The organism is Rhodococcus sp. Chr-9 (assembly GCF_000801125.1).
GTDB lineage: Bacteria > Actinomycetota > Actinomycetes > Mycobacteriales > Mycobacteriaceae > Rhodococcus > Rhodococcus pyridinivorans.
In genome coordinates, this window is record NZ_JTIZ01000089.1 from 1 (window position 1) to 227267 (window position 227267).

The window sequence follows — 227267 nt, forward strand, 5'->3', positions numbered from 1 at the left end:
AAACCGCAGGTCAGCTGGTCTTACTTACGACTTTGCCGAGGCCCTGCGGGCTTCCTGCTCCGCACGAAAGACAGGAGTCTCTTCGATGGCGAGGCGCATGTAGAGGCCGATGCCGACGAGAACGATGCTGAGCAGGAACGGGATCCGCCAGCCGTAGTTCAGGAAGGCGTCGTTGGTGTCGCCGAGGGCGAGACCGGTGAACAGGAAGGTTCCGCTCGACAGGGCGAATGCGATGGCGGGACCGAGCTGCGGGAACATCGCGTACAGACCGCGTTGGCCTGGTGGCGCGTATTCGGCGGTGAGCAGGGTCGCACCGGCCCACTCACCGCCCACTGCGAAGCCCTGGGCGAATCGCAGCAGCACGAGGATGATCGGGGCGGCGACACCGATGGTCTCGGCGCCGGGCAGAAGGCCGATGAGCAGGGTGGAGATACCCATCAGCAGCAGCGTGGAGATCAGCGTCTTCTTGCGTCCGATGCGATCGCCGAAGTGCCCGAACAGCATTGCGCCCACGGGGCGGGCGATGAAGGCGACGGCGAAGGTCGCGAAGGAGGCGACGGTACCTGCGGTCGATCCGAGCGCGGGGAAGAAGACCGTCGGGAAGACGAGCGCTGCGGCGGTGCCGTAGATGAAGAAGTCGTAGAACTCGATCGTCGTGCCCATGCAGCTGGCGACGGCGACGCGCCGGATACCGGGCCCTTCCTTCGAGGGGCCCGCGTGGCGGGGTGTGGATGGATCGGGACGCGAACGTCCCACCGGTCCGGCGACGGGGGGTTCGGCAGCCCCCGGGGTCGACACACTGGTCACGTGAGTCCTCCGTTGTCCGTTCGAACCGCGGGCGTGATCGCCTCGGCGGATGAACGAAACGTAGTGATGCCGGTCACCCCCGCACCACCCCCGAAAGGGGGGTAGAGGTGACCGGAATCACATAGTGCGCCGAACGAACGAAATTGTCAGCGGCCGGCGGCGCCCGCGATCTCCTGGCGCATCTCGCCCCACACGGAGGCGTAGGAGTCGATGTTGGCGGCCGTGGCCCACGCCAGCGAGCCGCCCTTGATCTTCTCCAGGGCCTCGGCGAACAGGTCCTGGTAGCGCGACAGGCGCGGCACGAACGCCGACACGTCGTCGAACAGACTCTGCGCCCGGCGGTCGAGGTCGATGAGGCCGTCGACGAATCCGTCGGCGTCCGCGTTCTCGAGGAGCGTGTTCAGCTCCTCGTCGAGCGGGAGGAACTGGTCGTAGAGCTCCGAGATCGAATCCTCGTCGATGGAGACCCGTTCGGCATCGAGCTGATCGTTCAGCTCGGAGGTGCCCTTGTCGGTGAGGCTGATGCCGCCGCCGTTCTCCGACGCCTTGCCCTGTTCGAGGAGCGCGGCCACCGCAGCCTGGCCGGCCGCCACCGACACACCGAGGTGCGCGGCGATCACCTCGGCAGTGACCTGCTTCTTCAGGCGCACCGTCTGCAGCAGTGCCAGTTCGTCCACGTTGCCTGCGAAGGCCATGCCCACTCCTCGTCGCACCCGCCGGGCGCCCACGTCGTCGTCCGGAATCCGGACGGATTCCGTCCCGATTCTGACGCACACCGGCAACCGGCAGGCGAGTCACCCTCCTCCCGATGGGATCACGCAGATGGGATCACGGGGACAGGCCGGGTACCGGGCACGCGTCGGCGGCCTCGGCGACCACGGTGGGCACATCGGACACGGCGGGCTCCACGCCGGCCTCCCGGTCCCGCCCGGTGAGTGGCCGGTGGGCTTCCAGGAGAGCCATTTCGTCGGAAGTGAACGCGCGCCCCCTACTGAGGAACCGCACCCCCTCCGGACTCTCGAGGCTGAACCCGGAGCCGCGCCCGGGCACCACGTCGAGGACGAGACAGGTGTGCTTCCACGCCTCGAACTGCGAACCGGAGATCCACACCGGCACGGCGTCCGCGCCGACCGGCGGATCGGAGCGGGTCTCCCCTGCCCCGAGGCGCAGGTCGAGGACTCCGAGGAGCACGTCGCAGTCGCCGACGACGAAATCGCCGTCGGGATAACACATCGGCGCGGAGCCGTCGCAGCATCCGCCGGACTGATGCATCATGAGCGGTCCGTTGCGCTGCGCGAGGCGGCGCAGCAGGGCGACGGCATCGACGGTCGCCACGATTCGCGGGACGGTCACAGGCCTGCCTTTCCGTTGGGGTGCACGGTGTTCCGAGCGTATGGCAACGGCGCCTGCCACGCCGTGCGGACGTGACAGGCGCCGAAGTTCGGATCAGAAGAAGCCCTGTGCCTTGGGGGCGTAGGACACCAGGAGGTTCTTCGTCTGCTGGTAGTGGTCGAGCATCATGTGGTGGTTCTCGCGGCCGATGCCGGACTGCTTGTAACCACCGAAGGCCGCGTGCGCGGGGTACTGGTGGTAGGTGTTCGTCCACACCCGGCCGGCCTGGATGGCGCGACCGGCACGGTAGGCGACGCCACCGTCGCGGGACCACACACCGGCACCGAGACCGTAGAGGGTGTCGTTGGCGATCGAGATCGCATCGTCGAAATCGCTGAAGGACGTCACGGACACGACCGGGCCGAAGATCTCCTCCTGGAAGATACGCATCTTGTTGTTGCCCTGGAAGATCGTCGGCTGCACGTAGTAGCCGCCCGAGAGGTCGCCGCCGAGATCGGCGCGCTCACCACCGGTGATGACCTTGGCACCCTCGCTCTTGCCGATCTCGATGTACGACAGGATCTTCTCGAGCTGGTCGTTCGAGGCCTGAGCGCCGATCATCGTGTCGGTGTCGAGCGGATCACCCTGGCGGACGGCCTTGGTGCGGACCGCGGCGAGCGAGAGGAAGTCGTCGAAGATGTCCTGCTGGATCAGCGCACGCGACGGGCACGTGCACACCTCACCCTGGTTGAGGGCGAACATCGTGAAGCCTTCGAGCGCCTTGTCCTGGTAGTCGTCGTTCGCCGACAGCACGTCGGAGAAGAAGATGTTCGGGCTCTTGCCACCGAGTTCGAGGGTGACCGGGATCAGGTTCTGCGAGGCGTACTGCATGATCAGCCGGCCGGTGGTGGTCTCACCGGTGAACGCGATCTTGCGGATGCGCGGGCTCGACGCGAGCGGCTTGCCCGCCTCCACACCGAAACCGTTGACGATGTTGACCACGCCGGGCGGCAGCAGGTCGCCGATGATCGAGATCAGGTGCAGGATCGACGCCGGTGTCTGCTCGGCGGGCTTGAGGACCACCGCGTTGCCGGCGGCCAGGGCCGGCGCGAGCTTCCACACGGCCATGAGGATCGGGAAGTTCCACGGGATGATCTGGCCGACGACGCCGAGCGGCTCGTGGAAGTGGTAGGCGACCGTCTCGGAGTTGATCTCGGAGATCGAACCCTCCTGCGCGCGGATGGCTCCCGCGAAGTAGCGGAAGTGGTCGATCGCGAGCGGGATGTCGGCGTTGAGGGTCTCGCGGATGGGCTTGCCGTTGTCCCACGACTCGGCGAGGGCGATCGACTCGAGGTTCTCCTCGATGCGGTCGGCGATCTTGTTGAGGATCACAGCGCGTTCGGCGGGCGAGGTCTTCCCCCAGGCCGGCGCGGCGGCGTGGGCTGCGTCGAGCGCGAGTTCGATGTCTTCCTCGGTGCCGCGAGCGACCTCGGTGAACACCTGGCCGGTGACGGGGGTGACGTTCTCGAAGTACTCCCCCTTCACCGGGGGCACCCACTGGCCACCGATCCAGTTGTCGTACCGGGACTGGAAGGACATGTGGGCGTCGGGCGAACCGGGGCGGGCGTACACGGTCATGTGCATCTCCTGCAGCGTCGAGCGGTCGGTATGTGATCCGAAACACTACGAACGCGAGGGTTGCAACTACGTTGCGAGCTGCCTGTCCAATCGGGTCAATGTGGCGTCGACCTGCGCGAAGCGGGGTGACCGGGGATCGATCGATGCCCGGTAGGCCGCCCAGGCGGTGATGTCCTCGCGGCCGTGGACGGACGCGGTCCATTGCGCGAGCAGATGCTCCTCGCCGCAGCGCAACAGCGCCGCCCGCACGCCCGAGCAGAGTTCGTCGCGGATCTCCTCGATGCCCGGCGCCATCGATCCGGGCAGGATCTCCCCGGTACAGAGGCGGACCGCCGAGGCCACGTCGCCGCGGTCGAGTGCGCGGCGCACGTCCGCGACATCGGTGTCGAGCGTGGTGAGCAGCCGATAGGGCCGCGATCCGAGGTGTTCGGCCCCGAGCACCTTGCGCAGGCGCGACATCTCGGCGCGGATGGTCACCGAGTCGAGTTCGTTCTCGTCGAGCAGCATCGCGAGCCTGTCGGAGCTCAGGCCTTCGGGGTGATCGGCGAGGATCAGCAGGATCTCGGCGTGCCGGCGGGACAGGCCGACGCGTTCGCCTCCGCGGTGCAGGGCGGGCCGCCCGGCGCCGATCGTCTCGATGCGCGGCGTCGCCGACGGGAACAACGGGCGGCCGCTCAGGGCATGCAACCGCAGTTCGGCCTCCGCCGCCGCGACCGTCGCGCGGACGAGTTGCAGGACCTCGGGCGCGGCGACGCGGTGCCCACCGGTGATGTCGATGGCACCGAGGACCCGGCCGCTGGTGGGGTCGTGCACGGGAGCGGCCGAACAACTCCATTCGTGCACCGTGCGGTTGAAATGCTCGGCGCCGAAGATCTGCACCGAATGATCCACGGCGAGAGCCGTTCCCGGAGCGTTCGTGCCGACGCGGTCCTCACTCCAGTCGGCCCCTTCGACGAAGCTCATCGACAGGGCGCGGTCGCGCGCGGCGTGATCGCCCTCGACCCACAGCAGCCGTCCCTGTCCGTCGGTGATGGCGACGAGCAGTCCACTGTTGTCGGCGTCCTCGACGAGGAGCTTGCGCACCACGGGGCGGATCAGCGACATGGGGTGGCCGGCGCGGTACTCCTCGAGGTCGTGCCCGGAGAGCAGTGCGGGTTGTTCGACGACGTCGGGATCGATGCCGCGCTGCAGGCTCCGGCTCCACGAGTCGCGGACCACCGAGCGCACCCCGTCGAGCCGATCCTTGCCGCGGGCGGAGACGAACGTGCCGTGCGCGCGCAGTACCGCACGTGCGTGCGCGGCCACGTCCGCTCCCGGGTCGAGTGCCACCCAGGGGTTGGTCGTCGCGATTCCACGATCCGTCATGTACCGGCGCCTCCTCCCCCGACACTGTAGTCGGGATCACACCGTGTGGGGCAGGGCATCCCTCGCGGTCGCGGCGATGCGGTGGGCGAGCATCACCGCGGTGGCGTGCGGCCCACGGCTGGGGACCTGCGGAAACACCGAGGTGTCGACGACGCTCAACCCCTCGATCCCGCGCACGCGGCACCACTCGTCGACCACGGCGTGCTCGTCGTCGCCCATCCGGCACGTGCCGGACAGGTGCAGGGACGTTCCGAGCCTGCCGCCGCGCGCGTCCACGCTGCCGGCCTCGACGACGCCGGTGGTCGCGGCGAGGAGGTCGGCGGCGAGCCGGACACCCTCCTCCAGAGCTTGCCGGTCGGCCGGGTCGGTCAGGTATCGATAGTCGAGCAGAGGTGGACGTCGCGGGTCACGTTCGTCGAGCACGATGCGTCCGCGACTGCGTGGGCGCGTCAGGACGACGCCGAGCACCGGATCGGCGACACCGCTGCCGGGGATCGCCGCACCGAATGCCGCGGTGTACGGGCGCAGTTCGAGGTTCTCGGTGTGCAGGACCGTCTCGAGCAGCAGCGTGTGCGACGGGAGGCCCGGGCGGAATCGGTACGGGACGGCGAACTCCGGATGGTCGGAGAAATCGCGGCCCACCCCGGGAAGGTCGTGCAGCGGATCGACGCCGAGCCGGCGCAGTTCGTCGGCCGGTCCGATCCCGGAGAGCATCAGCAACTGCGGGGACCTCACTGCGCCTGCGGCGACGATCACGTGTCCGGCCGAGATAGTTCGTGGTCCGTCGGGTCCGGCGATCTCGACACCCACCGCGCGACCGCCCGTCATCACGACTCGAGTCGCGCTCACCCCGCCGGCGACCGTCAGATTCGGCCGGTCCAGGACGGGTGCCAGGTACGCGAGGAACGGACCCACTCTCGTGCCGTCGCGCATGTTCGACGGAACCGCACCCACCCCGTCGGGTCCGGGAGCGTTGAGGTCGGCGACCGGTGCGAATCCCGCACTTTCGGAGGCGTCGACGAAGGCACGCGAGAGCGGATGCATCCGTTCGCGCGGCACCCTGGCGACCGGTATCGGGCCGGAACTTCCGTGCAGGTCGCCGGGGACATCCGTGTCGGTCTCGACGGCCCGGAAGGACGGCAGCACCTCCTCGTACGACCACGAGGCGGGCCACGACGCGAAGTCGTCCGGCCGCGCACGCACGAAGTACGCGCCGTTGACCGCGCCGGAGCCCCCGAGCACCCGGCCCCGCGTCACGGTCGCCTGGACGTCCGAGGTCAACCGTCCGGGAAAGTCCGCCGTCCACGGGCTCTCCGGACCAACCGGAAGGACGGCAGCGTCACGGATCTCGCGCGGAACAGCGGACGCCGACCCGAACGCCGTGCCCTCCTCGAGCAGCAGCACGGTGCGGTCCGGATCGTCGCTGAGCCCGGCGGCGAGAACGCAGCCACAACTTCCCCCGCCGACGATCACCACATCGGCGTGCGCCGGGATCATGTCACTTCCGGATGTCGGGTACGAGCGCGGCCGCCGTGCGGGCGTCGAGCGCACCCTTCCACAGCCCCGCGCCGTAGGCGAGGTCGTCGAGGCGCTTGTAGAGCAGGTACCGGACGGGATCGAGGCCGCCGCTCTCGCGGTGCGTCTTCCAGTCCCAGATGCCTTCGGCCACAGCGCAAGCCAGAACCGCCCGCCGAACCTTGCGGGAGAACACCGCTGCGACGACCGTGACCGGCCAGTAGTGCCGGCACACCGCCGACGCCACCTGCCACAGACCACCGGCGAATCCCTGGGCGGTGAGCAGCGCGGCGATGCGGTCGGGCCGGTCGAGTCCGGAGAACATCCGCCGCAACCGCACGAAGGTGACCACCTGGGTCAGCACCGCTGCGATCACCCCGACGCGGGTGAAGGTCGCGATCGCGACGCACGCGAGGAGCGTCCAGATCGACATCACCATCGGTGGGACGGAACCCGGATGCCGCTCAGCGAGCGGAGCCGCACCGGTTCCGTAGAATGCCTTGCGCGTCAACCACGTCCGGAAGCGGGTGCGATGGTCGTGCGCGACCCGCGAGATGGGCTCGTACCGCAACCGCCACCCCGAGGTCTGCAGTCGCCGGCACAGATCGACGTCCTCGGCCACGTGCATCGTCTCGTCGAAACCACCGCAGGCGACGAGCGCGTCGCGACGGACGAGCAGCGCCGCGCTCGGCACGTACGAGACGGGACCACCCGCGACCACAGCGGATTCCCGGCTGCCGAGGTCGAGCGACGAGCGTGCGTGCTCGTACTTCGCGAGCGCGCTGCTGTCGGGTTCGAGGGCCACGACGCGCGGCGCGACGAGTGCGACCGCAGGATCGGTGAAGTGCCCCAGTGATCGTTCGAGCCAGCCCAGCTGCGGCACCACATCGGAATCGAGGAAGGCGACGAATTCCGTTGCCACCTGCTGCAATCCGGTGTTGCGGGCCGCCGCCGGCCCGCGTGCGGTCTCGTGCCGGATCACCCGGACGCGACCACGTTCCGGCGCCTCGACCGGTTTCTCGGAACCGTCGTCGACGACCACGACCTCGTGCCCTTCGACAGCGGCGAGCAGACGGGCGAGGCCGGACGGATTGTCCTTGACCGGGACGACGACGGTGACGGCGGAACTCGGCGGCAGCTTCGTCGGCCGGGGGTTTCCGATGCCCGAGTCGAGCAGGCGTCGCGCGACCGCGGCGCTCTGCGCGTCCACCACCTCGACGAAGTCCTCGTCGATCATCGCTACGGCGGCGGGGGCAAGTGTGAGCATGCGCGTGGGCGATCCTCCGACGAGGACGCGTCCTCCGGCGAAGCTGCGCACCCGCGCGTCGATGCGCACACCGAAACCGTCGGGGAGCCGGGTCGCTGAGGGCTGCGCCGCCTCCGGGGACGTCGCCTGTGGAGTGATCGCCCGACTCACCGAAGCCTTCCTTCCGTTCCCGGCTGCCACCGGGCGACCTGTGCACTCGCCCGCTCGACCAGACTCGCGAACAGGCGCGCGCCGAGTTCTGCGGTGGCCTCGGTGGGGTCTCCCAGCACTCCGTTCGCGGACACCGAGACGATACCGGCTTCGCGCAGTCGTGGCATCAGTGCTCCGATCGGTTCCGTTGCGCCGACCGCGGCCCGCGTCATGTCGACCGCCCCGGGCGCCAGGTGCAGCAGCAGACTCGTCTCGGTGACACCGGCGTGGGCATCGGATCCGGGCACCGCGCACGGAAGCCAGGCAGCGTCGCGGCCTTCGTATCGCAGGAGGCTCACCGCCTCGATCAGCGGATAGGCGTTGCCGCCGTGCCCGTTGACGAAGACGACCCGCTTCGCCCATCGGCACACCGACCTGCCGTATTCGACGATCAGCGCCTTCGTCACCTCGGCTCCGATCGAGACGGTGCCGGCGAAACCTTCGTGTTCCCCGCTGGCTCCGTAGGGCAGGGGTGGCGCGAGGACCACCTCGGGCAGCTCGGCGGCGACAGCAGTCGCGATCCGGGTGTCGGTGTCGAGGGGAAGGTGTGGGCCGTGTTGTTCGAACGCACCGATCGGGACGGCCACCGTCACCCGGTCGGGTTCGATGTCCGTCCAACAGGCGTCGGCGAGCTCCCGCATCACCGCTCCGATGCTAAGGGTTTCGCGGGCGTGCACGAAACCCGGAGGTCTCGGTGGGTCCGCCCGGACGCCGAGATCCGGTCGGTACGCTTTCCCGGTGCTGATCGAACCTCGTCCGCTGGACGATCCGGACGTGCAGGACCTCATCGGCGAGGTCCAACTCGAATACGTGCGGAGGTACGGCGGACCCGACGACACCGAACTGGCGCCGCACGAATTCGAACCGCCACGCGGGGTGTTCCTCCTGGCGGTGGCCGACGGGGTTCCGGCCGGGATCGGCGGCTGGCGTGCACCGGAGCATTCGCATCGAGGGGTACGCGACGATGATGCCGAGATCAAGCGGATGTACGTGCGGGCGAGCATGCGGCGACGTGGTGTGGCAGCACGGGTGCTGGGTGCGCTGGAGCGCACGGCGACCGATGCCGGTCGCCGTCGCATGATCCTCGAGACGGGCAGCGAGCAACCCGAGGCGATCGCGCTGTACGCGAAGGCCGGGTACGTGCCGATGACCGAGCGCTTCGGGCTCTACGCAGAATCACCGACGGCGATGTACTACTGCAAGGAACTGCCCCCGATCCGTCCGGCGACCGACGACGACCTGCCGGTGCTGCAGGAGATCGAACGCGCGGCGGGCAAGCCCTTCGCCGAGATCGGGATGGCGTTCGTCGCCGACGACGATCCTCCGTCCGTCGAGGAGTTGCGCGCTCACCGGGACGCGGGCCGCTGCTGGGCGTGGTTCGACGAGCAGGGACGAGCGGTCGCGTATCTCGTGGCCGACCTCGTCGACAACGGTGTCCACATCGAGCAGGTGTCGGTGCATCCCGATCACGCGCGTCGCGGGATCGGCCGCAAGCTGATCGACCATGTCGCGGGGTGGGCTCGGGACGCCGGGTTCGGATCGCTGACGCTGACCACCTACCGCGACGTGCCGTGGAACGGCCCGTACTACGCCCGTCTCGGCTTTCACACGGTCGCGGACGATGCCCACTCCCCCGTTCTCACCCGGATCCGCGCGGAGGAACGGAAGCACGGCCTCGACCGTTGGCCGCGCATCGTCATGCGCCGCGGGCTGGAGGCGTAGGAGCCAGGTCCCTGGCGGCCCGCTCCCCCTCGACGATCGCGGCGTGCAGGCGGCGTGGCGTCACCGCGTCGCCCACACGGATCACTCTCGTGCCGGATGCCGAAAGCTCCTGCCACAGCTCGTCGACGGGATCCTGATGGGTGGCGACGACGACCGCGTCCACCGCGAGCGTCGCCGGTTCGCCGGTCGCGTGGTGGACCAGGGCAACCTCGGCGCCGTCCGGCAGGTCCACGACACCGCCGACGGCGACGCCGGTGAGTCGCTCGATCCGCTTGTCGTGGGCGCGGCGCAACCAGCCGTCGAGCTCGAGCGTCAGGCCGAGGTCCTGGCCCACGAGCATTCCCGGCGTGCACACCGTCACTGCACATCCCCGGTCGGCCAGTAGTTCGGCGACCGAGGTCGCCTGGTGGAAACCGAGATCGTCGACGACGAGGACGCGGCCGGAGGGTGCGGTGCGACCGGTGAGCACATCGCGCACGTCGCTCACCCGCGCCGACGAACCCGCCCAGGCGGGCCGGTGTGGGCGCGCACCCGTCGCGACGACCACGACGTCGGGCGCGAGCGCGTGCAGCGTCGCGGCATCGGCGGTCACACCGGTACGCACCTCCACTCCCCTGCGGCGGCACTCGGCGTCGAGGTGGGTCACCGCACCGAGCAGTTCGGCACGGTGCGGGGCTGCAGCCGCCTCACGGATCTGACCGCCGGTGCACCGGTTCCGTTCGAGCAAGGTGACCGAATGTCCTTCTCCGGCAGCCGTTACCGCCGCCTGCAGGCCCGCGGGTCCGCCGCCGACGATGACGACCCGGTGCGGTACGGCGGGCGCGGCAGGAGCGTCGGATTCGTACCCGGCCTGGGGATTGACCGCGCACGCGATGGGACGGTTGAGCCCGACCCGTCCGATGCATTCCTGATTGCAGCCGATGCACGGCCGTATCTCGTCGTCGCGGCCGGAGAGAGTCTTGTTCGTGAAGTCCGGGTCGGCGATCTGAGCACGCACGGCACCGACCAGATCGCACACTCCGTCGGCGAGCGCGGCACCGACCTGTTCGGGTCGGGTGAAGCGCCCGACCCCGACGACCGGCAGCGACACCGCTGCCCGGATCGCGTCGGGGACGAACAGGGAATAACCGTGCGGGGTGGACATCGGCGCTTCGACCAGATGCAGCGTCTCGGTCGCGACGCCCACGGACGTGTTGAGGTAGTCGACGTCGCCGCTCGCCTCGAGCATCCGCGCGACCTGCACGGCGTCGTCGATACCGACACCGCCGTCGGTGCCGTCGTGACCCGTCAGTCGCACGCCCACGACACGGTCGCGCCCGACGGCCGCCCGTACCGCGGACACGACCTCGAGCAGCAGACGGGCCCGCCCGGCGAGATCCCCGCCGTAGCGGTCCGTGCGACGGTTCGTCGCGGATGCGAGAAAAGCGCGCAGGACGGATGCCTGGGAGCACTGGATCTCGACACCGTCGAAGCCGCCCTCGGCACAGCGGCGGGCGACGTCGGCGTAGCCCGCGACGAGTTCGGCGATGTCGGATTCCGTCATCACGCGTGGGACCTCGCGGAAGAGCGGGTCGGGTTCGGGGCTCGGCGCCCACAGCGGTTGCCCCGTGTACATCGAGGTGCCCTGCGCGCCGTTGTGGTTGAGCTGCGCGAGGATCCGCGTGCCGTGTCGGTGGACGGCGTCGGTGAGGCGGCGGTAACCGGTGACGATGTCCGGGTCCCAGCCCCGGATCAGTTTCTCGTAGGGCCGGTCCGAGGGGTGCACGGTGTGCTCCTCGGTGACGATCATGGACGCGCCGCCTCGTGCTCTGGCTTCGTAGTACGCGATGTGGCGGTCGGTGACGGTGCCGTCGACCGAGAAGTTGGTCAGGTGCGCCGGGAAGACGATGCGGTTGCGCAGGCTGACCGGACCGATCCGCAACGACGCGTGCGGAACGGTGCCGGTCGCCGTGCGCGTCACCGTCAGACCTTCGAGTTGCCCTGGTCGATGGCCATCTGGCTGCCGGTGATCGTGGAGGCCCGATCGCTCGCGAGGAACAACACGGTCTCCGAGATGTCGTCGGGGTCGGCCGCAGGCTTCTCGGTGAGGATGGGGACGAAGTTCGGTCCCCACGACGGGTTCTTCTCGAACAGCTTCAGGACGCTGACGTCGGTGCCCATCGGGGTGTTCACGCCGTAGGGGTGGATGGAGTTGACCCGGATACGGTACGGGCCGAGTTCCTTCGCCGCTGCCTGCGTGATACCGACGAGGCCGAATTTCGCTGCCGCGTAGTTGATCTGGCCTGGCATCGCCTTGAGGCCCGCCACCGAGCTGACGACGATGATCGATCCGCCGTTCCCGGCCTCGATCATCGCGGGGGCAGCGGCCTTGAGGGTCTTGAAGACACCGGTGAGGTTGATGTCGATCAGCTCTTCGAACTGGTCGTCGGGCATTTCCCAGAAGCGGTTCCAGCTGCAGATGCCGGCATTGGCGACCACCACGTCGAGTCGCCCGAACTGGGCGACGCCCTCGTCGACGACGGCCTTCAGTGCGGCGCTGTCGCGCACGTCCGCGACACGGGCGAGGATCTTCCCGCCGGCCTGCTCCACGAGGCGGACCGTCTCGTGGAAGTCGTCCTCGGTGGCCTGCTCGTAGGTCACGTACTCCGATACCGGGGCCGCGATGTCGACGCCGATGACGGACGCGCCCTCACGCGCGAACCGGATGGCGTGGTTGCGGCCCTGCCCGCGCGCGATCCCGGTGATGAAGACGACCTTGCCGTCGAAATCTCCCATGTCGGCCCTTCCGTAGACCCAAATTAGAACGCGTTTCAGTGTGCCCCACGTTACAGCGCCGTGGCCACCCGGTATCCCTCTCGGACGGCCTCGCGCACGGTCCTCGGGGCCACCTGGTCGCCGATCGACCGCGATCCCGGCCACTCGGACACTTCTGCCGGTAACGGGGGTGCGCAGTCGACCAGGACAGCGTCCGCCACCGGCGTGGATTCCCCGGACACCCGGTCGACGAGCACGACGCCGTCGGCATCGACCGAACCGACCCGGCACCCGAGATGTCTCGCCACGCCCGCCCGCTGCATGCGGACGTCGAAGGCGACGAAGTCCCCCGTCGGCGCAAGTCGTGATCCGGCGACCGGGTCACCCGTCGCATAGTGGACCTCCGCGCCGCGCTCCACGAAACGGTCGACGACGGCACTCGCCACCGGACCACCCGTCGGATCCCACACGACCATCCGGGACGCAGGCGGCCGAATCCCCGACAGCACCTCCGCGGCGGTCGCGTACCGCTCGGGCTCGGTCACCGGAAAGGAGGGTGGACGTGGAAACCCGCCGGTGGCCTGCACGACCTCCGTACCCGCAGCGAGCGCACTCTCGATCTCGGCAGCGCTCACTTCCGTGCCGGTACGGATGTCGACGCCGGACTCCAGGCACTGCTGTTCGAGCCAGTCGACGAGCGCAGCGAAGTCGGGCCGGCCACCGCGCGAGACGGCGGCGATCGTCCCACCGACCCGTTCGTCCGCCTCGACCAGGACGACACGGTGACCGCGCGTCGCTGCCACGCGCGCTGCTTCCAGACCGGCGGGTCCAGCACCCACCACGAGTACGTCGCGTGCGGAGTCCACCGGTCCGGGAGAGCTCCGTGTCTCGTCGCCGGCCTCCGGGTTCGCGATGCACCCCACGATCGGGTTGTGGAAGTCGTCGACGAGGCACGCCTGGTTGCAGCGCACGCAGGGACGCGGCCGACGACCGCGACGGACGGCGACGACGAGGTCGGGGTCGGCGATCTGCGCGCGGGTCATCTCGACCAGGTCACACGCACCGTCGGAGAGGGCCCGCTGCGCGTGGCCGGCGTCGACGATGCTGCCCTGCAGAGCGATCGGGACCGATCCGGAGATCTCGTCCCGGATGCGGCGGCACAGGTCGTCGTTGAATCCGGCGGGGACATGTGCGTCGGGCCGATACGACTCGGGTGAGAACAATCCACCGCGCACCACGGTGAGCAGGTCGACCGATGATGCGATCGCGCGGACGTATCCGGCGGCGACGTCGGGTGTGATGCCCGCCCACGGCGCGTTCTCGTCGCACGAGAGTCTCAGTGCAACAATGTGATCCGAGCCGATTTGCGCGCGAACGGCGGCGATCGCCTCACGCAGCAGCCGCAGGCGTTCGGTGCCGTATGCGTCGTCGCGACGGTTGGTCAGCCCGGAGAGGAACTGCCGCAGCAGCGAGGTCGGTCCGGCGTCGAGTTCCACTCCGTCGAGACCCGCTTCCGCGGCGACGACGGCAGCACGGGCGAAGGACTCGACGAGCTCGGCGATTTCACGCTCGGTCGCCTCGGCAGGCAGTTCGCGTGTCACCGGATCCGGCACGCGCGAGGGTGCCCACAGCGGTGCCCGGGTCCACGCGCTCGAACCCTGCAGGCCGCGATGACCGAGGCCGGCGAGCACGAGTGTGCCATGCGGACGGCAGGCCTCGACGATCCGCCGGTAGCCGTCCCCGCAGCACTCGGCCAGCGGTGCGCGTTCGTAAGGGTGGTCGGACGGGTGCACCGACGCCGTCTCCGTGACGACGATCCCGCACCCACCCTGCGCACGTCGCGCGTAGTACGCGACGTGACGGTCCGAGAACGACCGGCCGTCACCGAGATTGGTGACGTGCGGACCGAAGATCACCCTCGACGGAGCGGTGCGTCCGGCGAGGGTGATCGGTTCGGTGAGCGCGGGGCTCATATCGTCGGTTCGGTCAGATGCCGAGATCGCGGCGGAAGCCGTCCGGCACGAAGACGTCGTCGGGGGTGAGCTCGTGGATCGAGTTCTTGCCCAGACCCATGAGGGCGGAACCGATTCCGCCGGAAAGGATGTCGAGGACGTTCTCCACGCCTGCCTGACCGTTCGCGGCCAGACCCCACAGGTACGCGCGGCCGATGAGCACGGCCCTGGCGCCGAGCGCGATCGCCTTGACGACGTCGCTGCCGCGGCGGATACCGCCGTCGAGCAGCACCTCGACGTCCTTGCCCACCGCTTCGGCGATCGCCGGCAGGGCCCGGATCGGCGCCGGGGTGCCGTCGAGGTTGTTGCCACCGTGGTTGGACACCGAGATGGCGGTGACCCCGGCATCGACGGCGCGCTTGGCGTCGTCGACGCGCATGACGCCCTTGAGCATGAACGGTGCATCGCCCCACTGCTCACGCAGCCACGCGACGTCCTCCCAGGTGGGCAGGGGCGTGGTCATCCACTCGCCGTAGGCGCCGAAGAAGGTCGGGGCCTGGCCGTCCGGCGGTGTGAGGTTGGGGGTGGTCAGATCCGGCACGGCACCGGTCTTCGCCCATTCGAGGAGCCACTTGGGCCGGGTGATGCCCTCGGGGGCGAACTTGACCATCGCCTCGAGGTTCATCCGCTCCGGGATGGCGGGGCTGCCCCAGTCTCGACCGTTGGAGAACGACCAGTCCAGGGTCATGATCAGACCCTTCGCGCCCGCAGCGCGGGCACGTTCCATGCGTTGGATCAGCGTGTCGCGGCTGCCGACCCAGTACATCTGGAAGAAGGTCTTGTCGTTGACCGCCGCGACTTCCTCGATGGACTTGCTCGCGAACGACGACAGACCCATCGCGGTGCCGCGGGCGGCGGCCGCGCGGGCCACGGCGACCTCACCGTCCGGGTGCACGGCCTGCACACCGGTCGGCGAGATCATCACGGGCAGGGACACATCCTGTCCCATGATGGTCGTAGACATCTCCCGCTTGTCCGACAGTCCCGCGACGTGCGGGGCGAACCCGAGTTCGCGGAAGGCGGTGGTGTTGTCGTCGGCCGTGATGCCGGCCTCGGATCCGGCGACGAGTGCGCCGTAGACGGACTTGGGCAGGCGTTTACGGGCGCGCTGCTGTGCGATTGCGACGGTCTCGAACCATGGGTCCTGGGCCCACGGATTCTTCAACCAGGAAGGCTTGGCCATCGTCGGTCGTCTCCTCGGAAGGTCTAGAGCCCTGCGAGCGGATTCTCGTCGCAGAACTTGGCGGGGGGCTTGGTGAGCAGGGTCAGCGGTACCGGTGCGGCCGGGGTGCGCCGTTCGGCGCGCTTGCCGGTGCGCGAGTGGTCGACGCTCGACTGCGGCACGGTGCGCTCGGCTTCGAGCGCGGACTGCCCGTAGCCCTGCACGCACTCGGGATCGGGTCCGTCCATCGGCAGGCCGGTGAAGAACTTCGCGGCCATACAGCCGCCGCGGCACGCGTCGAAGAAGTTGCACGAGCCGCACGCACCGGCGGACTGCGGTTCGCGCAGTTCGCGGAACAGCTCGGAGTTCTTCCACACCGACGCGAAACCACCGTCGGTGAGGATGTTTCCGGCGTGGAAGTTCTCGTGGATCGCGAACGGGCACGCGTAGACGTCGCCGACCGGGTCGATCAGGCACACCACGCGTCCCGCACCGCACAGGTTCAGTCCGGGCAGCGAGCCGCCGCCCTCGCCGCCGAAGGCGGACAGGTGGAAGAACGAGTCGCCGGTGAGCACGCCCTCGCCGTGGGCGACGAGCCAGTCGTAGAGCTGCCGCTGCTGCTCATGGGTGGGATGCAGGTCGTCCCACACGTCCACGGCGCGGCCGGACGGGCGCAGTCGCGTGATGCGCAGGGTCGCGCCGTAACGGTCGGCGAGAGCCTTGAATTCGTCGAGCTGGTCGACATTCTGGCGGGTGACGACGACGGAGATCTTCGCGTCGCGGAAGCCCGCCTCGGACAGGTTCTCCAGGGCACGCACGGCCATCGCGAACGAACCCGGCCCGCGCACGGCGTCGTTGACCTCGGCGGTGGCGCCGTCGAGGGAGATCTGCACGTCGACATAGTCGGAGGCGGCCAGCCGGGCGGCGACCTTCTTGTCGATGCGCACACCGTTGGTCGAGAACTTCACGCCCACCTGGTGTTCGGTGGCGTAGTCGACGAGTTCCCAGAAATCGGATCGCACGGTGGGTTCGCCGCCGCCGATGTTGACGTAGAAGACCTGCATGCGCTGCAGCTCGTCGATGATCGCCTTGCACTGTTCGGTCGACAGTTCACGCGGGTCGCGCTTGCCCGACGAGGACAGGCAGTGCACACATGAAAGGTTGCAGGCGTAGGTGAGCTCCCAGGTCAGGCAGATCGGGGCGTCGAGGCCCTTCTCGAACTGGTCGACGAGGCGACCGACCTTCGGTGGGGCGGAGGTTGTGGGCGGTTCGAGCAGCGAGGTCATGGGCTGGTCCTTACAGACGTCAGACAGGAACGATCATGTGCGAATCGGCCAGGGTGCCCAGGGCACGCACGTAGGGCCGCTCGGCGTTCTCGTCGATCCCGTGCGCTCGCAACGCGTCTCGCACCGACCCGTGGTCGCCGAGGGATCGGACGACGTCGACGATGACGGTGTTCTTCAGGAACGACAACTTGCGGGTGCCGAAGTGGTAGAGCAACGCCCCGAACGGCTCGGGGCGAAGCGCTACCTGCGGGTGGAGCCGCCAGCCGGCACCCGGATCGAACATCTCGGTGTCCGTTGCTGTCTCGGTGTCCATTGCCAGGGGGGACACGTCGGTGGCTCCGGGCGCGGTCATGTCAGTACACGCCGCACATGCCGTCGATGGAGACCTCTTCGACGAGGGACTCCTCGATCAGATCGGATTCGATCACGGCGTTGTCACGATCGGACATGTTTCCTCCTCGGTTTCTTCTCCTGGATCGGAGCCGGTCGTCACAGTGGGACTTGCGCTGTGAGACAGTTCACCACTGTAATGGCATCGAGTGCAGAATGTCACGCCTTCGGGAGGAAGAATGACGCGTAGTCGCGGGAAACCGTCCGCTCGGATAGGTCGCCGCCCGTCCACCACGAAGGAGGAACTCGCCGCAATCGGCATCGAGCTGTTCATGGAGGCGGGCTTCGACGAGACGAGCATCGACGACATCGCCGAGGCGGCCGACATCGCGCGACGCACCTTCTTCCGCTACTTCCCGTCGAAGAACGAGGTGGCCTGGGGAAACTTCGACGAACACCTCGCCGGCATGCGCGCGAGCCTCGAAACGATCCCCGAGGACGTTCCGCTCTCGGAAGCGCTGACCACCGCCCTGCACGACTTCAACACCTTCCCCGACAGTGAGGCCGAACGACACCGCGCGCGGATGGGTCTCATCCTGCACACGCCCGCGCTGCAGGGCTATTCGTCGGTGATGTACCAGGGCTGGAGACGTGTCGTCGCCGAGTTCGTCGCCCGTCGCATCGGGGCCGATCCCGACGACCACATCCCCCGCACCGTCGGCTATCTGCTGCTCGGTGTCGCGATCTCCGCCTACGAGGCGTGGCTCGACGAACCCGGATCGGATCTGCACGACTTACTGGCCACCGGGATGGGGACACTGACGGCCGGTCTCGACTACAGTGACCCGCACTCCCCTTCCACACCGCCCCCTTCCACACCTCCGAAAAAGGTTGCGAAACAATGACCCTGCTCGATTCGCTCGCTCCCTGCAGCCCGGGCCGGTGGACACACGATCACGTGACGGTCGAACGCGTACCCGCCGGGCCGCTGAACGTCCGGCGCGAGGACGACCGACTCCACGTCACGCATTCCCTCACGGCCGAGCAGATCAGCGAGCGACTCGTCGCCGAGGTCACCGCCTCGATCCAGGACATCGAGTTCGGTCAGGACGAGTTCGAGCTGACGATGGTGGGACTCGTCCGCTCCACGGTGCCCGGCGCCCTCGACTCGTGGGTCACCTACTACCGCAACTCGCTCGGCGAACTGCTCGACGGTACAGCCGATTTCGCGCCCATCCATAATCGGGCCGCCGAACTCGTGCGTGGGAGCGTGCTCGACCTGGGGTCGTGTTTCGGCTTCCTGCCGCTGCGGCTCGCCGCCGCCGGCACCACCGTCACCGCCACCGACATCCTGCCCGGCACGATGCGCCTGCTCGATGCGGTCGCACCGCGGCTCGGGCTGCACGTCGACACGCTCGTGTGCGACGCGGCGAACGTCCCGGTGCCCGACGGCAGCGCCGACACAGTCACCGCGATCCACCTGCTCGAGCACGTCGACGACGCCCTCGGTGCCACGATCCTCGCCGAGGCGCTGCGGATCGCCCGGCAGCGGGTGGTGGTCGCGGTGCCGTTCGAGGACGAGGCGACGGCCTGCCACGGACACGTGCGCACCTTCGACCTGCCCGCACTCGAGGAACTGGGCCGCAGTACGGGGCGTCCCTTCGAGGTGTTCGAACACCACGGTGGGTGGCTCGTCATCGGGTGATCCACCCGGGCCATCCGCCTGCCCGCCCATCCGTTTCCCGTCCGGCGACGAATACCCGGTGTGGACGGAAGGAGGTGGCGTGATGGACCACATCGTCGAGAGCCACTTCGGCTGGACGACTCGTCGCGTCGTCCTTCCCCGCCCCGGCGCATCGCGGGACATGTCGTGCGGAGTGGTGACGGACTGTCGGCCGCTCCCCGAGCGACCGGACGTGCGGCTGCTCGTCTTCCACGACGATGCGGACGACTCCGACTACGACGCCGTGGCGATCGGAAAGACCGAGGGCGCGAACGACATTCCGGTACTGACCACCGTCGAGGAGTGTCTGCTCGTCACCGCGACCCGGCCCGGTTCCGGTCCCGCGATCGTGCTCGCCGCGCCGCCGGGTGAGGACGAGGGCCGACGGGTCCGGGAGATCACCCGGCAGCTTCTCCGAGGCGGACCGCTACTGCGCCTGATCCTGTATACCGGCGCACTGTCGGTACTCGTGCCATTGCACTCGCCTGCTCCGACCGGACGCTGACGCGGTGTGGACGTCGGGTCCGTACCCGCCAGTCCCCCGTCGCCGTATCTGCGGACGCGGCCACGCTCGTCGCGGACACCGAACGCGAAACCGTTGGCCGTCGCCGCGTGGCTCGACGACTGGGGTGCGGCCTACAGCAGCAAGCTCACCGCGCAGAGCTGAGCGTCGAAGGGGCCGGCGGTCAGATCAGCCCCTGCTTGCTGGCGGCGTAGACCGCCTCGGCCCGGCGGCTCACCCCTAGCTTGCGCATGATGTTGCTGACGTGGAACTTCACGGTGGTGGCCGAGATGAAAAGCTGCTCACCGATCTTCACGTTCGACATGCCGGCGGCGAGAAGCTTCAGCACCTCGAGTTCGCGGCCGGTCAACTGTTCGGCGGATGCGCCCTGCCCGTTGAGCGAACGCACGACCGCCGCCGCACTGCGCGAGTCGAAGGCGCTCTCACCGCGAGAGACCGCCCGGATGGCGCGCACCAGTTCGGTGGTGTCGACGTCCTTGACGACGTAACCACGCGCGCCCGCGTGCACCGCCCGCACGACGAGTTGTTCGTCGAGGAAGGTGGTGAGCACGAGCAGACCGATGCCCGGGTGCGCCGAGGACAGCCGCCCGCACAATCCCAGTCCCTCGAAGTCCGACCCGGCCGAGAGCTTGAGATCGAGCAGCACGATGTCGGGGCGCATGCGGTCGACGAGCGCGAGCGCCTCCACGTCCGTCGAGGCCTCCCCCACCACTTCGAGATCCGGTTCGCGATCGAGGATCGAGCGGAGTCCCTGGCGGAGGATCGCGTGGTCGTCGACGAGTGCGATGCGCACCGTGCCGGGCCGCGCCCGCGGGGTCATCCGAGGCGGCGTGACGGTCATGACGGTTCTCCCACCTGTTGAGCTACAGCATTGTCCTGCAACGGGATACGGGCCGCGATTCGCACTCCACCGAACCGGGAACGACGCACCTCGAGGGTGCCACCGAGTTCGCGGGCGCGGGCCTGCATGTTCGCGAGACCGCGATGGCTCCCGTCGAGGTCGTTGGCGGCGAGTCGCAGCATCACCCGCAGACGTGCCGGGTCGCCGTCGCCGTCGTCAGCGACCGACAGCAGGACCGCATCGCGTCCATAACTGAGCCGCAGCACCACGCGACTCGCGTTGGCGTGCACCGCCGCGTTGAACAACGCTTCGCCGGCGATCCGGAGCAGGGCGTGCTCGGCCTCGCCGCTCAACTCGACCGGTGTGCCACCCATTCTCGTCTTGACCTCGAGTTCGCCCGGCATGTGGGCCACGCTGAGCTGTTCGAGCATCTCCGGCAACGACATCCGTTCGGAATCGGACGGTCGGTTCAGCGCGTAGATCGCGGATCGCAACTGCTCGACGGCACCGCGGGTGAGTTCCTTGGCGAGGTCGAGTCGTTCGCTGCGTTCGGCGTCGGGAATGTCGCTGCGGCACACCTCGATCTGCATGCCCGCCGAGAGCACGGCCTGCGTGACGCTGTCGTGGAGCTCGCGCGCGATGCGGTGGCGTTCCTCGTCGAGCGCCTGGTTCCGGTGGGCGACGCCCAGCTGCCGCTGCGTGAGAGCGAGTTTCTTCAGGGTCGCTTCGAGTTCCTCGTTGCGTGCCTGCAGATCGGCGGCGGAGCGGTTCGCTTCGCGGTAGGCCTGCTCGGCGCGTTCGAGCAGGAGTTGTCCGCGTTGGTAGAGCGCGGAGTTCTGCAGCGCGACCGCGGTCTGGCTGGCGAGGATCGACAGAACGGCGCGGTCGGTGGTGTCGAGGACGCGGCGGTCCGGCGTCCATGCGGCGATGGCACCGGCGACTCCCCCGTCCAGGACGATGGGCACGAACGCGTGGTGGTTCTCGACCAGCTCGCGACGTTCGACGGCACCGGTACGCACGGCGTCGAGCAGGGCCACGACCTCGTCGGGCAGGGGCGGTCCCTCGACGTTGTCGACGAGGAAGGGAGTGGCGTCGGGGCCGAGCACGAGCCTGCGCGGCCCGGCATCGGGAAGGACACCGTCGGCGAGGGCGAAGGCAACCCACGTCGCGCTCAGGTGCGCGCGAGCGGCTTCGGCGACGGCGCAGATAAGCGTCTCGGGCCCCTCGACCGTGCGCACCAATGCCCGGGAGATCAGTTCGAGTGCGTGGACGACGCGTTCGAGCCGTTCGGCGGCGCCGCGGTACTGCGGATAGAAGGTCGACTTCCCGGAGCGGAGTCCGGTCAGTGCCGACAGGTCGGGAGCACTCACAGCGCCGTCCGGAACAACTCGATCATCTGGTCGCGGGTCGCGGTGCGCGGATTCGTCGACATGCACGCGTCGCGCAGTGCTCCCTCGGCGAGTCGCGGCAGGTCTTCCTCCCGCACGCCGAGTTGGCGCAGTCCGCGCGGCACACCCACCTGACGGGCGAGGGCGTCGATGCGCGACGCGACGGCATCGACGGCCTCGGGCGCGGCACCGCGCGCCTCCTCCAGACCGAGGGTCGCGGCGACCTGGACGAACGGCTCGGGATCGTCGGCACCGTTGAACCGGATGACGTGCGGCAGCAGCACGCCGTTGATGACCCCGTGCGGCAGGTCGAGCAGACCGCCGACCTGATGGCTCATCGCGTGGGCTGCACCGAGGATCGCGTTGGTGAACGCGAGTCCGGCCTCGAGACTGGCCTGGGCCATGGTGGCGCGAGCGGGCATGTAGGTCGGGTCGTCGATCGTGCGCACGAGCGTGCCGGTGACCATGCCGACCGCCCGCAGTGCGTGATGGTCGGTGAGGGGGTTGTGGGCGCGGGAGACGAACGCCTCGATGCCGTGGGTGAGGGCGTCGAGTCCGGTGGCGGCGTTGAGGTCGTCGGGCATGGTGGTGAGCAGTCGCGGATCGATCACCGTGAGGTCGGGGACGAGCGACCGGCCGATGATGGTGATCTTGCTGCCGCGCGCGGTGTCGGTGACCACGCAGAACTGGGAGACGTCGGCTCCCGTCCCGGACGTCGACGGCACCATGACCATCGGCGGGATGGGCAACCGCGCTCGGTCGACGCCCTCGTAGTCGAGGATGTTGCCGCCGTTGGCGGCGAGGATCGCGACGCCCTTCGCGGCGTCGATCACCGAGCCACCGCCCAGCGCGACGAGGACGTCGCAGCCCCGCGACCGGTACACCTCGTGGCCGGTCGCGACCTCGTGGTCCTTCGGATTGGGGGTGAGACCGGCCCACACGGTGGCGTCGACCCCCTGATCACGCAGGTGCTGCAGGAGTTCGTCGACCCAGCCGGCTTCGATCAGTCCCGGGTCGGTGATGAGCATGGGGCGGACACCGCCGAGCCGGACGGCGGCGTGGGCCGCTTCGACGAGCGAGCCCTCCCCGAAGACGATCTCGGGGGCGTGGAACTTGACCAGGGCCGGCCCCGAAGCGGGGTGGCCGTCCCGAGGGGGCGCGGAAGCACGGGGATGGGTCGTGTTCTGGTGTCCCGGCATGACGACGGCCACTGTTCACTCCTGACGATCCGCACGATCCGCGCACCTGTGTGATCCAGCTTACGGTGCGCGGGTTGTCGGGCGCAGCGGGCACGGGACGCACCGGACCGATGGTGAGGTCGGCACCTATTCGACAGGGTAGGTCACGGGCGTCGATCCGCGCTCGACGGATATAGGGCGCCGATCGTCACTGCCCGCCGGTATCACCCATCACGGCGCCCTCGCGTCGGGGGTCGGCGCCACCGATCCATCCCTCCCCCTGACGCAGCAGCGCGCTCAGTCCACTGGACTGCGGGGCGACGGACACCTCGTGGCCCCTGTCGCGGAGCTGCTGCACGAGTGGATCGGTCGCTCCGTCGTCGGCACCGTCGATCGCCGGATGCTCGCCGCCGACCCCTGTGACGGGGGTGTTCGCAGCGCCGAACGACACGGCCGAGACGGCCTGCTGCGGGTCGAGTCCCCAGTCGAGAGTGTTCACGAGTGTCTTGACGACGAACTGGATGATCACCGAGCCGCCCGGCGACCCGACCACCATCCGGATGTCGCCGCGACCGCCGTCGGAGGTGCGATCGAAGACGAGCGTCGGGGCCATCGAGCTGCGCGGCCGCTTGCCGGGTTCGACGCGGTTGGCGACGGGCAGCCCCTCCTCGTCGACCGGTTCGGCCGAGAAGTCCGTGAGCTGATTGTTGAGGAGGACGCCGTCGGTCATGTGGAACGAGCCGAAGGCCGACTCGATGGTGGTCGTCATGGATGCGACGTTGCCGTAGCTGTCCGCGACCGAGATGTGGCTGGTGCCGTGTTCGGGGCTCTGCGGCGGCATGCCGAGCGGGACCGGACCGAAGTCGCCGGGCTGCGCCTCGCCCATGCTCTTGCCGGGGTCGATCAGCCCTGCGCGTTCGGACAGGTAGTCCGGGTTCACCAGGGTCTCGAGCGAGCCACCCGGCAGGGGCACGAAATCGGCGTCGGCGACGTACTTGTCGCGATCGGCGTAGGCGAGTCGTTCGGCTTCGGAGATCAGGTGCACCGCATCCGCGTCGGGGACGCCACCGTCGGCATCGACATCACCCGGCGGCAGCGACGCGAGGTCGAAGTTCTCGAGGATGCCGAGCGTCGCCGCGACCGCCATGCCACCCGAGGACGGGTTGGGCATCCCGCAGATCTCGTACTCGCGGTAGGGGGTGCACAGCGGTTGCCGTTCCTTCGCCTCGTAGACGGCGAGATCGTCGAGGGTCATCGTTCCGGGTGTACGCCCGCCCGAATCGGTGCCGGTGGACTCGACGATGCCGGCCGCGATGTCACCGGTGTAGAAGGCGTCGGCGCCGTCGGTGGCGATCGCCGAGAGCGTCTTGGACATCGCCGGATTCGTGAGGATCTCACCTTCGGGCTTGGGCGAGCCGTCGGCCTGCAGGAAGTAGGCGCGGGCCTCGTCGTCGACGGCGAGCTGTTCGGCGGAATCGGCGATCGACTGCGCCAGACGGTCGCTGATCACGATGCCCTGATCGGCGAGATCGATCGCGGGGCGGAACAATTCGCCCCAGGCGGCACTCCCGTGCTTCGCGTGGACGGTTTCGAGCATCCGCACGACGCCGGGCACGCCGATCGAGCGGCCGCTCGCACGCGCGTCGGGGCGGGGTTCGGTGCGATCGGTGTCGCTGATCCAGCGCAGATAGTTCTCGGTCGCGGACATCGGTGCCGTCTCGCGGCCGTCGTATGCCTCCACCTCACCGGACTCGGCGTCGTAGTACACCAGGAACGCTCCGCCGCCGATACCCGACGACTGGGGTTCGACCAGACCGAGGACCATCTGGGCGGCGACGAGTGCGTCGGCCGCGGTCCCGCCGTCGCGCAGGACCTCGCATGCCGCTTCGGTGGATGCGGGATTGGCCGTCGACACGGCGAAGGAGGAGGTGGTCACCGCGGTCATGCCGGCGCGGTAACCGGTCGCGATCTCGGGGTTCGTGGAGATGTCGCGATCCCCGGTCTCCGTCGCCGGCTGCGTCTCGGCGATCGGGGTGCCGTTGGGTTCGGCGGTGCAGGTCGCGGCTGCCGCGGTCTCCTGCACGTCAGCCGTTCCGCCCGACTCCATATCGTCCGACGCGGACGTACACGCGCCGAGGAGGGTGATCGAGACGGCCGCGGCGAAGGCCGCGCGGACACCGGACCGGGCTCTCGAGGGCAGGACCATTCACTGACCGTAGCCGGGCGCGTGAGTGCCCGTAGGGAATTCGACCGCGATCCGTTTGCGCACGCGCGACGCCCCGCGCCGGCCCGTCCACCTGAAGCCCGCACGGCTGGAGATGCTGACCTCCTGGATCGACCGCTACCGGTTGGTGAAGGAACAGCAGTTCCGCGGTCTCGACGCCGTCGCGCAGTGGCTCGGCCCGCGCGGCCTGGAGATGAAGATCGAGGAGTACGACCTCCGCACCGGCGGTTCGTACCGCTACGAACACTCCGACGACAGCGGCAGCTACCGCTTCGCGGGTGTCTTCCACACCGTCCGCGAGAACGAGTTCATCGTCCAGACCTTCGAATATCTCGGGTTCCCTGATGTGGTGAGCCTCGAGACGCTCACCTTCGTCGACCTCGGGAACGTCCCTGCAAGCTGGTCGGCCATTCCGTGTACCCGAGACAGGAGGCCCGCGACGGCATGGCGGAAGCGGGTATGGAGACCGGTCTGACCGAGGGCTTCGAACGACTCGAGGAACTGCTTGCCGGGTCCGCGACGCGGTGAGCGCCGTTCACCGCAGGGCGTGGCCGAGTTCGGCGGCGCGCGCGAGCAGTTGCGCGCCGTCGCGGGCGACGACCACCTCGTCGCACAGTTCGGCGTAGCCGGGCATCGCGCAGGTCGCCTGCGTCCAGTACCGCTCGGGTTCGGGCGTGATCCACGCGAGGCGGTGCACGCGGCGACGGAGTTCCTCGAGCCGATCGGTGCGCGGGGGCAGGCCGTTGCAGCGCCCGTCCCCCACGACCAGCACCGACGTCCGGCCGTCGATCGATCCGGAGTGCTCGGTGAGCAGTTCGTCGAACATCCTTCCGTAGTCGCTGCTCGCCTCGAGATCGACGGCAGGATGGGCGAGTACGGCGGCCAGGGCACCGTCACCGCTGGCGGCGAGCAACTGTGTCGTCACGTCCACCGGACGATCGACGAAGGCGACCACCCGGCACCGGTGCGCCCGCCCGTGCATCGCCTGGGCGAGCCGGAGCGTGAACGATGTGATCGGGCGGACCGACAGCGAGACGTCGGCGAGGACGAGCAGCCGCACCCGGTCGGGGCGAGGTGCGCGGACGACGAGCCGGAACGGCACACCGTCGGTCCGCATCCCCGCCCGGGCGGTCCTGCGCATGTCGAGCCGTCCGCGGGTCCGCTCACGCGGATGGGGCCGGACCGGTCCGCGCATGCGGCGCAGCACCTCGTGGCACGCGAGCTCGATCTCGGCGCGATCGATGCCGGCGGCGTCGTGCGATTCGGGCGCCTCGACACCCTCGGCGCCCGGCACCGCGGCGGCGAGTGAGGCGACGAACGCCTCGACCGCGTCCACGAGTCGCGCGAGTTGCGATGCGGAGAGGGGTTCGTCGAGGACCTCTCCCCCGTAGGTGCGGTGCGGGTCGTAGGCGTCGAGCCACGCGAGGATCGACGCCGGGTCGTCCCACGACAGCGATCCGACGACCGCGGCACCCGGTTCACCGGACAGATCACCCACCGTCGTGGTCGCCGCATTCTCGACGTCGACGGTGTAGGTGACGCCGCGACGGCCCGAGTCCGCACCCGTGTCCACCGACAGATCGGCATCGGACGACGTCATCGACACATCGTCGTCGTCCTTGTGCGGGTTGAACCCCTTGCGGGCCTCCGGGGTGTCGAAGTGGTCGCCGACCTCGGCTGCGCGGTCGTTGTACTCGGCGTAGCGCGCGATGCTCGGGTCGTCGCCGATCTCGAGCGCCGCCGGCAGGGATTCGGCGAACTGCGCCCGGGCGGGACCGCCGCCGCTCGCGGCGACGGCGGCGTCGACCGCACCGAACAACTCGTCGAAAGCGCGCTCGAAACCGGCCCGCTCGTGCGGGTACTTGGCGCACACCGCCCGCAGGCACGAGCGCAGTGAATCCCGCTCGCGGACGGAGACCAGGTCGAGCACCCGGCGCACCTCGATGCTCTCGGCCGGTGACGCCGCGACACCGTGGCGTCGCAGGAGCAGGCCGAACACCGCCGCTACCACGTCGAGCACGTAGCGGGGGCGACGCTCGTCGAGCGCGGTCACCTGTGTGACCCGGGATGCGTGCATTGCGGGGTCACCCCCGCAGTCCGCTGCCCGCGGCGTCGCGACCGCCACCACCGCGTCCCCGGAAGACGGCCGTCGTGGTGTTCGCCGGTCGCGATGCGACCGTCACGCGTTCACGCGACGGAACAGATTCGGTCACAACAGCTTCGGGCGCACTCGCTTCGGGTTCGATCGGTTCGGACACCGCGGCTGCCGGTGCCGCACCGCCGAGCCGGGTCTTCGCGAGGTCGACGTCGCCGGTGTACTTGAGCAGCGTCGCCAGCAGCACGTCGCGCATGCCGCCCAGCGAATCCGGGTCGTCGGCGTCGTGTCCCATCACCGTCGCCGCACGTGTGGCGTCGATGACCTCCGAGATCGAGGGACTCTTGCGCAGCGGCAGATCGCGCAGGGTCCGGGACAGGTCGACGATCTGGTGAGCCGTTCCCGGGCGCACGTCCGGCACTCGCGCGGTGACGATCTCGCGTTCACGCTCGGGTGTCGGGTATCCGACGTGGTAGTGCAAGCAGCGACGCTTGAGCGCGGGTGACAACTCGCGAGTGTCGTTGGAGGTCAGGATCACCCACGGTGTGGACCGGGCCGTGAACGTGCCGACCTCGGGGATCGTCACCTGCCGTTCGGCGAGCACCTCGAGCAACAGTGCCTCCATGGATTCCTCGGTGCGGTCCACCTCGTCGACGAGCAGGACCACCGGCTCCTCCGAGAGCACGGCCTCGAGCAGCGGACGGACCGACAGGAAGGTCTCCGAGTACAGTCCGAAGTCCTGCTGCGCGAGGAACTTCGACGCGTCCGCGAGGTCGGCGCGACCGGCGAGCAGTTCGCCGATGCGGTCGCGCAGCATCTGCACGTGCAGCAGCTGTTTGGCGTAGTCCCACTCGTAGAGGGCGCGGCTGTCGTCGAGCCCTTCGTAGCACTGCAGTCGAACCAGTTTCCGGCCGCCGACCGCGGCGAGCGCCTTGGCCAGTTCGGTCTTGCCGACCCCGGCGGGGCCTTCGAGCAGTAGGGGCCGCTCGAGTGCGGTGGCGAGGTGCACGACGGTCGCGAACTCGTCGTCGGCGATGTAGTCGTGCCGGCGCAGCGCATCCTTCAACTCGGCGCCCGAGGCGAACGGGGTCATCCGGGGTCTCCTTCTGTGGCGTGGTCGCAGCGGAGCAGGGCGCTCCCGGGGCGCAGGGGACGCCCCGGGAGCGCGGGTTCTCAGTAGGACCGGTTGATGCAGTGGTCGACGACCGGGATCATCGAGTCGACGGTGACCTCGCGGGGGTTGCCCGGGGTGCACCAGTCGTCCTGGATGTGCTCGGAGATCGCCCGGACGGTCTTCTCGTCGCCGCGGATCGCGTCTCCGCGACCCGCATACTTCTTGGTGTTCATCTGGTTCTTCTCGTACGAGTCGGTGCGCACCTGCCCGAAGTTGTCGGGGATGCCGACGTCCTTCGCGAGACGGATCGCCGCTTCGACGGCCGCGTCGGCGGCCTGGACGGTGGTCATGTTGCGGGTGTCCACGCCCATCGCGGTGGCGATGCGGGCGTAATGCTCGTAGCGGGAGGGCAGGTTGTACTCCCACACGCGCGGCAGGGCGATCGCGTTGTTGAGGCCGTGGTGGCTGTCGAAGAAGGCCGAGACGGCGTGCGAGATGGAGTGCACGATGCCGAGGCCGCCGGAGTTGAAGGCCTGCGCGGCGATGTACTGGGCGTTCATCATGCCTTCGCGGGCCTTGAGGTTGCGCGGCTCGAAGACCGCTTCACGCAGGTGCTTCGCGACGAGCTCGATCGAGTACAGGGCGTTGCCGAGCGACGGGGCGAAGTCCAGCCGGGAGACGTACGGCTCGGAGCCGTGGGCGAGGACGTCGAAACCGCAGTAGGCGGTGAAGTGCTGGGGGCAGCTGTAGTAGAGCAGCGGGTCGTCGATCGCGAGGGTGACGATCGTGGCCTCGTCGAAGCCGACCCACTTGTGTGGGTGGTCCATGTCGGAGGTGTCGGTGATGACGTAGGCCCAGGACGTCTCGGAGCCGGTGCCGGCGGTCGTGGAGACGGCGATGTGCGGCGGGTTCTCCTTGTTGGTGGACTTCGCGAAGCCCTCGAACTCGTTGATGTTGCGGCCGTCGTGGGCGATCACGACGCGGGCGCCCTTCGCGGCGTCGTGGCTCGATCCGCCCCCGACGGAGATGATCGAGTCGCACTTCTCCTTCTGGTAGAGCGCCGCGGCCTCCATGACGTTGTAGTCCTTGGGGTTGGACTCGACCTTGTCGTAGAGGACGACCTCGACGCCCTGGTACTCGATCTTGCCGATGAGCTCCTCGATGATCCCCGATCCGCGCAGGCCGGTGGTCATCAGCAGGGCGCGCTTGAAGCCGAGGTTCTTCGCCTCGACGCCGAGGATGTCGTGGGCGCCGACACCCATCAGCGCGCGGGGGAAGGGGTGGAATTCCTTGATCGGGAAGTCCCAGATCTGATTGAGCTCGATTGCCATGGTGTATCTCCTCGCAGAGGGGGTGTACCGGATCGGGAGTGTGATGTGGACCTCATCCGCGATTCACCATCGACCAGAGCTGCGAGGCGTGAAAGACGCAGCGGCCGAAACCGTCCGGTCGCCGCGGGGGCACCACCCGTTCGGGTAGGGCACCTCCCGCTGACCGGGTGGGCGCCGCACTCGCCCGAGCAGTGCCGGTACCGTTTTCCTCATCCCATGTGCGCTGGTAACCTGAATTAGAACACGTTCTAGATTCGGTCGTGCGCGGCCATCTTTGCAGGAGAGGACGAGACCCACCCATGACGACTGTCGAGGTGCCCCACGGCTCACGCTCGGTGATCCTCACCGTGTCCGCCGTCGTCGAGGAGACCGCCGACACGCGGTCGATCGTGTTCGCCGTCCCGGACGAGCTGCGCGACAAATTCGCCTACCGGCCCGGCCAGTTCCTCACCCTGCGCATCCCGAGCGACCGGACGGGCTCGGTGGCCCGCTGCTACTCGCTCGCGAGCTCGCCGTTCACCGACGACGCCCCCAAGGTCACCGTCAAGCGCACCTCCGACGGCTACGGATCCAACTGGCTGTGCGACAACATCGCGGCCGGACAGACCCTCGAGGTGCTCCCTCCCGCGGGCGTCTTCACCCCGAAGTCGCTCGACCACGACTTCCTGCTGTTCGGCGCCGGCAGCGGCATCACCCCGGTGATCTCGATCCTCAAGTCCGCGCTCACCCAGGGCGGCGGCACGGTGGTGCTGGTCTACGCCAACCGCGACGAGAAGTCCGTCATCTTCGCCGAGGAGCTGCGGGCTCTCGCGGAGAAGTACCCGACGCGCCTGACCGTCGTGCACTGGCTCGAGTCCGTCCAGGGTCTGCCCACCGCCGACCAGCTCGCGGCGATCGCAACGCCCTACGAGTCGTACGAGGCGTTCATGTGCGGCCCCGGACCGTTCATGGACACGGTCCACCAGGCACTGAACACCGTGGGCATGCCCCGCGCCCGCGTGCACGCCGAGGTCTTCAACTCGCTGTCGGGCGACCCGTTCGCCGACCAGGCGCCGGTCGAGGTCAGCGACGAGGACGCCGCCGACGCCGCGACCGTCGAGGTCGAACTCGACGGCGAGGTCCACAAGCTCTCGTGGCCGCGTACGCAGACCCTCGTCGACATCATGCTCGCGAAGGGCATCGACGTGCCGTATTCGTGTCAGGAGGGCGAATGCGGGTCGTGCGCGTGCACCGTGCTCGAGGGCAAGGTCGAGATGGAGAACTGCGACGTGCTCGACCCCGAGGACATCGAGGCGGGCTACATCCTCGGTTGCCAGGCCCGGCCGGTGACCGACCACCTCAAGATCGAGTTCTGAGCCGGCGGGTTCACGCCCCGCTGATCCCGTTCTCTGCGGAAGTGCCCGGCCCCTACGAACGGGCGGGGACGGGCACTTCCCGCATCCCGGCGGAGTCGGGCTTCGGCTTTCGCACGAGCACGCCGACCCCGGCCACGAGCGCCAGCACGGCGACGACCACGCCGTAGCCGACGGCGGTGGACATCAGGCCGAACGATCCGGCCGCCGCCCCGGCGGCCATCGCGGGCACCGAGAACGCGAAGTAGCAGACGACGAAGGTCGTTGCGAATATCCGGCCGCGCTCGTGGGGTCGGCCGAGCGAGCCGACCACGCCCATGGCCGCGACGAAGGTCGAACCCCAGCCGAAGCCGGCGACCGCGGTACCCGCGTAGTACGCCGCGACCCATCCCGTGAGGAGCGCGGTGATCACCGCGGCCAGTCCCGTCGCGAGCAACACGGCCCCGAGGATCACGATGCGATGGGGGTCGCGGCGGGCCGTGGTGGTCGCCGCGACCGTGCCCGCCGTGAACAGCGTGCCGATCGCCAGACCCGCGGCGAGGCGGTTGTCGATACCGAATACCGAGTCGACGATCGAGGGCCCCAGCGACATGTACAGCCCGCCGAGTGCCCACGCCGACATCAGACTGGGCAGGATGAGCAGATAGCGACCCCGGACCTCACGGGGCACCGACGCGCTCGGCACCAGGCTCCGCAGGGCGTCGCGTCGCGACGGGAAACCCACCGACGGCGAGGTCTCCGGCACGAAGATCAGCGCGATCGCCAGCACGACGGCGAGAACGCCGACGACCGCATAGCTCAGGACCGTGGGGAGTGGCGCGAACTGTACGAGGACGCCGGCTCCCGCCGCGCCGAGCGCGAGGCCGAGCGACGGCGCCGCGGTGTTGATCAGCGGACCGATGTGCCTGTTCGGCTGCATCTCGATCACGGCCGCCGCCAGCGCGCTCGTCGCTGCGCCCACCGCGAGACCCTGCAGGATCCGCGCGACGATCAGCCACCCCACCCCCGGGGAGGCGATGAAGACCACCATGCTCGCCGCGAGCAACAGCAGGGCCGTCACGATCACGGGTCTGCGCCCGACGTGGTCGGACAGCGACCCCACCGTCACGAGCGCCGCGAGCAGTGCGAGCACGTAGACCGCGAACACCACCGTGAGCATCGCCGCGGAGAACCCCCACATCTGCTGGTAGACGGGATACAGCGGTGACGGTGCCGACGACGACGCGGTGAGGGTGAACGCTCCCAGGCCGACCACGGCGAAACCGAACGAGCGGATACGGCCGCGGGGCTGGACGGGAGCAGTCATCGAACCTCCAGAAGGTGATCGGCGCGTTCCACGCGAGAGACGAACGGCGTGTCCCACGCGGAAACGAACGAGCGCCTCCGCGCGAATTGGTGAACACCCCTTCACCAACATACTTCGCTCGACGAAGTATTCCTCCGGCCATCCACCCGACGGCTCGGACACTCAGAGGGAGGTGGCGTCCTCGACGTCCTCGTCCCGCATGTCGCCGGGCGCCGCGAGCAGGGCGCGACCGGCAGCGAAGACCGTCGCTGCCAGCGGCAACTCTCCGGGCACACCGCTGCGGAAGACTTCGACACGGCCCGAACCCGAGGCGGGTCGCCCGAGCGCATCGATCCGGCGCAGCGTCTGCCGTGCGACGGCCTCGGCGCTGTCGAACAGGCGCACTCCGGCCGGCAGGTGTTCGATGATGGTGTCGGCGACAAGCGGATAGTGGGTGCAACCGAGAACCACACCCTGGACATCCCGAGGGGTGCGCTCGGCCGCGGAGGCGACCGCTGCGGCGACGGCCACCCGATCACCCGCATCGATGGCGTCGGCAAGTCCGTGACACGCCACGCCGACGACCTCGGACCCGTTCGCGAACTGGTCGATCAGATTCGCCTGGTACCTGCTCGCGGTGGTCGCCGCGGTGGCCCAGATCGCCACCGAATCGCACGCCGCGGCCGCGGGCTTGACCGCGGGGACCGTGCCCACCACGGGCACCGCCGGACCGAGATCGGCCCGGACGTGTTCGAGGGCGGTCACCGATGCGGTGTTGCATGGGAGCACGACCACCTCGGCGCCCCGGGCGACGGCGCGACGGGCGGTGGTGACGACCCGGTCGATCACCCAGTCCGGAGACTTCGGGCCCCACGGGGCGCCGTCGGGATCCGTCGACAACATGAGGTCGAGATCGGGACGCAACCGTCGCAGCCACGCGGACGTCGGCAACAGCCCGAGACCCGAGTCGATGAGCGCAACGATCACCCTACGAATCTAGCGGGTCGCGCACGGCCGGCCCGACGGCGGTCGTTCCGGCGCGCAGCTCACTCCCCTAGACCGCCGCCGTGAGCAGTTCGTCGATCGGGGCGCCCGCAGCGATCTTCGCGCGCGACTTCATGACCAGCGCGGGCAGGCCGCCGCCCACAGCGCCGACGAACCTGCCGTCGCGCTCGTAGTACGCGAGGAACTTGCGGCCGTCGTCGCGCACGACGTGCACCGTGTCGTCGGCGGTGACCGCACCGAGGCCCTGGATCTTGATGTCGTACTGGTCGCTCCAGAAGTAGGGCACCTGTGCGGCGGCCCCGGCCTCGACGCCCATGATGGTCTTCGCCAGGACGGATGCCTGCTCGCCGGCGTTCGTCCAGTGCTCGATGCGCCTGCGCCCACCGGCCGGTACCTGCCAGGACGCGACATCGCCGACGGCCCACACGTGCGGGGTGGAAGTGCGGCCCGTGCCGTCGCACACGACACCGTTCTCGACTTCGACACCCGATCCCTCGAGCCACTCGGTGGCCGGGATCGAACCGATGCCCAGCACGACGAGGTCGACGTCGATCTCGCTGCCGTCGCCGAGGACGGCGGAGGTGACACGGCCGTCGCCGAGGACGGCGGAGGTGACACGGCCGTCGCCGCGGATCTCCGACAATCCGACGCCGGCACGCACGTCGACGCCCTCGGCGGTGTGCAGGCGGGTGACCAGAGCACCGACCTCGGCACCGAGCACCGATGCGAGCGGGGTGGGCTGCGGTTCGACCAGCACGACCTCCACCTCGCGCGCCCGCAGGCTCGCCGCGACCTCGCACCCGATGAACCCGGCACCGACGACGAGCGCGCGGGCACCCGGAACGATCGCCTCGCGCAGGGCGCGGCTGTCCTCGAGCGACCGCAGGACGTGGACCCCCGCCAGATCCGGCAGACCGGGGATGCGGCGGGGCCGCAGACCCGTGGCGACGACGAGTTCGTCGTAGCCGAGTTCGGTGCCGTCGCTGAGCGTGAGGATGCGCGACGCGGTGTCGACCGAGCGAGCCGCGGCACCGAGCATCAACTCGATGCGGTTGTCGCCGAAGAACTCGCTCGGCCGAAGAGTCGTGTCGTCGCGGTCGCCGCGCAGGACCTCCTTCGACAGGGGCGGGCGGTCGTAGGGCAGGTGCGTCTCGTCGCCGACGAGCACGAGTTCGCCCTCGTATCCGGCCCGGCGCAGCTCTTCGGCGGTACGCACCGCCGCCAGGCCGGCGCCCACGACCACGACGCGCTCCGGCGTACTCTCGGTCTCCCGCTCGTTCGACACCCTCGGCCCATCCTTCGCTTCGTCTGTTGTGACACGCATGCGCGTTCCGCGCGGTAGTGATGCATCCCACTCCGCGTCCCACGTTCTTACCAAACAGCGACGACGGGTGACAGACCTACGTCGGCCGTTAGAGTTCGAGGCACCGTGAGGACAATGGGATCCAGCACAGGATCGAGCACGGAACACGACCGGTACACCTACCTGGGAGCCCCTCATGACCAGCGACAGCGGCGCAGGTATCAGCCGCATACAGTTCGGCGCCGGAACCTCCTCCGGATCCGCCGACCCGCAGGGCCGCACGATCATCGCGGACGCGGTGGTGGCCAAGATCGCGGGGCTCGCGACCCGCGAGATCAGCGGCGTCATCGAGGTGGGCGCCGGCACCGCCCGCGTCGTGGGCGCACTGCGCGACCGCATCCCCGGTGCGCGCATCAACCACGGACAGGGTGTCGCCGTCGAGGTCGGTGAACGTCAGGCCGCGATCGACATCGGCATCGTCGCCGAATACGGCGTCGCGCTGCACGAACTCGCCGTCGCCATCCGGCACAACGTCATCGCTGCGGTCGAACGCATGACGGGACTCGAGGTCACCGAGGTCAACATCACGGTCTTCGACGTGATGCTCCACGAAGAGGCCGCGGCCCTCACCGACGACGCCAAACCCCGCGTGCAGTGAACCCCGGATCAGCAGCGCAGGCGAATGCGGCCGACCTGGTGGCGAACGCCGCGCTGTCCGTTCCCGGCGTCGTGGGTCTGCACCGCGGCGCATTCGGGGAGATCGCCACCTATCTGCCCGGCCGACGGGTCGAAGGTGTGCGGCTGACCGATCAGCTGTGCGCGGTGCACATCGTCGTGCGGATCCCCGCCGATCTCCCGGCCGTCGCCGACGCCGTCCGCGTCCGGGTGTCCCCGCTGGTGGACGTCCCCGTCCAAGTGACCATCGAAGATGTCCACGCCGGTGAACGAGAAGGAGCCCCATCGTGAACCACACACCCGTCAGCAACACCGTCGTCGGACTCCTCGCGGGGCTGCTCCTGGCCCTCGCCGGCATCATCGGCGGGTTCAGCGGTCTGCTGTTCGCCGTGCTGCTCGGCGCGCTCGGTGCCGCGATCGGCGCCCATCGCGACGGCCACCTCGACCTCGGCGCCCTGTTGAGGAGTCGGGGCCGTGGCTGATCCCACCGCGTCCGACGTCGGGACATCCGACGACACCGGGACCGGGGTCGTTCCCCCGGGCGAACGCGGCAGCCTTGTCGTCAAGGACCGTGCGATCGAACGCATCGCCGCGGCTGCCGCGCTCGGCGTTCCCGGTGTGGTGCGGCACAGCGGAGGTGGGATCCTGCGTCTCACCGGCCGCGACCTGCCCCGGGCCGACGTCACCACCGGCGCGAAGGCCGTCGCGGTGAATCTCTACATCGCCGCCGAATGGCCGTACGACGCGGCGATGCTCACCCGCCGGGTCCACGACGCGGTCGAACGCCAGCTGAACGACCTGACGGGCATGCGGATCAGCGAACTCAACGTGCTCATCGTCGCGACCGCGCTCGTCGAGGACGGCGAGACCGACGAGGCGCAGCCACCCGTCGAGTACCTGGAATCCGACATCGTCGCGGCGCGGACCACTCCGCATCCCGACATCCCCACCGTCGCTCCCCTGCCACCGCTGGCGCCGCCCGCGGCCGCACCCGCCGCCGCGATCGTGGCGATCGCGGCGCTCGCCCTGTCGTTCGTCGCCGCCCGGGAACTGCTCATCGTCAACGGGACGTACGGCGGTGCCCCGTGGCTGCGCAACTCCTTCGAGTGGTTCGGCCGTCTGCACTGGCACACCTGGCTCGCACCCGTCGCGGGCGTCTGCCTCGTCCTCGGGATCGTCCTGATCGTCGTCGCCCTCAAACCCCGCCGCCGGACGCATGTGCCGCTGCAGGTCGCGGGGCCGGTGCCCACGGTGTGGATGCGGCGCACGGACGTCGCACGCATGTGCAGCGCCCACGCGTCCGCGCTCACCGGCGTGCGCACGGCCCGCACGGTCGTCGACCGTCGCCGTGCCGTGGTGCGCATCTCGATCGAGGACGAGACACCGGTCGACGAGATCACCGCGTCCGTGCGCGGCGCGGTCGCCCCGAACCTCGCGGCGCTCGCCGACCCCGTCGAACTCGTGGTGGAGGTGGCGCGGTGAAACTCCGTACCGTGCTGGCGAATCGGCTCGTCACCTTCCTGGCGGGCCTCGCCCTCGCCGGTGCCGGCGCATTCGCCCTGGCGTGGGTGTGGCAGGTTCCCCTAGCTCGAGAGCAACTCTCGCGTCTCGACCGTCCCCGCGTGACCGACGTCCCGGACCAGTCGTGGTGGACACCGGCCCTGTGGTCGGTCTTCGCGGGCGGACTCGTGCTCGGCATCGCGTTGCTCGCTGTCAACCTGTCGCGCCGGCGCACGTCGACCGTGCAGCTCTACGACCAGGTCACCGACGCCACCCTCGGTGTCGAACTCGGTCCCGTCGTCGACGGTGTGGCAGCCGAACTCGCCGCCCTGCCGGGCGTGCGGGCCGTGCGCGGACGCGCGGTCGTCGAACGCCACCTGCCGACGCTCTCGGTGGTGGTGCACGCCGACCCGACCATCGATGTCACCGAGCTGACGGAAGCCGCGGAGGATGCCGCCCAGCGGGTCGCGCGCGCTCTCGGCGGGGCGCACGTGGCGACGCAGGTCCTGGTACATCTCGACCCGGCTGTGGATGTCCACTGAGCCCATCCACCGCGGGCCGGAACCCATCCGGCCCGGGGTGGCTCAGCTTCGGGCCGCGTCCACGAGGTCGTGCTCGACGCTGTAGTCCACGCGCATCCGGTCCATCGCCACGTCGCGCACCTTGTACGCCCGCTGCGTGGTGCGTTCGAGGTCCGGATAGCGGAATTCCTGGACGCGGTCGACGAGCGCGAGCAGCGGCCCGACGCGTCCGAGGACGTGCTTGAGCGGGCTGTCGGGGATGTGCAGGGCGTCGGCGTCGGCGTCGCCGATGAACACCCGCTGCAGCGAGTGCATCACCGTGCGGGCGACCGTCGTCCGGATCGGTGCGGTGCCCGGCAGCAGGTTGGCCAGCTCCGGGACGAGATACTGCTCGGTCAGCGCGGTGACGAAATCCCGGTCCTCGTCGCTGGGGCCGGGCGAGGTGAGCCGGTACAGGTCCTCGACCGCGATGTGATCGCGTTCGGTGCGCAGGCCCAGTTCCTCGCCCATCCCGATCACGTGCCCGACGTAGCGCCACAGGTGGTAGATGTCGTCGAGTTCGCGATCGGTGAAGCGCACCCCGAGGATCTGCATCGCCTCGACCGCGATGTGCCCGAACTCGGCCATCGTGAGCGCCATGTACGACTGCGGGATCGGCACTCCCCAGGCGTCCTCGTCCCACACCCCGCTCGCGAGAATGCCCTTGCGCACGTGGGCGTGGATCAGGCGCACCCGCACCGTGAACGCGAATCCGCCTCCGTCGCGGCGCATTCCGCCGCGAGTGAGGACGTGCCGTAACCACTCCCCGACCTCGACCGACCGCACGGCCGGCTGACTCACATAGCGGCCCGTCAGTGCGAGAGGCTTTCCGGCGATGAAGTTTCCGGCACCGCGCAGCAGCGAGGCAGCACCGAGCACCATGCCGAGGATCGGCGTGTGCCGAACGAGCGCGTCGGCGGCGTTGTCGATGCGGTCGTGGTCTACCCAGGCGGGTTCGTCGTCGAGGAAGGCGAACAGCTCTCGCAGGGATTCGGGTGCGTCGGGGACCGCCTCGACACCGTGGGTGAGTGCGACGCGCACGGCAGCCGTCGCGGAGTTCGGACCGAAGTCGTCGTTCACCACGGCGTCGGCCGGCGGGTCGGCCTGCCACATGCCGTCGAGCCAGCGCTCGCCGAGATCTGCGTATCGGCGCACCGCAAGGTCGGCGTTGACGAGATCACGTGGGATGTGTCGCTCCATGCATCCATGGAAACACGAGGAATCCTCACTTACTATTCACTTTTCATGAGCTCCCCGCGCGGCAACAGAACCGCAGGCAGAATCCCTCGGAAGCGTCCTGTGCAGCAGCGAAGTCACGACACCCGCAAGTTGCTCCTCATCTCTGCGTACGAGTTGCTCGAGCGCAGCCCCACCGCGCGGATCAGCACCACGGCACTCGCCGAGCACGCCCACGTGAGCATCGGGACGGTCTACCGATACTTCCCCGACGTCGACGCCGTGCTCGACGAACTCCGCATGACCGCCGTCCACGCGATCACCACCTCGCTGTCCACCGCCATCGGGCGGGCGATGGACCAGCAGCCGGAGGACGCCATGGCGACGGTCGTGGAAAGCCTCACCGCCGCGTTCGAGAAACACGCCGCGGTGCTCCGGGTGTCGTACACCTCCGAGGAGATCGAGTTCGGACTCGCGTGGGCCGAGGTCGAAGGTCCGCTGCGGCCGCTCGGACGCATCATCCCGGCGCGGCTGCGACCCGATCTCGACGACGCAGCACTCGACGATCTCGTGTTCATCGTGATGGGAGCGACGGCGAGCCTGTGTTCACGGATCGCCCTCTTGCGGCCCCGGAGATCCGATCGGACCCGGATGATCGCGGTGACGGCGCGGATGCTCCTCGCCGCGATCGAGAGCGCCTGACGCACGGCGCATCGTGTACGGCGCGCTCATCTCCGGGTTCGAAAACAGACCCGACGTCCTGCCGAACGGCACATACTGATCACTGTCGTTCTCACACCGTCGTCTCGACCGAGGAGAGTGCTGTGCGTCGACTACCGATCGTGTTGTCCGCCGTGATCCTCACCGTCGCGGCCGCCTGCGGCAACGACACCTCGAGCGAATCACCGCTCGCCGCAACGTCCGAAGCGACCGCGACCGATGCGACCGCTACCGGCGCGGCGCCCGCCGACGAATTCCAGGACGTGCTCGACCGCGTCCGCGAGGAAGTCGGCTTTCCGGGAGTCGTTGCGCGCGTGGTCACCCCGGAATACGAGTGGACCGGTTCGTCCGGCACGATCGGTGCGGATCGATCGGAGGAACCCGGCCCGGACGACCACACCCGCATCGGCAGCATCACGAAGACGATGACGATCACCGCTCTACTGCAACTGGCGGAGGACGACCGCCTGTCGCTGGAGGATCCGATCGGCCGCTATGTGCCGGGCCTGCCGAACGGCGACGTCGCCACCCTGGGTCAGCTGGCCTCGATGGTGAGCGGCATCCCCAGCTACACCTTCGACGAGGAATTCCAGCAGCAACTCTTCGACGATACGGAGGCACCGTGGACCCCGGACGAACTCCTCGACTACGTACGCGGTGACGCACCGAACTTCGCTCCCGGGGAGCGGTTCGAGTACTCCAACACCAACACGATCGCGCTCGGGCTGGTCGTCGAGCAGGTTTCCGGGCAGAGCCTGCACGAGTACTTCCGGGCGAACATCTTCGAGCCCCTGGGCATGGCCGACACCGTCATGCCCACCGACGCGGCCATCGCGTCACCGCACCTGTACGGGATCACCGAACAGGGACAGCCGGACGGGCAGACGGCCGATGCGACCGGTTGGAACCCGTCGTGGGGATGGTCGGCCGGCGCGGTGATCTCCACCGTCGACGACCTCGAACTGTGGGGCACGGCCCTCGGGACGGGCGAGGGCATCCTCTCCCCCGAGATGCAGCAGCTCCGTCTCGACTCGTTCCTGTTCGACGTCCCCGGTGCGACCGACACGCGCGCCTACGGCCTCGGGCTCGGTATCGAGAACGGCTGGCTCGGCCACACGGGCGAACTCCCCGGTTTCAACACCTACGTGGGATATCTGCCCGAGCGCCGGGCCGTGGTCGTCGCCGCCGTGAACAGCGACATCCCGACGGCCGACGGGGAGGAACCGGTGACCCCCGTGGCAAACCAGCTGAAGGAGATCGTCGGCTGATCGCTTGTGATCCAGAAACGTCGAACGGCGCCCACCCGGAGGGTGGACGCCGTTCGAGCGTCAGTGAGGACTAGCTCACTTGATGATCCCGTAGGCGGTGCCTACTTGATGATCTTCGTGACGCGACCGGCGCCGACGGTGCGGCCACCCTCGCGGATCGCGAAGCGGAGGCCCTCGTCCATGGCGACCGGCTGGATCAGCTTGACGGACATCTCGGTGTTGTCACCGGGCATGACCATCTCGGTGCCCTCGGGGAGGGTCACAACGCCCGTCACGTCCGTGGTACGGAAGTAGAACTGCGGGCGGTAGTTGTTGAAGAACGGCGTGTGGCGGCCGCCCTCCTCCTTGTTGAGGATGTAGGCCTGGCCCTCGAACTCCGTGTGGGGAGTCGTGGTGCCCGGCTTGACGACGACCTGGCCACGCTCGACGTCCTCGCGCTTGATGCCGCGGACGAGGAGACCGACGTTGTCGCCGGCCTGGCCCTGGTCGAGCAGCTTGCGGAACATCTCGATGCCGGTGACCGTGGTCTTGGTCGAATCGGGGCGGATGCCGACGATCTCGACCTCTTCGTTGACGTTGATCACGCCACGCTCGATACGGCCGGTGACGACGGTGCCACGACCCGTGATGGTGAAGACGTCCTCGACGGGCATGAGGAACGGCTTGTCGGTCTCACGGACCGGGTCCGGGATGGAGTCGTCGACGGCCTGCATGAGGTCCTCGACCGACTTGACCCACTTCGGGTCGCCCTCGAGAGCCTTGAGAGCGGAGATCGGGACGACCGGAGCGTTCTCGTCGAACTCCTGCGAAGCGAGGAGCTCGCGCACCTCCATCTCGACGAGCTCGAGGATTTCCTCGTCGTCGACCATGTCGGCCTTGTTCAGGGCGACGAGGATGTAGGGAACGCCGACCTGGCGAGCGAGCAGCACGTGCTCACGCGTCTGGGGCATCGGGCCGTCGGTGGCCGCCACGACCAGGATCGCGCCGTCCATCTGGGCGGCACCGGTGATCATGTTCTTGATGTAGTCCGCGTGACCCGGGGCGTCGACGTGCGCGTAGTGGCGCTTGTCGGTCTGGTACTCGACGTGGGAGATGTTGATCGTGATACCACGAGCCTTCTCCTCAGGTGCCTTGTCGATCTGATCGAAAGCGAAGCTCTCGTTCAGGTCGGGGAACTTGTCGGCAAGCACCTTGGTGATCGCAGCCGTGGTGGTGGTCTTGCCGTGGTCGACGTGACCGATGGTGCCGATGTTCACGTGCGGCTTGGTCCGCTCGAACTTCGCCTTCGCCACTGGATGTCCTCCTGGACTGTTGTTGCTTGCTGTATGCAGCAGTGCGGTTTGTATTACTTGGTCGTGCAGGTGACCGAGGGATAACCCGGAGGCTACTCGCCGGTCGCCTTGGCGATGATTTCCTTCGCGACGTTCGAGGGAACCTCTGCGTAGGAATCGAACACCATGGAGAAGTTCGCACGACCCTGGGTCTTCGACCGCAGATCGCCGATGTAACCGAACATCTCCGAGAGCGGAACCAGCGCCTTCACGACACGGGCACCACTGCGTTCCTCCATGGCCTGGATCTGGCCACGGCGGGAGTTCAGGTCGCCGATCACTTCACCCATGTAGTCCTCGGGCGTGGTGACCTCGACCGCCATGAGGGGCTCGAGGATCACCGGGGCGGCCTTGCGGGCCGCTTCCTTCAGCGCCTGCGAACCGGCGATCTTGAACGCCATTTCGGACGAGTCGACGTCGTGGTACGCACCGTCGATGAGGGTGACCTTCAGGTTCACCAGCGGGTAGCCGGCGAGCACGCCGTACTGCATGGCGTCCTGGGCACCCGCGTCGACCGACGGGATGTACTCGCGCGGGATGCGACCGCCGGTGACCTTGTTCTCGAACTCGTAGGTCGCGCCGTCCTCGCCGACGAACGGCGAGAGGCCGATGATGACCTTTGCGAACTGGCCCGAGCCACCGGTCTGCTTCTTGTGCGTGAACTCGAGCTTCTCGACCGGCTTGGTGATCGTCTCGCGGTACGCGACCTGCGGCTTGCCGACGTTGGCCTCGACCTTGAACTCGCGACGCATGCGGTCGACGAGGATGTCGAGGTGGAGCTCGCCCATGCCGCCGATGACGGTCTGGCCGGTCTCGTCGTCGAGTTCGACGGAGAAGGTCGGGTCCTCTTCGGCGAGCTTCTGGATGGCCGTCGACAGCTTCTCCTGGTCGGCCTTCGACTTCGGCTCGATGGAGACCTGGATGACCGGGTCCGGGAAGGTCATGGACTCGAGCACGATCGGGGCGTCCTGCGCGCACAGGGTGTCGCCGGTCGTGGTGTCCTTCAGGCCGATCATCGCGTAGATGTGGCCGGCCACGGCCTCGTCGACCGGGTTCTCCTTGTTGGCGTGCATCTGGAACAGCTTGCCGATGCGCTCCTTCTTGCCCTTGGTCGAGTTGAGCACCTGGGTGCCCGAGTCGATCCGGCCGGAGTACACGCGGACGAAGGTCAGCTTGCCGAAGAAGGGGTGCGCGGCGATCTTGAAAGCGAGCGCGGAGAACGGCTCGTCCTTCGAGGGCTTACGACGCATCTCCTCTTCTTCGTTACCGACCTGGTGGCCGATGACGTCGCCGATGTCGAGCGGGTTCGGGAGGTAGTCGATGACCGCGTCGAGCATGGGCTGGATGCCCTTGTTCTTGAAGGCAGAGCCGCACAGCACCGGGTACAGCTCGGAGGCGACCGTCATCTTGCGGATGGCAGCCTTGATCTCGGCGACGGTGAGCTCCTCGCCGCCGAAGTACTTCTCCATGAGCTCTTCGTCGGACTCGGCGACCGTCTCGAGCAGCTTCTCGCGGTACTCGGCAGCCTTGTCGGCGAGATCGGCCGGGATCTCCTCGATGGTCGGCTCGGCACCGATCTCGGTGACGCCGCGCCAGGTGATGGCCTTCATCTCGACGAGGTCGACGACGCCGTCGAAGGCATCCTCGGCACCGATCGGGAGCTGGAGGACGAGCGGCTTCGCGCCCAGACGATCGATGATCGTCTGCACGGTGAAGTAGAAGTCCGCGCCCATCTTGTCCATCTTGTTGACGAAGCAGATGCGCGGAACGTCGTACTTGGCAGCCTGGCGCCAGACCTGCTCGGACTGGGGCTCGACGCCCTCCTTGCCGTCGAACACGGCGACTGCGCCGTCGAGGACGCGCAGCGACCGCTCGACCTCGACCGTGAAGTCGACGTGGCCGGGGGTGTCGATGATGTTGATCTGGTTCTTGTTCCAGAAGCAGGTCACAGCAGCGGAGGTGATGGTGATACCACGCTCCTTCTCCTGCTCCATCCAGTCGGTGGTCGAGGCACCGTCGTGCGTCTCACCGATCTTGTAGTTGACACCGGTGTAGAAGAGGATGCGCTCGGTGGTGGTGGTCTTGCCGGCATCGATGTGCGCCATGATGCCGATGTTGCGGACCTTGTTCAGGTCGGTCAGCACTTCCTGTGCCACAGGTAACCCCGCTCGTAGCTCGTGTCGGTCCTTGGGTGCGGACCACATGTTCTTGTGTTGTCAGCCGGCCTTTACGGGACCGACACAGTTGTGCGAGCAGCCGACCGGGAGGTCCGTGATGACGGCATCTCCCGGTCGGCGACGACTCACCAGCGGTAGTGCGCGAACGCCTTGTTGGCTTCAGCCATCTTGTGCGTGTCCTCGCGGCGCTTCACGGAGGCGCCGAGGCCGTTGCTCGCGTCGAGGAGCTCGTTGGCGAGCCGCTCGACCATGGTCTTCTCGCGACGCTGACGCGAGAACGTCACCAGCCAGCGCAGCGCGAGCGTGGTGGAACGACCGGGGCGAACCTCGACCGGCACCTGGTAGGTGGCACCACCGACGCGACGGCTGCGGACCTCGAGGGCGGGCTTGACGTTGTCGAGCGCGCGCTTGAGGGTGACGACCGGATCGGTACCGGTCTTCTCGCGAGCCTGCTCGAGCGCCTGGTAGACGATGCGCTCGGCGGTGGACTTCTTGCCGTCCAGCAGGATCTTGTTGACCAGCTGGGTGACCAGCGGCGAACCGTAGACCGGATCGGCGATCAGCGGGCGCTTGGGAGCGGGACCCTTACGTGGCATCAGCCCTTCTCCTTCTTCGCTCCGTAGCGGCTGCGGGCCTGCTTGCGGTTCTTGACACCCTGGGTGTCGAGCGAGCCGCGGATGATCTTGTAGCGCACACCCGGGAGGTCCTTCACACGACCGCCACGCACGAGCACCATCGAGTGCTCCTGGAGGTTGTGGCCCTCACCGGGGATGTAGGCGGTGACCTCGACCTGGGAGGTCAGGCGCACACGGGCGACCTTACGGAGAGCCGAGTTCGGCTTCTTCGGGGTGGTGGTGTACACGCGAGTGCACACACCGCGACGCTGGGGGCTGCCCTTGAGCGCCGCGCTCTTGACCTTGGCGGCCTTGTCGCGGCGGCCCTTGCGGACCAGCTGATTGATGGTTGGCATTAACCGGCTTTCTTCGTTGTCTGAAGCTGCTCACTTCGAGCAACCTCGGCTGTTCTGAAATTAGGGATCCATCGGTTGGGGCAAGAAAGCTGCTGCCCCGCACTCGCCCCTCGCGTGCACACGAGGTCGGGTGTGTCGCGTACCCCCACACAGGCAGCCGGGGGCTCGTTCCTGCAGATATCTACAGACCACGCGCACGGCACTACCTCGCATAGGCACACAGACCGGCCCGGGCATGCCGGACACGACCCACAACGATACCCGGCGTGCGCGCATGAGGTCAAAGTGAGGAGCGCGCACCCTCCCGAGGATCCGCACACACCGTCAACTGCTGAGGTTCAGTGTGAGCCGGGCCAACGTAGCAGCAGCTTCACACGGGTCCGCTCCCCCGGAGGTGTACTGCACCCACCAGCCGAAGATGCCGGTCGTCGACGCCCCGGAACTGACCCCGCACGACAGCGGATCGCCGGGTCGGCGCATCTGCAGTGCCCGCCGGCCCTCGATGGTCGTGTTCTCGATCTCGTAGCCGAGCCCCTCGGCGGCGGCGCGTTCGTGGTCGAGGGAACCGGTCTCGAACCAGTTGAAGGTGACCTTCACTACTCCAGTGGGCCCCTCGCCGTCCCAGCGGCAGATCGCACCGAAGAACCCGCGATAGACGTAGTCCGCGCCCACGGCCTCGGCGATCTTCTCGTCGGCGACCGCATCGCACTCGGTGAGCAGCCGGGTGAACTCGGCGCCCGTGCCGCCGCCGATCCCCTCCGGGACGGCCCGCCCCTCGATGGTGCGGGTACATCCGGTGAGCAGAGCACCCGTCGTGAGGACGGTCGCGAGTGCGGCACCCCAGCGGCGGGCGTTCACTTCTGCACCCTTTCCACACTCGTGGTGGCCAGTCCGCGAGCGACGACGCAGGCGTCGGCCACGGGCGTGAGGTTCGAGTACGAGACCGACCAGTGGACGAAGTCGCCGCCGAACTCCACGCCGATCTCGCACAGCGTCGTCTGCCCCAGCTCGTTCTGATAGGACCCCATGAAACCCGACCGTCCCCCGATCTCGACGTCGGCGGCGGGCCGGCCGATGAGATCGGAGCCGGCGCGTTCGCGGCCGATGGGACTTCCCCGGTACCACGAGAAGCTCACGCTGGGGCCGCCGACGTAGATCTCCCACTCGCAGCCCACCGAGTTGCGCGTCACCGTCGTGAAACTGCCGAGACCGAAAGCCGCCGCCACCTCGTCGTCGGACATCGCGCCGCACTCGTCGAACAGCGGGCCGGGGTCGGTGACAGACGCGGTCGGCGAGGTCTCGACCTGTCCGGCGTCGTCGGAGTTCCCGCACGCCGCCGCACCGAGACCCATGAGACCGACCGTCGCCACGGCAGCCGCCGTCCTTCCGATGCGCGGGAGAGGCATGGCGGGAAGACTACCGAGCCGGGCCCACCTGTGTGCGACGACTCGAGGACTCCCGGAGCACCTCGTCGAGCTGCGCGGCCCAGTGACGGACGATCTCCCGCCGGCGGGCCGAGTCGTCCGTCAGCACGTCGGCCAGGCCGAGGCCGCGCGCGAGATCCAGGGTCGCCTGCACCGTCCGGTGCACGACCGGGTCGGTGTCGTCGGCACCGAGCTGCTCGACGGCCACCGCGTGCGAGACACGGCCGAACTTCTCCTCGAGCGGCAGGAGCATCTCGCGCAGAGCCGGATCGGCCGCCGCGGCCGTCCACACCTGCAGGGCGGCCTTGAACATGTTGCCGGTGCATTGGTCGACGATGCGCTCGACCACCGCCTCCGTGCGGCCGACGCCCTCGGGCACGTCGAACGGTTCGGTGCGGACCCGCTCGATGCGACTGTCGAACATGAACTCGAGCGATGCGGTGATGAGATCCTCCCGGGTCGGGAAGTGATGCTGGGCGGCCCCGCGCGACACTCCTGCCCGCTCGGCGACCACACTCACCGTGGTTGCGGCCCAACCGGATTCGACGAGGCAGTCGATCGTCGCCTCGAGCAGTCGCCGCCGCGTGGCGCGGCTGCGGTCCTGCTTCGGTTCTCGCGCCATCGGGACTCCTGTTCCTGCCTGTCCTGTCACGACCCCGTGGTCACGACCGTTCCGTCACGACTGATCTTCCGCCGAACGGGTATTCGTGCGACCCCGAGACCGTACGCAAAGGTCATCATCCGTACACTCGTATAACAGGTCGGGGGGAAAGGGGAGCACCACGTGGCGACCACCGTCAGGCGCGAGGACTACTTCGACGCCGCGCTGGCCATCCTGGCCACCAACGACCATGCCGGACTCAAGCAGGCACGGTTGTGCAGTCACCTCGAGGTGACGACCGGCTCGTTCTACAACTATTTCGAGAGCTGGGCGCAGTTCAAGACCGAATTCCTCCAGCACTGGCTCGAGAGCCAGACGCTCCAGCTCGCCGCCGCGGCGCGCCTCGAGGGTTCGATGACCCGGCGGCTCCGGTTGCTCGTCGAATTCGCGTGCAGCCTCCCCCACTCCGCCGAGTCCGCCATCCGCGGTTGGTCGCACAGCGACTCCGGCGTCCACGAGGTGCAGAGCGAGGTCGACGACCTGCGGTACGCGGTGGTGGCCGAAGCGGTGGCCCAGTACCTCGGTTCGAGGGACCAGGCCGAGCGGTTCGCGCGGCTGGCCCTGTACACGCTCGTGGGCTACCAGCAGACCGTGCCGCTGCAGGACGTGAGCTCGTTGCGGTGGTCCCTCGCCTATCTGCTGGGGACGCTGCTCCCAGCGGAGGAGGCGACCGGTCTCTTCCCGCCGGATTCCTTCCCGCCGAACATCGGAACCTCCGGGTTCGCGGTGTCGAACCCCGAAACCTCGAACCCGGAAGCATCCGACTCGGAAGCGTCGGCCTAGTACGACTTCGGCAGGCCCAGCGAGTGCTGGGCCACGAAGTTGAGGATCATCTCCCGGCTGACCGGCGCCACGCGTGCGATGCGCGCGGCGCCGAGCATCGCCGCGAGGCCGTACTCCCGAGTGAGGCCGGCACCGCCGTGGGTCTGGATCGCCTGGTCCAGCGAGGCGATCGCAGCCTCACCCGCGGCGTACTTGGCCATGTTCGCGGCCTCGGCGGCCCCGAAGTCGTCGCCGCTGTCGTAGAGGACGGCGGCCTTCTGCATCATGAGCTTGGCGAGTTCGAGCTCGATCCGGCGCTGCGCCAGCGGGTGCGCGATGCCCTGGTGCGCACCGATGGGCTGCTTCCAGACGGTCCGCTCGTTGGCGTAGCGCACCGCGGCGTCGAGGGCGTACCGGCCCATACCCACTGCCATCGCCGCGCCCATGATCCGTTCGGGGTTCAGTCCGGCGAACAGCTGCATGAGCGCGGCCTCCGGCTCACCGACGAGTGCGTCGGCGGGAAGTCGGACGTCGTCGAAGAACAGGGAGAACTGGTAGTCCGGCTCGAGGATGTCCATCTCCATGGGCGTCTTCGTGAAGCCCGGGGCATCGGTCGGCACGATGAACAGGGCCGGACGGAGCTTGCCGGTCTTCGCGTCCTCGGTGCGGGAGACGACGAGCACGGCGTCGGCCTGGTCGACACCGGAGATGTAGACCTTGCTGCCGGAGAGGATCCAGTCGTCACCGTCGCGGCGCGCGATCGTGGTGATGTTGTGCGAGTTGGATCCGGCGTCGGCCTCGGTGATGCCGAAGGCCATGATGCAAGAGCCGTCGGCGAGGCCGGGCAGCCATTCCTGCTTCTGAGCGTCGGTGCCGTACTTGGAGATGATGGTGCCGCAGATCGCCGGTGAAACCACGACGAGCAGCAGCCCGGCGCCCTTCGCGGAGAGCTCCTCCTGCACCAGCGCGAGTTCGTAGATGCCGGCGCCGCCGCCTCCGTACTGCTCCGGAAGGTTCACGCCGAGGAAGCCGAGCTTGGCCGCCTCCGCCCACAATTCGGTGAGCGGCTCGTGCGCGCGCGACTTGGGAAGTACGTAGTCGACGTAGTTGTAGCGCTCGGCCAGAGCCGCCACCGCAGCGCGTAGTTCCTTCTGTTCTTCGGTCTCGATGATGCTCACGGGGATGCCTTCCGGGTCGGGTGAGAGGACGCGCGGCCGTGGACGGTCGCATGAGGGAACAGGTGGGTCAGGCGCCGTAACCCAGCCGCTTGGCGGCGAGTTCGGTGAGGATCTCTGTGGTGCCACCACCGATGCCGAGGATGCGCATGTCGCGGTACTGCCGTTCGACCTCCGATTCGGCCATGTACCCGAGGCCGCCGAACAACTGAACCGCCTGGTCGGCGACCCATTCGCCGGCCTCGACCGCGGTGTTCTTCGCGAAACACACCTCGGCGATCAGGTCGGTCTCTCCCGCCACGGCGCGCTCGGTGACGTGCCGCGTGTAGACGCGCGCGACGTCGACGCGACGCGCCATCTCGGACAGGGTGCGCTGCACGGCCTGGCGGGTGATCAGCGGCCGGCCGAAGGTCTCGCGGTCGCGGCACCACGCGACGGTCAGGTCCAGGCACCGCTGCGCACCCGAATAGGCCTGGGCGGCGAGGGCGATCCGCTCGGAGACGAAACCCTGTGCGATCTGCCAGAATCCGGTGTTCTCCGCGCCGACGAGGTTGGTGACCGGTACGCGGACGTCGGCGAAGGACAACTCGGCGGTGTCCGACGCGCGCCATCCCATCTTGTCGAGCTTGCGGGAGACGGTGAAACCCGTTGTGCCCTTCTCGATCACGAGCAACGAGACTCCCCCGGCGCCGGGACCTCCGGTGCGGACGGCGGTGACCACGAAGTCGGCGCGGCATCCCGAGGTGATGTAGGTCTTCGCGCCGTTGACGACGTAGTGGTCGCCGTCGCGCACCGCGGTGGTGGTCAGATGACCGACGTCCGATCCGCCGCCCGGTTCGGTGATCGCGAGGGACCCGACGAGTTCGCCTGCGAGAGTGGGCCGTACCCACTTGTCGATCTGATCGGGATCGCCGGCCGCGATGAGGTGCGGCAGGGCGATGCCGCACGTGAACAGTGATGCGAACGCGCCGCCCGAGGCCCCCGCCTCGTGGAACGCCTCGCACACGGTGAGCGTGTCGGCGCCGTCGCCACCGGAACCGCCGACCTCCTCGGGGAATCCGGCGCCGAGCAGGCCGATCTTCGCGGCCTCGACGTGCAGTTCGCGGGGCAGTTCGCCGGCGCGCTCCCAGTCGTCGAGGTGGGGCAGGATCTCACGCTTCACGAAACCGGTGACGGTCTCGCGGAGGGCGAGACGCTCGGGGGTGGTCCACATGCTCACGGTGTCTCCGATGGTGTTTTCGGTCGAGGATGGTGTTTCGGTCGAAGATGTTTCGGCCGGAGGTGTCTCGACTGTGGGGCGGGCGGTCTCAGGTGGCGGACGAGCCGGGCTCGCGCCCGGCGCCGGGGGCACCGGCGAAGGCCTGCGCGAGGCCGAGCCATTCCTCCGCGTCCGGGCCGTCGGCGACGAGGGCGGTGTCGTCGCGGTGGATGCGCTGGGTGACGAGCAGGCAGAAGTCCAGGGCCGGGCCGGTGACCGACTGCGCGGCGTCCTCCGGACCCCATTCCCAGCTGTCCCCGTCGGGGGCGGTAAGCACGACGCGGAACGGCTCGGCCGGGGGCTTCCGGTCGCGGATGACGTACGCGAAGTCGCGCGTCCGCACCCCCAGGTGCGCGACGTTCTTCAGGCGCGCGGTGGGCGTGCGGGTGACACCGAGGGCGTCGGCGACGTCACCCCCGTGCGCCCAGGTCTCCATGAGCCGCGCGGTCGCCATCGACGCCGGCGACATCGGCGGTCCGAACCACAGGATCTTCGTACCCCGCGGGAGTTCGGCGAGCGCGTCGGCGAGTTCGCGGCGGGTGTCGCGCCAGTCGGCGAGCAACTCCGCGGGCGGCCGCCCCGCCTGTTCCTCGGCACCGATGTCGACGAATCCCAGCGGGTCGCCGAATGCCGCTTCGACCATCTTCACGAAGGCGTCCGGGTCGCGCACGGCGGTGAGCGCCGCCCGGTCGGTCCACAACAGGTGACCGATCTGGTGAGCGATGGTCCAGCCCTCCGCCGGGGTGGGCAGTGCCCAACTCTCGTCGGGCAGGGTCGCGACGAGAGCGTCGAGATCGTCGCCCTCCGCGCGGAGATCGTCGAGCACGATGTACAGATCGGACATGCGGCAAGCGTCACACGCCACAGCCCCAAAATCAAGCACGTGTGATTGTTTTTTGCGGCAGGCGTCGTTCGTGCTCGTCGGACAGACTGACGAGATGGTCGACGATTCCCGCACGCACACCGTCGGCCCTGTCGTCGCGGTCCTCACCGCGGTGCTGTCGATGCAGTTCGGGGCGGCCTTCGCCGCGACCCTGTTCGACCGGGCTGGTGCTCTCGGCACGGTGACCCTGCGCCTGCTGTTCGCCGCCGTGATCCTCTGCGCGTTCACCCGGCCCCGGCCGTGGACGTGGACACCGGAACAGTGGCGGGCGGTGGTGACACTGGGCGCGAGTCTCGCGCTGATGAACACGGCGTTCTACGGAGCGTTGACGCGACTGCCGCTCGCCGCGACCGTCACCATCGAGTTCCTCGGCCCTCTCGGGCTGGCCGCGATCCTGTCCCGACGTATGCGCGACGCCCTGTGGGTGGTGCTCGCGCTGGGCGGGGTGGTCCTGCTCGGCGTCGGCGACGGTGCCGGGCTGTCCACCGGTCCCGATCCGCTCGGAGTCGCCTTCGCGCTGGTCGCCGCATCGGGGTGGGCCTGGTACATCGTGGCGGGCTCACGTGTGGCGACGACCCTGCCCGGATCGGCGGGGCTGGCCGGGGCGACGACGATCGCGGCCGTCGTCGTCCTGCCGTTCGGCGCGGCGACGGCCGGCACCGAGCTCCTCCGGCCCGGCCTCGTGCTCGCAGGACTCGCCGTGGCGCTGCTGTCGTCGGCGATCCCGTACACCCTCGAGATCCGTGCCCTGCGCGACCTGCCGAAGAAGGTGTTCGCGATCCTCATCGCGCTCGAACCCGCCGCCGCAGCGCTCGCCGGCGCTCTGGTGCTGGGGCAGGTCGTCGAACCTCTCGCCCTCGCGGGTATCGCACTCGTGGTGGTCGCGGGGGCTGGTGCGTTGCAGCACTCGCGCGCGTGATCCGGCGCCGGATGTAAGCCAGGTCAGCGGGTACGGGTGATCAGTCGGACCAACTCCCCCGCCGGACCGGACAACACCCGCGGCGGCCTCCAGACCGCGCGGAGCACACGCTGCAGGTCGAGTCCGTCCACCGCGACCGCGACGAGCCGGCCGGAGTCCAGATACTCCTCCACCGCCAGGGTGCTCAGCACCGCCGGGCCCGTGCCCCCGAGCACACTCGTGCGGACCGCGGCTCCGCTCCCGAGTTCGAGCAGCGGTGCGGCCCGGTCGTACTCCTGCAACGCGAGGTCGAGGGTGCGGCGGGTACCGGACCCCTCCTCGCGGACGACCAGTGGTGTCGCCGCGAATTCGGCCACGGTGAGCGGGCGCCGCCGCCGTGCCCACGGATGCTGCGGCGGGACGACCACGACCAGGCGGTCGCGTGCCACCGCGACACTGTGCAGTCCCTCCGGAACCGTCGGCCCCTCGACGAACCCGACGTCGCATCCGCCCTCGGCGACGACGTCACACACCCGCATCGAGTTGTGGACCTGCAACTGGATCTGGACGTCGTCGCGGAGCGTGCGGAAGGCGCCGAGCCACCGCGGGATGAGGTGTTCGGCGACCGTCATCGACGCCGCGACCACCAGTTCGGGTTGCTGTTCGACGCGCAGTGCTGCAGCGGCGTCGAGGAGGCGTTCCGCGTCGGCCAGGACCTCCCGCGCCCAGTGCGCGACCACCGTGCCCTCCGGGGTGAGCACCGAACCCGTGCGGCCCCGCCGCACGAGGACCGCGCCGAGTTGCCGTTCGAGTCGGCGCAGCATGCGGGTCGCGTTGGGTTGGGCGAGACCGGCCGCGCGGGCCGCGGCGCCGAGCCCGCCCCGGTCGTCGACCCCGACGAGCAGTTCCAGAGCGACGAGATCCGGCCAGCTGGTCATGCACGAACGATATGCCGCACTCGCCACTCATATCCATTCGATATGAGCTCATGTCCGATCGACGGCTGGTGCGGACACCGCTGCGGCGGAAGAGTCGAGGCATGCTCACCGTCCACGCGCCCGTGTCCCGGCCCACCGTCGTCCCGGGTCTCCTCGTGGCCGCGGCGGGCGCGGTCGTCGCACTGGGAGCGGCGCACCTGATCCCCGGGACGAGCCCGTTGCTCGTCGCGATCGTCCTGGGTGTGGTCGTGGCGAATATCGGGCTGCCCGCACCGGTGGTCGGCCTTCTGGAGCCGGGCCTGGGTACGGCGTCGAAGCGTCTCCTCCGAGTGGGCGTCGCTCTTCTCGGCGTGCAGCTCGCGGTCTCCGATCTCGTCGACCTCGGGTGGGGCACAGCGGTCGTCGCGGCGACCGTCGTCGTCGCGGGTATCGGCGGGTCGCTCGCCTTCGGCCGGTGGCTCGGGGTGGGCTGGACCCAGCGCCTGCTCATCGCGTGCGGTTTCTCGATCTGCGGAGCCGCGGCCGCGGCGGCGGTCGACGGTGTGATCGATTCGCGCAAACGCGAACTCGTCACCACCGTCGCATTGGTGGTCGTCTTCGGCACCGCGATGATCCCGCTCGTTCCGCTCGCCGCCGGGATGCTCGGGCTGACTCCCGGGACCGCCGGTCTGTGGGCGGGTGCGGCGATCCACGAGGTCGCCCAGGTGGTCGCGACCGGCACCGCCCTCGAGGCCACCGCCGGTGGGGTGCTCGCCGCGGCGGTGACGGTCAAGCTCGCACGGGTGGCACTGCTGGCCCCGGTCGTGGCGGTCGTCGGGGTCGTCGCTCGGCGGCGCGGTGAGGACCGCCGCGACGAGCGCACTCCCCCGATCGTGCCGGTCTTCCTGCTGGGTTTCCTCGCGTGCGTCGCACTGCGCTCGACCGGACTGCTCGATCCGATCGTGGTGGAGGCTGCGGGGACGGTGCAGCGCACGCTGCTGACCGTCGCGATGTTCGCCCTGGGCGCGGGGGTGCGCCGGGAAGTGCTCCGCGGCGTCGGATGGCGTCCGATCGCGCTCGCGGCAGCGGCGACCGTCTGGGTCGCGGCGATAGCCCTGATCGGCGTGTTGTCACTCAGCGGGCGGTGACGATCAGGACGGCCGACGAGATCGCGAGCACCACGACCGTGGCGGAGACCGCGACGTTGCGCCACCAGAAATAGGGCGCGCGACCCGCGACCAGACCGCGCACTCGCGCGCGGTGACCGATCCGGGAGGCGAGCAGCACCGCCAGCACGGGCACGAGGCAGATCAGGCCGATCGACGCGACCACGGCACCCGGGCCCGGCACGAACCGCATGAATCCGAGCACCACCGCACCGAGCACCGAGGCGGTGCGCAGCCACGCCAGACTCGTCCGTTCGGGCTGCAGACCGACGTCGCCGTGCCGCAGATCGTCCCGGCTCACGGTGCGGCTCGTCTCACCGGGCGATCGCGACGGCGAGCACGACCCCCGAGACCCCGAGGGCCACGGCGAGCAGATAGGCCACCCACGGCACCGGGAGTGCCCGTCCGGTGCGCATCGCGTGCTCGACGCGGTGCCAGCGGATCAGCGCGAACACCGTGAGCACGGCGGCGAATCCGAGCAACGCGCACGCCAGCACCGTGCGGAGCCCCTCCGACACGATGCCGCCCGCGAAGGTCTCCAGCGCGACCGCCGCGGCGATGACGCCGAGCGCGGTCCGCACCCACGCGAGGAAGGTGCGCTCGTTGGCCAGCGTGAAACGAGGGTCCGGGTCCGTACCGTCACGCAGCGCCTTCGGGCGCCAACCGTGCAGCGCCTTCGGGCGCCGGCCTCCGCTGGTCTCCACGGAGCGGACTCTATCCCCGGACCGATCAGCCCACGACGAGATCGGACCCGCGGGCCGCCACGGGACGGGTCTTCAGCGGCCGCTTCGCCGGTCCTTCGACCGGCGCGCCGTCGAGGTCGTACCGGCTGCCGTGGCACGGGCAGATGATGCGATCGTCCTCGACACCGCTGAGATTGCAGCCCTGATGGGTGCAGATCGCGATGAACGCGCGGAAGTCGCCCTCTGCGGGCTGGGTGACGACGAGCCTCTTCGATTCGAGCATGACGCCCCCGCCGACCGGCACGTCCGCGACGGCGGCGACGACCTCCGCATCGGGTCCGGGAGGCGCCGTCGTGGTCGGTGCGGGCACCGCCGATCGCGCCTCGCCGGTGTCGCCGGACGATCCGCAGGCTGTAAGGGCCGCGCCGGCCGCCACCACACCGGCGCCGCCGATGAGGGTGCGGCGCGTGAGCGCCGTGCGGTCGAGGTTGTCGCTGCTCATGCACATGTCCGTTCGGGTCGGGATTCGGTTCTCCCGAGCCTATCGACGAACGTCCGGGCGGGCCGCGACCTGCGTCACCCGCGGCTGTGTCAACGACGCAACGAGGCGAGCAGCGGAAGACGGCGTCGGCGACGACCGAGTTCGACGAGGCTCTCGCGGTCGGTGATCTTGACGCGCGGCCGACCCTGGGCTCGTCCGGTCTGCCGCTCGGCGGCGTCGATGGTCTTCCAGCCGTCCAGGTCCACCCGATCGGGCCTGCGCTGTGCGAGCAACCGGTTCAGCGCACGACGGTCGCCGCGGGGAGCGGCGAGTGCACCGGAGTCGAAGTCGGCCAGCAGCGCGGCGACGGTCTCCTTCGCGCATCCCTTGTTGGTGCCGATGACGCCGCTCGGGCCGCGCTTGGCCCACCCGGTGACGTAGACGCCGGCGTCCACACGACCGCCGGTGTTGGGAACGACCCCGCGGACGTCGTCGAAGGGCACACCCGGCAGGGGAACGCCGCGATAGCCGATCGACCGGAGTACGAGCGTGGCGGGCAGGTCCTCGAAACGGCCGGTGGGTCGGGCGGAGAGACGACCACTGTCGTCGACGAGTTCGGTGCGTTCGATCCGCACGCCGGTCACGTGGTCGTCGCCGAGCAGTTCGCTCGGCGCGGCGAGGTACCGGAAGACGATGCGGCGGTGCCCGGGACGGACGGGCCGGCCGGCGTACTCGCTGGCGAGACGGACGCGCAGCGCGGTCGCCGCGTCCTCCTCCACGGCCCGGGCGCTCACCGGATCGAGTTCGAGGTCGGCGTCGTCGACGACGACGTCGACTCCGGTGAGGTCGCCGAGGGCGAGGAACTCCGGATTGCTGTACGCGGCCTGGGCCGGGCCGCGCCGGCCGAGCAGGACGACCTCGCGGATGTTGCTCTTCCGCAACGCCGTCAGGGCGTGGTCGGCGATGTCGGTGCGCGCGAGTTCGTCGACGTCCATGGTGAGTATCCGCGCGACGTCGAGGGCGACGTTGCCGTTGCCGACGATGACGGCGCGTTCCCCGGACAGATCGAAAGTGCGGTCGGCGTAGTCGGGGTGGCCGTTGTACCAGGCGACGAACTCGGTGGCGGCGTGGCTGCCGGGCAGGTCCTCACCGGCGACCCCGAGGCGGCGGTCGGACGACGCACCGGTCGCGTAGATCACGGCGTGGTGGTGCTCGAGCAGTTCGGCGTGGGTGATGTCGCGACCGACCTCGGTGGCAAGGTGCAGGGCGAACTCCTCGCGCCGGAACGACCATTCGAACGATTCCGTGACCGCCTTGGTCCCCGGATGATCGGGGGCGACACCGGCGCGCACGAGGCCGAAGGGAGTCGGGAGCCGGTCGAACATCTCGACCTCGACTTCGGAACGTTCGAGCAGTTCCTGGGCGGCGTAGCAGGCCGCGGGGCCGGCGCCGACGATCGCGACCCGCAGCGTTCCACGATCGCGCGGAGGCGCCGGGGTGGGCACGAGGGGCTTCCACCCCTCCGGCGCCGGGTGGTCCTCGTACCAGGCCGCGTTGATCTCGGCGAACCGCATCTGGGAGGGATCGAGCTTGTCGTCGGGCAGGATCGCCTCGACCGGGCACGCGTCGGCGCAGGCGCCGCAGTCGATGCAGGTCTTCGGATCGATGTGCAGCATCTCGGCGGTGGCGAACTCGGGCTCGTCCGGCGAGGGGTGGATGCAGTTCACGGGGCAGACTGCGACGCAGCTCGCGTCGTTGCAGCAGGTCTGGGTGATCACATAGGCCATGGGAAGGGTCCTCGGCAGCCGGGCGGAGCGTCCGCGAATTTCATGTAACGATCCGTAACAGTTAATTCGACTGTAGCGGCTGTCGCCGTGGGTTCGCAAGAGAACCTGCGACCGCCCACCGAAACTGCGAGAATCGCACGATCGGACATCCGACCCGGGGGGACACATGGCCACGTCGACGCCGAGCACCGATCTGCCTCGGACGCGACCGCTCACGGAACTGCCCGAGCAGGCGAACCCCTTCTCCACCGAGCGCACCGTCCGCACCGGCGACGTCGACACCGGTAAGCGACTGCGGCTCGACGGCATCGCCCGCTATCTCCAGGACATCGGCACCGACAACCTCGCCGCCGTCGGCGCGTCCGAGACCGACCCGCTCTGGATCGTCCGGCGCACGATCGTCGACGTGCACCGCCCCGCCGAGTACGGCCGCACGCTCCGGCTGCGACGTTGGTGCGACGCCCTGTCGACGCGGTGGGCGAACGTGCGGGTCCGCTTCGACGACCCCGGCGACGCCCCGGACGGCCCGCTGATCGAGACCGCGGCGTTCTGGATCGACATCGGTCCCACCACCGGCGCCCCCACCCGGATCAGCGACGGCCTGTTCGAGCACATGGCCCGCTACGCGCACGACACACGCCTGAAGTGGACGGCGTGGCTGCCCGCTCGCGCACCCGACGAGGTCGACGACGAACGCGTCTTCCCCCTACGCGCCACCGACCTCGACCCGTTCGGGCACGTCAACAACGCCGTCTACTGGCACGGCCTCGAGGAGCTCCTGCCCCTCCGGCCGGACATCCCGGACGCGCCGTACCGGGCGGTGATCGAACACCTGCGCCCCGTCGCCGCCGGCGAGACCCTCACACTGCGGACGACCCTGCGGGAGGACGGACTGACGGTCTGGTTCACGGTCGAGGATCACACTCGCGCGGTCGCGTGGATCGGCCGGAAACCGGACGCTCTACGGTGGACCCCATGACCCGTACCCTGATCTTGCTGCGCCACGGCAAGTCCGCGTACCCGGACGACGTGGACGATCACGAGCGTCCCCTCTCCCCCCGCGGACGCCGCGAGGCCGGACTCGCCGGTCGCTGGATCCGGGCGAACCTGCCCGAAGTGGACGCCGTTCTGTGCTCCACCGCGACCCGGACGCGCAAGACACTCGCCGAAGCAGCCGTGGAGGCTCCCGTCGAGTACCGCGACAGCCTGTACCACGCCGATCCGGAATCCCTGGTCGCCGAGATCCGGAGAACGGCCGACGACGTGCACACCCTGCTCGTCATCGGGCACGAGCCGACCCTCTCCGCGACCGTCCTCGGGCTCATCACGGATCACAGCACCGACGCTGCCCATCAGGTGGCCGAGAAGTTCCCCACCTCCGCGATCGCGGTCCTCACGGTGAGCGGATCCTGGTCCGAACTGTCGCGAGGCACCGCCGAACTCGTGGACTTCCACATCCCGCGCTGACCCGCGTCCCGAGCGACCCACCCCGAGCGGAACTGCCACGGGACGCTCGCACGCACGCCGTGACGGCATCACCGTCGAGAACAAATGACGAAGGTCCCGCCCCCGAAGAGAAGAGGGCGGGACCTTCGTCGTCTACTACGGCAGCGAACTACCGGTAGTCGTTGGAGTAACCGTAGTCATCCAGCGGCACTGCAGCGCCGGTGTTCTGGCCGAAGCCGTCCGGCGAGTAGTACTGGTCGTCGTACGCCGGGATGGCGTACGCGGCCGCACGGGCCTCCTCGGTCGGCTGGACCTCGATGTTCCGGTACTTGTTGATACCGGTACCGGCGGGGATCAGCTTACCGATGATCACGTTCTCCTTGAGACCGATCAGCTTGTCCGAGCGGCAGTTGATCGCCGCGTCGGTGAGCACGCGAGTGGTCTCCTGGAAGGACGCCGCCGACAGCCACGAGTCGGTGGCCAGCGACGCCTTCGTGATACCCATGAGGACCGGACGGCCGGCAGCCGGCTCGCCACCCTCCTGAACCACACGACGGTTCGCAGCCTCGAACTCGCTGCGCTCGACGAGCGAACCGGGCAGGAACTCCGTCGAGCCCGAGTCGATGATCGTCACGCGACGCAGCATCTGACGCACGATGACCTCGATGTGCTTGTCGTGGATCGACACGCCCTGGCTCCGGTAGACCTCCTGGACCTCGTGGACCAGGTGGACCTGAACCTGACGCGGGCCCATCACGCGCAGCACCTCGTGCGGATCGGCAGAGCCCTCGAGGAGCTGCTGACCGACCTCCACGTGATCGCCGTCCGCGAGCACGCCCTCGGTGCCGTCGGCCTTGCGGATGACGTGCAGACGCTGACGCTTGGACAGCTTGTCGTACACGACCTCCTCGCCACCGTCGTCGGGGATGATCGTGATCTTGTAGAAACGATCGTCGTCCTCGAGACGGATGCGACCGGAGACGTCGGCGATCGGGGCCTTGCCCTTGGGGACGCGAGCCTCGAACAGCTCCTGGACGCGGGGCAGACCACCGGTGATGTCCTCACCGACGCCACCCTGGTGGAAGGTACGCATCGTCAGCTGCGTACCGGGCTCACCGATCGACTGGGCGGCGACGATACCGACGGCCTCGCCGATGTCGACGAGCTTGCCCGTCGCCATCGAACGGCCGTAGCAGGTCGCGCACACGCCGGTGCCGGTGTCGCAGGTCAGGACCGAGCGGACCTTGACCTTCTGGATACCGGCCTCGAGCAGCGCCTCGATCGCCGGGTCGCCGAGGTCGGAACCACGCTCGACGACGACGTTGCCGTTCGCGTCGACCGCGTCCGTCGCCAGCGTGCGAGCGTAGGTGCTGGTCTCGATGTGAGCGTCGCGCACGAGCTCACCGGTCGGCTGACCGGTCGCGTCGCGTGCGAGCTCGGCGATGGTCATCTCGATGCCGCGCGGCGTGCCGCAGTCGACCTCGCGGACGATGACGTCCTGCGAGACGTCGACCAGACGACGGGTCAGGTAGCCCGAGTCGGCGGTACGGAGAGCGGTGTCGGCCAGACCCTTACGCGCGCCGTGCGTGTTGATGAAGTACTCGGCGACGGTCAGGCCCTCACGGAAGGAGGACTTGATCGGGCGCGGGATGAACTCGCCCTTCGGGTTCGTCACCAGACCCTTCATGCCCGCCAGCGAACGGATCTGGGTCATGTTGCCCGCAGCACCGGACTTGACGATCGTGGGGATCGGGTTGTCGTCCGGGTAGTGCGCCTCCATGACCTGACCGACCTCTTCGGTCGCTTCCTGCCACAGCTTGACGAGCGAGTCGCGACGCTCGTCCTCCGAGAGCTTGCCTCGGTCGTACTGCCGCTGGATGGCGTCGGCCTGGGTCTCGTACCGCTCGAGGATGTCCTTCTTCTCCGGCGGAACGAGCACGTCCGCCATCGAGATGGTGACACCCGAACGCGTGGCCCAGTAGAAGCCGGCGTCCTTGAGCTTGTCGACGGTCTGCGCGACAACGATCATCGGGTACCGCTCGGCCAGGTCGTTGATGATCGCGGCCTGGCGCTTCTTCGGCATGATGTCGTTGACGAACGCGTAGTTCGTCGGCAGCAGCTCGTTGAACAGCACGCGACCGAGGGTGGTCTGCGTGGTCCACGGCTCACCGAACTTCCAACCCTCCGGGAACAGCTTGTTCTCGACGTCGCGCGGCGGACGCAGCTGGGTCAGGCGCACCTTGATCGGAGCCTGGACCGACAGCACGCCACGGTCGACGGCCATCTGGGCCTCGGCCGGCGACGAGTAGACGCCCTGCTCGGGCTCGTCGGCGGTCGCGGCCGTGTAGGCGCCGGGGGCGTCCTCGACCAGACGGGTCAGGTGGAACAGACCCGTCACCATGTCCAGACGCGGCATGGCGAGCGGGCGGCCCGATGCCGGCGACAGGATGTTGTTCGACGACAGCATCAGGATGCGGGCCTCGGCCTGCGCCTCCGCGGACAGCGGGAGGTGCACGGCCATCTGGTCGCCGTCGAAGTCGGCGTTGAAGGCCTCACACACGAGGGGGTGCAGCTGAATGGCCTTGCCCTCGACGAGCTGCGGCTCGAACGCCTGGATACCGAGGCGGTGCAGCGTGGGAGCACGGTTCAGCAGAACCGGGTGCTCGTTGATGACCTCTTCGAGGACGTCCCACACCTGCGGGCGCTGACGCTCGACCATGCGCTTGGCGGACTTGATGTTCTGCGCGTGGTTGAGGTCGACGAGACGCTTCATCACGAACGGCTTGAACAGCTCGAGCGCCATCAGCTTCGGCAGACCGCACTGGTGCAGCTTGAGCTGCGGACCGACGACGATGACCGAACGGCCCGAGTAGTCGACGCGCTTACCGAGCAGGTTCTGACGGAAGCGGCCCTGCTTGCCCTTGAGCAGATCGGACAGCGACTTGAGCGGCCGGTTACCGGGACCGGTGACCGGCCGGCCACGACGGCCGTTGTCGAACAGGGCGTCGACCGACTCCTGCAGCATCCGCTTCTCGTTGTTGACGATGATCTCGGGGGCACCGAGGTCGATCAGTCGCTTGAGGCGGTTGTTGCGGTTGATGACGCGGCGGTACAGGTCGTTGAGGTCGGAGGTCGCGAAGCGGCCACCGTCGAGCTGCACCATCGGACGCAGTTCCGGCGGGATCACCGGCACGGCGTCGAGAACCATGCCCATGGGCGAGTTGCCGGACTGCTGGAACGCCGCCACGACCTTCAGGCGCTTGAGAGCACGGAGCTTCTTCTGGCCCTTGCCGCTGCGGATGGTCTCGCGCAGCGACTCGGCCTCGGCATCGATGTCGAAGTTCTCGATGAGCTTCTGGATCGCCTCGGCACCCATGGCACCGGTGAAGTACTCGCCGTAGCGGTCCTGGAGCTCGCGGTAGATCATCTCGTCGACGATCAGGTCCTTCGGCTTCAGCTTCGTGAAGGTCGTCCAGATCTCGTCGAGGCGGTCGAGCTCGCGCTGCGCACGGTCGCGGAGCTGACGCATCTCGCGCTCGCCGCCGTCCTTGACCTTGCGGCGGACGTCGGACTTGGCGCCCTCGGCCTCGAGTTCGGCGAGGTCGGCTTCGAGCTTCTGTGCACGGGCCTCGAGGTCGGCGTCGCGCTGGTCGGCGACCGACTTCTTCTCGACCTCCATCTCGGCTTCGAGAGTGGAGAGCTCGTTGTGGCGCAGCTCGTCGTCGACCGACGTGATGACGTACGCGGCGAAGTAGATGATCTTCTCGAGATCCTTCGGCGCGAGGTCGAGCAGGTAGCCGAGGCGGCTCGGCACACCCTTGAAGTACCAGATGTGCGTCACCGGAGCGGCGAGCTCGATGTGGCCCATACGCTCACGGCGGACCTTGGCGCGGGTCACCTCGACGCCGCAGCGCTCGCAGATGATGCCCTTGAAGCGGACACGCTTGTACTTGCCGCAGTAGCACTCCCAGTCCCGGGTGGGACCGAAGATCTTCTCGCAGAACAAGCCGTCCTTCTCGGGCTTGAGCGTGCGGTAGTTGATGGTCTCGGGCTTCTTGACCTCGCCGTACGACCAGTTACGGATGTCCTCGGCGGTGGCCAGGCCGATCCGGAGTTCATCGAAGAAGTTGACGTCGAGCACGTAACTTCCTTTCCCCTGTGCGGGTTGTATTGCTGCTAGTTGTCGCTATCGCTGCCGGGGCCCGACGCGGTACGCGCCCAGTGGTGTCGGGGTGCGTACCGCGTCGGCTCGGCTCCTAGTTCGCGAGGTCGTCGACCGTGGCCGACTCGTTGCGGGAAAGGTTGATGCCCAGGTTGGCGGCCGCCCGCTCGAGGTCCTCGTCGTCGCCGTCGGCCATCGCGATGGCCGCGCCGTCGCTGGAGAGGACCTCCACGTTCAGGCACAGCGACTGGAGTTCCTTGAGGAGCACCTTGAACGACTCGGGGATACCCGGCTCGGGGATGTTCTCGCCCTTGACGATCGCCTCGTAGACCTTGACGCGACCGACCACGTCGTCGGACTTGATCGTGAGCAGCTCCTGGAGGGTGTAGGCGGCGCCGTAGGCCTGCATGGCCCAGCACTCCATCTCACCGAAGCGCTGACCACCGAACTGTGCCTTACCACCGAGCGGCTGCTGCGTGATCATCGAGTACGGACCGGTCGAACGCGCGTGAATCTTGTCGTCGACCAGGTGGTGCAGCTTGATGATGTACATGTAGCCGACCGACACCGGGTACGGGAACGGCTCGCCGGAGCGACCGTCGAACAGCGTCGCCTTGCCGTCGGGGCCGACCATGACCTCGCCGTCGCGGTTCGGCAGCGTCGAGGACAGCAGACCCGTCAGCTCCTCCTCGCGGGCACCGTCGAACACCGGCGTGGCGATGTTGGTGTCGGGCTCGGCGGCGAGCATCTCATCGGAGAGGTTCTGCGCCCACTCGGGACGGCTGCCGTCGTCGGCCACCTGGATCTGCCAGCCGGCCTTGCCGATCCAGCCCAGGTGCGTCTCGAGGACCTGGCCGATGTTCATACGACGCGGAACACCGTGGGTGTTCAGGATGATGTCGACCGGGGTGCCGTCGGGCAGGAACGGCATGTCCTCCTGCGGGAGGATCTTGCCGATGACGCCCTTGTTGCCGTGGCGGCCGGCGAGCTTGTCGCCGTCCTGGATCTTGCGCTTCTGCGCCACATACACGCGGACGAGCTCGTTGACACCCGGAGGCAGATCGTCGTCGTCCTCGCGCGAGAACACGCGAACACCGATGACCTTGCCGTTCTCGCCGTGGGGCACCTTCAGCGAGGTGTCGCGGACCTCGCGCGCCTTCTCACCGAAGATCGCGCGGAGCAGGCGCTCCTCGGGGGTCAGCTCGGTCTCGCCCTTCGGCGTGACCTTGCCGACGAGGATGTCGCCGTCGCGGACCTCGGCGCCGATGCGGACGATGCCACGCTCGTCGAGGTCGGCGAGGACCTCGTCGGAGACGTTCGGGATGTCGCGGGTGATCTCCTCGGCACCGAGCTTGGTGTCGCGAGCGTCGATCTCGTGCTCCTCGATGTGGATCGAGGTGAGCACGTCCTCCTCCACGAGGCGCTGCGACAGGATGATCGCGTCCTCGTAGTTGTGGCCTTCCCACGGCATGATCGCCACGAGCAGGTTCTTGCCGAGCGCCATCTCACCGTTCTCGGTGCAGGGGCCGTCGGCGAGGACCTGGCCGGACTCGACGCGCTGTCCTTCGTCCACGATCGGACGCTGGTTCGAGCAGGTGCCCTGGTTCGAACGGTCGAACTTGCGCAGACGGTAGGTCTTGCGGGTTCCATCGTCGGCCATGACGGTGATGAAGTCGGCGGAGACCTCTTCGATCACGCCGCTCTTCTCGGTGACGATGACGTCGCCGGCGTCGACGGCGGCACGCAGCTCCATGCCGGTACCGACGATCGGCGACTCGCTGCGCACCAGCGGCACGGCCTGACGCTGCATGTTCGCGCCCATGAGGGCACGGTTGGCGTCGTCGTGCTCGAGGAACGGGATCATGGCGGTCGCGACCGACACCATCTGGCGCGGCGAGACGTCCATGTACTCGACCTGGTCGGCGGAGACGTACTCGATCTCCGCGCCCTTCTTACGGACGAGCACACGCTCGTCCGAGAAGCGGTTGTCGGAACCGATCGGCGAGTTGGCCTGCGCGATGAGGTAGCGGTCCTCCTCGTCGGCGGTGAGGTACTCGACCTCATCGGTGACGACACCGTCGACGACCTTGCGGTAGGGCGTCTCGATGAAGCCGAACGGGTTGACCCGCGCGTACACCGACAGCGAGCCGATCAGGCCGATGTTCGGACCTTCCGGGGTCTCGATCGGGCACATGCGGCCGTAGTGGGACGGGTGGACATCGCGGACCTCGAGGCCGGCGCGCTCACGCGACAGACCGCCGGGGCCCAGCGCCGACAGGCGACGCTTGTGGGTCAGGCCCGAGAGCGGGTTGTTCTGGTCCATGAACTGCGACAGCTGGGAGGTTCCGAAGAACTCCTTGATCGCGGCCACGACCGGACGGATATTGATCAGGGTCTGCGGCGTGATCGCCTCGACGTCCTGGGTGGTCATGCGCTCACGGACCACGCGCTCCATGCGGGACAGGCCCACGCGGATCTGGTTCTGGATGAGCTCGCCGACCGTGCGCAGACGACGGTTGCCGAAGTGGTCGATGTCGTCGACCTCGACGGGAACCTCGACGCCGCCGGGGACGGTCATCTTGTTCTCGCCCGCGTGCAGGCGCACGAGGTACTCGATCGTGGCGACGATGTCTTCCTCGGTGAGGGTGGACGCCTCGATCGGCTGGCCCGTGTTCAGGCCGAGCTTCTTGTTGATCTTGTAACGGCCCACGCGCGCCAGGTCGTAGCGCTTGTCCTTGAAGAAGAGGTTCTCCAGCAGGGTCTGCGCGCTCTCCTTGGTCGGCGGCTCGCCCGGACGGAGCTTGCGGTAGATGTCGAGGAGCGCCTCGTCGGTGCCCGCCGTGTTGTCCTTCTCGAGCGTCGACATCATGATCTCGGAGAACCCGAAACGCTCGACGATCTGCTCGGTGGACCAGCCCAGCGCCTTGAGCAGCACGGTGACCGGCTGACGACGCTTGCGGTCGATACGCACGCCGACGGTGTCGCGCTTGTCGACGTCGAACTCGAGCCAGGCACCGCGGCCCGGGATGACCTTGACGCTGTGCAGGTCCTTCTCGGTGCTCTTGTCGACGTTCTTGTCGAAGTACACACCGGGCGAACGCACGAGCTGCGACACCACGACACGCTCGGTGCCGTTGATGACGAAGGTGCCCTTGTCGGTCATCATCGGGAAATCACCCATGAAGACCGTCTGGCTCTTGATCTCACCGGTGTTGTTGTTGATGAACTCGGCGGTGACGAACAGCGGAGCCGCGTACGTCATGTCCTTGTCCTTGCACTCCTCGACGGAGGCCTTGACCTCGTCGAAGCGCGGATCGGAGAAGGACAGGGACATCGAACCCGAGAAGTCCTCGATGGGCGAGAGCTCGTCGAGGATTTCTTCCAGGCCACCGACGACGTGACCGTCGCCGCGCTCGGCAGCCTTCGCGCGCCAGCGCTCCGAGCCGATCAACCATTCGAACGAATCGGTCTGTAGATCGAGGAGCCCGGGAACTTCGAGGGGTTCGCGAATCTTCGCGAACGACACCCTCGTCGGGGCTCCGGGGATTCCGGCTACTGCCTTGGTCTGGCTAGAGACTGCCAAGATGCGTCCTTCCAGCACCTCACGCGGGCCGCTCCAACCGGTGCGACCGCCGCTGTACCTGCTTCTTCATGTGGGGCGTTTTCGCTGGTCGCAACCCGAACGAGAACCCCACCGACGCACCGAAACGGTCTCGCTCGAAAGAGCGAATTCCGACTCGACGATCAGAAGGTGAACAGGAGGCAGCCAGCGCAAAGAACTAACCTACACCTGAGTAGGCGAAATGTCCACAGGGGTGCCTCAAAGAAACCTGGCAAACGACCTCGAGCGGCTCACGAGGAAGCCTTCAGTCGAACAGGCGTACCGATAGAGTGACCGCTCGCGTCGCCTGCGTCAAGACTGCGCGTCCGGAACGATCCGCGCGTCGCGGCCGCGGACGCCCCCGGTGAGGGGGCGATCCGCAGCCGTCGTCACCGGTCGCGGATCTCCGAGACCAGCCATCGTCCGTCCGACTTCTCCATCCTCACCAGCAGCGGTGCGGCCGCACTTCCCTGGGCGATCCCGTCGCCGGTGGCGCTGACGTTGATGTAGGCGGCGACCTCGGCGCGGGTGTCGTCGATCATCGTCACGCCGATGTGCTCGACCATCACCTCGGTGACCGTGCGGGTGTCGATCGCGGCCTTCTTGGTGACGTCCGCGGTCGAGTCGAACTCCTCGAGCCGCTCCGGGGTCAGCAACTCCCGGATCCGGCCGAAGTCCTCGTCGATGGTGCGGTAGTCGTAGCCGTGCATGGTCTCGATCGCGACCTTCGCGGCCTCGGTGACCTCGCGTGTCTCCGCGGTGTCGACCCACGCGACGTTCGAGATCTCGGCGCCGGGGCGGAAGGCTGCGACCGCGGCGATCACCGCGAGCACCACCGCCACCGCACCGACGACGATCACCGGACGCCACCCACCGGAGGCACGCGACCTGCCGGCGTCAGCGGCGGGNGCTCGGCCGGAGACTCCGTCGGGTGCTCTGCGGGAGTTCCGTCGCCGGCCGCCGGGGCCGGCTTCTCCTGCTTCTCGTCCTGCTTGTCGAGCGTCACCTCGGAGGGTCGTGACTGCTCGGCAGAAGTTTCCTCGGCAGAGTTTTGCTCTGCCCGGGTCGGGCGTTCGTCCTCTGCCCGGGTCGGGCGTTCGTCCTCTGCCCGGGTCGGGCGTTCGTCCCCTGCCCGGGTCGGGCGTTCGTCCCCTGCCCGGGTCGGGCGTTCGTCCTCTGCAGGGGTCGCCCGAGGCGGTCGGGACGTGCCGGCGACCTTCGGCCGACGGCGCGGGGGCCCACTGGGGCCGGTCTTCCGTCGCTGCGGGGGCACTACACGTTCTCCTTCGTCGACTTGCCGAACATCACGGGCCCGCCTCGCCCTCGGGCGCGGGCGCCCCGGAGCCCTCGGGCGCGGGCGCCCCGGAACCCTCGGGCGCGGGCGCCCCGNCCGGTGCGGGCTGCGCGCCGGGATCGGGAGCCGGAGCACCGGGGACCGGTCCCGACTCCATCTCGACGGAGGCGAGCGGTTCGATGGTCTCGGCCTTCCACACGTCACCGTCCTTGCGCAGCGACACGAGCACCGGGACCTTGTTGGTCACGAAGTACTCGGGAGTCTGGGTGCGCACGGCCAGGACGACGAGCGCCTTGCCCAGGTCGTCGTCGGTGTTGAGTTCGGTGAGCGTTCCGAACAGCACCTCGGCCGACATGCTGGTGCCGGTCTCCGCGACCCGGGTCCGGATGTCCTCTTCGGTCGCCGCGAGATCGTTGCGCAGGGCGTCGCCGGTGATCGACGACCGCATGTTCTCGATCGACAGGTCGACGTCGTTCGCGTCGACGCTGTTCAGGTTGACGGCCGCCTGCATGGCTCCCGAGAGCGCGGCGTCGCGCGCCTCGGCAGCCGAACGGTCCACCAGGAGCGCGCGCCCCCAGCCGTAGCCGAACCACACCGCCGCCGCGAGGGCGACGACGGCGAGCACCGAGACGACGGCGAGGGCCGCCCTGCGTGCCCCGCCCGGCCCCCGCCCGTCCGCGGACGAGTTGCCGTCGGCGGAGGGGGGCGGGGTGGGCGGAGCGTCGGAGGAAATTGGTGCACTCACTCCACAAACCTACTAACTGCTCACTTCGGGGTGACTCCGAGCAACGGCGCGAGCTGCGTCGCGATCGGATTCAGGTTGAGCTTGTCGGGGTCCTTCTTCGGCTTGGAATCCCAGGGCTGGATCGTGTTCGGATCGGCGAAGACGATGCGGTTCGCGCTGCGCACGCCGGTGACACTGCCCTGCGGCACCTCGCACGAGGCGTTCGTGTTGAACGGGAAGTCCTGCTGGGTCTCGTCGAAGTTCGGATCCTGCGCGCGCATCTGCGCGAGGATCTCCTGCGTCCCCTCGTACCCGATGGTGCACGAAGGCGGATTGTTGGTCTCGAGCACGATGCCCTGACGCACCGCGCCGTCGCCCGGAGCGACCGTACTCGCACTGCCCGCGACGGCGGGAAGGAAGGCCAGCAGCGGCTGCAGAGCGATCGACTGCGGGGCTGCCGCTTCCGCCACCGCCGCGAGGTTGGCGAGGTCGGTGGTCAGGCCCGGGCCGGAGCTCTCGATCAGCTGGGAGAGCTGGTCGCTCGCGTCGGTGCCGGTGTCGATCAGGCGCCGCAGGTCGGGGTCGCTGTCGCGGAGCTGCGCGGTCACCAGATCCAGATCCGAGCTGAACTGCTGGATCGCCGACGACTGGGCGGACTGCGTGTCGAGCACCGTGAGGCTGTCGCGGATGAGCGTAACGGTCTGCGGCAGGTATTCGGTGCCCTTCTCGCTGAGACCGGCGAGCGCGTCGACGAGCACCTGCAGGTCGTCGCCGCGGCCGTCGAAGGCCGCGCCGAGCTCGGTGACGACGGTGCGCAGCGGCTCGAGCGGAACCGAGTACACGAGGTCGTTCGTGCTCAACAGCAGGTCTTCGACCGGCGTGGGCAGATCGTCCTCGGTGCCCTCGATGACGGAGCCCTGTTCGAGATAGGGGCCCTCGTCGTTCGGCGGCTGCAGATCGACGTACTGCTCACCGATCGCCGACCGGTTCGCCACGACGGGACGCGCCGACGCCGGGATCTGCGGTCCGCCGTTGTCGAGGCGCAGTTCGACGTTGATTCCGTCGTCCGTGAGGCTGAGCGCCCCGACTCGACCGACGGGCACCCCACGGTAGGTGACCTCGGCGTTCGGGAAGATGCCACCGCCGGTGGGGAACCGCGCGTCGACGGTGTACTGGCCGAAGCCCATGAGGTTGTCGAGCCGCACGTACCGGGCACCGACGAACACGATGCCGAGCAGGGCGATGACCACGAACAGCGCGAGCTGCACTTTCACCAGGCGCGATCTCACTGCCCACCCCCGAGTCCGAGCTGATTCAGCAAACCTTCCAGCGGCCCCGGCGGCGGGGCCTCGTCACCGTCGGTGCCGGTGCCGGTGCCGGTATCGGTATCGGTGTCCGTACCGGCCTCGGTGACCCCCGGGATCTCGATGCCGTCGGGCAGCGACACCCCTTCGGGCAGGGTCACACCGGGCAGACGCGGAGTAGGAAGCACCGGCAGCAACGACACGGTGGGCCAGCCCGGGGCAGGTCCGTTCCCGTCGTAGTACGGGTTGGACGGGTCGACGAGCGGCTTCGGATTGCCGAACTTCGGCTGGCGGTAGACCGGGTCGCCCTGGCCCACACCGAGCGCGGCCAGCGCATCGCCGATCTGCAGGTCGACGAGGAGGAAGAGGTTCACCGAGTTGCCCAGCGCGACCTTCTCGACACCGTCCGGGAACGGCACCGTGGGCACGAAGGAGAGCGCCTCGACGAGATCGTCGCCCGACGCCGCGAGTGCCTGGAGGGTCGGGCGCAGCGCCAGGAGATCGGCGATCAGATCCTCCTTGGACTGATCGAGGACGTCGACACCTGCGGTGCCGAGCCGGTCGAGCTGGCCGAGCAGCTGGGTCAGCTGCGGCCGCTGTTGCTCGAGCACCTCGGTCGCGACCGGCAGTTCGTCGAGCACGGCGGCGATCTTGTCGTTCTGCTCCGCGACCCGCACCGTGAGCTCGTCGAGTCCGTCGAGCGCCCGGGTGATGTCGTCGCGTTGCTGTTCGAGACCGGTGATCAGGGTCTCGGCCTGCTCGATGAGGCTGCGCGTGGTTCCCTCGCGGCCGTCGAAGGCCGTCGACAATTCGTTGACGATCGGCGCGAGCTGGCCGACACCGCCACCGTTGAGCAGCAGCGACAGCGCGCCGAGCACCGGTTCGAGTTCGGTGGCGTGCCGGGTGCGGTCGAGCGGGATCACGTCGCCGTCGGCGAGCCGGCCCGTCGGGGGCTCGTCCTCCGGAGGCGTGAGCTGCACGAACTTCTCACCGAGCAGACTCGACTGTTCGACGCTCGCGAGCGCGTTCGCCGGCAGGTCGACGCTCGAGTCGAGCACGATGCCGACGTCGGCGGTCCACCCGAAATCGGATGCGACCGAGATCGATTCGACGCGCCCGACCGGCACACCGTCGACCTTCACGCTCGACTGCGGAACCAGGTCGAGCACGTCGTCGAACTGGATGGACAGACGGATCGGATCGCTACCCACGTCGGCGCCGCCGGGCAACGGGACGTCGGACAGACCTCCGCACCCCGTGACCGTCACCGCGACCACGCACGCGGCCGCTCCGAAGACACCTGTGCGGCCCATCCTCTTCGCGCCGCTCACCGATCTCCTCCCCGGAGGTCGAGCCGAGGCGAGACCACGCCGGGCACCGTGCCCGGGGTGACCTGCCGCTGGATGTTCTCACCGCTCAGGACACCGAACGGCAGGATCAGATCCGGGGACCGCTGGTCCTCGGTGATCTGCGTGGCGACGTCGCGGCACCGGTCGATCAGCGGCTGCATCTGCCGGCCGAGCTGCTCGAAACGCGCGTCGCCGGGCACGAGATTGCCGAGATCGATGAGCTTGCACACCGCTCCCGCAGGGTCCTGCAGGTCGGGCAGCACGAGCCGCGATGCGAGCACACCTGCTTCGGCGTCGTACGAGTTGACGAGGTTGCTCACCGCGAGCGGGAGCAGCGTCAGCGAATTCACGAGTTCCTGCCGGCGGTTAGCCAGGGTCTCCGTGATCGGCACGAGTGCGTCGACGTTGTCCTTCACGGCCGCCTGGTTGTCGCGCACGAACGTCGCGACGTCGCCGAGCGTGACCGACAGCGTGTTCAGCGCCTCACCGAGGTTCTGCCGCTCCCCCGCCAGGAATCCCGACAGGTCCGAGAGCTGCGCATTGAACTGGCGCACCTGCTCGTCGTTGGCCGCGAGAGCACTGACGAACACCTGCAGGTTCTCGATCGTGCCGTAGAGGTCGTCGCGCGACTGGTCGAGCGTGCGCGCGGCGGCCGACAGGTTCTCGATGCTCTGCCCGAGGGCCTCACCGTTGCCGGCGAGGTTCTCCGCACCGACTTCGACGAAGTCGGTCAGCGCGCCCTCGCGGTTCGCGCCGTCGGGACCGAGCGCGCGGGAGAGCTCGTCGATGCTCGCGTAGAGCTCGTCGACCTCCACAGGGGTGGCGGTGCGCTCGCGGTCGATCACCGCACCGCTGCTCATCGTGTCGCCACCGGTGTAGGCAGGGGTGAGCTGTACGTAACGGTCGGCGACGACCGACGGGGTGATCTGCACGGCGCGGGCGTCGGCCGGGATGTCGACGCCGCGGTTCACCCGCAGACCGACCTTCACGAGGTCGCCCTGCGGTTCGACGGAGGTCACCTTCCCCACCTCGACGCCGAGCACCCGCACGTCGGAGCCCTCGTAGATGCCGACGGCATTGTCGAAGTAAGCGGTGATCTCGGTGGTGCCCAGTCGGGCGAACAGCCACCAGCCCGCTCCGGCCAGGGCCACTGCGACCGCCACGACGGCCGCGATCAGCGCGATGCGCCCGCGATTGCTGCGGGACTCGCCGTTCTCGGCGTGTGCCATCAGTTGCCCCCTTCCAGGCGGCGACCGGGCTCGCGGTAACCGGGGATCTCCGGCAGGCCCGGCGGGGTCAGGTTCACGACGACCTGGTCGAACCACCGGCCGTTGCCGACGACGTTGGTGTAGACACGCACGAACGGCTCGTACAGCTCCATGGCCCGATCGAGGTTGTCGTTGTTTTCCTGGAGGACGTCGACGACGCCGCGCAACTGCTGCAGGGCGGGACCGATGGTCTCGCGGTTCTCCTCGACGAGCCCGGAGAGCTCGGCCGACAACCGCTTGGTGCCATCGAGCAACTGGGAGATCGCCTCCTGCCGATTGTTCAGTTCCGCGACGAGCAGCGCACCGTCGGAGAGCAACCGGTTGAACTCGGCGTTGCGGTCGGCGAGCACCTTCGAGACATTGCCGGTCGCGTCGAGGAGCTTCTTCAGCTCCTGGTCACGACTCGCGACGGTCTCGGACAGGCGGCTGATGCCGTCGAGCGAGGCCCGGATGTCGTCGGGTGTCTCCGAGAACGCCTCCGACAGGGTCTGGAAGCCGGTCGCGAGCTGCTCGGAATCGATCTCGCCGAGGGTCGTGGCCGCCGACGAGAACGCTTCGATCACGTCGTACGGCGCGACCGTCCGGTCGAGCGGGATCCGGTCGTCCGGGTCGAGCACCTCCGTACCCCGCGGCTCGAGTGCCAGATACTTCTGTCCGAGGATCGTCTTGATCTGGATGGAGGCCGCCGTGTCGTTCCCGACCCATGCGTCCTGGACCTTGAACGAGACGATCACGCGGTCGCCCTCGAGGTCGACTCCGGTGACCTTGCCGACCTTCACGCCGGCGATACGCACCTCGTTGGTGGGTTTGAGACCCGCGGCCTCGCTGAACTCGGCCTCGTAGGTCGCGCCCGCCCCGATAATGGGCAGTTCGTCGAGGAAAAAGGCGGACAGTGTCCCCAGCAGCACCACGACGATGCCCAGGGCACCGGCGGCGGCCGGACTGCGACGTTTGCTCATCGTCCCTGCAACTCCTGCATCCCCTCTTGCGAGCAACGCTTCGCCGCATTCGTGTAGATGGGTTGGTTCACGGTGGGCAGCCCCGTCGGCAGATTCAGATACGGGACCGAACCGGGACCTGCGATGATGTCGATTCCGCACAGGTAGAACTGGAACCACGAACCGGAGCTGGCCACGCGCCCGAGCTTGTCGAGCTTGACCGGCAACGTCTCGAGGACGCGGTCGACCTCGTCGCGGTTCGCGTTGAGATTCGAAGTGACCTGTTCGAGCGCCGTGATCGACTGTGCGATCGACGGGCGGGTGGGCTCGAGGACGTCGGAGACCGCGTCGGTCAGCCCCGCCATCGACGCCACGGCCGAACCGACGGTCGCCCGGTCGGCCGACAACCCGCTGACGAGTGCCTGCGTGTTGACCAGCAGCGAATCGAGCTGCTCGTCGCGCTGGTCGATCGTGGCCAGGACGGTGTTGAGGTTGTCGATCACCGCACCGATCACGCGGTCCTTGTCGGCGATGGTGTTGGTCAGCGACGCGGTGCTGCGCACCAGATCGTCGATCGTTCCGGCCTCACCCTGGAAGACCTGGATGATCTGGAACGAGAGCTTGTTGACGTCGTCGGCGCTCAGCGTCTGGAACAACGGCCGGAAGCCGTCGAAGAGCGTCGTGAGGTTCACCGCCGGCTTCGTACGCTCGATCGGGATCGTATCGCCGCCCGTGATCTTCTCGCCCTGCGCGCCCTCACCCTGACCGAGCGCGATGTAACGCTGGCCGACGAGATTGCGGAACCGGATGGTCGCGGTGGCACCGGCCGGGAGCCAGTCGCGCTCCTCGAGCGAGAAGGTGACCCGCGCCTGCCGTTCGTCGAAGACCGAGATCTCCTCGACCTGCCCCACGCGGACACCCGCGATGCGGATGTCGTCGCCCTTGTTGAGTGAGGTGACGTCGGAAAAGATCGCGTGGAACTTCGTTCCTCCCCCACCGCCGACATTGGCGATGGTCGCGGCGAGGACACCGGTCGCGAGGACGGTGACCACGGCGAACACGATGAGTTTGATCAGGGGTGCTGCGAGACCTCTCACTGGAAGCTCACCTCCGTACCGCGGATCGCCGGAGCGCCGAGCCGGGTGGTCCAGGACGGGACCTCCTCGGGGTCGACACCGGTGGCCTGTCCGTAGATGACGTCGAGCGTGTCCTGTTCCAGACGCGAGCCGGCGTACGAGACGGGAGTCGCGCCGCCGTCCGAGGTGCCGATGATCTCACCGACGTCGTCGGGGACGCCGGATCGTGCCGGGGCAGGGAAGAAATCGATGGTCTCGGGGCCGGGATTACGCGACGGCACCTGGTACGAACCGTCGTTGATCGAACCGCCCGGATACTGCGGGAAGTTGCGGCCGGGCGCGGTCACGTCGTCGTAGCAGGCCGGTCCGCGATCGTCGAGCAGACGCGGTTCGTCCTGGTTCGGCAGGTAGCGGCCCTTCGGGTTCGTGAACTGGATGTTCGCGCGCACACCCGGGAACGGATCGTCGGCCGCGAGCAGATCGACGGCGGCCGGCTTCGCGTCGGCGAATCCCTCGAAGGTGCACGGGAAGGACGGCGAGTAACGGGCGAGCAGCTGCAGCGCCTCCTTCGAATCGGCGGACAGCGTGATGATCGAGTTCGAGTTCTGCTCGATGAAATCGGCCGTCTGCGACGACGCTCCCGTCGCGCTCGCAAGCAGCGTGCGGATCTGGTTCTGCTGTTCGACGACCGTGCCACCCGTCGTGCGCAGGTTGTTCAGCGCCTCGACGAGATCCGGTGCGGCCTCGGAGTAGGTCTGCGAGAAATCGGCGAGTCCGCGCAGATCCTCCTGCAGTGTGGGCAGTTCGCCGTTCACCTCGCGGAAGATCTGTTCGAGGTCGTCGACCGTCTGTCCCAGCTTCTCGCCGCGTCCGCTCAGTCCCTGGGCCAGGGCGCCGAGCGTGTTGGCGAGGTCCTGCGGCGGGACGGCCTCGAGGAGCGGGAGCAGCCCGTCGAGCACGTCGCCGAGTTCGACGGTGCGCTCGCTCGTGTCCTGCACCAGCACATCGCCGTTCGTGACGGGACGCCCCGGATCGTCGGGGATGATCAGCGAGACGTAGCGCTCACCGAAGAGGGTCTTCGGCAGCAGCTGTGCGGTGGCGTTGACCGGGATCAGTTCGGCCTTGTCGGGGTCGAGCGCAAGATGCGCGGTGACGTCGCCGCCTTCCGCGCTCGTTCCGCGGACCTCGCCGACGAGCACACCGCGTGCCTTGACGTCGGCGTTGAGCGGCAGGGCGTTGCCGATGCTGTCGGTGCGGAGGTCGACCTTCACGACCTTCGTGAACGTCTTGTTGTACATCGCGATCGTGACGTACAGGAACAGCGCCAGCACCACGAAGAAGATCAATCCCAGGGTGCGGCGACGCAAGGGCGAAGTGGTCGTGTCGCTCATCCGGCCACCCTCACCGTGGTCGTCGTGCCCCAGATCGCGAGGCTGAGGAAGAAGTCGAGGATCGCGATCGTCACGATCGCGGTACGTACCGCGCGGCCCACGGCCACCCCGACGCCGGCGGGACCGCCGCTGGCGTGGAAACCGTAGTAGCAGTGGATGAGGATGACCACGAACGCGAAGACCAGCACTTTCGCGAACGAATACAACACATCCTCCGGTGGGAGGAACAGATAGAAGTAGTGGTCGTACGATCCGCTCGACTGGCCGTTGAACAGCGTGCTGATCGTGCGGGTCGCGAGATAGGCCGCGAGGAGACCGATGATGTACAGCGGGATCACGGCGACGAAGCCGGCGATCATCCGGGAGGTCACCAGGAACGGCAGCGACGGCACGGCCATCACCTCGAGGGCGTCGATCTCCTCGCTGATCCTCATGGCACCGAGCTGTGCCGTGAAGCCGCAGCCCACGGTCGCCGACAACGCGAGCGCCGCGACGATCGGGGCCAGTTCACGGGTGTTGACGTAGGCCGAGAGGAAGCCGGTGAGCACCGACGAGCCGAGCTGCTCGAGCGCGGCGTAACCCTGCAGACCCACGACGACGCCGGTGAAGCCGGACATCATCGCGATGACGCCGATGGTGCCACCGATCACGGCGAGTGCACCGCTGCCGAAGGTGACCTCGGCGAGCAACCGCAGGACTTCCTTGCGGTAGTGGGTGAGGGTTCGCGGGGTCCACGCGACGGCGCGCGCGTAGAAGGACATCTGGTCCCCCGCGCGGTCGAGCACGTTCAGCGGTGCGCGCACCGCTCGGCGACCCCGGAGAAGAACGAGATCTCCGCGGCCTCTGGAGACTGTCATCTGGTCAGGATCCCTTCGCAGGAACGATCTGCAGGTACACCATCGTCAGGATCAGGTTCGCGAAGAAGAGCAGCAGGAACGTGATGACGACAGTCTGGTTCACGGCCTCCCCCACGCCCTTCGGGCCTGCACCGGGGTGCAGCCCCTTGTAGGACGCAACGACGCCGGCGATCAACCCGAAGATCGCAGCCTTGAGTTCGGCGACGTAGAGGTCGGGTAGCTGCGCCAGGGCGGAGAAGGAGGCGAGGTAGGCGCCGGGGGTACCGCCCTGCAGCACCACGTTGAAGAAGTAGCCGCCGGCGATGCCGATCACGGAGACGAGACCGTTGAGCAGGAGCGCGACGAGCACCATCGCCAGTACTCGCGGGACGACGAGGCGCTGGATGGGATTGATGCCCAGCACCTCCATCGCGTCGATCTCCTCGCGGATCGTCCGCGATCCGAGGTCGGCGGTGACCGCGGAGCCGGCGGCACCGGCGATCAGCAGAGCCGTCACGATCGGACTGCCCTGCTGGATGACCGCCAGGACGCTCGCGGCACCGGTGAACGATTCGGCGCCGAGCTGCTTGATCAGCGAGCCGGTCTGCAGCGACACGACGGCGCCGAACGGGATCGCGACGAGCGCCGTCGGAAGAATCGTGACACTGGCGATGAACCACGCCTGTTCGATGAACTCCCGGAACTGGAACGGTCGGCGGAAGGTGTTCCGCACGACGTCGACGAACAGTTCGACGATGTTGCCGGCCTGGGTGAGTGCGCCGTGAACCGGCCGCACGAGCGAGCTGCCCGCCCCCATCTACTCTCCTACTTCTCCAACCTGCGGCTGTACCACTGCTGACGCTGTACCACTGCTGCGGCTGGTGCTACTGCTGGGCCTGCTGCTCGTATCTCTCTCCGGCATAGGCGGGAATGATCTGGGTGTCGTCGTCGGCATAGCCCCGGGCTGTGTGGGGCGCGCCGTTGTGATCGAGCGACTCGAGGATGGCGCTCTGGGCGGCCGGGGGCAGGTTGTGCAGGATCGACCGCACCCGCTCCTGCCGACGCGCCACCGCCTGCCGCTCCGGCATCCCCGGAGTCGCCTGCATCTGCGGCACGATCCCCTCGACGTCGTCCACACCACCGGCATGATGACCCGCCTCGACGAGCGCCTGCTCGTGCGCCATCGTCGCCTCGTCCTTCTCCTCCGACATCCCGATCGGACCGATCATCGTGCCGTTGAGGAACTGCTTGACCACCGGCTCATCCGAAGTCAGCAACACCTCACGCGGACCGAACATCACCAACTGCCGACGGAACAACATCCCGATGTTGTCCGGCACCGTGCGCGCCAGATTGATGTTGTGCGACACGATCAGGATCGTCGCATCGATCTCCGCATTGATATCGATCAACGTCTGCGAAATATAGGTCGTGCGCACCGGATCGAGACCCGAATCCGGCTCGTCCACCAGAATGATCTCCGGATCCAACACCAACGCCCGCGCCAGACCGGCGCGCTTCCGCATCCCCCCGGAGATCTCCCCGGGCAACTTGTCCTCGGCGCCGAGCAGACCGACGAGCTCGAGCTTGCTCATCACGATCTGCCGGATCTCCGACTCGGACTTGCGGGTGTGCTCACGCAACGGGAAGGCGACATTGTCGTAGAGGTTCATCGACCCGAACAACGCACCGTCCTGGAACAGCACCCCGAACAACTTGCGGATCTCGTAGAGCTCCTTCGAGGAGCACTGCAGGATGTCGGTGCCGTCGATGACGATCGAGCCCTCCTCCGGGCGCAGCAGACCGATCAACGACTTGAGGAACACCGACTTACCGGTACCCGACGGCCCGAGCAACGCGGACACCTCACCGGCCGGCAACGTCAACGTCACGTCCTGCCAGATACGTTGCGAGCCGAAGGACTTGGTCAGTCCCTCGACGGAAACCTCGACTCCCACGATCACCTCCACTGTCCGATACCGTCGCCCCCGTGTGGGTTGGGCCACTCTATCGCATGGATAGTGGTACCTGTGACACGCGATCCTACTCATGAGTAAGGACGTTGGACAAGGGGGTACGCGTATCTCGACTTACGCCGTGACCTGCATGAACACGGCGTAGATGTCGATTTCTGCCGATAACGGACATATCACTCGGCATTCATGCCCGAAATGCAGAAGGGCCGTTTCCGCGAAATGAATTCGCGGAAACGGCCCTGTGCGGAACCGTTCCGGAGAGCGTCGGAACGCTCGACGGAAAGTTCGGAAACCGTCTTACTTGACGGTGACCTTGGCGCCGGCCTCTTCGAGCTTGGCCTTGGCAGCGTCGGCAGCATCCTTGGCGACCTTCTCGAGGATCGGCTTCGGAGCACCCTCGACGAGGTCCTTGGCTTCCTTCAGGCCCAGGCCGGAGACGATCTCGCGAACGACCTTGATGACCTGGATCTTCTTGTCGCCAGCACCCTCGAGGATGACGTCGAACTCGTCCTGCTCGGACTCGGCCTCGGCAGCAGCGGCCGGAGCACCGGCGGCAGCGACGGCAACCGGAGCAGCAGCGGTGACCTCGAAGGTCTCCTCGAATGCCTTGACGAACTCCGAGAGCTCGAGCAGGGTCAGTTCCTTGAACGCGTCGAGCAGCTCTTCGGTGGTGAGCTTCGCCATGGTGGCGGTCCTTCCTGATAAGTCCCATGTCGCTGATCCGCGACCGGATGGGATGGTGCGTGCCGGAGCACGCGTGGATGTATCTTTCGCGGTGATGCAGATTCGCAGTGATGCGGATCAGCGTCAGGCGGCTTCTTCGCCCGCCTTCTTCTCCTGCAGAGCGGCCGCGAGGCGGGCCACCTGCGAAGCGGGGGCGTTGAACAGGCCTGCGGCCTTTGCCAAGTTGCCCTTCATCGCGCCGGCGAGCTTGGCCAACAGCACCTCGCGGGACTCGAGGTCCGCGATCTGGTTGACCTGCTCCACGGACAGCGCAGCGCCGTCCATGTAGCCGCCCTTGATGACGAGAGCCTTGTTGTCCTTCGCGAAGTTCTTCAGAGCCTTCGCAGCATCCACCGCTTCGCCCTTGACGAACGCGATGGCGGTCGGACCGACGAACAGATCGTCGAGACCCTCGACGCCCGCCTCAGCGGCGGCACGCTTGACCAGGGTGTTCTTGGCGACGGAGTAGGTGGCACCCTCTCCGAGAGCGCGACGCAGCTCGGTCAGACTTCCCACCGACAGACCACGATATTCCGTGATCACGGCAGCGGTGGAGGTCTTGAACTGCTCGGTGATCTCCGCAACTGCGGAAACCTTCTCGGGCTTTGCCATACTTCGCCTCCTCTCAGTAACAGTCGTTTTCCCGGTGTCCCGAGTGGGACGCCCCACCGGACGACCGCCGGGACCGGAAAACGACGAACGCCCCGGCGCAGGGCACACGGGGCATACAAGGAGGAGGAACTCGAATGCACCCGGAAGGCACATCGCGGTTCGTATCTCCCCTAACCTCGTCCTCCTGCGTGGGCCGCCGGACAACTCCGGACCTTCAACCGATCCGCACGCGGATTCGGTGACCAACGGTCTTGGGTAGAACATGATCGGGGTGAAGATCGGCACACACCGAACTACCCCACCACTGTAGCGGACGATGTGCACGAGATGCAAAACGGCCGGCACAGCGATGCTGTACCGGCCGCTTCAGGACGCACATCCACTGCGTGCAGTGCGAATTACTCCGCGGTCTCGAGGAGGTTGCGGGTGCGCTGCGGATCCACCGGGATGCCCGGGCCGGTGGTCGTAGCGATCGTGACCTTCTTGATGTAGCGGCCCTTCGCGCTGGACGGCTTGGCGCGGAGCACCTCGTCCAGAGCAGCAGCGTAGTTCTCGACCAGCTTGGTCTCGTCGAACGAGGCCTTGCCGATCACGAAGTGCAGGTTGGCGTTCTTGTCGACGCGGAAGCTGATCTTGCCACCCTTGATGTCGGTGACGGCCTTCGCGACGTCCGGGGTGACCGTGCCCGTCTTCGGGTTCGGCATCAGACCACGGGGACCGAGGACGCGGGCGATACGACCGACCTTCGCCATCTGGTCGGGGGTCGCGATCGCGGCGTCGAAGTCCAGCCAGCCGCCCTGGATGCGCTCGATCAGATCCTCGGCGCCCACGACGTCGGCACCTGCGGCCTCGGCCTCGGCAGCCTTCTCGCCCACCGCGAAGACGATGACGCGAGCGGTCTTACCCGTGCCGTGCGGCAGGTTGACCGTGCCGCGCACCATCTGGTCCGCCTTGCGGGGATCCACACCGAGTCGCATGGCGACCTCGACGGTGGCGTCGAAGTTCTTCGAGCTGGTCTCCTTCGCGAGCTTCGCAGCTGCGAGGGGGCTGTACAGGTTGTCCGAGTCGATCTTCTCGGCCGCGGCGAGGTATGCCTTGCTGCGCTTTGCCATGTTCTTTCCTAACTTCTCACCGGCAGGTGAATGGTTCGGGCGTGGTAGCGGGCCTGGCCGGCCCTCCCACGAGTGCTATGCAAGCCCGGGGACGGAGCCCCGGAACAGCGAGGGGCTCAGCCCTCGACCGTGATGCCCATCGACCGAGCGGTGCCGGCGATGATCCTCGCGGCAGCCTCGATGTCGTTGGCGTTCAGGTCTTCCTGCTTGGTCTTGGCGATCTCGCGCACCTGATCCATGGTCACCTTGGCGACCTTGGTCTTGTGCGGCTCGCCGGAGCCCTTCTGCACGCCTGCGGCCTTGAGCAGGAGCTTCGCGGCCGGCGGAGTCTTCAGCTTGAAGTCGAACGAACGGTCCTCGTAGACCGTGATCTCGACCGGCACGACGTTGCCACGCTGCGACTCGGTCGCCGCGTTGTACGCCTTGCAGAACTCCATGATGTTGACGCCGTGCTGACCCAGCGCGGGGCCGACCGGCGGAGCCGGGTTGGCCTGGCCGGCCTGGATCTGGAGCTTGATGAGCCCGGCGATCTTCTTCTTCTTGGGGGGCATCTCTATTCCTAGTTTCGTGCTCGGTGTGGTTCTTGCGTACTGCTACTGCAAGCTTGTGCGCGCCGGATGCCGGCGCCGTCGGATCCTGGGGATCGTCAGATCTTCGACACCTGGTTGAACGACAACTCCACGGGAGTCTCACGGCCGAAGATCGACACCAGGACCTTGAGCTTCTGCTGCTCGGCGTTGACCTCACTGATGGAGGCGGGCAGCGTCGCGAACGGGCCGTCCATCACGGTGACCGACTCGCCGACCTCGAAGTCCACCTCGATGGCGGGCTTCGCAGCGGCGGCGGGAGCCTGCTCGCCTGCGGTCGAAGCACCGGCCGCCGGCTTCTTCTTCGCCTGCTGCGGGAGGAGGAACTTCACGACCTCCTTGATCGTCAGCGGCGACGGACGCGACGTGGCTCCGACGAAGCCGGTCACGCCGGGGGTGTTCCGGACGGCGCCCCACGACTCGTCGTTGAGTTCCATCCGGACGAGGATGTAGCCGGGCAGGACCTTGCGGTTGACCTGCTTGCGCTGACCGTTCTTGATCTCGGTGACCTCTTCGGTCGGCACCTCGACCTGGAAGATGTACTCGGTGAGGTCGAGGTTCTGGACGCGGGTCTCGAGGTTGGTCTTGACCTTGTTCTCGTAGCCGGCGTAGGAGTGCACGACGTACCAGTCGCCGGGCTCGCGCCGCAGTTGCTTCTCGAGGGCCTCGGCCGGGTCGACCTCGTCCTCTTCGGCGGCGGCGTCGTCGGTGCCCTCCGCTGCGTCGGAGACCTCGACATCGGTCTCGGCATCGGTGCCGGACTCGACAGCAGCGTCGGACTCGGAGACCTCGGTGTCCGCATCCGCCGACTCGGCCGTCACGTCGTCAACCAAGGCCTCGTCCGAAACGTGCTCCTCGGCCGAAGCCTCGTACGAGTCGTTCTCGGGGGTGCTCACCGGGCACTTTCCTCTCGTCGATCACATTTTTCGTCTCGCGCGGACAGGCGCTAACCGAACAACCAGCTGACGCCCTGTACGAACGCCAGATCCAATCCGAAGATGAACGCCGTCATGACGGTCACGAACGCAAGGACCACGAGCGTGTAGGTGGTCAACTGCTTGCGGTTGGGCCAGATCACCTTGCGGAGCTCGGCGATGACCTCACGGAAGAAGCGCACGAGTCGCTTGAAGATGTTCTCGGACTTCGCGGCGGGACGATCGCTCACGGCCGTGGCCGAACGCGACGTCTTCTTCATGGACACCGCACTCGTCGTGGATGCCGAGGGATCGGCTGCACCACGACGGGTGGCCCGCTTGCCGGTCGGCCGAGCAGCCGCGGAAGAACCGTCGGGGGTCGCGCCGGTAGCCGTTCCAGCGTCGCCGGGAATGTTCCCTGCGGTGCCGCTGTGGCGCTGACCGCGCTCCTCGCTCACATCGTTCCTCTCGGTCGCTGGCAGTCCGGGGGCAGGGGCGACAGGACTTGAACCTGCAACCTGCGGTTTTGGAGACCGCTGCTCTGCCAATTGAGCTACGCCCCTCTGGTCGGACATCCACACTCGTACGAAGCGAGTGTCCGGAACCGACCCATCTGCGACCACATGACACGCGCGCTACCCCGTCGGGCCGTTACGGCCTTCGTAGAGCAGCGCGCTGCTATGCGATCCCAGAAGCCTAAGTGTACTGCATTGCCCCGGGACAAACCCAATCCGCTCGGCCGTCAGGCCAAACGGACCGTTGCCGTGGCGCGACCGAAGATCTTACGACCGTCGGACTTCGCCACGATAGCGACCACTGCTGTCTTGCTCTCCGCGTCCACCGACTTGATCTTGCCGGTGAACTCGATCTCGGCGGCCTTGACGGCCTCCACATATACCGGACTGGTGAACCGAATATTGTATTCGGTCACCGCGCCGGGGTCTCCCAGCCACTCCGTGACGAAGCCGGCCGCGATGCCCATCGAGAGCATGCCGTGCCCGACGACGTCGCGCAAGCCGGCCAGTTCGGCCACCTTGTCGCTCCAGTGGATCGGGTTGGGATCACCCGACACACCTGCATAGTTGACCAGATTTCCGCGCGTGAGCGTGACGACCTTCGATGGAAGCTCGTCCCCTACCGCGACATCCGCGAAGCTACGGAGTGTCACTGTGCATCACCACATCCTTGACCGCGTGCGCGATGTTGTCGTCGACCTCGCCACCGGAACGGGCGACGAGCGTCGTCCAGGAGGTGAGCACGAGATTGTCGTACTGATCCGTGATCACGTTCTTGGTGGTGATGATGTCGCTGCCGGCAGCTTGCCGGAAATCGTCGAGGTAGACGTCGCAGAACAGCCTGTCGCCGGCCTGGATCGGGCGGTGGTAGACCATCCGCTGGTCGGTCTGCATGATCTGGCTCAGGTCGTAGCCGGTGACGACCTCTTCGAACAGCTTGCGCTGCGCGATCATGCCGACGATCGAGACGAAGGTCAGCGGCGCGATCACTCCGTCATATCCCAGCCCCCGGGCTGCGTCGTCGTCGTGATGGGCCGGATGCGAATCGCGCACGGCACGGGCGTACTCGCGGATCTTCTCGCGACCGACCTCGTAGTAGTCGCCCACCCGGTAGTGGTGACCGACCATGGACTTGGCGTGCGCGGCGGCATCGAACGGGATCCCGGCCTGTTCGGTCGCGTCCACCGATTCCTGGTTCTCGAGTATGTTCGTCATACGCAAAACCTCCGCAATTCCGACGACGCCAACTGGCACGGTCGGTATTGCGGAGACCTTATGCGTCGACGTCGTTGCGACCGGCTACTTGGACTCGCGGTGCGACTGGTGCGTACCGCAGTTCGGGCAGAACTTCTTCAGCTCGAGCCGGTCGGGGTCGTTGCGACGGTTCTTCTTCGTGATGTAGTTGCGGTGCTTGCACACCTCGCAGGCCAAGGTGATCTTCGGCCGAACGTCAGTAGAGGAGGCCACGGGATGCCTTCTTTCGCGTCAATCCGATCAGTATCGATCAGGGTGGATCAATGAACTTTTGGTAGCGGTGACCGGACTTGAACCGGCGACGCAACGATTATGAGTCGTTTGCTCTACCAACTGAGCTACACCGCCTCGGTGCCGAGTGTCGCTACGAAGGCGGCACCTCAATCCAGCGAGCCCCCTGACGGAATCGAACCGTCGACCTTTTCCTTACCATGGAAACGCTCTGCCGACTGAGCTAAGGGGGCGTGGCCTCCGGAGCATCTCTGCTCGCTGCGGCCTCCAAAAGATTACACACACTCGGTCCTGGTGCAAAATCCGCTGGTAGAGGCGCATAAACGCCGCTCCTCTCCGAGCTCTGCCCACCCGCACCCACCCGTGCCCACACATACGCGCGCGGCGGGCCGGCGGGAGGCATCGGGCGCGAGGCGGAACGGCACCGCGTGCCGAGCCGCCCGGAACCTCGGGGAGAGCAGGACCCACACCCCGGAGCCCGCACCGAAGGGCCCCGGAATGCAGAACAGCCCCGGTTCCGAAGAACCGGGGCCGTTCCGGTGGCAGGTGTAGGATTCGAACCTACGTAGGCGTAAGCCGACGGATTTACAGTCCGCTCCCATTGGCCGCTCGGGCAACCTGCCGGGGTGCGATCGGGACCGCGTCCTCGATGCGTTTGGAAGAATACAACGCATACCCCCCCGAAACGCAAACCGAGTGGTCACAGCTCCGCGCGACCCGATAGCGTCGGGTGGACAGAACCCTTACAGACCGACCCCGAAGTGGAGTGAGACGTGGCTGATTCGTCGTTCGATGTGGTGAGCAAGGTCGACCGCCAGGAAGTGGACAACGCGCTGAACCAGGCGGCGAAGGAGATCGCCAACCGCTTCGATTTCCGGAACACCGGGGCGCACATCGAGTGGTCGGGCGACGAGGCCATCACGATCTCGGCCGAGACCGAGGACCGCGCGCTCGCCGCGCTCGAGGTCTTCAAGGAGAAGCTGATCCGCCGCGACCTGTCCCTCAAGTCCTTCGACGCCGGCGAGCCGACGCAGTCCGGCAAGGTCTACAAGATCACCGGCACGCTGGTGCAGGGCATCAGCCAGGAGAATGCCAAGAAGATCTCCAAGCTCATCCGTGACGAGGGCCCGAAGGGCGTCAAGGCGCAGATCCAGGGCGAGGAGCTGCGCGTGAGCAGCAAGAAGCGCGACGACCTGCAGGCCGTCATCTCGCTGCTCAAGAACGCCGACCTCGACATCGCCCTGCAGTTCGTCAACTACCGCTAGTACGTCGACCACTGCCGACGACGCCCTCTCCTACGACTCCGCCCGCGACCGTCGTCGCGGGCGGAGTCGTCTGGGATGTCGTCTGTGGGGTGCCGTCCGGTCAGCGGATCCCGGCCATGCGCTCGAGCCGTTCGATGCGGTCGGCCATCGGCGGGTGCGTCGAGAACAGCCGGCTCATCTTGTCGCCCGCCCGGAACGGGTTGGCGATCATCAGGTGCGACTGGGCCGCGAGTTTCGGTTCGGGTGGCAGCGGCGCGGCCTGCGTGCCGAGAGCGAGCTTGCGCAGCGCCGACGCGAGGGCCAGCGGGTCGCCGGTGAGCTCGGCACCGGACTGGTCGGCCTGGTACTCGCGCGACCTCGACACAGCGAGTTTGACGACCGACGCCGCGATGGGGCCGAGCAGGGAAACCAGCAGCAGCGCCAGTGGGTTCGCGCCACCCTCCCGGTTGCCGAAGGCCGAGGCGAAGAACGCGAAGTTCGCCAGGCCCGAGATGACGGCAGCCATCGCGCCGGCGACCGACGAGATGAGGATGTCGCGGTTGTAGACGTGGGCGAGTTCGTGGCCGAGCACCGCGCGCAGTTCCCGTTCGTTCAGGATCTCCAGGATGCCCGTCGTGCAGCACACGGCGGCGTTTCGCGGGTTACGACCCGTGGCGAACGCGTTGGGGGCGTTGGTGGGGCTGATGTAGAGCCTCGGCATGGGCTGGTGCGCCGCGGTCGCGAGTTCACGCACGATCCGGTACATCGCCGGTGCCTGCACCTCGGTGACCGGCTGGGCGTGCATCGCCCGCAGGGCGAGCTTGTCGCTGTTGAAGTACGCGTAGCCGTTCATGCCGACGGCGAGCACGATCGATATCAGCAGGATCGTCGAATTGCCGAACAACGCTCCGACGAACACGATCAGCGCGGACATTCCGATCAACAGACCGGCCGTCTTGAGACGGTTCGAGTATCCGTGCACGTCGCACCCCTTCCGCACCACGATTTCCCACTCATTCGTCCAACGAACGAGCGAACGGCGCGGTTCCCGCCCCGACCGGGGCGGGACGACACGACGGTCCGTCAGCCGACGCGGGCGACGGTGAAGTCCACGAGGCGACGCAGCGCCTCGTTCGCCGACCCCTGCGGCAGGGCATCGAGTTCGGCGTGAGCGCGGGCGGCGTAGGTCGCGAGAGTCGCCTTCGCCGCATCCATCCCCGGCGAGCGGACGAGCAGTTCGAGCGCCTCCGCGACGTGCGCTTCGTCCTCGATGGGACCGACGAGCAGTTCACGCAGACGATCCGCCTCCGGTCCGGTCTCCCGCAGCGCGTAGAGCACCGGCAGGGTGTACACACCCTCGCGGAGATCGGTTCCGGGGGTCTTGCCCGACTCCGTGGTGTCGGACGCGATGTCGATGATGTCGTCGACGATCTGGAAAGCGGTGCCGACGGCGTCGCCGAGCCGTTCGAGACGCTCTACATGTTCCGGATCAGCGCCCGAGAACGTACCGCCGAAGCGACCGCTGGCGGCGATCAGCGAACCGGTCTTCTCCCAGATCACCCGCAGGTAGTGCTCGACCGGGTCGTCGTTGGTACGCACACCGATGGTTTCGCGCATCTGACCGGTGACCAGCTCGGCGAACGTCTCCGCGATGATCTGCACGGCCGACGGACCCAGCGTCGACACCAACCGCGAGGCGTGCGCGAACAGATAGTCGCCGGCGAGGATCGCGACGCTGTTGCCCCAGCGCACGTTGGCGCTCGGGGCGCCGCGACGCATCGTCGCCTCGTCCATCACGTCGTCGTGATAGAGCGTCGCGAGGTGCACGAGCTCGACGACGGTCGCCGCCGTCACCACGGCGGGATCGGTGGGCTTCGGCCCGAGCTGCGCGGTGAGGATAGTGAACAGCGGCCGGAACCGCTTGCCACCCGCCTTAGCAAGGTGCAGTGCGGCCTCCGTCAGGAAGTCCTCACCGTCGGACAGTTCCTCGACCAGGAGTTTCTCGACGCTTACGAGGCCGTCCCCGACTGTCGCGGCGAGGACCGGATCGCCGAGTTCCACACCGGCCACGACGGTGCTCGGCGCCGCATCGGCCGAACCGGCGGTCCGAGCCGCCCCCTCAGTGCTCACGATGACGTACCCATCCTGTTCTGTCGCCTCGACTTCACCGTAGTGAACCTAGCCGTTCGTTCCCCGATCCACCTCGTCGAGGCGGCCGATCGCGGCCTGAGAAGATGGAGCGGTGGTGGCCGAACACTCCGCGCGAGATCCGCGGCAATCCCAGTCCTGCGTTCCCGACAGTACCGATGTTCTCGTCGTCGGTGCCGGTCCAGCCGGTTCCGCCGCCGCCGCGTGGGCTGCCCGCGCCGGTCGCGAGGTGTTGCTCGTCGATGCCGCGACCTTCCCTCGCGACAAGACCTGCGGTGACGGACTGACCCCGCGTGCCGTCGCCGAACTCGACGAACTCGGCCTCGGCGACTGGCTGCGCACCCGCACCGTCAACCGCGGTCTGCGTCTCGAGGGCTTCGGTGGCCGCTTCGAACTCCCCTGGCCCGACTCGTCGTTCCCGGTCGTGGGCAGCGCCGTGCCGCGCACCGAACTCGACGCCCGGATCCGGCAGGCCGCGCTCGACTCGGGTGCCCGCGCCGTGGACGGAACGAAGGCCGTTGACGTCGAACGCGACGGCGACCGGGTCTCGGCCGTGATCTTCCGCACCGCCGACGGACCGCGGACCGTCCGCTGCCGCACGGTGATCGTCGCCGACGGGGTGCGTTCTCCCCTCGGCAAGGTGCTCGGTCGTCGCTGGCACCGCGACACCACCTACGGCGTGGCCGCGCGGGCCTACGCCACCTCCCCGCGCAGCGACGATCCGTGGATCACCTCGCACCTCGAACTGCGCGACGACGCGGGGGCCGTCCAGCCGGGCTACGGCTGGGTGTTCCCGCTCGGCACCGGCGAGGTGAACCTGGGAGTGGGGACCCTCGCGACCGCCTCGCGACCGGCGAGTGGATCGCTGCGGCATCTCATCGACCTCTACGCGCGGCAGCGCCGCACGGAATGGGAACTCGGCGAGGTGACGCGTGTGGCGTCGGCGCTGCTGCCCATGGGCGGAGCCGTGTCGGGGGTCGCGGGCAGGAACTGGGCGCTGATCGGCGACGCCGCGGCGTGCGTCAATCCGCTCAACGGCGAGGGCATCGACTACGGACTCGAAGGCGGTCGGTTGCTCGCCGGGCTGCTCGACTCCGACGACCTCACCGACCTGTGGCCGGCGACGCTGCGCTCCCACTACGGCCGGGCGTTCTCCACCGCGCGTCGCCTCGCGAGCCTGCTCACGATCCCGAAGTTCCTGCCGGCGACCGGCCCGATCGCGATGCGGTCGCGGACGATGATGTCGGTCGCGGTGCGGGTGATGGGCAATCTCGTCACCGACGAGGACGCCGACTTCGTGGCCCGGGTGTGGCGGACGAGCGGTCATCTCTCGATGCGCTGGGACCGTCAGCCCCTCTTCGCCTGAGCGCCGATACAGCGCCGCGCGGTTACTTGCGTACCGCGCGGTGCCGATGCGCCCGGCTACTTGCGTACCGCGCGGTGCAGGGCGGTGATGCCCCCCGTGAGATTGCGCCACTTCACGTCGCTCCAGCCCGCGGCCTCGATGCGCCGGGCGAGCTGCTCTTGATCGGGCCAGGCCCGGATCGATTCGGCGAGGTAGACGTAGGCGTCGGGATTGCTGCTGACCGCCCGCGCGACCCGCGGCAGCGTCCGCATCAGGTACTCCATGTAGACGGTGCGTAGCGGTTCCCGCACGGGTGTGGAGAACTCGCACACCACGAGGCGTCCACCCGGCTTGACCACCCGGGCGATCTCGCGCAGTCCCTCGTCCGGGTCGGCGACGTTGCGCAGGCCGAAGGAGATGGTCGCGGCGTCGAAGACCGCGTCGGCGAACGGCAGTTTCATCGCGTCGCCTGCGACCATCGGGACGTTGCGGAACTCACCGGCGTGCAGCATGCCCTTGGAGAAGTCGGTGGCGACGACCCACGCGCCGGACCGTCCGAGTTCGACGGTGGAGACCCCGGTGCCGGCGGCCAGGTCGAGCACCCGCTCGCCGGGCTTCAGGTCGAGAGCCGCACGGGTCGCGCGACGCCACCCGCGGTCCTGCCCGAACGACAGGACGGTGTTGGTCAGGTCGTAGCGTGCAGCGACCCCGTCGAACATGGACGCGACCTCACGCGGGTCCTTGTCGAGCGACGCGCGTGATCCGTGAGTTGTTGCCACGGCCGAAACGTTACCCGCTCCCCTAGTGGACGCCGGCGCTCATGCGGCGCGGCGGAGCGCGTGCGCGGGAAGGCCCTGCACCCGCCGGTAATGGGCGAACAACTCGTCGCACAGCACGGGCCAGGTGCGGCCGAGCACTCCACTGCGTGCCGCACCACCGAACTCGTCCCGGACCCCAGGAGCGAGCAGCGCATCGACGGCTCGGGGCAGCAATTCGACGAAGCCGTCCACCGGCAAGCGGTAACCGTTGCGGCAGTGGGCGACGAGGTCGCGTGGTCCGCCCGCGTCCGGCACGATCGCCGGGACCCCGCTCGCCAGGGCTTCCTGCACGGCCTGGCAGAAGGTCTCGTGTTCGCCGGGATGGACGAAGACGTCGAGGCTCGCGTGGGCGCGGGCCAGTTCCTCGCCCCCCAGCTGCCCGGTGAACACGGCCGACGGCAGCTGACGTTCGAGCCGCGACCGTTCGGGACCGTCGCCGACGACGACGAGCTGCAGCCGCGGGTCGTGGGCGAGGATCGCGAGCCGCTCGACGTGCTTCTCGGGCGCGAGGCGTCCCACGAAACCGACGATCGGACGGCCGTCCGGCGACCAGCAGGAGCGCAGGTCCTCGTCCCGCCGGGACGGCGCGAAGCGGTCGGTGTCGACGCCCCGCGACCAGCGCCGCACGCGCGGGATGCCGTGGGCCACGAGGTCGTCCACGGCGGAGGTCGAGGGAGCGAGGGTGAGATCGCAGCCGCGGTGCAGGCGCCGAGTCCACCGCCAGGACGCACGCGCGGCGAGGCCGAGCCCGTAGCTGGAGGCGAATCCGGCCACGTCCGTCTGATAGATCGCGACCGTCGGAATGTCGAGGCGTCCCGCGGCGGCGAGACCGCCGGCACCGAGCACGAACGGGGACGCGAGGTGCACCACGTCCGGCGCGAAAGTGCGCAGCACCGGAAGGAGTTCCGGGCCGGGCACGCCCACCGGGAGGGAGCTGATCCTCGGTACGCGCACCGCCGGTACGCGGTGGACGGGTGTCCCGTGATGGTCGGACGGAGCGGGTGGCCTGCCTGCGACCGTGTCGGGTGCGACGACCAACGCGTCGTGTCCGGTGCGGTCGAGGTGCTCAAGGACGCGGAGCACCGAGTTGGTGACGCCGTTGACGTTCGGGAGGAAGGATTCCGCGACGATGGCTACTCGCACGCCGACAGCGTGGCGAGCCTGCGAGTCGAGCAGGTGCGAGCTCGGTGACCGATGGACGAAGTCGCGACGAACGTTTCGTTCGTCACACCTGCAGCTGTCGATCCTTCACGTCGGGAGCGACAGCGGGTGCGGCGGTCGCCCTCCGCCGCAGCCAGATCAGCACCGGCGTGGCGATCAACCATGTGACGACGATCACCGATCCGGTCGGGATCAGGGCGACACGGGCGTCGCGACCGGTCACACGAACGAGATCGGGATCACTCCGGGCGTACTCGACGGCGATCCGCTGCCCGGTGGTCAGCCCCGTCGGGTACAGAACGCCGAGCTCCGGATTGTGCGTCACACCGTCAGGAGTGACGAAACTCACGGCGGACCGCACGGAGCCGGCCGCGAGCACCTCCGCGACGGCCGTGCCCGTGTCGGAGCGGATGGTGAGGTCGTTGCGGAGGGCGCCGAGCAACAGGATCACCGCGAGGGCGGAAATCGCCGCCGCGACCATGAGAACCGCGCGCCGCGCGCGCTCGGGTCCGCTCACAGCTGCGCCCGCACCGCCGCGTGCAATTCGCGCAGCCCGGCCCGATCGGTGGTGACCTCGACCACACGGATGCCCGCGGGCGGCGCCGTGTCGTTCGAGAGGGCGAGCGCGAGTCCCTGCAGATCCACCAGCTCGTGCGGGACGCGGTAGGCCGCACACAGTGCCGCGAGGTCCATACCGTGCGGGGTGCCGAAGACACGCTCGAAAACACCCGCGTACTGCGGGTCGCCCTGTTCGAGCAGTTCGAAGATTCCGCCGCCGTCGTCGTTCGCGACGACGATGGTGAGGTTCTGCGGCCGCGGCTCCGACGGCCCGATGAGCAGGCCCGACGCGTCGTGCAGGAAGGTCAGGTCGCCGAGCAGCGCGACGGTCCGTCCCTGCTCGTAGGCGAGTGCGGCACCGACGGCGGTGGAGACCGTACCGTCGATCCCGGCGACACCCCGGTTGGACAGCACCTTCACGTCGGGTTTCGGGTAGCTCACGAGCGCCGCGTCGCGCACCGGGTTCGACGCCCCGAGCAGCAGCTGGTCGCAGGGCTTCAGCGAGTCCGTCACGACCGCCGCGACGTGCAGTCCGGTGGCCTTCGGATGCCCGTCGAGCTGGGCGCGCACGGCCTTGTCGGTGTGCGCCGACAGCTGGCGGCATCGTTCGAGCCACGCCTCGTCGGGTGTTCCCGACACCACGGCGCGGGTGCCTGTCGCGATGACGTTGCCCGACACGTCGGGCCAGCGCGGGCCGGTGGTCAGCGCGTACACGGTGACGGCGGGGTCGGCGAGCAGGTTCGACACCGGCCGGTGCAGCGTGGGCCGTCCGGTGATGATCGCCTGGCGCGGCTTCAGGTGCGGCAGCGCCATCGGATGCACCGGGATGCCGTGCAACGGTGCGGTGGGTTCGGCGACGGTCGGCAACCCGGACAATTCGGGGCGGTGGGCGGAACCGTGACCGGAGACGACGATCGTGTCGGGGGTCAGGTCGATCTCGAGCGGGACGTCGAGGGTGGCGTTCACCGTGGTGGTCCAGGCATCGCCGTCGGGGCGGCCCTCGGGCACCGGGCCCTTCGCGTCGAGCTCGGGCACGAGCGGTTCGCGCAGCGGGATGTCGAAGTGGACCGGGCCGGCGTTGCCCGATCGGGTTCCGCGGGCGGCGGCGAGAACCCGGGAGACAGCCGAACGCCACTGGCTGTTCTGCTCGATGCCTTCGGCGAGGCCGAGACTGATGGTGGCGCGCACCTGGCTGCCGAACAACCCGAGCTGTTCGACGGTCTGGTTCGCACCGGATCCGAGCAGTTCGTAGGGGCGATTGGCGCTGAGCACGACCAGCGGGACGCGGGCGTAGTTCGCCTCAAGCACGGCGGGCGCGAGGTTGGCCACGGCGGTACCGGAGGTCATGACGACCGGGACGGGACGCCCCGATGCGAGGGCCAGGCCGATCGCGAGGAATCCGGCGGTGCGCTCGTCGATACGCATGTGCAGGCGCAGACGTCCTGCGCTGTCGGCGGCCTGGAGCGCGAAGGCGAGCGGCGCGTTGCGCGAGCCCGGGCACAGCACGACGTCCCGAACACCGCCCCGGGCGAGTTCGTCGACGACAGCAGTGGCCTGGGCAGTGGACGGATTCACGGAGTCCAGGGTAATTGCGCCGGAAGTGTGGCCGGGTACAGGTGCGGTCAGAATGGAGGCCGTGCGCACAGTCTTCGATCCCGCCGAGTCGAGTCCCGGCCGCTTCTACCGCCTTCTCACCGCGACAATCGTGCCGAGACCGATCGCGTGGGTGTCCACCGAGGCCGAGGACGGTGTGTTCAATCTCGCTCCGTACAGCTTCTTCACGGTGGCGAGTACGGCCCCGCCGGTCGTGCAGTTCACCTCCGTGGGCCGGAAGGACAGTCTGCGGAACATCGAGCAGACGGGCGAGTTCGTGATCAATATCGCGACCGTGCCGTTGATGGAGAAGGTCAACGCCTCGTCGGCGGCGTTCCCGCACCACATCGACGAGTTCACCGAGGTGGGGTTGCACGCCGAGCCGAGCGAGCGGGTGCGGCCCCCGCGGGTCGCGGAGGCACCCGCCTCGATCGAGTGCCGGTTGCACCGTGTGATCGAGATCGGCGACTCGTTCGTCGTGATGGGCGACGTCCTCGCCGTGACGGTCGATCCGGAGGTGCTGGCGGAGGACGGTGCCCCCGACTTCGCCGCGCTCGGTGCGGTGAGCCGGTTGGGGCGGACCGAATGGGGACTGACGCCCGCGGTGCGGAGACTGCAGCGGCCCGGCACTCCCGGGTGACGGCACAGGTTAGGCTCCGCTGAACGATCGTCGGGATGCTGCACGTCGTCAGTGGTGGCATCCGAGCAACCTCGGAGGGCCGTATGGCGAAGAGCACCGGAACCGCACGGCGCAATCCCTATCTCAAGCCCGAGTCGCGGCGGATGGTGCGCGCGCAGGTACTCGCCGCCCAACGCATCAGCCCGACCTTCGTGCGCATCACCGTGGGCGGCGACGACGTCGACTCGATCGCACCGATGGGCTTCGACCACTGGTTCCGCATGTTCTTTCCCACCCCGGATCAGCAGGAGCTGACCCTTCCCGGCGCGACCGACGACCGTTGGTGGCCCGAATACCAGGAACTGCCCGAGGGGCGGCGTCCGGTGTTGCGGAACTACACGTTCCGCCGTGTGCGACCTGCGGGCACCGGGCTGTTCGGTCCGACCTCAGAGATCGAGATCGATTTCGCGTCGCACGGCGATCTGGGTCCGGCTTCGGCGTGGGCGGAGCGGGCACAGCCCGGCGACGAGATCGGCATCCTCGACGAGGGCATCAGCAACCTGCCCCTCGACGAAGCACGGTCGTGGCTGCTCGTCGGCGACGAGAGCGCGGTGCCCGCCGTGGTCGGCATCCTCGACTCGATTCTTGCCCTCGACCCGTTCGCGGCCGTGGAGGTCTTCGTCGAGGTTCCGCACCCGGGCGATCTCAGCGCCCAGAATCTGCCGACGGGCGAGAACGTGCGGGTGCATCCGGTGATCAGGACGGATGGCGAGGCGGTTCCGGGCAGTCTCGTCGTCGACGCGGTGCGGGAGTCGACGCCCTCGTCGGATTCGGCCCACGCGTTCGTCGCAGGCGAGTCGTCGCTCGCGACCGGCGTGCGCCGCCATCTCGTGCGCGAGTGCGGCTGGGACCGTGCGGCGGTGACCTTCATCGGCTACTGGAAGTACGGGGAGCCCGTCTACTGACGGACCCCTCGAACGACCCCCTCGAACGACGAACGTCGCGGTACCGAACGACGAACGTCGCGGTACCGACCGGCGAACCGGTTCGGGACCGCGACGTCCGGATGTCGCTGGTGTCGGCTCAGCCGGCGTGCTTCTGGATGAGATCACCCAGGCGCGGCAGGGCCTCGACGACGTGCTTCTTGGCCGAGGGGCGCAGCGAGTCGTAGACCTTCTTGACGCCGGACTTCGACGTGCCGGCGATGCGCTCGTCGGTCACGCCGAGGAGAGCGTCGGCGACGACCTCGCCGCGGGCGACCAGGAAGTCCGCGAACGAACCGTTGCCTGCGTACTCCACCCAGAACGGCTGGAGCTTCTCGACGAATTCGGGCAGCAGACCTTCGACGGCACCCGGCACGATGCCCGGGCCGACCTTCTTCACTGCTGCGTAGCCACCCTTGAGGGCGAGACCGGACGCACCCTTCTTGTCCGACACCTCAGCATCGATCAGGGCTTCGACGTCTGCCTTGACCGCCGGGAACTTGTCGGCGCCGAGGAGGGCATCGCCCAGAGCTGCAACCACTTTCACTGCCTCCGTAGATGTGACACTTGTGACCGTTGGGACGCGGGGAACGATATACGACGATTCCGTGCGGTCACAGTCCGCGTCCGGCGAGGTCGTCACAGTCCGCGTCCGGCGAGCACCGTACGGCACCGACGCACCCGCTCGCACCACCACTCGACTCGATCGGGATCGGCCCGCAGCGCGTCGAGCCGCTCGGGTTCGGGCTCGACCGCGACGACATCGAGCGCTCCGTCGGACATGTGCAGAGCCGGCGCGACGTCGGCTTCGAAGAAACCACCCGTGCCCAGCCCGCAGGCGTACGGGAGGTCGGGCAGGGCGGCTGCCGCCGCGAGACCGGTGGCGATTCCCACCGCGGAGTCGAGGGCGCTCGAGACGACCACCTCGACGCCGTGCCCGGCGAGTTCGTCGGCGAGCGCGACGAGGCGTCGGACCCCACCGAGCGGCGAGACCTTCACGACGGCGACGTCCGCTCCCCCGGCCCGCACGACCCGCAGGGGATCCTCGGCGCGGCGGATGCTCTCGTCCGCCGCGATGCGCACCCCGGGCAGTCGCCGGCGCACCTCGACGAGTTCGGGGACGGTCGCGCACGGCTGCTCGGCGTATTCGAGCGGACCGTCGGCGGTGAACGCCGTGAGGGCGCGGACGGCCTCGTCCACGCTCCAGCCGCCGTTCGCGTCGATCCGGACGTGGGGCACGTGTTCGCGCACGGCCCGGACGCGAGCGACATCCTGCGCGAGATCCTGGCCCGTTTCGGCGACCTTCACCTTCGCGGTGCGCGCGCCGGGGAACCGGGTGAGCACCTCGGGGACGCGCTCCGGGCCGATGGCGGGCACGGTCGCGTTGACCGCGATCCGGGAGCGGCGCGGAGCCGGATGGCCATGCCAGGCGGCTTCGATCGCCGACTGCAACCAGTGCGCCGCCTCGTCGTCGCCGTATTCGGGGAACGGTCCGAACTCGCCCCACCCGGCGGGTCCGCTCAGCAGCAGCACCTCGCGTTCGGTGATGCCGCGGAACCGGACGCGCATGGGCAGCGAGACGACGACTGCCCCGTCGAGCAACTCGTCCGCGGACGGGAGGGGCAGCGCGGACGGGAGGGGCAGGGAGGTCACGGCTGGCCCGGCAGCAACTGGACCATCAGCGCCTCGCAGTCGGCGAGGAGGTTGCCGTCGACATCGCGCAGTTCGGCCTTGCAGAAGGCCTTGCGACCGTCCACGCGGTCCACCCAGCCGTCGACGACGAGTTCGGTCTCGATCGGAGTGATCCTGCGGTAGTCGACGTGGAGATAGGCGGTGCGGGCGATCGGGCGGCCGTTGGCGTGGATGACCATGCCGAACAGGTCGTCGAACAGCAGTGGCAGCGTGCCGCCGTGCGCGGCCCCGTTGCCTCCGAGGTGGTAGCGGCGGAAGACGCCGCGCTCACGGACACCGTCCGGTCCGTACTTCTCGATCGTCCACGGCAGCAGCAGCGCGCTGCCGCGTCCGGGCAGGTCGACGTTGAATCCGGCGGGCGAGCGGCCCTCGGGCACGGCGTGCTCGGCGAGCAGGCCGACGAGTGCCTCGGTCTGCTCGATCGCGCGGTCGACGACCTCGTCCGGCGGGTTCGTGGAGACCATCAGATCCTGCAGACGCCGGAAGGTCTCGACGAGGCGACCGTAGTTCGGCCCCGCCTTCACCGGTTCGTAGACCGGGAATCCGCCGTGGTGTTCGTAGTCGTCGCGGGGATCGGTCTGCTCGGTCATGGTTGTGCACGTTATCGGGCGGCAGCGCACGTCGCCGAGATGTCCGGCCCTTTATGGTGACGAGGTGACCTTCGATCCAGAATTGTGGCGCCCGGTACCCGGGTTCGAGAACCTCACCGACATCACCTATCACCGACACGTCACGCAGGGCACGGTCCGCGTCGCGTTCGATCGTCCCGAGGTGCGCAACGCCTTCCGTCCGCACACCGTCGACGAGCTCTACCGCGTGCTCGATCATGCGCGGACCACCTCCGACGTGGGCGTCGTGCTGCTCACGGGCAACGGCCCGAGCCCGAAGGACGGCGGGTGGGCCTTCTGCTCCGGCGGCGACCAGCGGATCCGTGGCCGTAGCGGCTACCAGTACGCGAGCGGCGAGACCGCCGACACCGTCGACAAGGCCCGCGCGGGCCGGTTGCACATCCTCGAGGTCCAGCGGCTGATCCGGTTCATGCCGAAGGTCGTCATCGCTGTGGTCAACGGCTGGGCCGCCGGTGGCGGTCACAGCCTGCACGTCACGTGCGACCTGACGCTCGCCTCCCGTGAGCACGCCCGCTTCAAGCAGACCGATGCCGACGTGGGCAGCTTCGACGGGGGCTACGGCAGCGCCTACCTCGCCAAGATGGTCGGCCAGAAGTTCGCGCGGGAGATCTTCTTCCTCGGCGACACCTATACGGCCGAGGAGATGCACCACATGGGTGCGGTGAACAAGGTCGTCGACCACGACGAGCTCGAGAACGTCGCGCTGGAGTGGGCGCAGAAGATCAACGGCAAGTCGCCGCAGGCGCAGCGCATGCTCAAGTACGCCTTCAACCTGCAGGACGACGGCCTCGTCGGTCAGCAGTTGTTCGCGGGCGAGGCCACGCGTCTGGCCTACATGACCGACGAAGCGATCGAGGGTCGCGACGCTTTTCTCGAGAAGCGCGAGCCCGACTGGTCGCCCTACCCGCACTACTACTGATCCTGACGCGACGAACCGGACTTCGCCCCTGCTACAGCAGGTGCAAAGCCCGGTTCCCCGCGCAGGGAGGGGTCGTCCGACGGAAGGTCAGACGCAGTCGCGGCAGTAGGCCTGCTCGCCGGCGCCCGTCGCGCGACGGCTGTGGTGCTGGACGAGGAAGCAGCCCATGCAGGTGAACTCGTCCGACTGCTTCGGCAGGACCTGCACCGAGAGCTCCTCCGCCGACAGTGCCGAGAGGTCGGCGCCGGGCAGGTCGAGGGTCTCGAGGATCTCGCCCTCGTCGGTGTCGGCGGCCGCGGTGGGCTTGATGTCCAGCTCGTCCAGGGCAGTGCCACCGCCGCCCAGGATGTCGGTGGTGCGGGGAGCGTCGTAGTCGGTCGCCATGGCAGTTCTCCTCACTCGTTGTCGGCGGTGCCGCGCAGCCGCGGTAACGGCTGTGTCGGATCCGCTGTGGCAGGCCGGCGCTGTCATGGGCACCGTTGCCGTCAGTAATGTCCCATCGAAAGCTTCGTCAAACACATATGTTCAGTTACGTTCGAACCGTGTGCTCTCGGGCACACTGTGGGACATGACCGATCGCCAGAGTCCGCGAACCGCCCACACCCGCCCGGAAAGCGTCTCCGACGCCACTGTGAAAGCGACCGGCAAACTGTCCGAGGCCCTCGAGACCGTCGAGCAGGCGCGAGGCCATCTCTATGCCTTCCACCAGCTGATGGGCCGCGCCGATCTGCTCACCGGCGACGCCGAGGAGTTGTTCCGCGAGGCCGGGCACGACGAGATCGCCGAGCGGCTCGGCACCGAGATCATCGGACGCAACATCGCCGAGGGTCGCTGGACCTTCCAGCTCGTCGAGGAGTTCGACGACGGCTACTGGTCGGACTTCCGCACGTTCGAGAAGCAGGTGCGCGACGAACTCGTGGAGGGCCGGCGCCATCTGTTCGAGGCCGAGATGAAGGAATCGCGGCGCACGCACGGCCGCCGCCATCACGAGGCCTGCCCGGCCGAGGAGCAGTGACCGTGGAGATCCTCAGCAGCCGCACCATCCTCCGTCCGCGCGACCCCGAGGCCGCCCTCGAGTTCTACGGTTCGACGCTGGGACTGGCGATCGCCCGCGAGTATCCCGGCGGAACCGTCTTCTTCGCGGGGCAGTCGCTCATCGAGATCGCCGCGCACGGCCGATCCGACGACAGCGACGAAATGTTCCACGGCGCCCTGTGGCTCCAGGTGCGCGACGTCTACGACGCCGAGGCCGAACTGGCGCTGAAGGGCGTGCGCATCGTCCGGGGTGCGAAGCAGGAGCCGTGGGGACTGCGCGAGCTGTGGATCGCGGATCCCGAGGGGATCCCGATCGTCCTGGTGCAGATCCCCGAGGACCATCCCTTGCGGCGCGACCTCCGTTGACGAACGGAGGTACCCGGGCACGGCCGGAGGCAGTCGCGCGACGCCGGTGATCTTGCACACAAGCCGTGCGGTCTGCTCTGCACTCCGCTCATGGTCGGAGTCCGAAAGAACCGGTCGGGTGTGACGGCGAGACGCAGAATTCACATCCCCGTCGCTGTACATTCACCTGCCCGCTACCCCACAATCGACAGACGTGACCGCAGAGTTCGTCGTGCTCCTGGTGGTGGTCGTCACTGCCCTCGCTTTCGATTTCACCAACGGCTTCCACGACACCGGCAATGCCATGGCGACATCCATCGCCACCGGCGCCCTCAAACCCAAGACCGCGGTCACTTTGTCCGCGACTCTCAACCTCGTCGGCGCCTTCCTGTCCGTGGAAGTCGCCGCGACCGTCGCGAAGGGTGTCGTCGACCTCGACACCGTCGGCGGTACCGATCTGTTGCTCATCGTCTTCGCCGGTCTGGTCGGAGCGATCCTCTGGAACATCTCGACCTGGCTGTTCGGTCTGCCGTCCAGTTCGTCGCACGCCCTGTTCGGCGGTCTCGTCGGCGCTGCACTGGCGTCGATCGGTGTCCAGGGCGTCGTGTGGGACGGAGTCCTGGGCAAGGTCCTGCTTCCCGCCGTGCTCGCGCCCGTCATCGCGGCGCTGGTGTCCACGGTGGGCATCTGGTCGATGCACCGCCTGACCCGACCGGTCGCCACCGAGCACCGCGACCGCGGCTTCCGGCTGGGACAGATCGGCACGGCGTCCCTGATGTCCCTCGCGCACGGCACCAACGACGCGCAGAAGACGATGGGCGTGATCTTCCTGGCCCTCGTCGCCCACGGCACCATCACCGCCGACACCGAGATGCCGTTCTGGGTGAAGGTCGCCTGTGCCGTCGCGATCGCACTCGGCACCTATCTCGGTGGCTGGCGCATCATCCGCACGCTGGGCAAGGGCCTCGTCGAGATCGCCCCGCCGCAGGGCCTGGCCGCCGAGTCGTCGTCGGCCGCCATCATCCTCACCTCGAGCCATTTCGGTCTGCCGCTGTCGACCACGCACGTCGCCACGGGGTCGATCCTCGGAACGGGTCTGGGCACCAAGGGCGCCGAGGTGCGCTGGTCGGTGGCGCGACGGATGGTCGTCGCGTGGGTCATCACCCTGCCGTGCGCCGCGGTCGTCGGAGCGATCTGCTGGGCGCTCGCCCACCTCATCGGCGGCATGTCCGGCGTGCTCGTCGTGTTCGCAATCCTGTGCGCCCTGGCCCTGTTCATGTGGCTGCGCTCGCGCCGGCAGCCCGTCGACGCCTCCAACGTCACCGCCGACTGGGACGACAAGCTCGCCTCGGCGCCGGGTGCCTCCGAAACGGTCAGCAGGGAAGGACGCTTGTGAACCTGTTGACGCACACCCTCGATTCCCTCTGGCAGGTCGTTCTCGTGGGCCTGCTGCTCGGCGCCGGCCTGCCCTCCCTGTTCGCCCTGGGGGTCCGCGCGCTCGACACCGGTCGGGGCAGCGACGGCATACCGAACCCCGTGGCGCGGACCGCCGCGGTGCTGTGCTTCGCCGTGGTCGCCTGCGCGATCCTGGCGGGAATCCTCCTGCTGGCGTCCGATTTCCTCGCCGGAACGTTCGGCATCGACATCTTCTGATCGGAGTGACGGGTGGCTCTCCCGCCGTTTCTCGCTTCCATCGTCGAGTGGCTCCGCGCCGGTTACCCCGAAGGGGTACCGGAACAGGACTACGTACCCCTGTTCGCACTGCTCGCGCGGCGCCTGTCCGACGAGGAGGTCGCCCAGGTCGCCGACACCTTGGTCGAGGACGGTGACCTGTCGATCAACCGCATCGACATCGCGGTCCTGATCAGCAAGATCACCAACAACATGCCGTCGCCCGACGATGTGGACCGGGTCCGCCGCCAGCTCGAGGCAGGCGGATGGGACACGACACAATACGATCTGTGACCACACTCGAGCTCCTGCCCGTCCCTGCCGGGTCCGCCGTCCGCTCCGTGCTGCCCACCCTGCAGCGCATGCTCGACGGTGACGGACCGGCTCTGCTCCCCGTCCCCGCCGGGGACGAGCGGGAGACGCTCCGACTCACCGCCGCACTGAGCCCCGGTGAACCCGTCGCGGACGGCGTGGGACTGGTGGTCGCGACCTCCGGCACGACCGGGACCCCGAAGGGTGCCATGTTGTCCGCGCAGGCGCTGCGCGCGAGCGGCGACGCCACCCACGCCCGGCTGGGCGGGACGGGCTCGTGGCTCCTGGCCCTGCCCGCCCATCACATCGCGGGCATGCAGGTGCTGCTGCGCAGTCTGCTCTCCGGAACCGAACCCGTCGTCGTCGACGTGTCCGCCGGTTTCGATCCTGCGGATGTGCCGGCGGCGGTGGATGCCATGCCGGGCCCCCGCCGGTACAGCTCGATGGTTCCCACGCAGCTGATCAAGGCCCTCGACCATCCCGACGCCACCGCGGCGCTTGCCCGCCTCGACGCGATCCTGCTCGGTGGGGCCGCGACTCCCGTGCCAATCCTCGACCGCGCCCGCGCGGCCGGCATCACCGTCGTGCGCACTTACGGCATGAGCGAGACCTGCGGCGGCTGCGTCTACGACGGCGTGCCGCTCGACGGCGTGTACGTGCGCGTCGACGGGGACTCGCGGGTGTGGCTCGGCGGCGCCACGCTCGCCTCGGGCTACCGGAACCTGCCCGACCATCCTGCCTTCGCCGAACCCGGCTGGTTCCGCACCGACGACGCGGGCATGCTCGACGACGGGGTCCTGCGCATCCTGGGACGGCTCGACGAGGCCATCTCGACCGGTGGGCTCACCGTGGTCCCCCAGGTGGTCGAGGCCGTGCTCGTCGAGCACCCGGCCGTCCGGGAGGTCGCGGTGGTGGGTCTGCCCGACGCCCGGCTCGGTCAGCGCGTCGCGGCGGTCGTCGTGCCCGTCCCCGGCGCGACGCCGACGCTCGCCGAACTCCGCGACCACGTCGAGGCCACGCTCGATCCCACTGCTGCGCCGCGTGAGCTGCAGGTCGTCGACACGCTGCCGCTGCGTGGACCGGGCAAGGTCGATCGCCGCGCCCTCGTCTCGCGCTTCTCCTGACGGGGTGCGCACGACGCGGCAGGCAGGCCCGGGTGCGAAGATCGATCCATGGCAACGGCTGGTCAATGGCTCGAAGGCGCTCGTCCGCGCACCCTCCCCAACGCGATCGCACCCGTCCTGGCGGGCACGGGCGCTGCGGCGTGGCTCGGTGAGGCCGTGTGGTGGAAGGCGCTGCTGGCACTGGTCGTCGCGCTCGGACTGATCATCGGCGTGAACTTCGCCAACGACTACTCCGACGGCATCCGCGGCACCGACGACGAGCGGGTCGGCCCGATGCGGCTCGTGGGTTCGGGGGCGGCGAGCCCCGGCGCTGTCAAGCGCGCGGCGTTCGTGTGCTTCGGCATCGCGGCCGTCGCGGGACTCGCTCTCGCCGTCACGACCGCCTGGTGGCTCGTGCTCGTCGGCGCGGTCTGCATCGCCGGGGCCTGGTACTACACCGGCGGAAAGAACCCGTACGGCTACAGCGGCTTCGGTGAGATCGGCGTCTTCGTGTTCTTCGGGCTGGTCGCGGTGCTCGGCACCCAGTTCGTTCAGGCCGGTCGCGTCGACTGGGTGGGTCTGGCCTGCGCGGTCGCCGTCGGCTCGATCTCGACGGCCGTCCTGGTGACGAACAATCTCCGCGACATCGCCACCGACGCGGAGACCGGCAAGCGGACCCTGGCGGTCAAGCTGGGCGACCCGAGGACCCGCACGCTCCACCTGGTGCTGGTCGTCGTGCCGTTCGTGATGTCGCTCGTGCTGGTCGCGGCGACGCCGTGGGCGCTCGCCGGCTTCCTCGCCGCACCGTTCGCGGTCCGCGCGCACAAACCGGTGCGGGCCGGTGCCCTCGGTCTCGCGCTGATCCCGGCGCTCAGCGATTCGGGTGTCGCGATGCTCGTGTGGGCGGTAGCCACCGCGCCCGCGCTGGCCTTCGGCTGACCATGACGCGGGCGCGGCGGACCGGGTCGCGGGCGGACGGGATCAGTCGCGGTCCGGGACGACCAGGCCGAGGACGAAGTTGACGATCGCGATGATCACGCCGCCCCACAGCGCCGCCCAGAAACCGTCGATCGTGAGGCCGTACTCGGTGAATCCGCTCAGCCACGCGGTGAGCATGAGCATCAGCGCGTTGACGACGAGCAGGAAGAGCCCGAGGGTGAGGATCACCAGCGGCAGCGACAGCAGCTTCACCAGCGGCTTCACGAGTGCGTTGACGACGGTGAAAATGGCGGCCAGCACGACGAGCGAGATGACCTTGCGGGTCGTGTCGGAGGTGCCTGCGGGATCGGTGAAGTCGATCCCGTCGACCAGCTCGACCGCGAGCCACAGACCGACCGCGTTGATGATCAACCGCAGTATCAGAGAAATCATGGTGCCACTGTGGCACACCGAACTCGGTCTCGTAACGGGCAAATCGGGCCCATCCGGGATCGCCCCTCCCCCTCAGGGGCCTCTCAGCGACGGACGGTAGCGTCGGCCGGCGTGCGTTCACGTCTTCTCCCCCTGCTTCTCGCTGTAGCCGGTCTGCTCCTCGTGGGCACGGGTTCGGTCTTCGCCTGGCTCGACCGCCCCCAGACGACGGTCGCGACCGTCTCGGAAGAGCCGAGTCCCTCTGCGGACGGCGTCGACGAGGCGCGGAGCAATCTGCAGCGGGCCGGACTTCCGCTGTCGGTGCTCGACGGCGGGGTCGGTCAGCTGACGGAGGGCAGCACCCAGCTCGACGACGGTGCCCACCAGCTCTCCGACGGTCTCCGGCAGGCCCGTGACGGCGGGGAGCAGCTCGCCGACGGTCTCGGACAACTCGACGGCGGTGTCTACATGCTCGGCGACGGTGCCCGCCAGGTGAGCGGTGGCGTCGACGAGGTGGTCGACCGGCTCTCCGGTTTCGGGGAGATGCAGGGCGACGTCACCGCGCAACTCGCAGCTGTCGCCGACACGCTCGGTGCGTCTGCAGATCCGGTCTCGCAGGGCGCGGCCGGCCGACTGCGCGGGCTCGTCGAGACCCTCGACACGCAGGGCCTCGGACCGGACACCCTCGCCCAGCTCGGGCAGTTGCGCGACGGCGCACGGCAGCTCGCCTACGAACTCACCGATCCGAACGCGCAGTTCGTTGCGGGCATGGCGCAGGCCGCCGACGGCTCGCGACAGCTCCGCGACGGCCTCGTTCTCCTCGACGACGGTGGCCGAGCCCTGACGGACGGCACCGGACAGCTGGTCGACGGTGTGGGGCCGGTGGCCGACGTCGTCGGTGGCATCGCCGACAACGTCCGGTCGGCCACCGAAGCGCTGCCGCGCACCGCGCCGGCCGCTACGGACACGCAGGCTGCGGAGGTCACGGCGACATCGGATCGTCAGTGGTGGCCGTTCGCGACGATCGCGGTCGGCACGCTGCTGCTCGTCGCGGCGACGGTCGTCCCGCTCGTCGCCGGGCGTCCGCTCGCCGTCGCCCCCGCGCAGCCGACCCGGTAACCACCCGAAGGCTCGACGACCTCAGGCAGCGGCGTCGAGGTGGCCGCTCAGACGCTGACGGAGCTGCGCGCGCGGCACGTGCGCTTCCACGAGGGCGCCGGTCGCCGGATCGTCGCTGCGCAGCAGTCCGAGGAGGATGTGTTCGGGACGGATGACCCGTTCGCGGCGTGCGATGGCCTCCCGCAGCGCGAGTTCGAGCGACTTCTTCGCCGCCCGGTCGAACGGGATGTGACCGAGCCGGTTCGCGACGCCCCGCCGATCGGCGCTCTTCCCGTCGAGCACCCCCTTGCCGAAGGCCGCTTCGAGACGGCTCCGGACCTCGTCGAGATCGATCCCGATCGCTTCGAGCGCCGCGGCGTCCTCGTCACCGAGCGGGGCGTCGGCGGTGCGGGCGGCCCGGTCGGAGCGGAGCCCGTCGACCGTGAGACCTTCCTCTGCGAGCAGGACCCGCAGCGGTTCGTCCGCAGCGACAGCGGCCCCGATGAGCAGGTGCGACGCCTCGATCCGGGGATCGCACACCCGGATCGCCTCCTGTTGCGCTGCGACAACGGCGGACCTGGCACCGTCGGCGAATCGTTCGAACATGTCGATCACCTGCGCTTCCGATTGTGCTTCTGATGGACCGCCTGGCGGCTGACACCGAGCTCGTCGGCGATGGCCTGCCAGGACCAACCTCGCTCACGGGCATTCGTGACCTGGACCTCCTCGAGCCGTTCCAGCAGCCGGCGCAGGGCACGCACGGCGCGCAGGCCCACTGCGGGATCGGAGCTCGCGGCGGCAGCGGCGAGGGTGGTGGCTTCACTCATGTTGTCAATATAGGTTGACACCGAGGGCACGTCAACGACGATTGACAGAAACGGAATCTGCGCAGGTGGTGAAGGCTCTACCGGCACCAGCCGCCGGTGGTCGCGAACTTCTCCAGCACCGCGAGCGGCCCTGCGAGGTCCATCCCCTCGGCAGCGACCCACTCGTCGGAGAAATAAGTGTCGGCGTAGCGCTCGCCGCCATCGCACAGCAACGTCACGACGCTGCCCTCACGGCCCTCCGCGAGCATCTCGGCGATCAGGCCGAAGGCTCCCCAGAGGTTCGTGCCGGTCGAGCCGCCCACCCGACGTCCGAGCACGGTGCTCGCGTGCCGCATGGCGGCGATGGACGCCGCGTCGGGCACCCGCACCATCCGGTCGACGACCTCGGGCACGAAGGACGGCTCGACGCGCGGACGTCCGATCCCCTCGATACGCGAGGGCATGCCGGTCGTGTAGTCGGCCGATCCCGTCTCGAACCCGCCGAAGAACGCCGAGTTCTCCGGGTCGACGACCGCCAGCCGTGTCCGGTGACGGCGATAGCGGATGTAGCGGCCGAGGGTCGCGCTCGTGCCGCCGGTTCCGGCGCCGACGACGATCCACTCCGGCACGGGATGACGCTCGAGACGCATCTGCGAGTAGATACTCTCGGCGATGTTGTTGTTGCCCCGCCAGTCGGTGACCCGCTCGGCGTTCGTGAACTGGTCCATGAAGCAGCCCCCGAGCTCGTCGGCGAGCCGCTGAGCCTCGGTGTAGATCTCGGGCGGGCGGTCGATGTAGTGGCACCGGCCGCCCTGCGCCTCGATGAGCGCGACCTTCGCCGGTGAGGTGCGGCGCGGTACGACGGCGACGAAGTCGAGGCCGAGGAGTCGCGCGAAGTACGCCTCACTGACCGCGGTGGACCCGGACGACGCCTCGATGATCGGGGTCCCTTCACGGATCCAGCCGTTGCACAGGGCGTAGAGGAACAACGAGCGCGCGAGACGGTGCTTGAGGCTGCCCGTGATGTGCGTCGACTCGTCCTTCAAGTACAGGTCGATGCCCCAGTCCGCGGGGAGGGGGTAGCGGAGCAGGTGGGTGTCGGCGCTGCGCTGGGCGTCGGCCTCGATGAGCCGGACCGCGTTGTCGACCCAGTCCCGGGGTGCGCTGCGGTCGACGACCGCACCGGTCGCCGTCACCGCCCGTTCTCGCCGCGCATGCGCTTCTCGAGGTCCGCGCGTTCGGTGCGCCGACGCTCATCGACCGCGGCGATGCCCACGTTGACGCGGCGCCGAAGCGACGCGAAGAGCACGAGCGAGACGGGCAGGGCGATGAGCACGGCGAACAGGGCCGCGACGAGGAGGGGGATTTCCACCCCGAATGCCCGCGGAACGTAGAGAATGAGCAGAGTGAGCACGACCACGAGGGCGAGTCGGGCCACCGAGTACAACGCGACGTCCCGGATCAGAGACCCGGCCCCCGCCTGACCGTCGGCGGCCGTGGCGCCCTCACCGTGAGGGTGTGGAGTGCGCTGGGAGGGGGTATCCGAGGGTTCGTTCCGGCGTTCGTCGTTCACCACTCCAGGTTAACCGGCCGCCCGGACGACGAGCTCCGCGTCGATTTCCGTAAGTCGGACATCCGTCCGTTTTGTCTATTACTTCCGCTTTACCAACCGTAGACCGTTCGAGCAACCAGGGGTATCGGTGCCACCATGGGCTTGGACATCCCGATCGAACAACTCGATCGCGTCGAACAACACGATCACGACAACCGGGAGGACATTCGCAATGAGCGCACCCACTTTCAACGGCGCGAAGGAATCCCTGCTGACCCCGGGCCAGGTGGCGGCACTGTTCCATGTGGATCCCAAGACCGTCACCCGGTGGGCCCACGCCGGCCGATTGGGCTCGCTGCGGACCCCCGGTGGCCATCGCCGCTTCCGTGAGTCCGAGGTCCTGGCGCTTCTCCGCTCCCTCACGACCGAAGCGACACGCTGATCCGAGACAGCAGAATCCGCACCTCCGGCGTACACCTGCCGGATCCCGGCCGACCACCCGCGGAACCCACGTGCCGGACCGGGTTCCTCCCACCTAGAATGTGGACGAACCGGTCTGCGGTCGCCGCGGCCCGGAGGTGCACGGCGAGGGCACGTCCTCGTCCGGCACCACCACGGTCAGGAGGTGCAACGTGCTCTATCTGTTGGCACTCATCGGTGCGGTGACACTCGCCGTCCTGCTGTGGAAGGCGTACGGTCCCACATCTCGTCCGCCGTCCCGCGTGATGGGGCCTGACGACGATCCCGACTTCCTGTGGAAGGTCGATCGCGAGGTGCACCGCCGCCGGAGTGGCGACGGCACCGGCGAGTCCGATCAGGAGCGGGGCGACTGACCGTTCGCGTTACGCCGAGCGGTCTGTCACCGCGCGGCGAAACCGTCGGTGATATCCGCGGCGAGTCCGAGCAGGGCGCGCCGCGTACCCGACTGCAACCGGTCCAGGTCGATCTCCGCCCCTTCTTCGAGGTGGGGATCGAAAGGCAGGACGTGGACCGCGCGGCACCGCTGTTCGAAGTGTCGCACCACGAGGTCGAGGTCGACCTTGCCCGACCTCGGCCGCACCGCGTTGACGACGGCCACCGACCGCTCGACGAGTTCGCGATAGCCGTGCGCGTCGAGCCAGTCGAGCGTGGCCGACGCGCTGCGAGCGCCGTCCACCGAACCGGAACTGATGACGACCAGCGTGTCGGCGTTCTCGAGGATCGCGGTCATAGCGGAGTGCATGAGCCCGGTCCCGCAATCCGTGAGCACGACGCTGTAGAACCGCTCGAGAAGACCCAACGTCCGTTCGTAGTCGTCGGCGCTGAAGGCCTCCGAGACCGCCGGATCGGTGTCCGAGGCGAGCACCTCGAGACGATGCGTGTTCTGCGAGGTGTAGGCGCGCACGTCCGCATATGTCTCGAGCAGCGACTGATCGCGCAGCAGCGTGCGCACCGTGGCCGGCGTCTGTTCGGCCACCTTCTGACTCAACGTCCCGCGGTCCGGATTCGCATCGACCGCGACGATCCGATCGCCACGCAGCTCCGCGAAGGTCGAGCCGAGCGTGACCGTGGTGGTCGTCTTGCCCACCCCGCCCTTGAGACTCAGCAGGGCGATCCGATGGCAGCCGTGCAGCGGTGCACGCACCCGCTCGGCCGATTCCTCCTTGCGTTGCTGCCGGGAACTCTCCCCCACGTGCACGCGACCACCGGTCGCCCGGTAGACGACCCGCCGCCAGCCCTTCCGCGGCGGCGCGGCGACCGGACGTACAAGTAGCGACGAGTCCAGCGCCGTCGCGTCCAATGCGTGTCCGTCGAGCCCCGACGACCCGTTACCGGCCCCATTCACCGCGTTCTCCCCCCGTCGACTGTCACGGACGACGGCGCGACGATAGCAGCCTCAGTTGAGCCCGGCGTACGAGTGCAGGCCCGACACGACCATGTTGATGATGAACAGGTTGAACAGCACCGTGACGAAGCCGACGATGTTGATCCACGCTGCGCGGGTGTTCCGCCAGCCGGAGGTCGCACGCGCGTGCAGATAGGCGGCGTAGATGACCCACGAGATGAACGAGACCGTCTCCTTCGGGTCCCAGCCCCAGAAGCGTCCCCACGCCGCCTCGGCCCAGATTGCCCCGAGGATGATGCCGGCGCCGAACAGCGGGAAGCCGATGATCGTCGTGCGGTAGGCGAGCCGGTCGAGGGTCTGCGCGTCGGGCAGCCGCTCGGCGATCGCCGCGAACACACCGCTGCGCTCCTCGCCCTTCGGGAAGCGGATGCGCAGCAGGAACAGCACGCTCGCGACACCCGAGACGAGGAAGATGCCGCTGCCGACGCTGATGATCGTCACGTGGATCGGCAGCCAGAACGATCGGAGGGCCGGCACCACGGGAGCGGCGTCGGCATACAACACCGTCGCCGCGAGGAACATGAGGATCAATACGGGGACCACCAGGTACACCCACATGATCCGGTAGGCCGGCTTGCGGAGGACGATCAGCCCGAAGATCACCGCGGCGGTGCACGCCATCGAGACGAACTCGTACATGTTGCCGAGCGGGAACCGCTCGGTGGCCAGCCCACGCAGGACGATCGAGGCGAGCTGCAGGCCCGCGACCACGACGACGAGCGCGCGTCCCATGTTGCCGAGACGCTGCGACACGGTGCGCTTCGGCGTCTGGTCGATCCGTCCCGGCCCGGTCGCGCGCTCGGCGGGGGCCTGCTGCCTTCCGGCGGCCACGAGTTCGCGTTCCCGCTCCGCCACGACGTCGGCCCGGTGGGTCGCGTACTCGGCGATGAGCAGCAGCAGAGCCAGCACGAGCACCGCGAACGCCGATTCGAAGGCCCAGTCGCTGTACTGCGCGAGGGTGTCGTTCTCTGTCATCAGTTCTTCTTCTCCTGTGCCGCCGGGGCGGAGGGTGCATCGTCGCCGAGAAGGCGCTCGACCAGTCGGTCGAACTCGTCTCCCCATCCGGCCTGATCGGTTCGTGCGAGACCGCCGAGCTCTACTACGGTCCGTCGTTCGCCGTCGCTCACTGTACCGTCCGGGTACGCGCGTGCCCACACTCTGCGTCGTTTGACCAGCAGCGACACGAGCAGTCCGCCCATCATGAAGATCGCCGCGACCAGCACCCACTGCTGAGCCGGGTCGTGGGAGACCTGCAGGTTGACGAAGTCGGTGGCCTTGTCGAATCGCACCTCGGTGCCGTCGGCGAGCGTCACGCTCTCCCCCGGACGCAGGTTGACACGATCCTGCTTCACGAGGCGTCCCTGATTGATCAGTTCCTTGTTGAGCGAGAACAGCGACTGCGGGTTGCCGGTGTCGAGACCGGAGTCGCCCTTGTAGATGTCGATGGCGACAGCCGGGTCCGTCAGGGCGGGGAAGATCGATGTGAGCAGCGTGCCGTGGAAGGACGCCGTCGGCGCGAACAGTCCCTCGATCGCGATCTGGTTCTTCCGGCGCTCGTCGGCGTCGGGGTACATGCCACCGGGCGGGTCGAAGCGCATGGCGCCGCTGCTGAGGAAGGTCGTCGCGTCGTCGGGCGCCCACTGCATCGTTTCGGTGCGGGTCTCGCCGTTCGGCCAGGTGACCGTGAAGGTCGGGGCGTAACCGTGACCCTGTAGGTACACGCGGTCGCTGCCGACCCGCAGCGGATGGTTGACCTTTAATTGCGCGTCGCGCCAGGTGTTCGTGACGAGGTCGTCGCCGTACTGGTACTCGATGTCGGAGGTGAACATCTCGGCCTGGCCGTTGTCGAGATAGTCGGCGACGAAGGTGTTCACCCGCACGCACATGGGGTTCAGACCGGTGCCGTCGAGCGTGCTGCCGGCGCGGAACGAGTCGAAGGAGGCGGGCGAGGTGGTGCAGAACTCCTCACCGTTCGCGACGAGGATGCGCTGCCCCTCGTAACCGAAGAGCTTGCCGGCGGCGACGGCGACGAGCAGCCCGACGAGGGAGATGTGGAAGACCAGGTTGCCGGCCTCGCGCAGATAACCCTTCTCGGCGGACAGGGTCACCTCGCCGTCACGCCCGCGGGCACCGCCCTCGCGGCGCACGACCTTCCAACCGCGCAGCTCTTTCTGGATCCGGTCGAGGGCGTCGGCGGGGGCCTCGGCCACCATCGTCTGTGTGTGGTGCGGCAGGCGCTGCAGGTTGCGCGGCGCGGCGACCGGCGGGGTGCGCAGGGCGTGGAAGTGCTCGACGCAGCGCGGCAGGATGCAGCCGACCAGCGAGACGAACAGCAGCACGTAGACGGCGGTGAACCAGAAGCTTCCGAAGACGTCGAACAGCTCGAAGCGGTCCATGATCGGTCCGAGCGTCGGCCGGGCCGCGATGTACTCGTCGACCTTCTGGGTGTTGAGGCTGCGCTGCGGCAGGAGTGCGCCCGGGATCGCGGCGAGCGCGAGCAGGAACAGCAGGACCAGCGCGGTCCGCATCGACGTCAGGCCGCGCCAGGTGTTCCGCACGAAGGCCGTGGCACGTCCGAACGCGGCCTGTCGCGGCGGAGGCGACGGCTGCGGTGCGGGGGTCGGGGTGTGTGTCGCGGTCATACGGGCAGAGTCACTTCCGAGATGAACGAGTCACGGACCCAGGACACGAACAGGTCCCACGCACCGGTGACGAGAGCGATGCCGACGGCCATGAGCATCAGGCCACCGACGATTTGCACGGTCCGCGCGTGGGTGCGCAGCCAGCCCACCCCGCGCAGCGCCCGCGCCGAACCGAGCGCGAGCACGACGAACGGCAACCCGAGGCCGAGGCAGTAGGCGACGATCAGCGTCACCCCGCGTGCCGCGGTGGTGCCCTCGGTGCCCGCCGCGAGCGAGATGACGCCGGCGAGGGTGGGACCGAGGCACGGGGTCCACCCGAGCGCGAACACCGCGCCGAGCAGCGGGGCTCCCGCAAGGTTCGAGATGCGCCGGGGCGCCGGACGCGTGTCGCGCTGCAGGACTGGGATGAGACCGATGAAGACCAGACCCATCACGATGGTGACGACACCACCGATCCGCATGAGCAGTTCGCGGTTGACGGCGAGCGCGGAGATCGCCCCGAACACCGAGGCCGTCGCGAGGACGAACACCACGGTGAATCCGAGGACGAACAGCCCGGCGGCGCCGGCCACCCGGAGGCGGCCGTCGCTGCGGACGGTCGTGGTGCGGGCACCGGCCTGCTCGGCGGTGACGGCGGGGGCTTCGGCTCCCACCACTCCGGCGAGGTAGGACAGATAGCCGGGAACGAGCGGCACGACGCACGGCGATGCGAAGGAGACGAGACCGGCGAGCAGGCACGCGCCCATCGCCAGCAGCAGCGGACCCGACAGGGCCGCGTTCTGGAAGGTCTCCCCGACACCCGACGCAAGGATCACTGTTACTGCTCCGAATCCGGTTCCGCCGCGACCCGTTCGACGACCGGTTGCAGGTCCTCGGCGAGCAGTTCGGTCAGGTAGACCGCAGCCACGCGGTGCTCACGGTCGAGGACGACCGTCGTCGGCACGACCGAGGTCGGGTAGTTGCGGCCGAGGGCGAGCAGCGACCGCATCGGCGGGTCGTAGATCGACGGGTAGCCGATCCGCTGGTCGGTGACGAAGTCCTGGGCCTTGTCGCGCTGATTGTCGCGGACGTTGATGCCGAGGAACTGCACCCCGAGATCTTTGGTGGCCTCGTAGACCTCCTCGAGATCGTCGGCTTCGCTGCGGCACGGCGCGCACCACTGGCCCCACACGTTGAGCACGACGACCTGGCCCTCGTAGTCGTCGAGGGAGATGGTCTCGCCCTCGTTCATGAGGTCCTCGCCGGTGAGCTCACCGAGGGTGCCCCGGTCGGCCGGGGGGTCGTAGAAGATGCGGGTCTGCCCGCCGGGCGAGACGAAGTCGAACGTTCCCCCGGTGGCGACGGCGTCGTCCCCGGTGGCGCAGGAGGTGAGAAGGACGGCACCGCAGATCGCGGCGACCGTCGCCCGGAACACCTTTCTCATGCGCCGTGGACGTTCGGGTCGGAGGCGCCGGCCGGCTCGGAGTAGACCAGGTCGACGAGGGTGTCACCCTCGTAGACCAGGGAGGTCAGCGAGGCGAGGCTGCACTGGCGGCGACGCGGGTCGTGCCACAGTCGCTCGCCCTCGAGGAAGCGGCGCAGCGTCCACACCGGGAGTTGGTGGCTCACGCACACCGCTTCCCGCCCCACCGCGGCCACGCGGGCCGCGTGGACGGCGGCGAGCATGCGGTGGGCGATCTGCAGGTAGGGCTCGCCCCAGGAAGGGGTGAACGGATCGCGCAGCTTCCACCAGTGGCGCGGGCGGCTGAGCGCACCGTCGCCGACCGAGACCTTCAAGCCCTCGAAGTCGTTGGCCGCCTCGATGAGGTTCTCGTCGGTGCGGATCTGCAGTCCGTGCTTCTCCGCGATCGGGGCGGCGGTCTGCTGGGCCCGTTCGAGCGGGGACGCGACCACGTGTGCGATGTCGTGGTCGGCGAGCGACGCCGCGACCGCACGTGCCTGGGCCTCACCGGTCACCGACAGCTTGAAGCCGGACAGGCGGCCGTAGAGGATTCCGGAGGGGTTGTGGACCTCTCCGTGGCGGAGCACGTGCACGATCGTGCGGGTCTCGGACGGGGCGGCGTCGGTCACGTCGATGTTCCTCGAGGGGTGTGGGAGGGGCGGATCGGGCTGGGCAGGCAGGAGAGCGGTGCTACGGCGCGGTCGCCGCGGCGGCCGCGCGCGCGGCGTGCGGCAGCGCGTCGGCGACCCGCGAGAACGCGTCGTCGTCGAGCGCGGACGAGACGAACCACGTCTCGAAGGCACTCGGGGGTGCATAGACGCCGCGCTCGAGCAGCGCGTGGAAGAAGGCCGGGAAGCGCCAGGTCTGCGCGGCCTTGGCCTGCTCGTAGTTCGTCACCGGCTCATCGGTGAAGAAGACGCTCAGCAGCGTGCCGGCATTCTGGACGCGGTGCGGCACCCCTTCGGCGGCGAGTGCCTCCCCCAGCAGACGCCCGAGGGTCTCGGAGTTGCGGTCCAGGTTGGCGTAGACCTCGGCGTCGGCGGCACGCAGGCTCGCGAGACCGGCGGCCACGGCGACGGGATTACCGGACAGGGTGCCGGCCTGGTAGACCGGTCCGCTCGGGGCGAGATGGGCCATGACGTCGGCGCGGCCACCGAAGGCCGCGGCGGGCAGACCTCCGCTCATGACCTTGCCGAAGGTCATCAGGTCGCCGGAGACACCGTCCATGCCGTGCCAGCCGGTCGGGCTCGCGCGGAAGCCGGTCATCACCTCGTCCATGATCAGCAGCGCGCCGTGCTCACGGGTGAGCTCGCGCAGGCCCTCGTTGAAGCCGGACACCGGCGGGACGGTGCCCATGTTGCCGGCGGCGGCCTCGGTGATGACCGCGGCGATCTCACCGGGGTTCGCCTCGAAGGCGGCGCGCACGGCGGCGAGGTCGTTGTAGGGGACGACGATGGTGTCGCCCGCCTGGGCGCCCGTGACGCCGGGCGAGGTGGGCAGACCGAAGGTGGCGAGGCCGGAACCGGCGTCGGCGAGCAGCGCGTCGACGTGACCGTGATAACAACCCGCGAACTTCACGATCTTCGACCGTCCGGTGAATCCGCGCGCGAGACGGACGGCGCTCATCGTCGCCTCGGTGCCGGAGTTGACGAGCCGGACCTGCTCGACGGGTGCGATGCGGGCGACGATCTCCTCGGCGAGTTCGACCTCACCCTCGGTGGGGGCACCGAACGACAGACCCGCCGGCGCGGTGGATCGGACGGCCTCGACGACCGCCGGATGCGCGTGCCCGAGAATCATCGGGCCCCAAGAACACACCAGGTCGACGTAGGTTTTTCCGTCGACGTCGGTGAGCAGCGGACCCGATCCCGATGCGAAGAAAGGAGGATTGCCGCCGACCGATCCGAACGCGCGGACCGGAGAGTTGACGCCCCCCGGTGTCACCTTCGATGCCCGGTGGAAGAGTGCGGCGGATCGAGTGTCGTGGGTGGACGAAGCATCGGGGGTCGCAGTCACGACTTCCAGTGTCCGTAGTTTCGCGGGATTTGCCAAAAACAGTGGTCCTCAAACCTCATGTGTTTTTTCTCCCTTACCAGGAAAAAGGGACACCGTGAGTGACTTGTCGCACCTATCGTCTGAGGCATGCCGACGACAGCCGAACACCTGCGCATCGCACTCGACGGTGCGTGGCACGAAGCACGCGAACGCGCACGCAAGGATCTCGCGCACGAGAAGTTCGCACCGCACTACACCCCCGAGACCGACAAGGCGCGCGCCATCACGCTTGAGCAGATGCGCATCCTCGCCGAACACGGCTATGCCGCGGCGGGCTTCTCCGTCGAGTCCGGCGGCACGGGCGACGCGGGCGGCGCGGTCGCATCCATCGAGATGCTCGCGATGTCCGACCTGTCGCTGATGGTCAAGGCGGGCGTGCAGTGGGGCCTGTTCGGCGGTGCCATCGAGAACCTCGGCACCGAGCGGCACCACGAGAAGTACGTCAAGCAGCTCATCGACCTCGACGTGCTCGGCTGCTTCGCGATGACCGAGACGGGCCACGGCAGCGACGTGCAGTCGCTCGAGACCACGGCGACCTATGATCCGGACACCCAGGAGTTCGTGATCCACTCCCCCACCCCGTCGTCCCGCAAGGACTACATCGGTGGCGCGGCGCAACACGCCCGGTTCGCGGCCGTCTTCGCGCAGCTCGTCACGCAGGGTGAGACGCACGGTGTGCACTGTTTCGTCGTCCCGATCCGCGACGAGGACGGCAACGACCTGCCGGGTGTGACGACCTCCGACTGCGGTTACAAGGGCGGCCTGCCGGGTGTCGACAACGGCCGCATCGTCTTCGACCAGGTGCGCATCCCCCGGGAGAACCTGCTCAACAAGTACGCGGACGTCGAACCGGACGGCACCTACGCCTCCGACATCGACAACCCGAGCCGACGGTTCTTCACGATGCTCGGCACGCTGGTCCGCGGGCGCATCACCGTCGGCGGCTCGGCGGGTGCGGCGGCGCGGGTCGCGCTGAGCATCGCCACCCGCTACGCCGAGAAGCGTCGCCAGTTCGACGCCCCCGGGCGCGACGGCGAGGTGCCGATCATGGACTATCTCGTCCACCAGCGGCGCCTGCTCCCGCTGATCGCCCGCTCGTACGCGCTCGGCTTCGCCCAGAACGAGCTGCTCACGACGATGCACCGGCTGCAGTCGACGTCGTTGCAGGAACTCGACGCGCAGGAACAGCGCGAACTCGAGGGTCGCGCGGCCGGCCTCAAGGCCGCCAACACCTGGCACGCGTCGCGGGCGATACAGGAGTGCCGCGAGGCGTGCGGTGGTGCCGGCTACATGGCCGAGAACCGGCTGACGGCGCTGCGCGCGGACGTGGACGTGTTCACGACCTTCGAGGGCGACAACCACGTCCTGACCCAGCTGGTCGCGAAGGAACTGCTCACGGCCTACGCCGACGAGGTGCAGGGCATGAGCCCGGTGGAGTGGATGCGCTTCGCCGCGACCACCATCTCCGACATCGTCAAGAAGCGCACCGCGGCGCAGCAGATCATCCAGACAATCGTCGACACCCGCCAGGACAACGAGGAGGACGGCAGCCTCTTCGACCGCGGCACCCAGGTGACGATGTTCGAGGACCGTGAGCAGTACCTGCTGTCCACTGCGGCCCGGCGCCTGCAGGCCGCGATGAAGCGTGAGGACAACCCGTTCGACGCCTTCAACTTCGTGCAGGACCACGTTCTGCACGCCGCCCGCGCGCACATCGACCGGGTCGTGCTCGAGGCGTTCGTCGCCGCGATCGAGGACTGCAAGGACGAGACCGCCCGCGACCTGCTGTCGGAGCTGTGCGATCTCTACGCACTGACGATCATCGACGAGGACAAGGCGTGGTTCATGGAGCACCGCCTGCTGTCGGTCGAACGCGCCAAGGCCGTCACACGCGGGATCAACGAGCGGTGCCGCAGCCTGCGTCCGCACGCGTTGACGCTCGTGGACGGGTTGGGTGTGCCCGACTACCTGCTCGGCTCGGCCATGCTCGACCGTGAGGGAGCGGTCGTCCCACCTCAGGACGTCGCAGTCTGACCGGGTTCGCCGACGAGCTCGCCGAGCCGTGCTCGCAGCTCGTCGGCGTCCTTCGCCCACGCCCGCACGAACGTTCCTCCGATGAGCCGCAGTCCGACGGGCTTGCGGCCGCGCGGCACATCCGCCAGTTCGCCGAGGCTCCGGGCGGTCTCCCAGCGTTCCGGATCGCGCCGGTCGTCCGGTGGCGGCGGCAGCACCGCCTCGATCTCGGCGACCGGCAGTTCCTCGGTGCCCTGCCGCAGGACCGTGGAGGTGAGCTCGACGCTGACGTGCCGACGAGCAGCCACGACCATCACGTAGGAAAAGCCGGCGAGCACGATCGCGATGATCGGCAGCGCGACCCAGTGCACGACGGGGCCGGTGAACAGTTCGACGACGAGGGCCACGACGCAGACCAGCGGGCCGATGGCGACCGTGCGCCAGCGCGCTCCGGGTTCGTGGAACAGCGGCCCGGCCGGGTCGGTGCCCATCGGATCAGGGGTTGCCGGATCAGGGGTCGCCGGATCTGGGGCCGTCGGGTCGGTCAAGCGGCGAACGCGCCGGGGATCACCAGCAGCACGGTGGTCACCAGTCCGAGGAGGGCGATGAGAGCGATCAACACCAATTCGCGACGGCGCCCATAGGGCCGCGGTTCCACCTGCATGACGTCCTTTTCGCTCGACGGAAAGGGCCGTGCGGCCCACATGGTGAGCCCACCGTACTCTTCGGTCGCGCCGGACGAAACCGAGTGGTACGTCTATTCTTCCGGCAGTCGCAGGAAGAAGCGGTTGGCATCCCGCCGGTGCATCAGCACGATCGCTCCGACGGTCGCGACGGCTTGCAGAATGCCCACCACACCGAGTATCCAGCCCGCGCCGCCCTCCCCGACGCCCACACCGAAGACGGTGGGCAGGGTCGACAGCGACATGAACACCCCGAGCAGGGTCAGCAGCATCCGGGCCCAGTTCTTGGCCTTCAACAGCTGCCTGACTACCAGATACAGCAGTCCGACGATCACCAGGCCGATGCCGGCGGTCAGCGCGACCAGCAGCGGGACCGCCGACTCGAGTTGCTCCGTGGTGACGCCCTCGATGGCCTGCTCGGCGGCCATCGTGGTCATGAGGTCGAGCAGTTCCTCGCGTCGACTCAGCAGATCGGCGAGACTTGCCGCCAAACTCACGACGGCGAGAGCGAGTACCCCGCACCACAATTGGTGGGCCGTCGTGACGTCTCCGGGAACGGGACGATTCGCCGCGGGGCCGGGCCCGACAGGAGGTGCGGGGAAGCTCATGACAGGCGACCCGCGACCTCGGCGGCCCAGTAGGTGAGGACGACGTCCGCACCGGCCCGCCGGATGCCGACCAGCGATTCGAGGATCGCCGCATCGCGATCGATCCAGCCCTTCTGCGCGGCCGCGGTGATCATCGAGTACTCCCCCGAGATCTGGTAGGCGGCCACCGGGACGGGCGAGCGGTCGGCGACCTCGCGCAGCACGTCGAGATACGACATCGCCGGCTTGACCATCACCATGTCGGCGCCCTCGGCGAGGTCGAGGTCCACCTCGTGCAGCGACTCGCGACGGTTCGCCGGATCCTGCTGGTAGGTGCGGCGATCTCCCTCGAGGGACGAGCCGACGGCGTCGCGGAAGGGACCGTAGAACGCCGAGGCGTATTTCGCGGAGTAGGCGAGCTGACCGACCTCGGTGTGCCCGGCCTCGTCCAACGCGGACCGGATGAAACCGATCTGGCCGTCCATCATGCCGCTCGGGCCGAGCAGGTGCGCCCCGGCCTCGGCCTGCGCGACGGCCATCTCGGCGTAACGCTCGAGGGTCGCGTCGTTGTCGACGACGCCGGTGTCGGTGAGCACACCGCAGTGGCCGTGATCGGTGAACTCGTCGAGGCAGGTGTCGGCCATGATCACCGTGGAGTCGCCGAGTTCGCTGCGCAGCGACCGCAGCGCGCGGTTGAGCACACCGCCGGGATCGCTCGCCGCGGAACCACGGGCGTCCTTGTCCTCGGGGCTGGGCACACCGAAGAGCATCAGGCCGCCGACACCGGCGGACACGGCCGCGGCCGCGGCCTTGCGCAGCGAATCGGCGGTGTGCTGGTACACCCCGGGCATCGACGCGATCTCGCGCGGCTCGTCGAGGCCGTCGGCCACGAACATCGGGAGCACGAGGTGGCGGGGTTCGAGGGAGGTTTCTGCCACGAGCCGTCGGATGGCGGGTGTGCTGCGCAGCCGGCGGGGACGGATGTCGGGAAACATGGGGAGAACACCTTCCATACGGGTCGTGCGCGGCCCCGGTAGTGGCGACTACCGGGACCGCGNTCGGATCACCAGAGATCAGCGGCGGGCGCGGGACTTCTTCCGCGGCGGAGGCAGTGCGCCTTCCGCGCGGAGCCGGGCCGCGTGCTCGGCGAGCGCGTCGACCAGGGGCCCGATCTGCGCGGTCTCGGGCTGCACGTCCACCCGCAGGCCGAACTCGATCGCCGTCTCGGCCGTCTTCGGGCCGATACACGCGACGATCGTGCGGGCGTGCGGCTTGCCGGCGATACCCACGAGATTGCGGACCGTCGACGACGAGGTGAAGCACACCGCGTCGAAACCACCGGTCTTGATCATCTCGCGGGTCGCGGCCGGCGGCGGAGCGGCACGCACGGTGCGGTAGGCGGTGACGTCGTCGATCTCCCAGCCGCGCTCGCGCAGACCCTCGGCGAGGGTCTCGGTGGCGATGTCGGCGCGCGGCAGCAGCACCCGGTTGACCGGATCGAAGACGTCGTCGTACGGGGCGAACTCGGCGAGCAGGCCGAGGCTGGACTGTTCGCCGCTGGGCACGAGCTCGGGGATGATGCCGACCGAGCGCACCTTCGCAGCGGTGGCCTCACCGACGCACGCGATCTTGACGCCGGAGAACGCGCGCGCGTCGAGACCGAACGCCTCGAACTTCTCCCACACCGCACGCACCGCGTTGGTGGAAGTGAACACCACCCACTGGTAGCGACCGTCGACCAGGCCCTTGACCGCACGTTCCATCTGCGCGGGACTGCGCGGCGGCTCGACCGCGATGGTCGGCACCTCCATCGGGATCGCGCCGTGCGTGACGAGCCGCTCGCTCATCTCGCCGGCCTGATCCTTGGTGCGGGGCACGAGCACGGTCCAGCCGTACAGGGCGCGCGACTCCCACCACGACATCTTGTTGCGGTGCGAGACGACCTTGCCGACGGTGACGACGAGCGGTCCGACGAGCTCGGAACCCGCGTCGTTCAGGGTCGCGAGGGTGGCCTCGACGGTGCGCTGCTGACGGGTGGTGCCGCGCACGGTGATCGCGGCGGGGGTCTGCGGCGCCAGGCCGTGTTCGACCAGCGCGCTGGCGGTCTCGGCGAGGTGGCCGGAGGTCGCATGGAGGACGAGGGGGCCGGGGGCGGCGGCGAGCGCGGCCCAGTCGACCTCTCCGCGCACGTCGACCTCGGTGTGGCACGAGCCGAGCGCCATACCGGCGTAGCTCGGCACGGACGATCCGGCGGGCAGGCCCGGCAGGACCTCGAAGACCACCTGGGTGCGGGCGACGGCGTTGACCTCGGCGATCACCGAGTCGGTGGTGAGCGGGTCGCCCGCGACGAGGCGCACCACGTCGCGACCGGCCTTCGCCTCGGCGACGAGCGTCTTGGCGACCTCGGCGGGCTCGCCGAGCGCGGGACGGACCTCGGCGACGGGCTCACCGGTCTCCGGGTCGGTGCCGTGGTCGACACCGACGAGGGCCACGACACCCTTGTCTACATCGGGGTCGGTGAAGGCGATCGTGGCGCCCGCCAGCACGTCACGCGCGCGCACGGTGAGCAGCGCAGGATCGCCCGGGCCCGATCCCACGAACAGGATGCGCCCGGGGTTGTGCTTACGGACTCGGCTCATCGGTCATTCTCCAGTGCGGTCAAATCAGCGGTAAGGGCAAATCGGGTGACGGTGCCGGCTGTGTCAATCATCGGCAGGTCTCGTCTCGGGGAGGACCCCGTGCTCGACCATGAGCTCGCGCGCACCGAGGTCGAGCAGTTCGCGGGCGACACGGCGACCGAGTTCCTCGGCCTTCTCCGGCGCCCCCACCGCGCTCGCTCGCAGCACATCCGATCCGTCCATGGCGGCGGCGCATCCGCGCACCGACAGTTCCTCGATCACCCGGCCGTCGTCGTCGAGCGATTCGACGACCTCGGCGATCGCCCCCACCGGTGCGGTGCATCCGGCTTCGAGTTCGGCGAGCAGCGAGCGCTCCGCGACGACTGCGGCGCGGCTCGGCGCATGGTCGAGTCCGGCGAGCAGCTCGATCATCTCGGGATCGTCCGACCGGCACTCCACGGCGAGCGCACCCTGCGACGGCGCGGGCAGCATCTGTACCGGTTCGAGGGACTCGGTGACCCGGTCCAGGCGTCCGATCCGCGACAGTCCGGCACGCGCGATGACGATCGCGTCGAGTTCGCCGGAGTCGACCTTGCCGATGCGGGTGTCGATGTTGCCGCGCAGCGGTTCGATCTGCAGTCCCAGGCCGAGCGCAGCGAGTTGTGCCCGCCGGCGCGGCGCCGAGGTACCGACCTTGGAGCCGGGCGGCAGCTCGCCGAGGACGAGTCCGTCGCGGGCGACGAGCGCGTCGCGCGGGTCCTCCCGCTCGGGGACGGCCGCGACGACGAGGCGCGGATCCTGGAAGGTCGGCAGGTCCTTGTAGGAGTGCACGGCGACGTCGACCTCACCTGCGAGCAGCGCCTCGCGCAGCTCGGCGGTGAACACGCCGACGCCGATGCGCTGCACCGGGCCGGGCGTCACATCGCCCTTGGTGGTGATGATGACGAGCTCTGCCGGGCGACCGGCGGCAATCAGTGCGTCGCGCACGGTACCGGCCTGGGTCGTGGCGAGCACGCTGCCGCGGGTACCGATCCGCAGGGGACGATCCTGCCGAGCAACATCGTCGCGGGAAACCGATGCGGCTTCGGTGCTCATGCGGTGCCGTCCTTTCGTGAGGCCTGGAGTTCGGTGGTGACAGCGGGGTCGAGTGCGGCGGACAGATCCCCCGAGAGGGTGGGATCGGTCAGCGAGTTCAGATCCTTGGTGGGTGTCGCGACCGCCTCGACCGAGCCCGGGCGCAGCTCGAACAGCTCGCGCAGGGCCTCGGCGTACTGGTCGCCTCCCGGCGTCGACGCGAGCTGCTTGACGCGCACCGTCGGTGCGTGGAGGAGCTTGTCGACGACCCGGCGCACGGTGCGGGCGACCTCGCCGCGCTGGCCGTCGTCGAGATCGGGCAGTCGCGATTCGAGGCGCATCAGTTCGCCCTCGACCACTTCGGCGGCGCGCTGACGCAGTGCCGTCACGGTGGGGGTGACCTCGGCGAGTCGCTGCGCGGTGAGGTACTGCGACAGCTCGGCGGCGACGATCGTGCGGGCGGCCTCCGCGTCGGTCGCGGCGGCGCCGGCCGACGGGTCGCGCTGCAGCGACTCCATGTCGAAGACCTGCACACCGGGAAGACCGGCCACGGCGGTGTCGACGTCGCGCGGCAGACCGAGATCGCAGATCGCGAGGGGGCGTTCGCCGCGGCCGGGCTGCGCGAGTGCGCGGTGCGCGTCGGCGAGCGTGACGACGGCGCCCACGGCTCCGGTGCAGGTGACGGCGACGTCGGCGCGGCTCAGTGCGGTCGCGAGATCGTCGAATCCGACGACCTCGGCGTCGACACCGGCGGCCTGTGCGGTCTCGGCGAGTCGCTCGGCACGGTCGCGGGTGCGGTTGGCGACGACGATCGAGCCGACCTCGGCCCGGACGAGATGCGCGACGGCGAGACCACCCATGGCGCCGGCACCGATCACCGCGGCGGTGCGGCCCTTCAGGGCGCCTCCGAGGAAGTTCGAGGCCTTGTCGAGCGCGACCGACACGACGGATGCACCGGCGGCGTCGATGCCGGTCTCCGAGTGCACCCGCTTGCCGACGCGCAGCGCCTGCTGGGCGAGTTCGTGCAGGGTGCGGCCGGCGGCCTGCTGAGCGTCGGCGGCGGCGTAGGCGGTGCGGATCTGGCCGAGGATCTGCTGCTCCCCCACGACCATCGAGTCGAGCCCGCTGGCGACGGAGAACAGGTGTTCGGCAGCGGCCTCGCTGTAGCGGACGTAGGCGTGCTTGTGCAGTTCGGTGACGGGCAGACCCGAGTGCTCGGCGAGCAGTTCGCTGACCGCGGCGAGCGCGCCGTGGAAGGCGTCGACCACCGCGTAGATCTCCACCCGGTTGCAGGTGGAGACGATCATCGCTTCGGAGATCTTGTCCGACGCCAGCATCTTGTCGGTGAGCTTGGGGCGGTCGGTGTCCGTGACCGCCACCTTCTCGAGCACCGGGACCGGTGCGCTCCTATGCGATATCCCGACGAGGAGAACACTCACGGTGCGATCACCGATCCGTTTCTGGTCGCGGCCGAGCCCATCGGACCCGCCTTTCCTGTTGTGGTACGCCGAGCAGAGCTTCGGGTGGACACCCGCGGTATGCCGGCGGGGCGTACGTCGCCGGCAGCAGGACGAACGTCAGCGGTCGCGGCCCGGGGGGTCTCCCCGTTGCGGGTGCTGTTGAAGGACAGGACCTGCATCTCGACGGACAGATCGACGCGTCGGATCTCGACGTGGTCGGGGACATCGAGTTCGACGGGAGCGAAGCTCAGGATGCTGCGCACTCCTGCGAGCACGAGCCGATCGCACACCTGCTGTGCTGCCTCGTCGGGGGTGGCGACGACACCGATGGTCGCGCCGAGTTCATGGGCTCCGTTCTCGAGATCGTCGACGTGACGCACGACGAGATCGCCCACACGTGTGCCCACCACGTCGGGATCGGAATCGAAGAGTCCGGCCATCGTGAAACCGCGGCGGTCGAAGCCCGGATACCGGGCGAGGGCGCGGCCGAGGCTGCCAACTCCGACGAGCACGACGCGATGGCCCCGGTCGAGTCCGAGAGCTGCTTCGATGCGGGACTGGAGGCGCAGGACGTCGTAGCCGACGCCGCGCACTCCGTTGGGTCCGAGGAAGGACAGATCCTTGCGCAGTTTGGCCGAACCGACCCCGGCGGCGGCCGCGAGTTCCTCACTGGAGACGATGAGAGTGCCCGCTTCGGCGAACGCACCGAGGACCCGGAGGTAGGTCGCGAGACGCGTCACAGTAGCCTGTGGGATATCGCGGACCGGAGGAGTGGGAGTGGCACCCTCGCCGGACTCGGCGGTGCCGCGAGCGTCCTCGCCCTGCGGTGGGTGCAACTGCGTCACGGTACGTGGCTCCTCGTCCGGCCGGTGGATACACGCCTGGCCTCACGGTGATCCGGGAATTCGTTCACACCACGGTAACCGCTTGTGAAGCCATGCACAAAGTTGCTCGAAGCACCCCGAATGTGCTTCCCACCTGCTGTACGACGAGGACCTGCCGACTCACCGAGCGAGATCTGCGCGCAGTCGCGGCTCGTCGACCTCCCAGTAGCTGTGCTCGCGTCCGTCGAGCAGAACGACGGGCAGACGGTCCCCGAATTCGGCCCTCAGATCGGGATCGGTTGCGGCAGCGACATCCACGTCGATGCAGGTGACCTCGACGCCGAGCTCCTCCGCGAGCGCCTCGAGCTGCTCGCGCGCAGGACCGCACGCACCGCACCCGGCGCGCACGAGAAGGGTCAGGTGATGACGGCTCGCGGAGCCGCTCGTTGCCGATGACGATTGCTCACTCATGCCTCCACTGTGCGGCACGACCTGTCGAGATGAACGTCACACCCCGTCACGGGGGCGACGGCCTCCCGGTGAGGGGCGGTGTCGCGGGCTAGGCTTGGCGCGGGTCGCCCGTGCATGCGGTCGCCATATGTGCGGCGCCCGGAAGTGCAGGGGTCACACGGGGCCCGCCCGTTTCGACAGCCCCGCCCGTTACGACACCGGAGGTGCGAGTGCCAGGACGTTCGTTTCCCTACGGATGGGGCATGGGTGAGACGTGGGCGAGCATCATCCGTCCCGGACGTCGGCTCTTCTCTCGCAAATTCGGACCCAGCGAGGAAGAGGTCCGCGCCAATCTCGCAGGTGAGGCGAGCGCCGATGCCGCCCTCGCGTTGCAGGAATCCCGCGTCGAACCCGAGCCCTCCCCCGATACCGCTCCCGTCCCGCGCGATCTGACCGCGGCGGCGTTCTTCGACGTCGACAACACGATGGTGCAGGGCGCGTCGATCATCCACTTCGCCCGCGGCCTCGTCGCCCGGAACTACTTCGACAAGTCCGACCTGTTCGAGTTCGCCTGGCAGCAGGTCAAGTTCCGCCTGACGGGCAAGGAGAACATGAACGACGTCGCGTCCGGTCGCGACAAGGCGCTGTCGTTCGTGCAGGGCCGCTCCACGGAGGAACTGCGCCGGCTCGGCGAGGAGATCTACGACGACATCATCGCCGACAAGATCTGGCCGGGCACCCGCGCGCTCGCGCAGATGCACCTGGACGCGGGCCAGCAGGTGTGGCTCGTGACCGCGACGCCGGTCGAACTGGCCGACGTCATCGCCGAACGCCTCGGCCTGACCGGTGCGCTCGGCACCGTCGCCGAGTCGAAGGACGGCGTCTTCACGGGCCGTCTCGTCGGCGACATCCTGCACGGTCTCGGCAAGGCGCACGCGGTGCGGGCCCTCGCGATCCGTGAGGGTCTGAATCTCAAGCGCTGCACGGCTTATTCGGACAGCCACAACGACGTGCCGATGCTCTCGGTGGTCGGCACGGCCGTCGCGATCAATCCCGATCCGGATCTACGGCAGGTCGCTCGCACACGCGGGTGGGAGATCCGCGACTTCCGGACGGCGCGCAAGGCCGCGAAGGTCGGGGTGCCGACGGCGCTCGGTCTCGGTGCCGCGGGTGGTGCTGTCGCGGTCCTCGTGGGTCGCCGCCGCGACCGAGCGGCTTGATTTTCGAGGTGCTCAGCCGAGGAAGACGTTCCGCCGGCGCGTGAGCAGTTTGTAGAGGGTCTGCTGGATCGTCTCGCGCACGTGGTCGGTGACCTCGAACAACACCATCGGATCCTCCGCCGAGGCCTCGTCGTACACGTCGGTGACGATCGGTGTGCCGAACTCGATGTACCACTTCGACGGCAGCGGCACGATCCCGAGCGGGCCGAGCGCCGGGAACAGCGGGGTGATCGGGAAGTAGGGCAGGCCGAGCAGGCGCGCGAGCGAGGTGAGGTCGGCGATGTTCGGGTAGATCTCCTCGGAGCCGACGATCGAGCACGGCACGATGGGCGCCTGGGTGCGCAGGGCCGCCGACACGAAACCGCCGCGGCCGAACCGCTGCAGTTTGTAACGCTCCTTGAACGGCTTGCCGAGTCCCTTGTACCCCTCGGGGAAGACCGCGACCACCTGGTCCTGCCGGAGGAGTCGTTCGGCGTCGGGATGGCACGCGAGGGTGTGGCCGGCCTTGCGCGTCACCGTCCCCACCACGGGCATACCGAAGGCGAGATCGGCGGCGAGCATCCGCAGGTGACGATCCGCGTGGTCGTGCACGGCGACGGAGGTCATCAGTGCGTCGACGGGGAGCGTGCCGGCGTGGTTGGCGACGACGAGTGCGCTGCCCTCGGCGGGGATGTTCTCGACGCCGCGGACCTCGACGCGGAACCACTTGTCGAACAGGGGTCGCAGCACCGGCAGGACGACGTTCTCGGTGAAGTGCGGGTCGAAGCCGAAGTCGTCGACTTCGTAGTCGCCGGTCATCCGGCGGCGCACGAACTCGGCGGTGGCGGTGACCTGTTGTGCGAGCGTGCCGCGCAGGTCGTCGAGGAATCGATCGGTGCGGTTCACCTGCTCGGGGGTGGGCGGTGGCCCCATCGACGGATGGGGTGTGCGTGTGACCCGTTCGCCGGGACGGCGGTTGCCGGCGTGCAACGGGATGACCTTCGCGACCTCCGTCATCGCGTCTCCCTCGTCTCTCCGAGCACGGAGAGCGCCATCGACTCGGCCTTGTCCACCCATTCGGTCTTCACGATGCGGGCGAGGGCGAGGCCCCGGGCGAAATCGTCGAGCGCTTCTCTCGTGGTCCAGCGTGGTTCGAATCCGAACTCGTTGCGCATGCGCGTGGTGTCGAGTCCGCATCCGAAATGGAAATAGTCGAGTTCTTCTTTGGTGAAGGAGTTCATCACGGAACCCATGAGTGCGTGCCCGACCGTGCGGAACAGCGCGTAGGGCATCGGCACGGTGACGCCACCGGCCCGGCGCACGGCCTGGGTCATCGTGACGATCCCCTCACCGGCGATGTTGTACGTCCCTGACGGTCCGGCGACGACCGCGTGTTCGAGCGCACCGAGCGCGTCCTCCTCGTGCAGCAACTGTAGTCGCGCGTCGCGGCCGAGCACGTTGGGGACGAGCGGGGAGGTGAGATAGCTCGACACCGAGCCGGGCAGCCGGTTCCCGACGGTGGGTGCGAACCGGAGGATGGTGGTCGCGATGTCGCTGCGCCGCCGGGCGACGCCGCGCAGATATCCCTCGACCTCTATCATGTCGCGGGCGAAGGCGCCCGTGGGCCGGCGGCGGGCGCTCATCTCCTCGGTGAACTTCGCGGGGTCCTTGGCACTCGATCCGTAGAGGACGGACGACGAGCGCAGCACGATCCTGCGCACCGAGGGTGCCTTCTGGCACACCGCGAACAGCTGCATCGCGCCGAGGACGTTCATGTCCTTCATCGCCGTGCGGCTCCCGGACTTCGGGGCCTTCGTGACGGCGGACGCGTGGACGACAGTGTCGACGTCCATGTTGCGGATGATCTTGCCGATGAGTGGGTTGCGGATGTCGGCGAGCACGAACTCGGCCCGCCCCATGCGCCGGAGCATGTCCTTCGACGGCGACTGGGTGTCGACGCCGATCACCCGCTCGATGTCGGGATTCTGGGCGAGCCTGGTGACGAGGAAACCACCCAGGAACCGACTTGCTCCGGTGACCAGCACGACTCGTGGACGTGCCACTTCGTGCCCCTGCGAAACCACTCGTGAAACCCCCTGCTGCCCCACACGCGTCATCGGTCACATTCGCCCCGACGCGGTATGCCGTCCCACAATACGGCCACTTCGCCGCCATCGCACGACTCGTGGGTGAACTTTCGTGTACCGGGATGCACAGACGAACGATGCCCGCCACCATGGAAGGTGACGGGCATCGGATAGGCGCAGGGCTTACTTGCCGAGTTTACGACGCTGCACTCGGGTGCGGCGGAGCAGCTTGCGGTGCTTCTTCTTCGACATGCGCTTACGGCGCTTCTTGATCACAGATCCCATGTGGGCATCCCTCACGTTCCTTGTAGCGTTCCTGCGCACGCCGGTGACGTACGCCTGATGTATGTCGACGCTGGGCCTCGTGGCGACGAGTAACAGCGCCTCACGACACCGGCTGGCCGGTACGACGACAAGCAATCCTACCGGGGCGGCCCACCCGGCGTGAAACCGAGGTCCGTCCCGGAACGCGACTTCCCTCGCGCACCGGATCCGTTCGTCGTACCGTCGTCCCCGACGATGCGCCGATCGTCCCTGTCCGACCTCTATCCGACGTCGAAGTACGACGTCTCGAGGTAGTCGTGGACGGCCTTCGCATGCACGCGGAACGAGCGTCCCACACGCACTGCGGGTAGTTCGCCACTGTGCACCAGCCTGTACACGGTCATCTTCGACACCCGCATGAGAGCTGCCACTTCGGCAACCGTCAGGAACTGGGTACCGGCGAGAACCGACTGTCCGTCTTGAGGTTGACCCTTCGACGGCGTGTTTCCTGAAACCATTACACACCTCCGGCACGCCCGCGCCGCCGGCTTCCCCTCCGGCGGAACAGACACGCACGTGCTGATTCGAGCTTAGCGTGACGAATGGTTCCTGTGCGACGATGCGGCTGGGGAATTTCCGGCGGGCGGCTGTTCGTCGCCACGCTACGCCCTACGGTGACGTCTGTCAGCGTTCCGCAGTGACACCTGTCAGTGCCTCGGGTGGATGCCCTGTCAGGCCGTCCCGGAGAGCCCCTCGCGGGCCGCAGGCGACGGCTGATCCGATGCCGCCCCGAGTTGCGCGGAACGGCGCTTCGCAGCGTCGAGCGCCTCGTAGAAGGCCGTACGCAGGCCTCCACGCTCGAGTTCGCGGATCGCGGCCGCCGTGGTGCCACCCGGCGAGGTGACCGCGGCGCGCAGGTCGGCAGCGTTGTCCCCCGAGCGCGTGAGCATCGCGGCCGAGCCGGTCATCGTCTGCACCACCAGATCGGTGGCCACCGCCCGCGTCAGGCCGAGCGAGACACCGGCGTCGATCATCGCCTCCGCGACGAGAAAGAAATATGCGGGCCCGGATCCGGAAACCGCGGTGACCGCGTCGATCTGCGCCTCCGGGACCACCGAGACCGTTCCCACGCTCGCGAGGATCTCGCGGACCGTGTCGAGATGCTGCTGCTTGACGTACCGACCGGCGGACAGCACGCTCGCGCCCTCCCCGACGAGCATCGGGGTGTTCGGCATCACGCGCACGACGGGGAAGCCGGCCGGGAGCTTGGTCTCGTAGCGGACCGTCGGGATGCCCGCGGCAAGCGACACCAGGATCTGCTCGTCGTCGTTCCCGGCGTCGACCGCCGCGAGGGCGGTGACGACGACGTCCACGTCGTTGGGCTTGACGGCCACGACCACCACGTCGGCGCCTTCCGCGGCGTCGGAGGTGCTGTCGGTGACCCGGATCGAGTAGGCCCGGGACAATTCCTCACGCCGTTCCTCGAACTTCTCGGCGACCACGAGATCCTTGGTCGCGAAGCCGTTCTTCAGCAGACCCGAGATCAGCGCCTCGCCGATCCTGCCGCCACCGATCACTGCGATTCTCGTCATGGGGACAGCCTGCCACGACCGTCCGGGCGGCCTACACCACGGTCACCGCCTGTCGGGACCTGCCGCGTTCGGGCCTATCAGCGCGGCATCATGGCCAGCTGACGCGATTGCACGACCACCTGGCCGGTCGAGTCGACGACGGTGTGGTCCTCCTCGAACCAGGTGCTGCCGAGCACGCTGCTCTCGGCGATGACCCGCAGCCATCCCGGAGCCGGAACCCGCCGCAGATAGGCGGTGAGTTGCACCGTCGGCGCCCAGCCGAAACGGCCGAGGTTCATCGCGACGGGAGCCGACACGTCGCCGCACATGAGCGCGAACAGCACCGAGGTGTCGACGTCGGCCTCGTCGCCCGGCGACGGCCGCGTCCACATCGACACGAGCGGTTCGCCCTGCTGCCCGTCGAGGAAACGCGCGGTGGCGGAGTCGATCCGGAGGCGGGAGGTGGCGGCGAACTTCACGATCTGCCCCATGGGGTGCTCGGGGGTGACGAGCACCGACTCGGCCGGCGGGTCGGCGGGCATGGTGGTCGCGCGGTGCGGCACCGTGTGGAAGGGCTCCTCGGTATCCGGCGTACCGAGGGTGACACTCGCCCGCACCGCCACACGCCCGGCCTGGGACAGTTCGATGTCCACAAGGGCGATCTGCTTGCCCTGCTTGCGTAGGACGGTGGTGAGTTCGACGTCGCCGGGGTCGGGCGCGGCGACGAACGAGGCACTCACGGCGAGGGGCTGGGTGAGCGGGTCGACGCCGGCGTCGAGCACCGACCTGCGCGCCGCGGACGCGCAGACCGCGAGCATGCATCCGCCGTGCACCTTGGGCCCGATGGTCCACACCGGATCGATGTGCGCCTGCCAGGCCGCCGTGCCATCCGGGTGCTCTCCCGGCACCCGGGTGACCGAGGTCAGGTCGAGGAAGGGCTGGTCGGTGAGGGTCACTGCTGCTCCTGGTCGTCGTTCGGGGCCGGATCGGCGCCGGTCGTGGGGGGTCCACCGGACCCGAACATGCGGGCGGCGAGATGCTGGTGGGCCAACCGGCGCATGGCCGTGAGAACCGGTTCGTACAGGGCGGTCCCGAGCACGGCCGCTTCCACGGTGGCTTCCCGGGAGTGCGTCGGCAGCAGTTCGAGGTCGAGTTCGGCGATGGCGCGGACGTGACGGCCGTAGGCGTCGATCCGGCGGTCGTCCATCCGCAGGCCGGCGGCTTCGAGTGCCGCGAGCGCGTGTTCGAGTTGCGCCACGGCCGCGAACCGTGGGTCGTAGATCTGGCCGAGGCGTTCGAGCAGGTGGCGGGCGCGGGGATAGCCGGGACCGGCCGAGTCCTCGACGTAGGGTGGCAGCGCGGCGATGGCGTGGCCGAGTTCGACGAAGAGGTCGTCGCGGGGATTGTCGACGAGATCCACGACGGTCTTGATCTTCTCGAGGGGCAGACCCTGCGCGGCGAGTGACCGGACCAGACCCATGCGCCTCACGTGCCGGTCGTCGTAGGTCGCCGAGGTGACGCTCGTCGCCACGCCCGGCATGAGCAGCCCCTCGCGCAGGTAGTACTTCACCGTCGGCAGCGGTATGCCGCAACGCTCGGCGAGTTCCGAGATACGCACCGATCACCTCCGCTCCTCGACACCGGATACTACAACTATCCAGTATTGGATAGTTGTAGTATCCAGTCACGGAGTACCGGCCGAGGAGGCCCTCATGCGTCCGCTCGTGACCATCGTTCTCGGGAGCACCGTGCTCACCGTCGCAGGCATCGCCTTCGGAGGCACCTTCCTGCTACGCGTCGCCGCGGGCGGCGTACCCACCAACGACCTGCAGAAGACGTTCTTCCGTGCCGGTCACGCCCACGCTGGAGTACTCGTCACCCTCGGGTTGCTCATCGCCGTTCTCACGCACGTCGTGGGCGCATCACCCGGTTGGTCGGCGGCCGGCGCCATCGCCGTGCTCGTCGCCGCGATCCTGATCCCGGCAGGCTTCTTCCTGTCGGTGCTCGGGCCCGATCCGACGCGGCCCGGCCGGATGTTCGCGGCGGTCCGGCTCGGCGCCGTCTCCCTCACCGCGGGCGTGCTGATCTCAGGCGTCGCCGTGCTCGCCGCCGGAATCGCTGCCCTCTGAGGCGGGGACGCGCGCGATGTCCGTGTGCCGGGGACTCTCGGGGCCGGCGGTGATCGCGCGCGTCGCCGAGCGATCCAGGTGCGTGCGCGCGAAGGCCAGCGAACGCGCCAGCATCCCGGCGCGCTCCGCACGCGTCCGTGCGCTCTGGGTGCTGATCTCGAGCACCACGTGCCCGCCGAAGTCGCTCGCGGCGAGCCGGCGGCACACGTCCGCACACGGCTGCGTGCCCGTTCCCGGGACGAGGTGTTCGTCGAGCGAGGAGCCCCGGCCGTCGGCGAGATGGAGGTGGGCGAGCCCCTCCCCCATCCGTTCCGCGAGCGCGAGGGCGTCGGCCCCCGCGGTCGCGGTGTGCGACAGGTCGAGCGTGTAGTGCGCGAAACCGGTGTCGGTGGGGTCGAGCGACGGGCTGTAGGCCGAGACCGCGCGGCCGGGACCGCGCCGGCGCAGACGTTCGGCGCCGCGATCACGACCGCCGAAGACGACGTCGGCCCTCATCGGGTACATGTTCTCGACCGCGAGCACCACGTGGCTGTCGGCCTCGAGCGCCGCGACCTGGTCGGAGAATCCCTCCGCATAGCGACGCTGCCACCGGAAGGGCGGATGGACCACGACGGTCTCCGCACCGAGGATCTCGGCGACACGCACCGAACGGTCGAGCTTGGCGGCGGGATCGGATCCCCACACGCGCTGCGAGATCAGCAGACACGGCACGTGCACGGCGAGCACCGGCACGCCGTACTCGCGGACCAGACGCTCCACCGAGGTGGGGTCCTGGCTCACCGGTTCGGCCCACACCATCAGCTCGACCCCGTCGAAACCGAGATCGGCCGCGAAGCGGAACGCCGCTTCGGTGTTCTCCGGATAGACCGAAGCGGTGGACAGCCCTACCCGGATTCCCTGCGCGGTCGGCATCGGCTCACCCGGGCAGCAGGAACAACAGCGGCCCGAAGGCCACGAATGCTCCCACCGCGAGCGCGATGAGCTGACTCGTGATGTCGTCGGTGCGCCGCAGGACACGCACCAGCGCGACCAGGCCCACGATCACCAGCAGCGCGAGCGCGAAGGCGACCCACGGCATGAGGTCCCACAACCGCTCGAAGCCCTTGAAGAGCAATCCGCCCGCGACGATCGCGGCGACGCTCTCGCCGATCAGTAACGCCCATTGCTTGAGGCCACTGCCCTGCTCCGCGTCGGCGGACTCGTCGTCCGCACTCTTCCGTGCCGAGTCGTCGGCGGCGTCGGACGTCGCCTTCCCACCCTTGCCGCGGGACTTCCGCGACCGCGACGATGCCACTCCCTCCGAAGCGTCGGGCGCGGCACCCGCAGCACCGATGGTGTCGGTCGAGTCGTCGGCGTCGGAACCGGTGCCCTGCAGGTCGCTGGCGGGGCCGGACAGTAGTCGCGGTTCGGCGACGTCGGCCTTGCGCACCGACACCGCCGGGACGCTCGCCTTCTCGGACTTCTTGTCCGCCTTCTTGTCGGCGACCGCTGCTCCTTCACCGGACTGCGAGCCGGGCGCTGCCGCTCCGAGATGCGCCCGCGCGCGCCGGGGAAGCGCCTCGGGACGGATGACCTCGGTCGGCGACTCGATCTTGGGCGGCGCCGCCTTGGACGCTGCCTTCGTCGATGCGGCCGTCTTCGACACCGTGTCCGTCTTCGACACCGTGTCCGTCTTCGGCACTTCATCCGCGGCTGCAGGCACCTTCGCCGCCGGGCCGGACGGCGCCTTCGCAGTGGGTGGTGTTTTCGCGGCAGGCGGCGTCTTCGTGACGGCAGGCGTGCTCGTTCCGGTCTTCACCGGCGGCGTCTTCGTCTCGACGGCAACCCGCGGGGTCACGGTGGTCTTCTCGATGTCGGACAGCGCGAAGGTCGCCGCCTTCGGCGTCTCCAACTTCGGGGTCTCGACCTTGCGTGGCGCCGGGACGGCCTTCGGCGGGGTCTCCGCCTCGACAGCAGCCGTCGAGGACGACGCATCCGCCTGCCCGGCAGCGCTTTCCGCATCGGTCGGGGTATTCCGCTCGACCTTGCTGTCTGCGCGGGTGATCGGGATCTCGCCCGTCAGTTCGGCGACGGAGATGCCGCCGCTCGCACCTCGTCGGCGTCGTCCCCCGGCCCGTGTTCCCACCTTCTGGCCGTTACGCGCCAACAGCTCGGCCACGGAGATCTGCCCCGTGTCGTTGCTGCGATTCTCGCTCATCCGGTTGCCACCACCAGTTCGCCACCCATATCCGTATCGAGCTTCCGAAGAATCAGGCCTTCGCGCAACGCCCACGGGCAGATCTGCAGCGTCTCCACTCCGAGGGCACGCATGCTCGCCTCCGCGACGAGGGCGCCGGCGACGAGTTGCTCGGACCGGTCCGAGCTGACGCCTTCGAGTTCTGCGCGGTCGGCCGTGGTCATCCGGGAGATGAATGCGATGAGCTGGCGCAGTCCGCTGGCCGTCAGGGTCCGTTGTACCCGCAGGCCGGCGGACGAGGGGGCCGCGCCGGTCAGGCGGGCGAGGGTCCGGAAGGTCTTGGAGGTGCCCACACACAGGTCGGGGTCGCCCGCGTTGCGTATGGCCTTCGCCGGCTCGGCGAGTTCGGCGTCGAGCCAGTCGCGCAGCGCCGAGATCCGGCGCTTGCCGGGCGGGTCCTCACGGAACCAGTCGCGGGTGAGCCGTCCCGCACCGAGCTGGAGCGAGTAGGCGATCTCGGGGTCCTCGTCGCCACCGAAGGTGAGCTCGAGCGAACCACCGCCGATGTCGAGGTCGAGGATGTTTCCGGCGCTCCAGCCGTACCAGCGGCGCACCGCGAGGAAGGTCAGCCGCGCCTCGTCCTCGCCGGAGAGCACGTCCAGCGACACCCCGGCCTCCCGGCGCACCCGCTCGAGGACGGCCTCGGAGTTGCCGGCGTCGCGCACCGCGGACGTCGCGAACGCCATGAGCTCGCCGCATCCCGAGGTGCGGGCGATGCTGGCGAATTCGGCGGCGGTCTCGACGAGCTGATCGGCGCCGTTGGAGGTGATGTCGCCGTTGTCGTCCATGTTCTCGGACAGCCGCAGCGTGGCCTTCGTCGAACTCATCGGCGTGGGGTGCCCACCACGATGGGCGTCCACCACCAACAGGTGAACGGTGTTGCTTCCGACGTCGAGTACCCCTAAGCGCACATCAATACGGTACTGGGTCTACCGTCGGGACCTGTGACAGCAGGTATGTCCCATGCCCCACACAAACTCGACCCGGCCCCGGAAGTCCCTCTCGACTTTCCTCGGGAATGGGTGGAGTTCACCGACCCCGACAACGACGAACACGTCATCGCCGCAGACATGACATGGCTGCTCTCGCGGTGGACCTGCGTGTTCGGCACTCCGGCGTGCCAGGGCATCATCGCCGAGCGACCCGACGACGGGTGCTGCTCGCACGGTGCGTTCCTGTCCGACGACGACGATCGCCAGAAGCTGGCGAAGGCAGTGAAACACCTCACGCCGGCCGATTGGCAGTTCATGGACAAGGGCCTGGGCAAGAAGGGCTACCTCGAAGAGGACGAGATCGACGACGAGCCCGCCCTGCGCACCCGCCGCTACAAGGGTGCGTGCATCTTCCTGAACCGTCCCGGATTCGAGGGCGGCCAGGGCTGTGCCCTCCACACCATGGCGTTGCGACGCGGCATCGAACCGCTCGAGATGAAGCCGGACGTGTGCTGGCAGCTCCCGATCCGCCGCACCCAGGACTGGGTCGAGCGTCCCGACGGCACCGAGATCCTGCGCACGGTCATCACCGAGTACGACCGACGCGGCTGGGGTGAGGGTGGGCACGACCTCGACTGGTACTGCTCGGGCTCTCCCGACGCGCACGTCGGCGAGCGTCCGGTCTGGCAGTCGTACGCCCCCGAGCTCACCGAACTCCTCGGTGCGGCGGCCTACGACGAGCTCGCGCGCCTGTGCCGGCGACGCCAGGGACTGGGTCTGATCGCGATCCATCCCGCGACGTCGGCAGCACAGGCGGGCTCCGATGCCGGCTCCGATCAGGCCTCGAGCTTGTAACCCAGACCGCGCACCGTCACGAGGTGACGCGGCTTGGCCGGATCCTCCTCGATCTTCGAGCGCAGACGCTTGACGTGGACGTCGAGGGTCTTGGTGTCGCCGACGTAGTCGGCGCCCCACACCCGGTCGATGAGCTGTCCGCGGGTGAGCACCCGCCCGGAGTTCCGCAGGAGATATTCGAGCAGGTCGAATTCCTTGAGCGGCATGGCAACCGGCTCACCGTTGACGTGTACGACGTGACGGTCGACGTCCATCCGCACGGGTCCGGCCTCGAGCAGTCCGTCGTCCGCCGCTACCTCGCTCTCGGTGTCGGCCCCGCGCCGCAGGACCGCACGGATCCGGGCGATGAGTTCACGCGCCGAGTACGGTTTGGTGACGTAGTCGTCGGCGCCGAGTTCGAGCCCGACGACCTTGTCGATCTCGCTGTCGCGAGCGGTGACCATGATGACCGGCACACCCGAGCGGGTCCGCAACTGCTTGCACACGTCGGTGCCGCTCATCCCGGGGAGCATCAGGTCGAGCAGGACGATGTCGGCGCCCTCCCGGTCGAACTCGGCGAGGGCCGAGGGGCCGTCGCCGGCGATGGTCGTCTCGAACCCCTCCTTCCGCAGCAGGAAGGCGAGCGGATCCGCCAACGATTCCTCGTCCTCGACGATCAGCACACGCGTCACGAGCTGGTCCTCCGTCTGTTTCTCGATATCCGTCCGCCCGGGAACCCGGGTGGGGTCTGCGTCACGATCCGACCACCTTCTCGGTGCGGTCGGCGGTGTGGTTCTCGTCGTCCTCGGCGTCCTCGACGTGGGCCGGGACGAGGAGGGTGAAGGTGGAGCCGGTACCGGGCTTGCTCCACAGGGTGATCTCGCCGTGATGGTTCGCAGCGACGTGCTTGACGATGGCCAGCCCGAGGCCGGTGCCTCCGGTGGCCCGCGACCGGGCCTTGTCGACGCGGAAGAAGCGCTCGAAGACCCGCTCCTGGTCCTCCTTGGCGATACCGATCCCCCGGTCGGTGACGGCCATAGCGACCTTGCCGTCGCGCAGCGACCTGCTGATGGTCACCGGTGAGCCGGCCGGGGAGTAGGCGATCGCGTTCTCGATGAGGTTGGTGAGGGCGCTGACGAGCAGCGTTCGGTCGCCGAGGATCTCGAGACCGCTCGGCCGGTCGGTGCTGATGGTGATCGAGGCGTTCTCGGCGGTCAGGCGCGTGCGGTCGAGAGCCTCGTCGACGACGTCGTCGACGTCCACGACCTCGAGATCGGGCAGTTTCTCGGCACCCTGGAGCTTCGAGAGGGCGATCAGTTCGGTCACCATGTTGCCGAGGCGCGTCGCCTCGCGTTGGACCCGTTCGCCGAAGTGGCGGACGGTCTCGGGATCGTCGACGGATTCGAGCAGCGCCTCCGCGAGCAACGCCATCGCGCCGACGGGGGTCTTCAGTTCGTGGCTGATGTTGGCCACGAAATCGCGCCGGGTGGCCTCCATGCGGACGTGCTCGGAGTCGTCGAAGGCGTAGAGCACGACGAAGCGCGGATCCTGGTCGAGCAGCAGCCGGACTGTGCAGCGCACCGCGACGGGCTCGCGGCCGAGCAATGCCTTCGCGCCCAGGTCGAGTTCGATCGGCTTCCTCTTCTCGAGCACCTGGCAGGCGGCCGCCCAGGCCCGGTCGTCGATCTGCCGGTTGCGGACGAGGCCGAGTTCCTCGGCGCGCGGGTTCGACAGGACGACGTCGTGGAACTTGTCGACCACCGCGATACCGGTCGACGCCCCGTGCACGACCCGGTCGAGCACGTCGAACATCGTGAGGTCGGCTTGGTCGCTACCGTGGGCCCGGCGCTGCACCAGCCTCCCGGCGGCGACGGTGACGATCCCGCCGAGGACCGCTGCGACCACGGCCAGCAACACGGCCTGCGTAACACTCACACTTCGAATCGTAATGACACCGGTACCCCACCGGACAGCGGGTCGACGGCATTTCCCGCACGTCACACCCCATTTTTCGGATGTTGGAGTGTTGTTCACCCTTTGTTCGCCCAGAACGGACCACTCTGCGACGGACCTGCACGAACGAACCGACCCCGTCACCGAACGGCAACGGGGTCGGATCTCGCTTCCGTGAGGCTGCTACTTGGCGCCCTGGTTCGCGACCGCCGCCGCACCGGCAGCTGCGGCCTCGGGGTCGAGATAGGTGCCACCCGGGTTCAGCGGGCGCAGGTTCTCGTCGAGGTCGTAGCGCAGCGGGATGCCCGTCGGAATGTTCAGGCCCGCGATGTCGTCGTCGGAGATCCCGTCGAGGTGCTTGACGAGCGCGCGCAACGAGTTGCCGTGCGCGGTGACGAGCACGGTCTTGCCCGCGAGCAGGTCCTGGGAGATCGTCGACTCCCAGTACGGGATCAAACGGGCGACGACGTCCTTCAGGCACTCCGTGAGGGGAACCTCGTCGACGTCGGCGTAGCGCGGGTCGGCGTCCTGGCTGTACTTCGAACCCGGCTCGATCGGCGGCGGCGGGGTGTCGTAGCTGCGACGCCACAGCATGAACTGCTCCTCGCCGAACTCGTCCTTGATCTCGGACTTGTTCTTGCCCTGGAGCGCGCCGTAGTGGCGTTCGTTGAGACGCCAGTCGCGGATGACGGGGATCCAGTGCCGGTCGGCGGCGTCGAGCGCGAAGTTGGCGGTGCTGATCGCGCGGCGCAGCAGGGAGGTGTAGGAGACGTCGGGAAGCACATTGTGCTCGGCGAGGAGGGCACCGGCCCGCTTGCCCTCGGCGATCCCCTTGTCGGTCAGATGCACGTCCACCCAGCCGGTGAACAGGTTCATCGCATTCCATTCGCTCTCGCCGTGGCGGAGCAGAACAAGTGTTCCGATAGTCATGACCCAATCCTGACATGCACGGATGGGGATTTCGCCACGGGCGCCCCCGATCGTGGGCCATATCTGACAATGTACGTTGCCAGGAACGCGGGAGTCGGCGCCGCGCAACACAGTTCGTCGTCACCGACACACACGGGATTCGATGTCACACCGGGGTCCGCAGCCACACCGGGGTCCGCAGCCCGACGGACGCATGTCCCGCCGCACCGTCCTCACCGCCCTCGGCGCGCTCGGGGCCGCAGCCCTGCCGGTCACGGCGGGCGCACAGCCGAGCCGCCGCGCACCGGCGGTGCACTCCGGCGGACGCCGGGTCGCGATCCTCGGCGGCGGGATGGCCGGACCGGCCGCCGCGCACGAGTTGATCGAACGCGGCTTCGAGGTCACCGTCTTCGAGCCGACCGCGCTCGGCGGCAAGGCGCGCAGCACCCCCTCCCCCGGCACCGCGGCAGGCGGCCGNTGAACACGGCTTCCGCTTCTTCCCCGGCTTCTACCAGCACATCCCCGACACGATGCGACGGATCCCGTTCCCCGGAAACCCGAACGGCGTGTTCGACAAACTCGTTGCGGGACACGGCTTCCGGATGGCGATCCCCGGCGCGCCCGACCTCACCGCCCCGGCCTCCATCGCACCGTTGCGCTTCGATATCTACGACCCGCTGAGTCTGCAGGAGAGCCTGACGGCGGCCTTCTCCCTCGGCGGCTCGATCCCACCGCACGAGCTCGCGGTCTTCATGCGCAAACTCGTCATGTTCCTCACCAGCAGCCTCGAACGTCGCGACGGCCAGTGGGAACACGAGACGTGGGCGCAGACCCTCGAGGCCGACGGCAAGTCGAAGGGATACCGCGAGATCCTCGTCTCCGCACTGACGCGACAGCTCGTCTCCGCACTGACGCGACAGCTCATCTCCGCACTGACGCGACAGCTCGTCTCCGCACTGACGCGACAGCTCGTCGCGGCGATGCCGGCCGAACGCGCCGTCTCGCTGTGGCGCGGCGACTTCCCTCAACGGTACGGCGACGGTTCGGCGCACGACTGCCTGTCGGTGGACATCTCCGACTGGGACACCCCCGGCATCCTCTACGGCAGAACCGCCAGGCAGTGCACGCCGGAGGAGATCGCCCGCGAGGTGTGGGCGCAGATGTCGGCCTGCCTCGAGGACGGGACGGGCGCGATCGACGAGAACGACATCGCCTCGTGGTTCCTCGATCCCGGCGTGAAGTGGGGAGCCGGTGGCGTCACCAACGACACCCGCTGCTCATCAACACCGCGGGGTCGCTCGCGAACCGGCCCGAGGCACACACCGCGATCCCGAACCTGTTCCTCGCGGGCGACTACGTCCGCAACGACATCGACCTCGCGACGATGGAGAGCGCGAACGAATCGGCGCGGGCGGCGGTGGGTGCGTTGCTCCAGACTGCGGGCTCCCCCGCCNACCGCCGGCACTGTACAAGTTGCACGAACCGCCCGAACTGGAACCCTTGCGGCGCATCAACGCCGACCGGTACCGAGCGGGACAACCACACATGCTCGCCTGATCGGGCAGGGTCCTCCACGGCCCGAGAGGTCGAGGCCCGGCGGTTCCGTAGCAGGGGCCGGACAGCGGCATCCCCGGGAGACACACGATCTCCCGGGGATCCACACGTCGCCGGTGCGCCCGTCAGGCGTTCAGGGCGCGCAGATCCTTCCGAAGAATCTTGCCCGCAGAGGATTTCGGCACCGTGTCGATGAACTCGACCTGGCGGACCTTCTTGTGCGGCGCGACCCGCGCGGCCACGAAGTCGATGACCTCGTCCTCGTCGATCGTCGAATCCGGCTGCCGGACGACGAAGGCCTTCGGAACCTCCTCGCCCTCGGCGTCACGGACGCCGATCACCGCGGCGTCGGCGATCTGCGGGTGCGTGAGCAGCAGAGCCTCGAGCTCGGCCGGCGGCACCTGGTAGCCCTTGTACTTGATGAGTTCCTTGAGCCTGTCGACGATCCGGACGGCACCCTTCCCGTCGACCGTGGCGATGTCGCCGGTGTGGAGGAAGCCGTCCTCGTCGAGGGTGTCGGCCGTGGCCTCGGGATTGCCGAGATAACCGACCATGACGTTCGGTCCCTTGCACCACAGTTCGCCGGGCGCCGAAACGCCGTCGCCGGTGGGATATTCGACTTCCTCGCCGGTGGCGGGATCGACGATCTTGCATTCCATGTTCGCGATCGTCGGTCCCACCGAATCGAGTTCGGTCTCGTTGTCCTCGAAGGGAATTGCGTGCGACACGGGAGACATCTCCGACATGCCGTATCCCTGCCGGACGTTGCAGCCCAAGCGCTTCGCGACCGATCCGGCGAGTTCCTTGTCGAGCGGTGCAGCACCGGAGAAGACCGTGTGCACGCTCGACAGATCGTACTGGTCGACGAGGGGGTGCTTGGCGAGCGCGACAGCGACCGGCGGCGCGATGAACACGTACGTGCACTTGTGTTCCGAGATGTAGGTGAGGAAGTCGACGAGGTCGAACTTCGGCATCGTCACCAGCGACGCGCGGTTGTACAGCGCGGCGTTCAGCAGCACCGTCATGCCGTAGATGTGGAAGAACGGCAGCAGTGCGAGCACGCGGTCGTCGGCGGCGATACCCATCCGCGGGGTGATCTGGCAGACGTTCGCGACGAGATTGCGGTGCGTGAGCATCACGCCCTTGGGCCGGCCGGTCGTGCCCGAGGAGTACGGCAGTACCGCGAGGTGGGTGGCCGGATCGAACTCGACGGCGGGAGCCGGTGAACCCTCGGTGAGCACGTCGCGCAGGGACGGATGGCCCTCGGCGCCGTCGAGCACGAAGAGCAACTCGTCGGGGATCCCGGCGGCCGCGGCGGCCTCCTTCGCCTGCGGCAGGAACGGGGACACCGTGAACAGTGCCACGGCCCCCGAGTCGTCGAGTTGCTTCGAAATCTCCCCGGCTGTGTAGAGGGCGTTGATCGTGGTCGCGGTGGCGCCGGACCTCAGGATGCCGTGGAAGACCGAGGCGAAGGCCGGCACGTTGGGTGCGAGCAGCCCGACGACCTTCCCCACACCGATGCCCCGGGCGGCCAGCGCTCCGGCGACGGCGTCGATGTGGGCCACGAGCGTGCGGTAGTCCGTCACGGTGCCGGACGCGCCGTCGATGAGCGCGGGTCGATCGAGCTCGGACTCGTCGAGCGAACCGAACAGGAAGTCGTAGACACTCGATGCCGGGATGTCGACGTCGGGAAAGGGACTGCGGAAACTCATTACTCATCCTCCGAGCATTCTGCTGGCACGCCGTGCCGACTTTCGGTCGAGTCCACACTACCGCAGCGGTTGTGAAGCCCGTCACACGCGCTGTGTGAGGATTGCGAGGATACCGTTCCCGGCGCGGTTCGCCTGCCGGAGAGCACGAACCCCGCGTGCGACGGATCGCACGCGGGGTTCGGAAGCTGCTGGAGCTGCGCTCACGATGTCGTGTGAGCTGCGCTCCCTACGCCCGAGGGCGCTGCGGTCAGAGGTACTGACCGCAGACCGGCCATGCACCGACGCCCTGTCCGGCGAGGACGTTCTCGGCGACGCGGATCTGCTCCTCGCGCGAGGCGTTGTTCGCGGTTCCCGAGCCACCGTAGGCCTCCCAGGTGCTCTGCGAGAACTGCAGACCGCCGTAGTAGCCGTTACCGGTGTTGATCGCCCAGTTTCCACCGCTCTCGCACTGTGCGACGGCATCCCAGTTGCCGGATGCGGCGTTGGCGGTACCGGCACCCAGAGCGAACGGGGTCGCAACGAGTGCAGTGGAGGCAGCGAGGGTGCCCAGGGCGCGCTTGATCGTGAACTTTGCCATGTGGATGAATCCTTTCCGGCTGCTTGCGAGGCCCCCGACGCAATGGGTCCGCCACATGTGGGCTGGACGGTCGGTGCCGGCGACACGGTGCGGTGCTCGCGCACGCCCGGTCGCTCTCTCGCTCCACCCCTCGGCAGGTTGTGGATCCGACAATCCCGCGGGGGTGGAACGAGCGGCTGCGGGGCCGGTGTGTAACGCCCGTCGGTATCGGGCCTACATCGACGGTAAGGGTTCATCACGGCGAGGTCACGGGTCGATTTTCCGGTACGGCTGTGCGAGAAACCGGACCGGCGATCGACAAAACCCCAGGTCGCTTCGCGGGAACGCACCGTTTCCCGGACGTTTCCAGCGGATTTCGATTGTGGTGATGGTCACACCATACGGCCGTGCAGACCTCTCCAACCGGACATGTTCACGGCGAGATAACGGTGTCCGGCAACGCCGTCACCCGTTCGCTTCGCGCCGATCCTCGGGTTCGTCGTCGTCCACATCGGGCTCGAACGGCGTGCCGGTCTCCTCCTCGATGAGGTGACGGAACGGCTCGAGATTGCGCAACGGTTCGCCGCGCGAGACCCGCCACTCCCATTCGCGCTTGATGGACGTGATGAACCCGATACCGAGGATGATGTTGAAGTCGTGGTCCGCCGCCTCGAGGACCTGCCCGAGGACCGCGTCGATCTCCTCGGGGGTCACCGCGTGCGCGGCGATGCGTCCCACCAGATAGATGTCGCCGACCTTGTCGAGCGTGTACGCCACGCCGTAGAGGCGACGGTTGCGGCGCAACAGGTAGCGGTACACCGATTCGAAGTTCTCGTCCGGCTTGCGGCACACGAACGCCTCGACCCGCACACCGTGCTGTCCGACGCTGAGCAGCGTGGTCGTCTTGAGCTTCTTCTCGCCCGGGAGCTCGACGACGAAGTGCCCGCCCTCCTTGACGGAGAACTCGAGCTCGCGATCGCGCAGCGTCGATTCGATCAGTTCGATGAGCCGGTCGCTCATGCCGTGACTCCCCTCGTCCGTCGCAACTTCCACACTCCACGCTGCCGTCGCAGCGAGTGCTCGCCGGTACCGAAGGCGCGGTTGCGGCGCATCCCGGCCCGTCGGTAACTGTCGAGCAGTCCTTCCGCGGTGTGTTCCCACGAGAAGGACTCCGCATGCACGGGCGCGGTCGCCGCGAATCGGGCGAGACGATCCGGATCGCCGACGAGCGACCGCAACGCCGTCGCCCAGTCGTCGATGCGGTGCCCGTCGACGAGCACGCCGGTCTCCCCGTCGCGCACGGCGACGCCGAGACCACCGACGTTCGCGGCCAGCACGGGCGTGCCGCAGGCCTGCGCCTCGATCGCGACGAGACCGAAGGACTCCGAATAACTCGGCACCGCAACGAGATCCGCAGCCCGGTAGACCTGGACGAGACGGTCCGGCGGCTGCGGCGGGAGGAAGGTGACCCGCGACGCGATACCCAGTGCGGACGCGAGTTCGATGAGCGCGTCGGGGCGCTCGAGACCCGTTCCCGACGGGCCTCCCACGACGAGGACCCGCAGCGGCATGCCGGGGTCGTCGGCGAGGGCCCGCGCCGCGGCCTCGAGCAGCACGTCGGGAGCCTTGAGCGGCTGGATGCGGCCTACGAACGCCACGACGGTCTCGCGCGGATCGAGTCCGAGCTCGGCGCGGGCGGCCGCGCGGTCGCCGGGCCGGTAGCGGTTCAGGTCGGCGCCCGGTGCGACGACGTCGATCTTCGCGGGATCGGCCCCGTAGATGCGTTCGAGCTGCCCCGCTTCGTCGGCGGTGTTGGCCACCAGGCGGTCGGACTCCGCGACGACCTGCTGTTCCCCGATCTGCCGGGCTGCGGGTTCGGGGGTGTCGCCCTCGGCGAGCGAGGCGTTCTTCACCGCGGCGAGCGTGTGGGCGGTGTGCACGAGCGGCACACCCCAGCGGTCGCGGGCGAGCCAACCGACCTGCCCCGACAACCAGTAGTGCGAGTGCACCAGGTCGTAGTAGCCCTGCGGGTGCCGTGCCTCCTCGCGCAGCACGCCGGCAGCGAAAGCGCACAGCTGCGTCGGCAGGTCGTGTTTGTCGAGGCCTTCGAAGGGGCCGGCCTCGATGTTGCGGACGAGCACCCCGGGCGCGGCCTGCTGGACGGCCGGATCGGCCGACGAGGTCGCGCGGGTGAAGATCTCGACTTCGACGCCGCGACGCGCGAGCTCGACGGCGGTCTGCAGGACGTACACGTTCATACCGCCTGCGTCCCCGGTTCCGGGCTGCGCCAGCGGCGAGGTGTGGACCGAGATCACGGCCACGCGGTGCGGGCGGCTGGGCTGGGACGTCACCCCTCCATACTGCCCTGCTGCCGATCTTCGCGTGTCGCCGCCTCCGCCGTCGCGGTGCGAGCGAACTCTCCGACCTCCGACACGAATCGGTGGGGATCTTCGACGAACGGACCGTGGTCGACGCCCTCCCAGATCGAGGTCGTGGCGCGTCGCAGCAGCGACGCCGCGTGGTGCGCCGCGGAGACGTCGACGACCGAGTCGGCGTCGCCGTGCAGGAGGAGAACCGGCACGTCCAGGCCGGCGAGCAGGTCGTCGTTGCCCACCGCCCGGTCGAACAGCGCCGCACGGACGCGCGGCGGGGTGGACAGGCTCGCGCCGAACAAGGCCTGCGACACCGCACCCTTGCCTTCGAGGAGAGCGCTGCCCTCGACGACGGGACCGGTGAGGGCGTTGCCGAAGGAGCCGAGCGCGCGCACCGCTTCCTTCGGGTCCTCCGACATCGCGGCGGGAATCGCGGCACGCATCGAGGCACCGACGCGTCCGCCCTTCTCGCCACGGCCGATGCTCGTGATGGCACCCACGAGAACCAGGCCGGCGACGGCTCCCGCGCCGTGTTCAGCGAGATAATCGCAGATCACCAGGCCGCCGTACGACCAGCCGAGCAGCACCGCCGGGTTCGTCTCGGAGACGTTCTCGGCGGCGAGCACCGCGGCGAGGTCGCCGGCCCACAGGCTGCGATCGGCGTATCCGGTCTCGGGGGCCTGCGAATAACCGTGTCCGCGCAGGTCGACGGCGACCACCCGGAAGTCGCGGGCGAGTGCGTCGAGAACCCCGTCGCCCCAGCACTGTGACGACTGCGCCCACCCGTGGAGCAACACCAGAACCGGTGCCGTCTCGGAGCCGAATGCGCGATAGACGAGGGAGGTGCCGTCGATACCGGCCACTTCACGAACTGCCATGCGCGTCACTCTAACCGTGCTCGCACATGGATCCCGCCGGCACAGGTGACCGCGAGGATGCCCGCGGCAACCGCCACGAGATATCCGGTGCCGGCGTCGGTCCGGTCGATGACCTGTCCCACCAGCGCCGAACCCGCGGCGACGCCGACGCCGAGACCCGCGACCGTCCAGGTGATGCTCTCGGTGAGCCGGTCGGGCGGCACGATCTGCTGCGTCAGCGATGTCGCCACGATCATGATGGGTGAGATCGCGCATCCGGCAACGAAGTACAGCACCGTGAGCATCGGCACCGAACCGGCGAGCAGCAACGGGCACAGCAGGACCGCGAGAGTGCCGGTGGCGGCGAACAACTGGCGGGTCGGAGCACTCGATCCCACCCGGCTACCGAAGATCAGGCCGCTCGTCGCCGAACCCGTCGCGAACAGCGCGAGCGCGAAGGTGGCCGATCCCGGAGAGTTCTGTTCGGCCGTGAACGCGACGGCCGCGACATCGATCACCCCGAAGACCACACCCATCGCGACCATCACCACGACGATCGACAGGAGGACGGGCATGCGCAGGATGTTCGTCCGCGCACGGTCGTCGGTGTGCGGTTGCACGGGAGGCTCCGTGCTGCGCAGCGCCGCGAGGGCGAGGGTGCCGACGAGCAGCAGGACGGCGCCGAGCAGCGGGCCGGCCTCGGGGAAGACTGCCACGCTCAGGCCCACCGACAGGACGGGGCCGACGATGAAGCACACCTCGTCGACCACCGCTTCGAGCGCGAAGGCGGTGCGCAGTCGCGGGGTGCCGCCGTAGAGCTGTGTCCACCGCGCCCGCACCATCGCGCCGATCGTGGGCATGAGTCCCGCCGGGATCCCGCAGACGAACAGCCACACCGTGGGCACCTCGAACCGGACGCCCGCGAGCATCGCGAGGGTGGCGACCGCACTGACGGCCGCCGCCGTGGGCAGGACCCGTCGCTGGCCGTACCGGTCGACCGCGCGGGAGACGAGCGGGGTGAGCACGGCGTACGACAGCGCGAACACCGCGGACAGTGCGCCGCCGACCGCGTAGTTCCCCTCGAGCTGGGAGAACATCGTGACGATGCCGATCCCGACCATCGCGATCGGCAGGCGCGCCACGAATCCCGCCAGGCAGAACGCGGCTGCCCCCGACGCTGCGAACAACTCGCGGTACGAGCCGCCCTTCTCTCCTGTCACGTACTTCTCGCGTTCTCTTCGGTCCGATCCGGTCCGGTCAACGTTATGGCCGACCGACCACGCGAGGTGCAGGTACCTCCCGACCTCCGGACGTCGCCGCCCCATTCCGCACGTTCCGTGACGGGAACGGCCATGCTTGGTACATCCGGGGAACGGACAGGACGGATCTACGGAACGGAGCGGGCATGGCGGTGCACGAACGACACGGGCGGCTCTCACCGAAGGAACTCTCACCGAGGAATCTGTGGACCCGCTACCGCGCGTCGGGAGCGGATCTGCCCTTCGGGAATCCTCTCGCCGCGCACGGCGTCGCGATGGAGGGTTACTTCTGGCGCTTCACCCAGCCCGGAACCGGCCGCGTCGTCATCGCTCTGTGCGGCGTAAACCGTGCGGACGACTCGGGAGGGCCCGGCTCGCACTGGGCGACGCTCGGTCTGGCCGCCCATCCCGGGGGTTTCCTGCGCACCGCCGCGCATCCGGTGGCCGCTTCCGATCCCGATCGGCTCGGCGCATCGGCCGGCGACGTCTTCTGCGGCGACAGCGAACGCGTGTGGATGGATCTCGGCGACGACGCCCGTCTCGACATCCGGTTGTCGGATCTGTGGCTCTGGCCGCGACGCCGCTTCGGCGCGTCGAGCGTGTTCCATTCCGTCCCCGGTCTCAACCAGTACTGGCATTCCTGGCTGCTCGGCGGCCGGGTGGAAGGGCACGCGATCCTCGGCGACGAGAAGTGGGATCTGACCGGCGCCCAGGTCTACGGCGAGAAGAACTGGGGCAAGGGTGGTTTCCCCGAGTCGTGGTGGTGGGGTCAGGCGCAGGGATTCGCCGACCCGCAGGCGTGTGTGGCGTTCGCAGGCGGGCAGGTGCATTCGGGTCCGCTGCACACGGAGGTCACGGCGGTCGTCGTCGCACTACCCGACGGGCGCATCGTGCGGCTGGGCAATCCCGTCACATCCCCGGTCCGGGCGACGGTCACCGACGAGAGCTGGCACCTGCGCGGCCGCAATGCCCGCTGGAGCGTGGAGATCTCGGGAAGTTCACCCCTCGGAGCGGCACACGTCCTGCCGGTCCCCGTGCCCGCGGAACGACGGAACGTCGCCGGTTCGATCGAACATCTCGGCGGTCGCATGACCGTGACGGTCCACGAACGCGGGAAACTGGTGTGGGCCGACGAATCGCACTCGGCCGCACTCGAACACGGCGGGCTGGACCGGGCCCGGGCGGAACTCGACCGGCGGGGCGCCGCTGCGGACGCGACGGACGCCCCGCNCCGACGGGATCGCTCAGAGTTCGGTGCGCTTCATCGCCGCGATCGGATCCGAGAACAACGAGCTGAGCGAGACGACACCCGCGGCGTGGGCCTGCACCCGGTTGCCGAAGCCGGTGATGCGGATGTCCTTGCGCGGCAGGGTGGTCGACGCGGCGAACGCGCGGGCGACGTGCGGAACCGCGGCCGGGTACTCGGTGAAGGCCTGTCCGCCGAGAATCACACGGTCGGGATTGAACAGGTCGCGCAGCATTCCGACGGTGCGGCCGAGCACGGTGGCCCGCTCGACGAGCAGACCGTGGGCGGCCTCGGAACCGCCGCGCGCGAGGCGGTAGAGCGACTGAATGGTGTTGTCGCCGTCGGCGAGGATGCCCTCGGCCACCGCGCGCTGCACGACCGCCCGATCGCTCACCGTCGCCTCGAGGCAACCCGTGCCGCCGCACGAGCACCGGGTCGACGAACCGGTGGGGAAATGCGTCACCGAACCCGGACCGCCGGCAGGGGTGTGCACCTTGCCCTCGAAAGTGATTGCCACACCGGCCGTCTCACGAACGTAGAAGTACAGGCCGGTGCCCTTGGCCTCGGGGGCGTCGCGATCGGGGGTGAGGAGCAGTTCGGAGGCGGCCATCGCCTCGACGTGCGCGGCCACCGAGACCGGAAGCCCCATACCGCCACCGACGATCGCGCCGACCCGGGCGTCGACCCAGCCGAGTCGCGGGTGCGTGACGACGGCGGTGTTCGAGTCCACCCGCCCGCCGAGTGCGACGCCGACCCACAACGGGGCGCGGCGGTGCCACCGCCCGACGAAGGCCTTGGCGCTCGCGGTGATCGACGCGAGCGCGGCGTCCTGGTCGCCGGTCGGCGTGGGGACCTCGACGGCGCCGATGATGCGACCGCGCAGGTCGCTGGCGACGATGCCGGTGGTGACGGCACCGATGTGAATGCCGACCGTCAGGTACCGCTCGTGGTCGACCTCGACGGGAACACGCGGCCGGCCGACCGCGCCGGGTTCGGTCAGGTCGGCGCGCTCACGCAGCAGACCTGCCGAGAGCAGGGCCGACACCTGACGATTGACGGTGGCGATGCTCGCACCGGTGACCTTGGCGATCACGTCGCGCGAGACGGGGCCGCGGTTGGCGGCGACACGGAAGACCGACGCCCCGGTGCCGTCGGCGATACGCAGGTCCGGCGGAACGATCCTGACGGGGCTCGACACACGGGAGGTGCGGGGACGGACGACCGTCGCACGCGTGGATCCACGGACGGCGGAACCGGCGGCGCGACGGGGCGCGGACGACCGCGAGGGAAGGGAAACGGACGGCGAGAGAGTGGGAACCGACACGGCGCTGATCCTTGGCTGCTGATCCGGACGTGATGACCGGAGAACGGGCGGGAGACGATCGACGCACCGAGACCCCGACGTGGAGAACATGATCGGAGACGGACCCGCACAACGAGGGCGGGATCGGTGCGGAGTTACTTTCCGCAGCAGCGACAACAGAGTTCGCGCGCCAGAGGCAGCCGTGATCCCAGCGCGGCGGTCACATAGGTGACCCGCGGTGCGGAGGCGTGGCCGACTGACATGTCGCTCAAACTATCGCCCGAACCGCGTCGTGTCCAATCCTCACCGATCCGGTGGGAAATCTTCCTGCACGTCCCCGCGTGCGTGCGCGGTCTCCGCCGACACCGGGGCGAGCAACAACGCCTCCCATGCGTCGACGAGCGCGGCGAGTTCTGCCGTGGTGGGTGATTCGCCTGCACGGTGACACCGCGCCAGCGCACCGACGGTGCCGGAGTAGACCAGCCGCAGACGCTGCCCGGCGATATCGTCGGGCAACGGCCCGAGCAGGGTCCGTAGCGCGGTGTCGGACCGGCGGCCGCTCTCGGTTCCCGTCGGTCCGGTGACGCGGAAGCACTCGGCGAACCGGTCGTGGTTCGACAGCCGGTCGAGGAAGGCGACGTAGTGGTTGTTGCGGCCGAGCGTGCCGGCCAGGGGGCGGATGATCACCCACAGCAGGTCGCGGACCGAGAGGGTCTCCCGCGTCCGCAGCATCTCGGCGAGGAGCGCTTCCCGCTGGGAGTTCAGGGCGGGCAACCGGTGGGAGAAGACCGCCTCGAGCAACCCCTCCTTGGTGCCGAAGTAGTAACCGACCACGGACGAGTTGTGCTGTCCGGCGGCCTTGCGGATGTCGGCGAGGGTGACCCCGTCGTATCCACTGCGGGCGAAGAGTCGCTCAGCGGCTTCGACGAGCCGGATCCGGGTCTGTTCGCCCGAACTGTATCGACCGCGGGTGGTGGTCATACGCCGCAGGGTAGCCGCACGGAAAGGACTTCGCAGGCCGGGACGTGCGGCGGCATCCGGTGCCCGACACTACGATTGCCCCCATGAGCATCTCTCCCGATTCCCGCGTCGCCGTCGTCACCGGAGCCTCCTCCGGAATCGGCGAGGCGACCGCCCGCACGCTCGCCGCACAGGGCTTCCACGTCGTGGTGGGCGCACGCCGCCTCGACCGCCTGCAGAAGCTCGCCGACGAGATCGGCGGTACCGCGCTCGAGCTCGACGTCACCGACGAGGATTCGGTCGACGCTTTCACCACGGTGCTGCCGCGGGTCGACGTGCTGGTCAACAACGCCGGTGGCGCCAAGGGACTCGCACCGGTGGCCGAGGCCGTCGAGGACGACTGGCGCTGGATGTGGGAGACCAACGTCATCGGCACCATGCGCATCACCAAGGCGCTGATCCCCAAGCTCATCGCCTCGGGCGACGGCCTGATCGTCACCATCACCTCGGTCGCGGCCTTCGAGGCCTACGACAACGGCGCCGGCTACACCTCGGCGAAGCACGCGCAGGCCGTGCTGCACCGCACGCTGCGCGGCGAACTGCTCGGACAGCCCGTCCGCCTCACCGAAGTCGCGCCGGGCGCGGTCGAGACCGAGTTCTCGCTGGTGCGCTTCGAGGGCGACAAGGATCGGGCCGACAAGGTGTACGAGGGCATCACCCCGCTCGTCGCCCAGGACATCGCCGACATCATCGGCTTCGTCGCGTCGCGGCCGTCGCATGTCAACCTCGACCAGATCATCGTCAAGCCGCGCGACCAGGCCAATGCCGGCCGGTTCCACCGCGTCACCGACTGACCCACCGCGGTGGTGGGCGCGGCGAGGCGGTCGCGCCCACCCCCGTCGGTACTGTCACGGTCACCGTGGGTGGGTGGGAGCTGGTCTTCGATCCCGCCACCGCCTTCGGGGTGTTCGACCGGGGACGACGGGCGGGCCGTCCGTCAGATCACGCAGTTCACGGTGACGGGTTCGGGATGCAGACGGACCCCGAAGGCGTCCTCGACGCCGTCGCGCACCGTCCGCGCCAGCGCCACGAGGTCCGCGGCCGATGCCGCTCCCCTGTTGGTGAGCGCCAGCGTGTGCTTCGTCGACAACCGCGCCGGTGCGTCGGCGCTGGGGAAACCCTTCACGAAACCGGCCCGCTCGATGAGCCATCCGGCCGACAGTTTGGTGCCGCCGTCCGCGGGGAACTGCGGGATGCGCACGTCCTCCCCCACCTTCGCCGCGATGGCCGCGAGCACCTGCGGCAGGCGGTCGTCGGGGACGACGGGATTCGTGAAGAACGATCCGGCGCTCCAGGTGTCATGGTCGTCGGCGTCGAGCACCATGCCCTTGCTGCGGCGCAACGCGAGCACGTGCTGGCGTACCTGCGCCGCCGGCCGGCGCTCGCCCTCCTCCGCACCCAGCGCGACAGCGAGCTCCCGGTATGCGAGGGGTGCGGACGAACCGTCGCTCCGCACGTCCAGTTCCACCTCGAGGACGACCGCTGCGTCGGTGTGCTTGAGGATGCTGGTCCGGTAGCCGAGACCGAGTGCCTCGGGGCCGGCCCACGAGTCCTGGCCGGTGGCGCGGTCGAACAGGCGGACGCGACGCAGGATCGAGCCCACCTCGACGCCGTACGCGCCGACGTTCTGCACCGGCGTCGCTCCCGTGGAGCCGGGGATGCCCGACAGGCATTCGAGGCCGCCGAGGCCGGCCTCCACGGTGGCCGCGACGACGGCGTCCCATTCGGCTCCCGCGTCCACCCGGACGTGGTCGTCGCGGAGGTCGACACCGGTGGTCGCGACACGCACCACCACGCCGTCGAAGCCGTCGTCGCCGATCACGAGGTTGGAGCCACCCGCGAGGAGCAGCAGCTGCACTTCCTGCTCGTCGAGCAGGCGCACGACCTCGATCAACGACGCGGTGGACGTGCATTCGACGAGATACCGGGCGGGGCCACCGAGCCGGAGGGTCGTGAATTCCGACAGCGACACCTGCTCGGACACCGTGGCTCCCGTTTCGACGAGCCGGGCCCTGGTACGTGGATCAAGCACCAGCAAACGGTAGCGTGCCCCGTATGGGCAGCCCTATCGACCACACTGCGAACTACTCGTCCCCGCCTGCTGCGGTCCACGCGGCGTTCGTCGATCCGCAGTACTGGCAGACCCGGCTGCGTGAGGTCGGTGGCCCGGGTGCGGCGGTCGAACGCGCCGACACCGGCGACGGCACGATCGAGCTCGACCTCCATCAGGCCATCCCGGCCGAACACCTGCCGAGCATGGTCACGAGCCTCCGCCCGGGCGATCTCGTCATCCGGCGTCACGAATCGTGGGGAGCGCTCGCCGACGGCCGCGCCGAGGGCAGGTTCTCGGCCCACGTCGACGGCATGCCCGGCGAGGTCACCGGTGGGATGACGCTCATCGCCGACGGCGCGGGCTCGTCCGTCGTCATCGAGGGCACCGTCGAGGTGAAGATCCCGTTCCTCGGTTCCAAGATCGAGGGGATGATCGTCGAGCAGCTCGTCGAGCTGTTCGACGCGGAGCGCACCTTCACCGAGCAGTGGTTGAACGGGGATCACTCGGCCTGATCGCACCCCGCGGGGCTCCCCCGTGGACGGTCGCGATTTCCGGGCAGGCCGTCCGGCGCGGTAACCTGGCCGGTCGTGGCACGGCGTATCGACTACTCCGCCCGCTTCCCTCATCCACCGGAGCGGGTGTACGAGGCTCTCGCCGACCCCGCCCACTGGGAAGCGCGGATGACCGAGATGCGCAAGTACTCGGAGAACCACGTCCGCGAGTTCACGGTCTCCGAATCGGGCATCGCGCTGGTGTTGCACCACGTCCTGCCGCGTTCCGACCTGCCGGAGATCGCCCGCACGGTGATCAAGAAGGACATGGTCATCACGCGCAAGGAGAACTACGGGCCGTTCACCGACGGCGCGACCGGCACCTACCAGGCGTCGATCCCCGGCGGTCCGGGCAGCCTCACGGGCACGATGGAGCTCTTCGGCGACGACCACGGCGCCACGCTCCGCACCACCTCCGAGGCCAAGGTGCACATCCCGTTCGTCGGCGGCAAACTCGAAGAACTCATCCTCACCAATCTCGTCGACGTGTTCCGCACCGAAGCGGCCATCACCGCCGACTGGCTCGCCGGTCGGTAGCGCGTGCGGAATCGAGGACCCGTCGGTGTCGTCACGCGCGGCACCACCGGCATCAACAGGCTGCGCCGCAGCGACCGCTGGGCGATGCACGACCCCCACATCATGAGGGCGTTGACGCACGCCACCGACCCGCTGGTGGTCGATCTGGGTTACGGCGCCATGCCGGTGACGACCCTCGAACTCGCCGCGCGCCTGCGTCGGGTCCGCAGCGATCTGCGCGTGGTCGGTCTCGAGATCGATCCGGACCGTGTGGTCCCGGGCCGCGACGGTGTCGAGTTCGCCCGGGGCGGCTTCGAGCTCGCGGGCCTGCGCCCGACCCTGGTCCGGGCCTTCAACGTGCTCCGGCAGTATCCGGAGGAGGCGGTCGAACCGGCGTGGGCGCACCTGCGTTCCGGTCTCGCTCCCGGCGGCCTGCTCATCGACGGCACGTGCGACGAGCTGGGCCGGCGCTGCGCCTGGGTGCTCCTCGACGAGCACGGTCCCCGTTCGCTGACCCTGGCGTGGAGCCCGTTCCACGTGGAGAGACCGTCCGACGTCGCCGAACGGCTGCCGAAGGCGCTGATCCACCGGAACGTCCCGGGCGAGCCGATCCACGCGCTGCTCCGCGCGGCTGACCGGGCGTGGGCGAGTAGCGCTCCGCACGCGGCGTTCGGGCCGCGGATCCGATGGAAGGCGACGCTCGAGCTGCTGCGGGATCAGGGCTTCCCGGTGTCTCCGCCCCGCCGCCGTCTGCGTGACTGCGTGCTGACGGTGCCATGGGACGCGGTCGCGCCCGCCGGCGCATCCGTCGCATCCGAGCTGGTCGCGGTCTGAGACCGTCTGTCCGAGTTCGTCGTCGCTCCGGTCGGTCAGCCCGCGGCGAGGAGCGCGAGCTCGATCCGGTCGGCCACCGCGGCCGGCTGGTTCGCCACGGCGGCGTGCAGCTGGTCGGAGTCGACCCGGCCGAGCGCGATCGCGTCGCCGACGAGTTCGTCGAGCACTTCCTGGGACACGCCGCCGGCCGCGAGGTCGACCGCGGTGCGGGCGGGTGTGGTGATCCGGAAGGCCCCGACGACCTCGCAGTCCTCCTCTGCCAGCGTCCGGTGATGCAGCGCGAGCCGGTTGCTCGGCACGGTGCGCTGGTCGGGTGTGGACAGGTGCAGGAAGCGGGGCTGCAGGTGGCCCATGCCGTGCAGGTCGGCGGCGCTCTGGTGCGAGACGACCGCTTCCCCCTCGTACCAGGTGCACCATTGGGCGAATTCGTCGAACTTCGTCCGTGGGCTGTCGCTGAGGCGGAACAGTTCGGTCTCGACGCGGATCCACAGTCCCGCCTCGATGCGTTCCGCGAAGTCGTGAGCTGCTATTCCGTGACCGACGGCCTGGCGTGCGGTGAAGAACCCGGCTTGTGTGGCGGCGAGGCGCCGCAGCGAGTCGTCGGCATCGGCCCGCCCGGTTGCGTCGTAACCTGAATCCGTCCACCCTGTCATGGCGCCCAGCGTAGCCGAAGAATGTGGTACACCTCACATATTTTCCTCATCCTGTGGCCGTGTGCTCAGTCGATCCTCAGCGTCGTCCGGAAGAATCGGCGACCATGACGCAACGGAAGCGCAACCGCACCGTCACGATCGCCGTCGTTCTCGTCGCGGCGCTGGTCGCAGTCCTGGTGGGCGCGGAGGTCTACGTCCGCAACCGCGCGACGGCCTGCCTCGCCCAGTCCTTCGAGAGCGAGCTCGGCACGGGAGTCGACGTCGACCTGAGCTGGAAGCCGGTGTTGCTCCAGCTGCTCGACCGGCAGGTTCCCTCGGTCGCTCTCGACAGCGACGACACCGCCTTCGGTCCGGCCCAGCAGATGCAGGTGCACGCCGAGGTCAACGACGTCGACCTGCGCGACTCCGCCGAGGGCGCCGGCACCATCGGCAGCTCGAGTGCCGACGTCTCGTGGCCCACCTCCGGGATCCTCGCGACCGTGCAGAGCCAGTCGGTCGGCGGCCTCGTCACCGATGTCATGGCCGACGAGAACGCGGGCACCCTGACGTTCACGGTCGGCGGCCAGGGTCTCGCGGAGTTCACCGCGCGACCGGTGGTGAACGGCGGTGTGGTGACGGTCGAGACGACCGACGCGACGATCCTCGGCATCGGGCTCCCGACGGCCCTCGTCGACGGCGTCGTGGAGATCCTGACCTCGGGTCTGCAGCAGTACCCGCTGGGTATGCAGGCCACCGAGGTGAACGTCACCGACAGCGGTATCGATCTCCGCCTCGAGGGTGGCCGCTTCGTGCTGCCGGAGGCCCCGCAGGGACAGCAGCAGCAACAGCAGGAGGGCAGCTGCGGCCTCCTGTCGTGAGCGAGGAGGCCGGTCCGGCAGACCGTCGAGAGCTGTCGTCAGCTCTGCAGCCCGTCCAGCACCGCGCGGCTGCCGGACAGTCCGAGTCGCGTCGCTCCGGCCTCGATCATTGCGACCGCGTCCTCGGCGGTGCGGATGCCGCCGCTCGCCTTGATGCCGAGCTTGCCGCCCACCGTCTCCGCCATGAGCGCGACCGCGTGGGTGGTGGCGCCACCCGCGGGATGGAAACCGGTGGAGGTCTTCACGAAGTTCGCCCCGGCCTTCTCCGCGGCGCGGCACACCTCGACGATCGCCTCGTCGGAGAGCACCGCGGATTCGATGATGACCTTGAGGACAGGGTCGAAACCGATCGCTTCACGCACGGTGAGGATGTCGGCGAGGACGGCGTTGTAGTCGCCGGCCACCGCTGCGCCCACGTCGATCACCATGTCGATCTCGCGTGCGCCCTCGTCGACGGCGAGTCGCGCCTCGGCGCCCTTGATGAGGGAATGGTGCTTGCCGGAAGGGAAACCGACGACCGTCGCGACCGTGACCCCCTCGGCCCGCAGGGGCAGCATCGACGGCGACACGCACACCGCGTACACGCCGAGTTCGACGGCTTCGTCGACGAGGGCCCGCACGTCCTGCGAGGACGCTTCGGGCTTGAGGAGGGTGTGGTCGATCATCGACGCGACCTGCGCGCGGGTCAACGTAGTTCCGGACATGACTGCAGCTTTCCACACGGCGAGATCCGACGGCCGTGCTCAGCAGGCTTCGCCCCGTGCCGGGTAGTCGATTCCCATGGAAATCCTGGTGATCGCGCTTCTCGTCGCAGTTGTGGCCGTCGTGGTGGTCCGGAGGAACAGCAGACGGCGATAATTCGATACCGCCGCACCGCTTCGGCCACGACAATGATCGCGTGCTGATCCGTCGAGAACTCCCCGCCGACGTCCGTGCGACCGCCGACGTGCATCGCGCCGCCTTCGCGCCGTTCGCCCCGGAAGGTCGCGAGCCGGTCGAGCCCGGTCTGGTCGCGTCGTTGCGGGCGAGCGACGCATGGCTGCCGCCGTTGTCGCTCGTGGCCGAGGACGCCTCGGGCGCGATCGTCGGCCAGGTCGTCGCCACCCGGGGTCACGTCGGCGCCACCCCTGCCCTGGGCCTCGGTCCACTCGGTGTCCGTCCCGATTTCCAGCGCTCCGGCGTGGGCGCCACTCTCATGCACGCCGTGCTCGGTGCGGCGGATGCCCTGGACGAGTCGATCGTGCTCCTGCTCGGACATCCCGACTACTACCCCCGCTTCGGTTTCGTGCCCGCCGCCGAACTCGGGATCTCCCCCGACGTCGAGGAGTGGGCGTCCCACTTCCAGGCACGGGCGCTCACGGCACACGACCCCGAGCTGCGGGGCACCTTTCGGTACGCCGAGCCATTCTACGCCTTCGAGGAGCAGGCATGAACGACGATCCCGAGAACCCCTGGGCCGATTCCGCCGAGACCGCACGCACCTTCGACGCGGCGAGCGGGGATTTCGACGAGCTGACCCCGACGGTGTGGGGACCGGCCGGGCAGGCACTGGTCTTCCAGCTCGGCGTCGCCCCCGACGAGGCGGTGCTCGACGCGTGTTGCGGAACGGGATCGTCCGCGCTTCCCGCCGCCGCCGCCGTCGGACCCGAAGGTCTCGTCCACGGCGTCGACGTCGCCGACAAGATGCTCGAACACGGCCGCCTGACCGCGGAACGCCGCGGCCTGAAGAACATCGAATTCGTCTGTGCGGACGCCTCGCAGTGGGAGGCACCGTCGGACGTACCCGACGCCGGCTACGACGTGCTGTCGATCTCCTACGGGGTGTTCTTCCTCCCGGACATGGACCGAACCTTCTGGCGTCTGGTCTCGCTCGTGAGGCAGGGCGGACGCGCCGGCGTGACGGTCTGGCGACGCGGCGCGATGGAGGAGTTCTCGTCGATCGTGTTCGATGTCGCGTCGCGCTACTCCCCCGGGCTGCGCGAGCGCGGCGTCCTGCGCGACCGCACACCCCTGCACCGGATCGACACTCCGGACACACTCGAGGCGTGGCTCGCGGACGCCGGAACCGATTCCGTGGAGGTCCGCACCCTGTCGAATCTCCTTCCGGCGACGGAGGAGTTGTGCTGGTCGCTCGTAACGGGCACCGGTTTGCGCGCGGTGCTGACCGGGCTCGACTCCGGGCAGGTGGCGGCGGTGCGGCAGCAGATCGCCGAGGAGGTCACCGCACGCGGACTGCGCACGATCGATGCGACCACTCTCGTCGCCACGGGTACGGTTCGACGTCCTCCGGTCTCGGGCTGACGACCGGAGACAGGGTCTACCGGGAGCAGGGCCGACCGGAAGTAGGACGCCGTGTGTCACCTGAGAGAATCGGGGCATGACGCTCGCCTCATCCGCCGACGATCGACGTTACGTTCTGACCCTGGGCTGCCCGGACACCACCGGGATCGTCGCCCGCATCGCGACCTTCCTCGCGGAGGTCGGTGGTTCGATCGTCGAGGCGGCCTACCACGCCGATCAAGACACCGGTTGGTTCTTCACCCGGCAGGCCGTCCGGGCGTCGTCGATCCCGTTCGGACTCGACGAGCTGCGCGAGAAGTTCGCGAGCGTCGCCGCCGACATCGGCCCGCAGACCGAATGGACGCTCTCCGACACCGGCAAGCGCAAGCGCGTCGTGCTGCTCGTCAGCAAGGAAGGGCACTGCCTGCACGACATCCTCGGACGGGTCGCCGCAGGGGAACTCGACGCCGAGATCTGCGCGGTCATCGGCAACCATCGCGATCTCGAACCGGTCGCGCAGCGACACGGCATCACCTTCCACTACGTGTCGTTCCCGAAGGATCCCGCCGAGCGCGGACCGGCTTTCGAGCAGGTCCGCAAGCTCGTCGACGCCCACGACCCGCACGCGGTGGTCCTCGCCCGGTTCATGCAGGTGCTCCCGGAGGAACTGTGCGAGCACTGGGCCGGCCGCGCGATCAACATCCACCACAGTTTCCTGCCGTCGTTCATCGGCGCACGGCCCTACCACCAGGCCTTCACGCGCGGCGTGAAGCTCATCGGCGCGACCTGCCACTACGTCACCGCCGAACTCGACGCGGGCCCGATCATCGAGCAGGACGTCATCCGCGTCAGTCACAGCGACAGCGTCAGCGACATGGTCCGTCAGGGCCGCGACGTCGAGAAGCTGGTCCTCTCGCGCGGTCTGCGCTGGCACCTCGAGGATCGGGTGCTGGTGCACGACAGTAAGACCGTCGTCTTCCGGTAGATCCCCCGAGCCGAAACCGGTCCACCCGCGAGCGGATGGACCGGTCTTTCGTGCGTGGGTGATCGGCTCAGCCGACGTGCGTGCGAGTGATCGGCTCAGCCGACGGGCACACCGGCTCGTTCGACAAGGTGCGCGAGCTCCTCGTCGAACCGGTCGATCGCTTCGACCGAGCTCATGTGGCCGATGCCGTCGAGCACCACGAAACGTTCGAGGTTGCCCGCACGGTCGAGTTCCTCGGCGAGACGCCGGGCGTGGACAGGCGGGGTGAGACGGTCGGCGGTGCCGACCAGCACCGTCGTCGGCACGGTGAGATTGCGCAGACCCTCACGGATGTCGAGGGCACTCAGTGCCCTGCCCCAGCCGCCCCGCGTGCGCGGCGGGCAGCCGAGCACGATCTTCTCGCAGAACTGCACCTCGGCGGCGCTCGCACCGGGCGACAGGGCCACGTAGCGCAGGGCCCGCGTCGTCACCGGGGACGCCGCCAACGGGACGGTCGTACCCATGAGCCGGCTCGCGACGGGCACCGGCACCCGCGGGAAGCGTTGCGGCAGCGGCACGATCGCCGAGTCCGCGACCAGCCGGTCGGTGCCGGTGCTCGCGAGCAGCACGCCTGCGACCGTGCGGCCGACGTTCTCCGGGTACTTCTCGGCCCACGCGATGATGCTCATCCCGCCCATGCTGTGACCTGTGAGCACGGCCTTCGAACCGGGCCGGACCACAGCGTCGAGGACCGTCCGGAGATCGTCGGCGAGCACGTCTGCTCCCAGCGTCCGCGCCCCGGCCTCGCTGTCGCCGTGCCCGCGCTGGTCGTAGACCACCACCCGGTAGTTCTCCGCGAAGGCGTTGATCTGCGGGGTCCAGTACGCGGCGTTGCACGTCCAGCCGTGGCAGAACACCAGCACGGGAGCGTCCGCGTCGCCGTAGGCGAGCACGTTGAGCCGGGCACCGTCGTCGGCGCGGACGTCGAGGATCTCGGGTTCGAGTTCCGGTTCGCGCAGCAGCTCGTGCGGGGCGACGTCCTCGGTACGGACGACCGTCCGACGACGCCGGCGGACGAGCACGGCGGTGGTCGCCGCGGCAGCGAGGACGATCGAGCCCGCGGCGATCGACGCGGTCGGGGACGGCTTTCTCACGGGTGGAATTCTCCTGTCGGTTCGGTGGAGCAGCGCGACGTCACAGGACGTGCGCGCGACGCAGAAGCAGAGTGGACGGACCGCCGATCAGTCCCACCTCGTCGAGGAACTCGACCGTGCGGCGAGTGCCCTGACGGAGCTTGTCGTGGTAGTGCCTGTTCTCCTGCGCGGCCTTCTTCGCTTCGGCGACGTCGAGTCCGGCCGCGGCGTAGACCTGGTCGTTCACGAGGCTGGTGACGACGAAGTACGCGCTCACCCCGAGATGGATCCGGATCCATGCCCGCTCGAGACGTCCGAGCCGGGCCGAGCGCCTGCGTGTCTCCTCGCGGGCGTACCGGATGTGCCGCGACTCCTCCACGACGTGGACGTGACTCACCGTCCGGGTGATGGGCTGCACCCGCTCGTCGCGCATGAAATCGCGCTGCATCATGTCGAGGATCTCCTCGGCGAACAGGGTGCCGCCGTAGGCGAGGGCGCCGCGCGCGACGGCCTTGAACAGCCGGCCGGTCTCGCGGATCCAACGCTTGGGCCGGTAGGAGGGGATGCCGTATCGCTGCGCCGACCGCGCGAACATGATCGAGTGCCGGCATTCGTCGGCGATCTCGGTGAGCCCGAACTGCACGTAGGGGGTTGCCGGATCGTGCCGGTAGAGATCGCGGACGAGCATCTGCATGAGGATCATCTCGAACCAGATCCCGGTGCCGGCGATGCTCGCGGCCTCGTGCTCGGTGAGGGTGATGCGCTGGTCCTCCGACATGCGTTCCCACAGGTCGGTGCCGTAGAGACTGCACCACTCCGGGGTCATGCCGTACTTGCCGTCCACGAGCGGCGCGTCCCAGTCGATCTCGAGCTCGGGATCGTAGGAGAGCCGCGCCGACGAATCGAGCAGGCGTTGCGCGGTCTCCTGCCGGTGATCCGTGGAGTGTTCACCCGGCAGGCTGTCGTGCTTTCGCAGGAGCGTCATCGCCGATCACCTCGTCTCGGAAAATTATCCGTTACCCGAAGTGTCATTATCTGGATCACACTTGTCAAGCGAAAGGGAGGCCCGACCCCCTACCACCGAGGGCGCTGGACCTCCTCGACCCGCGGACGGACGTCCACGAGGTACACGCACACGGCGACGACCGCGATGATCCCGAGCAGACCCACCGCGCCGAAGACGACGAGGACGAGCAACGCGGCCACGAGGATGCCGAGCCAGACGGGCTTGGTCAGCTTGTCGACGGCCGGAAACGCCTCGGCGGGCTGACGCACGACGTGGAACAGCGCGAATCCCGCCCCGGCGATGGCGATGATCTGCAGCGCGAGGATGATCAGACCGGCAAGTGAATCGACATTGGTCACCACACCAGTCTACGAGAATCGGCCCTCGTGCGAGTTCGCACGAGGGCCGATCGATCACTGCAGGTCAGGAACCGCTGGTCTTGCGCGGAGCCGCCTTCTTGGCAGGGGTCTTCTTCGCCGGGGTCTTGGCGGCGGTCTTGGCCGGAGCCTTGGCGGCGGGCGTCTTGGCAACCGTCTTGGCCGGGGCCTTCGCCGGAGCCTTGGCGGGAGTCTTCTTGGCCGGAGCCTTGGCCGGGGTGACCTCGACCGGCTCGACCGGGGTGGCCACCGACTCGACCTTCTCCGCAGCCTTGTCGGCCGCTTCGCGGACCTCGCCGCGGGCCGACTCGACCCGTCCGGCGGTCTCGGAGCCCGTCTCTTCGGCACGCTCACCGAGCTCGACGACGCGCTCGGCGGCCTTGTCGCCGGCGTCGGACACGGCCTCGCTCACCTCGTCGCTCGTCTCGGAGATGCGGCCGGCCGCGCGACCCGCGAGCTTAGCGGCCTGCTCGCCGACCTCGCGGGTCCGGCGGGCCACCGTCCCGAGGGCTTCCTCGGTGAGGTCGGCGGCGTCGCCGAGCACGGCTTCGGCGCGACCGAGGCCGTCCTCGAGGGCCGGCTGGGAGCGCAGACGCTCGATGGTCTCCTCACCGCGCTCGGCAAGTGCGGTGTAGAGGTCGGAGGCGACCTTCAGGTACGCCTCGGCGACCTTGCGCAGCTCCTCGGTGCTGAAGCGCTCGCGCAGCTCCGCGATCTCCTCGGGCAGCTCGGCCGGGAGTTCGGCGAGACGCTCGCGGAGGGACTCGACGGTCTCGGTGAGATCGGCGGGCAGGGTCGCGAAGCGGTCGCGGGCGGTCTCGACCCGCTCGGCCACCTCGGTGCGGTTGGTCTCCGCACGTCGGCGCGCCTGGGCCACGAGGTCGGCGACGGCCTGGACGACGGCGTCGCCGGCACCGACCGCGGCGTAGAGGGAGGTACGGATGTTGGTGGGATCGGTCATGGAGTTTTCTCCTCGTCGAAGTCTGTCGGATGGTCGGGCCGGGCCTCGCCGGTGTTCTGCTGGTTCTCTCGGCAGAACGAGTCGTAGATGTCGAGCAGGACCTGCTTCTGCCGCTCGGTGAGAACGGTGTCGACGAGCACCGCGTCGCGCACGGCGCTCTCCGCTCGATGCTCGAGGATCCCCGCTCGCACGTAGAGAACCTCGGCCGAGAGCCGCAACCCCTTGGCGATCTGGGCGAGCACTTCCGCGGACGGCTTGCGCAGGCCCCGTTCGATCTGGCTCAGGTACGGGTTGCTGACACCGGCCAGTTGCGACAACTGGCGGAGCGACACCTGTGCAGCCTCGCGCTGCGACCGAATGAAGGCACCGATGTCCTGGGCGGCGTTGTTGACCACCCGAACGGCGATATCCCCCGGTCCGGCGCTGTCGTCCGGCGTGTCCGAGCCCTCGATCGGATCTGGTTCCGTGGACACACCGACCAGTCTACGGACAAGTGCTAGCTACAGCAAGCACCTTGCTAGCACGTGACCGTCGTCACGCGAACAGCAACTCCGAGACCGTGTAGATCGTCAACCCGGCGAGTGAGCCGACCACCGTGCCGTTGATGCGAATGAACTGCAGGTCGCGACCCACGGCGAGTTCGATCTTGCGGCTGGCCTCCTCGGCGTCCCAGCGCTCGACCGTCTCGCGGATGACGGAGGTGATCTCGTCGGCGTAGTTGGACGCGACGAAACGCACCGCGTCGAGCAACCAGCCGTCGATCTTGGTGCGCAGCTCGGCGTCCTCACGCACCCGGATGCCGAACGCCATGACGTTCTCCGCGATCTTCGTGCGCAGGGTGCTGTTCGGGTCGTCCACCGAGTCGAGGATCATCCGCTTGGCCGTCCGCCAGGTCGCCGCGGCGAGCCCGGTGATCTCGTCGCGGCCCATGATCTCGGCCTTGACCTTCTCCGCCTTGGCGATGGTCACGGGATCGCTTTGCAGGTCGCGGGCGTAGTCGGCGAGGAACTTGTTGACCGCGAGCCGCACCTCGTGGTCGGGATTCGACCGCACCTTCCACGTGAACTCCACGAGTTCGCGGTGGATCTTCTCGCCGAGCAGCAGGTCGACGAACTTCGGCGACCACGACGGCGAGTCGCGGCTGATCACGCGGTCGATGGTCTCCTGGCTCCCGAGCGCCCACTGGTGCGCGCGTTCGGCGAGCATGTCGACGAGCGGCAGGTGGCGGTTCTCGGCGAGGAGTTCGGTGAGGACACGCCCGATGGGCGGTCCCCATTCCGGTTCGGCGATCCGCTTGACGATGGTGTGGTCGATGATCTGCTGGATGTCGTCCTCGCGCAGGATTCCGACCACGCCGCGCAGGACCGTCGACGTCTCCTTGGCCACACGCTGGGCGTTCTCGGGTTCGGCGAGCCAGGTACCGACCCGCAGCGGGATCTGCGCCGACTCGACCTTGGCCGACACCACCTCGGGTGCGAGGAAGTTGTTTCCGACGAACGAGCTCAGGTTGGCGCCGAGCTGGTCCTTCTTCCGCTTGATGATCGCCGTGTGCGGGATGGGTATCCGTAGTGGGTGCCGGAACAGGGCGGTCACGGCGAACCAGTCGGCGAGCGCGCCGACCATGCCGGCCTCGGAAGCCGCGCGCACGTAACCCACCCATGCGCCGGCGCCGCGGGTTTCCTGCCAGCGGCAGAAGAGATAGATGATCGCGGCGGCGACGAGGAAGCCGGTCGCGACCGCCTTCATACGGCGGAGTTCTCGGCGTTTGATCTCGTCGTCGGTCGTCAGGAGCTGCACCCGATCGATTGTGCCGAAAGTCGGCACTCGGCGGACGGATCGCCCTCGAGTTCTGAAGGACGGGGGGCCGGATCGTAGACTGAGCCGACGATCGAAACCGAACGGATGTGCCACACAGTGTCCAGCAGACCGCAGACGACTTCGACCACGACCTCGAGCGAGGCCGCCCCGCCCGTGAAGCAGGACGGCCGCAAACGGCGCTGGCACGAGCACAAGATCGCCCGCCGGGAAGAGCTCGTGGACGGCACCATCAACGCGATCCGCTCCCGCGGCCACGAGATCGGCATGGACGAGATCGCCGCCGAGATCGGCGTGTCGAAGACGGTGCTCTACCGCTACTTCACCGACAAGAGCGACCTGACGACCGCGACGATGCTGCGGTACGTCGAGACGGTCCTCGCTCCCCGGATCTACGCGGCGGTCGCGGAGGATCTCGACGAGTACGAGCTCACCCGGGAGGCGATCACCGCCTACGTCGAGACCGTCGCCGACGATCCCGAGGTCTATCTGTACGTGATGAGCAACAGCGCGTCGGCGGGGCGCGACGTGGTGGCCGATTCGGAGCGGATGATCGCCGAGCTCGTCGCTACCGTCCTCGGGGAACGGCTGCGGCTGCTCGAGATGGATTCGGGTGGTGCCGTGCCGTGGGCGTACGGAATCGTCGGCGGCATCCAGCTCGCGACGCACTGGTGGATCTCGAACAAGTCGATGACCGCCGAGGACCTGATCGATTATCTGACGATGATGATCTGGGGCGGCATGAAGGGCATCGCCGGAGTCGCCGGATCTCCGGTGCGCTTCAAGTCGCAACCGCATCCACTCCTGCCGGAGTCGTCGACCACTCCCTGATCGACACCCTTACTGTTACTCGAAGTTGCATGTATAGTGCGGACATGAGCGACCACGCCGACGACCTGCACGACGAGGACGATCCCGGCTACCGCGGTCCCGCCGAGGTCACCGTGGGCAACCGCACGGTCGCCGTCGACGTCGAGATCTCCGGACGGTTCGACCCCCTGCTCGGCCGGCACGTGTGGCGCGGCCGGCTCCGCAGGCTCGCCGAGACCCTCGGAGCAGACGCCTCGCCCGCCCCCGGCACCACCGTGACGATTACGGTGCCCGACGCCCCCGAGACCGCGACCGCCCGCATCTCGGAGGTCGACCTGTGGGGCAGCCACATGGTCGACGGCATCTCGCGACCGCCCTACCCTCTGCCAACCGAGACCGACGGTGTCGATCCCGCCTGATCACGACTGCGTGTGGCACACCCCCGATGACCACTGCGTGTGGCACACGCCCGATGACCACTGCGTGTGGCACACGCCCGATGACGCCTGCGTGTGACACGCTGGCGGGATGACGAAGGACGACGTCTTCCGGCCCGCATCGATCGTCGAAGCCCTCCGGGCGACGCCCGAGACCCGCGTCGCCGACATCGACACGAACGGCACCCCGGGATTCGACGGCGACAAGGCGCTCGGCGAACGTCTGTTCGCCGAACGTGGTGCCATCCTCTCCGATCTGCAGGAGATGCTGTTCGCCGAGGGGCGGACCGGCGGCACCCGCTCGGTGCTGCTGATCCTGCAGGGCATGGACACCGCCGGGAAGGGCGGCATGGTGCGTCACGTCGTCGGCCAAATCGACCCGCAGGGCGTCGACCATAAAGCCTTCGGGGTGCCGACGGAGGAGGAGAAACGGCACCACTTCCTGTGGCGGATCGCGAAGGCCCTCCCCCGCAACGGTCAGCTCGGCGTCTTCGACCGGTCGCACTACGAGGATGTGCTGGTCGCGCGGGTGAGATCACTGGTGCCGGAGAATGTCTGGCGCGGACGCTACGACGAGATCAACCGGTTCGAGAGCGAAGTCGTCCGGGAGGGCACGACCATCGTGAAGGTCGCGATGTTCGTCTCGTTGGACGAGCAGAAGAAGCGCCTCGCCGAGCGCCTCGAGCGCCGCGACAAGCACTGGAAGTACGACCCGAGCGATGTCTCGGAGCGCGCCCTGTGGCCGCAGTACCAGCAGGCCTATCAGGACGTGCTGGATCGGACCAGCACCGACGAGGCGCCCTGGTACGTCGTACCGTGCGACCGCAAGTGGTACAGCCGCCTCGCGGTGACGGAACTGCTCATCGACGCGTTCGAACGTCTCGACCTCGATTGGCCGGAGCCGACTTTCGACATCGAAACGGAGAAGCGCCGACTCGCAGAGTCGTGATGTCACAGACTCGCAGAGTCGTGATGTCGTGTGAGTGATGCGAGTCGGCTTTCACCGACTCGCGTCAGGTATCACCCTCAGAACAGATGCGGGGTGTCGTAGTGCCGTCTGTGGTCTCGGCGCACGGTTCCGGCCATCATGCCGAATGCCGCGCCGAGTGCGACGACAGCGCCGAGCGCCGCGACGAGCGCCCAGCCCGAGAATCCGTACCCCGCGGCGACGATCGTCAGGGCGATCATCAGGATCGAGGCGAGTGCGAGCGCATAGGCGCTCCAGGCTACGAACAGATTGAGTTTCACGACCGGCCTCCTCGGACGAGGTGTGTCCCTCTCGATGCCGACGGTACCTGCACGTGACTCGCATCACAACCGACCGGTGGATTCCTTCAGCACCTCGTAGCGGAGGACGGCGAACTCGCCGCTCTGCCCGAGCTCGGTGAGGCGCATCTCCACGTGTAGCGGGAGCAACGGACGGCCGGAACCGATGGTCACCGGCGCGAAGGAGACGACGAGCTCGTCGAGCAGACCGCGCTCGGCGAACTGTCCGGCGAGATCACCGCCGCCCACCATCCACAGGTCGCGGCCGTTCGCGGCCTCGGCCATCTCGTCGTAGACCTGACGGACGTCCTTCTGCGTGAAGCGGATGTCGCCGGGTTCGTCGCCTGCCCGGGCGACGGGCAGGTCGTCGCGATGCGTGAACACCCAGCAGGGCAGGTCGTACTCCCACTTGTCCTCGCCTGCATGGTCGAGCACCCAGCGGTAGGTGGACGATCCCATGACGATGGCGCCGATACCGGCGATGAACTTCTCGTAGTCGAACGGCCCGCCGTCACCGGACTCCCGGGTGAGCAACCAGTCGAGCGAATGGTCCTCGGTGGCGAGGAAGCCGTCCAGCGTGCTTGCGGTGTAGTAGATCATCCGGGTCATGAGCTGCTCCTGTTCCAGTCGAGTGGATCTCCGTGATCGACGTCGAGCCCGACCGCCCGCATCATGTGCCGCGCGAGTTGACGGCGGTGTGCGGCGAAGGTGAGGACGTGGGCGACCACTCCCCCGAGGACGAAGCTCTCGGGAGGGTCGCACAGGGCGTCGATGAGCACGTCGCCCCAGGCGCCGCGGCGATGGATGTCGCGGATCGTCTCCACCCAGCGCGGAGCAACTTCCTCGAAACGCACTGTCAGAGAGTCGATCCCGTTGTCAGAATCCTCGGGGTGGTCAGCGCCGGCCATCGCGGCCAACCACATCTCCTTGGCACGTACCAGGTTGCCGAGCACACGTGAGACGGATTCCTCCGGACCGTCCCATTCGAGGACCACCAGTCCGGGGAACCTGATCCGGTCGCGCTCGTCGTCGTCGAGCTCGGTGGCGCGCGCGAGGAGATAGCGGGTGTCCGCGAGGTCGTGCTGCACCATCTGCGCGAGGACCTCGGCGGCCGGGTAGTCGGGCGCGGTGGACCGCCCTCCGTCCTCCTCGACCCAGAGATTGGTGGGCGGATGGAAATGTACGCCGTTGGGGGCGGGCAACCAGTGATCGACGGGCGCGGGCGCCCAGTGGTCGACGGGTGCGGGCGCCCCGGGGTCGACGGGCGCGGGCGCCCCGGGGTCGACGGGCGCAGGCGCCCCGGGATCCCTACGGCCGGTGCCGAGCACCCGGGCGGCCTCGCTGGGCGGATATCCGTAGGCACGGACGAAGGCCCGGGCGAACCCTTCGACGCTGTCGTAGCCGGCGGCGAACGCCGCATCGGTGACCGAACTGCCGTGACGCAGTTGCCAGGCGGCACGCTCGAGCATCACCCGGCGCCGCAACGCCACCGGCGACTCGCCGGTGCCCACCGCGAAGGTGCGGCTGAAGTGCCACTGCGACGCGTAGGCGTGCTGCGCCATCCGTTCGAGGGTTGCGTTGTTCTCGTCGAGAACGGCGTCGAGCAGTTCCCGCAGTCGGTCACGGCCGAAGGTCATGCGTTCAGTGTCGCGCGCAGACCCCGGCCGCCGCCCGACCGTTCTTGCTCTCTACCGGCTCACCCGGTCAGCCCGGCATGGTCTCGCCGCGGAGCGGGGCGAGTACCTCACCGCTGTAGTACGACGACATCGTCTCCGATGCGAAGAAGACGTAGGACGGGGCGATCTCGTCGGGCTGCGCGGCGCGGCCGAAAGGGGCCTGTTGCCCGAACTCGGAGACCTTCTCCGCGTCCATCGTCGCCGGGATCAACGGTGTCCACACCGGTCCGGGCGCCACGCAGTTCACGCGGATCTGCCTGTCCTGCAGTGCCTGCGCGAGCGAGTAGGTCAGGGCGATCACCGCGCCCTTGGTCGCCGAGTAGTCGATGAGCGTCTTGTTGCCGCGCAGACCGTTGACCGACGCGGTGTTGATGACGGAACCGCCCGGCGTCAGATGCGGCAGGGCCGCCTTCGTCACGTGGAAGAAGCTGTCGATGTTCACGGCGAAGGTGTGGCGCCACTGCTCCTCGCTCAACTCGGCGAAATCGTCGACGGGCTGCTGGGTGCCGGCATTGTTGACGAGGATGTCGAGGCCACCGAGTTGCTCGACCGTCTCGGCCACCACCGCCCGGCAGTGCTGCGCGTCGCCGAGGTCGCCCGCGATCACGTGGCATGTGCGGCCCTCGCGTCGCACCAGGTCGGCGGTGTGTTCGGCGTCGCGGTGTTCCTCGAGGTACGCGATCGCGACGTCGGCACCCTCCTTCGCGAAGGCGACGGCGACCGCCCGTCCGATGCCGGAGTCGCCGCCCGTGACGAGGGCCTTGCGGCCGGACAGCAACCCGCGGCCGACGTAACCGCGCATCTCGTCGGCGGGGCGCTCGGCCATCTCGTCGGTCTCACCGGGATAGTCGATGGTGTGTGGTTCTCGTTCGCGGTCCTCGCTCATGGCCGCCGGATACCCACAGGCTGCACCGATATTCACGCCCGTTTCCCCGGTCCGCACCGACCGACGGGTCGTTTCTGCACCGACCGACGGGTCATTTCTGCACCGACCGACGGGTCGTTTCTGCACTGCTCCGAGAGGGTAACCCCGGCGTATGGCTCATGAGACCCGGATGTGCGACGTGCACGACGCTCCGCTTCCCACGCCCCGCGGACCCATCTCCGCCGAGATCGTCGAGCGACTCGGTGGCCCGGTGGACGATGCCGTGTGGGACGTCGCGACCGACGGCGCGGATGCCTACGGCGAGGACGTCCAACTCGCCCTGGCCGTTCTCTACGAGCTCCACTACCGCGGGTTCGCGGGCGTCGATCCGGCCTGGGAATGGGCACCGGGCCCGCTCGGGGTCCGGGCGCGTCTCGAGCGCATCTTCCTCGATCGGCTGCGCGCCGACGTCCCGGCTTCCGACGATCCGCAGGGTGTCCTCGAGGACCTGTGCCGCGAGCCGGACGACTCGTGGGGTGTCTCCCACGAGCTCGCCGCGAACGGCACGTGGGAGATGATGCGCGAGTTCTTCGTGCATCGCTCGATCTACCACCTCAAGGAAGCGGACCCACACGCCCTCGCGATCCCGCGACTGTCCGGTCGCGCCAAAGCCGCGCTGGTCGCCGTCGAGTTCGACGAGTACGGCGGAGGTCGGGCCGAGCGCATGCACTCGCGGTTGTTCGCCGACCTGCTGCTCGCCGCCGGCCTGAAGGACGACTATCTGGGCTATCTCGACGTCGTTCCCGCCGTCACCCTTGCAACGGTGAACTTCATGTCGTTGTGCGGTCTGCACCGCGCATATACGCCGATGCTGGTCGGGATGTTCGCCGCGGCCGAGATCACCACCGCCCCCAGCGCCCGCCGCATGGTCGAGGCTCTCGAGCGTCTGGGCGCCGACGACGCGTGCGTCCTCTTCTACTCCGAGCACATCGAGGCCGACGCCGTCCACGAACTCGTCCTGCGGCATGACGTGGTGGGTTACATGATCGAACAGGATCCGTCTCGGGCGCAGGACATCTCGTTCGGTGCGCAGGCCATCGAGTTCCTCGAGGGCCGGCTCGGAAGCCATCTGCTGGGCAGCTGGACCGCCGGTCACAGCTCGCTCCTCACGTCGGCGGAGGCACCGGCCTGACACTCGGGTACGAGTCAGCGAGTGGAGCCCCGGGACAGTGCGTCCCGGGGCTCCACTCGTCGGTGCCGGGGTCCCGGCTCAGTCGATCAGGCCGGGTTCGTGTGTGGGGGTGCCACCGGACCCGCGGAGGCGGCGTCGACGGAGGTTGAGCGCGGACATCACCACGCCGACGACGATGAGCACGGCGGCAGCGATGGCTCCGACGATCGCCCATCCCTCGAATCCGTCGCCCGCCGCGTAGAGTACGAGAGCGACGACAGCGATCCCCGCGAGGATGCAGGCGTATCCGACCCAGCCCGAAGCTCGGGACGCAGCGGTGGGAGCGTGAGTTCGATTCGATGGTTTCGTCATGGTGGTGGATACCGCATCCGGCCCTCCACGAAACCAGCCCTCCACGAACCCGCCCTCCACGGCCAGCAGGGGACGACGGAGGGCGGCGGATGGTTCTGCGCAGGAGAGCGTTACGGCCGAGAGTATTACGGCGGTATCCGCCGGCCGATGGGCCCACGTTCGACGAGCGCGGCGAGTCGTTCGCGCGCGCTGCGCGGAGAGAGGACGGGGCTGTCGGTGCCCGTCGCGCTGCGCATGCCGCGCACCGTCTCGGACCACACCTCGGGACCGTCGTACTTCGGCGACCATCCGAGTTCCTCGCGGGCCCTTCTGCAGTCGAGCATCGGGCAGGTGTAGGCGAGGTCGATCCATCCGCCCTGCACCGGTTGCAACCGTAGGCGCCAGGTCGCTTCGGCGAGCGCCGACAGACCCCATCGCGGCACCGGAATCGTCGGGCAGTCGAACGGAGCGGCGAAGTCCCGCGCTCCCACCGGGGTCGGTGCACCCAGGTTGAACGGACCGGGCACCCGTCGCTCGAGCGCTGCGACCAGCGCGTCCGCCACATCGTCGGAGTGCACGGCGGGAATCGTGAGCTTGTGATCGATCGGGATCAACGGCAGATGGTTCGTGATGCCGGCGGGCACGAACTCGGGCAGCACGTAGCGTTCGAGGCCCGAGCCGGAGACGAGCTGCCCGATGAATCCCGGGCGGAAACGGGTGAGGACGGGCGCGTTCGTGCCGGACTCGAAGTCGTCGAGGAATGTCTCCGCCGCAACCTTGTCGACGCTGTAGACACAGGTGGGCACGCCTTCGCGGGCCCACGACTCGTCGATCTCCCGACGGTAGGCGCCCTCGGAGTACACGGCGGCGGAGGACATGTGGATCACGTGCGCGACACCGGCGTCGGCGGCGGCCGTCATGACGGCGCGGGTGCCGTCCACCGCCACCCGCCGGAGATAGTCGCGACGGTGCGAGGGCTGGAATCCCCAGGCCAGGTGCACAACGGCGTCGGCCTCCGCGAAGATCGGAGTCAGGACCCGGGCGGCGTCGGGAGCCCCGAGGTCCACGGCGCACCACTTCGCCGCCGCATACGGATCGCGCGCCGGGGGAATCCGGCGCGCGATCGCGACGATATCGAGTTGTGCGGGGTGAGCGGCCAGCCTGCGCAGGAGCGCCGTGCCGACATTTCCGCTCGCTCCGGTGACGACGATGCGTCGTGGCAGACCGGTTCGGGGTGTGGGAGCCATCGGCATCGTCGGTATCGTCCGGGTGTCCCGGTCAGCGGGCCGATTCCGCTGCGTCCTTCTCCGTCTGCGCATCGGCGTTCGGGAGAATACCGGCAGCGTTCTCGAGGTGGGCGCGGACGAACCACTGGAACTTCTCCAGCTGGCCGGTCTGGCCGATCAGGACGTCCTCGGTGATCGGGTCGAGCTTGCCGACCTCGTCGATCGCCTTGCGGTTGTCGGTGATGATGCCGTCGTAGACGAGGTCCAGCGCAGCGAGGTGCGCCTGCGCGGTGTCGCGGCCGACCGAGTAGTCGTCCCACGTGCGGTTCTTCTCGATGGCGCCCGGCGTGCCCTTGGGCGACGCACCGAGCGCGGCGATCCGCTCGGCGACCTCGTCCGCGTATCCGCGCACGAGCTCGACCTGCGGGTCGATCATCTCGTGGACGCCGATGAAGTTCGGACCGACGACGTTCCAGTGGATGTGCTTCAGCGTGAGGTGCAGGTCGTTGTAGGCACTCAGGCGCTCCTGGAGAATCTTCGCGGTGCGCGAGCCGTCGGCATCGCTCAGACCGGGAACCGTATAGCTCGAGTTCGACATATTCTTCCTCCGGAATGCTCTCGGGTGTGTCGGAAGGCGAATACCCGAGGCACGGTGGAATCCAAACATCCGGGCGCACCGGACGTCCCGTGACCTGCGTCGAATGAATTTGTCCGGATCAGGCGAGTCACAAACGTTTGGAAACGGACCAACCCGGTTATTCGATCGCGGGGCACCGAGGCTTCCAGGTTTCGGTCATGACATCTGAGGTGGCGACAATGATCATTCTGGGTCTGATTCTGTTGGTGGTGGGGTTCTTCACCGGTATCTCGATCCTCACCACACTCGGAGTGATACTTCTGGTGATCGGCGTGATCCTTGCGATCTTGGGCGCGACGGGGCGGGCGATCGGCGGACGCGCGCACTGGTACTGACCCCCTGTCGATCGTCCGTGCCGGAAGGAGACGTTCGGCACGAGGCAGAACTGCGAATCCCGGGTGCTCACGGCACCCGGGATTCGTCGTTTCCGGACCCTTACGACCCCGCCCCGATACGACAGGCCGACCGGCGGCCCGGGGTCCCGGAACGATGTCCGGGCCGGCCCCTGTGCAGGGACCGGCCCGGACCGGAAGGTTGGTTCGATGCCTAGGTGTCGGTGCGCGCCGCCGCCTTCGGCGTACGGAGTGCGCGATGGCTGGTGTCGCAGAGGGGGTACAGCGCGCTGCGGTGACACCGGCACACGGCCACCACGAAACGGTCCGAGACCGTCTCGGCGCCGTCGTCCTCGACGATCCGCACCGGGCCCTCGACGAGGGTGGGACCGCCCCTCACCTGCCGCACGACCCGTGCTTCGCACTCTCCGTCGGCGGTGAGCCGCGTGATCTTCGGTGCCTTGCTCACGTTCTCAACTCCTCGTGCGGGGGCGGTCGGCGCGGACGACGACCACCTCCTCGGTCAGTGCCCCGGGCTCCGCCAGCTGCGACGAGTACAGATAGTCCGTGCGGTTGCGAAGGACCGGTCCGAAGGGGATACGGCTGCGGGCGACGACGGATGCCTTGAGGTCCGCCTCGCGCAGCCGGGACAGTGTTGCCTCCACACCGGTGAACTCGGAGTGCACGATCAGCGCGAATCCGCCGGGCGTGAGCAGGGTGGGCAGGCTGTCGCACAACGGATCGAGCACGCAGCGGCCGTCGGCGCCGGCATCCCAGCGCGGGTCGCGGTTCTCCCCGTCGCACGGAACGTACGGCGGATTCGACAAGACGATGTCGAACGGACCGTGGCGCAACGCCTCGTCCAGGCCTCCCTGCCGGGCACGGATCGGCAGCCGGCGCGACCACGCGTTGACGCGGGCGCTGAACACGGCTCGCGGGTCGATGTCGAAGGCCGTCACCGACGAAGCACCGAGCATGGCGGCGTTCACCGCCAGAAACCCTGTCCCGGTGCAGAAGTCGAGCACCTTCGCACCCTTCGTACCGCCTGCGTCCGCAAGCGCGCCTGCGAGCAGATACGAATCCTCTTGGGGGCGGTACACCCCCGGAAGACGCCATACCCGCGGCGAATCCGATCCGTCCAGCACCAGGGAAGCTGTCACGTCACACCACCTCGGTATCTCGAGTTCGACGGCATCTCCACCACCCCGGGCCGAAAACCCGGATCCGTCCGTTCGCGGGCGGATACCCGCGCGACTTCCGTGTGAAACACGCCACCGTTCCGCGTGGGAGGCCCAGCAATCACGAGAACAGCACCCGGCGAGCGGCATTTCGCACGCGTCGGGTCACCGGAGCGGTGCGTTTGCCGTCCGCGAGTGCGGCGTGAGCGGCGTTCCAGCCACCCATGCCGTGGACTCCCCCGCCCGGATGCGCGCCCGAGCTGGCGAGATACACCCCTTCGACCGGCGTCCGCGGTCCGCCGAAACCGGGAGTGGGCCGCAGGAACAACTGCTGGTGGACCTGCGCGGTTCCACCGTTGACGGCGCCGCCGACGAGATTTGCGTCGGCCGCTTCGAGGTCGCCGGGTCGCTGGACGTGCCGGCCGACCACGCGTGCACCGAAACCCGGTGCGTAGGCCTCGAGTTGCGCGTCGACGCGTTCGGCGAGGTGGTCGGCGGACGCGTCGTCGGTGATGCCCCGCGGCAGATGTGTGTAGGCCCAGCAGCTTTCGGTTCCCTCGGGCGACCGCGTCGTGTCGGTGGTGGTCATCTGCCCGAAGAGGAGGAAGGGCGACTCGGGGACGACCCCGGTGGACAGATCGGCCGACCACCGGATCATCGCGTCCGTATCGGCACCGACGTGCACCGTGCCGGCCCCGCTCAACGAGGGCGAACGCCACGGCACGCGGCCGTCGAGCGCGTAGTTCACCTTCACGACCGGGGTGTCCCATTCGAACTTGCGCAGGTCGTCGAGTACCCGTGACCCGACGGCGTCGGCCGGGAGGAGCCGCGTGTACAGGGCCGGGGCCGAGGTATCGGCGAGGACGGCATGTCGCACCTTCACCCGCTCGCCACCGGCGATCCGGACTGCGGAGACCTTCCCGCCCTGCACCTCCACGCCGACGACCGGCGAGTCGCACCGCAGCTGGGCACCCGCTGCGGCGCCGCGCCGGACCAGCGCGTCGGTGAGCGCTCCCGCGCCGCCGACCGGCGCGGGGAATCCGACGTCCTGCGCGAGCATCGTGAGCATGTAACCCATCACGCCGCTGCCGGGCGCCTCGGGCGGTGTGTCGGCATGCATGGCATTGCCCAGGAGCAGCAGCCGCGCCGCCGAACCGCCGAACAACTCGGACGACATCCGGGTGACGGGCAGCGCGAGCATGCGCGCGTAGCGCAGCAGATCTCCCGTCTTCATGGTGCGCAGCAGGTCCACGGAACCCCGGACCGGCGGGAACGGACCGAGGAGCAGTTCGAGAAGCGCGCCGCGTACCTGCTTCCACTGGTCGAACAGCGCCAGCCACGCTTCCCCGTCACCGACGTAGCGACGCTCGAGGTCGGCCGCCGTGTCGGTCGGATCCGGAGAGACGACGATCGCGTCCTCGTCGTCGGGGCCCAGCGGGTGACCGAAGGCCTTCGGGGAACGCGCCCAGCGGAGGCCGTGCGACGCGAGATCGAGGGCTTGGAAGGCCGGTGAGGCCACACCGAGCGGATAGAACGCGCTGAACAGATCGGCGCAGTATCCCGGGTGAAGTTCTGCGCTGCGCACCGCTCCACCGGGTTCGGGTTGTTCCTCCAGTACGAGGACGTCCCATCCGGCGTCGGCGAGCACCGCGGCGGCGGTCAGACCGTTGGGTCCGGCGCCGATGACAACCGCATCGACCGTCGCGTCGCTCATTCGGTGGCGCCTTCGGCGAGCAGCACCAGCCGTCTCAGGCATTCCTGGTTCCGTGGCAACACCATTTCCTCCTGTACGCGATCGGGGACGAGGGCGTACGGTCCTTCGACGACGTGTTCGGCCATCGTGATGCGGGTGCCGCCGTCGTGGGTGGGTTCGAGCGAGATCGCGATCTCGGCCTTGCCGAACAGCCAGGCACGTGCGCGCAGCACCAGTTGCCGTTCGGGCACCACCTCGCTGACCTCGGTGTGGTCGTCGAGCAGGAGAGGCCACAGACCCACCGAATGATGGATCCGGGTGTCCCGTTGCGGCCAGGCGGGGTCGACGGCCCGGATGCGCGACGCACCCACCACCCATGCCGCGTACCGCCAGCCGTCGGCGAGGATCTCCCATACACGCGCCGGTGCCACCGAAGTCTCGATCGTCGCGATCCTGGCCATGCCCGCTCCTCATCCTCTGGACGACAGCTCGCTTGCGGCAGACGCATACCCCGCTTCCGCAGGTGTCACACGACGCCGGGTGTCATCGCTGTTCGGAAGGGGTATCCGGGCGGGCATGGAAGCCGAGAACATCCCCTCCTCCAACCCGTACGCCTTCGTCTTCGCGCCGTCCCCGCTCCTCACGGTAACCCTCGAAAAGGCACCCGACGGAAGCACCGAACTGCACGTCCATCCCGGCGGGCAGGGATTCTGGATCGGCCGCATGGCGGCGACCCTGGGAATGGACGTGCACCTGTGCGGACCGTTCGGCGGCGAGTCCGGCACGATCCTCGTCGACATGATCAACCGCGAAGGCGTGACGGTGCATGCCGTGGAGACCGCATCACCCAACGGTTCCTACATCCACGACCGGCGCGAGGGCGAACGGAAGGAGATCGTGGAGATCGACCCGCCGGCACTCACCCGTCACGAGACCGACGATCTGTTCAGCGCGTCGCTGGCGTCCGCGATGTGCGCGAAGGTCGCGATGCTGGGCGGACCGCACAACGACGACGCCGTACCGAGCGAGGTGTACACGCGCCTGTGCGCCGATCTGGGAGCCCTCGGCATCCCGGTCGTCGCCGATCTGTCCGGCCCCACCCTCGGTGCGGCCCTCGAAGGCGGGGTGACCGTGCTGAAGGTGAGCCACGAGGATCTCATCGAGGACGGTCGCGCGAAGTCCGAGGATCTCGACGATCTCATCGAGGCCTTGCACCGTCTCCACGACGAAGGTGCCGCCTCGGTGGTGATCTCCCGCGCCGGCGATCCGGCGATCGCACTGGACAACGGAACCATCTGGGAGGTGGAGGCACCCTCGGTGCAGACCGTGGACCACCACGGTGCCGGAGATTCGATGACCGCCGGCATCGCGTCGGCCTACGCCGCCGGCGCGAAGTTCGAGGACGCGCTGCGTCTCGGCGCCGCAGCAGGTGCGGTCAACGTCACGCGCCGCGGTCTGGCGACGGGGCATCGTGGCGCTGTGGAGAAGATGGCCGAGAAGGTGGAGGTCCGGAAGGTGAAGGGGAAGCGTTCATGAAAGCACTGATCGTCAACGACGACGGCATCGACAGTCCCGGTCTCGCCCTGCTCGCCCGCCTCGCGGTCGAGGCGGGATTCGACGTGCAGGTCGCGGCGCCCCATGTCGAGCGCAGCGGCGCCAGTGCATCCTTGACCGCTCTCCAGGACGAAGGAAAACTCCTGCTCAGCCGTCGCCCGCTCGACGACCTGCCCGAGGTGGAATCCTATGCGGTGGAAGCATCTCCGGCGTTGATCACCTTCCTCGCCTCGTACGGCGCGTTCGGGACGGCACCGGACATCGTGTTATCCGGAATCAACCTGGGCCCCAACACCGGTCACGCGATCCTGCATTCGGGCACGGTGGGTGCAGCCCTGACCGCGGCCACCCACGGTGCCCGCGCGGTCGCATTGTCCCTCAACGGGACAGCTCCGTCGCAGTGGGAGACCGCCGAGTTGGTGACCCGTCGCGCTCTCGAGTGGGCCGTCGAACACAGCCGTCCGGGCACGGTTCTCAACGTCAACATCCCCGACATGCCCGTCCACGAGTTACGCGGACTGCGAAGTGCTCCTCTGGCAGGATTCGGTGCCGTCCAGGCCGAGATCGGGGAGGTCGAGGACGACGGCGACATCTCCCGCGCCTTGCCGGTCACCTTCCGGGCGGTCGAACTCGACGAATCCCACGACAGCGACGCCGTTCTCGTGTGCCGGGGGTGGGCGACCGCGACCGTGCTGACGATGCCTTTCGAGGTGGCGGAAGCCGATCTCGGAACCTTGGAATTCGCCCACTCGGGTAGTTCGCAGCAGTAGGTGCTGTAGAAGGTTCCGGGACCGCTCGGTCACGAGTGCCGCGACCGAGCGGTCCCGACTCCAATTGATTCGGGCCGCTGCAGTTCTCAGAGCACTACAGTTCTCAGAGCACTGCAGTGCTCAGGCGACTGCGGAATCGGAGACGTAGCGAGAGATCGGCGTGACGACGGACCGTTGCGCACGACCGGTCGTGTCCGTCACGGACTGCACGAACCGGCCGGCCTCGGCGAGCGCACGCCGGCTCTCGGGAACGCTGTCGGCGAAGATCGGGAAGGCGTGCACCTGGTGTCGCCACAGGTGCAGGTCGCAGCTGACCCCTGCCTCCCGCACGGCCCGCGCCATGGATTCTGCGTCGCTGCGCAGCAATTCGTCGTGACCGGCGTGGATCATCACCGGGGGCAGCACACTGAGGTCGTTGTCGAGCGGGCACATCAGCGGTCCGGGCTCCCCGTCGACGGTCAGACGGGTATGGGTGCCCTCGATGTAGCGTACGAGCGACTGCACGGCCGATCCGGGGAACATGGGGCAGGCCGCCTGCATGTCATGTTCGGCGCGACGATCGGAATCGAGGTCGACGAGGGGCGACAGCGCGACGATTCCCGCGGGGCGGGGCAGATCGGATTCCGCGATGGCCAGGGCCGTCATGAACGACAGGTATCCCCCGGCGGAGTCGCCTGCGACGACGATGTCCTCTCCCCGATAACCTTTCTCGCACAACCACTCGTAACCGCGTACCGCGTCGTCCACCGCGTGTGCGATGGGAGCGTTCGGCAGCATGCGGTAGTCGACGCTGAGCACCGCGCCGTCGGCGCGATCCGACAGGCTCACGGCCAGCGAACGATGAGTGTTCAATCCGCACATCAGGAACGCGCCACCGTGCAGGTACAGCACCGCGCGCTTGGTCGATCGTCCTTCCGCGCGGATCCACTCTGCACTGCACGCGCCCAGGTCGACGTCCACGTACTGGGCTCCGGAGGGCTTGGGGAGGAGGGACGCAGCGCCGTCGACGACCGACAGTGGCCACGCGAGGTCGGGCCGGGCCATCCATGCCCCGACGACCGGCTTCGCGAGTGCGCGTACCGCGCCCCGAACGACTCGGGAGCGCACGCTTCCACCTCGGTGGGTGCGGCTGACGCCCTCACCTCCACCGAAATCGTCGATCTCAGAAGACAGCACTGGAACCTCCCGTGGGACACCCACGAAACCGGTTGATTTATTTCGCCTTACGCGACGTGGTACTGCGGTTTACCCACACCTGTCCGGCATCGAAACACCCGGTTCGGATCACGAACCGGAAACAACGATGCAAGAGGCTCCCGCAGCGCCCCGTTTACCGGTCCGGTCGGGGAGGTAACCAGCGCATATGCCTACCGAGACCACGGTGTCCCTCTGGCGGGATCGCGCCCCGCACATCGCGACGTACGACGACTGGACGGCCCGCCGGGAGCGCTACGACATCGTGGTCGTCGGCGCCGGGATCACGGGCACCGTGACGGCGCTGCTCCTCGCTGAGAGGGGACTGCGCGTTGCGGTGCTCGAAGCCCGGGACATCGGGGCGGTGACCACCGGGAACACCACCGGCAAGGTCAGCGTCCTGCAGGGCACACGCCTGTCGCAGATCGGCCGCAGACATTCCGGTGCGATCCGTCAGGGATATGTCGACGGCACCCTCGCGGCACAACGATGGGTGGTCGATTTCTGCACGCGGCACGGACTCGACTTCGACCGTGCGGACGCCTATACCTACGCGCAGGATCCGTCGAACGTGAGTATGATCGACGCGGAATACCACCACTGCCGTGCCGCCGGGTTACCGGCCGAGAGGGTCGGGGAGATCCCGCTGCCCTTCGGCGTGGCCGCGGCGGTCACGATTCCCGACCAGGTGCAGGTCGATCCCATGCCCATTCTGTTCACGGCGGTCGACCGGGCGCGTGCGTGCGGCGCCGAAGTGTTCGTCGGGCGGCGCGTGAAGACCGTGGACACCGAGGACGCAGGATGCATCGTCCGCACCGACGACGGCAACATCCGTGCAGATCGCGTCGTACTTGCAACCGGCATCCCCATCCTGGACCGCGGTGCATTCTTCGCCAGGATGGAACCCGACCGCTCGTACTCCATCGCCGTCGAAGTGCCCGGTGGCCCGCCGGAAGGGATGTTCTTGTCCGCGGACAGTCCCACCCGGTCGCTCCGCACCGCCTCTGCGGCGGGAACGTCCTCGTCGGCGGATCGACTACTGCTCGTCGGCGGCAACGGACACGTCGTCGGCCGGCACGATTCGACCCGCTCCGCATACGACGACCTGCTGCGATGGAGCCAACGGACCTTCCCCGGCGCCCACGAACTGTACCGGTGGTCGGCGCAGGACTACACGAACATGGACAGCCTCCCCGAGGTCGGGCCCGTCCTGCCCGGTGCCGACCGGATCTGGGTGGCGACCGGCTTCGGCAAGTGGGGCATGACCGGCGGGGTCGCGGCGGCGCACATCATCGCGTCCCGGTTCTCGGAGTCGCCGGATCCCGAGGTCGAGGCGTGGGCGCCCGCCATGGCGGCATGGCGCACCGAACTGGTGACCGGCATTCCCACCGCAGCCAAACTCAATGCCACCGTCGCATTGCACATGGCCAAGGGCTGGTTGCAGGCCGCGACGTCCTCCGGATCAAAGCCGGAAGAAGGACAGGGACGGGTGGTACGCAGTTGCGGACGTCCCGTCGGCGTGTCCACGGTCGACGGCCGGACGCACCGCGTGAGCGCGGTCTGCCCGCACCTCGGCGGAATCCTGCGGTGGAACGACGCGGAGTCGTCGTGGGACTGCCCGCTGCACGGCTCCCGATTCACTGCCGACGGCACTCTGCTGGAGGGGCCCGCGACCGGCAACCTTTCCCCCAGGTGACGCCGAGGGTGGAAAAAGGCGTGAGAGCCCGCGTTTCACACCATCCGAGCCGGGTAATTCCGACAGCAGCCGAGAAAGGACACACGAACATGAATTCCGCCGATGGGGCACGACTGTCCGGACTGACCATCGCAATTCTCGCGACGAACGGAGTCGAGGAGGTCGAGTTCGTCGAGCCGCGTAAAGCTCTCGAGGACGAGGGCGCCACGGTCCGACTCGTCTCGATCGAGCAGGGCGAGATCCAGGCAATGGAGAAGGACGTCAACGCCGCAGGGAAATACACCGTCGATCACCTCGTCTCGGAGGTCTCCCCCGGCGACTTCGACGGCCTGGTGCTTCCCGGTGGAACCACGAATCCCGATCAGCTGCGCCAGGACGACAAGGCCGTGTCGTTCGTGCGGGAGTTCGTCACCTCCGGGCGCCCGGTCGGCGTGATCTGCCACGGACCGTGGATGCTCGTCGAGGCCGACGTGGTGCGCGACCGCACCCTCACGTCGTATCCGAGCGTTCGTACCGACATCCGCAACGCCGGCGGAAACGTCGTCGATCAAGAGGTGGTCGTCGATCGCAACCTGGTCTCGAGCCGCAACCCCGGCGACCTGCCGGCATTCTGCAAGGCACTCATAGATCTCTTCGCGGCGAACCCCGCGAGCTGAATCGTTCGGGCCACGACGCAGGCCGATCCTCGTCACTTCACCGACCGCGACCACAAAGGTCCCGGTCCATCTCCGCCTGTTTTCCGAAAGGACCTCGACGATGCTCGAGCAGAGCCCCGTTTCCGGCGCCACCTTCTTCCCGCCCGCAGCCCTCCACCAGGGCGTGCGATTCAGTACCGCGGAGATCAAGAAGCGTATCGACGAAATGTTCGACAACCCGGCTGCTCCCCTGCCGAGCGAAAGCTGATTTTCCGGAGAACTGCTGGTCGAAGGCCCGCAGCGGTGCACGCAGTTTGCGGCCCCCTACCCGCCTTGATAACAAGAAGTAGTCGATTTCGAACATGTGGGATTGGTTCGCCGTAAGGCAGTTGCACGAAGGCGGGATTATGAACGAACCGAACTCCGACGATTTCGTCGTGGTCGCCAACCGTTTGCCGGTGGATCTCGAGACGCCGACCGACGGTGGCCCGCCGGTCTGGCGACGCAGCCCCGGTGGCCTGGTGACCGCGATGGAGACCGTCCTGAGGTCCAACAGTGGCGCCTGGGTCGGCTGGCCCGGCACTCCCGACGTGACGGTCGATCCCTTCGAGGAGGACGGGCTCTCGCTGTATCCGGTTGAGTTGTCCTCCCAGGAGGTCGAGGAGTACTACGAGGGTTTCTCGAACGACACTCTGTGGCCGCTCTACCACGACGCGCTCATCCCACCCACTTTCGATCGCCGGTGGTGGCGGACCTATCGCGCGGTCAATCAGCGATTCGCCGAGGCCGCGGCCCGTGCCGCTGCCCCCGGGGCGACGGTGTGGGTGCACGACTACCAGCTCCAGCTCGTTCCCCGGATGTTGCGTGAACTCCGGCCCGACGTCACGATCGGTTTCTTCCTCCACATCCCCTTCCCGCCTACCGAACTGTTCCTGCAGTTGCCGTGGCGGAAGGCGATCGTCGACGGTCTGCTCGGCGCCGATCTCGTCGGTTTCCATCTCCCCGGCGGGGCACAGAACTTCCTCTATCTCGCCAACCGGCTCTTCGGACTTCCGGCACCGCGCGGGACCTCGTCGGGCGGCACCATCGTTCTCGGCGACCGGCAGGTTCGTGTCGGTGCCTACCCCATCTCCATCGACTCCGCGCAGCTCCGGGAACGTTCCCGCGACACCGCCGTTCAGGAGCGTGCCGCCGAGATCCGCAGGGACCTGGGCGATCCGGAGGTCATGCTGCTCGGCGTCGACCGGCTCGACTACACCAAGGGGATCGACGTACGTCTCGAGGCCCTGCACGAGCTGTTCGCCGAAGGCACCCTCGATCCCGAGAAGGTCGTGATGGTGCAGTTGGCCACGCCGAGCCGCGAGCGTTTGACGGCGTACGCACAACTCCGCGACCAGGTGGAGCGCGAAGTGGGTCGGATCAACGGCGAGTTCGCCCGGCTCGGTTCCCCCGTCGTCCACTACCTCCATGCCTCGGTCGACCGCGACGAACTGCTCGCGATGTACACCGGTGCCGATGTCATGCTGGTCACTCCCCTGCGCGACGGCATGAACCTCGTCGCCAAGGAATACATCGCCTGCCACCCCGACGGCAGCGGTTCGTTGGTGCTCAGCGAATTCGCCGGGGCGGCAGCCGAACTCCGCCGCGCTCTTCTGGTCAACCCACACGATCTCGAAGGCGTCAAGCGCGCGATCGTGGAAGCGATAGAGGAGGACCCGGCCGAACGGAAGAAGCGCATGAAGACCATGCACGCGCACGTCATGGAGTACGACGTCGCCCGCTGGTCGCGCACCTTCCTCGAGGACCTGCGGGCCACCTCGGGTGCGCACGTCACCGCCTCCGGAAGCTAGGCGTGCGGGTCCTCTCCGACATCTGTCGGAAGAGGACCCGCACGCTCNTCGAACAGCGACAGACCCGAAGGAATGCGGACCTACCCGCTCGGCTGCGGCACCTCGCACTCGACCTGGGGATTGACGCCCGCGTAGTTGAGCGGCCCGGCCACCACCGTAACTGCCACCGTCGCGAGACTGCTGCAATTCTGGTCCGAGTCGCTGAAGTAGCCGCGCTGACCGGCCGCCACCGCACCGATGATCAACCAGATCAGGACCACGAGACTCACCAATCGCACGACCTCACCTCGATCCGTCTCATATGCCGGACCGTCCGGCCGGGTAGCAATACCCGAGGGGGAAACCGAACAAACGCACCGAGCGCCCTGATCCGGCCCTAACGGACAAAACTCTCCAAGGTCGGATCGGGCGGGGATGAATCCGGGTCCGGCGGCGCCTGGCGCTCGCAGGAGACGGACGTCGAACTGCGGGCACTGGCCGAACGACTCGTACACGAGATCACGTCCTTGCCGGCCCTCGCCGAACAGCATCGGAGCCCCTTCGACCACGTCTTCATGACCGTGCACCAGCGCGCCTGACGCCCGGCTCACCCCACCTCTCGTGGGGCGACCACCGCACATCCGGATTGGGCGACCTGGCCGGGGGTACTCGGAGAGCGAGTCACGCCGGCCGTTGCGCGCGTGCGCCGCCATCGCGCGTGCACCGTTCGGCCACGAGAAGGAGAGCCATGACCCAGGATGTGGAGAAACGCTGGAACGACCCCCGGACGGCCCGTAAGGCCACGATGTACGCGGGGGGCGTGATCGTCGCTGCGCTCGTGGTGATGGGCGTCGCCATTCTCTGGGGCACGAACTCCGGACAGGACTGCAGCGACGCCGCATTCGCGGTGTGCACCGATCCCGCCCGCCAGATCCTGGTCTTCGGACCCACACTCGTGCTCCTGCTCGGCGGACTCGGCGCACTGCTGACGGCCTACCGCACGTGGAAGCGCGGCGGTCGTTGGCCGATCTGGCAGGGTGCGGGATGGGTACTGCTGGTGCTGATGGTCGTCTACGCCACCATCTCCGCCCGCGCCATCATCTGATCCGGGACCGGTCGTCCCGGCCCGGTGCGGCCCGAGCCACCGACCCCACACGAACGAACAGGTGGGGCAGCAGCGTATTTCGGTTCGTACCGGCGCGCCGTGACCGGTTTATCCCCCACCACACACGGGAATACCGCTGTGGTGAAGATCGCGATGGTTGCCGGACAAGTGAATCCCCTGCTCGGTCACGGCGCGCACGCAGATGCGCCGCCGCAAGGACTTCACGTCCACCTGGCCGAACTGTCGTCCGCCCTCGCCGGGGCCGGTCACGAGGTGGTGGTCTACACACGCCGCGAGGACCGCGACGACCCCGACCGGATCTCCGCCCCCGGTGGATACGAGGTGGTGCAGGTACCGGCAGGACCACCGTCCCCGCTGCGTCCCGACGAAACCGCCTCTGCGATGGGGGAATTCGGGAGCTTCCTGGATCGGGAGTGGCGCCAGCGGCCACCGGACATCACCCACGCCCACTACTGGCTGTCCGGACTGGCCACGCAGCTCGCCACCCGTTCGCTGGGCATCCCCACGGTTCAGACCTTCCACTCCCTCGGCACGGTCGAGCACCGGATCCGGGAGAAGACTGCGATGGACGCGTCCGCGCGTGACCGAATCCGCTTGGAGCGGCTCATCGCCCGGGGCGCGACACGCATGATCGCGACGAGTTCCGACGAGGTGTTCGAGCTGGCGCGCATGGGACTTCCCCGCACGCGGACCACGGTGGTGCCGAGCGGCGTGGACGCCGTGCACTACAGCACCGCTGCCGCTCCCGACACCACGAGGACCCGCAAGCATCGTCTGCTCGCAGCCGGCCCTCTCGAACTGGGCTCCGGATTCGACATCGCCATCGAAGCGCTGGCGGGCATTCCCGACACCGAGTTGATCATCGCCGCGCATCCCGCTCCCCCGTACTTGTCGCGCCGAGCGGACGAGCAGGAGAAGTCCCGTCTCGTGAAGCTCGCACGCGTACGCGGTGTGCAGGGACGCGTCCGGATCCGCCGCGATGTCGGGCGGGACGAGATGCCCGGTCTGCTCCTGTCCGCCGACGCCGTGGTCTCCACTCCCTGGCACGATCCGTCGGGGATGCTCGCCCTGCAGGCGATGTCGTGCGGTCGCCCGGTCATCGCAACTGCTTCCGGTGGAATGCTCGACACCGTGCTCGACGAGGCGACCGGCCTTCTCGTGCCCACCCGCTCCCCCGAGGCCGTCGCGGCCGCCGCGCGCCGGCTTCTCTCCGATGCGACGACACGCGCCACCTTCGGTATCGCCGGACGCGACCGCGTTCTCGCCCGGTACACCTGGGATCGCGTGGCGGAGGACACCCTTCGCTCCTACGAACGCTGCGTGCCGGTCCGGCGTACTGCACACCGGACCGCACGGACCGGCGTGCAGTAGCGCCCGTCGAACCTCTACAGACGCCGGAACGATCAGCGACGGAAGTCCTGATCGTTCCGGTGTGCGCCCGCTGGGCCGGCCTCGTCGCCCGGCACGGTGTTCGGGACCTGATCCGACGAACCTGCCGTCCGCGGAACCGGATCCGCGCGGTGATCACCGCGCTCGGCGTGTTCCGCCGAACGGGGATCCAGCTCTTCCGCCCGGCGACGACGCTCGTCGAGTTCGGCTCGTGCCGCTTCGGCGGTACGACGTTCCTCCTCGGAGCGGGCGCGCAGCCGCTCCGCCTCGGCCGCCTTCGCTTCGGCGTCCGCCGCGGCGCGACGGGCCTCCGCTTCGGTGCGTTCGGCCGACGCCGCCCGCTGTTCGACTCCCGGCCTGTTCTCCTCGACGCTGCGACGCAGACGTTCGGCTTCGGCACGCCGGCGCTCGGCACGCCGGTTGCGGAGCGTCCACCCCAGCACCGCCACTACCACCAACGCGACGACCACCGCTATCACCAGCAGAATCCAGTCGTTCGTGCTCATCTCGACCTCCTCGGGTTCACCAGCGGGTTCCCCCGGGTCGAAGTGACGAAACGGGCACCTCGGGCCGAGCGGCGGATCGGAGATGCCCTCCGAACAGAACCGTTGCCGCCCGGGAAACCCGAACGGCAACGGTATGGAGGGGCGTGGCGGATTGCGGCCACGCCGTATGGTCGGCTCTCCCGGCCTGTTACTTCACGCGAGCGAGCGCAGCAAGCGCTGCTTCACGTGTTCTGCATGCCTTGGAAGCGATGGTCGCGTCGGCGACCCGGAGCAACCGTTCCACCGGTCGCCCACTCAGAAGTGCCCAGCGGACGTTCAGGGCACGCGCACGTTCGTCGAGATCGTCGAAGACCGACAACCCGGCCGCACCGAAGAATTCGACTGCTCCGAGATCGACGACCATACGGATCGATTCTTCGAGCTGCCGATGGGTGAACGCGTGTAGAGCGTGTGCGTTGCGGATGTCGATCTCGCCTCGCACGTCGATCCAGACGAGGTCCGGTTCGATCTTCTGCGCGCTGAATTCTGCGCCGACGACCCGTTCTGCGGGAATGTCGGACCTGATCGGCCGAGCCGACCACCCGGATGGGACGGAATCTACCTGTGCGGCAATTCGCTGAGGAACTGTCATAGCACTTCCCAACATCGAAAATTGCAGGAAGCACGACCTATGAGACAGGCACAACCGGTGACCGATCGGAACCCTCCCGAAACAGGGGTGCTTCCGTGTTCTCGGCTGTGTGCTCAACCTTCTGCCGCCACAGTAGTCCACGAACCACGGGCACTCAACACGCCGATCGTGCATTTCGGGAATGTTGCGGCCCCCTGCCCAGGTCACGGTGGATGGATTGAATTCGCGGTATCTGGGTAATCTCTCCGACGACCAGACAGACACGACCCGCTCGTACCCCCACTCCCCGTACTGGAGACATCAGGCTCATGGCAAAATCCGCGTCGATCGAATCGGCACGCGACCACAATCCCCCGGTAGTCGAACTTCGAGTAGAGGCCCATCCCGACCAGCTCGCAGTGCTCCGAGCGGTAGCCGCCGCGATCGCGCTGCAGCACGACTTCGACCTCGATACCGTTGCGGATGTGAAGCTCGCCGTCGACGAAGCGGCCACGCGGCTGATCATGGGCGCACCCGAGGACGCGATCCTGGCGTGCTCGTTCCGGGCGGCTCTCCCGCTGCTGCACATCAGCCTGTCGGCGCCCACGAACGACGCCTCCGAGATCGGGCAGCCGCGCTCCTTCGGATGGCACGTGCTCAACTCGCTGACCGAGTCCATCTCGGTGACGAGCGACGACTCGCGCGCCACGATCGACATGTCCATCGCCGAAGGCAGCGCCGATCGGTGACGCGCAACACGGGTAGGTCGAGCGACGAGTACGCCGACGTCACCGAAACGTTGAGAACACTCCTCGCACTCGAGGAGGGCGACCCCGGTCGCATCCGCATCCGCGACGCAGTGGTCGAGCGGTGCCTGCCGCTCGCCGAGCACATCGCCCGGCGCTTCGACGGCCGTGGTGAGGCCTTCGAAGATCTGCTGCAGGTCGCGCGCCTGGGCCTGGTCAACGCGGTCGACCGTTTCGACCCCGAACGCGGTTCGGATTTCGTCTCCTTCGCGGTCCCCACGATCATGGGCGAGGTGCGCCGGCACTTCCGTGACGCCGGCTGGGCGGTTCGTGTGCCGCGACGCATGAAGGAACTGCATCTGTCCCTGAGCAAGGCCACGTCCGAGCTCTCCCAGCAGCTCGGACGTGCACCCACCGCCTCCGAGCTCGCCGAGGTACTCGGCATCGATCAGGAGGAGGTGCTGCAGGGTCTCGTGGCCGGCAACGCCTACCAGACCGTGTCGGTCGACCGGTCGTCCCCGTCCGGCGACGACGGGCTCACCCTCGCCGACACGCTCGGCGACTACGACGCCGCGCTCGACGAGGTCGAGAACCACGAGGCGCTGCGTCCGCTGCTCGAGGCCCTTCCGGCCCGCGAACGCACGGTCGTGCTGCTGCGCTTCTTCGGCAACATGACGCAGACGCAGATCGCCGAGCGCGTGGGTGTCTCGCAGATGCACGTGTCGCGTCTGCTCACGAAGACCCTCGCGCAGCTCCGCGATCAGCTCGGCGACAACTTCTGACGGGTCGACGTCCCGGGCTCCCGTGCCCGGGACGTCGACGCGGTCAGAACGTCGAGGCGTCGATCACGAAGCGATAGCGCACATCACTGGCGACCACACGGTCGTATGCCTCGTTGATACGGTCCGCGGAGATCAGCTCGATCTCCGCACCGATGCCGTGCTCTGCGCAGAAGTCGAGCATCGCCTGCGTGTCGGGGATTCCGCCGACATTCGATCCGGCCATCGCACGATCGTTCATCGCGAGCGAGAACGCCCGCACCGACAGCGGCTTCTCGGGCAGGCCGAGGCCGACGAGGGTGCCGTGCAGCCGCAGCAACGACAGGTAGCGGTCGAGGTCGAGGTTGACCGAGACGGTGTTGAGGATCAGATCGAACTTCCCGCGCAACTCCTTGAAGGTCGACTCGTCCTCGGTGGACCGGTAGTCGACCGCACCGAAGCGCAGGCCGTCGTCCCGCTTCGACAGCGAGTGACCGAGCACGGTCACCTCCGCACCCATCGCTGCCGCGATCTTCACTCCGACATGCCCGAGACCGCCCATGCCGATGATCGCGACCTTGCTCCCCGGCCCGGCATTCCACCGCTTCAGCGGCGAGTACAGGGTAATTCCCGCGCACAGCAGAGGCGCCGCGGCGGCCGGGTCGAGTCCGTCGGGAATCCTCAGGACGAAGTGTTCGGTGACGACGATGTGTGTCGAGTAGCCGCCCTGGGTGACGGAGCCGTCGCGGTCGACGGAGTTGTAGGTTCCCGTCACCCGACTGGTGCAGTGCTGCTCGAATCCTGTTCGGCAGGGCTCACATTCACCACAGGAGTTCACGAAGCAACCCACGCCGACGCGGTCTCCGACGGCGTGCTTCGTGACACCGGAACCGACGGCGGCGACGGTGCCGACGATCTCGTGGCCCGGCACGATCGGGTACTTGGTTCCGCCCCACTCGTTCCGGGCGGTGTGGATGTCGGAATGGCAGATGCCGGCGAATTCGATGGCGATGAGCACGTCGAGCGGGCCGAGGGCACGTCGTTCGACGGTGGTCTTCGACAGGGGCGCGTCGGGCGCGGTGGCGGCGTATGCGGCGACGGTGGTCGTACCGGTTGTGGACGTCATTCCTCCACAACTACTCCGCCTCGCGACGACGTGCACCCGCGGGGGACTCCCGCAGGTGCACGTCGTGGAGACGGTTCGACTATCCGGCCTGTTCGGACCGGTGTGTCGCCCGGCGGCGCAGTCGTCGCGCCGCAGCGACGAGGTTGCGCAGCGACGGCTCGAGCTGCCAGTGGTGACGGGTCTTGAGACCACCGTCCGGATTGGCCCACAAGCGGTCGAGTTCCACCGATTCCGCCGCCTCGCTGAGCAACTCGTCGAGCTCGTCGATGTCCGGGATCCGGGCCGAGCGGGACTCGTAGACACCGGGACCGACACCGTGGGACAGCGCGCGGTCCTTGATCGCCTCGAGCACCCAGCGGATCGAGCGTGTCGCCACGATCGCCGTGACGTCGGCGTCGAGCCGCTCGATCGCGTCGACCACCGACACCTGACCCGAATAGGTCAGGTGCGTGTGGATCTGCGTCTCCGGCTTCGCGCCACCGGTGGCGAGACGGAAGGCGTCGACGGCCCAGTCGAGGTACTCGGAGCGCCCGTCCTGCCGCAGCGGCAACAGTTCCCGGATGGCCGGTTCGTCGACCTGGATGATCGCGATGCCCGCCCGCTCGAGATCGGCGATCTCGTCGCGGATGGCCAGCGCGAGCTGGTCGGCCGTCTCGTGGAGCGGCTGATCCTGACGCACGTAGGAACGCGCCAGCATCGTCACCGGACCGGTGAGCATGCCCTTGACCGGCTTGTCGGTCAGCGACTGCGCGAACGAGATCCACTCGACCGTCATCGGCTTCGGCCGCACGATGTCGCCGTAGAGGATCGGCGGACGCGTGCAGCGCGAACCGTAGGCCTGCACCCAGCCGAAGTGCGTGGTGGCAAAGCCCTCCATCAGCTCGGCGAAGTACTGCACCATGTCGTTGCGTTCGTGCTCGCCGTGGGCGAGGACGTCGAGACCGATGTCCTCCTGCAGACGGATGGTGGACTCGATCTCCTCCTGGATCCGCTTGACGTACTCGCCGTACGACATCCGGCCACGACCGAGTTCCGCTCGTGCCCTGCGGATCTCCGCGGTCTGCGGGAACGACCCCAGGGTTGTCACCGGCACCGGCGGCAGATCCAGTCGCTTCTGCTGCGCGGCGCGGCGCTCCTCGTACGGCGCGCGCACCCGATGGGCGGGCGTGACCGCGTTCAGACGTGCACGGACGGTGTGCTTCTGCTTGAAGTGCACCGACACGGGCGGCTTGCGCCACCGCTCCTCGGCTCCGGTCGTGAGCGCCTTGGCAAGGGAGACCACCTCCCCCACCTTCTGCTTCGCGAACGCGAGACGGTCGGCGACGTCGCCGGGGATGTCGTACTCGACGAGCAGGTCGTAGGGCACGTGCAGCAGCGAGGACGAGGTCGACACGACGAGATCCGGTGCGACCGCGGCGAGCGACTTCAGGTAGTCGAGGGTGCGGTGGCGGTCGACCTTCCACACGTTGCGGCCGTCGACGACACCGGCGTAGATGCGCTTGCGCTTGAGTCCGGGCACTGCGGCCAGTTCGTCCGCGCTCATGCGGCCGTTGACCAGGTCCAGGCCGATCGCCTCGATTTTCGACGCGGCCAGGATCGGCAGTGCCTCACCGAGATGCCCGTACGGGCCGGTCACGAGCAGACGCGGACGCAGCGGAGCGTGCGAGAGCGCGTCGTAGGTACGCGCGAGGGCTGCGAGCTCCTCCTCGCTGCGGTCCTCGGTGAACGACGGCTCGTCGAGCTGCACGCAGGTGGCACCGGCACGGGCGAGCTGCTCGAAGAGCTTCTCGTATTCGGGGAGCAGCGCGTCGAGCAGGTCGAGGGTGCGGAAACCCTCCTTCGTCGACGTCGGTGCGATCTTCGACAGCAGCAGCAGCGAGACCGGGCCGAGCACCACCGGCCGCAGCTCGATACCCTCGGCCTTCGCACGCTCGAACTCGTCGAGTACGGCCGCCGAATTCAGCTCGAAGACGGTGTTCTCGTCGAGTTCGGGCTGGCGGTAGTGGTAGTTGCTGCCGAACCAGCGCACCAGCTCGAGCGGCGGGAAGTCCTCGCGGCCACGGCACAGCGTGAAGTACAGATCGAGCGGGTCGAGCTCATCGGCCAGTGGACGGAACCGCTCGGGCAGCGCGCCGAACAACAGCGCGTTGTCCAGGACGTGATCGTAGTAAGAGAACGTGTTGCCGGGTACCTGGGTCAGACCCGTGGCTGCGAGCTCGCGCCAGGTGTTCTCCTGGAGCTCGCGAGCGACCGCGACAAGTTCGTCGCGCGTGCCCTCACCGTGCCAGTAGGCCTCGAGGGCGAACTTGAGCTCGCGGCGGGGCCCGATGCGCGGGTACCCGAGGATGCTCGATCCGTATCCGTCGGCGAGAGTTGCCATGTCGGCGTCGACCTTTCCCTCATGCACGTCGCGCCCGTGCACCGGTGACCAGTGTTCGGAACACTGTCGCCGGGCACGGGCGCCGTGTGCGGTGGTGCTACCTGGCTAGCCGGCCTTCTTGACCGTGCGACCGTTGTCGGCGTACTCGTAGAAGCCGGCGCCCGACTTCTTGCCGACGAGTCCCGCCTCGACCATGCGCTGCAGCAGCGGCGGGGCCGAGTACAGGGGCTCTTTGAACTCCTCGTACATGGAGTCGGCGATCGACTTGACGGTGTCCAGACCGACCAGGTCGGTCAGGGCGAGCGGACCCATCGGGTGGGCGCAACCCAGGACCATCGTCTTGTCGATGTCCTCCTTGGTGGCGAAGCCGGACTCGACCATCCGGATCGCCGAGAGCAGGTACGGCACCAGCAGTGCGTTGGCGATGAAACCTGCACGGTCGGAGGACCGCACGACCTGCTTGCCCAGTACGTCGGCTGCGAACGCCTCGGCGCGCTCGGCGACGGTGGGGCCGGTCTTCAGGGTGGTGACGAGCTCGACGAGCGGGAGCACCGGAACAGGGTTGAAGAAGTGCATGCCGATGACACGCTCGGGCGCACCGGTCGCGATACCGAGCTTCATGATCGGGATCGACGAGGTGTTCGAGGCGAGCACCGCGTTGGGATCGGTGACGATCTTGTCGAGCTCCGCGAGGATCTCGCTCTTGACCTTCTCGTCCTCGACGACGGCCTCCACCACGAGCTGCCGATCGGCGAAGTCACCGAGATCGGAGGTGAAGCGCAGACGCCATGCGGCCTGCTCACGCTCCCGTTCGGTGATCTTTCCGCTGCTCACGCCCCGGTCCAGCGACCGGAGGATCCGGGCACGTCCGGCAGCCGCGAGTTCGCGGGTCTGCTCGAACACCAGTACGTCGACATGAGCGCGTGCGCACACCTCGGCGATACCTGCGCCCATGATGCCGGCGCCGATCACGCCGACGCGCTGAATCTTTTCGCTGGTCACGTCAGCTCCTTCTCGTTGTGGGGGTCGTGGCCGAGGCCGGAAGTACAAGCGAGGACCCGTCGGGTGCGCGCGTTTCGAACTGCTCCGGATACGCACGCACCCCGCGGCAGGACATGGGGACCTGTGGATCCCGCCGCGGGGTGGTGGACCTCGGGGTGGCGCTGGTTCCTAGTGGAACTGGCCTTCCTCGGTGGAGCCCTTCAGGGCAGCCGTGGAGGTGTTGGGATCGACGGTGGTGGCGATGGTGTCGAAGTAGCCGGCACCGACCTCACGCTGGTGCTTGATGGCGGTGAAGCCGCGCTCCTTGGCCGCCTTGAACTCGCGCTCCTGCAGGTCGACGAAGGCCGTCATGCCCTCGCGGGCGTAGCCGTGCGCCAGGTCGAACATGCCGTAGTTGAGCGAGTGGAAGCCGGCGAGGGTGATGAACTGGAACTTGAAGCCCATCGCGCCGAGCTCCTTCTGGAACTTCGCGATGGTCGCGTCGTCCAGGTGAGCCTTCCAGTTGAAGGACGGCGAGCAGTTGTAGGCCAGCAGCTGGTCCGGGAACTCGCTGCGGACGCCCTCGGCGAACTTCTTGGCGACCTCGAGGTCCGGAACACCGGTCTCCATCCAGATGAGGTCGGAGTACGGAGCGTAGGCCTTCGCACGGGCGATGCAGGGCTCGATGCCGTTCTTGACGTGGTAGAAGCCCTCGGCGGTGCGCTCACCGGTGATGAACGGGCGGTCACGCTCGTCGACATCGGAGGTGATGAGGGTCGCGGCCTCGGCGTCGGTGCGGGCGATGACCACGGTCGGGACGTCCGCGACGTCGGCCGCGAGGCGAGCCGAGGTCAGGGTGCGGATGTGCTGCTGCGTGGGGATGAGCACCTTGCCACCGAGGTGACCGCACTTCTTCTCCGACGCGAGCTGGTCCTCCCAGTGGGAACCGGCGACGCCGGCCGCGATCATGGCCTTCTGCAGCTCGTAGACGTTGAGGGCGCCACCGAAGCCGGCCTCACCGTCGGCGACGATCGGAGCGAGCCAGTTGTCGACGGAAGTGTCGCCCTCGACCTTGGCGATCTCGTCGGCGCGCAGCAGCGCGTTGTTGATACGGCGGACGACCTGCGGAACCGAGTTCGCCGGGTACAGCGACTGGTCCGGGTAGGTGTGGCCGGACAGGTTGGCGTCGCCGGCGACCTGCCAACCGGAGAGGTAGATGGCCTTCAGGCCGGCGCGGACCTGCTGGACCGCCTGGTTACCGGTGAGGGCGCCGAGCGAGTTGATGTAGTCCTCGTTGTTGACGAGGTCCCACAGGATCTCGGAACCGCGGCGAGCGAGGGTGGCTTCCTCGACGACGTTGCCCTGCAGCTTGGCGACCTGCTCGGCGGTGTAGTTGCGGGTGATCCCCTTCCAGCGCGGATTGGTGTCCCAATCCTTCTGGATCTCTTCTGCAGTCCTCGGGGTGCCGGTGGTCGACATCAAATCTCCACTCTCTAGATCTGCCCCGCTCGGGATGAAGCAGTACGCGTGTACGACTTCACATCCTTTGCGTGCCGTTCGGATGTACAAGAACGACAATGACACAGTCCAAAAAGCCCGTCTACCTGTTGCTAATGCCAATCTCGGCTATTTTCGTCGCAGCCATTGCGAAGATTGCCAATCGATGGTCGGTCCAACTACCCGAATCGGGCACGGGTTTATTACCCGCGAGTAGTAACTACCTCGGCTTTTGCCGCTGCCGTCCGGCCCACACCGCCGGGACGCCTCGTCCCGCCGACTCCCCCACCTCGGGACGGATCGGACACCTGCCTGTGACTGCCTTCACAAACGGTGATCGTGGTTTGTGATCCCCATTGACCCCTGGAATCCCATCCGTAACATGTCTCGGGTCGGATCGGGGCCGGTGCATCGTAGTGCCTTCGTGTCTCAGGGCCCCGGCCGAACAGCCCCCGAACACGAGGAGTCGACATTCTCTCGAGTACGTCGCGATCGATCGTCGAAGCGACCCTGCCGGTGGTCGGCGCCGAGATCGGCACGATCTCACGTGTCTTCTACAACCGGCTCTTCCGGGCCGTCCCGTCCCTGCGGGACACCTTCAACCGCACCAACCAGGCCAACGGGGCCCAGCAACGGGCGCTCGCCGACTCGGTCGCCGCTTTCGCATCACTGCTGGTCACCCACGCACCGACCGACATCGACCCGATCATGGAGCGGATCGCCGCCAAACATGCGTCCCTCGGTGTACAGGCCGCGCACTACGGGATCGTGCGGACCCACCTGTTCGCCGCGATCGCCGAGGTGCTCGGCGACGCCATCACACCGCAGGTCGCCGTGGCCTGGCACGAGGTGTACACGCTGATGGCGAACTCGCTCGTCGAGCAGGAGACGGAGCTGTACCGGCGGGCCGGTGTGACCCCCGGTGACATCTGGCGTCGGGTTGTCGTCACCGAACACGAGTACGACGGCGCGCACGCGGCCACCTTCCACCTCCGCTCCGTCGACGGTCGGCCGCTGCCGGCCTTCCTTCCCGGCCAGTACATCTCGGTGCGGGTCGCGCTGCCGGACGGCTCCGAGCAGATCCGCCAGTACACCGTCTTCCCGGGCAGGACGAGCGGCGAGTGGGCCGTCACCGTCAAGCGCGTGCCGGGCGGACTCGTCTCCCCCGTGCTGTGCGACGGCCTGGGCGTCGACGATCACCTCCTCGTGTCGCCGCCGTTCGGCAGCGTCGTCGTCGACAGGGGCAGCGAACCGTTGCTGCTCGCCTCGGCGGGCGTGGGCGTGACGATGACGATCGCGGCGCTGCGCGACATGCAGTCCCGGGGCGACGGCCGGAGCGTCGACGTCGTCCACGTCGACCGCACCCCCTACGAGCAACCGCACCGGACCGAACTCGCCATCCTGGTCGACTCGTTGCCGGACGCCCGGCTGCACGTGCGCTACACCGAGTACGACGAGATTCGCAGCGACGGACGAACTCCACTGTCCGGGCTGACGATTCCGGGCGATGCCCGCACCTATGTGTGCGGTCCGATCACGTTCATGCGTGCCATCCGCTCGGATCTCGTCGCGTCGGGGGTATCCCCCGAGTCGATTCACTTCGAGGCGTTCGCGCCGGGCTCGTGGTTCGGCCTCGAGGCCCCACCGGTATCTGTCGATTAACACGCTGCGAACGCTGCCTTGCGAAGGCTGCGAGGCAGTTCTACCCTGGGCGAATGGCCAAGACCTATGTAGGCGCCCGGCTGCGGCAGCTACGCACCGAGCGAGGACTCAGCCAGGCCGCGCTCGCCAAGACCCTCGAGATCTCGGCGAGTTATCTCAACCAGATCGAGCACGACGTCAGGCCGCTGACGGTGCCCGTCCTGCTCCGGATCAGCGAGGTCTTCGGGGTCGACGCCACCTTCTTCTCCTCACAGGACGACACCCGTCTGATCGCGGAGATGCGGGAGGTCGCGCTCGACCGGGAGATGGGCATCGAGGCCGACGCCCAGGAGATCGCCGAGATGGTCGCAGCCCACCCCACTCTGGCGCGCGCGATGGTCAATCTCCACCGGCGCTTCCGCAACACCACCGCGCAGCTCGCCGTCGCGACCGAGGAGAGGTACAGCGACGGCAGCGGCAGCGGTGCGATCACCATGCCCCACGAGGAGGTCCGCGACTACTTCTACCAGCGGCAGAACTACCTGCACGATCTCGACACCGCGGCCGAGGAGCTGGCCAACCGCATCCGGTTCCACCGCGGCGACGTGGGGGGCGAGATCGCTCGCCGCATGACCACGGTCCACGATGTGCAGATCGTCAAGCGCATCGACCTCGGCGAGAACATCCTTCACCGCTACGACCCCGAGACCCGTGTCCTGGAGGTCGCGCCGCAGCTGTCCGGCGGGCAGCAGGTCTTCAAGCTGGCCATCGAACTCGCGTACCTGGAGTGTGGAGAGCTCATCGACCGCCTCGTCGCGGAGGGTTCGTTCACGAGCGATGCCTCACGCGCGCTGGCCCGGCTCGGGCTCGCCAACTACTGGGCGGCCGCACTGATCCTGCCGTACACGCAGTTCCACGAGATCGCAGAGGACTTCCGCTACGACGTCGAACGCCTGTCGGCCTTCTACGGCGTCAGCTACGAGACGATCGCGCACCGGCTGTCGACACTCCAACGTCCGAAGCTGCGGGGCGTCCCGTTCTCGTTCGTGCGCGTCGACCGCGCGGGCAACATGTCGAAGCGTCAGTCCGCCACCGGTTTCCACTTCTCCACCAGCGGTGGCACGTGCCCGTTGTGGAACGTATACGAGACCTTCGCCTATCCCGGCAAGATCATGACGCAGATCGCGCAGATGCCCGACGGTCGTCGCTATCTGTGGGTCGCGCGCACGGTCGAGCGTCGCGCCGCGCGTTACGGCCAGCCGTCGAAGACGTTCGCGATCGGTCTCGGCTGCGAACTGCGGCACGCGCATCGCCTCGTCTATGCCGACGGTCTCGACCTCGACGAGTCCAATCCCGGCACGCCGATCGGCTCGGGTTGCCGCGTGTGCGAGCGGATGAACTGCCCGCAGCGCGCCTTCCCTCCCCTGGGCAAGGAGATCGACATCAACGAGCACCGCTCGTCGGTCTCGCCGTATCTGGTGCGCTGAGCGTCGGTAGGCTCGTCGCATGGCACGCACCCCCGACTCGATAGGCGCGAAGGCACTCGAGTTCCTGTCCGAGTACCACCTCGCGACGCTCACGACCCTCCGCAAGGACGGCTCGCCGCACGTCGTCGCCGTCGGGTTCACGTGGGACGGCGAGGCCGGCCTCGCCCGCGTCATCACCTTCGAGGGCTCCCAGAAGACCCTCAACGTCGAGCGCGGGGGTTACGCGGTGGTGAGCCAGGTCGACGGCGGTCGCTGGCTCACTCTCGAGGGCCCGGCCCGCGTTACGCGCGAGCCGGCCGACGTCCGCGAGGGCGAGCGTCGCTACGCCGCCCGCTACCGCGAACCCCGCCCTAACCCCCGCCGCGTCGTCATCGAGATCGCAGTCGAGCGCGTGATGGGCTCGGTCCTCGACCCCATCTGACGCATCCGCTCGCTTGTTTGCCATCCGCAGCGGAAGCAGATGCGGCACATAGCTGGGACGGTAGCGGTTACCGCCACGCACGGGCGACGGCACGGTCGAAGCGAGCGAGGACGACGTCGAACCGGGACAGTTCGGGCCACGTCCACCTGACCACTTCGAAGCCGAGGTCGCGCAGGGCGTCCTCCCGTCGCTTCTCGTTCCGTAGGGCCTCGACGCCTCCCTCGTCGTACTTGCCCATCCCGTCGAACTCACCGACGACTCCTTCGTCCTCCCAGAGGAAGTCGACCCGGGCGACGAACTGCCCGTCGGGTGTTCGTATCTCCTTCTGGAGCGTCGGTGCGGGCATGCCGGCCTGATGCATCCGGATGCGACTCAGCGATTCTCCCGGACTCTCGCTGCGACCGTCGAGAAATGCAGCCACGCGTCGCGCCGCGGCGATACCCCTACGCGGCCCGGACTCGTCGAGACAACAGAGCAACGCGGAGCCGAACTCGGCATCACGAGCCGCAGCACAATCACCCGCGATCACGGCTTCGTCGAAGTCGAGTGTGCAGGCGAGATCCACGACGGTCCGGGCGAGCGAGGTGCACGCTATGCCCGCGACCTCCGACAGGTCGTGAGGACGCAGAGGGGCGACGTGCAGGTGACGGTTCGCGTTCCTCCGACCACCACCCGATCTGCCGCGGGTGACGTGGACCCGCGTGAGATCCGGCTTCCACAGGGCGAGCCCGTGCAGGACGGCGGCGGACTCGTGGCTGATCACCGTGCCGGGCGCGAGCACTGCCCCGACGGATCGCACGCGCACGCGATAGCGATCGAGTTCGTCGAGGGAGTCGTCGCGGTGGAGGTAGACGCCGGGTTCGAGTCGCTCGAGTTCACCGGCGCGTACCGCACGACGGATCTCGGAGTCGGTCATCCCGGAAGCGAGAGCGGTGGTCCGCAGGAAAGGAGTCGGTCGCATGCGGACAACCGTGCCCGATCGTCGTGGTGCAGACGCGGTGCGAACACCGGTATTCGCGTCGCCTGTGGATGATCCCGCCACCTGTGGACAAACAGTTCGCTACACCGTCAGCTATCCGCCGCAGCGATTGCCGTAGCGGATAGCGAAGGTCGTAGCTGATGCTTGTGCGCATTTTGTAACGCCCACGAAATCTGTGTCACGAGACCGTGACCGGAAGATATTCCCGCGCAACAACTCCCTTCTACTGTGTGGCCTCACGGATACAGCGCTGTATACGCCTCCCGGATACACCGGGGTCCCCTCAGGCCACACCTTCGAAGGAAGGGCTCTACATGTCTGTTGTCAGGTCCAGGCTCGCCACCCGCGCCATCGCGGCCCCCGCAGCACTCGTCGCAGTCGGACTCGTGCTGTCCGCCTGCGGAAGCCGCGCAGGTGACGAGGGCAGCACGGCCACCTCCGGTGCTGCGTCGTGCGTCGACACCTCGGGCGACACCGTCAAGGTCGGCTCGCTCAACTCCCTGTCGGGCACGATGGCGATCTCCGAGGTCACCGTCCGCGACTCGATCGCGCTGGCCGTCGAGGAGATCAACGCCGACGGCGGTGTGCTCGGCAAGCAGATCGAGATCGTCTCCGAGGACGGCGCATCCGAGCCGGCGGTGTTCGCGGAGAAGGCCGAAAAGCTCATCGGATCCGACTGCGTCGCAGCGGTGTTCGGTGGCTGGACATCGTCGAGTCGCAAGGCGATGCTGCCGGTCTTCGAGGACCGCAACGCGCTGCTGTACTACCCCGTCCAGTACGAGGGCCTCGAGTCGTCATCGAACATCTTCTACACCGGCGCGACCACCAACCAGCAGATCGTGCCGGCCCTGGACTACCTGAAGGAACAGGGCGTGAAGTCGCTCTACCTCGTCGGTAGCGACTACGTCTTCCCGCAGACCGCCAACCGCATCATCAAGGCGTACGCCGAGGCCAACGGCATCGAGATCAAGGGTGAGGACTACACCCCGCTCGGCTCCACCGACTTCTCCACCATCGTCAACAAGGTGCGCACCGCCGACGCCGACGCGGTGTTCAACACACTCAACGGCGACTCCAACGTCGCGTTCTTCCGCGAGTACACCAACGCCGGCCTCAACGCGAAGGACATGCCGGTCGTGTCGGTGTCCATCGCCGAGGAGGAGGTGGGCGGTATCGGCGCGCAGAACATCGAGGGCCAGCTCACCGCGTGGAACTACTACCAGACCGTCGACTCCCCCGAGAACACCTCGTTCGTCGAGGCGTACAAGGCGAAGTACGGCGCGAACAAGCCGACCTCCGATCCCATGGAGGCCGCCTACACCTCGGTCTACCTGTGGAAGAACACCGTCGAGAAGGCCGAGTCCTTCGAGGTCGACGACGTCGTCGAAGCCGCGGACGGCGTGACCTTCGACGCCCCCGAGGGCACCGTCACGATCGATGGCGACAACCACCACATCACCAAGACCGCTCGCATCGGTGAGATCCGCGGCGACGGCCTGATCTACACCGTCTGGGAGTCCGACGGCGCCATCGAGCCCGACCCGTACCTCGAGTCCTACGACTGGGCGTCGGGCCTGTCCGGTAACTGAGCACGGAAGCCGAAGAGGGAGACGACATGGATGTCCTTGTAGGACAGCTCTTCACAGGATTGAGTATCGGATCGATCCTGTTGCTGGCAGCACTGGGGCTGTCGCTGACGTTCGGCCAGATGGGCGTGATCAACATGGCCCACGGCGAATTCATCATGGCCGGCAGCTACACCGCCTTCGTCGTGCAGCAGGTGATCTCCTCGGCCGGGATGTCCCTGTTCGTCTCCCTGCTCGTCGGCTTCCTGGTGGGCGGCGTGATGGGTGTGATCCTCGAGGTCACCCTCATCCGCCGCATGTACCACCGCCCGCTCGACACCCTGCTGGTCACCTTCGGTGTGGGCCTGCTGTTGCAGCAGGCCGCCCGCGACATCTTCGGCGCCCCCGCCGTCAACGTCATCGCACCGTCCTGGCTCTCCGGCGGCGTGGAGATCTTCGGGGCCGTCGTCCCGAAGACCCGCCTGTTCATCCTCGCCCTCGCTGTGGTGTGCGTGGTCGCCCTGATCGCATCGATGAAGTACACGCCGATGGGACGACGGATCCGGGCCGTGGTGCAGAACCGCGATCTCGCCGAGACGGTGGGCATCTCGTCGCGCCGCACCGACATCACCACCTTCTTCCTCGGCTCCGGTCTCGCCGGCCTCGCCGGGGTGGCCCTGACACTCATCGGCTCGACCAGCCCGACCATCGGCCAGTCGTACCTCATCGACGCCTTCCTCGTCGTCGTCATCGGCGGCCTCGGCCGCATCGAGGGCGCCGTGCTCGCGGCCGTCGCACTGGGCCTGCTCAATTCGTTCATCGAGTACTCCACGACCGCGTCGATCGCGAAGGTCATCGTGTTCGTGCTCATCGTGATCTTCCTGCAGGTCCGCCCGCAAGGCCTGTTCGCCGTCAAGACGAGGAGCCTGGTCTGATGTCGTCGACATTCTCGGTCCGCAGCTTCACGAAACCCGGGCCCGTCCGCACAGCAAGCGGATTCGCGATCGCCGCGATCATCCTGTTCGGTCTCGCCCCCGCCGTCCTCTCCGATTTCCGTCTCGGCCTGCTCGGCAAGTTCCTGTGCTTCGCGATCGTCGCCGTCGGCATCGGTCTGGCCTGGGGTCGCGGTGGCATGCTCACCCTCGGCCAGGGTGTCTTCTTCGGCCTCGGCGCCTACATCATGGCGATGCACCTGAAGATCTCCGACGCGCAGCTCCGCGGCGACACGGTCCCCGACTTCATGCAGATCGCGGGCATCCGCGAACTCCCCGCCTACTGGGTGCCGTTCGCCTCCCCCGCCGTCACACTGCTGGCGATCCTGATCGTGCCGGCCCTCATCGCCGCTCTGCTCGGCTTCGGTGTGTTCGCCCGCCGCGTCAAGGGCGCCTACTTCGCCATCCTCTCCCAGGCACTGGCCGCCGCCTTCGCGATCCTGCTCATCGGCCAGCAGTCCACCGGAGGATCCAACGGCCTCAACCGTTTCCGCACCTTCTTCGGCTACGACCTGTCCGATCCGGTCAACAAGCGGATGCTGTTCTTCATCGTCGCCGCGATCCTGCTGCTCGTCGTCGCCGCGACCCGCCAGCTCATGCAGTCCCGCTACGGCGAACTGCTCGTCGCCGTGCGCGACCAGGAGGAGCGGGTCCGCTTCCTGGGCTACGACCCCGCCCTGATCAAGGTGGCCGCCTACACCGTCGCCGCCTTCTTCGCCGGCATCGCCGGTGCGATGTTCGTGCCCATCGTCGGCATCATCTCCCCCGCCGACGTCGGCATCGTCCCGTCCATCGCATTCCTCATCGGTGTCGCCATCGGCGGACGCACCACCCTGCTCGGCCCGGTCCTCGGCGCGGTGGGCGTGGCGTGGGCACAGACCACCCTGTCGGAGAACTTCCCCTCCGCCTGGACCTACGCGCAGGGCCTGCTGTTCATCGTCGTCGTCGGCTTCTTCCCCGCCGGCCTCGCCGGGGTGATCACCCTGCTCCGCCGGCGCCGCCGCACCACCCCGACCGAACCCACACCGCCGGCCGAACCCGAGACCGCCGACCTTCCCGAGATGGAGCCCGTGCGATGAGCAAACCCGTCTACGGCGGCAACGCCGGAATGAGCAGCGACTACCTCGAGATCCGCGACCTGCGTGTCACCTTCGACGGCTTCACCGCCGTCGACGGCGTCGACCTCACTCTCCTCCAGGGCGACCTGCGGTTCCTCATCGGCCCCAACGGCGCCGGCAAGACCACCCTCGTCGACGCCGTCACCGGCCTGGTCCCGGCGACCGGCTCGATCACCAAATCCGGCGTCGAACTGCTCGGCAAGAAGACCCACAAGATCGCGCGCCTCGGCGTCGGCCGTACCTTCCAGACCGCCTCGGTCTTCGAGGAACTGTCGGTTCTGCAGAACCTCGACATCGCCGCCGGCGCGGGCCGCTCCCCGTGGCAGTTGCTGCGGCGCCGCAAGGACGTGCTGCCCGAGATCGAGGAAGCGCTCGAGACGATCGGCCTGACCGCTCACCGTGACACTCCCGCGGGCATCCTCGCCCACGGGCAGAAGCAGTGGCTCGAGATCGGCATGCTGCTCGTGCAGAACGCCGACGTGCTGCTCCTCGACGAACCCGTCGCCGGCATGAGCCACGACGAACGCGAGGAGACCGGGCAGCTGCTGCGCCGCATCGGTGCGCAGCGCACGGTGGTCGTCGTCGAGCACGACATGGACTTCATGCGCGCCTTCGCCACCTCGGTCACCGTCCTCGCCCGCGGCAAGGTCATCGCCGACGGCACCGTCGACCAGGTCCAGAACGACCCGCAGGTCCAGCAGGTCTACCTCGGGACCGCCACCGCTCCCCAGGAGGCATGATGCTCGAACTCGTCGACGTCCGCGCCGGTTACGGTCGCACCGAGATCCTGCACGGCATCTCCCTGACCGTGCCGACCGGCAAGACCGTCGCGGTCATGGGCCACAACGGTGCCGGCAAGACCACACTGCTGCGTGCCGCCGTCGGCCTGCTGCCCGTCACCAAGGGAAAGATCCTCTTCGACGGTGACGACATCACCTCGCTGCGACCATCTGCGCGGGTCGCCCGCGGTCTGGCCTACGTCCCCCAGGGGCAGCAGTCCTTCGGTCAGCTCACCTGCCGCGAGAACCTGCAGGTCGTCGCGGACACCCGCCGCAACGGCCGCGCACTCGTCGCCGACATGCTCGATCTGTTCCCCGCCCTCGTCCCGCTGCTGGACCGGCGGGCCGGCCTGCTCTCCGGTGGTCAGCGCCAGCAGCTCGCCATCGCCCGCGCCCTGATCACCGAGCCGCGCATGCTCATCCTCGACGAGCCCACCGAGGGCATCCAGCCGTCGGTGGTCGCCGAGATCGAGAACACCATCGTCGAACTCGGCCGCAGCGGCGACCTCGGGGTGCTGCTCGTCGAACAGCACATCGGTTTCGCCCTCGACAATGCCCTGCACTACTACGTCCTCGAATCCGGGCGCATCACCTCGACGGGTGACGGTGGTGTCGACGCCGCCTCCACCGTCCGTGCGGCGATGGCGATCTGATGGCCGCCGACACACGGCGCGAGAGGGTCTACAAGGCCCTGCGCGATCGCCTGATGTCCGGGACACCCTCCCCCGACGAACGACTCAGTGAAGAACGCCTCGCCGAGCAGTACGGGGTGTCGCGCACGCCGGTGCGCGAGGCCCTCGCCCGATTGGTCTCCGACGGACTCGTCGAACGCCGCGACCAGGGGCTGTACCCCTACCGTCCGCGCTTCGACGACCTCGCCGACCTGTACGAGCTGCGGACCACGCTGGAGCTGCGCGGGATCCGCCGCGCGCTCGACGGCGAGTCGGTGCGGCACGATCCCGACGTCCTCGGTCCCGAACTCGACCGCTGGTACGAGATCCGCGAGGAGCCGCCCGAGCCCGACGCCGGTTTCGTCACGCTCGACGAGCGCTTCCACATGACGCTGCTCGCCGCTTCCGGCAACCGTGCGCTGTGCGACGCGCTGGCCTCGGTGAACGCGAAGGTGCGCCCGGTGCGGATGTTCGACTATCTGACCCCCGACCGCATCGTCGCGACCGTCGACGAGCACATCGAGGTCGCCGAGCTGGTCCTCGCCGACAAGCTCGACGACGCCCACGACCTGCTGCTCGCTCACATCGACACTTCGCGATCGGTGGTCGTGCGCCGGGCCGAGGAGGCACGCGCCTTCGCCCGGATGGCCCGCGCCGTCCGAGACTGACACTTCCGGTCGTGTCACGTGACCGGAGGGGTCCGGTGCGGCACACTGGCGCTCATGACACCCCGCATCCCGCCCGGACGTTTCAAGGAACTCGGCCCGATCAACTGGGTGACATGGAAGGCCCTGTCCGCCGCCGGCGGCACCTCTGATGCCCACCTGTTCAGCACCCTCGGCCGCACCGGACGACTGTTCCGCGGGTGGTTGCACTACGCCGGCATGCTCATGCCGTTCGGCCGTCTCGGCCGGTTCGAATCGGAGATGGTCATCCTGCGCGTCGCGCATCTGCGCGAGTGCGGTTACGAATTCGACCACCACACCCGCCTGGGCCGCCGTGCCGGGATCACCGACGAGGTGCGCGAGCGTATCGTCGCCGGACCCGATGCTCCCGGCTGGCAGGCGAGGCATCGCGCACTTCTCCTCGCCGTCGACGAACTCGTGGCGACGAAGAATCTGTCCGACGAGACGTGGGCGTCGCTCACGCAGTTCTACGACGACCGCAGGCTCATCGAGTTCTGCCTGCTGGTCACGCAGTACGACGCTCTCGCCACGACCATCGGGGTGCTGCGGATCGAACGCGACTTCTGATCCGTCCGCACCGGCCGGCATCCGGCCGGCGGCGCGATCCCTAACAAGGCTGTTACACAACGTCACAGCGGCGTCATTGCTGGTCCATAGCGTATACAGCCATGTCCACAAAGACGTATACAGAAGCGTCGGTCCCCTCGACCTTCGCCTTCGACACCCTGCTGGTCGCCAACCGCGGTGAGATCGCGTGCCGCATCATGCGGTCCGCGCACAAGCTGGGTCTGAAGACTGTTGCGGTCTACTCGGACGCCGACGCAGCGGCCGCACATGTCGAACTCGCCGACCTCGCGGTCCGGCTCGGCCCGGCTCCCGCAGCCGAGTCCTACCTGCGGGCCGATCTCGTCGTCGAGGCGGCCCTGGCCACCGGTGCGGGAGCGATCCATCCCGGTTACGGATTCCTCTCGGAGAACGCCGAATTCGCCGCTGCCTGCGAAGGTGCGGGAATCGCCTTCGTCGGGCCGACCCCCGACCAGTTGCGCGTCTTCGGCGACAAGCACACCGCCCGTGAGGCCGCCCGCGCGGTGGGCGCGCCCCTCGTCCCCGGTAGCGGCCTGCTCGATTCGCTCGACGACGCGCTCGCCGCGGCCGAGGACATCGGCTATCCCGTGATGCTCAAGGCCGTCGGCGGGGGCGGCGGTATCGGGATGCAGGCCTGCCACAGCGCCGACGACCTGCGTGGGGCGTACGAACGCGTCATCCGTCTCGCCACGGCGAACTTCTCGTCCTCCGGTGTCTTCCTCGAACGGTTCGTCCCCCGCGCCCGGCACGTGGAGGTGCAGGTCTTCGGCGACGGGCACGGCCGGACGATCAGCCTCGGCACCCGCGACTGTTCGTTGCAGCGCCGGAACCAGAAGGTCGTCGAGGAAGCGCCCGCGCCGAACCTCCCCGACCACATCGTCGAGCAGATGCTCTCGTGTTCACGCGCTCTCGCGTCGTCGGTGCGGTACCGATCGGCGGGCACGGTCGAGTTCGTCTACGACGTCGACCGCGGCGAGGTGTCCTTCCTCGAGATGAACACCCGACTGCAGGTCGAGCATCCGGTCACCGAGGAGGTCACGGGCGTCGACCTCGTCGAGTGGATGCTGCGTCTCGCGCGCGGCGACGACAGCATGCTGGGCGGCCTGCCCGATTCCGGACCCGAGCTCACCGGGCACGCCGTGGAAGCCCGCGTGTACGCGGAGGATCCGGGACGCGACCACCGGCCGAGCGCGGGTCTGCTCACCCACGTCGAGTTCCCCGCCCACACCCGTATCGAGACGTGGGTGGACACGGGCACCGAGGTCGGCACCTTCTACGACCCGATGCTCGCGAAGGTGATCGTGCGCGGCGAGTCGCGGCGCACAGCATTCGCCGGGTTGGCGGAGGCACTCGACGACACCCGGATCCACGGCGTGCAGACGAACCTGTCGAAGTTGCGCAGGATCTGCTCCGAGGCAACGGTTCTCGACGCGGAGCATGTCACCACGACGCTGGCGGACATCCCCCCTGCCGGACGTCGCATCGACGTGCTGCGCGCCGGCACGATGACGACCGTCCAGGACTTCCCGGGGCGGATCGGACTGTGGGAGGTCGGGATTCCGCCGTCCGGCCCGATGGACGATCTCTCCTTCCGCGCCGCGAACGTCGCCGTCGGCAACCCCGAGGGCGCACCCGGTCTCGAATGTACCCTGCTCGGCCCGCGCCTCGAGTTCTCCGATCCGACGATCGTGTGTGTCACGGGCGCCCCCGCCGAGGTCACCGTCGACGGTGTGCCGGTGCCGATGTGGGAGCCCGTCGAGGTCCCGGCCGGCTCCGTTCTCGAAGTCGCCGCCCCCGTCGACGCCGGTCTGCGCACCTATGTCGCGGTCCGCGGCGGACTCGACGTGCCGCTCTATCACGGCAGCGCATCGACGTTCACGCTCGGCGGCTTCGGTGGGCCGACCGGCAGGGCGCTCGCGACCGGCGACGTGCTCGGCCTCGCGTCCGGCGAGGCGCTCACCGATCCGGCGCCGGTCCCCACCGCGATCCGCCCCATCCTCGGGCACACCTGGCATCTCGCGGTGACCGAGGGCCCGCAACCGGCCCCCGGCTACTTCACCGCCGACGACCTGCAGCAGTTCTACGACGCGACGTGGACGGTGCAGACGCACGCCAACCGCACCGGCATCCGGCTCGACGGCCCGAAGCCCACCTGGTCGCGCACCGACGGCGGCGACGCCGGCCTGCATCCGTCGAACCTGCACGACAATCCGTACAGCGTCGGCGCACTCAACGTCTCCGGCGACACTCCGATCCTGCTCGGCCCGGACGGTCCGAGCCTCGGCGGTTTCGCGTGCCCGCTCACGGTGGTCTCCGGTCATCGCTGGAAGCTCGGCCAGATCCGCCCCGGCGACTCGCTGCGGTTCGTGCCGGTCACCGACGAAGGGGCCGTCGAACTGCGCAACAGTGCGGCCCGCGGCGCCGACCTCCCGCCGGTCGCCCGGCAGAGCGCACCCGACGGTGGGCGCCTCGGTCGCATCGAGCCGTTCTTGGACCACCCCGAGGTCGTGTATCTGCGCGGTGGCGACGACAACATCCTCGTCGAGTACGGCGAGATGGTGCTCGATCTCGGCCTGCGCATGCGGGTGCACGCATTGTCGGAGGCACTGGCCGCCACGCATCTACCCGGCATCGTCGACGTCACGCCGGGTGTGCGCTCGCTGCACATCCACTTCGATCCCGATGTGCTGCCGCAGTACCGCCTGCTCGGGGTGCTGCAGGATCTCGAGACGGAACTGCCCGCGACGCGCGATCTGGTGGTGCCGAGCCGCACCGTCCGCCTGCCACTGTCGTTCGACGACCCGTCCATCGCCGACGCCATCTCGCGCTACCGCAGCGGGGTGCGCGACGAGGCGCCCTGGCTGCCGTCGAACACCGAGTTCATCCGGCGCATCAACGGTCTCGACTCGATCGAGCAGGTCCGCGACACCGTCTTCGACGCCGAATATCTCGTCCTCGGTCTCGGTGACGTCTATCTCGGTGCGCCCCTGGCCGTTCCGCTCGATCCGCGGCACCGGCTGGTCACGACGAAGTACAACCCGGCCCGCACGTGGACGCCGTCCGACGCAGTGGGCATCGGCGGCAAGTACCTGTGCGTCTACGGCATGGAATCGCCCGGCGGATACCAGCTGGTCGGACGGACGATCCCCATCTGGTCGGGCTACCGGCAGACGGGGCCGTTCGAGGAGGACAAGCCGTGGCTGTTCCGGTTCTTCGACCGCATCGTCTGGGAACCGGTGACGCCCGATCAGTTGCTCGAACACCGGGCCGCGGCGAAGGCGGGCCGGTTCGACGCCGACATCTCCGACGGCACCTTCGCTCTCGACGACCACCTGCGTTTCCTCGAGGACAACGCCGACTCCATCGACGCCTTCCACGCCGCACAGGCCCGCACGTTCGACGCGGAGAAGCGGGCGTGGCGTGATGCCGGAGAGTTCGACCGCGTCGACAGCGAGCCGATCGAGATATCCGCCGTCGGTGATCCCCTCGACGGGATGCCGACCGGTGCCGTCGTCGTCGAGGCACCGATGGTCGGCAACGTCTGGCGCGTGGAGGTCGCCGAGGGCGACACCGTCACTGCCGGGGACACTGCGGTGATCCTCGAGGCGATGAAGCTCGAGATGCCCGTGCCGTCGGAGACCACCGGCACGGTCCTGAAAGTTCTCGTGATCCCGGGCACGAAGGTTGCACCCGGGACCCCCCTTCTCGTGATCGGAGCAGTCTGATGAGCATCGGCAGTACCCTCGACAACCCGGGTGTCGGATTCGCGACGCCCGCCCCCTCGGTGAGGGTGTCCGCTACCGATCGCGTTCGCGCCGCACTGGGCCGCATCGACGAGGTGGATCGACCCGAGGTGTGGATCGCGTTGCGCAGCGCCGACGATCTCCTCGCCGACGCGGCCGCCGTGGACGCGCGGGTCGCCGCCGGTGAGTCGCTTCCGCTCGCCGGTCTGGTCGTGGCGGTCAAGGACAACGTGGACGTCGCGGGAATCCCCACCACCGCGGCGTGTCCGGAGTTCGCGTACGTCCCGGAGGAAACAGCTTCGGGTGTCGATCGTCTGGTTGCCGCCGGCGCCGTCGTGCTGGGCAAGACCAATCTCGACCAGTTCGCCACCGGTCTCGTCGGCACCCGGAGCCCCCACGGGGCGGTGCGGTGCGCGTGGGATCCCGAGAAGGTCTCGGGCGGTTCCAGTTCGGGTTCGGCGGCCGCGGTGGCGCTCGGTATCGCCGACATCGGGCTGGGCACCGACACGGCCGGTTCGGGACGTGTTCCGGCCGCGCTGCACGGAATCGTCGGCATCAAGGCCACTCTCGGAGTGATCCCGGCGCACGGTGTGGTCCCGGCCTGCGTCGACTACGACTGCCTCACGGTCTTCGCGACGTCGCTCGACCTGGCGGCGACCGCCGTCCGGATCATGGCCGGACCCGAACCCCGCGACCCGCGCAGCAGGACCTGGCCCGCGGATGTACGACTCGCCGCGCCGAACACTCTGCGCGTCGCGGTGCCGCGCGCCGAGGATCTCGAGGCGCTGTGCGAGGAGTACCGTGACGCCTTCACCCGCACGGTGGCCGCGGCGCGCGAGTCCGGCATCGAGATCGCGGAAGTGGATATCTCACCGCTGCTCGACGCAGCCCTGCTCCTGTACGACGGTGCCGTGGTGGCCCAGCGCTACGCGGCCGTCGGCGAGTTCCTGTCGACGGCACCGGAGGGTGCCGATCCCACGGTCGCCGCGATCGTCGCCGGCGCGAAGAAGCCTGCCGCCTACGAACTCGTCGAGGATCTCGACACCCTCACCCACGTGAAGGCGTTCGCGCGTGAACTGCTGGCCGGGTTCGACGGGTTGCTGCTCCCGACGACGACGGAACACCCGACGATCGCCGCGGTGCAGGCCGATCCGATCGCGATCAATCGTCGGATGGGCACCTACACGAACTTCTGCAACCTGCTGGACATGGCAGCGGTGGCGGTGCCCGGTGCGCCCACGGCGGCCGGTGAGCCGTTCGGGGTCATGGTCGTGGTCCCGGCTTTCGGCGACCAGGTGGCGGTGGACGTCGCGGCCGCGCTGAACGGTGTGGACGCACCGCGTGTGGTCGAGTCCGGCGTCGAACTCGCGGTCTTCGGAGCGCACCTGCGCGGTCAGCCGCTGCACTTCCAGCTCGAGGAACTCGGGGCGCGCTTCGTCGAGGAGGTGTACACCTCCGACGCGTACCGTCTCGCCGCGTTGAACACGACGCCGCCGAAGCCGGGCCTGGTGCGTCACGCACCGGGCGAGGGCGCCGCGATCGTCGGTGAACTGTTCCGGTTGTCGGAGGCCGGACTGGGTCGGTTCCTCGCTGCGCTGCCCGCCCCGATGACGTTGACGAGTGTCGAACTGGCGGACGGGCGGTGGGTCGTCGGCTTCGGCTGCACGCAGGACGCAGCCGCCGACGCGGTGGACATCACCGAGTTCGGCGGCTGGAAGGCATACCGGGCGTCCTGACCCCGGCTCCGGAGTGCAGTTCTCATCGGCGAATTCGCGCATCGTCGACGACAACTGCACACCGGACGACGTGATCAGCGGGGTGGCGGATCGACCTTCACGCCGCCGCCCTCGTGTTCTGGTCCGGCGTCGGGATGGTCGGCGGGCAGACGGTCGCGGAACCGTGCGGCCTCGCTGGGAACGGGACCGCCGGTGGGGTCCTGCGAACGACGATACGGTCCGGGCTTCGGACGGGGCTTGCCGCCCGGGAAGGCGAGCCGGGCGATGGTGCGGTGCACCATGAACCACTGCTTGCCCAATCGCCCCGAGTTGTAGGGCAGTTCGTAACGCTCGCAGATGTCCTTGACCTTCGGCGCGACCTCCGCGTAACGGGTGCTCGGCATGTCGGGGAACAGGTGATGCTCCACCTGGTAGCCGAGATTGCCGCTGAGGATGTGGAACAGCGGGGTGCCTTCGATGTTCGCGGCGCCGACGAGTTGCCGCACGTACCACCCTCCACGCGACTCGTTCTCGACCTCCTTTTTCGAGAAGGTATAGGTCTGGTCCGGGAAGTGCCCGCAGAAGATGATCGCGTGCGCCCACACGTTGCGGATGATGTTGGCCGTGATGTCGGCGAGAACCGTCGCGAGGAAGGTCTTCTCGACACCGGGCAGATACCGGTCGGCGAGATGGGCTGCGGTACGAAACTTTCCGGACCGGCCCTTGCCCATCGGTCCCTTGCTCATCGATCGCAGTCGCCGGCCCAGACGCGAGGTCTTCGGCTGGGGCAACCGGCCCTGCAGCGCGACCTGCGCGAGACCGAACAGCGCGGCGCTCACCAGCGGCCAGCCGACGTAGTCCTTGACGAACTGCGCGCGGGCCTTGCCGAAGATGCCCTTCAGCTCCTCGATCACCTGACCGGTCGACTTCTCGCCGGCCCACAACGCCTCGAGGTCGAGGTCGTGCAGCGCCACACCCCATTCGAAGAGCACGGTGAGCAGCGCGTTGTAGAGAGGTTGCGCCAGGTAGACGGGGTGCCACTTCTGGTGCGGGTCGATCCGCATGATCTCGTAGCCGAGATCCTTGTCGAGGCCGCGGATGTTCGTGAACGTGTGGTGGATGTAGTTGTGCGAGTGCTTCCACGCCTCCGCGGTGGAGGCGGTGTCCCAGTCCCACACCGACGAGTGGATGTCCGGATCGTTCATCCAGTCCCACTGGCCGTGCATGACGTTGTGGCCGATCTCCATGTTCTCGAGGATCTTCGCCACTCCGAGACAGGCTGTCCCGGCCACCCAGGCGGGCTTGTACCACGACGCGAAGAGCAGTAACCGCCCCGCGACGACCAACTGCCGTTGCGCGGCGATGACGTTCTTGATGTACTGCCGGTCCTTGTCGCCGAGACTCGAGTACACCTCGTCGTGGATGGCGTCGAACTCCTTGGCGATCTGCTCGAGATCGTCGTCGCTCAGATGCGCGAGCGGACTGTGTGGTTCCCGCGTCCCGGTGTCGGTCCTGTCGATGCTTCTCGTCACGACGCCCCCTGCTTCGAAGCCGGTTGCTTCACAGTTCTATTTCGATGTCACCCTCCGCGGTGTGGATGCAGGTACGCACCGCAGCCCCGGTGGGCTCGCTCACCTCGTCGGTCCGCAGGTCCCGGAGTTGCCCGGATTTCAGCGTTCCGACGCACGTGTGGCAGATGCCGATACGGCAGCCGTATGGCAACTTCAGGCCGGCGTTCTCGCCTGCGACCAGGATGGGTGTTCCCCCGTCGCACTCCACCTCTTTCTCGCTGTCGAGGAAGTGGATGGTGCCGCCCTCGCCGCTCCCGGCATTCCCACCGATGATCGGCTGGAAACGTTCGAGGTGGAATCTTTCGGGATCACCGTGTTCGTCCCAGTGTTCTTCGAGGGCGTCGAGCAGGTCGCGCGGGCCCGAGCAGAAAGCGTCGCGTTCGCGCCAGTCGGGGCACAGATCGCCGAGGTCGTCGGGGGTGATGCGGCCGCGGTCGCCGCTGAGCCACAGCTCGAGACGCATTCCGGGATGCCGCTCGTCGAGGTCGCGCAGGGTCGAGCCGAAGATCACCTCGTCCTCGGTGTGGGCGGAATGCACGACGACGACGTCGTCGATGCGGTCGCGGTGGTCGAGGCTGCGCAGCATGCTCATGATCGGGGTGATCCCGCTGCCCGCGCTGATGAACAGCATCTTCGCGGGCAGCGGGTCGGGCAGGGTGAACACGCCCTCGACCTCACCGAGGCGGACGATGTCGCCGGGCTCGAGTTTGCGGACCAGGTACGGCGAGACCACGCCGTTCTCGACGAGTTTGGGTGTGACGCTGATGATCCCGTCGACCGGATCGGGGTCGGAGGTGAGCGAGTACGCGCGCCAGTGGTAGACCCCGTCGATGACCACCCCGAGCCGCACGTACTGGCCCGGCTCGTGACCGCGCCACTCGTAGGCCGGGCGGATGAGCACCGATGCGGCGTCGCCGCCCTCGGGGACGACCCGCTCCACACGACCGCGCAGTTCGCGGGTCGTCCAGAGCGGGTTGATCATCTCGAGATAGTCGTCGGGCCGCAGAGGTGTGAACAGGTGCCGCACCGTGCGCAGCAACCATCTCCGAACCGGGTGCACGTGTGGGCGAGCGCCGCGTTCCGCCATGGCGCAACACTACGCGGGCGCGCACACCTCACGTGCACATTCGTCGCCGATGTGGGATCGGTGACAGCTCAGCGCAGGATCGTCAGCTGCACCACGGAATCGGCGTTCGCGACGAGGCGGTGCACGATGCCGGCGTCGACGTGGACGGCGGTACCCGGTACGAGCGACACGGTCTCGTCGGCGGTGCTGAACGAGATGTCGCCGGTGACGGCCTGCACGAGGATCGGAGCGCCGGCCTTGTGGTCGTCCATCGTCTGCCCGGCGACGAAGGACAGACGTACCACGGTGGCACCGGTGACCGCCGCGAGCTTCTCGATGCGTGGCCCGCTCCCCTCTCCCGCGTTGAGCTCCGCGAGCCCCTCGATACGGGTGAGCTTGCCCTCGACCTGCTGTGTACTCATCACGCTTCCTTCTTCGTGGCGACGATCTCGATCGCGACCAGATGCTTCTTGTACTTCGTGAACGTCGACCGCATCTGGAGCACCCGGCTGCGGGCGTCGGAGTCGCGAAGCACGTTGCGAACGAACTTCAGGGTGCCGGGCAGGCCCTCGTCGGCGAGGATGCGCTTGGGTTCGAGCAGCGCCATGGGAGCGAAGCCGATCTTCTCGACCTCGAATCCGTTCTCCTCGAACAGGGTCCGCCATTCCGCCGCGGTGAGCGGGCGGGCGTTGACCTTGATCGAGCGCGCGAGCGACGTGCGGATCTCGGTCTTGACCTCGTCATCGACCTCGTCGGGTTCGATCGCGAGTTCGTGGATGGCGTACCGGCCGCCCACACGGAGCACCCGACGGGCCTCCTGCACGATCTCCGCCTTGTGCCTGTCGGTCTGCATGGTCAGCATCGCCTCGCCGACCACGACGTCGGCGACCTCGTCGTCGAGTCCGGTCTTCGACGCCTCGCCGCTGACCACACTGCCTCCGCCGGCGATGGCCTTGCGCGTCAGTTCGGCTGCCGTCTCGTCGGATTCGACTCCGGTGTAGCTGCCGGGCGAGTACGCGAGGATCTCCTGCGCCGTCCGGCCGAGGCCGGGCGCGAACTCGACGACGTCCGCGCCACGCAACCTCGCGTCGGCGAGCACGCGTGCCGTCAGTTCCTTACCGCCGGGCCGCAGCACACGCTTGCCCAAGCGGGCGAGCAGCCAGTGTCCCGGCAGGTGGGCGGTGTCCCTACCCGCAAGGGGGAGAGCGTCTTCCGATGTGTGCTTGTCCGCCATGTTCTGCACTCCTTCTCGCGAGGGCAAGGGGGGCTACGGTTCCGAGGCTCTCCGGACCGGTCGTAACGTGGACGGTGCGTCGGTTGTCGCCTCCATGGCGCCGACTATAGAGGATTTTCCTCCTTTTAATAAGGTGACCCTCACCTGAGAGTCACCGCGGGCGCGACGGGAGAGCGGACTTGGCACGGCGGGTGAAGCAACGCGAGCGGATTCTCGGCCTGTTGCGGGAGTCCTCGGGCCCGGTCGACGCCCATCATCTCGCCGCCACGCTCGACCTGCACGTCACGACCGTCCGCTTCCATCTCGCGGGCCTCGGGGAGGAAGGTCTCGTCCGCACCCGGCAACTTCCGATCGAGCGGGTCGGGCGCCCGCGCCTCGGCTACGTCGCGGTGAAGGAACCGTCCTACACCGATCTCGTCGCGCTGCTCGCCGCGCGGATCGGGGGCACCCCCACCGAGCGCGAGGACAAGGCGTTCGAGGTGGGCTCGGACTGGGCGGGCATGCTCGCCCTCGCCCTCGCACCCGCGCCGACCGTCGACGCCGGCACGCTCGTCATCGACGCCCTGCAGCAGTTGGGTTTCGAGACGCAGAGCGCGACGAATGCCTTCGGCACCCACAGCCTCACGTTGTGCACGTGCCCGCTCGCGGAGATCGCCCGCACGAATCCCGAAGTGGTGCGCGGCATCCAACGCGGATTGATCCAGCGTGTCCTCGACGACCACGCCGACCTGCTGCGCAGCCGCTACGCCGTCGACGTCCGGCCCGACCCGCAGGACGGTAACTGTCTCGTGCAGCTGGTGCTGCGCCCGGAGAAGGGCGGAACGACGTCAGCCCGCGACGACGGTCGAGTCGTCACGGGCTGAGCCGGTACATCCGAGCGGGGATCCGCCCACACGGAAGAAGGGTGAACGCGGGGCCTCGGGTCGGCCCCGCATCCTCAGAAGTTGATCATGTGTCCTGCGAGACCGTGGATGGCCTCCTGCAGCGCCTCGCTCAGAGTCGGGTGCGTGTGGACGTTGCGCGCGAGCTCGTTGACCGTGAGGTCCCACTTCTGGGCCAGGGTCAGCTCGGGCAGCAGCTCCGAGACGTCGGGGCCGATGAGGTGGCCGCCGATGAGCTCACCGTGGGTCTTGTCGGCGATGAGCTTGACGAAGCCATTGGGATCGCCCAGACCGTGCGCCTTGCCGTTGGCGGTGAACGGGAAGGTCGCGACCTTCACGTCGTAGCCCTCGGCCTTCGCCTGCTCCTCGGTGAGACCGAAGGAGGCGACCTGCGGCTGGCAGAAGGTCGCCCGCGGCATCATGCGGTAGTCGCCGAGCTCGAGGGTCTCGGCACCGCCGATGGTCTCGGCCGCGACCACGGCCTGCGCCTCCGCGACGTGCGCGAGCTGAAGCTTCGCGGTGACGTCGCCGATGGCGTAGATGCCCTTGACGTTGGTGCGCATGCGCTCGTCGATCGCGATGGCACCGCGGTCGGTGAGCTCGACGCCGGTGTTCTCGAGGCCGTAGCCCTCGACGCGCGGCGCGAAGCCGACCGACTGCAGCACCTTGTCGACCGTGACGGTCTCGACGTTGCCGGACTTGTTGTCCTTGATCTCGACGGTCACCTTCGAACCGTCGTCCGAGATCTTCTGCACCGCGGCACCGGTCTTGATGGTGATGCCGAGCTTCTTGTACGCCTTGGCGATCTCCTTGGAGACGTCGGCGTCCTCGTTGGGCAGTGCGCGGTCGAGGAACTCGACGATGGTGACGTCGACCCCGTAGTTCTTCAGGACGTAGCCGAACTCCATGCCGATGGCACCGGCACCGACGATGACGATGGACTCGGGGAGGTCGCGGGTGAGGATCTGCTCCTCGTAGGTGACGACGTTGTCGCTGAGCTCGGTGCCCGGCAGCAGCTTGGTGACGGAGCCGGTGGCGATGATGACGTTGTCGAAGGTCACCTGTTCGGTGCCGCCCTTGGTGAGGGTCACCTCGATGGTCGTGGCGTCGACGAACGAGCCCTTACCGTCGTATTCGGTGATCTTGTTCTTCTTCATGAGGAAGTGCACGCCCTTGGTGCGCCCGTCCGCGACCTTGCGGCTGCGGTCGTAGGCGGCACCGAAGTCGAAGGACACGTCTCCCGAGATGCCGAAGGTCTTGGCCTCTTTGTTGAAGAGATGTGCCAGCTCGGCGTTGCGGAGAAGTGCCTTCGAGGGGATGCAGCCGACGTTCAGGCAGACACCACCCCAGTACTTCTGCTCGATGATGGCGGTGCTCAGTCCCAGCTGTGCCGCGCGGATAGCAGCGACGTACCCACCGGGACCGGCTCCGAGGACAACGACGTCATAGTGTGAGGTCACGGATATACAGGGTAGTCCCGCCCGATTCCGGTGTCTGCCGATGGTCCGGTTACCGGCCGGTAGCTACCGGATCCGGTGATCGGCCGTGTATCGGCGCACGGCGAGCGGGACCGTCACGGCGAGCAGCACGACGCACCAGCCGAACGCCGACCACACCGGATGGTGCAGCGGCCACGCCGCATCCGCGGGTACCGGCGCGGACGCCGAGAGCAGCTCGCGCAGCGCACCTACGACGGCACTGACGGGATTCCACTCGGCGATCTGTCGGACGACCACCGGCATCGTGTCGGTGGGCACGAAGATGTTCGAGAACATGATCGTGCCGAAGATCATGGGTGCGCACTGCTGCAGGACCTGTTCGTCCCGGATCGAGACGCCGAGCCACACACCTACCCACGAGAATGCGAACCGGAACAACAGCAGCACCACCGCGGCGAGGGCGATCTCCCCGGCGCCCGCTTCGATCCGCCAGCCGACGAGATATCCGATGCCGACCATCGGCGCCAGCGTGACCGCACACGTCAGGGTCTCGGCGAAGGCGAGTCCGGCGGGCGCGGCCACCGGGGAGGTGGGCAGGGTCCGGAAGCGATCCGACAGTCCGCTGCGCATGTCGGCGTTCGCGGTGGCGGCGGTGGTCGCGAGGCCCATGGCCGCCACCAGGACGAGCACACCCGGCATCAGGTATGCGCGGTAGGCGGCGCCCTCGCCACCGGACAGGGCGCCGGCGAAGACGAATCCGAAGAGCAGCATCATGCCCAGCGGTGCGGCGAGGGTGACGAACAGCTGGGCCGGCGAGTGCCGGTAGGTCAGCAGGACGCGATGCAGCAACGTCCGGGTGCCGGTGAGGGCAGAACTGCCGTGGCCGGACTCGTGGATGGTGGTCATGCGGACTCCTCGATTCGCTCGCGTCCGGTCAGGGTCAGGAATGCCTCGTCGAGACCGACGCGGCGACGGCCGATGTCGTCGACGGGGACACCCGCGTCGTCGAGGGCGCGCAGCACGGGCAGCAGCGGCACCGAGTGGGCGTCGGTCGTGAAGGACAGCCGGACCGAGCCGTTCTCGACCGGCACCTGGATGCCGTTGTGGCGCAGGCCGAATGCGCCGATGACGGCGACGGCCTCGTCGATGTGGGCGGCACCGGGGAGGACGAGGTCGAGTCCGGAGCCGACCGCCTCCTTGATCTCGGCGGGAGTGCCGGTCGCGATCGTCCGGCCCGCGTCGAGGATGGTGATGTCGTCGGCGAGCCGGTCGGCCTCGTCGAGATACTGCGTAGTGAGCAGGACCGCGGTGCCCTCGGCGACCAGTTCGCCGACCATCCCGTAGATCTCGTTGCGGCTGCTCGGGTCGAGACCGGTGGTCGGTTCGTCGAGGAAGAGCACGTCGGGTCGCACGAGCATCCCGGCGAGCAGATCCAGCCGCCGGCGCATGCCGCCGGAGCAGGTGCTCGCCTGCCGGTTCGCAGCATCGGCGAGGCCGAAGCGGTCGAGCAGTTCGACCGCGCGGGTGTGGGCGGCGCGGCCGGCCAGACCATGCAGGCGAGCGACGATCATCAGGTTCTCGACACCGGTCAGTCGTAGATCCACCGCGTGGTACTGGCCGACGAAGCCGATGCAGCGCTTCACGCGGGTCGCGTCGTGCACCACATCGAAGCCGCGTACGCGGGCACGTCCGGCCGTGGGCCGCAGCAGGGTGGCGAGCATCCGGACGATGGTGGTCTTCCCCGATCCGTTCGGACCGAGGAGCGCATGGACGCGCCCCGGCGGGACGCGCAGGTGGACGTCGTCGACGACGATGCGATCGCCGAACGCCCGGGTGAGGCCTTCCGCCTCGAGTGCCATCACGATCCACCTCTCGATTGGGAACACCGTTCGCAGTTCGAGGGTACGCATCTGCGAACATCGTTCGCAACCCGTTCGAGGAGGCATGCTGTCCTGCATGACGGTCTCCGACTCGATCTGGCTGCGGTCCGACACCGGGCGCCCCGGCCCGCGACCGGCCTACACGCTCGACCAGCTCGCAGACGCGTGCGTGCGGATCGCCGACGAGGACGGCATCCGCGCCCTGTCCATGCGCAGGCTCGCCGACGCCCTCGGCACCGCCCCCGCGTCGCTCTACCGCTACGTCTCCGGCAAGACCGATCTCGTGGACCTCATGGTCGACCGGGCCGGAGCCGAATACCGCTTCGCTCCGCTGACCGGTGACGTGCGCGCCGACGTACTCGACGTCGCCGAACAGTCCCGCGCAATCCACCGCCGGCATCCCTGGCTGAGCCAGGTCACGGCATCGACGCTCGGCCCGAACTCGATGCGGTATCTCGACCACCTCGTCGGCGCCCTCGCCCCCGCCGGACTCGACCCGACCGCGACGATGACCGGAGTCGCCCTCCTGTCGGGGTGGGTCACCAACTTCACCGCGCAGGAGGCCGCCGGGATGTCTGCAGGGGCGGCCGGCGGCGGAGCCGCGCACATCGCCGCGATGCTCGAGCACGGCGACTACCCGCATCTCACCGCCCTGATGACCGGCGCGTCCGCCGGAGGATCCGCAGGTGATGTCGCAGATGCGGACAGCCGCAGCGGTGCGGACGACGGATCCGATGCGAACGACCGTGCGTTCCGCGCCGGCATCGACGCGCTCCTGTTCGGCATCGCGCCGACCCGCTGACATCGCCTGCCGGCTCCCTGCAAGCGCCGGAGTGATGATCACGGACCGAGCGCGCGGAGACATTCTTGGCGACCACTTGGTGCGCGACGATCTCCGGCGCCCGCTCGGCACCAAGCCGGTTCCAAGTCCGGCCGCGCACGCTACCGACATGACTTCCGCATCCCTCACCCCGCGCCTCACCACCGACGACGACCTGCTCGGAATGCGGCTCGCGCACCGCGTGATCCTCCGCGACGTCACCCGGCTCCGCGAACTGGCGGACCGGATGCTCGCAGATCCGTCGAGCTTCGACAGGGCCCGCTACGCGGCGACCGCCGACTACGTCGGACTGTTCGTCGCGAGTCTCCACACCATCACAACGTGGAGGACCTCGCACTCTGGCCGCTGATCACCGCGTCGGCCGGACCCCACGTCGACTTCACCGAACTCACCGACGACCACGACGAACTCGACCCGCTCCTCGACGAACTCGGCGAATTCACCCGCGGGCTCCCCGACCCCGCGGCAGTGGCCGGCTTCGCACGCACCCTCCGCACGCTGAGTGAGCACCTCCACGAGCACATCGCGGACGAGGAGCGAACGGTCTTCCCGCTCATCACCGGGCACGTCTCCGCCGACGCGTGGCAGCGGTTCGAGAAGGACGCCCAGCGCGGTGGCCGGGCCGACTTCGACCTCACCCGCTTCTTCGCCGTGATGACCGAGGACGAGACCGAGCGGGTCCGCCGCGAACTGCCCCTTCCGGTGCGACTGATGGTCGCGGTCTTCCCCCGTCGGCAACGACGCCGCGAGCGTGCGGTGTTCGGCTGACCCTGCTGTTCGGCTAACCCAGGATCCCGCGGTCGTAGGCGACTGCGACCGCGGCCGCCCTGTCCTTCACCTCGAGCTTCGCGAAGACATGGGTCAGGTGGGTCTTCACGGTCGCCTCGCTGATGAACAGCTCCTGGGCGATGGCCCGGTTCGAGGTGCCCTTCGCGACGAGCGCCAGCACCTCACGCTCCCGGGCGCTGAGCGCCTGCGGGGCGGTGGGTGTCCGCATGTGGTTCATCAACCGCGACGCGACCACCGGCGACAAGACGGTCCGTCCCTCCGCCGCGGCCCGCACCCCGGCGAACAGGTCGTCCCGCAGAGCGTCCTTGAGCAGGTAGCCGGTCGCGCCGGCCTCGATCGCAGGCACGGTGTCGGCGTCCGTGTCGTAGGTCGTCAGCACCAGGACGCGACTGCGCGCACCTCGCGCGACGAGTTCGGTGATCGCCTGCACTCCCCCGCCTCCCGGCATCCGCAGGTCCATGAGCACCACGTCGGGGTCGAGTTCGAGCGTGAGGGTCACGGCCTCCGGACCGGAGGCAGCCTCTCCGACCACGTCGAATTCCGGGGATGCGGCGAACATTCCGCGCAGGCCGTCCCGCACGACGGGGTGGTCGTCGACGATCAGCACGGTGATCTCGTCCGCGTCGGTCACGACGTCCTCCCGGCCCTGATCAGCGGCACCCGCACCGAGACCGCGGTCCCCACACCCGGTTCGGACTCGACGTCCACGACGCCGGCGATCCGGTCGGCACGGGACTGCATGCCCCGCAACCCGAATCCGTCGCCCGGTGTCGCGCACGGATCGAAACCGCATCCGTCGTCCCGGATGTCCACACTCACTTCGTCGTCCATATAGGACACCGTGACACCGGCACGGTGTGCGGAGGAATGCTTGGCGACGTTCGCGAGGGCCTCCTGGGTGATGCGGAACAACGTCACGCCGATGTCGTCGTGCAACGGTTCGGTGGTGCCCGTGACCGTGAGATCGACCCGGATCCCGTGTTCGGCCGACCATCTCTCCACCTCGTGGGCCAGCGCGTCGTCGAGCGTGCGGTGCTCGAGTGCCTCGGGAGCGAGATTGCGCACCGAGCGGCGGGCATCGCCGAGGCTGCGTCGCGCAAGGTCCGTGGCCCTCTCGACGTGGCGCCGCGCCGCCTCCGGATCGGCGGTGTCCTGCGCCGCCTGCAACTGCGTGACGATCCCGGCCAGGCCCTGGGCGAGGGTGTCGTGGATCTCCGCGGCGAGCCGGCGGCGCTCGTCGTCGATCCCCGCTTCCCGTGCATGCACCAGCAGCTGCGCGTGCAGGGCCTGGTTCTCGGACAGCGCGTTCTCGAGTCGGACGTTGGTGCGTTCGAGTTCGGTGATCGCAGCGAGCCGTTCGAGACTTCGCTGCTCGTCACGTTCGGCGAGCCTCATCATCAGCATGGAAATCGAGGCGTTGAGCACGACGAGGAGCCCGAACGCGATCCACATCGTCGTGTCCTCCGGCGGCAGACCACCCGCCTGCGAACCCGCCACCGTCACGGCGGTGACGATCAGCCCGAACCGGATCCAGCGGTCCGGCAGCATCGCGTGGGCATCGAAGTAGCCGGAGGCCGCGTAGATCGCGAAGAACGGGTTGAGCCAGCTCAGGACGAACGCCAGGGCGGACCGGAGCAGGTAGTAGACCGCGTCGCCCTCCGGCATCGACCGGCGGCGGCGACCGCGCCACAGTTCCAGACCCACCGCCACCGCGGTGAGCACCGCTGCCGTGTACCGCTCGGCGGGACTCATCAACAACGTCGCGGTGCCGACGGACAGGACGGTGCCGGTCGCGAGCATCCCCACCGGCGCCCATCTGTAGGTCCGAAGCCACGGATCGTCGGTGGTCGTCGGTGCCGTCATGGCTTCCAGGATGACGGTCGACGCCGTCACTGCCAACGGAACCACCGGATCGCCACGCCGGTCAGGACGACGGTCCAACCCACCACGACCGCGATGCCACCGAGATTCGGCAGGCCGCCCGCGGCGGTCTCGTCGAGCAGTTGCGCTGCGGCACCGAAGGGTGTCAGCTCCACGATCCGTCGCAGCAGCTCGGGCATCGCCTGCACCGGAAGCCATACGCCCGCACTGAACATCAACGGGAAGAACACGATCGTGCCCAGCGTCTGAGCGATCCGCACGGACGGTGCCACCGCAGCCAGTGTCCCTCCCGCGCTCAGTGCCGCAGCGAGAGTGACGAGTACCGCGAGTGCGTATCCCCACGGCTGGGCGGGGAAGGCGACTCCGAAGGCCGCCCGACCGACGATCAGTGCGAGGAAGACCGACGCCAGGACCGCGATCGCGTGCACCACGATCTGTGCGGTCAGCAGGTGCGACGGACTCGCCGGGGTCACGGCGAGCCTGCGGAGGATTCCCCGTTCTCGGTACGACGACAACACCGCGGGCATCGTCTGGACACCGGCCACGATCATCGCGAGGAGGATCGCCACGGGGACGTACAGATCGATCACCCGCAGACCACCGAGGTCCGGATCCGGTTCCCGGAAACCGGGAATCAGGCCGAGGATCACGAGCAACAACGTGGGGAAGACGAGGATCCAGAAGAGCGCCCCGGGTTCCCGCGTGAACAGTCGTGCCTCGGTACGCAGAACGGCGGTCGATGCGGACATCGCCGGGGTGCTCGTCGTCGACGTCTCGACGAGCCTGGTGCGGACGGTCGGGTCGGTCATGACGTGCTCCTGGTGTCGGTGAGATCGAGGTAGGCGTCGTCGAGGGTCGCTTCGGCGATGCGGAGGCGTTCGGCCGTGACGCCGAGGCGTGCCAACAGGCCGAGTACCGCGTGGATCGACTCCTCACTGCCTTCGACGGCCACCCGTTCCCGGGCGGTGTGCACGGAGACGACGCCGGGCTGGGCTTCGAGGAGCGCGGGGTCGAGCGGACCGGACGGGTGGAACGAGACCACGATCGCTGCGGACGACTGCCCGATCAGCTGGGCCGGCGTTCCCAGCGCACGGATGCGCCCGGAATCGAAGACCGCGACACGGTCGCAGAGGCGTTGTGCCTCTTCCATGAAATGTGTGACGAGCAGGACGGTGACGCCGGAATCACGCACCTCCTCGATCAGTTCCCAGGTGTCACGGCGCCCACGCGGGTCGAGTCCGGTGGTGAGTTCGTCGAGGACGACGACGCGCGGTGAACCGATGAGTGCCAGTGCGATGAACAACCGCTGTTTCTGGCCCCCGGACAGTTTCGTGAACCGGGTGTCGAGCATGCGGCCGAGCCCGAGGCGTTCGGCGAGCACATCGCCGTCCGCGGGTCGGGCGTAGAAGGCCGCGTACAACCGGAGGGCCTCGCGCACGGTCAATTTCGGCTGCAGCTCACTCTGCTGCAACTGCGTGCCGAGCAGTTCGGTGACGGCCCGGTGGTCGCGGACCGGGTCGAGGCCGGCGACGCGGACGGTGCCCTCATCGGGTTTTCGCAGACCCGAGATGTGTTCGACGGAGGTCGTCTTCCCGGCCCCGTTCGGACCGAGGACCCCGAAGATCTCACCTTCGTGGATCTCGAAGCTCACGCCGTCCACGACGGCGCGACCTCCGTACGACTTGTGCAGATTGTTCACTTCGACGATCGGCATGCATCGAGCGTCGCGCGGAGCACGGGTCCCGCACATCGTCCGTCCGTCTCGATCGGATGTCCCCCCGATCGGATGATGGCGAGGGTCATCCGGTTCGGGCATGATGTCGCCGTGCGTGTTCCCCGTCGAGATCAACCCGCGCGGCGCGAGGCCGCTCGGGTGTTCGAACCGGGAGAACCCACATGGAATACAACGCAGTGATCGAAATCGACGCCGACCTCGATCTCCTGACCGACGACGAGACCGTCGACCTCATCGAACCGATCGTCCCGCACCACGGGGCGGTGGGCCGCAGCGACAACGGTCGCGCCCAGCTCATCATCACCGTCGACGCCGTCGACGCGATCCACGCCCTGCGGTTCGTGCGCGACCTGATGCAGGACTCGTACTCGTCCTACCGCGTGAACGCGGTGGATGTATTGCCCACCAGCGCGTTCGACGCGATCTACGGTTTCGGCGACTACTTCGCCTGATACGGGAGCGCGGTGGGGGTCCGCGCTGCGCGGACCCTCACTTGCGGCGCCCGAACCTGCGCATGCCGAGCAGGTAGCGCGGGATCGACCGGAACGGGACCCGCACCGGCCAGTCGTCGGGACGGAAGTACGCCTCGGTGCCGCCGTCGACCACCACGACGCTGCCCGTCATGAAGTCCGCCGCCGGGGACAGCATGAATTCGACCCACTGCGCGATCTCGTCGGGCTTCCCGAAGCCCCCGAGCGGAACGGGGAAGCTCTCCACCACCTTCCCGAGGGGGCTCTCGAGTTGCGCGTCGAGCAGCGGGGTGGAGATCGCTCCGGGCGCGAGGATGTTGAGGCGGATGCCGGCACCCGCCCACTCGGGGGTGACCGCGGCGCGTCGCGCCCATCGGGTCACGGCGATCTTCGACGCCGCATAGGTGAACGGCGGGCCCGCCTGCGAGATGCGGGTGGTGCGCACGACGCCCTTGTCCATGTCGCCGGCGAGGAAGGCCTTCACCGCCGAGTTCGGCACGCCGGGAGTCGTGGTCGTCGAATTGGATCCGAACACCACGACCTTGCTGTTCGCGGAGGCGGCCAGAGCTGCTCGCCATCCGACAAGCAGGTCGATCACGCCGCGCACGTTGACCTGCGCGATGATCTCCTCCTTGCCGGGGGTGGGGCCCAGGCCCGCGGCGAGCACGGCACCGTCGAGACGGCTGCCCGCCAGCTCGAGCGTGGCCCGGACGGCGTGGGAACGACCCTCCGGAGTGGATAGGTCCGCCGTGACCTCGGTGTCCTTCAGGTCGATGCCGATCACCGTGTGCCCGGCGGCCCGCAGCCGCTCCGCGCTCGCCCGGCCCATTCCCGAGGCGGCACCCGTCACCGCATAAGCCGCCATGTGCCCCTCCATCGTTGGATTCGGGGCACGTTACAGCGAGGCGACCGCCTCGTGCAGCAGGGCGACGTACCGAGCGAGACCTGCCGCGTCGAGGACATCCGGGGAGGTCGTCACCGACAGGGTCACGGTGTCGCCGATCCCGTGCACGCCGTGGGTGAGCGCCTGCACGGGCGACAGGCCCGGGAAGCCCGAGGTGAACCGCACCCGCCCGCCACCGAGTTCCAGGTCGGCCGGACCTCGGTAGACGCTCGACACGACGGTGTTGCCCGTGACGGTGGGTGGGACGACGGACAGGTCGAGTCGGTCGGTACCGAACCGCAGCAACGGTGCGGGGACGTGGTCGTCGGTGCGGACCCGGATCGCCATGGCGGGGTGCCGCGCACGGATCCGTTGCAACGCCAGGTCGGCGGCGATCGCCGCGGCACGTTCGTGCGGTTCGCGGAGCGCGCAGTGCAGGTCGACGCCGACGTTGCGGTAGCTGTTGCGGGCCGTGCCCGGCGCCACCGCGACCGGCACCTCGGCGGACAGTTCGTCGACGCCGAGGAACTGCGACAGGGCGGCG

234 protein-coding genes, 4 tRNA genes and 4 pseudogenes (1 of these 242 running past the window's edge) are annotated in these 227267 nt (G+C 68.5%); 82 read left to right on the plus strand and 160 right to left on the minus strand.

Features of this window, described 5'->3' with window-relative positions:
• Nucleotides 1-33 precede the first annotated feature (33 nt).
• From QR64_RS11925 to mftE, 8 genes and pseudogenes are all read right to left on the minus strand, one after another.
• A pseudogene (locus QR64_RS11925) lies at nt 34-690 on the minus strand (MFS transporter); the annotation flags it as partial.
• Nucleotides 691-953: 263 nt separating this feature from the next.
• Entirely contained in the window at nt 954-1502 is a 549-nt protein-coding gene (locus QR64_RS11930) for a hypothetical protein (RefSeq protein WP_006553530.1), read from the minus strand.
• A 133-nt stretch (nt 1503-1635) separates the two neighbouring features.
• Nucleotides 1636-2160 (minus strand): DUF779 domain-containing protein, encoded by a 525-nt coding sequence (locus QR64_RS11935; RefSeq protein ID WP_006553531.1) that lies wholly within the window; start codon nt 2158-2160, stop codon nt 1636-1638.
• Between the two features lie 93 nt (nt 2161-2253).
• Entirely contained in the window at nt 2254-3777 is a 1524-nt protein-coding gene (adh, locus tag QR64_RS11940) for an aldehyde dehydrogenase (RefSeq protein WP_006553532.1), read from the minus strand.
• A gap of 66 nt (nt 3778-3843) precedes the next feature.
• A complete protein-coding gene (locus QR64_RS11945; protein ID WP_019291275.1) occupies nt 3844-5142 on the minus strand; it encodes a GAF domain-containing protein in 1299 nt (432 codons plus the stop codon).
• 36 nt (nt 5143-5178) lie between these two features.
• On the minus strand, nt 5179-6639 hold the full coding sequence (gene mftG, locus QR64_RS11950) for a mycofactocin system GMC family oxidoreductase MftG (RefSeq protein ID WP_019291274.1): 1461 nt from the start codon (nt 6637-6639) through the stop codon (nt 5179-5181).
• 1 nt (nt 6640) lies between these two features.
• The gene (mftF, locus tag QR64_RS11955; RefSeq protein WP_006553535.1) at nt 6641-8074 is read right to left on the minus strand and encodes a mycofactocin biosynthesis glycosyltransferase MftF; all 1434 of its coding nucleotides are present in this window, start codon (nt 8072-8074) and stop codon (nt 6641-6643) included.
• A complete protein-coding gene (gene mftE, locus QR64_RS11960; protein WP_019291273.1) occupies nt 8071-8754 on the minus strand; it encodes a mycofactocin biosynthesis peptidyl-dipeptidase MftE in 684 nt (227 codons plus the stop codon). Before mftE ends, mftF begins: the two co-directional genes overlap by 4 nt.
• Before the next feature lie 97 nt (nt 8755-8851).
• Between mftE and QR64_RS11965 the strand changes: the two genes are divergently transcribed.
• Complete coding sequence (locus QR64_RS11965) at nt 8852-9835, plus strand: GNAT family N-acetyltransferase (protein WP_039585328.1); 984 nt, start codon at nt 8852-8854, stop codon at nt 9833-9835.
• Here QR64_RS11965 and QR64_RS11970 read toward each other — a convergent pair.
• Genes QR64_RS11970 through mftA form a run of 7 tightly spaced genes read right to left on the minus strand, consistent with a single transcriptional unit; the run spans nt 9810 to nt 17498 of the window.
• Nucleotides 9810-11795: a mycofactocin system FadH/OYE family oxidoreductase 2 gene (locus tag QR64_RS11970; RefSeq protein WP_039585330.1), complete on the minus strand. Its 1986-nt coding sequence runs from the start codon at nt 11793-11795 to the stop codon at nt 9810-9812. The genes QR64_RS11965 and QR64_RS11970 overlap by 26 nt on opposite strands.
• 2 nt (nt 11796-11797) lie before the next feature.
• The gene (locus tag QR64_RS11975) at nt 11798-12610 is read right to left on the minus strand and encodes a mycofactocin-coupled SDR family oxidoreductase (protein WP_039585332.1); all 813 of its coding nucleotides are present in this window, start codon (nt 12608-12610) and stop codon (nt 11798-11800) included.
• A 50-nt stretch (nt 12611-12660) separates the two neighbouring features.
• A complete protein-coding gene (locus QR64_RS11980; RefSeq protein ID WP_039585334.1) occupies nt 12661-14562 on the minus strand; it encodes a mycofactocin system FadH/OYE family oxidoreductase 1 in 1902 nt (633 codons plus the stop codon).
• 13 nt (nt 14563-14575) lie between these two features.
• A complete protein-coding gene (gene mftD, locus QR64_RS11985; protein WP_006553543.1) occupies nt 14576-15784 on the minus strand; it encodes a pre-mycofactocin synthase MftD in 1209 nt (402 codons plus the stop codon).
• A gap of 23 nt (nt 15785-15807) precedes the next feature.
• Complete coding sequence (gene mftC / locus QR64_RS11990) at nt 15808-17049, minus strand: mycofactocin radical SAM maturase (protein ID WP_019291268.1); 1242 nt, start codon at nt 17047-17049, stop codon at nt 15808-15810.
• A 19-nt stretch (nt 17050-17068) separates the two neighbouring features.
• On the minus strand, nt 17069-17362 hold the full coding sequence (gene mftB, locus QR64_RS11995) for a mycofactocin biosynthesis chaperone MftB (protein WP_006553545.1): 294 nt from the start codon (nt 17360-17362) through the stop codon (nt 17069-17071).
• 40 nt (nt 17363-17402) lie between these two features.
• Nucleotides 17403-17498, minus strand: a complete 96-nt coding sequence (mftA, locus tag QR64_RS25855) for a mycofactocin precursor MftA (RefSeq protein ID WP_006553546.1) — start codon at nt 17496-17498, stop codon at nt 17403-17405.
• A 120-nt stretch (nt 17499-17618) separates the two neighbouring features.
• On the opposite strand from mftA, the gene mftR reads away from it, so the two are divergent.
• From mftR to QR64_RS26830, 4 genes are all read left to right on the plus strand, one after another.
• Nucleotides 17619-18284 (plus strand): mycofactocin system transcriptional regulator, encoded by a 666-nt coding sequence (mftR, locus tag QR64_RS12000; protein WP_019291266.1) that lies wholly within the window; start codon nt 17619-17621, stop codon nt 18282-18284.
• A complete protein-coding gene (gene mftM, locus QR64_RS12005; protein WP_006553548.1) occupies nt 18281-19084 on the plus strand; it encodes a mycofactocin oligosaccharide methyltransferase MftM in 804 nt (267 codons plus the stop codon). Before mftR ends, mftM begins: the two co-directional genes overlap by 4 nt.
• Before the next feature lie 82 nt (nt 19085-19166).
• Nucleotides 19167-19607 (plus strand): hypothetical protein, encoded by a 441-nt coding sequence (locus QR64_RS12010; RefSeq protein WP_024101649.1) that lies wholly within the window; start codon nt 19167-19169, stop codon nt 19605-19607.
• 6 nt (nt 19608-19613) lie between these two features.
• Nucleotides 19614-19769, plus strand: a complete 156-nt coding sequence (locus QR64_RS26830; protein ID WP_024101650.1) for a hypothetical protein — start codon at nt 19614-19616, stop codon at nt 19767-19769.
• A 19-nt stretch (nt 19770-19788) separates the two neighbouring features.
• On the opposite strand, the gene QR64_RS12015 is transcribed toward QR64_RS26830, so the two are convergent.
• The 4 genes from QR64_RS12015 to ggt all read right to left on the minus strand — a co-directional run bounded on the left by QR64_RS12015 (nt 19789) and on the right by ggt (nt 25238).
• The gene (locus tag QR64_RS12015) at nt 19789-20466 is read right to left on the minus strand and encodes a MadR family response regulator transcription factor (RefSeq protein WP_052227288.1); all 678 of its coding nucleotides are present in this window, start codon (nt 20464-20466) and stop codon (nt 19789-19791) included.
• Nucleotides 20463-21836, minus strand: a complete 1374-nt coding sequence (locus QR64_RS12020; protein WP_024101651.1) for a MadS family sensor histidine kinase — start codon at nt 21834-21836, stop codon at nt 20463-20465. The genes QR64_RS12015 and QR64_RS12020 overlap by 4 nt, the downstream gene beginning before the upstream one ends.
• Nucleotides 21833-23065, minus strand: a complete 1233-nt coding sequence (locus tag QR64_RS12025; RefSeq protein ID WP_039585339.1) for an iron-containing alcohol dehydrogenase — start codon at nt 23063-23065, stop codon at nt 21833-21835. Before QR64_RS12025 ends, QR64_RS12020 begins: the two co-directional genes overlap by 4 nt.
• Nucleotides 23066-23240: 175 nt before the next feature.
• The gene (gene ggt / locus QR64_RS12030) at nt 23241-25238 is read right to left on the minus strand and encodes a gamma-glutamyltransferase (protein WP_039585342.1); all 1998 of its coding nucleotides are present in this window, start codon (nt 25236-25238) and stop codon (nt 23241-23243) included.
• Nucleotides 25239-25296: 58 nt separating this feature from the next.
• Here ggt and QR64_RS27330 point away from each other — a divergent pair.
• Nucleotides 25297-25413 (plus strand): annotated as a pseudogene (locus tag QR64_RS27330) (transcriptional regulator); the annotation flags it as partial.
• A gap of 36 nt (nt 25414-25449) precedes the next feature.
• Complete coding sequence (locus tag QR64_RS12035) at nt 25450-25731, plus strand: SRPBCC domain-containing protein (protein ID WP_235367135.1); 282 nt, start codon at nt 25450-25452, stop codon at nt 25729-25731.
• A gap of 60 nt (nt 25732-25791) precedes the next feature.
• Here QR64_RS12035 and madC read toward each other — a convergent pair whose 3' ends face one another.
• From madC to mdo, 3 genes are all read right to left on the minus strand, one after another.
• Complete coding sequence (madC, locus tag QR64_RS12040) at nt 25792-27333, minus strand: MadC family VWA domain-containing protein (protein ID WP_039585619.1); 1542 nt, start codon at nt 27331-27333, stop codon at nt 25792-25794.
• Nucleotides 27334-27340: 7 nt separating this feature from the next.
• Complete coding sequence (locus tag QR64_RS12045) at nt 27341-28444, minus strand: MadB family AAA-type ATPase (protein WP_039585344.1); 1104 nt, start codon at nt 28442-28444, stop codon at nt 27341-27343.
• Nucleotides 28445-28524: 80 nt separating this feature from the next.
• A complete protein-coding gene (gene mdo, locus QR64_RS12050) occupies nt 28525-29796 on the minus strand; it encodes an NDMA-dependent methanol dehydrogenase (protein ID WP_024101655.1) in 1272 nt (423 codons plus the stop codon).
• A gap of 299 nt (nt 29797-30095) precedes the next feature.
• On the opposite strand from mdo, the gene QR64_RS12055 reads away from it, so the two are divergent.
• The gene (locus tag QR64_RS12055; protein ID WP_019291258.1) at nt 30096-31151 is read left to right on the plus strand and encodes a ferredoxin--NADP reductase; all 1056 of its coding nucleotides are present in this window, start codon (nt 30096-30098) and stop codon (nt 31149-31151) included.
• 52 nt (nt 31152-31203) lie between these two features.
• Here the strand turns inward: QR64_RS12055 and QR64_RS12060 are convergent, their stop codons facing one another.
• From QR64_RS12060 to QR64_RS12070, 3 genes are all read right to left on the minus strand, one after another.
• Complete coding sequence (locus QR64_RS12060) at nt 31204-32454, minus strand: MFS transporter (protein WP_024101657.1); 1251 nt, start codon at nt 32452-32454, stop codon at nt 31204-31206.
• A gap of 162 nt (nt 32455-32616) precedes the next feature.
• Nucleotides 32617-33420, minus strand: coding sequence for a glutamate racemase (locus QR64_RS12065; RefSeq protein ID WP_006552244.1), 804 nt, complete (start codon nt 33418-33420; stop codon nt 32617-32619).
• A gap of 67 nt (nt 33421-33487) precedes the next feature.
• Complete coding sequence (locus QR64_RS12070) at nt 33488-34723, minus strand: NAD(P)/FAD-dependent oxidoreductase (RefSeq protein ID WP_039585347.1); 1236 nt, start codon at nt 34721-34723, stop codon at nt 33488-33490.
• A gap of 214 nt (nt 34724-34937) precedes the next feature.
• On the opposite strand from QR64_RS12070, the gene QR64_RS12075 reads away from it, so the two are divergent.
• Genes QR64_RS12075 through QR64_RS12095 form a run of 5 tightly spaced genes read left to right on the plus strand, consistent with a single transcriptional unit; the run spans nt 34938 to nt 37458 of the window.
• A complete protein-coding gene (locus QR64_RS12075) occupies nt 34938-35399 on the plus strand; it encodes an Asp23/Gls24 family envelope stress response protein (RefSeq protein WP_006552246.1) in 462 nt (153 codons plus the stop codon).
• Nucleotides 35396-35707 (plus strand): hypothetical protein, encoded by a 312-nt coding sequence (locus tag QR64_RS12080; RefSeq protein ID WP_039585349.1) that lies wholly within the window; start codon nt 35396-35398, stop codon nt 35705-35707. The genes QR64_RS12075 and QR64_RS12080 overlap by 4 nt, the downstream gene beginning before the upstream one ends.
• A complete protein-coding gene (locus QR64_RS12085; protein ID WP_006552248.1) occupies nt 35704-35898 on the plus strand; it encodes a hypothetical protein in 195 nt (64 codons plus the stop codon). Before QR64_RS12080 ends, QR64_RS12085 begins: the two co-directional genes overlap by 4 nt.
• On the plus strand, nt 35891-36898 hold the full coding sequence (locus tag QR64_RS12090) for a DUF6286 domain-containing Asp23/Gls24 family envelope stress response protein (RefSeq protein ID WP_006552249.1): 1008 nt from the start codon (nt 35891-35893) through the stop codon (nt 36896-36898). Before QR64_RS12085 ends, QR64_RS12090 begins: the two co-directional genes overlap by 8 nt.
• Entirely contained in the window at nt 36895-37458 is a 564-nt protein-coding gene (locus tag QR64_RS12095; RefSeq protein WP_006552251.1) for a hypothetical protein, read from the plus strand. The genes QR64_RS12090 and QR64_RS12095 overlap by 4 nt, the downstream gene beginning before the upstream one ends.
• A 42-nt stretch (nt 37459-37500) precedes the next feature.
• Here QR64_RS12095 and QR64_RS12100 read toward each other — a convergent pair whose 3' ends face one another.
• Complete coding sequence (locus tag QR64_RS12100) at nt 37501-38676, minus strand: oxygenase MpaB family protein (RefSeq protein WP_039585351.1); 1176 nt, start codon at nt 38674-38676, stop codon at nt 37501-37503.
• Nucleotides 38677-38775: 99 nt separating this feature from the next.
• On the opposite strand from QR64_RS12100, the gene QR64_RS12105 reads away from it, so the two are divergent.
• Together QR64_RS12105 and QR64_RS12110 are read left to right on the plus strand one after the other, a co-directional pair.
• Nucleotides 38776-39354: a TetR/AcrR family transcriptional regulator gene (locus QR64_RS12105; RefSeq protein ID WP_006552253.1), complete on the plus strand. Its 579-nt coding sequence runs from the start codon at nt 38776-38778 to the stop codon at nt 39352-39354.
• 122 nt (nt 39355-39476) lie between these two features.
• Nucleotides 39477-40640, plus strand: coding sequence for a serine hydrolase domain-containing protein (locus tag QR64_RS12110; RefSeq protein ID WP_039585353.1), 1164 nt, complete (start codon nt 39477-39479; stop codon nt 40638-40640).
• 101 nt (nt 40641-40741) lie between these two features.
• Here the strand turns inward: QR64_RS12110 and tuf are convergent, their stop codons facing one another.
• The 7 genes from tuf to QR64_RS12145 form a co-directional block, all read right to left on the minus strand.
• Nucleotides 40742-41932, minus strand: a complete 1191-nt coding sequence (gene tuf, locus QR64_RS12115) for an elongation factor Tu (protein WP_006552255.1) — start codon at nt 41930-41932, stop codon at nt 40742-40744.
• A gap of 92 nt (nt 41933-42024) precedes the next feature.
• Nucleotides 42025-44127, minus strand: a complete 2103-nt coding sequence (gene fusA / locus QR64_RS12120) for an elongation factor G (protein ID WP_039585355.1) — start codon at nt 44125-44127, stop codon at nt 42025-42027.
• 146 nt (nt 44128-44273) lie between these two features.
• Nucleotides 44274-44744: a 30S ribosomal protein S7 gene (rpsG, locus tag QR64_RS12125; protein WP_006552257.1), complete on the minus strand. Its 471-nt coding sequence runs from the start codon at nt 44742-44744 to the stop codon at nt 44274-44276.
• Nucleotides 44744-45118: a 30S ribosomal protein S12 gene (gene rpsL, locus QR64_RS12130; protein ID WP_006552258.1), complete on the minus strand. Its 375-nt coding sequence runs from the start codon at nt 45116-45118 to the stop codon at nt 44744-44746. The genes rpsG and rpsL overlap by 1 nt, the downstream gene beginning before the upstream one ends.
• Before the next feature lie 324 nt (nt 45119-45442).
• Nucleotides 45443-45976, minus strand: coding sequence for a DUF3558 domain-containing protein (locus QR64_RS12135; RefSeq protein WP_006552259.1), 534 nt, complete (start codon nt 45974-45976; stop codon nt 45443-45445).
• Nucleotides 45973-46524 (minus strand): DUF3558 domain-containing protein, encoded by a 552-nt coding sequence (locus QR64_RS12140; protein ID WP_051121622.1) that lies wholly within the window; start codon nt 46522-46524, stop codon nt 45973-45975. The genes QR64_RS12135 and QR64_RS12140 overlap by 4 nt, the downstream gene beginning before the upstream one ends.
• Before the next feature lie 10 nt (nt 46525-46534).
• The gene (locus QR64_RS12145) at nt 46535-47164 is read right to left on the minus strand and encodes a TetR/AcrR family transcriptional regulator (RefSeq protein ID WP_019291249.1); all 630 of its coding nucleotides are present in this window, start codon (nt 47162-47164) and stop codon (nt 46535-46537) included.
• A gap of 162 nt (nt 47165-47326) precedes the next feature.
• On the opposite strand from QR64_RS12145, the gene QR64_RS12150 reads away from it, so the two are divergent.
• Nucleotides 47327-47986 (plus strand): TetR/AcrR family transcriptional regulator, encoded by a 660-nt coding sequence (locus tag QR64_RS12150; protein WP_019291248.1) that lies wholly within the window; start codon nt 47327-47329, stop codon nt 47984-47986.
• Here the strand turns inward: QR64_RS12150 and QR64_RS12155 are convergent.
• The 3 genes from QR64_RS12155 to QR64_RS12165 form a co-directional block, all read right to left on the minus strand.
• A complete protein-coding gene (locus tag QR64_RS12155; protein ID WP_006552263.1) occupies nt 47983-49143 on the minus strand; it encodes an acyl-CoA dehydrogenase family protein in 1161 nt (386 codons plus the stop codon). The genes QR64_RS12150 and QR64_RS12155 overlap by 4 nt on opposite strands.
• A 67-nt stretch (nt 49144-49210) precedes the next feature.
• Nucleotides 49211-50359: an acyl-CoA dehydrogenase family protein gene (locus QR64_RS12160; RefSeq protein WP_037218035.1), complete on the minus strand. Its 1149-nt coding sequence runs from the start codon at nt 50357-50359 to the stop codon at nt 49211-49213.
• 88 nt (nt 50360-50447) lie between these two features.
• On the minus strand, nt 50448-51242 hold the full coding sequence (locus QR64_RS12165) for a TIGR03084 family metal-binding protein (protein ID WP_039585357.1): 795 nt from the start codon (nt 51240-51242) through the stop codon (nt 50448-50450).
• 94 nt (nt 51243-51336) lie between these two features.
• On the opposite strand from QR64_RS12165, the gene QR64_RS12170 reads away from it, so the two are divergent.
• Nucleotides 51337-52200 carry an EamA family transporter gene (locus tag QR64_RS12170; RefSeq protein WP_039585621.1) on the plus strand — a complete coding sequence of 288 codons (864 nt, stop codon included), beginning with the start codon at nt 51337-51339 and terminating at the stop codon, nt 52198-52200.
• Nucleotides 52201-52223: 23 nt separating this feature from the next.
• Here the strand turns inward: QR64_RS12170 and QR64_RS12175 are convergent, their stop codons facing one another.
• Nucleotides 52224-53117: a LysR family transcriptional regulator gene (locus QR64_RS12175; RefSeq protein ID WP_019291245.1), complete on the minus strand. Its 894-nt coding sequence runs from the start codon at nt 53115-53117 to the stop codon at nt 52224-52226.
• Between the two features lie 101 nt (nt 53118-53218).
• Here QR64_RS12175 and QR64_RS12180 point away from each other — a divergent pair, with 101 nt between their 5' ends.
• Nucleotides 53219-54244 (plus strand): YeiH family protein, encoded by a 1026-nt coding sequence (locus tag QR64_RS12180; RefSeq protein ID WP_006552268.1) that lies wholly within the window; start codon nt 53219-53221, stop codon nt 54242-54244.
• Here the strand turns inward: QR64_RS12180 and QR64_RS12185 are convergent.
• The 4 genes from QR64_RS12185 to QR64_RS12200 all read right to left on the minus strand — a co-directional run bounded on the left by QR64_RS12185 (nt 54231) and on the right by QR64_RS12200 (nt 57213).
• On the minus strand, nt 54231-54563 hold the full coding sequence (locus QR64_RS12185; RefSeq protein ID WP_006552269.1) for a DUF202 domain-containing protein: 333 nt from the start codon (nt 54561-54563) through the stop codon (nt 54231-54233). The genes QR64_RS12180 and QR64_RS12185 overlap by 14 nt on opposite strands.
• Nucleotides 54564-54576: 13 nt before the next feature.
• Complete coding sequence (locus QR64_RS12190) at nt 54577-54966, minus strand: YidH family protein (RefSeq protein WP_006552270.1); 390 nt, start codon at nt 54964-54966, stop codon at nt 54577-54579.
• Between the two features lie 25 nt (nt 54967-54991).
• Nucleotides 54992-55447 (minus strand): Rieske (2Fe-2S) protein, encoded by a 456-nt coding sequence (locus QR64_RS12195; protein ID WP_006552271.1) that lies wholly within the window; start codon nt 55445-55447, stop codon nt 54992-54994.
• A gap of 89 nt (nt 55448-55536) precedes the next feature.
• On the minus strand, nt 55537-57213 hold the full coding sequence (locus QR64_RS12200; RefSeq protein WP_006552272.1) for an FAD-dependent oxidoreductase: 1677 nt from the start codon (nt 57211-57213) through the stop codon (nt 55537-55539).
• A gap of 166 nt (nt 57214-57379) precedes the next feature.
• Here QR64_RS12200 and QR64_RS12205 point away from each other — a divergent pair, with 166 nt between their 5' ends.
• Together QR64_RS12205 and QR64_RS12210 are read left to right on the plus strand one after the other, a co-directional pair.
• Nucleotides 57380-58192, plus strand: coding sequence for an acyl-[acyl-carrier-protein] thioesterase (locus QR64_RS12205; RefSeq protein WP_024101674.1), 813 nt, complete (start codon nt 57380-57382; stop codon nt 58190-58192).
• The gene (locus tag QR64_RS12210) at nt 58189-58680 is read left to right on the plus strand and encodes a SixA phosphatase family protein (protein ID WP_006552274.1); all 492 of its coding nucleotides are present in this window, start codon (nt 58189-58191) and stop codon (nt 58678-58680) included. The genes QR64_RS12205 and QR64_RS12210 overlap by 4 nt, the downstream gene beginning before the upstream one ends.
• 148 nt (nt 58681-58828) lie before the next feature.
• On the opposite strand, the gene QR64_RS12215 is transcribed toward QR64_RS12210, so the two are convergent.
• The 26 genes and pseudogenes from QR64_RS12215 to QR64_RS12340 all read right to left on the minus strand — a co-directional run bounded on the left by QR64_RS12215 (nt 58829) and on the right by QR64_RS12340 (nt 85149).
• Complete coding sequence (locus QR64_RS12215; protein WP_039585360.1) at nt 58829-62800, minus strand: DNA-directed RNA polymerase subunit beta'; 3972 nt, start codon at nt 62798-62800, stop codon at nt 58829-58831.
• Nucleotides 62801-62915: 115 nt separating this feature from the next.
• Entirely contained in the window at nt 62916-66422 is a 3507-nt protein-coding gene (locus QR64_RS12220) for a DNA-directed RNA polymerase subunit beta (RefSeq protein WP_039585362.1), read from the minus strand.
• A 389-nt stretch (nt 66423-66811) separates the two neighbouring features.
• A partial coding sequence (locus QR64_RS27810; RefSeq protein ID WP_235367114.1) for a hypothetical protein occupies nt 66812-67330 on the minus strand: 519 nt, incomplete at its 5' end.
• 482 nt (nt 67331-67812) lie between these two features.
• Nucleotides 67813-68341, minus strand: a pseudogene (locus tag QR64_RS28865) (hypothetical protein); the annotation flags it as partial.
• Between the two features lie 140 nt (nt 68342-68481).
• Complete coding sequence (locus QR64_RS12235) at nt 68482-69729, minus strand: MCE family protein (protein ID WP_039585368.1); 1248 nt, start codon at nt 69727-69729, stop codon at nt 68482-68484.
• A complete protein-coding gene (locus tag QR64_RS12240; protein ID WP_039585626.1) occupies nt 69726-71057 on the minus strand; it encodes an MCE family protein in 1332 nt (443 codons plus the stop codon). The genes QR64_RS12235 and QR64_RS12240 overlap by 4 nt, the downstream gene beginning before the upstream one ends.
• Nucleotides 71058-71071: 14 nt before the next feature.
• Nucleotides 71072-72322: an MCE family protein gene (locus tag QR64_RS12245; protein ID WP_024101681.1), complete on the minus strand. Its 1251-nt coding sequence runs from the start codon at nt 72320-72322 to the stop codon at nt 71072-71074.
• Complete coding sequence (locus QR64_RS12250; protein WP_006552282.1) at nt 72322-73320, minus strand: MCE family protein; 999 nt, start codon at nt 73318-73320, stop codon at nt 72322-72324. Before QR64_RS12250 ends, QR64_RS12245 begins: the two co-directional genes overlap by 1 nt.
• Nucleotides 73317-74396: an MCE family protein gene (locus tag QR64_RS12255; protein ID WP_024101683.1), complete on the minus strand. Its 1080-nt coding sequence runs from the start codon at nt 74394-74396 to the stop codon at nt 73317-73319. Before QR64_RS12255 ends, QR64_RS12250 begins: the two co-directional genes overlap by 4 nt.
• On the minus strand, nt 74393-75766 hold the full coding sequence (locus QR64_RS12260; protein WP_039585370.1) for an MCE family protein: 1374 nt from the start codon (nt 75764-75766) through the stop codon (nt 74393-74395). Before QR64_RS12260 ends, QR64_RS12255 begins: the two co-directional genes overlap by 4 nt.
• A complete protein-coding gene (locus tag QR64_RS12265) occupies nt 75763-76623 on the minus strand; it encodes an MlaE family ABC transporter permease (protein WP_024101684.1) in 861 nt (286 codons plus the stop codon). Before QR64_RS12265 ends, QR64_RS12260 begins: the two co-directional genes overlap by 4 nt.
• A gap of 4 nt (nt 76624-76627) precedes the next feature.
• Nucleotides 76628-77419, minus strand: coding sequence for an MlaE family ABC transporter permease (locus QR64_RS12270; protein WP_006552286.1), 792 nt, complete (start codon nt 77417-77419; stop codon nt 76628-76630).
• Nucleotides 77420-77486: 67 nt separating this feature from the next.
• Nucleotides 77487-78563: an ABC transporter ATP-binding protein gene (locus QR64_RS12275; RefSeq protein WP_303627232.1), complete on the minus strand. Its 1077-nt coding sequence runs from the start codon at nt 78561-78563 to the stop codon at nt 77487-77489.
• Between the two features lie 312 nt (nt 78564-78875).
• Nucleotides 78876-79262 (minus strand): 50S ribosomal protein L7/L12, encoded by a 387-nt coding sequence (gene rplL / locus QR64_RS12280; RefSeq protein WP_003937621.1) that lies wholly within the window; start codon nt 79260-79262, stop codon nt 78876-78878.
• Between the two features lie 123 nt (nt 79263-79385).
• Nucleotides 79386-79913: a 50S ribosomal protein L10 gene (gene rplJ, locus QR64_RS12285; protein WP_006552288.1), complete on the minus strand. Its 528-nt coding sequence runs from the start codon at nt 79911-79913 to the stop codon at nt 79386-79388.
• 398 nt (nt 79914-80311) lie between these two features.
• Nucleotides 80312-81025 (minus strand): 50S ribosomal protein L1, encoded by a 714-nt coding sequence (gene rplA / locus QR64_RS12290; protein WP_039585374.1) that lies wholly within the window; start codon nt 81023-81025, stop codon nt 80312-80314.
• A 116-nt stretch (nt 81026-81141) separates the two neighbouring features.
• Nucleotides 81142-81576, minus strand: a complete 435-nt coding sequence (rplK, locus tag QR64_RS12295) for a 50S ribosomal protein L11 (protein WP_039585376.1) — start codon at nt 81574-81576, stop codon at nt 81142-81144.
• A 95-nt stretch (nt 81577-81671) separates the two neighbouring features.
• Entirely contained in the window at nt 81672-82508 is an 837-nt protein-coding gene (nusG, locus tag QR64_RS12300) for a transcription termination/antitermination protein NusG (RefSeq protein ID WP_006552291.1), read from the minus strand.
• A gap of 50 nt (nt 82509-82558) precedes the next feature.
• Nucleotides 82559-82984 carry a preprotein translocase subunit SecE gene (secE, locus tag QR64_RS26550; RefSeq protein ID WP_024101687.1) on the minus strand — a complete coding sequence of 142 codons (426 nt, stop codon included), beginning with the start codon at nt 82982-82984 and terminating at the stop codon, nt 82559-82561.
• Nucleotides 82985-83016: 32 nt separating this feature from the next.
• Nucleotides 83017-83089 (minus strand) — tRNA-Trp (locus tag QR64_RS12310).
• Between the two features lie 179 nt (nt 83090-83268).
• Nucleotides 83269-83694 (minus strand): (3R)-hydroxyacyl-ACP dehydratase subunit HadB, encoded by a 426-nt coding sequence (gene hadB / locus QR64_RS12315; RefSeq protein WP_039585378.1) that lies wholly within the window; start codon nt 83692-83694, stop codon nt 83269-83271.
• On the minus strand, nt 83681-84256 hold the full coding sequence (gene hadA, locus QR64_RS12320) for a (3R)-hydroxyacyl-ACP dehydratase subunit HadA (protein ID WP_006552294.1): 576 nt from the start codon (nt 84254-84256) through the stop codon (nt 83681-83683). The genes hadB and hadA overlap by 14 nt, the downstream gene beginning before the upstream one ends.
• 84 nt (nt 84257-84340) lie before the next feature.
• A complete protein-coding gene (rpmG, locus tag QR64_RS12325) occupies nt 84341-84508 on the minus strand; it encodes a 50S ribosomal protein L33 (RefSeq protein ID WP_003941903.1) in 168 nt (55 codons plus the stop codon).
• A 59-nt stretch (nt 84509-84567) separates the two neighbouring features.
• A tRNA-Met gene (locus QR64_RS12330) sits at nt 84568-84643 on the minus strand.
• Between the two features lie 43 nt (nt 84644-84686).
• Nucleotides 84687-84759 (minus strand) — tRNA-Thr (locus tag QR64_RS12335).
• A gap of 307 nt (nt 84760-85066) precedes the next feature.
• A tRNA-Tyr gene (locus tag QR64_RS12340) sits at nt 85067-85149 on the minus strand.
• A gap of 150 nt (nt 85150-85299) precedes the next feature.
• On the opposite strand from QR64_RS12340, the gene QR64_RS12345 reads away from it, so the two are divergent.
• Entirely contained in the window at nt 85300-85791 is a 492-nt protein-coding gene (locus QR64_RS12345; RefSeq protein ID WP_006552295.1) for a YajQ family cyclic di-GMP-binding protein, read from the plus strand.
• A 100-nt stretch (nt 85792-85891) separates the two neighbouring features.
• Here the strand turns inward: QR64_RS12345 and htpX are convergent, their stop codons facing one another.
• Complete coding sequence (htpX, locus tag QR64_RS12350; RefSeq protein WP_024101689.1) at nt 85892-86752, minus strand: zinc metalloprotease HtpX; 861 nt, start codon at nt 86750-86752, stop codon at nt 85892-85894.
• A gap of 101 nt (nt 86753-86853) precedes the next feature.
• Nucleotides 86854-87900: a polyprenyl synthetase family protein gene (locus QR64_RS12355; RefSeq protein WP_039585379.1), complete on the minus strand. Its 1047-nt coding sequence runs from the start codon at nt 87898-87900 to the stop codon at nt 86854-86856.
• A gap of 112 nt (nt 87901-88012) precedes the next feature.
• Here QR64_RS12355 and QR64_RS12360 point away from each other — a divergent pair, with 112 nt between their 5' ends.
• On the plus strand, nt 88013-89284 hold the full coding sequence (locus tag QR64_RS12360) for a geranylgeranyl reductase family protein (protein WP_050993579.1): 1272 nt from the start codon (nt 88013-88015) through the stop codon (nt 89282-89284).
• Nucleotides 89285-89340: 56 nt separating this feature from the next.
• Here the strand turns inward: QR64_RS12360 and QR64_RS12365 are convergent, their stop codons facing one another.
• From QR64_RS12365 to menD, 4 genes are all read right to left on the minus strand, one after another.
• Nucleotides 89341-90042, minus strand: coding sequence for a demethylmenaquinone methyltransferase (locus QR64_RS12365; RefSeq protein ID WP_071935515.1), 702 nt, complete (start codon nt 90040-90042; stop codon nt 89341-89343).
• Nucleotides 90043-90081: 39 nt separating this feature from the next.
• Nucleotides 90082-91224, minus strand: coding sequence for a glycosyltransferase family 4 protein (locus QR64_RS12370; RefSeq protein WP_039585381.1), 1143 nt, complete (start codon nt 91222-91224; stop codon nt 90082-90084).
• An 82-nt stretch (nt 91225-91306) separates the two neighbouring features.
• Complete coding sequence (locus QR64_RS12375; protein ID WP_039585383.1) at nt 91307-91759, minus strand: DUF3592 domain-containing protein; 453 nt, start codon at nt 91757-91759, stop codon at nt 91307-91309.
• A complete protein-coding gene (gene menD, locus QR64_RS12380) occupies nt 91756-93375 on the minus strand; it encodes a 2-succinyl-5-enolpyruvyl-6-hydroxy-3-cyclohexene-1-carboxylic-acid synthase (protein ID WP_006552303.1) in 1620 nt (539 codons plus the stop codon). The genes QR64_RS12375 and menD overlap by 4 nt, the downstream gene beginning before the upstream one ends.
• Nucleotides 93376-93427: 52 nt before the next feature.
• Here menD and QR64_RS12385 point away from each other — a divergent pair, with 52 nt between their 5' ends.
• Together QR64_RS12385 and QR64_RS12390 are read left to right on the plus strand one after the other, a co-directional pair.
• The gene (locus tag QR64_RS12385; protein WP_039585385.1) at nt 93428-94033 is read left to right on the plus strand and encodes a flavin reductase family protein; all 606 of its coding nucleotides are present in this window, start codon (nt 93428-93430) and stop codon (nt 94031-94033) included.
• A gap of 83 nt (nt 94034-94116) precedes the next feature.
• Nucleotides 94117-94977 (plus strand): siderophore-interacting protein, encoded by an 861-nt coding sequence (locus QR64_RS12390; protein ID WP_039585629.1) that lies wholly within the window; start codon nt 94117-94119, stop codon nt 94975-94977.
• 118 nt (nt 94978-95095) lie between these two features.
• Here QR64_RS12390 and QR64_RS12395 read toward each other — a convergent pair whose 3' ends face one another.
• The 3 genes from QR64_RS12395 to QR64_RS12405 form a co-directional block, all read right to left on the minus strand.
• A complete protein-coding gene (locus QR64_RS12395) occupies nt 95096-95536 on the minus strand; it encodes a DUF6918 family protein (RefSeq protein WP_006552306.1) in 441 nt (146 codons plus the stop codon).
• 98 nt (nt 95537-95634) lie between these two features.
• Complete coding sequence (locus tag QR64_RS12400; RefSeq protein WP_084222334.1) at nt 95635-96639, minus strand: o-succinylbenzoate synthase; 1005 nt, start codon at nt 96637-96639, stop codon at nt 95635-95637.
• A gap of 5 nt (nt 96640-96644) precedes the next feature.
• Nucleotides 96645-97277, minus strand: a complete 633-nt coding sequence (locus QR64_RS12405) for a PaaI family thioesterase (RefSeq protein ID WP_006552307.1) — start codon at nt 97275-97277, stop codon at nt 96645-96647.
• 64 nt (nt 97278-97341) lie between these two features.
• On the opposite strand from QR64_RS12405, the gene QR64_RS12410 reads away from it, so the two are divergent.
• Nucleotides 97342-98235, plus strand: coding sequence for a 1,4-dihydroxy-2-naphthoyl-CoA synthase (locus QR64_RS12410; protein WP_006552308.1), 894 nt, complete (start codon nt 97342-97344; stop codon nt 98233-98235).
• Nucleotides 98236-98322: 87 nt separating this feature from the next.
• On the opposite strand, the gene QR64_RS12415 is transcribed toward QR64_RS12410, so the two are convergent.
• On the minus strand, nt 98323-98619 hold the full coding sequence (locus tag QR64_RS12415; protein ID WP_006552309.1) for a DUF4193 domain-containing protein: 297 nt from the start codon (nt 98617-98619) through the stop codon (nt 98323-98325).
• A 184-nt stretch (nt 98620-98803) separates the two neighbouring features.
• Here QR64_RS12415 and QR64_RS12420 point away from each other — a divergent pair, with 184 nt between their 5' ends.
• From QR64_RS12420 to QR64_RS12450, 7 genes are all read left to right on the plus strand, one after another.
• Nucleotides 98804-99250, plus strand: a complete 447-nt coding sequence (locus QR64_RS12420; protein ID WP_024101700.1) for a hypothetical protein — start codon at nt 98804-98806, stop codon at nt 99248-99250.
• Nucleotides 99251-99252: 2 nt separating this feature from the next.
• Nucleotides 99253-99636 carry a VOC family protein gene (locus QR64_RS12425; protein ID WP_024101701.1) on the plus strand — a complete coding sequence of 128 codons (384 nt, stop codon included), beginning with the start codon at nt 99253-99255 and terminating at the stop codon, nt 99634-99636.
• 193 nt (nt 99637-99829) lie between these two features.
• Nucleotides 99830-101011, plus strand: a complete 1182-nt coding sequence (locus QR64_RS12430; RefSeq protein WP_039585386.1) for an inorganic phosphate transporter — start codon at nt 99830-99832, stop codon at nt 101009-101011.
• Complete coding sequence (locus QR64_RS12435) at nt 101008-101268, plus strand: hypothetical protein (protein ID WP_039585388.1); 261 nt, start codon at nt 101008-101010, stop codon at nt 101266-101268. The genes QR64_RS12430 and QR64_RS12435 overlap by 4 nt, the downstream gene beginning before the upstream one ends.
• A 12-nt stretch (nt 101269-101280) precedes the next feature.
• Entirely contained in the window at nt 101281-101580 is a 300-nt protein-coding gene (locus QR64_RS12440; RefSeq protein WP_006552314.1) for a DUF3349 domain-containing protein, read from the plus strand.
• Nucleotides 101553-102722 carry an o-succinylbenzoate--CoA ligase gene (gene menE / locus QR64_RS12445; protein ID WP_411908078.1) on the plus strand — a complete coding sequence of 390 codons (1170 nt, stop codon included), beginning with the start codon at nt 101553-101555 and terminating at the stop codon, nt 102720-102722. The genes QR64_RS12440 and menE overlap by 28 nt, the downstream gene beginning before the upstream one ends.
• Nucleotides 102723-102770: 48 nt before the next feature.
• Complete coding sequence (locus tag QR64_RS12450) at nt 102771-103640, plus strand: 1,4-dihydroxy-2-naphthoate polyprenyltransferase (protein ID WP_006552316.1); 870 nt, start codon at nt 102771-102773, stop codon at nt 103638-103640.
• A 42-nt stretch (nt 103641-103682) separates the two neighbouring features.
• Here QR64_RS12450 and QR64_RS12455 read toward each other — a convergent pair whose 3' ends face one another.
• A complete protein-coding gene (locus tag QR64_RS12455) occupies nt 103683-104072 on the minus strand; it encodes a phage holin family protein (RefSeq protein ID WP_033096110.1) in 390 nt (129 codons plus the stop codon).
• A gap of 111 nt (nt 104073-104183) precedes the next feature.
• On the opposite strand from QR64_RS12455, the gene QR64_RS12460 reads away from it, so the two are divergent.
• Complete coding sequence (locus QR64_RS12460) at nt 104184-105170, plus strand: membrane protein (protein WP_039585391.1); 987 nt, start codon at nt 104184-104186, stop codon at nt 105168-105170.
• Nucleotides 105171-105191: 21 nt separating this feature from the next.
• Here the strand turns inward: QR64_RS12460 and QR64_RS12465 are convergent, their stop codons facing one another.
• From QR64_RS12465 to QR64_RS12480, 4 genes are all read right to left on the minus strand, one after another.
• Nucleotides 105192-105755 carry a Clp protease N-terminal domain-containing protein gene (locus QR64_RS12465; protein WP_024101708.1) on the minus strand — a complete coding sequence of 188 codons (564 nt, stop codon included), beginning with the start codon at nt 105753-105755 and terminating at the stop codon, nt 105192-105194.
• Between the two features lie 5 nt (nt 105756-105760).
• On the minus strand, nt 105761-105976 hold the full coding sequence (locus QR64_RS12470) for an HTH domain-containing protein (protein WP_006552320.1): 216 nt from the start codon (nt 105974-105976) through the stop codon (nt 105761-105763).
• Nucleotides 105977-106053: 77 nt separating this feature from the next.
• A complete protein-coding gene (locus QR64_RS12475) occupies nt 106054-107151 on the minus strand; it encodes a PLP-dependent cysteine synthase family protein (RefSeq protein ID WP_006552321.1) in 1098 nt (365 codons plus the stop codon).
• Complete coding sequence (locus tag QR64_RS12480) at nt 107148-107531, minus strand: DUF4229 domain-containing protein (protein ID WP_006552322.1); 384 nt, start codon at nt 107529-107531, stop codon at nt 107148-107150. Before QR64_RS12480 ends, QR64_RS12475 begins: the two co-directional genes overlap by 4 nt.
• A gap of 208 nt (nt 107532-107739) precedes the next feature.
• Between QR64_RS12480 and QR64_RS12485 the strand changes: the two genes are divergently transcribed.
• Together QR64_RS12485 and QR64_RS12490 are read left to right on the plus strand one after the other, a co-directional pair.
• Nucleotides 107740-107949 carry a BldC family transcriptional regulator gene (locus tag QR64_RS12485; RefSeq protein ID WP_006552323.1) on the plus strand — a complete coding sequence of 70 codons (210 nt, stop codon included), beginning with the start codon at nt 107740-107742 and terminating at the stop codon, nt 107947-107949.
• Between the two features lie 190 nt (nt 107950-108139).
• Nucleotides 108140-108340: a hypothetical protein gene (locus tag QR64_RS12490; RefSeq protein WP_024101710.1), complete on the plus strand. Its 201-nt coding sequence runs from the start codon at nt 108140-108142 to the stop codon at nt 108338-108340.
• 26 nt (nt 108341-108366) lie between these two features.
• Here QR64_RS12490 and QR64_RS12495 read toward each other — a convergent pair whose 3' ends face one another.
• From QR64_RS12495 to hemL, 7 genes are all read right to left on the minus strand, one after another.
• Complete coding sequence (locus QR64_RS12495) at nt 108367-109332, minus strand: MinD/ParA family protein (RefSeq protein ID WP_039585392.1); 966 nt, start codon at nt 109330-109332, stop codon at nt 108367-108369.
• Between the two features lie 51 nt (nt 109333-109383).
• Nucleotides 109384-110367 (minus strand): c-type cytochrome biogenesis protein CcsB, encoded by a 984-nt coding sequence (gene ccsB, locus QR64_RS12500; RefSeq protein WP_006552326.1) that lies wholly within the window; start codon nt 110365-110367, stop codon nt 109384-109386.
• Complete coding sequence (locus QR64_RS12505) at nt 110367-112034, minus strand: cytochrome c biogenesis protein ResB (protein ID WP_019291208.1); 1668 nt, start codon at nt 112032-112034, stop codon at nt 110367-110369. The genes ccsB and QR64_RS12505 overlap by 1 nt, the downstream gene beginning before the upstream one ends.
• Complete coding sequence (locus tag QR64_RS12510) at nt 112031-112849, minus strand: cytochrome c biogenesis CcdA family protein (protein WP_006552329.1); 819 nt, start codon at nt 112847-112849, stop codon at nt 112031-112033. The genes QR64_RS12505 and QR64_RS12510 overlap by 4 nt, the downstream gene beginning before the upstream one ends.
• 2 nt (nt 112850-112851) lie before the next feature.
• Nucleotides 112852-113457 (minus strand): TlpA disulfide reductase family protein, encoded by a 606-nt coding sequence (locus QR64_RS12515; protein ID WP_006552330.1) that lies wholly within the window; start codon nt 113455-113457, stop codon nt 112852-112854.
• A complete protein-coding gene (locus tag QR64_RS12520; RefSeq protein ID WP_006552331.1) occupies nt 113454-114104 on the minus strand; it encodes a histidine phosphatase family protein in 651 nt (216 codons plus the stop codon). Before QR64_RS12520 ends, QR64_RS12515 begins: the two co-directional genes overlap by 4 nt.
• Nucleotides 114105-114165: 61 nt before the next feature.
• Nucleotides 114166-115491: a glutamate-1-semialdehyde 2,1-aminomutase gene (gene hemL, locus QR64_RS12525; protein ID WP_039585394.1), complete on the minus strand. Its 1326-nt coding sequence runs from the start codon at nt 115489-115491 to the stop codon at nt 114166-114168.
• Between the two features lie 126 nt (nt 115492-115617).
• On the opposite strand from hemL, the gene QR64_RS12530 reads away from it, so the two are divergent.
• Nucleotides 115618-117564: an acyl-CoA dehydrogenase gene (locus tag QR64_RS12530; protein ID WP_019291205.1), complete on the plus strand. Its 1947-nt coding sequence runs from the start codon at nt 115618-115620 to the stop codon at nt 117562-117564.
• Here QR64_RS12530 and QR64_RS12535 read toward each other — a convergent pair.
• The 8 genes from QR64_RS12535 to QR64_RS12575 form a co-directional block, all read right to left on the minus strand.
• The gene (locus tag QR64_RS12535) at nt 117546-118034 is read right to left on the minus strand and encodes a hypothetical protein (RefSeq protein WP_006552334.1); all 489 of its coding nucleotides are present in this window, start codon (nt 118032-118034) and stop codon (nt 117546-117548) included. The genes QR64_RS12530 and QR64_RS12535 overlap by 19 nt on opposite strands.
• 266 nt (nt 118035-118300) lie before the next feature.
• Nucleotides 118301-118723: a hypothetical protein gene (locus QR64_RS12545; RefSeq protein WP_228044622.1), complete on the minus strand. Its 423-nt coding sequence runs from the start codon at nt 118721-118723 to the stop codon at nt 118301-118303.
• Between the two features lie 107 nt (nt 118724-118830).
• Nucleotides 118831-119808: a porphobilinogen synthase gene (hemB, locus tag QR64_RS12550; RefSeq protein ID WP_006552336.1), complete on the minus strand. Its 978-nt coding sequence runs from the start codon at nt 119806-119808 to the stop codon at nt 118831-118833.
• Between the two features lie 78 nt (nt 119809-119886).
• Nucleotides 119887-121452 carry a uroporphyrinogen-III synthase gene (locus QR64_RS12555; RefSeq protein ID WP_033096113.1) on the minus strand — a complete coding sequence of 522 codons (1566 nt, stop codon included), beginning with the start codon at nt 121450-121452 and terminating at the stop codon, nt 119887-119889.
• A 63-nt stretch (nt 121453-121515) separates the two neighbouring features.
• Nucleotides 121516-122526 carry a hydroxymethylbilane synthase gene (gene hemC, locus QR64_RS12560; protein ID WP_006552338.1) on the minus strand — a complete coding sequence of 337 codons (1011 nt, stop codon included), beginning with the start codon at nt 122524-122526 and terminating at the stop codon, nt 121516-121518.
• A complete protein-coding gene (locus tag QR64_RS12565) occupies nt 122523-123944 on the minus strand; it encodes a glutamyl-tRNA reductase (RefSeq protein WP_024101721.1) in 1422 nt (473 codons plus the stop codon). The genes hemC and QR64_RS12565 overlap by 4 nt, the downstream gene beginning before the upstream one ends.
• Nucleotides 123941-124810 carry a redox-sensing transcriptional repressor Rex gene (locus QR64_RS12570; protein WP_019291201.1) on the minus strand — a complete coding sequence of 290 codons (870 nt, stop codon included), beginning with the start codon at nt 124808-124810 and terminating at the stop codon, nt 123941-123943. The genes QR64_RS12565 and QR64_RS12570 overlap by 4 nt, the downstream gene beginning before the upstream one ends.
• 159 nt (nt 124811-124969) lie before the next feature.
• Nucleotides 124970-125260 carry a glutaredoxin family protein gene (locus QR64_RS12575; protein ID WP_006552340.1) on the minus strand — a complete coding sequence of 97 codons (291 nt, stop codon included), beginning with the start codon at nt 125258-125260 and terminating at the stop codon, nt 124970-124972.
• A 242-nt stretch (nt 125261-125502) separates the two neighbouring features.
• Between QR64_RS12575 and QR64_RS12580 the strand changes: the two genes are divergently transcribed.
• Entirely contained in the window at nt 125503-126459 is a 957-nt protein-coding gene (locus tag QR64_RS12580) for an HAD family hydrolase (protein WP_006552341.1), read from the plus strand.
• A gap of 12 nt (nt 126460-126471) precedes the next feature.
• Here QR64_RS12580 and QR64_RS12585 read toward each other — a convergent pair whose 3' ends face one another.
• The 7 genes from QR64_RS12585 to QR64_RS12610 form a co-directional block, all read right to left on the minus strand.
• Nucleotides 126472-127455, minus strand: coding sequence for a lysophospholipid acyltransferase family protein (locus tag QR64_RS12585; protein WP_006552343.1), 984 nt, complete (start codon nt 127453-127455; stop codon nt 126472-126474).
• Nucleotides 127452-128483: an NAD-dependent epimerase/dehydratase family protein gene (locus QR64_RS12590; protein ID WP_039585395.1), complete on the minus strand. Its 1032-nt coding sequence runs from the start codon at nt 128481-128483 to the stop codon at nt 127452-127454. Before QR64_RS12590 ends, QR64_RS12585 begins: the two co-directional genes overlap by 4 nt.
• A 225-nt stretch (nt 128484-128708) precedes the next feature.
• On the minus strand, nt 128709-128810 hold the full coding sequence (locus tag QR64_RS25865) for a 30S ribosomal protein bS22 (protein ID WP_003402602.1): 102 nt from the start codon (nt 128808-128810) through the stop codon (nt 128709-128711).
• Nucleotides 128811-129070: 260 nt separating this feature from the next.
• On the minus strand, nt 129071-129307 hold the full coding sequence (locus QR64_RS12595; RefSeq protein ID WP_006552345.1) for a helix-turn-helix domain-containing protein: 237 nt from the start codon (nt 129305-129307) through the stop codon (nt 129071-129073).
• A gap of 213 nt (nt 129308-129520) precedes the next feature.
• Nucleotides 129521-130381, minus strand: coding sequence for a pyrroline-5-carboxylate reductase (gene proC, locus QR64_RS12600; RefSeq protein WP_024101725.1), 861 nt, complete (start codon nt 130379-130381; stop codon nt 129521-129523).
• 77 nt (nt 130382-130458) lie between these two features.
• Nucleotides 130459-131316 carry a thioesterase family protein gene (locus QR64_RS12605; protein ID WP_039585397.1) on the minus strand — a complete coding sequence of 286 codons (858 nt, stop codon included), beginning with the start codon at nt 131314-131316 and terminating at the stop codon, nt 130459-130461.
• Nucleotides 131313-131978, minus strand: a complete 666-nt coding sequence (locus QR64_RS12610) for a MerR family transcriptional regulator (RefSeq protein WP_019291197.1) — start codon at nt 131976-131978, stop codon at nt 131313-131315. The genes QR64_RS12605 and QR64_RS12610 overlap by 4 nt, the downstream gene beginning before the upstream one ends.
• 94 nt (nt 131979-132072) lie before the next feature.
• Here QR64_RS12610 and QR64_RS12615 point away from each other — a divergent pair, with 94 nt between their 5' ends.
• On the plus strand, nt 132073-132489 hold the full coding sequence (locus QR64_RS12615) for a hypothetical protein (RefSeq protein WP_039585399.1): 417 nt from the start codon (nt 132073-132075) through the stop codon (nt 132487-132489).
• Here the strand turns inward: QR64_RS12615 and QR64_RS12620 are convergent.
• The 3 genes from QR64_RS12620 to QR64_RS12630 are packed head-to-tail and all read right to left on the minus strand — an operon-like array spanning nt 132448 to nt 135636.
• Nucleotides 132448-133401, minus strand: coding sequence for a sugar phosphate isomerase/epimerase family protein (locus QR64_RS12620; RefSeq protein ID WP_039585404.1), 954 nt, complete (start codon nt 133399-133401; stop codon nt 132448-132450). The two genes, QR64_RS12615 and QR64_RS12620, sit on opposite strands and share 42 nt — an antisense overlap.
• 4 nt (nt 133402-133405) lie before the next feature.
• The gene (locus tag QR64_RS12625) at nt 133406-134686 is read right to left on the minus strand and encodes a hypothetical protein (protein ID WP_039585405.1); all 1281 of its coding nucleotides are present in this window, start codon (nt 134684-134686) and stop codon (nt 133406-133408) included.
• The gene (locus tag QR64_RS12630; RefSeq protein WP_082920950.1) at nt 134683-135636 is read right to left on the minus strand and encodes a Ppx/GppA phosphatase family protein; all 954 of its coding nucleotides are present in this window, start codon (nt 135634-135636) and stop codon (nt 134683-134685) included. The genes QR64_RS12625 and QR64_RS12630 overlap by 4 nt, the downstream gene beginning before the upstream one ends.
• A gap of 45 nt (nt 135637-135681) precedes the next feature.
• Between QR64_RS12630 and QR64_RS12635 the strand changes: the two genes are divergently transcribed.
• A complete protein-coding gene (locus QR64_RS12635; protein ID WP_024101732.1) occupies nt 135682-136512 on the plus strand; it encodes a hypothetical protein in 831 nt (276 codons plus the stop codon).
• Here the strand turns inward: QR64_RS12635 and QR64_RS12640 are convergent.
• The 3 genes from QR64_RS12640 to QR64_RS12650 all read right to left on the minus strand — a co-directional run bounded on the left by QR64_RS12640 (nt 136494) and on the right by QR64_RS12650 (nt 139374).
• Nucleotides 136494-137183 (minus strand): response regulator transcription factor, encoded by a 690-nt coding sequence (locus QR64_RS12640; RefSeq protein ID WP_006552355.1) that lies wholly within the window; start codon nt 137181-137183, stop codon nt 136494-136496. The two genes, QR64_RS12635 and QR64_RS12640, sit on opposite strands and share 19 nt — an antisense overlap.
• A 61-nt stretch (nt 137184-137244) precedes the next feature.
• Nucleotides 137245-138426, minus strand: a complete 1182-nt coding sequence (locus QR64_RS12645) for a sensor histidine kinase (RefSeq protein WP_024101733.1) — start codon at nt 138424-138426, stop codon at nt 137245-137247.
• A 201-nt stretch (nt 138427-138627) separates the two neighbouring features.
• Nucleotides 138628-139374, minus strand: a complete 747-nt coding sequence (locus tag QR64_RS12650; RefSeq protein WP_019291191.1) for a phosphoglyceromutase — start codon at nt 139372-139374, stop codon at nt 138628-138630.
• 331 nt (nt 139375-139705) lie between these two features.
• On the opposite strand from QR64_RS12650, the gene QR64_RS28870 reads away from it, so the two are divergent.
• Both QR64_RS28870 and QR64_RS12655 read left to right on the plus strand, forming a co-directional pair.
• Nucleotides 139706-139830: NAD(P)-binding protein (locus QR64_RS28870; protein ID WP_411908081.1), on the plus strand; the 125-nt coding region annotated here is incomplete at its 3' end.
• A 1-nt stretch (nt 139831) separates the two neighbouring features.
• Nucleotides 139832-140806 (plus strand): annotated as a pseudogene (locus QR64_RS12655) (FAD-dependent oxidoreductase); the annotation flags it as partial.
• A 226-nt stretch (nt 140807-141032) separates the two neighbouring features.
• On the opposite strand, the gene QR64_RS12660 reads toward QR64_RS12655, so the two are convergent.
• From QR64_RS12660 to QR64_RS12685, 6 genes are all read right to left on the minus strand, one after another.
• Nucleotides 141033-142619: an AMP-binding protein gene (locus QR64_RS12660; RefSeq protein ID WP_006552359.1), complete on the minus strand. Its 1587-nt coding sequence runs from the start codon at nt 142617-142619 to the stop codon at nt 141033-141035.
• A gap of 247 nt (nt 142620-142866) precedes the next feature.
• A complete protein-coding gene (locus QR64_RS12665) occupies nt 142867-143196 on the minus strand; it encodes a transglycosylase family protein (protein WP_006552360.1) in 330 nt (109 codons plus the stop codon).
• Nucleotides 143197-143640: 444 nt separating this feature from the next.
• On the minus strand, nt 143641-144195 hold the full coding sequence (locus QR64_RS12670; RefSeq protein WP_006552361.1) for a YbjN domain-containing protein: 555 nt from the start codon (nt 144193-144195) through the stop codon (nt 143641-143643).
• The gene (gene mshA / locus QR64_RS12675) at nt 144192-145526 is read right to left on the minus strand and encodes a D-inositol-3-phosphate glycosyltransferase (RefSeq protein WP_006552362.1); all 1335 of its coding nucleotides are present in this window, start codon (nt 145524-145526) and stop codon (nt 144192-144194) included. The genes QR64_RS12670 and mshA overlap by 4 nt, the downstream gene beginning before the upstream one ends.
• Nucleotides 145523-146425 carry an alpha/beta fold hydrolase gene (locus QR64_RS12680; RefSeq protein WP_033096122.1) on the minus strand — a complete coding sequence of 301 codons (903 nt, stop codon included), beginning with the start codon at nt 146423-146425 and terminating at the stop codon, nt 145523-145525. The genes mshA and QR64_RS12680 overlap by 4 nt, the downstream gene beginning before the upstream one ends.
• Before the next feature lie 5 nt (nt 146426-146430).
• Nucleotides 146431-147729, minus strand: a complete 1299-nt coding sequence (locus tag QR64_RS12685; protein WP_006552364.1) for an MFS transporter — start codon at nt 147727-147729, stop codon at nt 146431-146433.
• 80 nt (nt 147730-147809) lie between these two features.
• On the opposite strand from QR64_RS12685, the gene QR64_RS25870 reads away from it, so the two are divergent.
• Nucleotides 147810-148893 (plus strand): tocopherol cyclase family protein (locus QR64_RS25870; protein ID WP_152640954.1); only part of this gene is annotated, 1084 nt, incomplete at its 3' end.
• Between the two features lie 14 nt (nt 148894-148907).
• Here QR64_RS25870 and QR64_RS12690 read toward each other — a convergent pair.
• Both QR64_RS12690 and QR64_RS12695 read right to left on the minus strand, forming a co-directional pair.
• Entirely contained in the window at nt 148908-150233 is a 1326-nt protein-coding gene (locus QR64_RS12690; protein WP_039585408.1) for an ROK family transcriptional regulator, read from the minus strand.
• A 282-nt stretch (nt 150234-150515) separates the two neighbouring features.
• Complete coding sequence (locus tag QR64_RS12695) at nt 150516-151193, minus strand: TetR/AcrR family transcriptional regulator (protein ID WP_033096125.1); 678 nt, start codon at nt 151191-151193, stop codon at nt 150516-150518.
• A gap of 83 nt (nt 151194-151276) precedes the next feature.
• On the opposite strand from QR64_RS12695, the gene QR64_RS12700 reads away from it, so the two are divergent.
• Nucleotides 151277-152026, plus strand: coding sequence for an SDR family NAD(P)-dependent oxidoreductase (locus QR64_RS12700; protein WP_006552368.1), 750 nt, complete (start codon nt 151277-151279; stop codon nt 152024-152026).
• A gap of 143 nt (nt 152027-152169) precedes the next feature.
• Here the strand turns inward: QR64_RS12700 and QR64_RS12705 are convergent, their stop codons facing one another.
• On the minus strand, nt 152170-153264 hold the full coding sequence (locus QR64_RS12705) for a UDP-N-acetylmuramate dehydrogenase (protein WP_082937742.1): 1095 nt from the start codon (nt 153262-153264) through the stop codon (nt 152170-152172).
• A gap of 23 nt (nt 153265-153287) precedes the next feature.
• On the opposite strand from QR64_RS12705, the gene QR64_RS12710 reads away from it, so the two are divergent.
• The 3 genes from QR64_RS12710 (at nt 153288) to QR64_RS12720 (ending at nt 155186) form a co-directional block, all read left to right on the plus strand.
• Nucleotides 153288-153797 (plus strand): DUF2505 domain-containing protein, encoded by a 510-nt coding sequence (locus tag QR64_RS12710; RefSeq protein ID WP_006552370.1) that lies wholly within the window; start codon nt 153288-153290, stop codon nt 153795-153797.
• A gap of 75 nt (nt 153798-153872) precedes the next feature.
• On the plus strand, nt 153873-154373 hold the full coding sequence (locus tag QR64_RS12715; RefSeq protein WP_033096127.1) for a DUF2505 domain-containing protein: 501 nt from the start codon (nt 153873-153875) through the stop codon (nt 154371-154373).
• Nucleotides 154374-154376: 3 nt separating this feature from the next.
• Nucleotides 154377-155186: a methylase gene (locus QR64_RS12720; RefSeq protein ID WP_039585412.1), complete on the plus strand. Its 810-nt coding sequence runs from the start codon at nt 154377-154379 to the stop codon at nt 155184-155186.
• 35 nt (nt 155187-155221) lie between these two features.
• Here the strand turns inward: QR64_RS12720 and QR64_RS12725 are convergent, their stop codons facing one another.
• Nucleotides 155222-155839, minus strand: coding sequence for a type IV toxin-antitoxin system AbiEi family antitoxin (locus QR64_RS12725; protein ID WP_006552373.1), 618 nt, complete (start codon nt 155837-155839; stop codon nt 155222-155224).
• Nucleotides 155840-155943: 104 nt separating this feature from the next.
• On the opposite strand from QR64_RS12725, the gene QR64_RS12730 reads away from it, so the two are divergent.
• Entirely contained in the window at nt 155944-156696 is a 753-nt protein-coding gene (locus tag QR64_RS12730) for a DUF2993 domain-containing protein (RefSeq protein ID WP_006552374.1), read from the plus strand.
• A 38-nt stretch (nt 156697-156734) separates the two neighbouring features.
• Here the strand turns inward: QR64_RS12730 and deoC are convergent, their stop codons facing one another.
• On the minus strand, nt 156735-157400 hold the full coding sequence (gene deoC, locus QR64_RS12735) for a deoxyribose-phosphate aldolase (RefSeq protein ID WP_019291175.1): 666 nt from the start codon (nt 157398-157400) through the stop codon (nt 156735-156737).
• A 194-nt stretch (nt 157401-157594) separates the two neighbouring features.
• Between deoC and QR64_RS12740 the strand changes: the two genes are divergently transcribed.
• The 3 genes from QR64_RS12740 to purU all read left to right on the plus strand — a co-directional run bounded on the left by QR64_RS12740 (nt 157595) and on the right by purU (nt 159961).
• Nucleotides 157595-158128, plus strand: coding sequence for a GNAT family N-acetyltransferase (locus QR64_RS12740; RefSeq protein WP_039585414.1), 534 nt, complete (start codon nt 157595-157597; stop codon nt 158126-158128).
• Entirely contained in the window at nt 158125-158997 is an 873-nt protein-coding gene (locus tag QR64_RS12745) for a class I SAM-dependent methyltransferase (RefSeq protein ID WP_006552377.1), read from the plus strand. The genes QR64_RS12740 and QR64_RS12745 overlap by 4 nt, the downstream gene beginning before the upstream one ends.
• Before the next feature lie 76 nt (nt 158998-159073).
• Entirely contained in the window at nt 159074-159961 is an 888-nt protein-coding gene (purU, locus tag QR64_RS12750; RefSeq protein ID WP_006552379.1) for a formyltetrahydrofolate deformylase, read from the plus strand.
• Nucleotides 159962-160056: 95 nt separating this feature from the next.
• Here the strand turns inward: purU and QR64_RS12755 are convergent, their stop codons facing one another.
• The 6 genes from QR64_RS12755 to QR64_RS12780 form a co-directional block, all read right to left on the minus strand.
• Nucleotides 160057-161094: an alpha/beta fold hydrolase gene (locus QR64_RS12755; RefSeq protein WP_039585415.1), complete on the minus strand. Its 1038-nt coding sequence runs from the start codon at nt 161092-161094 to the stop codon at nt 160057-160059.
• A 40-nt stretch (nt 161095-161134) separates the two neighbouring features.
• On the minus strand, nt 161135-162058 hold the full coding sequence (locus QR64_RS12760) for an AurF N-oxygenase family protein (RefSeq protein ID WP_006552381.1): 924 nt from the start codon (nt 162056-162058) through the stop codon (nt 161135-161137).
• A gap of 89 nt (nt 162059-162147) precedes the next feature.
• On the minus strand, nt 162148-162438 hold the full coding sequence (locus tag QR64_RS12765; RefSeq protein WP_024101750.1) for a DUF2516 family protein: 291 nt from the start codon (nt 162436-162438) through the stop codon (nt 162148-162150).
• Between the two features lie 64 nt (nt 162439-162502).
• Entirely contained in the window at nt 162503-163417 is a 915-nt protein-coding gene (locus tag QR64_RS12770; RefSeq protein ID WP_024101751.1) for a hypothetical protein, read from the minus strand.
• Nucleotides 163414-163890, minus strand: coding sequence for a helix-turn-helix domain-containing protein (locus QR64_RS12775; protein WP_006552384.1), 477 nt, complete (start codon nt 163888-163890; stop codon nt 163414-163416). Before QR64_RS12775 ends, QR64_RS12770 begins: the two co-directional genes overlap by 4 nt.
• A gap of 61 nt (nt 163891-163951) precedes the next feature.
• The gene (locus QR64_RS12780) at nt 163952-165163 is read right to left on the minus strand and encodes a DUF445 domain-containing protein (RefSeq protein WP_259443923.1); all 1212 of its coding nucleotides are present in this window, start codon (nt 165161-165163) and stop codon (nt 163952-163954) included.
• Nucleotides 165164-165319: 156 nt separating this feature from the next.
• Between QR64_RS12780 and QR64_RS12785 the strand changes: the two genes are divergently transcribed.
• From QR64_RS12785 to QR64_RS12795, 3 genes are all read left to right on the plus strand, one after another.
• Nucleotides 165320-166063 carry a TetR/AcrR family transcriptional regulator gene (locus tag QR64_RS12785; protein WP_039585416.1) on the plus strand — a complete coding sequence of 248 codons (744 nt, stop codon included), beginning with the start codon at nt 165320-165322 and terminating at the stop codon, nt 166061-166063.
• 44 nt (nt 166064-166107) lie between these two features.
• Nucleotides 166108-166461, plus strand: coding sequence for a DUF4873 domain-containing protein (locus tag QR64_RS12790; RefSeq protein ID WP_019291167.1), 354 nt, complete (start codon nt 166108-166110; stop codon nt 166459-166461).
• Between the two features lie 109 nt (nt 166462-166570).
• Nucleotides 166571-167428 carry a polyphosphate kinase 2 family protein gene (locus QR64_RS12795; protein ID WP_019291166.1) on the plus strand — a complete coding sequence of 286 codons (858 nt, stop codon included), beginning with the start codon at nt 166571-166573 and terminating at the stop codon, nt 167426-167428.
• Between the two features lie 77 nt (nt 167429-167505).
• On the opposite strand, the gene QR64_RS12800 is transcribed toward QR64_RS12795, so the two are convergent.
• The 4 genes from QR64_RS12800 to QR64_RS12815 form a co-directional block, all read right to left on the minus strand.
• Nucleotides 167506-167727 carry a hypothetical protein gene (locus QR64_RS12800; RefSeq protein WP_006552390.1) on the minus strand — a complete coding sequence of 74 codons (222 nt, stop codon included), beginning with the start codon at nt 167725-167727 and terminating at the stop codon, nt 167506-167508.
• Nucleotides 167728-167790: 63 nt separating this feature from the next.
• Nucleotides 167791-168354: a dihydrofolate reductase family protein gene (locus QR64_RS12805; RefSeq protein ID WP_024101753.1), complete on the minus strand. Its 564-nt coding sequence runs from the start codon at nt 168352-168354 to the stop codon at nt 167791-167793.
• Complete coding sequence (locus QR64_RS12810; RefSeq protein WP_039585420.1) at nt 168351-169382, minus strand: helix-turn-helix transcriptional regulator; 1032 nt, start codon at nt 169380-169382, stop codon at nt 168351-168353. The genes QR64_RS12805 and QR64_RS12810 overlap by 4 nt, the downstream gene beginning before the upstream one ends.
• A gap of 67 nt (nt 169383-169449) precedes the next feature.
• The gene (locus tag QR64_RS12815; protein ID WP_039585422.1) at nt 169450-170307 is read right to left on the minus strand and encodes an SDR family oxidoreductase; all 858 of its coding nucleotides are present in this window, start codon (nt 170305-170307) and stop codon (nt 169450-169452) included.
• Between the two features lie 151 nt (nt 170308-170458).
• On the opposite strand from QR64_RS12815, the gene QR64_RS12820 reads away from it, so the two are divergent.
• Entirely contained in the window at nt 170459-171478 is a 1020-nt protein-coding gene (locus QR64_RS12820; RefSeq protein ID WP_084222328.1) for an iron-containing redox enzyme family protein, read from the plus strand.
• A 78-nt stretch (nt 171479-171556) separates the two neighbouring features.
• Here the strand turns inward: QR64_RS12820 and QR64_RS12825 are convergent, their stop codons facing one another.
• The 3 genes from QR64_RS12825 to QR64_RS12835 all read right to left on the minus strand — a co-directional run bounded on the left by QR64_RS12825 (nt 171557) and on the right by QR64_RS12835 (nt 173632).
• A complete protein-coding gene (locus tag QR64_RS12825; RefSeq protein ID WP_039585424.1) occupies nt 171557-171829 on the minus strand; it encodes a hypothetical protein in 273 nt (90 codons plus the stop codon).
• Nucleotides 171830-171954: 125 nt separating this feature from the next.
• Nucleotides 171955-173061, minus strand: a complete 1107-nt coding sequence (locus tag QR64_RS12830) for an NAD-dependent epimerase/dehydratase family protein (RefSeq protein ID WP_039585428.1) — start codon at nt 173059-173061, stop codon at nt 171955-171957.
• Nucleotides 173062-173086: 25 nt separating this feature from the next.
• Nucleotides 173087-173632: a Dps family protein gene (locus QR64_RS12835; RefSeq protein ID WP_006552397.1), complete on the minus strand. Its 546-nt coding sequence runs from the start codon at nt 173630-173632 to the stop codon at nt 173087-173089.
• A gap of 218 nt (nt 173633-173850) precedes the next feature.
• On the opposite strand from QR64_RS12835, the gene QR64_RS27035 reads away from it, so the two are divergent.
• Complete coding sequence (locus QR64_RS27035) at nt 173851-174006, plus strand: DUF6131 family protein (RefSeq protein WP_006552398.1); 156 nt, start codon at nt 173851-173853, stop codon at nt 174004-174006.
• Between the two features lie 211 nt (nt 174007-174217).
• Here QR64_RS27035 and QR64_RS12840 read toward each other — a convergent pair whose 3' ends face one another.
• From QR64_RS12840 to QR64_RS12855, 4 genes are all read right to left on the minus strand, one after another.
• Nucleotides 174218-174472 carry a CDGSH iron-sulfur domain-containing protein gene (locus QR64_RS12840; protein WP_052227291.1) on the minus strand — a complete coding sequence of 85 codons (255 nt, stop codon included), beginning with the start codon at nt 174470-174472 and terminating at the stop codon, nt 174218-174220.
• A gap of 4 nt (nt 174473-174476) precedes the next feature.
• Nucleotides 174477-175103 carry a HemK2/MTQ2 family protein methyltransferase gene (locus tag QR64_RS12845; protein WP_006553561.1) on the minus strand — a complete coding sequence of 209 codons (627 nt, stop codon included), beginning with the start codon at nt 175101-175103 and terminating at the stop codon, nt 174477-174479.
• Between the two features lie 199 nt (nt 175104-175302).
• Nucleotides 175303-176895, minus strand: a complete 1593-nt coding sequence (locus QR64_RS12850) for a phytoene desaturase family protein (RefSeq protein WP_019291158.1) — start codon at nt 176893-176895, stop codon at nt 175303-175305.
• Nucleotides 176892-177335 carry an SRPBCC family protein gene (locus QR64_RS12855; RefSeq protein WP_006553563.1) on the minus strand — a complete coding sequence of 148 codons (444 nt, stop codon included), beginning with the start codon at nt 177333-177335 and terminating at the stop codon, nt 176892-176894. Before QR64_RS12855 ends, QR64_RS12850 begins: the two co-directional genes overlap by 4 nt.
• 115 nt (nt 177336-177450) lie before the next feature.
• On the opposite strand from QR64_RS12855, the gene QR64_RS12860 reads away from it, so the two are divergent.
• Nucleotides 177451-178410 carry a 1-phosphofructokinase family hexose kinase gene (locus QR64_RS12860; RefSeq protein ID WP_006553564.1) on the plus strand — a complete coding sequence of 320 codons (960 nt, stop codon included), beginning with the start codon at nt 177451-177453 and terminating at the stop codon, nt 178408-178410.
• A complete protein-coding gene (gene surE / locus QR64_RS12865) occupies nt 178407-179198 on the plus strand; it encodes a 5'/3'-nucleotidase SurE (protein WP_006553565.1) in 792 nt (263 codons plus the stop codon). The genes QR64_RS12860 and surE overlap by 4 nt, the downstream gene beginning before the upstream one ends.
• A 120-nt stretch (nt 179199-179318) precedes the next feature.
• Here the strand turns inward: surE and QR64_RS12870 are convergent, their stop codons facing one another.
• Nucleotides 179319-180305, minus strand: coding sequence for an alpha/beta hydrolase (locus tag QR64_RS12870; RefSeq protein ID WP_230826393.1), 987 nt, complete (start codon nt 180303-180305; stop codon nt 179319-179321).
• 256 nt (nt 180306-180561) lie between these two features.
• Here QR64_RS12870 and QR64_RS12875 point away from each other — a divergent pair, with 256 nt between their 5' ends.
• The 4 genes from QR64_RS12875 to QR64_RS12885 all read left to right on the plus strand — a co-directional run bounded on the left by QR64_RS12875 (nt 180562) and on the right by QR64_RS12885 (nt 184573).
• Nucleotides 180562-182088, plus strand: a complete 1527-nt coding sequence (locus tag QR64_RS12875; RefSeq protein ID WP_006553567.1) for an FAD-dependent oxidoreductase — start codon at nt 180562-180564, stop codon at nt 182086-182088.
• 89 nt (nt 182089-182177) lie between these two features.
• Entirely contained in the window at nt 182178-182744 is a 567-nt protein-coding gene (locus QR64_RS12880; RefSeq protein WP_006553568.1) for a type 1 glutamine amidotransferase domain-containing protein, read from the plus strand.
• Nucleotides 182745-182844: 100 nt separating this feature from the next.
• A complete protein-coding gene (locus tag QR64_RS27180; RefSeq protein WP_019291152.1) occupies nt 182845-182991 on the plus strand; it encodes a hypothetical protein in 147 nt (48 codons plus the stop codon).
• Between the two features lie 139 nt (nt 182992-183130).
• Nucleotides 183131-184573 (plus strand): trehalose-6-phosphate synthase, encoded by a 1443-nt coding sequence (locus tag QR64_RS12885; protein ID WP_006553569.1) that lies wholly within the window; start codon nt 183131-183133, stop codon nt 184571-184573.
• 80 nt (nt 184574-184653) lie between these two features.
• On the opposite strand, the gene QR64_RS12890 is transcribed toward QR64_RS12885, so the two are convergent.
• Nucleotides 184654-184851, minus strand: coding sequence for a hypothetical protein (locus QR64_RS12890; RefSeq protein ID WP_019291151.1), 198 nt, complete (start codon nt 184849-184851; stop codon nt 184654-184656).
• A 449-nt stretch (nt 184852-185300) separates the two neighbouring features.
• On the opposite strand from QR64_RS12890, the gene QR64_RS12895 reads away from it, so the two are divergent.
• Both QR64_RS12895 and QR64_RS12900 read left to right on the plus strand, forming a co-directional pair.
• Nucleotides 185301-185657, plus strand: coding sequence for a hypothetical protein (locus tag QR64_RS12895; protein WP_019291150.1), 357 nt, complete (start codon nt 185301-185303; stop codon nt 185655-185657).
• A 138-nt stretch (nt 185658-185795) separates the two neighbouring features.
• On the plus strand, nt 185796-187049 hold the full coding sequence (locus QR64_RS12900) for a glycosyltransferase (protein ID WP_039585431.1): 1254 nt from the start codon (nt 185796-185798) through the stop codon (nt 187047-187049).
• Nucleotides 187050-187081: 32 nt separating this feature from the next.
• On the opposite strand, the gene QR64_RS12905 is transcribed toward QR64_RS12900, so the two are convergent.
• Together QR64_RS12905 and QR64_RS12910 are read right to left on the minus strand one after the other, a co-directional pair.
• Entirely contained in the window at nt 187082-187573 is a 492-nt protein-coding gene (locus tag QR64_RS12905) for a hypothetical protein (RefSeq protein ID WP_006553573.1), read from the minus strand.
• 187 nt (nt 187574-187760) lie between these two features.
• Nucleotides 187761-188204: an STAS domain-containing protein gene (locus QR64_RS12910; protein WP_006553574.1), complete on the minus strand. Its 444-nt coding sequence runs from the start codon at nt 188202-188204 to the stop codon at nt 187761-187763.
• Nucleotides 188205-188512: 308 nt separating this feature from the next.
• Here QR64_RS12910 and QR64_RS12915 point away from each other — a divergent pair, with 308 nt between their 5' ends.
• Together QR64_RS12915 and QR64_RS12920 are read left to right on the plus strand one after the other, a co-directional pair.
• On the plus strand, nt 188513-188932 hold the full coding sequence (locus tag QR64_RS12915; protein ID WP_006553575.1) for an anti-sigma factor: 420 nt from the start codon (nt 188513-188515) through the stop codon (nt 188930-188932).
• Nucleotides 188929-189711, plus strand: a complete 783-nt coding sequence (locus QR64_RS12920; protein WP_006553576.1) for a SigB/SigF/SigG family RNA polymerase sigma factor — start codon at nt 188929-188931, stop codon at nt 189709-189711. The genes QR64_RS12915 and QR64_RS12920 overlap by 4 nt, the downstream gene beginning before the upstream one ends.
• A 43-nt stretch (nt 189712-189754) precedes the next feature.
• Here the strand turns inward: QR64_RS12920 and QR64_RS12925 are convergent, their stop codons facing one another.
• The 4 genes from QR64_RS12925 to aceA form a co-directional block, all read right to left on the minus strand.
• Nucleotides 189755-190813 carry an NAD(P)-dependent alcohol dehydrogenase gene (locus QR64_RS12925; RefSeq protein WP_039585432.1) on the minus strand — a complete coding sequence of 353 codons (1059 nt, stop codon included), beginning with the start codon at nt 190811-190813 and terminating at the stop codon, nt 189755-189757.
• A 79-nt stretch (nt 190814-190892) separates the two neighbouring features.
• Nucleotides 190893-193193: a 5-methyltetrahydropteroyltriglutamate--homocysteine S-methyltransferase gene (metE, locus tag QR64_RS12930; protein WP_039585646.1), complete on the minus strand. Its 2301-nt coding sequence runs from the start codon at nt 193191-193193 to the stop codon at nt 190893-190895.
• A 105-nt stretch (nt 193194-193298) separates the two neighbouring features.
• Nucleotides 193299-194195 carry a 3-hydroxybutyryl-CoA dehydrogenase gene (locus QR64_RS12935; RefSeq protein ID WP_006553579.1) on the minus strand — a complete coding sequence of 299 codons (897 nt, stop codon included), beginning with the start codon at nt 194193-194195 and terminating at the stop codon, nt 193299-193301.
• Between the two features lie 168 nt (nt 194196-194363).
• Nucleotides 194364-195653, minus strand: coding sequence for an isocitrate lyase (gene aceA / locus QR64_RS12940; RefSeq protein ID WP_006553580.1), 1290 nt, complete (start codon nt 195651-195653; stop codon nt 194364-194366).
• A 534-nt stretch (nt 195654-196187) separates the two neighbouring features.
• Here aceA and QR64_RS12945 point away from each other — a divergent pair.
• The 3 genes from QR64_RS12945 to QR64_RS12955 are packed head-to-tail and all read left to right on the plus strand — an operon-like array spanning nt 196188 to nt 199220.
• Nucleotides 196188-197333, plus strand: a complete 1146-nt coding sequence (locus QR64_RS12945) for a globin domain-containing protein (protein WP_052227292.1) — start codon at nt 196188-196190, stop codon at nt 197331-197333.
• A 53-nt stretch (nt 197334-197386) separates the two neighbouring features.
• Nucleotides 197387-198799 (plus strand): acetate metabolism transcriptional regulator RamB, encoded by a 1413-nt coding sequence (gene ramB, locus QR64_RS12950; protein WP_006553582.1) that lies wholly within the window; start codon nt 197387-197389, stop codon nt 198797-198799.
• Nucleotides 198800-198818: 19 nt separating this feature from the next.
• Nucleotides 198819-199220, plus strand: a complete 402-nt coding sequence (locus QR64_RS12955; RefSeq protein WP_024101771.1) for a PPOX class F420-dependent oxidoreductase — start codon at nt 198819-198821, stop codon at nt 199218-199220.
• A 67-nt stretch (nt 199221-199287) separates the two neighbouring features.
• Here QR64_RS12955 and QR64_RS12960 read toward each other — a convergent pair whose 3' ends face one another.
• Nucleotides 199288-200181: a type IV toxin-antitoxin system AbiEi family antitoxin domain-containing protein gene (locus tag QR64_RS12960; RefSeq protein WP_039585434.1), complete on the minus strand. Its 894-nt coding sequence runs from the start codon at nt 200179-200181 to the stop codon at nt 199288-199290.
• A gap of 332 nt (nt 200182-200513) precedes the next feature.
• On the opposite strand from QR64_RS12960, the gene urtA reads away from it, so the two are divergent.
• From urtA to atzF, 9 genes are all read left to right on the plus strand, one after another.
• Nucleotides 200514-201788 carry an urea ABC transporter substrate-binding protein gene (gene urtA / locus QR64_RS12965; protein ID WP_039585436.1) on the plus strand — a complete coding sequence of 425 codons (1275 nt, stop codon included), beginning with the start codon at nt 200514-200516 and terminating at the stop codon, nt 201786-201788.
• A 26-nt stretch (nt 201789-201814) separates the two neighbouring features.
• Entirely contained in the window at nt 201815-202699 is an 885-nt protein-coding gene (urtB, locus tag QR64_RS12970) for an urea ABC transporter permease subunit UrtB (protein ID WP_039585437.1), read from the plus strand.
• The gene (gene urtC, locus QR64_RS12975; protein ID WP_039585439.1) at nt 202699-203835 is read left to right on the plus strand and encodes an urea ABC transporter permease subunit UrtC; all 1137 of its coding nucleotides are present in this window, start codon (nt 202699-202701) and stop codon (nt 203833-203835) included. The genes urtB and urtC overlap by 1 nt, the downstream gene beginning before the upstream one ends.
• Nucleotides 203832-204614, plus strand: a complete 783-nt coding sequence (gene urtD / locus QR64_RS12980) for an urea ABC transporter ATP-binding protein UrtD (protein ID WP_039585440.1) — start codon at nt 203832-203834, stop codon at nt 204612-204614. Before urtC ends, urtD begins: the two co-directional genes overlap by 4 nt.
• Nucleotides 204614-205306, plus strand: coding sequence for an urea ABC transporter ATP-binding subunit UrtE (urtE, locus tag QR64_RS12985; protein ID WP_039585648.1), 693 nt, complete (start codon nt 204614-204616; stop codon nt 205304-205306). Before urtD ends, urtE begins: the two co-directional genes overlap by 1 nt.
• On the plus strand, nt 205306-205992 hold the full coding sequence (locus QR64_RS12990) for a GntR family transcriptional regulator (RefSeq protein ID WP_039585441.1): 687 nt from the start codon (nt 205306-205308) through the stop codon (nt 205990-205992). Before urtE ends, QR64_RS12990 begins: the two co-directional genes overlap by 1 nt.
• A 54-nt stretch (nt 205993-206046) precedes the next feature.
• Nucleotides 206047-206577 (plus strand): carboxymuconolactone decarboxylase family protein, encoded by a 531-nt coding sequence (locus QR64_RS12995; RefSeq protein ID WP_039585650.1) that lies wholly within the window; start codon nt 206047-206049, stop codon nt 206575-206577.
• Nucleotides 206578-206678: 101 nt separating this feature from the next.
• Entirely contained in the window at nt 206679-210320 is a 3642-nt protein-coding gene (gene uca, locus QR64_RS13000) for an urea carboxylase (RefSeq protein WP_052227293.1), read from the plus strand.
• Nucleotides 210320-212074, plus strand: a complete 1755-nt coding sequence (gene atzF, locus QR64_RS13005; RefSeq protein WP_235367117.1) for an allophanate hydrolase — start codon at nt 210320-210322, stop codon at nt 212072-212074. The genes uca and atzF overlap by 1 nt, the downstream gene beginning before the upstream one ends.
• 74 nt (nt 212075-212148) lie before the next feature.
• On the opposite strand, the gene QR64_RS13010 is transcribed toward atzF, so the two are convergent.
• The 4 genes from QR64_RS13010 to QR64_RS13025 all read right to left on the minus strand — a co-directional run bounded on the left by QR64_RS13010 (nt 212149) and on the right by QR64_RS13025 (nt 215924).
• Nucleotides 212149-213585, minus strand: a complete 1437-nt coding sequence (locus QR64_RS13010; RefSeq protein ID WP_006553593.1) for a fatty acid desaturase family protein — start codon at nt 213583-213585, stop codon at nt 212149-212151.
• A gap of 28 nt (nt 213586-213613) precedes the next feature.
• Nucleotides 213614-214711, minus strand: coding sequence for a ferredoxin reductase (locus QR64_RS13015; protein WP_039585443.1), 1098 nt, complete (start codon nt 214709-214711; stop codon nt 213614-213616).
• Nucleotides 214712-214779: 68 nt separating this feature from the next.
• A complete protein-coding gene (locus tag QR64_RS13020; RefSeq protein ID WP_006553595.1) occupies nt 214780-215112 on the minus strand; it encodes a hypothetical protein in 333 nt (110 codons plus the stop codon).
• A complete protein-coding gene (locus QR64_RS13025; RefSeq protein WP_019291139.1) occupies nt 215112-215924 on the minus strand; it encodes a class I SAM-dependent methyltransferase in 813 nt (270 codons plus the stop codon). Before QR64_RS13025 ends, QR64_RS13020 begins: the two co-directional genes overlap by 1 nt.
• A gap of 179 nt (nt 215925-216103) precedes the next feature.
• Between QR64_RS13025 and QR64_RS13030 the strand changes: the two genes are divergently transcribed.
• Nucleotides 216104-216787, plus strand: coding sequence for a helix-turn-helix transcriptional regulator (locus tag QR64_RS13030; protein WP_235367119.1), 684 nt, complete (start codon nt 216104-216106; stop codon nt 216785-216787).
• Between the two features lie 74 nt (nt 216788-216861).
• Here the strand turns inward: QR64_RS13030 and lpdA are convergent, their stop codons facing one another.
• The 3 genes from lpdA to QR64_RS13045 form a co-directional block, all read right to left on the minus strand.
• Nucleotides 216862-218265 (minus strand): dihydrolipoyl dehydrogenase, encoded by a 1404-nt coding sequence (gene lpdA, locus QR64_RS13035; RefSeq protein ID WP_039585447.1) that lies wholly within the window; start codon nt 218263-218265, stop codon nt 216862-216864.
• A 63-nt stretch (nt 218266-218328) separates the two neighbouring features.
• Nucleotides 218329-219150, minus strand: coding sequence for an ABC transporter permease (locus QR64_RS13040; protein ID WP_039585449.1), 822 nt, complete (start codon nt 219148-219150; stop codon nt 218329-218331).
• Nucleotides 219147-220103, minus strand: a complete 957-nt coding sequence (locus QR64_RS13045) for an ABC transporter ATP-binding protein (protein WP_039585656.1) — start codon at nt 220101-220103, stop codon at nt 219147-219149. Before QR64_RS13045 ends, QR64_RS13040 begins: the two co-directional genes overlap by 4 nt.
• A 97-nt stretch (nt 220104-220200) precedes the next feature.
• Between QR64_RS13045 and QR64_RS13050 the strand changes: the two genes are divergently transcribed.
• The 3 genes from QR64_RS13050 to QR64_RS13055 all read left to right on the plus strand — a co-directional run bounded on the left by QR64_RS13050 (nt 220201) and on the right by QR64_RS13055 (nt 221733).
• Nucleotides 220201-220926 carry a TetR/AcrR family transcriptional regulator gene (locus QR64_RS13050; RefSeq protein WP_235367120.1) on the plus strand — a complete coding sequence of 242 codons (726 nt, stop codon included), beginning with the start codon at nt 220201-220203 and terminating at the stop codon, nt 220924-220926.
• Nucleotides 220927-221074: 148 nt separating this feature from the next.
• Nucleotides 221075-221314 (plus strand): hypothetical protein, encoded by a 240-nt coding sequence (locus tag QR64_RS28875; RefSeq protein ID WP_411908079.1) that lies wholly within the window; start codon nt 221075-221077, stop codon nt 221312-221314.
• Nucleotides 221287-221733, plus strand: a complete 447-nt coding sequence (locus tag QR64_RS13055) for a hemerythrin domain-containing protein (protein ID WP_411908080.1) — start codon at nt 221287-221289, stop codon at nt 221731-221733. Before QR64_RS28875 ends, QR64_RS13055 begins: the two co-directional genes overlap by 28 nt.
• 13 nt (nt 221734-221746) lie before the next feature.
• Here QR64_RS13055 and QR64_RS13060 read toward each other — a convergent pair whose 3' ends face one another.
• Genes QR64_RS13060 through QR64_RS13075 form a run of 4 tightly spaced genes read right to left on the minus strand, consistent with a single transcriptional unit; the run spans nt 221747 to nt 225349 of the window.
• Nucleotides 221747-222385: a response regulator gene (locus QR64_RS13060; RefSeq protein ID WP_006553604.1), complete on the minus strand. Its 639-nt coding sequence runs from the start codon at nt 222383-222385 to the stop codon at nt 221747-221749.
• Nucleotides 222382-223617: a sensor histidine kinase gene (locus QR64_RS13065; protein ID WP_052227305.1), complete on the minus strand. Its 1236-nt coding sequence runs from the start codon at nt 223615-223617 to the stop codon at nt 222382-222384. The genes QR64_RS13060 and QR64_RS13065 overlap by 4 nt, the downstream gene beginning before the upstream one ends.
• 26 nt (nt 223618-223643) lie before the next feature.
• Complete coding sequence (locus tag QR64_RS13070) at nt 223644-224444, minus strand: ABC transporter permease (protein ID WP_024101788.1); 801 nt, start codon at nt 224442-224444, stop codon at nt 223644-223646.
• A complete protein-coding gene (locus tag QR64_RS13075) occupies nt 224441-225349 on the minus strand; it encodes an ABC transporter ATP-binding protein (protein WP_019291133.1) in 909 nt (302 codons plus the stop codon). The genes QR64_RS13070 and QR64_RS13075 overlap by 4 nt, the downstream gene beginning before the upstream one ends.
• A 182-nt stretch (nt 225350-225531) precedes the next feature.
• On the opposite strand from QR64_RS13075, the gene QR64_RS13080 reads away from it, so the two are divergent.
• A complete protein-coding gene (locus QR64_RS13080) occupies nt 225532-225822 on the plus strand; it encodes a hypothetical protein (protein WP_039585454.1) in 291 nt (96 codons plus the stop codon).
• Between the two features lie 37 nt (nt 225823-225859).
• Here the strand turns inward: QR64_RS13080 and QR64_RS13085 are convergent, their stop codons facing one another.
• Together QR64_RS13085 and QR64_RS13090 are read right to left on the minus strand one after the other, a co-directional pair.
• Complete coding sequence (locus QR64_RS13085) at nt 225860-226705, minus strand: SDR family oxidoreductase (RefSeq protein WP_006553609.1); 846 nt, start codon at nt 226703-226705, stop codon at nt 225860-225862.
• 30 nt (nt 226706-226735) lie between these two features.
• Nucleotides 226736-227267 carry the final stretch of a wax ester/triacylglycerol synthase domain-containing protein gene (locus QR64_RS13090; protein WP_082331842.1) on the minus strand. The gene runs 803 nt beyond the window's last position, so only the last 532 of its 1335 coding nucleotides appear in the window; its start codon lies beyond the right edge, outside the window; the stop codon is at nt 226736-226738.

Bases quoted from the DNA above. Each gene is read 5' to 3' on its own strand.
- QR64_RS12260 (WP_039585370.1), bottom strand. From the start codon at position 75,766: ATGAGCGACACGACCACTTCGCCCTTGCGTCGCCGCACCCTGGGATTG.
- QR64_RS13075 (WP_019291133.1), bottom strand. From the start codon at position 225,349: ATGCCGATCGTCGAAGTGAACAATCTGCACAAGTCGTACGGAGGTCGC.
- hemB (WP_006552336.1), bottom strand. From the start codon at position 119,808: ATGTTTCCCGACATCCGTCCCCGCCGGCTGCGCAGCACACCCGCCATC.
- QR64_RS12830 (WP_039585428.1), bottom strand. From the start codon at position 173,061: ATGCCGATGGCTCCCACACCCCGAACCGGTCTGCCACGACGCATCGTC.
- QR64_RS12955 (WP_024101771.1), top strand. From the start codon at position 198,819: ATGGCACGCACCCCCGACTCGATAGGCGCGAAGGCACTCGAGTTCCTG.
- QR64_RS12465 (WP_024101708.1), bottom strand. From the start codon at position 105,755: ATGTTCGAACGATTCGCCGACGGTGCCAGGTCCGCCGTTGTCGCAGCG.
- mdo (WP_024101655.1), bottom strand. From the start codon at position 29,796: ATGGCAATCGAGCTCAATCAGATCTGGGACTTCCCGATCAAGGAATTC.
- mftG (WP_019291274.1), bottom strand. From the start codon at position 6,639: ATGATCCCGGCGCACGCCGATGTGGTGATCGTCGGCGGGGGAAGTTGT.
- QR64_RS12075 (WP_006552246.1), top strand. From the start codon at position 34,938: ATGACCAGCGACAGCGGCGCAGGTATCAGCCGCATACAGTTCGGCGCC.
- QR64_RS11975 (WP_039585332.1), bottom strand. From the start codon at position 12,610: ATGGGAGATTTCGACGGCAAGGTCGTCTTCATCACCGGGATCGCGCGC.
- QR64_RS13015 (WP_039585443.1), bottom strand. From the start codon at position 214,711: ATGGCGGAACGCGGCGCTCGCCCACACGTGCACCCGGTTCGGAGATGG.
- QR64_RS12530 (WP_019291205.1), top strand. From the start codon at position 115,618: ATGCCGACGACAGCCGAACACCTGCGCATCGCACTCGACGGTGCGTGG.
- QR64_RS12810 (WP_039585420.1), bottom strand. From the start codon at position 169,382: ATGACCTTCGGCCGTGACCGACTGCGGGAACTGCTCGACGCCGTTCTC.
- QR64_RS12470 (WP_006552320.1), bottom strand. From the start codon at position 105,976: ATGAGTGAAGCCACCACCCTCGCCGCTGCCGCCGCGAGCTCCGATCCC.
- rpsL (WP_006552258.1), bottom strand. From the start codon at position 45,118: ATGCCAACCATCAATCAGCTGGTCCGCAAGGGCCGCCGCGACAAGGCC.
- metE (WP_039585646.1), bottom strand. From the start codon at position 193,193: ATGGCAACTCTCGCCGACGGATACGGATCGAGCATCCTCGGGTACCCG.
- QR64_RS12240 (WP_039585626.1), bottom strand. From the start codon at position 71,057: ATGGGCCGCACAGGTGTCTTCGGAGCGGCCGCGTGCGTGGTCGCGGTG.
- hadA (WP_006552294.1), bottom strand. From the start codon at position 84,256: ATGACGAACATACTCGAGAACCAGGAATCGGTGGACGCGACCGAACAG.
- QR64_RS12825 (WP_039585424.1), bottom strand. From the start codon at position 171,829: ATGACGAAACCATCGAATCGAACTCACGCTCCCACCGCTGCGTCCCGA.
- QR64_RS12615 (WP_039585399.1), top strand. From the start codon at position 132,073: ATGCGTCCGCTCGTGACCATCGTTCTCGGGAGCACCGTGCTCACCGTC.
- QR64_RS11930 (WP_006553530.1), bottom strand. From the start codon at position 1,502: ATGGCCTTCGCAGGCAACGTGGACGAACTGGCACTGCTGCAGACGGTG.
- uca (WP_052227293.1), top strand. From the start codon at position 206,679: ATGTCCACAAAGACGTATACAGAAGCGTCGGTCCCCTCGACCTTCGCC.
- QR64_RS12855 (WP_006553563.1), bottom strand. From the start codon at position 177,335: ATGGCCAGGATCGCGACGATCGAGACTTCGGTGGCACCGGCGCGTGTA.
- QR64_RS12195 (WP_006552271.1), bottom strand. From the start codon at position 55,447: ATGAGCAGCGACAACCTCGACCGCACGGCGCTCACGCGCCGCACCCTC.
- QR64_RS12415 (WP_006552309.1), bottom strand. From the start codon at position 98,619: ATGGCGACCGACTACGACGCTCCCCGCACCACCGACATCCTGGGCGGC.
- QR64_RS12385 (WP_039585385.1), top strand. From the start codon at position 93,428: ATGGAGGCCGTGCGCACAGTCTTCGATCCCGCCGAGTCGAGTCCCGGC.
- QR64_RS13085 (WP_006553609.1), bottom strand. From the start codon at position 226,705: ATGGCGGCTTATGCGGTGACGGGTGCCGCCTCGGGAATGGGCCGGGCG.
- hemC (WP_006552338.1), bottom strand. From the start codon at position 122,526: ATGAGCACCGAAGCCGCATCGGTTTCCCGCGACGATGTTGCTCGGCAG.
- QR64_RS27180 (WP_019291152.1), top strand. From the start codon at position 182,845: ATGCTCGAGCAGAGCCCCGTTTCCGGCGCCACCTTCTTCCCGCCCGCA.
- QR64_RS12060 (WP_024101657.1), bottom strand. From the start codon at position 32,454: ATGACTGCTCCCGTCCAGCCCCGCGGCCGTATCCGCTCGTTCGGTTTC.
- QR64_RS12595 (WP_006552345.1), bottom strand. From the start codon at position 129,307: ATGGTTTCAGGAAACACGCCGTCGAAGGGTCAACCTCAAGACGGACAG.
- QR64_RS12175 (WP_019291245.1), bottom strand. From the start codon at position 53,117: ATGACCAGCTGGCCGGATCTCGTCGCTCTGGAACTGCTCGTCGGGGTC.
- mftA (WP_006553546.1), bottom strand. From the start codon at position 17,498: ATGTCCGATCGTGACAACGCCGTGATCGAATCCGATCTGATCGAGGAG.
- QR64_RS12390 (WP_039585629.1), top strand. From the start codon at position 94,117: ATGGCGAAGAGCACCGGAACCGCACGGCGCAATCCCTATCTCAAGCCC.
- proC (WP_024101725.1), bottom strand. From the start codon at position 130,381: ATGACGAGAATCGCAGTGATCGGTGGCGGCAGGATCGGCGAGGCGCTG.
- deoC (WP_019291175.1), bottom strand. From the start codon at position 157,400: ATGTCCGGAACTACGTTGACCCGCGCGCAGGTCGCGTCGATGATCGAC.
- QR64_RS12695 (WP_033096125.1), bottom strand. From the start codon at position 151,193: ATGACCACCACCCGCGGTCGATACAGTTCGGGCGAACAGACCCGGATC.
- QR64_RS12780 (WP_259443923.1), bottom strand. From the start codon at position 165,163: ATGAAGGCGGTCGCGACCGGCTTCCTCGTCGCCGCCGCGATCATCTAT.
- QR64_RS12100 (WP_039585351.1), bottom strand. From the start codon at position 38,676: ATGGAGCGACACATCCCACGTGATCTCGTCAACGCCGACCTTGCGGTG.
- QR64_RS12450 (WP_006552316.1), top strand. From the start codon at position 102,771: ATGGCAACGGCTGGTCAATGGCTCGAAGGCGCTCGTCCGCGCACCCTC.
- QR64_RS12555 (WP_033096113.1), bottom strand. From the start codon at position 121,452: ATGAGCCGAGTCCGTAAGCACAACCCCGGGCGCATCCTGTTCGTGGGA.
- rpsG (WP_006552257.1), bottom strand. From the start codon at position 44,744: ATGCCACGTAAGGGTCCCGCTCCCAAGCGCCCGCTGATCGCCGATCCG.
- mftM (WP_006553548.1), top strand. From the start codon at position 18,281: ATGACCCTGCTCGATTCGCTCGCTCCCTGCAGCCCGGGCCGGTGGACA.
- QR64_RS12925 (WP_039585432.1), bottom strand. From the start codon at position 190,813: ATGACGTCCACAACCGGTACGACCACCGTCGCCGCATACGCCGCCACC.
- QR64_RS12650 (WP_019291191.1), bottom strand. From the start codon at position 139,374: ATGACTATCGGAACACTTGTTCTGCTCCGCCACGGCGAGAGCGAATGG.
- QR64_RS12485 (WP_006552323.1), top strand. From the start codon at position 107,740: ATGAGCGCACCCACTTTCAACGGCGCGAAGGAATCCCTGCTGACCCCG.
- QR64_RS12405 (WP_006552307.1), bottom strand. From the start codon at position 97,277: ATGACCGAGCAGACCGATCCCCGCGACGACTACGAACACCACGGCGGA.
- mftE (WP_019291273.1), bottom strand. From the start codon at position 8,754: ATGCGGGAGCTCGCCGACGCCTGTTGGACGGACATCGAACCCGACCGG.
- QR64_RS12785 (WP_039585416.1), top strand. From the start codon at position 165,320: ATGTGCCACACAGTGTCCAGCAGACCGCAGACGACTTCGACCACGACC.
- QR64_RS12910 (WP_006553574.1), bottom strand. From the start codon at position 188,204: ATGACAGTTCCTCAGCGAATTGCCGCACAGGTAGATTCCGTCCCATCC.
- QR64_RS12165 (WP_039585357.1), bottom strand. From the start codon at position 51,242: ATGTCCGATCTGTACATCGTGCTCGACGATCTCCGCGCGGAGGGCGAC.
- QR64_RS13040 (WP_039585449.1), bottom strand. From the start codon at position 219,150: ATGACCACCATCCACGAGTCCGGCCACGGCAGTTCTGCCCTCACCGGC.
- QR64_RS12200 (WP_006552272.1), bottom strand. From the start codon at position 57,213: ATGGCCTATGTGATCACCCAGACCTGCTGCAACGACGCGAGCTGCGTC.
- QR64_RS12895 (WP_019291150.1), top strand. From the start codon at position 185,301: ATGACCCAGGATGTGGAGAAACGCTGGAACGACCCCCGGACGGCCCGT.
- QR64_RS12905 (WP_006553573.1), bottom strand. From the start codon at position 187,573: ATGAGCACGAACGACTGGATTCTGCTGGTGATAGCGGTGGTCGTCGCG.
- QR64_RS12045 (WP_039585344.1), bottom strand. From the start codon at position 28,444: ATGACCCCGTTCGCCTCGGGCGCCGAGTTGAAGGATGCGCTGCGCCGG.
- QR64_RS12915 (WP_006553575.1), top strand. From the start codon at position 188,513: ATGGCAAAATCCGCGTCGATCGAATCGGCACGCGACCACAATCCCCCG.
- QR64_RS12990 (WP_039585441.1), top strand. From the start codon at position 205,306: ATGGCCGCCGACACACGGCGCGAGAGGGTCTACAAGGCCCTGCGCGAT.
- QR64_RS12170 (WP_039585621.1), top strand. From the start codon at position 51,337: ATGGTCGACGATTCCCGCACGCACACCGTCGGCCCTGTCGTCGCGGTC.
- QR64_RS12860 (WP_006553564.1), top strand. From the start codon at position 177,451: ATGGAAGCCGAGAACATCCCCTCCTCCAACCCGTACGCCTTCGTCTTC.
- QR64_RS12815 (WP_039585422.1), bottom strand. From the start codon at position 170,307: ATGAGCGAGGACCGCGAACGAGAACCACACACCATCGACTATCCCGGT.
- QR64_RS12535 (WP_006552334.1), bottom strand. From the start codon at position 118,034: ATGGGCACCGACCCGGCCGGGCCGCTGTTCCACGAACCCGGAGCGCGC.
- QR64_RS12995 (WP_039585650.1), top strand. From the start codon at position 206,047: ATGACACCCCGCATCCCGCCCGGACGTTTCAAGGAACTCGGCCCGATC.
- QR64_RS25865 (WP_003402602.1), bottom strand. From the start codon at position 128,810: ATGGGATCTGTGATCAAGAAGCGCCGTAAGCGCATGTCGAAGAAGAAG.
- rplA (WP_039585374.1), bottom strand. From the start codon at position 81,025: ATGGCAAAGCGCAGCAAGGCATACCTCGCCGCGGCCGAGAAGATCGAC.
- QR64_RS12835 (WP_006552397.1), bottom strand. From the start codon at position 173,632: ATGTCGAACTCGAGCTATACGGTTCCCGGTCTGAGCGATGCCGACGGC.
- QR64_RS12145 (WP_019291249.1), bottom strand. From the start codon at position 47,164: ATGGCGCGAGAACCGAAGCAGGACCGCAGCCGCGCCACGCGGCGGCGA.
- QR64_RS12055 (WP_019291258.1), top strand. From the start codon at position 30,096: ATGACGACTGTCGAGGTGCCCCACGGCTCACGCTCGGTGATCCTCACC.
- QR64_RS12745 (WP_006552377.1), top strand. From the start codon at position 158,125: ATGAACGACGATCCCGAGAACCCCTGGGCCGATTCCGCCGAGACCGCA.
- surE (WP_006553565.1), top strand. From the start codon at position 178,407: ATGAAAGCACTGATCGTCAACGACGACGGCATCGACAGTCCCGGTCTC.
- QR64_RS12760 (WP_006552381.1), bottom strand. From the start codon at position 162,058: ATGACGCTCCTGCGAAAGCACGACAGCCTGCCGGGTGAACACTCCACG.
- QR64_RS12035 (WP_235367135.1), top strand. From the start codon at position 25,450: ATGAAGATCGAGGAGTACGACCTCCGCACCGGCGGTTCGTACCGCTAC.
- QR64_RS13025 (WP_019291139.1), bottom strand. From the start codon at position 215,924: ATGGCGGACAAGCACACATCGGAAGACGCTCTCCCCCTTGCGGGTAGG.
- QR64_RS12885 (WP_006553569.1), top strand. From the start codon at position 183,131: ATGAACGAACCGAACTCCGACGATTTCGTCGTGGTCGCCAACCGTTTG.
- adh (WP_006553532.1), bottom strand. From the start codon at position 3,777: ATGACCGTGTACGCCCGCCCCGGTTCGCCCGACGCCCACATGTCCTTC.
- mftR (WP_019291266.1), top strand. From the start codon at position 17,619: ATGACGCGTAGTCGCGGGAAACCGTCCGCTCGGATAGGTCGCCGCCCG.
- QR64_RS12210 (WP_006552274.1), top strand. From the start codon at position 58,189: ATGACCCGTACCCTGATCTTGCTGCGCCACGGCAAGTCCGCGTACCCG.
- QR64_RS28875 (WP_411908079.1), top strand. From the start codon at position 221,075: ATGACTTCCGCATCCCTCACCCCGCGCCTCACCACCGACGACGACCTG.
- QR64_RS12575 (WP_006552340.1), bottom strand. From the start codon at position 125,260: ATGAGTGAGCAATCGTCATCGGCAACGAGCGGCTCCGCGAGCCGTCAT.
- purU (WP_006552379.1), top strand. From the start codon at position 159,074: ATGACGCTCGCCTCATCCGCCGACGATCGACGTTACGTTCTGACCCTG.
- QR64_RS12635 (WP_024101732.1), top strand. From the start codon at position 135,682: ATGTCCCATGCCCCACACAAACTCGACCCGGCCCCGGAAGTCCCTCTC.
- QR64_RS12680 (WP_033096122.1), bottom strand. From the start codon at position 146,425: ATGGCAGTTCGTGAAGTGGCCGGTATCGACGGCACCTCCCTCGTCTAT.
- QR64_RS12620 (WP_039585404.1), bottom strand. From the start codon at position 133,401: ATGCCGACCGCGCAGGGAATCCGGGTAGGGCTGTCCACCGCTTCGGTC.
- ccsB (WP_006552326.1), bottom strand. From the start codon at position 110,367: ATGACAGAGAACGACACCCTCGCGCAGTACAGCGACTGGGCCTTCGAA.
- QR64_RS12685 (WP_006552364.1), bottom strand. From the start codon at position 147,729: ATGGGGCGGCGACGTCCGGAGGTCGGGAGGTACCTGCACCTCGCGTGG.
- QR64_RS11945 (WP_019291275.1), bottom strand. From the start codon at position 5,142: ATGACGGATCGTGGAATCGCGACGACCAACCCCTGGGTGGCACTCGAC.
- QR64_RS12790 (WP_019291167.1), top strand. From the start codon at position 166,108: ATGAGCGACCACGCCGACGACCTGCACGACGAGGACGATCCCGGCTAC.
- QR64_RS12515 (WP_006552330.1), bottom strand. From the start codon at position 113,457: ATGAGAAAGGTGTTCCGGGCGACGGTCGCCGCGATCTGCGGTGCCGTC.
- QR64_RS12580 (WP_006552341.1), top strand. From the start codon at position 125,503: ATGGGTGAGACGTGGGCGAGCATCATCCGTCCCGGACGTCGGCTCTTC.
- QR64_RS12265 (WP_024101684.1), bottom strand. From the start codon at position 76,623: ATGACAGTCTCCAGAGGCCGCGGAGATCTCGTTCTTCTCCGGGGTCGC.
- QR64_RS12710 (WP_006552370.1), top strand. From the start codon at position 153,288: ATGGGCAGCCCTATCGACCACACTGCGAACTACTCGTCCCCGCCTGCT.
- rplK (WP_039585376.1), bottom strand. From the start codon at position 81,576: ATGCCCCCCAAGAAGAAGAAGATCGCCGGGCTCATCAAGCTCCAGATC.
- QR64_RS12180 (WP_006552268.1), top strand. From the start codon at position 53,219: ATGCTCACCGTCCACGCGCCCGTGTCCCGGCCCACCGTCGTCCCGGGT.
- urtB (WP_039585437.1), top strand. From the start codon at position 201,815: ATGGATGTCCTTGTAGGACAGCTCTTCACAGGATTGAGTATCGGATCG.
- QR64_RS12585 (WP_006552343.1), bottom strand. From the start codon at position 127,455: ATGACGGAGGTCGCGAAGGTCATCCCGTTGCACGCCGGCAACCGCCGT.
- madC (WP_039585619.1), bottom strand. From the start codon at position 27,333: ATGCACGCATCCCGGGTCACACAGGTGACCGCGCTCGACGAGCGTCGC.
- QR64_RS12850 (WP_019291158.1), bottom strand. From the start codon at position 176,895: ATGAGCGACGCGACGGTCGATGCGGTTGTCATCGGCGCCGGACCCAAC.
- QR64_RS12140 (WP_051121622.1), bottom strand. From the start codon at position 46,524: ATGCCTCTCCCGCGCATCGGAAGGACGGCGGCTGCCGTGGCGACGGTC.
- mftB (WP_006553545.1), bottom strand. From the start codon at position 17,362: ATGGACACCGAGACAGCAACGGACACCGAGATGTTCGATCCGGGTGCC.
- urtE (WP_039585648.1), top strand. From the start codon at position 204,614: ATGCTCGAACTCGTCGACGTCCGCGCCGGTTACGGTCGCACCGAGATC.
- QR64_RS12805 (WP_024101753.1), bottom strand. From the start codon at position 168,354: ATGACCCGGATGATCTACTACACCGCAAGCACGCTGGACGGCTTCCTC.
- QR64_RS12245 (WP_024101681.1), bottom strand. From the start codon at position 72,322: ATGGCACACGCCGAGAACGGCGAGTCCCGCAGCAATCGCGGGCGCATC.
- QR64_RS12205 (WP_024101674.1), top strand. From the start codon at position 57,380: ATGGCCACGTCGACGCCGAGCACCGATCTGCCTCGGACGCGACCGCTC.
- QR64_RS12455 (WP_033096110.1), bottom strand. From the start codon at position 104,072: ATGATTTCTCTGATACTGCGGTTGATCATCAACGCGGTCGGTCTGTGG.
- QR64_RS12660 (WP_006552359.1), bottom strand. From the start codon at position 142,619: ATGAGTTTCCGCAGTCCCTTTCCCGACGTCGACATCCCGGCATCGAGT.
- QR64_RS12880 (WP_006553568.1), top strand. From the start codon at position 182,178: ATGAATTCCGCCGATGGGGCACGACTGTCCGGACTGACCATCGCAATT.
- QR64_RS12670 (WP_006552361.1), bottom strand. From the start codon at position 144,195: ATGAGCGACCGGCTCATCGAACTGATCGAATCGACGCTGCGCGATCGC.
- QR64_RS12250 (WP_006552282.1), bottom strand. From the start codon at position 73,320: ATGAGCAAACGTCGCAGTCCGGCCGCCGCCGGTGCCCTGGGCATCGTC.
- QR64_RS12015 (WP_052227288.1), bottom strand. From the start codon at position 20,466: ATGACCGTCACGCCGCCTCGGATGACCCCGCGGGCGCGGCCCGGCACG.
- QR64_RS12505 (WP_019291208.1), bottom strand. From the start codon at position 112,034: ATGACCGCGACACACACCCCGACCCCCGCACCGCAGCCGTCGCCTCCG.
- QR64_RS13045 (WP_039585656.1), bottom strand. From the start codon at position 220,103: ATGGCACTCGAGGCGGAAGGCCTCACCCGGGCGTTCGGCGATCGCATC.
- urtA (WP_039585436.1), top strand. From the start codon at position 200,514: ATGTCTGTTGTCAGGTCCAGGCTCGCCACCCGCGCCATCGCGGCCCCC.
- QR64_RS27035 (WP_006552398.1), top strand. From the start codon at position 173,851: ATGATCATTCTGGGTCTGATTCTGTTGGTGGTGGGGTTCTTCACCGGT.
- atzF (WP_235367117.1), top strand. From the start codon at position 210,320: ATGAGCATCGGCAGTACCCTCGACAACCCGGGTGTCGGATTCGCGACG.
- QR64_RS12665 (WP_006552360.1), bottom strand. From the start codon at position 143,196: ATGGCAAAGTTCACGATCAAGCGCGCCCTGGGCACCCTCGCTGCCTCC.
- menE (WP_411908078.1), top strand. From the start codon at position 101,553: ATGGGACACGACACAATACGATCTGTGACCACACTCGAGCTCCTGCCC.
- rplJ (WP_006552288.1), bottom strand. From the start codon at position 79,913: ATGGCAAAGCCCGAGAAGGTTTCCGCAGTTGCGGAGATCACCGAGCAG.
- QR64_RS13070 (WP_024101788.1), bottom strand. From the start codon at position 224,444: ATGACCGACCCGACCGTCCGCACCAGGCTCGTCGAGACGTCGACGACG.
- QR64_RS12730 (WP_006552374.1), top strand. From the start codon at position 155,944: ATGACGCAACGGAAGCGCAACCGCACCGTCACGATCGCCGTCGTTCTC.
- QR64_RS13020 (WP_006553595.1), bottom strand. From the start codon at position 215,112: ATGAGTACACAGCAGGTCGAGGGCAAGCTCACCCGTATCGAGGGGCTC.
- urtC (WP_039585439.1), top strand. From the start codon at position 202,699: ATGTCGTCGACATTCTCGGTCCGCAGCTTCACGAAACCCGGGCCCGTC.
- QR64_RS13065 (WP_052227305.1), bottom strand. From the start codon at position 223,617: ATGACGGCACCGACGACCACCGACGATCCGTGGCTTCGGACCTACAGA.
- QR64_RS12270 (WP_006552286.1), bottom strand. From the start codon at position 77,419: ATGGGGGCGGGCAGCTCGCTCGTGCGGCCGGTTCACGGCGCACTCACC.
- QR64_RS12820 (WP_084222328.1), top strand. From the start codon at position 170,459: ATGGCTCATGAGACCCGGATGTGCGACGTGCACGACGCTCCGCTTCCC.
- QR64_RS12875 (WP_006553567.1), top strand. From the start codon at position 180,562: ATGCCTACCGAGACCACGGTGTCCCTCTGGCGGGATCGCGCCCCGCAC.
- QR64_RS12625 (WP_039585405.1), bottom strand. From the start codon at position 134,686: ATGAGCGAGAATCGCAGCAACGACACGGGGCAGATCTCCGTGGCCGAG.
- QR64_RS12010 (WP_024101649.1), top strand. From the start codon at position 19,167: ATGGACCACATCGTCGAGAGCCACTTCGGCTGGACGACTCGTCGCGTC.
- QR64_RS12725 (WP_006552373.1), bottom strand. From the start codon at position 155,839: ATGACAGGGTGGACGGATTCAGGTTACGACGCAACCGGGCGGGCCGAT.
- mftC (WP_019291268.1), bottom strand. From the start codon at position 17,049: ATGACCTCGCTGCTCGAACCGCCCACAACCTCCGCCCCACCGAAGGTC.
- QR64_RS13080 (WP_039585454.1), top strand. From the start codon at position 225,532: ATGGAATACAACGCAGTGATCGAAATCGACGCCGACCTCGATCTCCTG.
- QR64_RS12700 (WP_006552368.1), top strand. From the start codon at position 151,277: ATGAGCATCTCTCCCGATTCCCGCGTCGCCGTCGTCACCGGAGCCTCC.
- aceA (WP_006553580.1), bottom strand. From the start codon at position 195,653: ATGTCGACCACCGGCACCCCGAGGACTGCAGAAGAGATCCAGAAGGAT.
- ramB (WP_006553582.1), top strand. From the start codon at position 197,387: ATGGCCAAGACCTATGTAGGCGCCCGGCTGCGGCAGCTACGCACCGAG.
- QR64_RS12770 (WP_024101751.1), bottom strand. From the start codon at position 163,417: ATGACCGATCCCACCAACATCCGTACCTCCCTCTACGCCGCGGTCGGT.
- ggt (WP_039585342.1), bottom strand. From the start codon at position 25,238: ATGGTCCTGCCCTCGAGAGCCCGGTCCGGTGTCCGCGCGGCCTTCGCC.
- mftD (WP_006553543.1), bottom strand. From the start codon at position 15,784: ATGGCCAAGCCTTCCTGGTTGAAGAATCCGTGGGCCCAGGACCCATGG.
- QR64_RS12795 (WP_019291166.1), top strand. From the start codon at position 166,571: ATGACGAAGGACGACGTCTTCCGGCCCGCATCGATCGTCGAAGCCCTC.
- QR64_RS12420 (WP_024101700.1), top strand. From the start codon at position 98,804: ATGACCGATCGCCAGAGTCCGCGAACCGCCCACACCCGCCCGGAAAGC.
- QR64_RS13050 (WP_235367120.1), top strand. From the start codon at position 220,201: ATGACGGTCTCCGACTCGATCTGGCTGCGGTCCGACACCGGGCGCCCC.
- rplL (WP_003937621.1), bottom strand. From the start codon at position 79,262: ATGGCGAAGCTCACCACCGAAGAGCTGCTCGACGCGTTCAAGGAACTG.
- QR64_RS11980 (WP_039585334.1), bottom strand. From the start codon at position 14,562: ATGAGCCCCGCGCTCACCGAACCGATCACCCTCGCCGGACGCACCGCT.
- QR64_RS12960 (WP_039585434.1), bottom strand. From the start codon at position 200,181: ATGCGACCGACTCCTTTCCTGCGGACCACCGCTCTCGCTTCCGGGATG.
- urtD (WP_039585440.1), top strand. From the start codon at position 203,832: ATGAGCAAACCCGTCTACGGCGGCAACGCCGGAATGAGCAGCGACTAC.